The sequence below is a fragment of the Roseovarius azorensis genome (genome assembly GCF_900109455.1).
Lineage (GTDB): Bacteria > Pseudomonadota > Alphaproteobacteria > Rhodobacterales > Rhodobacteraceae > Roseovarius > Roseovarius azorensis.
Window position 1 is genome coordinate 113,485 of sequence record NZ_FOAG01000005.1, and the last position, 185,589, is coordinate 299,073.

The 185,589-nt window shown below is 62.1% G+C and carries 174 protein-coding genes, 1 tRNA gene and 2 pseudogenes (1 of these 177 only partly in view); 70 read left to right on the top strand and 107 right to left on the bottom strand.

The annotated features are described in order from the left end of the window. A protein-coding gene (locus BSG08_RS09190) for a UDP-glucose dehydrogenase family protein (protein WP_093035517.1) crosses the window boundary here: on the bottom strand, positions 1-529 show its beginning. It extends 809 nt beyond the left edge of the window; 529 of the gene's 1,338 nt are visible here — the first part of the coding sequence; the start codon lies at positions 527-529; its stop codon lies beyond the left edge, outside the window. A gap of 162 nt (positions 530-691) precedes the next feature. On the opposite strand from BSG08_RS09190, the gene glmM reads away from it, so the two are divergent. Further along, the gene (gene glmM, locus BSG08_RS09195) at positions 692-2,041 is read left to right on the top strand and encodes a phosphoglucosamine mutase (RefSeq protein ID WP_093035520.1); all 1,350 of its coding nucleotides are present in this window, start codon (positions 692-694) and stop codon (positions 2,039-2,041) included. On the opposite strand, the gene BSG08_RS09200 is transcribed toward glmM, so the two are convergent. From BSG08_RS09200 to BSG08_RS09220, 5 genes are all read right to left on the bottom strand, one after another. Beyond that, complete coding sequence (locus tag BSG08_RS09200; RefSeq protein ID WP_175544744.1) at positions 2,038-3,273, bottom strand: glycosyltransferase; 1,236 nt, start codon at positions 3,271-3,273, stop codon at positions 2,038-2,040. The genes glmM and BSG08_RS09200 overlap by 4 nt on opposite strands. Further along, on the bottom strand, positions 3,270-4,589 hold the full coding sequence (locus BSG08_RS09205; RefSeq protein ID WP_093035526.1) for a glycosyltransferase: 1,320 nt from the start codon (positions 4,587-4,589) through the stop codon (positions 3,270-3,272). Before BSG08_RS09205 ends, BSG08_RS09200 begins: the two co-directional genes overlap by 4 nt. 128 nt (positions 4,590-4,717) lie before the next feature. After that, the gene (locus BSG08_RS09210) at positions 4,718-5,692 is read right to left on the bottom strand and encodes a glycosyltransferase (RefSeq protein WP_093035529.1); all 975 of its coding nucleotides are present in this window, start codon (positions 5,690-5,692) and stop codon (positions 4,718-4,720) included. Continuing rightward, positions 5,682-6,368, bottom strand: coding sequence for an ABC transporter ATP-binding protein (locus BSG08_RS09215; protein ID WP_093035532.1), 687 nt, complete (start codon positions 6,366-6,368; stop codon positions 5,682-5,684). The genes BSG08_RS09210 and BSG08_RS09215 overlap by 11 nt, the downstream gene beginning before the upstream one ends. Positions 6,369-6,379: 11 nt before the next feature. Next, positions 6,380-7,609: a KpsE/RkpR family capsule polysaccharide export protein gene (locus BSG08_RS09220; RefSeq protein WP_245770644.1), complete on the bottom strand. Its 1,230-nt coding sequence runs from the start codon at positions 7,607-7,609 to the stop codon at positions 6,380-6,382. A 93-nt stretch (positions 7,610-7,702) separates the two neighbouring features. Between BSG08_RS09220 and BSG08_RS09225 the strand changes: the two genes are divergently transcribed. Then, a complete protein-coding gene (locus BSG08_RS09225; protein ID WP_245770645.1) occupies positions 7,703-8,506 on the top strand; it encodes an ABC transporter permease in 804 nt (267 codons plus the stop codon). 30 nt (positions 8,507-8,536) lie between these two features. On the opposite strand, the gene BSG08_RS09230 is transcribed toward BSG08_RS09225, so the two are convergent. Continuing rightward, positions 8,537-9,400: a sulfotransferase gene (locus BSG08_RS09230; protein ID WP_093035535.1), complete on the bottom strand. Its 864-nt coding sequence runs from the start codon at positions 9,398-9,400 to the stop codon at positions 8,537-8,539. A 216-nt stretch (positions 9,401-9,616) separates the two neighbouring features. Here BSG08_RS09230 and BSG08_RS09235 point away from each other — a divergent pair, with 216 nt between their 5' ends. After that, entirely contained in the window at positions 9,617-11,056 is a 1,440-nt protein-coding gene (locus BSG08_RS09235; protein ID WP_093035537.1) for a mannose-1-phosphate guanylyltransferase/mannose-6-phosphate isomerase, read from the top strand. Here BSG08_RS09235 and rfbA read toward each other — a convergent pair. Genes rfbA through rfbC form a run of 5 tightly spaced genes read right to left on the bottom strand, consistent with a single transcriptional unit; the run spans position 11,053 to position 15,068 of the window. After that, positions 11,053-11,925, bottom strand: coding sequence for a glucose-1-phosphate thymidylyltransferase RfbA (gene rfbA / locus BSG08_RS09240; protein WP_093035541.1), 873 nt, complete (start codon positions 11,923-11,925; stop codon positions 11,053-11,055). The genes BSG08_RS09235 and rfbA overlap by 4 nt on opposite strands. Positions 11,926-11,937: 12 nt before the next feature. Continuing rightward, entirely contained in the window at positions 11,938-12,789 is an 852-nt protein-coding gene (gene rfbD, locus BSG08_RS09245; RefSeq protein ID WP_093035544.1) for a dTDP-4-dehydrorhamnose reductase, read from the bottom strand. Then, entirely contained in the window at positions 12,786-13,463 is a 678-nt protein-coding gene (locus BSG08_RS09250; RefSeq protein ID WP_093035547.1) for a sulfotransferase family 2 domain-containing protein, read from the bottom strand. Before BSG08_RS09250 ends, rfbD begins: the two co-directional genes overlap by 4 nt. Position 13,464: 1 nt before the next feature. Next, positions 13,465-14,505 carry a dTDP-glucose 4,6-dehydratase gene (rfbB, locus tag BSG08_RS09255; protein WP_093035550.1) on the bottom strand — a complete coding sequence of 347 codons (1,041 nt, stop codon included), beginning with the start codon at positions 14,503-14,505 and terminating at the stop codon, positions 13,465-13,467. After that, positions 14,502-15,068, bottom strand: coding sequence for a dTDP-4-dehydrorhamnose 3,5-epimerase (gene rfbC / locus BSG08_RS09260; protein WP_093035553.1), 567 nt, complete (start codon positions 15,066-15,068; stop codon positions 14,502-14,504). The genes rfbB and rfbC overlap by 4 nt, the downstream gene beginning before the upstream one ends. A gap of 158 nt (positions 15,069-15,226) precedes the next feature. Between rfbC and BSG08_RS09265 the strand changes: the two genes are divergently transcribed. From BSG08_RS09265 to BSG08_RS09275, 3 genes are all read left to right on the top strand, one after another. Then, the gene (locus BSG08_RS09265) at positions 15,227-15,868 is read left to right on the top strand and encodes a hypothetical protein (protein WP_139274551.1); all 642 of its coding nucleotides are present in this window, start codon (positions 15,227-15,229) and stop codon (positions 15,866-15,868) included. A gap of 531 nt (positions 15,869-16,399) precedes the next feature. Further along, positions 16,400-20,353, top strand: a complete 3,954-nt coding sequence (locus BSG08_RS09270; protein WP_139274552.1) for a calcium-binding protein — start codon at positions 16,400-16,402, stop codon at positions 20,351-20,353. A 158-nt stretch (positions 20,354-20,511) separates the two neighbouring features. Then, positions 20,512-21,165, top strand: coding sequence for a hypothetical protein (locus BSG08_RS09275; protein WP_093035563.1), 654 nt, complete (start codon positions 20,512-20,514; stop codon positions 21,163-21,165). Between the two features lie 27 nt (positions 21,166-21,192). On the opposite strand, the gene BSG08_RS09280 is transcribed toward BSG08_RS09275, so the two are convergent. The 6 genes from BSG08_RS09280 to cmk form a co-directional block, all read right to left on the bottom strand. Beyond that, positions 21,193-22,890 carry a hydantoinase B/oxoprolinase family protein gene (locus BSG08_RS09280; protein ID WP_093035565.1) on the bottom strand — a complete coding sequence of 566 codons (1,698 nt, stop codon included), beginning with the start codon at positions 22,888-22,890 and terminating at the stop codon, positions 21,193-21,195. Beyond that, a complete protein-coding gene (locus BSG08_RS09285; protein WP_093035568.1) occupies positions 22,880-24,943 on the bottom strand; it encodes a hydantoinase/oxoprolinase family protein in 2,064 nt (687 codons plus the stop codon). Before BSG08_RS09285 ends, BSG08_RS09280 begins: the two co-directional genes overlap by 11 nt. 130 nt (positions 24,944-25,073) lie before the next feature. Continuing rightward, positions 25,074-26,942 carry a 30S ribosomal protein S1 gene (gene rpsA, locus BSG08_RS09290; RefSeq protein WP_281248269.1) on the bottom strand — a complete coding sequence of 623 codons (1,869 nt, stop codon included), beginning with the start codon at positions 26,940-26,942 and terminating at the stop codon, positions 25,074-25,076. 53 nt (positions 26,943-26,995) lie between these two features. After that, positions 26,996-27,418, bottom strand: a complete 423-nt coding sequence (locus BSG08_RS09295) for a pentapeptide repeat-containing protein (protein ID WP_093035574.1) — start codon at positions 27,416-27,418, stop codon at positions 26,996-26,998. Between the two features lie 68 nt (positions 27,419-27,486). Beyond that, positions 27,487-27,876, bottom strand: coding sequence for a DUF4168 domain-containing protein (locus BSG08_RS09300; RefSeq protein WP_093035577.1), 390 nt, complete (start codon positions 27,874-27,876; stop codon positions 27,487-27,489). A gap of 120 nt (positions 27,877-27,996) precedes the next feature. Next, positions 27,997-28,605, bottom strand: a complete 609-nt coding sequence (gene cmk / locus BSG08_RS09305; protein ID WP_093035580.1) for a (d)CMP kinase — start codon at positions 28,603-28,605, stop codon at positions 27,997-27,999. Between the two features lie 97 nt (positions 28,606-28,702). Between cmk and BSG08_RS09310 the strand changes: the two genes are divergently transcribed. Together BSG08_RS09310 and BSG08_RS09315 are read left to right on the top strand one after the other, a co-directional pair. Further along, positions 28,703-29,041: a DUF952 domain-containing protein gene (locus BSG08_RS09310; RefSeq protein ID WP_093035583.1), complete on the top strand. Its 339-nt coding sequence runs from the start codon at positions 28,703-28,705 to the stop codon at positions 29,039-29,041. Beyond that, the gene (locus BSG08_RS09315) at positions 29,038-30,096 is read left to right on the top strand and encodes a quinone-dependent dihydroorotate dehydrogenase (protein ID WP_093035586.1); all 1,059 of its coding nucleotides are present in this window, start codon (positions 29,038-29,040) and stop codon (positions 30,094-30,096) included. The genes BSG08_RS09310 and BSG08_RS09315 overlap by 4 nt, the downstream gene beginning before the upstream one ends. A 193-nt stretch (positions 30,097-30,289) precedes the next feature. On the opposite strand, the gene BSG08_RS09320 is transcribed toward BSG08_RS09315, so the two are convergent. The 4 genes from BSG08_RS09320 to BSG08_RS09335 all read right to left on the bottom strand — a co-directional run bounded on the left by BSG08_RS09320 (position 30,290) and on the right by BSG08_RS09335 (position 33,622). Beyond that, a complete protein-coding gene (locus BSG08_RS09320) occupies positions 30,290-31,663 on the bottom strand; it encodes an L-serine ammonia-lyase (protein ID WP_093035589.1) in 1,374 nt (457 codons plus the stop codon). Positions 31,664-31,761: 98 nt separating this feature from the next. Beyond that, positions 31,762-32,454, bottom strand: coding sequence for a glutathione S-transferase family protein (locus BSG08_RS09325; RefSeq protein ID WP_245770646.1), 693 nt, complete (start codon positions 32,452-32,454; stop codon positions 31,762-31,764). Between the two features lie 52 nt (positions 32,455-32,506). Beyond that, entirely contained in the window at positions 32,507-32,821 is a 315-nt protein-coding gene (locus BSG08_RS09330; protein ID WP_093035595.1) for a DUF1244 domain-containing protein, read from the bottom strand. Positions 32,822-32,881: 60 nt separating this feature from the next. Then, complete coding sequence (locus BSG08_RS09335) at positions 32,882-33,622, bottom strand: N-formylglutamate amidohydrolase (protein ID WP_093035598.1); 741 nt, start codon at positions 33,620-33,622, stop codon at positions 32,882-32,884. A 126-nt stretch (positions 33,623-33,748) separates the two neighbouring features. Here BSG08_RS09335 and pyk point away from each other — a divergent pair, with 126 nt between their 5' ends. The 3 genes from pyk to rplT all read left to right on the top strand — a co-directional run bounded on the left by pyk (position 33,749) and on the right by rplT (position 36,172). Beyond that, positions 33,749-35,194 carry a pyruvate kinase gene (gene pyk, locus BSG08_RS09340; protein WP_093035601.1) on the top strand — a complete coding sequence of 482 codons (1,446 nt, stop codon included), beginning with the start codon at positions 33,749-33,751 and terminating at the stop codon, positions 35,192-35,194. 397 nt (positions 35,195-35,591) lie between these two features. Beyond that, positions 35,592-35,792 carry a 50S ribosomal protein L35 gene (gene rpmI, locus BSG08_RS09345; RefSeq protein ID WP_093035604.1) on the top strand — a complete coding sequence of 67 codons (201 nt, stop codon included), beginning with the start codon at positions 35,592-35,594 and terminating at the stop codon, positions 35,790-35,792. 14 nt (positions 35,793-35,806) lie between these two features. Beyond that, entirely contained in the window at positions 35,807-36,172 is a 366-nt protein-coding gene (gene rplT, locus BSG08_RS09350; protein ID WP_093035607.1) for a 50S ribosomal protein L20, read from the top strand. 93 nt (positions 36,173-36,265) lie between these two features. Here the strand turns inward: rplT and BSG08_RS09355 are convergent, their stop codons facing one another. Next, complete coding sequence (locus BSG08_RS09355) at positions 36,266-36,940, bottom strand: hypothetical protein (protein WP_093035611.1); 675 nt, start codon at positions 36,938-36,940, stop codon at positions 36,266-36,268. Positions 36,941-37,099: 159 nt separating this feature from the next. Between BSG08_RS09355 and BSG08_RS09360 the strand changes: the two genes are divergently transcribed. Continuing rightward, positions 37,100-37,173, top strand: a tRNA-Gly gene (locus BSG08_RS09360). 15 nt (positions 37,174-37,188) lie between these two features. Here BSG08_RS09360 and pyrF read toward each other — a convergent pair. Next, complete coding sequence (gene pyrF / locus BSG08_RS09365) at positions 37,189-37,881, bottom strand: orotidine-5'-phosphate decarboxylase (protein WP_093035614.1); 693 nt, start codon at positions 37,879-37,881, stop codon at positions 37,189-37,191. Positions 37,882-38,158: 277 nt separating this feature from the next. On the opposite strand from pyrF, the gene clpB reads away from it, so the two are divergent. Next, positions 38,159-40,777, top strand: coding sequence for an ATP-dependent chaperone ClpB (clpB, locus tag BSG08_RS09370; protein ID WP_093035617.1), 2,619 nt, complete (start codon positions 38,159-38,161; stop codon positions 40,775-40,777). 204 nt (positions 40,778-40,981) lie between these two features. Here the strand turns inward: clpB and BSG08_RS09375 are convergent, their stop codons facing one another. Further along, positions 40,982-41,770 (bottom strand): alpha/beta hydrolase, encoded by a 789-nt coding sequence (locus BSG08_RS09375; RefSeq protein WP_093035620.1) that lies wholly within the window; start codon positions 41,768-41,770, stop codon positions 40,982-40,984. Positions 41,771-41,860: 90 nt separating this feature from the next. On the opposite strand from BSG08_RS09375, the gene BSG08_RS09380 reads away from it, so the two are divergent. Both BSG08_RS09380 and BSG08_RS09385 read left to right on the top strand, forming a co-directional pair. After that, positions 41,861-43,339, top strand: coding sequence for an NAD-dependent succinate-semialdehyde dehydrogenase (locus BSG08_RS09380; RefSeq protein WP_175544745.1), 1,479 nt, complete (start codon positions 41,861-41,863; stop codon positions 43,337-43,339). Positions 43,340-43,412: 73 nt separating this feature from the next. Then, positions 43,413-44,654, top strand: a complete 1,242-nt coding sequence (locus tag BSG08_RS09385) for an META domain-containing protein (protein WP_093035623.1) — start codon at positions 43,413-43,415, stop codon at positions 44,652-44,654. Positions 44,655-44,711: 57 nt separating this feature from the next. Here the strand turns inward: BSG08_RS09385 and BSG08_RS09390 are convergent, their stop codons facing one another. The 6 genes from BSG08_RS09390 to BSG08_RS09415 all read right to left on the bottom strand — a co-directional run bounded on the left by BSG08_RS09390 (position 44,712) and on the right by BSG08_RS09415 (position 50,973). Continuing rightward, on the bottom strand, positions 44,712-45,179 hold the full coding sequence (locus BSG08_RS09390) for an Hsp20 family protein (RefSeq protein ID WP_093035626.1): 468 nt from the start codon (positions 45,177-45,179) through the stop codon (positions 44,712-44,714). A gap of 138 nt (positions 45,180-45,317) precedes the next feature. Continuing rightward, complete coding sequence (locus BSG08_RS09395; protein ID WP_093035629.1) at positions 45,318-46,136, bottom strand: trypsin-like serine peptidase; 819 nt, start codon at positions 46,134-46,136, stop codon at positions 45,318-45,320. Next, positions 46,133-46,936, bottom strand: a complete 804-nt coding sequence (locus tag BSG08_RS09400; protein WP_093035632.1) for a trypsin-like serine peptidase — start codon at positions 46,934-46,936, stop codon at positions 46,133-46,135. The genes BSG08_RS09395 and BSG08_RS09400 overlap by 4 nt, the downstream gene beginning before the upstream one ends. An 84-nt stretch (positions 46,937-47,020) precedes the next feature. After that, positions 47,021-48,319, bottom strand: coding sequence for a glycolate oxidase subunit GlcF (gene glcF, locus BSG08_RS09405; RefSeq protein WP_093035635.1), 1,299 nt, complete (start codon positions 48,317-48,319; stop codon positions 47,021-47,023). A 19-nt stretch (positions 48,320-48,338) separates the two neighbouring features. Further along, the gene (gene glcE / locus BSG08_RS09410; RefSeq protein WP_093035638.1) at positions 48,339-49,484 is read right to left on the bottom strand and encodes a glycolate oxidase subunit GlcE; all 1,146 of its coding nucleotides are present in this window, start codon (positions 49,482-49,484) and stop codon (positions 48,339-48,341) included. Between the two features lie 55 nt (positions 49,485-49,539). Further along, a complete protein-coding gene (locus BSG08_RS09415) occupies positions 49,540-50,973 on the bottom strand; it encodes an FAD-linked oxidase C-terminal domain-containing protein (protein ID WP_093035640.1) in 1,434 nt (477 codons plus the stop codon). An 83-nt stretch (positions 50,974-51,056) separates the two neighbouring features. Here BSG08_RS09415 and BSG08_RS09420 point away from each other — a divergent pair, with 83 nt between their 5' ends. The 3 genes from BSG08_RS09420 to BSG08_RS09430 all read left to right on the top strand — a co-directional run bounded on the left by BSG08_RS09420 (position 51,057) and on the right by BSG08_RS09430 (position 53,543). After that, positions 51,057-51,776 (top strand): DUF599 domain-containing protein, encoded by a 720-nt coding sequence (locus BSG08_RS09420; protein ID WP_093035643.1) that lies wholly within the window; start codon positions 51,057-51,059, stop codon positions 51,774-51,776. Between the two features lie 36 nt (positions 51,777-51,812). Further along, a complete protein-coding gene (locus tag BSG08_RS09425) occupies positions 51,813-52,172 on the top strand; it encodes a hypothetical protein (RefSeq protein WP_093035990.1) in 360 nt (119 codons plus the stop codon). 138 nt (positions 52,173-52,310) lie between these two features. Next, positions 52,311-53,543, top strand: coding sequence for an MFS transporter (locus tag BSG08_RS09430; RefSeq protein WP_093035646.1), 1,233 nt, complete (start codon positions 52,311-52,313; stop codon positions 53,541-53,543). Here the strand turns inward: BSG08_RS09430 and BSG08_RS09435 are convergent. The 7 genes from BSG08_RS09435 to BSG08_RS09465 form a co-directional block, all read right to left on the bottom strand. After that, entirely contained in the window at positions 53,540-54,463 is a 924-nt protein-coding gene (locus BSG08_RS09435; RefSeq protein WP_093035649.1) for an alpha/beta fold hydrolase, read from the bottom strand. The genes BSG08_RS09430 and BSG08_RS09435 overlap by 4 nt on opposite strands. Beyond that, positions 54,460-55,377 carry an ornithine cyclodeaminase family protein gene (locus BSG08_RS09440; RefSeq protein WP_093035652.1) on the bottom strand — a complete coding sequence of 306 codons (918 nt, stop codon included), beginning with the start codon at positions 55,375-55,377 and terminating at the stop codon, positions 54,460-54,462. The genes BSG08_RS09435 and BSG08_RS09440 overlap by 4 nt, the downstream gene beginning before the upstream one ends. A 17-nt stretch (positions 55,378-55,394) precedes the next feature. Then, on the bottom strand, positions 55,395-56,363 hold the full coding sequence (locus tag BSG08_RS09445) for a DMT family transporter (RefSeq protein ID WP_093035993.1): 969 nt from the start codon (positions 56,361-56,363) through the stop codon (positions 55,395-55,397). 351 nt (positions 56,364-56,714) lie between these two features. Next, positions 56,715-57,170, bottom strand: coding sequence for a YaiI/YqxD family protein (locus BSG08_RS09450; protein WP_093035655.1), 456 nt, complete (start codon positions 57,168-57,170; stop codon positions 56,715-56,717). A gap of 9 nt (positions 57,171-57,179) precedes the next feature. Then, on the bottom strand, positions 57,180-58,013 hold the full coding sequence (gene fghA / locus BSG08_RS09455) for an S-formylglutathione hydrolase (protein WP_093035658.1): 834 nt from the start codon (positions 58,011-58,013) through the stop codon (positions 57,180-57,182). Between the two features lie 30 nt (positions 58,014-58,043). After that, complete coding sequence (locus BSG08_RS09460; RefSeq protein ID WP_093035661.1) at positions 58,044-58,976, bottom strand: AEC family transporter; 933 nt, start codon at positions 58,974-58,976, stop codon at positions 58,044-58,046. A 30-nt stretch (positions 58,977-59,006) separates the two neighbouring features. Continuing rightward, on the bottom strand, positions 59,007-59,669 hold the full coding sequence (locus BSG08_RS09465; protein ID WP_093035664.1) for a winged helix-turn-helix transcriptional regulator: 663 nt from the start codon (positions 59,667-59,669) through the stop codon (positions 59,007-59,009). Between the two features lie 97 nt (positions 59,670-59,766). Here BSG08_RS09465 and BSG08_RS09470 point away from each other — a divergent pair, with 97 nt between their 5' ends. Beyond that, complete coding sequence (locus tag BSG08_RS09470) at positions 59,767-60,492, top strand: DUF1428 domain-containing protein (RefSeq protein ID WP_093035667.1); 726 nt, start codon at positions 59,767-59,769, stop codon at positions 60,490-60,492. A 43-nt stretch (positions 60,493-60,535) separates the two neighbouring features. Here the strand turns inward: BSG08_RS09470 and BSG08_RS09475 are convergent, their stop codons facing one another. From BSG08_RS09475 to BSG08_RS09505, 7 genes are all read right to left on the bottom strand, one after another. Then, positions 60,536-61,276, bottom strand: a complete 741-nt coding sequence (locus BSG08_RS09475; protein ID WP_093035670.1) for a 2-keto-4-pentenoate hydratase — start codon at positions 61,274-61,276, stop codon at positions 60,536-60,538. Further along, positions 61,273-62,475 carry a CaiB/BaiF CoA transferase family protein gene (locus BSG08_RS09480; RefSeq protein WP_175544746.1) on the bottom strand — a complete coding sequence of 401 codons (1,203 nt, stop codon included), beginning with the start codon at positions 62,473-62,475 and terminating at the stop codon, positions 61,273-61,275. The genes BSG08_RS09475 and BSG08_RS09480 overlap by 4 nt, the downstream gene beginning before the upstream one ends. After that, the gene (locus BSG08_RS09485) at positions 62,472-63,245 is read right to left on the bottom strand and encodes an enoyl-CoA hydratase/isomerase family protein (protein WP_093035676.1); all 774 of its coding nucleotides are present in this window, start codon (positions 63,243-63,245) and stop codon (positions 62,472-62,474) included. Before BSG08_RS09485 ends, BSG08_RS09480 begins: the two co-directional genes overlap by 4 nt. Before the next feature lie 9 nt (positions 63,246-63,254). After that, positions 63,255-64,535, bottom strand: a complete 1,281-nt coding sequence (locus tag BSG08_RS09490; RefSeq protein WP_093035679.1) for a TRAP transporter large permease — start codon at positions 64,533-64,535, stop codon at positions 63,255-63,257. Continuing rightward, positions 64,535-65,089: a TRAP transporter small permease gene (locus BSG08_RS09495; RefSeq protein ID WP_093035682.1), complete on the bottom strand. Its 555-nt coding sequence runs from the start codon at positions 65,087-65,089 to the stop codon at positions 64,535-64,537. Before BSG08_RS09495 ends, BSG08_RS09490 begins: the two co-directional genes overlap by 1 nt. 115 nt (positions 65,090-65,204) lie before the next feature. Then, positions 65,205-66,179 (bottom strand): TRAP transporter substrate-binding protein, encoded by a 975-nt coding sequence (locus tag BSG08_RS09500; protein WP_093035685.1) that lies wholly within the window; start codon positions 66,177-66,179, stop codon positions 65,205-65,207. 164 nt (positions 66,180-66,343) lie between these two features. Further along, positions 66,344-67,528: a pyridoxal-phosphate-dependent aminotransferase family protein gene (locus tag BSG08_RS09505; protein ID WP_093035688.1), complete on the bottom strand. Its 1,185-nt coding sequence runs from the start codon at positions 67,526-67,528 to the stop codon at positions 66,344-66,346. 121 nt (positions 67,529-67,649) lie between these two features. Between BSG08_RS09505 and BSG08_RS09510 the strand changes: the two genes are divergently transcribed. Together BSG08_RS09510 and BSG08_RS09515 are read left to right on the top strand one after the other, a co-directional pair. Then, positions 67,650-70,580, top strand: a complete 2,931-nt coding sequence (locus BSG08_RS09510; protein WP_093035691.1) for an FAD-binding and (Fe-S)-binding domain-containing protein — start codon at positions 67,650-67,652, stop codon at positions 70,578-70,580. A 19-nt stretch (positions 70,581-70,599) separates the two neighbouring features. Further along, positions 70,600-71,265 carry a GntR family transcriptional regulator gene (locus tag BSG08_RS09515; RefSeq protein ID WP_245770647.1) on the top strand — a complete coding sequence of 222 codons (666 nt, stop codon included), beginning with the start codon at positions 70,600-70,602 and terminating at the stop codon, positions 71,263-71,265. A gap of 45 nt (positions 71,266-71,310) precedes the next feature. Here the strand turns inward: BSG08_RS09515 and BSG08_RS09520 are convergent, their stop codons facing one another. From BSG08_RS09520 to BSG08_RS09560, 9 genes are read right to left on the bottom strand one after another with little or no spacing between them, the layout of a single operon-like run. Beyond that, positions 71,311-72,417: an NAD(P)/FAD-dependent oxidoreductase gene (locus BSG08_RS09520; RefSeq protein ID WP_093035697.1), complete on the bottom strand. Its 1,107-nt coding sequence runs from the start codon at positions 72,415-72,417 to the stop codon at positions 71,311-71,313. 2 nt (positions 72,418-72,419) lie between these two features. Continuing rightward, on the bottom strand, positions 72,420-73,442 hold the full coding sequence (locus tag BSG08_RS09525; protein ID WP_093035700.1) for a histone deacetylase family protein: 1,023 nt from the start codon (positions 73,440-73,442) through the stop codon (positions 72,420-72,422). Then, positions 73,439-73,918, bottom strand: coding sequence for a GNAT family N-acetyltransferase (locus BSG08_RS09530; RefSeq protein ID WP_093035702.1), 480 nt, complete (start codon positions 73,916-73,918; stop codon positions 73,439-73,441). The genes BSG08_RS09525 and BSG08_RS09530 overlap by 4 nt, the downstream gene beginning before the upstream one ends. 3 nt (positions 73,919-73,921) lie before the next feature. Continuing rightward, a complete protein-coding gene (gene kce, locus BSG08_RS09535) occupies positions 73,922-74,848 on the bottom strand; it encodes a 3,5-dioxohexanoate:acetyl-CoA acetone transferase (RefSeq protein WP_093035705.1) in 927 nt (308 codons plus the stop codon). Between the two features lie 6 nt (positions 74,849-74,854). Beyond that, positions 74,855-76,207 carry an aminotransferase family protein gene (locus BSG08_RS09540; protein ID WP_093035708.1) on the bottom strand — a complete coding sequence of 451 codons (1,353 nt, stop codon included), beginning with the start codon at positions 76,205-76,207 and terminating at the stop codon, positions 74,855-74,857. 4 nt (positions 76,208-76,211) lie between these two features. Beyond that, positions 76,212-77,282: an ABC transporter ATP-binding protein gene (locus tag BSG08_RS09545; RefSeq protein ID WP_093035711.1), complete on the bottom strand. Its 1,071-nt coding sequence runs from the start codon at positions 77,280-77,282 to the stop codon at positions 76,212-76,214. A 55-nt stretch (positions 77,283-77,337) separates the two neighbouring features. After that, on the bottom strand, positions 77,338-78,480 hold the full coding sequence (locus BSG08_RS09550) for an ABC transporter substrate-binding protein (protein WP_093035714.1): 1,143 nt from the start codon (positions 78,478-78,480) through the stop codon (positions 77,338-77,340). Between the two features lie 36 nt (positions 78,481-78,516). Then, positions 78,517-79,302 carry an ABC transporter permease gene (locus BSG08_RS09555; RefSeq protein WP_093035717.1) on the bottom strand — a complete coding sequence of 262 codons (786 nt, stop codon included), beginning with the start codon at positions 79,300-79,302 and terminating at the stop codon, positions 78,517-78,519. Beyond that, positions 79,302-80,168 carry an ABC transporter permease gene (locus BSG08_RS09560; RefSeq protein WP_093035720.1) on the bottom strand — a complete coding sequence of 289 codons (867 nt, stop codon included), beginning with the start codon at positions 80,166-80,168 and terminating at the stop codon, positions 79,302-79,304. Before BSG08_RS09560 ends, BSG08_RS09555 begins: the two co-directional genes overlap by 1 nt. Before the next feature lie 100 nt (positions 80,169-80,268). On the opposite strand from BSG08_RS09560, the gene BSG08_RS09565 reads away from it, so the two are divergent. Further along, on the top strand, positions 80,269-81,237 hold the full coding sequence (locus BSG08_RS09565) for a LysR family transcriptional regulator (RefSeq protein ID WP_093035723.1): 969 nt from the start codon (positions 80,269-80,271) through the stop codon (positions 81,235-81,237). Between the two features lie 171 nt (positions 81,238-81,408). Next, on the top strand, positions 81,409-83,070 hold the full coding sequence (locus BSG08_RS09570; RefSeq protein ID WP_175544747.1) for a Na/Pi cotransporter family protein: 1,662 nt from the start codon (positions 81,409-81,411) through the stop codon (positions 83,068-83,070). A gap of 274 nt (positions 83,071-83,344) precedes the next feature. On the opposite strand, the gene BSG08_RS09575 is transcribed toward BSG08_RS09570, so the two are convergent. The 5 genes from BSG08_RS09575 to BSG08_RS09595 all read right to left on the bottom strand — a co-directional run bounded on the left by BSG08_RS09575 (position 83,345) and on the right by BSG08_RS09595 (position 87,662). Further along, a complete protein-coding gene (locus BSG08_RS09575) occupies positions 83,345-84,172 on the bottom strand; it encodes a hypothetical protein (protein WP_245770648.1) in 828 nt (275 codons plus the stop codon). Between the two features lie 92 nt (positions 84,173-84,264). Further along, positions 84,265-84,801 carry a winged helix DNA-binding protein gene (locus tag BSG08_RS09580; RefSeq protein WP_245770649.1) on the bottom strand — a complete coding sequence of 179 codons (537 nt, stop codon included), beginning with the start codon at positions 84,799-84,801 and terminating at the stop codon, positions 84,265-84,267. After that, positions 84,771-86,075, bottom strand: a complete 1,305-nt coding sequence (locus BSG08_RS09585) for a TRAP transporter large permease (protein ID WP_093035729.1) — start codon at positions 86,073-86,075, stop codon at positions 84,771-84,773. Before BSG08_RS09585 ends, BSG08_RS09580 begins: the two co-directional genes overlap by 31 nt. Beyond that, complete coding sequence (locus BSG08_RS09590) at positions 86,065-86,625, bottom strand: TRAP transporter small permease (RefSeq protein ID WP_093035732.1); 561 nt, start codon at positions 86,623-86,625, stop codon at positions 86,065-86,067. Before BSG08_RS09590 ends, BSG08_RS09585 begins: the two co-directional genes overlap by 11 nt. 62 nt (positions 86,626-86,687) lie before the next feature. Beyond that, positions 86,688-87,662, bottom strand: a complete 975-nt coding sequence (locus tag BSG08_RS09595) for a TRAP transporter substrate-binding protein (protein ID WP_175544748.1) — start codon at positions 87,660-87,662, stop codon at positions 86,688-86,690. 117 nt (positions 87,663-87,779) lie between these two features. Between BSG08_RS09595 and BSG08_RS09600 the strand changes: the two genes are divergently transcribed. Beyond that, entirely contained in the window at positions 87,780-91,385 is a 3,606-nt protein-coding gene (locus BSG08_RS09600) for a hydantoinase B/oxoprolinase family protein (protein WP_093036004.1), read from the top strand. On the opposite strand, the gene BSG08_RS09605 is transcribed toward BSG08_RS09600, so the two are convergent. From BSG08_RS09605 to BSG08_RS09645, 9 genes are all read right to left on the bottom strand, one after another. Then, complete coding sequence (locus BSG08_RS09605) at positions 91,382-92,659, bottom strand: amidohydrolase family protein (RefSeq protein WP_093035735.1); 1,278 nt, start codon at positions 92,657-92,659, stop codon at positions 91,382-91,384. The genes BSG08_RS09600 and BSG08_RS09605 overlap by 4 nt on opposite strands. Beyond that, a complete protein-coding gene (locus BSG08_RS09610; RefSeq protein WP_093035738.1) occupies positions 92,659-93,603 on the bottom strand; it encodes an ABC transporter permease in 945 nt (314 codons plus the stop codon). Before BSG08_RS09610 ends, BSG08_RS09605 begins: the two co-directional genes overlap by 1 nt. Positions 93,604-93,606: 3 nt before the next feature. Then, entirely contained in the window at positions 93,607-94,656 is a 1,050-nt protein-coding gene (locus BSG08_RS09615) for an ABC transporter permease (protein ID WP_093035741.1), read from the bottom strand. Continuing rightward, the gene (locus BSG08_RS09620) at positions 94,646-96,193 is read right to left on the bottom strand and encodes an ABC transporter ATP-binding protein (RefSeq protein ID WP_093035744.1); all 1,548 of its coding nucleotides are present in this window, start codon (positions 96,191-96,193) and stop codon (positions 94,646-94,648) included. Before BSG08_RS09620 ends, BSG08_RS09615 begins: the two co-directional genes overlap by 11 nt. A 1-nt stretch (position 96,194) precedes the next feature. Next, a complete protein-coding gene (locus BSG08_RS09625) occupies positions 96,195-97,229 on the bottom strand; it encodes a BMP family protein (RefSeq protein WP_093035747.1) in 1,035 nt (344 codons plus the stop codon). A gap of 162 nt (positions 97,230-97,391) precedes the next feature. Beyond that, entirely contained in the window at positions 97,392-98,225 is an 834-nt protein-coding gene (locus BSG08_RS09630; protein ID WP_093035750.1) for a transglutaminase domain-containing protein, read from the bottom strand. Continuing rightward, the gene (locus tag BSG08_RS09635; protein WP_093035753.1) at positions 98,222-99,277 is read right to left on the bottom strand and encodes a permease; all 1,056 of its coding nucleotides are present in this window, start codon (positions 99,275-99,277) and stop codon (positions 98,222-98,224) included. The genes BSG08_RS09630 and BSG08_RS09635 overlap by 4 nt, the downstream gene beginning before the upstream one ends. Positions 99,278-99,318: 41 nt before the next feature. Further along, positions 99,319-99,636, bottom strand: a complete 318-nt coding sequence (locus BSG08_RS09640; RefSeq protein WP_093035756.1) for an ArsR/SmtB family transcription factor — start codon at positions 99,634-99,636, stop codon at positions 99,319-99,321. Between the two features lie 25 nt (positions 99,637-99,661). Next, positions 99,662-100,495, bottom strand: a complete 834-nt coding sequence (locus tag BSG08_RS09645; RefSeq protein WP_093035759.1) for an HTD2 family dehydratase — start codon at positions 100,493-100,495, stop codon at positions 99,662-99,664. 349 nt (positions 100,496-100,844) lie between these two features. Between BSG08_RS09645 and BSG08_RS09650 the strand changes: the two genes are divergently transcribed. Genes BSG08_RS09650 through BSG08_RS09660 form a run of 3 tightly spaced genes read left to right on the top strand, consistent with a single transcriptional unit; the run spans position 100,845 to position 103,168 of the window. Further along, positions 100,845-101,552 (top strand): ABC transporter permease, encoded by a 708-nt coding sequence (locus BSG08_RS09650; RefSeq protein ID WP_093035762.1) that lies wholly within the window; start codon positions 100,845-100,847, stop codon positions 101,550-101,552. A 1-nt stretch (position 101,553) separates the two neighbouring features. After that, positions 101,554-102,315: an ATP-binding cassette domain-containing protein gene (locus tag BSG08_RS09655; protein ID WP_245770650.1), complete on the top strand. Its 762-nt coding sequence runs from the start codon at positions 101,554-101,556 to the stop codon at positions 102,313-102,315. 25 nt (positions 102,316-102,340) lie between these two features. Continuing rightward, positions 102,341-103,168, top strand: a complete 828-nt coding sequence (locus BSG08_RS09660) for an ABC transporter substrate-binding protein (RefSeq protein WP_093035768.1) — start codon at positions 102,341-102,343, stop codon at positions 103,166-103,168. A 29-nt stretch (positions 103,169-103,197) separates the two neighbouring features. Here the strand turns inward: BSG08_RS09660 and BSG08_RS09665 are convergent, their stop codons facing one another. From BSG08_RS09665 to BSG08_RS09700, 8 genes are all read right to left on the bottom strand, one after another. Next, positions 103,198-104,067 (bottom strand): helix-turn-helix transcriptional regulator, encoded by an 870-nt coding sequence (locus BSG08_RS09665; protein ID WP_093036007.1) that lies wholly within the window; start codon positions 104,065-104,067, stop codon positions 103,198-103,200. Positions 104,068-104,203: 136 nt separating this feature from the next. After that, positions 104,204-105,088, bottom strand: coding sequence for an MBL fold metallo-hydrolase (locus BSG08_RS09670; RefSeq protein WP_093035771.1), 885 nt, complete (start codon positions 105,086-105,088; stop codon positions 104,204-104,206). After that, a complete protein-coding gene (locus tag BSG08_RS09675; RefSeq protein WP_093035773.1) occupies positions 105,085-105,519 on the bottom strand; it encodes a DUF6691 family protein in 435 nt (144 codons plus the stop codon). Before BSG08_RS09675 ends, BSG08_RS09670 begins: the two co-directional genes overlap by 4 nt. A gap of 3 nt (positions 105,520-105,522) precedes the next feature. Continuing rightward, entirely contained in the window at positions 105,523-105,963 is a 441-nt protein-coding gene (locus tag BSG08_RS09680; protein ID WP_093035776.1) for a YeeE/YedE family protein, read from the bottom strand. Positions 105,964-106,154: 191 nt separating this feature from the next. Beyond that, a complete protein-coding gene (locus tag BSG08_RS09685; RefSeq protein ID WP_093035780.1) occupies positions 106,155-106,589 on the bottom strand; it encodes a universal stress protein in 435 nt (144 codons plus the stop codon). Further along, complete coding sequence (locus BSG08_RS09690; protein ID WP_093035783.1) at positions 106,586-109,195, bottom strand: TRAP transporter permease; 2,610 nt, start codon at positions 109,193-109,195, stop codon at positions 106,586-106,588. The genes BSG08_RS09685 and BSG08_RS09690 overlap by 4 nt, the downstream gene beginning before the upstream one ends. Before the next feature lie 114 nt (positions 109,196-109,309). Next, positions 109,310-110,278 (bottom strand): TAXI family TRAP transporter solute-binding subunit, encoded by a 969-nt coding sequence (locus BSG08_RS09695; RefSeq protein ID WP_093036009.1) that lies wholly within the window; start codon positions 110,276-110,278, stop codon positions 109,310-109,312. Between the two features lie 36 nt (positions 110,279-110,314). After that, positions 110,315-111,178, bottom strand: a complete 864-nt coding sequence (locus tag BSG08_RS09700; RefSeq protein ID WP_245770651.1) for a MurR/RpiR family transcriptional regulator — start codon at positions 111,176-111,178, stop codon at positions 110,315-110,317. A 106-nt stretch (positions 111,179-111,284) separates the two neighbouring features. On the opposite strand from BSG08_RS09700, the gene BSG08_RS09705 reads away from it, so the two are divergent. Then, complete coding sequence (locus BSG08_RS09705) at positions 111,285-112,607, top strand: aspartate aminotransferase family protein (protein WP_093036015.1); 1,323 nt, start codon at positions 111,285-111,287, stop codon at positions 112,605-112,607. Positions 112,608-112,646: 39 nt separating this feature from the next. Here the strand turns inward: BSG08_RS09705 and BSG08_RS09710 are convergent, their stop codons facing one another. The 3 genes from BSG08_RS09710 to BSG08_RS09720 all read right to left on the bottom strand — a co-directional run bounded on the left by BSG08_RS09710 (position 112,647) and on the right by BSG08_RS09720 (position 115,683). Beyond that, positions 112,647-114,137, bottom strand: coding sequence for a tripartite tricarboxylate transporter permease (locus tag BSG08_RS09710; protein ID WP_093035786.1), 1,491 nt, complete (start codon positions 114,135-114,137; stop codon positions 112,647-112,649). Continuing rightward, positions 114,134-114,625, bottom strand: a complete 492-nt coding sequence (locus BSG08_RS09715) for a tripartite tricarboxylate transporter TctB family protein (RefSeq protein ID WP_093035789.1) — start codon at positions 114,623-114,625, stop codon at positions 114,134-114,136. The genes BSG08_RS09710 and BSG08_RS09715 overlap by 4 nt, the downstream gene beginning before the upstream one ends. A gap of 80 nt (positions 114,626-114,705) precedes the next feature. After that, on the bottom strand, positions 114,706-115,683 hold the full coding sequence (locus BSG08_RS09720) for a Bug family tripartite tricarboxylate transporter substrate binding protein (RefSeq protein WP_093035792.1): 978 nt from the start codon (positions 115,681-115,683) through the stop codon (positions 114,706-114,708). 143 nt (positions 115,684-115,826) lie between these two features. On the opposite strand from BSG08_RS09720, the gene BSG08_RS09725 reads away from it, so the two are divergent. Both BSG08_RS09725 and BSG08_RS09730 read left to right on the top strand, forming a co-directional pair. Then, positions 115,827-116,735: a LysR substrate-binding domain-containing protein gene (locus BSG08_RS09725; RefSeq protein WP_093035796.1), complete on the top strand. Its 909-nt coding sequence runs from the start codon at positions 115,827-115,829 to the stop codon at positions 116,733-116,735. Beyond that, entirely contained in the window at positions 116,732-117,475 is a 744-nt protein-coding gene (locus BSG08_RS09730; RefSeq protein ID WP_093035798.1) for a sulfite exporter TauE/SafE family protein, read from the top strand. The genes BSG08_RS09725 and BSG08_RS09730 overlap by 4 nt, the downstream gene beginning before the upstream one ends. A gap of 30 nt (positions 117,476-117,505) precedes the next feature. On the opposite strand, the gene BSG08_RS09735 is transcribed toward BSG08_RS09730, so the two are convergent. From BSG08_RS09735 to BSG08_RS09760, 6 genes are read right to left on the bottom strand one after another with little or no spacing between them, the layout of a single operon-like run. Continuing rightward, entirely contained in the window at positions 117,506-118,177 is a 672-nt protein-coding gene (locus tag BSG08_RS09735; RefSeq protein WP_093035801.1) for a fumarate hydratase C-terminal domain-containing protein, read from the bottom strand. Then, positions 118,174-119,133 (bottom strand): fumarate hydratase, encoded by a 960-nt coding sequence (locus BSG08_RS09740; protein WP_093035804.1) that lies wholly within the window; start codon positions 119,131-119,133, stop codon positions 118,174-118,176. The genes BSG08_RS09735 and BSG08_RS09740 overlap by 4 nt, the downstream gene beginning before the upstream one ends. Beyond that, positions 119,130-120,884 (bottom strand): L-aspartate oxidase, encoded by a 1,755-nt coding sequence (locus BSG08_RS09745; protein WP_093035807.1) that lies wholly within the window; start codon positions 120,882-120,884, stop codon positions 119,130-119,132. Before BSG08_RS09745 ends, BSG08_RS09740 begins: the two co-directional genes overlap by 4 nt. After that, a complete protein-coding gene (gene sdhC, locus BSG08_RS09750) occupies positions 120,884-121,225 on the bottom strand; it encodes a succinate dehydrogenase, cytochrome b556 subunit (RefSeq protein ID WP_093035810.1) in 342 nt (113 codons plus the stop codon). The genes BSG08_RS09745 and sdhC overlap by 1 nt, the downstream gene beginning before the upstream one ends. Next, positions 121,222-121,554 carry a succinate dehydrogenase gene (locus BSG08_RS09755; protein WP_093035813.1) on the bottom strand — a complete coding sequence of 111 codons (333 nt, stop codon included), beginning with the start codon at positions 121,552-121,554 and terminating at the stop codon, positions 121,222-121,224. Before BSG08_RS09755 ends, sdhC begins: the two co-directional genes overlap by 4 nt. Next, positions 121,547-122,263, bottom strand: a complete 717-nt coding sequence (locus tag BSG08_RS09760; RefSeq protein ID WP_093036018.1) for a succinate dehydrogenase/fumarate reductase iron-sulfur subunit — start codon at positions 122,261-122,263, stop codon at positions 121,547-121,549. The genes BSG08_RS09755 and BSG08_RS09760 overlap by 8 nt, the downstream gene beginning before the upstream one ends. 323 nt (positions 122,264-122,586) lie before the next feature. On the opposite strand from BSG08_RS09760, the gene BSG08_RS09765 reads away from it, so the two are divergent. The 14 genes from BSG08_RS09765 to BSG08_RS09820 all read left to right on the top strand — a co-directional run bounded on the left by BSG08_RS09765 (position 122,587) and on the right by BSG08_RS09820 (position 134,530). Then, a complete protein-coding gene (locus BSG08_RS09765; RefSeq protein WP_093035816.1) occupies positions 122,587-124,002 on the top strand; it encodes a circularly permuted type 2 ATP-grasp protein in 1,416 nt (471 codons plus the stop codon). Positions 124,003-124,005: 3 nt separating this feature from the next. Then, positions 124,006-124,947 (top strand): alpha-E domain-containing protein, encoded by a 942-nt coding sequence (locus BSG08_RS09770; RefSeq protein ID WP_093035819.1) that lies wholly within the window; start codon positions 124,006-124,008, stop codon positions 124,945-124,947. Positions 124,948-124,950: 3 nt separating this feature from the next. Beyond that, positions 124,951-125,751 (top strand): transglutaminase family protein, encoded by an 801-nt coding sequence (locus BSG08_RS09775; RefSeq protein WP_093035822.1) that lies wholly within the window; start codon positions 124,951-124,953, stop codon positions 125,749-125,751. Positions 125,752-125,764: 13 nt separating this feature from the next. Further along, positions 125,765-126,496: a proteasome-type protease gene (locus BSG08_RS09780; RefSeq protein WP_093035825.1), complete on the top strand. Its 732-nt coding sequence runs from the start codon at positions 125,765-125,767 to the stop codon at positions 126,494-126,496. A 41-nt stretch (positions 126,497-126,537) separates the two neighbouring features. Then, complete coding sequence (locus BSG08_RS19460; RefSeq protein ID WP_175544750.1) at positions 126,538-126,696, top strand: hypothetical protein; 159 nt, start codon at positions 126,538-126,540, stop codon at positions 126,694-126,696. 164 nt (positions 126,697-126,860) lie between these two features. Then, positions 126,861-128,141, top strand: a complete 1,281-nt coding sequence (gene urtA / locus BSG08_RS09785; RefSeq protein WP_093035828.1) for an urea ABC transporter substrate-binding protein — start codon at positions 126,861-126,863, stop codon at positions 128,139-128,141. A gap of 59 nt (positions 128,142-128,200) precedes the next feature. Further along, positions 128,201-130,174, top strand: a complete 1,974-nt coding sequence (urtB, locus tag BSG08_RS09790; RefSeq protein WP_093035831.1) for an urea ABC transporter permease subunit UrtB — start codon at positions 128,201-128,203, stop codon at positions 130,172-130,174. A gap of 3 nt (positions 130,175-130,177) precedes the next feature. Beyond that, on the top strand, positions 130,178-131,362 hold the full coding sequence (urtC, locus tag BSG08_RS09795) for an urea ABC transporter permease subunit UrtC (protein WP_093035834.1): 1,185 nt from the start codon (positions 130,178-130,180) through the stop codon (positions 131,360-131,362). Next, positions 131,359-132,099 carry an urea ABC transporter ATP-binding protein UrtD gene (gene urtD, locus BSG08_RS09800; protein WP_093035837.1) on the top strand — a complete coding sequence of 247 codons (741 nt, stop codon included), beginning with the start codon at positions 131,359-131,361 and terminating at the stop codon, positions 132,097-132,099. Before urtC ends, urtD begins: the two co-directional genes overlap by 4 nt. Before the next feature lie 3 nt (positions 132,100-132,102). Next, positions 132,103-132,798 carry an urea ABC transporter ATP-binding subunit UrtE gene (gene urtE, locus BSG08_RS09805; protein WP_093035840.1) on the top strand — a complete coding sequence of 232 codons (696 nt, stop codon included), beginning with the start codon at positions 132,103-132,105 and terminating at the stop codon, positions 132,796-132,798. A 128-nt stretch (positions 132,799-132,926) separates the two neighbouring features. Beyond that, a complete protein-coding gene (locus BSG08_RS09810; protein ID WP_093035843.1) occupies positions 132,927-133,739 on the top strand; it encodes an urease accessory protein UreD in 813 nt (270 codons plus the stop codon). A gap of 12 nt (positions 133,740-133,751) precedes the next feature. Beyond that, complete coding sequence (locus tag BSG08_RS09815) at positions 133,752-134,054, top strand: urease subunit gamma (RefSeq protein ID WP_093035846.1); 303 nt, start codon at positions 133,752-133,754, stop codon at positions 134,052-134,054. 12 nt (positions 134,055-134,066) lie between these two features. Next, entirely contained in the window at positions 134,067-134,225 is a 159-nt protein-coding gene (locus BSG08_RS19240) for an LPXTG cell wall anchor domain-containing protein (RefSeq protein ID WP_139274553.1), read from the top strand. Beyond that, the gene (locus BSG08_RS09820; RefSeq protein ID WP_093035849.1) at positions 134,222-134,530 is read left to right on the top strand and encodes an urease subunit beta; all 309 of its coding nucleotides are present in this window, start codon (positions 134,222-134,224) and stop codon (positions 134,528-134,530) included. Before BSG08_RS19240 ends, BSG08_RS09820 begins: the two co-directional genes overlap by 4 nt. Positions 134,531-134,541: 11 nt before the next feature. Here BSG08_RS09820 and BSG08_RS09825 read toward each other — a convergent pair whose 3' ends face one another. Further along, the gene (locus BSG08_RS09825; RefSeq protein ID WP_139274554.1) at positions 134,542-135,381 is read right to left on the bottom strand and encodes a c-type cytochrome; all 840 of its coding nucleotides are present in this window, start codon (positions 135,379-135,381) and stop codon (positions 134,542-134,544) included. Positions 135,382-135,545: 164 nt separating this feature from the next. Here BSG08_RS09825 and ureC point away from each other — a divergent pair, with 164 nt between their 5' ends. Genes ureC through ureG form a run of 4 tightly spaced genes read left to right on the top strand, consistent with a single transcriptional unit; the run spans position 135,546 to position 138,987 of the window. Continuing rightward, complete coding sequence (gene ureC, locus BSG08_RS09830) at positions 135,546-137,255, top strand: urease subunit alpha (RefSeq protein WP_093035852.1); 1,710 nt, start codon at positions 135,546-135,548, stop codon at positions 137,253-137,255. 9 nt (positions 137,256-137,264) lie between these two features. Next, positions 137,265-137,726, top strand: coding sequence for an urease accessory protein UreE (locus BSG08_RS09835; protein WP_093035855.1), 462 nt, complete (start codon positions 137,265-137,267; stop codon positions 137,724-137,726). Continuing rightward, on the top strand, positions 137,726-138,364 hold the full coding sequence (locus BSG08_RS09840) for an urease accessory protein UreF (protein WP_093035858.1): 639 nt from the start codon (positions 137,726-137,728) through the stop codon (positions 138,362-138,364). The genes BSG08_RS09835 and BSG08_RS09840 overlap by 1 nt, the downstream gene beginning before the upstream one ends. Continuing rightward, positions 138,361-138,987, top strand: a complete 627-nt coding sequence (gene ureG / locus BSG08_RS09845; protein WP_175544751.1) for an urease accessory protein UreG — start codon at positions 138,361-138,363, stop codon at positions 138,985-138,987. The genes BSG08_RS09840 and ureG overlap by 4 nt, the downstream gene beginning before the upstream one ends. 3 nt (positions 138,988-138,990) lie before the next feature. On the opposite strand, the gene mbfA is transcribed toward ureG, so the two are convergent. Continuing rightward, positions 138,991-139,968 carry an iron exporter MbfA gene (gene mbfA, locus BSG08_RS09850; protein WP_093035861.1) on the bottom strand — a complete coding sequence of 326 codons (978 nt, stop codon included), beginning with the start codon at positions 139,966-139,968 and terminating at the stop codon, positions 138,991-138,993. 173 nt (positions 139,969-140,141) lie between these two features. Here mbfA and BSG08_RS19465 point away from each other — a divergent pair, with 173 nt between their 5' ends. Together BSG08_RS19465 and BSG08_RS09855 are read left to right on the top strand one after the other, a co-directional pair. Then, on the top strand, positions 140,142-140,300 hold the full coding sequence (locus BSG08_RS19465) for a hypothetical protein (protein WP_175544741.1): 159 nt from the start codon (positions 140,142-140,144) through the stop codon (positions 140,298-140,300). 112 nt (positions 140,301-140,412) lie between these two features. Next, complete coding sequence (locus BSG08_RS09855; protein ID WP_093035864.1) at positions 140,413-141,030, top strand: TetR/AcrR family transcriptional regulator; 618 nt, start codon at positions 140,413-140,415, stop codon at positions 141,028-141,030. A 595-nt stretch (positions 141,031-141,625) separates the two neighbouring features. On the opposite strand, the gene BSG08_RS09865 is transcribed toward BSG08_RS09855, so the two are convergent. Continuing rightward, positions 141,626-142,018: a hypothetical protein gene (locus tag BSG08_RS09865; RefSeq protein ID WP_093035870.1), complete on the bottom strand. Its 393-nt coding sequence runs from the start codon at positions 142,016-142,018 to the stop codon at positions 141,626-141,628. Between the two features lie 157 nt (positions 142,019-142,175). Between BSG08_RS09865 and BSG08_RS09870 the strand changes: the two genes are divergently transcribed. After that, positions 142,176-143,057 (top strand): beta-keto acid cleavage family enzyme, encoded by an 882-nt coding sequence (locus tag BSG08_RS09870; RefSeq protein ID WP_093035873.1) that lies wholly within the window; start codon positions 142,176-142,178, stop codon positions 143,055-143,057. Between the two features lie 64 nt (positions 143,058-143,121). Then, positions 143,122-143,916 (top strand): 3-methyl-2-oxobutanoate hydroxymethyltransferase, encoded by a 795-nt coding sequence (gene panB, locus BSG08_RS09875; RefSeq protein WP_093035876.1) that lies wholly within the window; start codon positions 143,122-143,124, stop codon positions 143,914-143,916. A 240-nt stretch (positions 143,917-144,156) separates the two neighbouring features. On the opposite strand, the gene BSG08_RS09880 is transcribed toward panB (BSG08_RS09875), so the two are convergent. The 4 genes from BSG08_RS09880 to nanR all read right to left on the bottom strand — a co-directional run bounded on the left by BSG08_RS09880 (position 144,157) and on the right by nanR (position 148,269). Continuing rightward, complete coding sequence (locus tag BSG08_RS09880; protein ID WP_093035879.1) at positions 144,157-145,452, bottom strand: TRAP transporter large permease; 1,296 nt, start codon at positions 145,450-145,452, stop codon at positions 144,157-144,159. Between the two features lie 2 nt (positions 145,453-145,454). Next, entirely contained in the window at positions 145,455-146,003 is a 549-nt protein-coding gene (locus tag BSG08_RS19655; protein WP_093035882.1) for a TRAP transporter small permease subunit, read from the bottom strand. Between the two features lie 137 nt (positions 146,004-146,140). Beyond that, entirely contained in the window at positions 146,141-147,223 is a 1,083-nt protein-coding gene (dctP, locus tag BSG08_RS09890; RefSeq protein WP_093035885.1) for a TRAP transporter substrate-binding protein DctP, read from the bottom strand. A 335-nt stretch (positions 147,224-147,558) separates the two neighbouring features. Further along, a complete protein-coding gene (gene nanR, locus BSG08_RS09895; RefSeq protein ID WP_093035888.1) occupies positions 147,559-148,269 on the bottom strand; it encodes a transcriptional regulator NanR in 711 nt (236 codons plus the stop codon). Between the two features lie 256 nt (positions 148,270-148,525). Between nanR and ilvD the strand changes: the two genes are divergently transcribed. The 5 genes from ilvD (at position 148,526) to BSG08_RS09920 (ending at position 154,669) form a co-directional block, all read left to right on the top strand. Beyond that, a complete protein-coding gene (gene ilvD, locus BSG08_RS09900) occupies positions 148,526-150,217 on the top strand; it encodes a dihydroxy-acid dehydratase (RefSeq protein WP_093035891.1) in 1,692 nt (563 codons plus the stop codon). A gap of 330 nt (positions 150,218-150,547) precedes the next feature. Beyond that, positions 150,548-151,846 carry a ribulose-bisphosphate carboxylase large subunit family protein gene (locus BSG08_RS09905; RefSeq protein WP_093035894.1) on the top strand — a complete coding sequence of 433 codons (1,299 nt, stop codon included), beginning with the start codon at positions 150,548-150,550 and terminating at the stop codon, positions 151,844-151,846. Beyond that, a complete protein-coding gene (locus BSG08_RS09910; protein WP_093035898.1) occupies positions 151,843-153,186 on the top strand; it encodes a four-carbon acid sugar kinase family protein in 1,344 nt (447 codons plus the stop codon). Before BSG08_RS09905 ends, BSG08_RS09910 begins: the two co-directional genes overlap by 4 nt. A gap of 41 nt (positions 153,187-153,227) precedes the next feature. Next, positions 153,228-154,055, top strand: coding sequence for a phosphogluconate dehydrogenase C-terminal domain-containing protein (locus BSG08_RS09915; protein ID WP_093035901.1), 828 nt, complete (start codon positions 153,228-153,230; stop codon positions 154,053-154,055). Between the two features lie 299 nt (positions 154,056-154,354). Then, complete coding sequence (locus tag BSG08_RS09920; protein WP_139274555.1) at positions 154,355-154,669, top strand: hypothetical protein; 315 nt, start codon at positions 154,355-154,357, stop codon at positions 154,667-154,669. A gap of 445 nt (positions 154,670-155,114) precedes the next feature. Here the strand turns inward: BSG08_RS09920 and BSG08_RS19815 are convergent, their stop codons facing one another. The 3 genes and pseudogenes from BSG08_RS19815 to BSG08_RS19670 form a co-directional block, all read right to left on the bottom strand. Next, positions 155,115-155,423 carry an aldehyde dehydrogenase family protein gene (locus BSG08_RS19815; protein ID WP_281248271.1) on the bottom strand — a complete coding sequence of 103 codons (309 nt, stop codon included), beginning with the start codon at positions 155,421-155,423 and terminating at the stop codon, positions 155,115-155,117. Further along, a pseudogene (locus tag BSG08_RS19905) lies at positions 155,423-156,024 on the bottom strand (aldehyde dehydrogenase family protein). The gene BSG08_RS19815 and the pseudogene BSG08_RS19905 overlap by 1 nt, the downstream one beginning before the upstream one ends. A 119-nt stretch (positions 156,025-156,143) precedes the next feature. After that, positions 156,144-156,479 carry a hypothetical protein gene (locus tag BSG08_RS19670; protein ID WP_245770654.1) on the bottom strand — a complete coding sequence of 112 codons (336 nt, stop codon included), beginning with the start codon at positions 156,477-156,479 and terminating at the stop codon, positions 156,144-156,146. 60 nt (positions 156,480-156,539) lie between these two features. Here BSG08_RS19670 and BSG08_RS09930 point away from each other — a divergent pair, with 60 nt between their 5' ends. Next, positions 156,540-157,553 carry a 2-hydroxyacid dehydrogenase gene (locus BSG08_RS09930; RefSeq protein ID WP_217649886.1) on the top strand — a complete coding sequence of 338 codons (1,014 nt, stop codon included), beginning with the start codon at positions 156,540-156,542 and terminating at the stop codon, positions 157,551-157,553. A 69-nt stretch (positions 157,554-157,622) separates the two neighbouring features. Here the strand turns inward: BSG08_RS09930 and BSG08_RS19825 are convergent. From BSG08_RS19825 to BSG08_RS09945, 3 genes and pseudogenes are all read right to left on the bottom strand, one after another. Continuing rightward, positions 157,623-158,069: pseudogene (locus BSG08_RS19825) on the bottom strand (FadR/GntR family transcriptional regulator); the annotation flags it as partial. 106 nt (positions 158,070-158,175) lie between these two features. Then, positions 158,176-158,433, bottom strand: coding sequence for a GntR family transcriptional regulator (locus tag BSG08_RS09940; RefSeq protein WP_093035910.1), 258 nt, complete (start codon positions 158,431-158,433; stop codon positions 158,176-158,178). A 182-nt stretch (positions 158,434-158,615) separates the two neighbouring features. Beyond that, positions 158,616-159,083 carry an Lrp/AsnC family transcriptional regulator gene (locus BSG08_RS09945; protein ID WP_093035913.1) on the bottom strand — a complete coding sequence of 156 codons (468 nt, stop codon included), beginning with the start codon at positions 159,081-159,083 and terminating at the stop codon, positions 158,616-158,618. A gap of 121 nt (positions 159,084-159,204) precedes the next feature. On the opposite strand from BSG08_RS09945, the gene BSG08_RS09950 reads away from it, so the two are divergent. The 9 genes from BSG08_RS09950 (at position 159,205) to BSG08_RS09995 (ending at position 170,936) form a co-directional block, all read left to right on the top strand. Beyond that, positions 159,205-161,601 (top strand): 1-deoxy-D-xylulose-5-phosphate synthase N-terminal domain-containing protein, encoded by a 2,397-nt coding sequence (locus tag BSG08_RS09950; RefSeq protein ID WP_093035916.1) that lies wholly within the window; start codon positions 159,205-159,207, stop codon positions 161,599-161,601. Between the two features lie 52 nt (positions 161,602-161,653). Further along, positions 161,654-162,448: a 3-methyl-2-oxobutanoate hydroxymethyltransferase gene (gene panB / locus BSG08_RS09955; RefSeq protein WP_093035876.1), complete on the top strand. Its 795-nt coding sequence runs from the start codon at positions 161,654-161,656 to the stop codon at positions 162,446-162,448. A gap of 376 nt (positions 162,449-162,824) precedes the next feature. Continuing rightward, entirely contained in the window at positions 162,825-163,739 is a 915-nt protein-coding gene (locus tag BSG08_RS09965; RefSeq protein ID WP_093036030.1) for an alpha/beta fold hydrolase, read from the top strand. Then, the gene (locus BSG08_RS09970; RefSeq protein ID WP_093035922.1) at positions 163,736-164,533 is read left to right on the top strand and encodes an SDR family NAD(P)-dependent oxidoreductase; all 798 of its coding nucleotides are present in this window, start codon (positions 163,736-163,738) and stop codon (positions 164,531-164,533) included. Before BSG08_RS09965 ends, BSG08_RS09970 begins: the two co-directional genes overlap by 4 nt. A 157-nt stretch (positions 164,534-164,690) precedes the next feature. Further along, on the top strand, positions 164,691-165,782 hold the full coding sequence (locus tag BSG08_RS09975; protein WP_093035925.1) for a TRAP transporter substrate-binding protein: 1,092 nt from the start codon (positions 164,691-164,693) through the stop codon (positions 165,780-165,782). An 80-nt stretch (positions 165,783-165,862) separates the two neighbouring features. After that, positions 165,863-166,870: a TRAP transporter small permease subunit gene (locus BSG08_RS09980; RefSeq protein WP_093035928.1), complete on the top strand. Its 1,008-nt coding sequence runs from the start codon at positions 165,863-165,865 to the stop codon at positions 166,868-166,870. Positions 166,871-166,883: 13 nt separating this feature from the next. Continuing rightward, on the top strand, positions 166,884-169,502 hold the full coding sequence (locus BSG08_RS09985) for a TRAP transporter large permease (protein WP_093036033.1): 2,619 nt from the start codon (positions 166,884-166,886) through the stop codon (positions 169,500-169,502). 47 nt (positions 169,503-169,549) lie between these two features. Further along, positions 169,550-170,407 carry an alpha/beta fold hydrolase gene (locus BSG08_RS09990; protein ID WP_093036036.1) on the top strand — a complete coding sequence of 286 codons (858 nt, stop codon included), beginning with the start codon at positions 169,550-169,552 and terminating at the stop codon, positions 170,405-170,407. A gap of 106 nt (positions 170,408-170,513) precedes the next feature. Next, entirely contained in the window at positions 170,514-170,936 is a 423-nt protein-coding gene (locus tag BSG08_RS09995) for a LysR substrate-binding domain-containing protein (protein WP_281248273.1), read from the top strand. Between the two features lie 54 nt (positions 170,937-170,990). On the opposite strand, the gene BSG08_RS10000 is transcribed toward BSG08_RS09995, so the two are convergent. From BSG08_RS10000 to BSG08_RS19470, 8 genes are all read right to left on the bottom strand, one after another. Beyond that, on the bottom strand, positions 170,991-171,812 hold the full coding sequence (locus BSG08_RS10000; protein WP_245770656.1) for a glycosyltransferase family 2 protein: 822 nt from the start codon (positions 171,810-171,812) through the stop codon (positions 170,991-170,993). A gap of 501 nt (positions 171,813-172,313) precedes the next feature. Beyond that, positions 172,314-174,086, bottom strand: a complete 1,773-nt coding sequence (locus tag BSG08_RS10005; protein WP_245770657.1) for an ABC transporter ATP-binding protein — start codon at positions 174,084-174,086, stop codon at positions 172,314-172,316. Between the two features lie 331 nt (positions 174,087-174,417). Further along, positions 174,418-175,203 carry a class I SAM-dependent methyltransferase gene (locus BSG08_RS10010; RefSeq protein WP_093035937.1) on the bottom strand — a complete coding sequence of 262 codons (786 nt, stop codon included), beginning with the start codon at positions 175,201-175,203 and terminating at the stop codon, positions 174,418-174,420. 45 nt (positions 175,204-175,248) lie between these two features. Further along, on the bottom strand, positions 175,249-176,364 hold the full coding sequence (locus BSG08_RS10015) for a DegT/DnrJ/EryC1/StrS family aminotransferase (RefSeq protein WP_217649889.1): 1,116 nt from the start codon (positions 176,362-176,364) through the stop codon (positions 175,249-175,251). Positions 176,365-176,510: 146 nt separating this feature from the next. Beyond that, on the bottom strand, positions 176,511-177,650 hold the full coding sequence (locus BSG08_RS10020) for an ATP-grasp domain-containing protein (RefSeq protein ID WP_093035942.1): 1,140 nt from the start codon (positions 177,648-177,650) through the stop codon (positions 176,511-176,513). Next, positions 177,647-178,738, bottom strand: coding sequence for a Gfo/Idh/MocA family protein (locus BSG08_RS10025; protein ID WP_093035945.1), 1,092 nt, complete (start codon positions 178,736-178,738; stop codon positions 177,647-177,649). The genes BSG08_RS10020 and BSG08_RS10025 overlap by 4 nt, the downstream gene beginning before the upstream one ends. Before the next feature lie 206 nt (positions 178,739-178,944). Beyond that, on the bottom strand, positions 178,945-179,625 hold the full coding sequence (locus BSG08_RS10030) for an FkbM family methyltransferase (RefSeq protein WP_175544752.1): 681 nt from the start codon (positions 179,623-179,625) through the stop codon (positions 178,945-178,947). Next, positions 179,567-180,049 carry a hypothetical protein gene (locus BSG08_RS19470; RefSeq protein ID WP_175544753.1) on the bottom strand — a complete coding sequence of 161 codons (483 nt, stop codon included), beginning with the start codon at positions 180,047-180,049 and terminating at the stop codon, positions 179,567-179,569. The genes BSG08_RS10030 and BSG08_RS19470 overlap by 59 nt, the downstream gene beginning before the upstream one ends. Positions 180,050-180,425: 376 nt before the next feature. Here BSG08_RS19470 and BSG08_RS10035 point away from each other — a divergent pair, with 376 nt between their 5' ends. Together BSG08_RS10035 and BSG08_RS10040 are read left to right on the top strand one after the other, a co-directional pair. Next, positions 180,426-181,721: a hypothetical protein gene (locus tag BSG08_RS10035; protein ID WP_093035951.1), complete on the top strand. Its 1,296-nt coding sequence runs from the start codon at positions 180,426-180,428 to the stop codon at positions 181,719-181,721. 198 nt (positions 181,722-181,919) lie between these two features. Beyond that, positions 181,920-183,080 carry a rhamnan synthesis F family protein gene (locus BSG08_RS10040; protein ID WP_175544754.1) on the top strand — a complete coding sequence of 387 codons (1,161 nt, stop codon included), beginning with the start codon at positions 181,920-181,922 and terminating at the stop codon, positions 183,078-183,080. A gap of 318 nt (positions 183,081-183,398) precedes the next feature. On the opposite strand, the gene BSG08_RS10045 is transcribed toward BSG08_RS10040, so the two are convergent. Beyond that, positions 183,399-184,156, bottom strand: a protein-coding gene (locus BSG08_RS10045) for an IS5 family transposase (RefSeq protein ID WP_093035957.1) whose coding sequence is annotated in 2 segments (ribosomal slippage) — positions 183,399-183,820 and positions 183,820-184,156 — 759 coding nt in all. Because the reading frame shifts where the segments join, the coding sequence is not laid out codon by codon here. Positions 184,157-184,566: 410 nt separating this feature from the next. On the opposite strand from BSG08_RS10045, the gene nadA reads away from it, so the two are divergent. After that, positions 184,567-185,589 (top strand): quinolinate synthase NadA (gene nadA, locus BSG08_RS10050; protein ID WP_093035960.1); only part of this gene is annotated, 1,023 nt, incomplete at its 3' end.

Here is a 185,589-nt window from a genome sequence, read left to right on the forward strand (position 1 = left end):
CGCGCGTGGACTGCACGCCGACAACCACGCGGTCGGGTTTCATGAAATCGTCGATGGCGGCCCCTTCGCGCAGGAATTCAGGGTTCGAGGCGACATCGAACTCCAGCTCCGGATTGGCCTTTTTCACCACTTGCCTGACGGCGCGGTTGGTTCCGACGGGCACAGTAGACTTGGTGACAATCACCACATAGTCGCGTGCCGCGCGGGCGACCTCCTCGGCGGCAGCCATGACATAGCTCAGATCGGCATGCCCGTCGCCGCGCCTTGTCGGCGTGCCCACGGCAATGAACACCGCCTCGGCCCCTTCGACGGCTTGCACCAGATCGGTGGTAAATTCGAGCCGCCCGGCTTCGACATTCCTGGCCATGAGCGCCTCCAGCCCCGGCTCGAAGATCGGCACCTCGCCCCGCGCCAGCATGGCGATCTTGTCGGGATTCTTGTCCACGCAGACCACCTCATGCCCAAAATCCGAAAAACATACCCCGGACACAAGCCCGACATAGCCGGTGCCGATCATTGCGATTTTCATCAGGTCCGCCTGTCAACTCCACACATCCGCCCGATCCGGTATGCGGTGCCCGAGGCGGATAGTCAACAAACCGCCCGAGAGATTGGACAGCGCCCACGCGGCGCGTTATGAGCCGGGGACAACGGTTGCCTGCCGGATCGGGTATCGGCTGAGGGAAATGACATGGGTGAGAAACTCTTTGGCACCGACGGGGTGCGCGGGCAGGCCAACAGCTGGCCGATGACCGCCGACATGGCGCTGCGTCTGGGCGCCGCCGCCGGGCGCTATTTCCGGCGCGACAAGCAGGACAAGCAGGAACATCGTGTCGTGATCGGCAAGGACACGCGGCTGTCGGGCTACATGATCGAATACGCGCTGACCGCCGGATTCGCCTCGACGGGGATGAACGTGTTTCTGCTCGGGCCGGTGCCGACGCCCGCGATCGGCTATCTCACGCACAGCCTGCGCGCCGATGTTGGCGTGATGATCTCGGCCAGCCACAACCCGGCGTCGGATAACGGGATCAAGCTGTTTGGCCCGGACGGCTACAAGCTGAGCGATGAGGCCGAGGCCGGGATCGAGGCGCTGCTGAATAACGGTGTCACCCCCGCCGCGCCCGAGAATATCGGCCGCGCCAAACGGATCGACGACGCGCGCGGGCGTTACGTGGAATATGCCAAGACCACCTTTCCCCACCGCCGTCGCCTGGAAGGTCTGCGCATCGTGCTGGATTGCGCCAATGGCGCCGCCTATCGCACCGCCCCCGAGGTGCTGTGGGAACTGGGCGCCGAGGTGATCACCCTGGGGGTGGAACCAGACGGGTTCAACATCAATCTCGACTGCGGCTCGACCAAGCCGCAGGCCGCCGCGCGCAGGGTGTTGGACACCCGCGCCGATCTGGGCATCTGTCTTGATGGCGACGCGGATCGCGTGGTGCTGATCGACGAGACAGGCCGGATCGCCGATGGCGATCAGCTGATGGCGCTGATTGCCACCCGCTGGGCGCAGGAGGGGCGGCTGGCGGGCAATACGCTGGTGGCGACGGTGATGTCGAATCTGGGGCTGGAGCGGCATCTGAACGCACAGGGAATCGCATTGAAACGCACCCCGGTCGGAGACCGCTACGTGGTCGAGGAAATGCGCGCGGGCGGGCATAATCTGGGTGGCGAGCAATCGGGCCATATCGTGATGACGGATTACGCCACCACCGGCGACGGTCTGATCGGAGCCTTGCAATTTCTCGCCGCCATGGTCGAAACCGGCCAACCGGCCAGCGAACTGATGCAGGTGTTTACGCCCGTGCCGCAGCAACTGGTCAATGTGCGATTTGCCAAGGGCAAGACGCCGCTCAAGAGCGATGCGGTGCAGAGCGCGATCCTTGAGGCAGAGCGCGCGCTTGGCGCTGACGGGCGGTTGCTGATCCGGCCCTCGGGCACCGAACCGCTGATCCGGGTCATGGCCGAGGCGCTGGATCCGGCCCAGCTGGAACGGGTGCTGAGCAGCGTCGTCGACGCCGTACGGCGTGAAAGCTAGGCGCGAGCTCGAGCGATGTCCTGCCCCAAGAGACCCCCGATCATCCGCGCCAGCTCCGCCGCCTGATCACCAAAGCCGCAAACGCGATGTGCAGGAAACTGCGCGGGATCGCACATGAGCGCCGCCACTATCTGCGGGCGCAGCGCCTCTGGCCCCGCGCCGATGGGGATCAGCGTCTCGGGCCGCACTGCCGTATGTTCGGTGGTGCCGCCGCTATCGGTCTGGATCACCTGAATACCGCGCGCCAGCGCCTCGCGAATCGCCAGCCCATAGGTTTCCTTCCACTGCGATGCGAACAAGAGCACATCAATCCTGGCATAGAACGCATCCATCCCGGCCTGATCGAACCGCGGATACACCTGCCAATCGCCATCCAGCCCCGTCAGGTCGTGCCCACGCCACCAGTTGCCATCGAGGCTGCCATCGACCAGATAGCCCCTGAAATCGCTGCGCCCCAGCCCGGTGAACGTGCGCCGTATGAGCGGCCAACCCTTGATCTGCGAGGGTCCGCCGAGAAAACCGAAGGCTATTCGCGGATCGCCCGCCCGCCGCGCCGCCTGCATCCTGAAAAATCCCTCGTCCGGCAGGGTGACACCATTGGGCCAGACCACGCCCTTGCCGGGCGCAAGACCGGATGCCTCGCTCAGATCGCGCGCAAATTGGCTGGGGTAGGTGACGATATCGGCCTGCGCGGCCTGCTGAAACAAGAAGTCCTGCCGCGTGCGCGCCGCACTCATCTCCTGCACGCAGCCCCGGCAGCGGGTGATATCCACCGGATTCTGCCCGCAATAACGCTGATCGGAACGGATCATGAATTGCCGCTCGCACAGCCACCAGAAATCATGCACGCTCAGGATCGTCGGCAGACCGCGCGCCCGCGCCGCCTGAAGAAAGCCCGCGCCCATGTCCTGAACGCAATGGGCATGCAACAGGTCAGGTGCCAGTTGATCCATCAGCCGCGCGACAATCTCGGTCACGCGCGAGTTGTTGTAGATCTCGGCATAGGACACCTGCGGCGGCAGGTTGATCAGGTAATTCGTGATCCCCGCCACCTCGGAACGGATCAACCCGTAAGGGACCAGATCCGCCCGACGGCACACCGACACCGCCGTGACGCGCATCCCGTGCCTGCGGATCAGCGCGCGCGCCACCTCTTCGGCCACGATCGTCGCACCGCCATAGGTGAAAGGCGCAAAGAACACGTTGGCCAGCAGGATATGCCGCCCGCTCATCCGCGCACCCATTCGAGCAACTCCGGCGCAATGATGTGGGCGGCCTCTTGCCCCGACCAGCGGGTTTCCAGATCGCGGCGCGCCGCCGCCCCCATGGCCCGCGTTCCCGCAGGATCGTCGGCAAGCGTCTCGAGCGCGCTCAGCCAGCCGCTGTCGTCCGGCACCACGATGCCGGTCCGCCCGCCGCGGACCACATGTGCCATGTCGCTCACCCGCCCGACGATGCTGGGCAGGCCGACGGCGGCGGCGTCGATCACGCGCACCGCGCTCTTGCAGCGGTTGAACAGATCGTCTGCCAGCGGCATGACCGCGCAATCGGCCCGAGCCAGGCTGTGCAGATAACTGTCATAGGTGCTAAATCCATGCACCTCGACACGATCCCGCAGGACCGTTGGCAACCGGCGTGTGTCGAAATGCCCCAGAATCACAAGACGGCGGTTGCCCGCCCCGTCGAGAAACGCCGCAATCTGATCCGCGATCACCGCGAAATCGGCCTCATGCCCCTGCGACCCGCTGGCGAACGCGACCCGAAACAGGCTGTCATCGCGCGCTGCCGCCTCTGCAAGCGCAAGGCGGCCCTGATCCAGCGTCTGCGCATCCGCGAAATTGCGCCGCACAAAGACCGGGCGCGGCGTGAAATCGCGGGTATGGGCGGCCATGCCCGGCGTCGAGACCGACAGGATATCGGCGCCGTTCATCGTCTCCAGATAGCTTGGCGCCTCGGTCAGAAAATGCTGCTTCAGACTCGGATCGAGGGCGGTCATGTTGTGATAGGTCTCATAGGCCGGAACCGAGAATAACGGATCGTCAAGATCGTAGAGAACCGGCAGCTTCAGCCGCCGCGCCTCGTAGCGATACATCGCGTTCACCGGCATCGCCCTTAGCCGGTATTCGATCAGATGCGTGGCCTCCTGCAGCGCATGCACCGAGCGCGGCACGTCCAGATAATGCGAATGGACTACCTCGACATCGCGCGCCAGCCAGAACGCGGCCAGTTGCTCGACCCGGTATTTGCGGCATTGCGGCAGGTTGAGATCGCCGATGAGCGCGATCCTGCGCCGTCGCGACAGCACGGCGGGCGGCTGGCTGACCGCGAATCCCCCGGCGCGCGCAAGGCTCTGCCATGTGCCGGACAGGTAAAAGGCCGCCACGCCGGACGGCACATCGGTCGCGGGCGCCACCGCACTGCGCCCGTCACCGCGCCACACCCTGCCGGCATGGATCCGCGCCTTGCGCAGGGCCTGCGTCAGCCCTTCCTCCCGAGCCGACGCACAAAAGCGCCAAATCAGCGCGGGACGAAGAAGCGTTCGGAGCATGCGTCACTCAACCTATGCACGACAGGAGATCGTCGCTCACGGTCAGTCTTGGGATCTTATGGTTGATAAAGGGTTAAGGTTTGCGGCCTGCCGACGGATGAGCGCAGATGAAACCCGTGCCCAACGGATCAGAGACGCCGCAGCAATGCCGATAGCCACAGCGCGCAACTGCCCGGCAGATGTTGCCGGTAGAGCCCCAGCCGCCAGAGCCGCCAGAGCCGGTGCAGGCAGAACCGGCTGTCGCGCATCCGGGCAAACCCCTCCAGCAGCGCCTGATTTTCTGGCGTGAAGCGATGCGCCGAGCCTTGCAGGGCGCGGATGTTGATGTCGTTCCAGAGGCGGAATTGCCCCCGCAGGACCATCATCATCCGTTTGCCGCGCGCGCGCAGCGTGTCATTGGCTCCGATCTGATTGCCGGAATGCTGGCGATAGAGCACCAGCGCCGCGTCATCATGGACAACAACGCCACCCACCCCCGAAACGATCTGGTAGATCCACCAGTCGTGAATCACCAGATCTTGCACTTCCACCGCCGCTGCAACGATCAGGCGCGTGGCCGCCAGGTTGAGCAGGATGGTGTTGCCCGCCGCGATATTCTGCACCAGAGCATTGCAAAATCCCGGCGGCCGGGGGCGCGACGGCGACCGCCGCAGCGGCCGCAACTGCGGGTCGGTGATGGTCAGACGGCTACAGAAAAGCGCAGGCGTCGTCTCAGGGACATGCGATAGCGCCGCCAACCCGCGTTCCAGCCGCGCGGGGTACCAAACATCGTCCTGATCGCTGAAGGCGGTCCAGCCCTCGTCATCCCCGTATTGCCCAAGCTGCCGGATCAGGAACAGAAAGTTCGCGGCCGCGCCGGCCTGAGGCCCCTCAAGCACGGTCAGACCACCGTCCCGCGCGGCAAACTCTGACAGGATGACCCTGCTGTGATCCTGCGAACCGTCATCGCTGGCCAGTATATGCCAGTTGGCATGGGTCTGGGCGGCGATACTGTCCAGTTGCTCGCGCAGATGCGCAGCCCCGTTTCGCACCGCCATGAGAATCGCGATGCGCGCCTGCGACGCGACGACGGGTGGGCGGGCCGTCACGGCCTCACCACCCATTCGCCCGGCCGCTCTGCACTGGCAGCGCCATCTCGTGCTCGTGATGCGCGATCGCCGCCTCAAGGTCATTGTAGAACACCAGCCGCCCCTCTTCGAGTACTGCCGCCATGTCGCACATCCGGCGCACCATCGGCATCGAATGGGTCACCACGATGGCGCCCGAGGTCTTGCGCCGTTCGTCAAAGACCCGGATGCTTTTCCGCCGGAATGCCCCGTCCCCGACCGAGGTCACCTCGTCCACCAGATAGGTGTCGAACGGAATACCCATCGAGACGCCGAACGACAGCCGCGACCGCATCCCCGAAGAATAGCTCCTGAGCGGCATCCGGAACTGTCTTCCCAGTTCTGCAAAGTCCTCGACGAAATCGACCAGTTCATCGGTATCGACACCGTAAAGCCGGGCGACAAAGCGGGTGTTCTGCAGCCCGGTGAGATCCGGGTGAAAGGAACCTGCAAAGCCCACCGGATAGGAAACCGATCCCTCCGATACAACGCAACCGGATGTCGGGCGGATCGTGCCGGCGATGATCTGGAGCAGAGTGCTCTTGCCCGCGCCGTTGCGCCCGAGCAGGGCCACGCTGCGCCCCTCGGGAAAGGTCGCGGTCACGTTGTCGATGACGGTCTTGCGCTCGCCCCTCATGGCGAAGGATTTGCTCAGGCGTTCCAGACGGATCATCCCGGCCCCGCTCAGGAACGGTCACGGACGCTGTAATAGACCAGCCCCGCAATTGCCCAGGAAAAGAGCAGAAACAACAGGATCAGCGACAGGATCTTGCCCCGCTCCGGGTAATCGGACCTCTCGGCCAGTGTCGGGCGCACATGGGCCGCCAGATACCGGCTCTGGCGGCGCGCGTCGGCCTGTGCCGCGTCAAATGTCGCCAGCGCCGCAGTATAGGCGCTCTCGGCGAATTCGCGGTCCACGATCAGGCCCTCGTATTCGCCGACGAGATTGGCAAAGACATCACTGCGCTCGCGCCCCCCCGCGCCAAGCCCCAGCTTGTGCCGTTCAGCGGCGATCCGCCCCTCGATCACCGCCACGCGCCGCCGGGCCTGAGCCACGCGCGGATCGCTCTCGCGGGTGGTCTCGGTAAGCAGATCGAGTTCGATCAGCGCACCCGCCAGCTGCTGCTGCAAGGTCACCAGAAGACCCATCTGGTTCTGCGTGTCGATGCCGGGATCGACGATCTGCGTGCGGTTGCGAAACGTGGTCAGCGCTTGCCGCGCCATGCGCAGGCGTTGCAGCGCCACATCAAGCTCGTCGCGCGCATAGCCGATGGCATCCTCGCGCGCGAGCGCCGAGATCCTGTTGATCATGCGCGAGCTTTCGTCGAGCAACGCCTCGGCGATTCTCTGGGCGTCGAGCGGATCAAAGGCCAGAATGCGCAGGTCGATCATGCCCGAACCGCTGTCATGGATGATCGTGATCATCTTTTCCCACTGGCCCATCAGATCCTCGATGGTTCCGGGTGTCCGGTAGGCATGGACCGGATCCTGCGAGGGGCTGACCCTTGACCAGATAGCCCGCAGGTCGACCCGTTCATCGACCTTGCGCACCAGTTCCTGGCTAGTCAGATAGGCAAACAGGATGTCCGTATCCGAAGAGCTGGAACCCGACAGTTCGGTGATGCCGCCCAGGATCTCGATCGCGGCGCTTTTCTCCTCGGTGCGCACCGAGAACCCGACATGCGAGGCGTATTGATCCGCAGCCCGCGCGTAGAGGTAATAACCTGCCCCGACAACCGGCAGTACGACTATAAGCACAAAGCTCAGGAACAGAAACCTATGGCGGGGCCTGACACGGCTGGCCGAGGCGGGCAGGGGAATGGCGGCAATCCGGGGCGGCGGCGCCGGGACGTGAACCGGCCTTGCAGGGGTATCTGCCCCATGATTTCGCCGTGCCGCTTCGTTGCCTGTCATGTCAGTGGCGCCTTGCTCTGCATCCATAAAGAAAATCTTAACTTCAAATTGGTTAAGATAGGGTTTCCGAAATCCCGGCGAAAAGGATGTGCCGTGATCACCCTGCCCCGGACCGCACCCTTGGCGCGGCGCGCCTCTCTGGCCTCTTCCAGAGCGGTGTTTGCGCTGGTCCTGCGAGAAATGTCGACAACCTACGGGCGTTCACCGGGCGGCTATCTGTGGGCCATCGCGGAACCGGCGGCGGGTATAGTGCTCTTGACCCTGATCTTTTCGATCGGCTTTCGCGCACCGGCTCTGGGCACCAGTTTTGCGTTGTTCTACGCTGGCGGCATCCTGCCGTTCCTGATGTTTCTGGATATCTCGAACAAGCTGGGCCAGACCATACTGTTTTCGAAAAATCTGCTATCCTATCCGCGTATCACCTTTGTCGATGCTCTGCTGGCACGGCTCATTCTGAACACGCTGACGCAGTTGATGGTGCATTTCATCATCCTGCTTTTCATCGTCCACGCTTTGGACACCCATACCGTGCCGGACATGGGCAAGATCGCGACGGCCTATGGCATGGTGATCGCTCTGGCAGCGGGCGTTGGCACGCTCAACAGTTTCCTCACCGCCGCCTATCCGCTGTGGCAGACGATATGGGCGATCACGACCCGGCCGCTCTTTATCGTCTCGTGCATCTTCTTCATCTTCGAGGCGGTTCCGCGGCCCTATGCGGATTATCTGTGGTTCAATCCTCTGGTGCATGTGGTTGGTCAGATGCGAGACGGGTATTTTCCGTTTTACCACCCCAGCCATGTCTCGGCGATCTATGTGCTGGGCCTGTCCGCGATCTGCCTGATTTCCGGCCTGTTGCTGCTGCGCCGCTTTCACCGCGACGCGCTGCTCAAATGAATGATGCCGCTGCGGCATCCCGCCGGCATCTCACAGCCATGACGCCGGCGGGTCGATCCCCAGTTCCGCGATCTCGGCCTTGATGCGCGCGACGTCGTCGGCGACCAATGCCGGGAAAAAATCAGGCATCCCGACCCTGGCGCTTTCGGTAAAGCGGCGCTCTAGCAGCCATCTCGGATAGTCGAACGGCTGCAATCCGAGAAACGATTCGACCGCGCGGATCGCACCAAGGTTGTCCGCCTCGATGTCGTCGTAGAACATGACCTTGCGAGAGCTTTCCGGCAACGCCGCGTAGAGGTTTCTGAGAACCCGACCATATTCCGCATTCACCCATATGTGGTCCTGCCTGAGATAGGCGTTATAGTCTTGCGCGCCCCAGCCCGCCAGAAGATCAAGTTTCCCGTTGAACTGAAGGTCGAACTTCATATGGCTCCAGAGCCGCTTGACCGGATCGCGCATGGTGTAGAGGACGCGCAGATCATCTGTCCTTGACGCGATCTGCTGCCAGGCCTCGGCTGGCAGAAGAGCGTTGAGGTTGGAAAAGTCGCAGGCGAACCTCTCGTGCGATCGCATGTCAAACAGGTTGCGATACCAGAAATCGTCCACCGGGCGATCCAGATAGGCGCAGACCCATTGCAGATTTCGCCTCACCATGTCCGGATTTGCGGTTTCCGGGTCAAACCGCAGGATATAGTCGTTGCGCGTATTCTGAAGCCGGCGCACATCGCTCAACGTCGAGCGGTCAACATAACGATGATAAAAATAATGGATTTCCTTTTCGATCGGGCAGTTCAGCTCCGGATGGCGCCTGAGTACGGCATTCAACCATGTCGTTCCGGCCTTCATCGCTCCTATGCTGAGAAACAGGTTCCCGAATACGCCACCTTCAACCATCGCCTTGCCGCCCTCCGATACGTGATTGTTGCCGGCCCACAGCTATACACGCCAAAGTTGAAACGCCTAGACGGCAGAGAACACAAATCCTTGTCATCGTGCATTTTCTGACGGGATTTCAGAGGTGACGCTTTTTTTCACGACCGCTTCGGGCTATCAGCGGAACAGCAGGCATTTTCTGCACCGATGCGACGGTCGAAGGTATCAGGAGACGGAATGACAGCCCCAATCACACCAGTCATCCTCTGTGGCGGGTCCGGCACCCGTCTGTGGCCGCTGTCGCGCAAGAGCTATCCCAAGCAGTTCGTGTCGATGATCGGCGAGGGCAGCCTCTTTCAGCAATCCGCCATCCGCTGTTCGGGGCAGATGTTTGCTGCCCCTGTTGTGGTCACCAATTCCGACTTCCGTTTTATCGTGACCCAACAGCTTGCCGATGTCGGTATCGACCCCGGCAAGGTGCTGATCGAACCAGAGGCGCGCAACACCGCGCCGGCACTTCTGGCCGCCGCTCTGGTCGTGGCGGGGGACGATCCCGATGCGCTGATCCTCGCCGCGCCATCGGATCACTATATCGAAGAGGTGGACACTTTTCGCGCCACGGTGACGCGCGGGATCGAAGCGGCGGAGGCAGGCCGGATCGTTACCTTCGGCATCAGGCCCGACCGGGCCGAAACCGGCTATGGGTATCTTGAACTTGACGCCGCTTCCGGCTCGGCTGAGACTATTCCGTTGCGGCGTTTTGTCGAGAAACCGGAGCTGAAGCACGCCCGGGAGATGCTGGCCACCGGCAGTTTCATGTGGAATTCCGGGATATTCCTCTATTCCGCCGCCGTGCTCATCGCCGCCTTCGAAACCCATGCACCGGAAATACTGGCGCAGGTGCGCACTGCCGTCAGCGGTGCAACCCCCGATCTGGGATTCCTTCGTCTCGCACCCGAGCCATGGTCGGGCTGCGCAGACATTTCGATTGACTATGCGATCATGGAGAAATCCGATCGCCTTTCGGTTGCCGTGCATGAGGGCGACTGGTCTGACCTTGGCGGCTGGGAATCGGTGCGTCAGCACAGCGACGCCGATTCGCAGGGACTGGTCATCACCGGCCCGGTCACGGCGGTGGATTGCGTCAACACGCTCTTGCGCGCCGAGGCGGGCGGGCAGCATCTGGTGGGGCTCGGCCTGCGCGACATCGTGGCCATCGCGATGCCAGACGCGGTACTGGTGGCCGACCGGAACCGGGTTCACGACGTCGGCACGCTGGTCAGGACACTGCGCAACGAGGGTGTGGCGCAGGCCGACACCTTTCCCAAGGACCACCGGCCCTGGGGCTTTTTCGAGACGCTCATTCTGGGCGAGCGGTTCCAGGTCAAACGCATCGTGGTCAACCCCGGCGCGGCGCTCAGCCTGCAAAGCCATGTCCACCGCGCCGAGCACTGGATCGTCGTGCAAGGCACCGCACGGGTGACCGTCGACAACGAAATCAGACTGGTTTCGGAAAACCAGTCGGTGTTCATCCCGCTGGGCGCGGTGCATCGGATGGAGAACCCCGGCAAGGTGCCGATGGAGTTGATCGAGGTGCAGACCGGCATCTACCTGGGCGAGGATGACATCATCCGTTACGAGGATGTCTATGCGCGCGGTCAGGGGGCGAGGGGTTAGCGCAGCAGCCCTTTCAGATAGCGCCCGTAATCGTTCTTCTGGAACTGCCCGGCGCGTTCCGTCAGATCATCGTCGCTGATCCAGCCCTGATTATGCGCGATCTCGTCAAGGCATCCGGTCTGCAATCCCTGCCGCTCCTGCAACGTGCGGACGAAATTGCCCGCGTCGAGCAGGCTGGCATGGGTGCCGGTATCGAGCCAGGCATAGCCGCGCCCCATGCGCTTGACCGTCAGCCTGCCCGCCTTGAGATACATTTCCAGAAGCGAGGTGATCTCAAGCTCGCCGCGCGCCGAGGGCTTCACCGCGCGCGCCAGCCGCGACGCCTCGCCATCGAGGAAGTAGAGCCCCGTCACCGCATAGTTCGACGGCGGCACCGCCGGTTTCTCGATGATCTCGCGGGCGCGTCCCTCGGAATCGAAATCCACGACACCATAGCGCTCGGGATCCGCCACGTGATAACCAAATACCGTCCCGCCCGTGTCCTGCGCATCCGCTTCGGCCAGCAGTTCGGGCAGACCGTGACCGAAAAAGATGTTGTCGCCAAGCACCATCGCCGAGGGCGCCCCGGCCAGAAACTCCTCGGCCAGCAGATAGGCCTGCGCCAGCCCGTCGGGCGAGGGCTGCGAGATATAGCTCAGCGACAGGCCCCATTGGCTGCCGTCTCCCAGCATGCGGCGGAACTGGTCCTGATCCTGCGGCGTGGTGATCATCGCGATCTCGCGGATGCCCGCCAGCATCAGCACCGAAATCGGATAGTAGATCATCGGCTTGTCATAGATCGGCAAGAGCTGTTTCGACAGCCCCATGGTGATCGGATAGAGCCGTGTGCCCGATCCGCCTGCCAGAATGATGCCCTTGCGCTTGCCCATCTCCGCCCCTTTTCAATGACTGTTCAATTGTCCCAGACAGGCGCGCAGACCCGCGCGCCAGTCCGGTCGCCCGATCCCGAACACGTCGCGCGTGCTCTGACAATCCAGCCGTGAATTGAGCGGACGCGCCGCAGGTGTCGGATAGTCCGCGGTCGCAATGCCGGCGATCGTCACGCGCCGGTCGGTCTCAGCGAAAATCGCCTCGGCAAAGCCCTTCCAGCTGATATCCGGCGCACCGGAAAAATGATAGGTGCCGGATTTGCCCGGATCGGACAAAAGCTGATCCGCGATGGCAAGGCAGGCTCCCGCAATATCCGCCGCGAGGGTGGGGCCACCGATCTGATCCTCGACGATACCGAGTGCATCGCGTGTTTCGCTTAGGCGCAGCATGGTTTTCACAAAGTTCGCGCCGTGCGTCGAAAACACCCATGAGGTGCGCAGGATCGCATGCGTCCCAGCCGCCGCGCGCACCGCCTCTTCGCCCGCGCATTTGCTGCGTCCATAGGCGTTCTGCGGCGCGGTCGGATCGCTTGGCCGCCACGGCGCGCTGCCGCTGCCGTCAAAAACGTAATCGGTCGAGATGTGGACGAACGGGATACCCAATCCGGCGCAGGTGCGTGCCATCGCGCCGGGCGCCGCGCCGTTGATGCGTGTGGCCAGCGGCTCTTCTTGCTCGGCGCGGTCCACGACGGTATAGGCGGCGGCATTGATCACGGCATGCGGACCATGCGCCCGGATCGCATCGGCGCAGGCGTCGGGATCGCCTAGGTCCGCCTGCTCGCGGCTCAGGAACACGGCGTCAGGGACCAACCGCGCCAGTTCCATGGCCACCTGGCCGGTTCTACCAAAAACCAACAGGGTCATGCCGCGCTCTCCCGGTTTTGCCCTGGCTCTGCCGGATCATATCCGAAGCGCTCGAAATCCCGCGCATGCAACCGTCCGATAAGATCCCGCGCCTTTGGCGTGATGCGCGGCGCACGCGGGGTCTGGCCCAGAATCTTCAACCGCCGCGCCAGCACGTTCCGCGCAGGAATGAGATCGGGCAGGTTCCGCCCCGGCAGCATCCCGCGCAGCCAAGCCACAAGCGGCTCCAGCCCATCCTCCAGCCGAAAGACTGTCGCCCCATCCGGCACGAACGCATCCATTGGCCGCGTATGTCCGTCATAGCGCCGATGCAGCGCCTCACCCGCCTCAGCCAGCCCTCTGAGCCAACGGGCAAAGCCGATGCTCTGCGGAATGCGCCGCTCGATATCGCGCTGGAACTGATAGACCGAGGCCAGCCGCCCCACCGGATGACGCACCACCGTGAATGCGGCATCAAAGAACCCCGCCGGAAAGAGCCGCGCAAGACTGGCCGCATCCACATGCTGCGGCGATGTCACGCTCCATCGCGCCTCGGCGGGCAGTTTGCCGAATGCCGGGTCGAGCAAGGCCAGCGGTCCGCAATGATCCGACAGATACTGCTCGATCGCGGTGCCCGCGCATTTGGGGACATGCGCGAAATAGATCAGGCGTCCGTCGCAGCGCAGGATCGGCATGTCAGACCACGCCCACGCGCGTGCCGACACCCTCGACCGCAAGCAGAGGTCGCCACCAGCCCTCGTTCGCCAGATACCAGTTCACGGTCTTCTCCAGCCCCTCCTCGACCGTGACCGAGGGTTTCCAGCCCAGTTCGCGGCTGATCCGCGCAGGATCGATCGCATAGCGCGCATCATGCCCGGGGCGATCCGGGACAAACGCGATGAAATCGCGATAGCGCCCCTGCGCACGCGGCCGCCTGACATCGAGAAGATCACAGATGGCATGCACCAGATCAATATTGCGCCGCTCGTTATAACCGCCCACGTTGTAGCTGCGCCCCGGCACGCCCTTTTCGACGGCCAGCAACAGGGCATCGGCATGGTCCTCGACATAGAGCCAGTCGCGCACGTTCTCGCCCTGTCCGTAGACCGGGATCGTCTTGCCCTGCAGGGCGTTGAGGATCGCCTTGGGGATCAGCTTTTCGGGGAAATGGAAGGGGCCGTAATTGTTCGAGCAATTGGTCAGCACCACCGGCAGGCCATAGGTGTGAAACCACGCCCGCGCCAGATGATCCGAAGCCGCCTTGGAGGCCGAATAGGGACTGCGCGGGTCATATGGCGTGTCCTCTGTGAATAGCCCCTCGCGGCCAAGCGATCCATAAACCTCATCGGTCGAGATATGGTGGAAACGAAACGCCTCCGCCCGCCCAGAGCGCAGCCAGTGAGCGCGCGCCGCCTCAAGCATGTTGTAGGTGCCGGTGATGTTGGTCCCGACAAACGCGCCGGGGCCATCGATCGAGCGGTCAACATGGCTCTCGGCGGCCAGATGCATCACGGCATCGGGCGCATGGGCGACAAACAGCCGTTCCATCGCCGCGCGATCGCGGATATCGGCCTGCTCGAAACGATAGAGCGGGTTGCCTGCTACCTCGGCCACATTTTCCAGCCGTCCAGCATAGGTGAGCGCGTCCACGTTCACCACCTGATGCCCGCGCGCCACCGCCAGCCGCACCACCGCGGAACCGATAAAGCCGCAGCCGCCTGTCACCAGAATCTTCATGTGCGCACCTCATGGATGAACGGGCTGTCGAAATCCCGGAACAGGGGGGCGGTGCGATCCTTGTCCGACAGGATCGCCTCGCCTTTCAGCCGCCAGTCGATCGCCAGATCAGGATCGTCGAACCGCACCGCCCCATCGCAATCGGGGGCATAGTAATCGCTGCATTTGTAACAGATTTCCGTATCGGGTTCGCGCGTGACGAATCCGTGCAGGAAACCCTCGGGGATCAGCAGTTGACGGCCATTCTCGAAGCTCAGCTCATACCCCACCCATTTGCCATAGGTCGGGCTGCCCCGCCGGATATCGACCGCCACATCGAACAGGCACCCGCGCCCGCAGCGCACCAGCTTGGCCTGCGCATGTGGCGGGGACTGGAAATGCAGCCCCCGCACCGTGCCCGCCTGCGCCGAGAGCGAGTGATTGTCCTGCACAAAGTCGATCCCGATTCCGTGCTGCGCCAGTGTCCTGCGATTCCAGCTTTCCGAGAAAAACCCGCGCGCATCGCCAAACCGCGCAGGTTCCAGCAAGAGAACGCCCGGCAGACCCGTTTCGGAAACCTTCATCGGCAATCTCCGTAAAATACGATGCTTCGGCTTTAGCAAGCACCCGCCGGTTTGTCACGGCTGCGTCGGCATTTCATCCGGGATAGCTGAAAATCCTATTAAAATCCGAGAGTCCTTTCAAAGGAATGCCACATTCCGATCACACCCGGAGGATCAGCATGAGGCACCCTGACAGACACGATGGGGATCGTCTGGTGTGTTGGGGGGGTATCGCAGTGGTTCGGGTCAATCTGACAAGTCCGGGGGCCGCGCATGCGGATCAGGAAGGGGCCTTTGTCGGCCTGACCGATATCATGGTCATAGAGGGGCCCGGCGGGCCGCTCATCGCCGCCGCGACCCGCGGCGCGGGCTGGCTGAGCCTGCTCACACCCGGCGCCATGCCCGGCGAGACCCGTGTCACCGGCAGTTGGGCGCTGGATGACCGGTTGCTGCAGCTGGAGACCACCAATCTGTTGGTACATCAGGACGGGGCCGGGACACATCTTTTTCTGGCCGGGCTGAACTCTGCGCCGTTGCTTGGCCTCAACCTGACCACCGGAGGCCCGTTGCAGAGCCTCAACCTCGGCAGCCTTGATGCGGCAAATCTGGCAGAGATGATCAAACTCGGCGGGCTCACCTCGGGGACCGCGCTGGCGGCGCTGCGCAGTGGCGGGCTGGCGTCCACAAAACCGGCAGCAGTTCAGTTGTTGATTTCGCCGATAATCTCGTTGCGGCACAACTGCTCAATTTCCAGCCTTACGATCTGTTGCGTGGAGGATAGAGCGTCATGCGAGCGCTTCAGCCCATTAAGGACAGAATAATCCGTCATATCCTTGAGGACTTCGGTCATCCATTGATGTGATTCCGGCTTTCTCAAGTTCGCCTCCCAAGTTATATGCTTACGCAATCATATTCTTTCGGTTGTAACGTTAAGACACTGCTTGCTAACAATTCGTTAAAAGCTTGTAACAATTCGTTGAAAGCTTGAACCGTGGAATGACCTCGTTAAAAATGGGGGATTACCCGCGACACTGAGCCAACCAAGAGCGCGATCTTTAGCGAGGATTGACTCGGCGTTTACCGGAAACCACGGCGGCTATTCCAAACTTTAACTTTTCAAATCCGAGGTATTAACGCGTGGTGAACTATTTGGCCGCAGATTAATGATCGGGTGAGTGAGTAAGTAAGTGTTTCCCTTTTTCTCTTCAGATAATGCAAAAGCTTCAAGTTTGAAGGTCGGGAAATTCATTAAGGCAGGAGAATCTGCCAGCACATAAGAACAGAATCCAAAGGCAATTAGCTCTCCACCTAAGTTTGCCCTTTAGGGCTTTGTTTAGTGTGGGAGCAGTGTCGTGAATAAAGACCTTTTCTTCGACCTTAGAACGGAAACCCTTTCCAAAACCGATGGACCCATCGCAAGCTCCGCATTGGGTGCCGAGTTTCTAGGGTGGGAATTTTTCTCCAATTTTGAGAGCCGCCACGAAGTCGTCGGATTTGACCACATAAGATGGCCGGGAGGCATTCCCGTTGAAGAAGGAATAAATATCGACAACAGCCCGGATGGCTCGCGCGAGATCGTCTTCGACCTGACATTTGAAAACCTTGTCAAATGGGACCGTGACATATCCGATGGCCTGACTGGTGCACCAGTGCCACGAGAGGGCCTCCGGGAAGTGATGAGCTTCGCCGTTGAAAACGATGCCAGTTTTGCCATGATTGCGCCGACCGTGCCATACATCGAAGCTGCTTTCGCAGATCACGATCAAGGGTTGGAATGGGCGAGGCAGGATATTCGACTCTTCGCAACAAGGTTGCTGAATGGTGATTTCGGCCCATTGCCCAAGGAGTTTGTCCTCGAAATAGGGTCTGAGTACTATGCCCTTCCAATCTGGCAGGACAACTTTCTGCAACCAGGCGTTGATGTAGCTAGAACAGTTGGCGATGTCTTCGCCGCAATGGTTGATGAACTTAATCAAGTCTTGCAAGACCCGATGTTGAATCCCACGGATTACGACGTCAATATTGCCGTCCAGATCGGAAGGTTTGCTTCCCGAGACGATGATCCGGCTAGGGGATTTGACGACAATGGCGTCATAAACGGAGGGTGGGGGGAATACGCCGACAATCTGGATTTCATTGCGGCCCTGCAGGACGTGGGAGCCCTTGATGCCATTGACTCATTAATTTGGCATCGTTACGTCCCGAATTTCTGGGGAATAGAGCGCGGCCTTTCGGATCCGGTGAATGGTAGAACGCTCTCAGATGTTACTGATCTTTGGGAAAGTGCCTCGGGACGGGAGCTCAGCCTGATTGTCGGACACCTTTCACCGGCGGCTCAAGGTGACCAGGATATAGAGTTTCATGCTCCGGGTTTGACAAATATCCTCCAACTCACAACAACGCTGTTATCCGAAGGAATGGATTATGGCACAATTTTCGGACTCGGATTTGGAACTGACGGATCATTGGGTTTTCAGAATGTGATCTTTCTGGGTGGACAGCTATACACATTGATGGCGGAAAGCCTGCCGGGCATGTATATCCATGATGGTTTTCAGAACAACACCTCGCCCGTTGAGACAATTTGGGAAGGAGGACAGGTTTCGAAGGAATTTCTTCGAGTGGACGATAGCGTAAATTCATACGTCTTCGAGAACGAAGATTTAGTAGTAATCTTTCTTGTTGCCAAGGATTTTGAGGCCGAAACGCTCGACTACACGCTCCATTTCAACGAGAGCTTTGATAACGTAAGCATAACCCGTCTTTTTGACACTGGTAATCAGTTCTTCAATCCAACCACAGGGCACTTAATTGGACATATTGGTGAGATAGTTCACGAAACCGATATTTCAATTAGGAAATCAGGCGCCGGTTCCGATCTGGATATCACATTCAACCATGACTACGAGATTATACGCATAACTTTAGATCGACGTGTTGTTGACATACATGAGGGCACATCCGGGAATGATTTGTTCAGGATCAACCATCAGGATGATCAAATCATCAACTCAGGTGAGGGCGAAGATACCGTTCAGAGTTCGGTGAGTTTTGACCTCCGTGAACACTCGAACGGAACGGACATAGAAACTCTCCACCTTCTCGGATCGAAAAACCTAGTCGGCATCGGAAATGCTTCTGATAACATTATAGTAGGGAATTCCGGGAACAACTTATTGAAAGGACTTGGGGGAGACGACATCATCAATGGCAAGGCCGGAGACGATACCCTCCTTGGAGGAGGGGGTAATGATCTTTTGTTTGGCGGGCATGGATCCGATGAACTCTTCGGCAGCGAAGGAAATGACACTCTTGAAGGGGGCGAAAACAATGACACGCTCTATGGTGGCGCGGGGGATGATGTTCTCAAGGGAGGTGCCGGTGTTGATTTTCTAAGCGGTGGCGCAGGCGCTGACAGATTTGTCATTAATGCCGGAAGTGCAGGCGGGGATATTATACTGGATTTTGTCTTCGGTGACGATGTTATTGATATTTCAGCTTGGCCAGCGCGGTCATTTGACGAACTTCTGATATTCTGGACTTCCGGTCGCCTATTCGTTCAGGACAACTACGGAAGTAACTTTTTCATAGAGGGTTTGCATGAGAGTGCCGTTGAACTGATCTCGCAAGACGATTTCGTATTCTCGGGTACTCCACCAAACAGCGATCACGTTAGCGACGGCGGCCCCGTTCAAACCGAACCCCCTTTCGCCGAACAAGATCATCTGGACTCAAAAATCCTCAAAGGCACGTCTGGAGATGATATTTTCTTCGTCGATGCAACAGATATTAAGATCATCGATGCAGGAGACGGCCAAGATACAGTGCGAAGTCTTGTAAATTTTACACTACGGAAACATTCGACAGGTGACGATATTGAGCACTTGGAACTCCTGGGTACCCATGACCTCATTGGTGTGGGCAACGCACTGGACAATCTCATCATCGGAAATTCCGGAAACAATCACTTAAGCGGCGTTTGGGGCAACGACACATTATTTGGTGGGGCTGGAAATGACACATTACTGGGTGTGAACGGCAATGACGTTCTTTCGGGCGGAGAAGGTCATGATCGACTTTATGGTGGAAGCGGAAACGACACTCTTTTCGGAGACACTGGAGATGATTTCCTCGAAGGAGGAACAGGCCTCGATATGCTCTTCGGCGGGGATGGCGATGACACGCTCGACGGCGGCGCGCAGGCCGATATTTTACAAGGCGACTTGGGCAATGACCTTCTTTTCGGTGGCGACGGCGATGACACGCTGTTTGGCGGGGATGGGTTTGACACGCTTCATGGCGGTGCGGGCAACGACCGCCTGGAAGGCGGAGAAGGCCCGGGCCTCCTGTTCGGCAGCGCGGGCAATGACACGCTGTCCGGCGGATCCGGGCCGGATGATCTGTATGGCGAGGATGGCAATGACATCCTGATGGGACGCGAGGGCAATGACCGACTGTTTGGCGGCGCGGGCGCGGATCGCCTGATCGGCGGGAACGGTCGCGACCGGCTGTTCGGCGGCGAGGGCAACGATACGCTCGAAGGCGGCGGCGGGTTCGATTTCCTCGACGGCGGCGAGGGTGACGACCTGATGTTCGGTGGCGATCAGGCCGACCGGATGCTGGGCGGGCCGGGCCAGGACACTATGTTTGGCGGAAACGGCGATGACCGGATGCTGGGCGGCGACGGAAATGACGTGATGCATGGCGATGACGGGCGCGACCGGATGCTGGGCGAGGCCGACAACGATCTGATGTTCGGCGGTCGGGGCGACGACACGCTGCGCGGCGGCGACGGGGACGACACGCTTTATGGCGATGCGGGAAATGATCTTCTGATCGGCGGCACCGGGCGCGACCTGATTCATGGCGGTGACGGCAACGATATCCTGCGCGGCAATGGCGGCTTTGACACCCTCTTTGGCGGCGAGGGCAATGATTTCATCGCCGGGGGCGCGCAGGCCGATCAGCTGTTTGGCGGCCCCGGCAATGACACGCTCGACGGCGGCAGCGGATTCGACACGCTTGATGGCGGCGAGGGGAATGACCTGCTGACCGGCGGGTTCAACGCCGATACATTCATCTTTGCCGACGGGCACGGGACCGACACGATCACCGATTTCGAGGCCGCCAACAACGCGGAAAAGATAGACTTCAGCGGGTTGTCGACGCTGGGCGACATCGCCTCGGTGCTTGCCGTCTCGTTCCAGATCGGGGCGGATGTGCTGATCGACACCGGCGGCGGCAACTCCATCCTGCTCCAGAATGTCCTGCTGAACGATCTCGACGCCAATGACTTCATCTTCTGATCGGGCAATCCGCCACCCTCGCGGAACAACTTTTGCATGTGCGTCACACGCCGCACTCTTTTCAGGCGGGCCGACAACATCTAGGAATATCTGGCCGGGCCGACCGACCGACTGCCTGCCACGGCCCGTTCGCTGCAACCGTTTCAGGAAATCCCATCATGGCCCCCTCTGCATCCAGGAAAAGAAGCTTCATCCTCAGCGAGGGGAAACGCCCCGGCACCGACGATCCGCAGCGAACCTATGTGATCTTCGGCATGCCGCGCGGCGGCACGACGATGGTGGCGGGTGTCGCTGCTCTGCTGGGTCTCGATATCGGACAGGATCTGCCCCGCAATCTAGAGGATCCCGCCTTCAATCTCGATGTGCAGCACGGAACCTACGAGACCAAACTTGCCAGCATCCGGCGGACCATCGCCTGGCGCAACACCGAACAGCTGGTCTGGGGTTGGAAATTCCCGAATGCCGCCCGCTATCTGCCAAAGCTTGCCGACGATATCGCAAACCCTCACCTGATCATCGTTTTCCGCGATTTCCCCGCTGAAAGCTATCGGATGCACGACCACAAGGGTGGCTCGATCGAGGATCTTCTGGGCACCTACATCCGGCGGCTGCGCCAGATCAAGGAGGTGATCGCGCTCTACAAATGCCCCAAGATGTTTCTCAGCTACGAGAAATGCATCGCGGAACCGGATCATTTCATCGACGAATTACGCGCCTTTCTTGGCACCACGCCGCCCGGTCCAGAGGCGCACGCGCAGATCAAGGCTTTCATGAATCCCGGAAGTTACAAGGATCTCGGCGCGTTCACCTGATCCGTGTCGGTCTTGATCGCGGTATCCCTACTGATCGTTGCCAACCGCCACACTGAACAGCGCCCGTGCCTCATCCGCCGTATATCGACCCAGCCGCACATCCTCGGCCACCGCTTGCGGATCGCGCGCGGCGGGATCGCCATAGCCGCCACCGCCGGGCGTGCGCACATGCACACGGTCGCCCGCCGAGAGAGGGATATCCTGCTCCTTGGACAGATGCACAGGCGTATAGGCCACCCCGCCACGCCACACCGTGACCTCGTTGACCGCGCCGTCAGACCCGCCCAGCACACCCTGCGGGCCAAAGCGGCCGTGATCCATCACGAAACTTGCCCGCGCGGTGCCGCGCCGCAGTTCGACCTCGTAATCCAGACCGAACCCGCCGCGATACCGACCCGCTCCACCCGATCCCTCGCGCAGCGCATAGCGGTGATAAAGCACCGGATAGGCCTGCTCCATGATCTCCACAGGCGGGGCCTTGGAAATACCGATGGTCGAGCAACCATTGCTCAACCCATCGCCAGAGGCAGACCCGCCATAGCCCCCGCCCGAGAGCTGATACATGACGAAATCGCGCCCCCGCTGCGGATCGTGCCCGCCCAGCGCAAAATTGCCCGAGGTGCCCGCCGGGGCCGCCGTCACCCGGTCGGGCAGCGCAGCAACGAGCGCGGCAAAAACCGCCTCGGCGATCCGCTGGCTGACCTCTGCCGCGCAACCCGAGACGGGGCGCGGATACTGCGCGTCCAGAAACGTGCCCTCGATGCCGGTGACACGCAGCGGCTCGAACGCGCCCGCGCTGATCGGCACCTCGGGAAAGATGTGGCGCATGGCCAGATAGACCGAAGAAAGCGTCGTGGCGCGCACCGAGTTCATCGGACCCATGCAGGGCGCGCTCGATCCGGTGAAATCGAATATCAGATCATCACCGCTGCGCGTCACGCTAAGGCGGATTTCGAGCGGTTCATTGACCACCCCATCGCTGTCTATCCAAGCCACACCCCGATGCGAACCCGCGCCCATATCCCTGATGAAACTGCGCATCTGCGCCGCCGCGCGGGCGCGCAATTCGGCAATCGCCTCCGCCACCACATCTTCGCCATAGCGATCCAGCAGCGCATCGAGCCGCGCCGCGCCTAGGTCGAGCGCCGCCGCCTGCGCCTTGACATCGCCGATGCGCTGATCGGCTACCCGGATATTGGAACAGATGATCGCGTAGATCTCTGCATCCATCTGCCCTTGTTTGAACAGCTTGACCGGCGGCAGACGCAGTCCCTCCTGTTCCACCGCAGTGGCCGAGGCCGAGAACCCGCCGGGCACAGCTCCCCCTGTATCGGGCCAGTGGCCGGTATTCGACAACCAGCACCACAGACGCCCCGCCCGGTAATAGGGCCGGGCAAAGCGCACATCCATCAGATGTGTGCCGCCCAGATAGGGATCGTTGACGATATAGATATCGCCCGGCTCCGGCGCGCCGACCTGTCCCGCGGCAATCATCCCGATCAGAGTCCGCGTCGAATACTGCATCGTCCCGACAAAGACCGGCAGTCCACCTGCGCCCTGTGCGATCAGTGACCCGTCATCGGCGGAATAGATGCCGTCCGAGCGGTCGTTCGCCTCGGCGATCACCGGCGAGAAAGCAGCGCGGGAAAACGCCAGGTCCATCTCGTCACAGACCTGTTGCAGGCCCGCCTGAATGACCGAGAGGGTAATGGGATCAAGCGGCATCCGGTCCTCCGATCCCGATCAGAATATTGCCATGCGCATCGCCGGTGGCCCGGTCCTGCGCGCCGATCAGCGTGGTGGTGTCCATCTGCTCGATCACCGCCGGGCCCCGCAGTTCGAACTCGCGCGGCAGGTGATCACGCCAATAGACCGATACCTCCCGCCAACCACCACCTATGTAAACCCGCCGCCGTGCGGTTTCGGCCTCCGCCAACGTCGCGCAACGGCCCGAAGGGTCGATTAGCGTTGACAGATCCAGCGGCGGGCGCATTCCGATAACCGAACAGTTGGCATTGACCAGATTTACGCGGATATCGTCCAGACGAACGCGAAAGCGCCTGAAATACACCTCTTCAAACAGCGCTTGCAAGGTTGCGCGGTCCACCTCCGATCCCGGCAGATCGACCCGTAACAGATGGGTCTGCCCGGCGAACTGCATATCCACCGAGTAGAGCAGACGCCGTCCGGCCAATGCCACGCGCTCGGCGTCGATCAGGCGCTCGCCCTCGACCCGTTGCACGTTGAACACGGCGGCCAGTTCCCCCTCGGCCAGACTGTCCAGCGGGCGGTTGAGCGTGCGCACGAAATCATGCCGCAGATCGGCCACGACACAGCCGATGGCGTTGGTCAGGCCGGGGCGTGCAGGCACCAGAACGCGCGGCACCCCCAGTTCGCGCGCCAGATCTGCGGCATGCAGCGGCCCCGCACCGCCGAATGCAAACAATGCGAAATCGCGAGGATCAGCCCCCAGCGACAACGAGACCATGCGAATGGCCCCGGCCATTCTGGTGTTGGCGAGGCGAATGACCGCCTCGGCCGCCTGCGTCACATCAAGACCCAGAGGCGACGCCAGCCTTTCGTCAAAGACCGCCGCCACGACATCGCGCGTGACGCTGCCCCGCGCGACCCATCGCGCCGGATCGAGTCGGCCAAGCAGCAGGTTGGCGTCCGATATCGTTGGCTCCGTCCCGCCGCGCCCATAGCAGACCGGGCCGGGATCGGCCCCCGCGCTTTCCGGGCCCACCTCAAGCAGACCGGCGGCATTGACCCGCGCGATGGATCCGCCACCTGCGCCGACCGTGCGCACATCGACCATCGGCACATGGATGGGCAGCGCATGGTCGATCTCGATCTCGTTCGACACTGCCGGCTCAGCGCCGCGAACCAGCGCCACATCGGTAGAGGTGCCGCCCATGTCATAGGTGATAAGGTTCTCCACCCCCGCCACGCGCCCGGTATAGGCCGCCGCCATGACCCCCGAGGCAGGTCCAGACATCACCGTCTTGGCCGCCTCCGTCGCCACGCTGCGGGCCGAGACCATGCCGCCATTGCTGGTCATCACCAGCACATCGCGCCCGTAGCCGCCTGCTGCCAGATCCTGCGTCAGCCGTTCCAGATACCGCGCCAGAATGGGTTGCACGCTCGCATTGACCGCCGCCGTCACACCGCGTTCGAATTCACGGCTTTCCGACAGGATCGCATGGCCCAGCGTGATATGCGCATTGGGCCAGATCGTCGCCAGCACCTCGCCCGCGCGCCGTTCATGCGCAGGATTGGCATAGGCGTGCAGGAAATGCACCACGACCGAGACGCAGCCCGCCGCCAGCAGGGTGCGCCCCGCCGCCAGCACCGCCGCCTCATCCAGCGGCGTGACCACCTGCCCTGCGGCATCCATGCGTTCGGGCACCTCAAGCCGCAGATCGCGCGGGATGACCGGCACGAACTGCCCGGTCATGCCATAGGGCTGCGGTCGGGTGCGACGGCCCAGCTCCAGCACGTCGCGAAACCCCATCGTGGTGATCAGCCCGGTGCGCGCCATCTTGCGCTCCAGCACCGCATTTGTGGTGGTCGTCGTGCCATGCACGATGAGATCCAGCGCCGCCGGATCCGCACCCGCCGCCCCCAGCGCCGCCATCACCCCACCGGCCTGATTGTCCGGCGTCGAGGGCACCTTGGCCAGCCGCACGGCACCCGTAGCGGGATCGAGTGCCAGCAGATCGGTGAACGTGCCGCCCACGTCGATCCCCGCCACCTGACCGCTCTGCCGCCGATCCATCCCGCCATCCCTGCGCCCTTTTTCCCCAGCTTGGCGAGACCCGCCCAAAAGTCAACGCAAGAGGGTGCGAAACGCAAAACGGCCCCGCGGAGAGCGGGGCCGTTTCGATTTCCGGCAGTCCCCCGGAGGGTTACTTGTCGCCCTTGAGGGCCGCGCCAAGGATATCGCCCAGCGAGGCGCCCGAGTCGGACGAACCATACTGTTCGACTGCCTCTTTTTCCTCGGCAATCTCGCGTGCCTTGATCGAAAGACCCAGTTTGCGGGTCTTGGCGTCGACATTGGTCACCCGCGCATCGACCTTGTCACCGACCGAGAACCGCTCGGGGCGCTGCTCGGAGCGGTCACGCGACAGATCCGACCGGCGGATAAAGGACTTCATGCCCTCGTATTCCACCTCGATCCCGCCATCCTCGATCGCCGTCACCGTCACGGTGATCACGGAGCCACGTTTAACGCCGCCCACGGCCTCGGAGAACTTGTCGCCGCCAAGTGCCTTGATCGAAAGCGAAATGCGCTCTTTCTCGACGTCGACCTCGGAGACGATGGCGCGAACCACATCGCCTTTCTTGTAGTTCTGGATTGCATCTTCGCCACGCTCGTCCCAGCTCAGATCGCTGAGATGGACCATACCGTCGATATCGCCTTCCATACCGATGAACAGGCCGAATTCGGTGATGTTCTTGACCTCGCCCTCGACCTCGGTGCCCTCGGGATGGGTCTCGGCAAAAACCTCCCACGGGTTGCGCATGGTCTGCTTGAGGCCCAGGCTGACGCGCCGCTTGGCACCGTCGATTTCCAGCACCATGACTTCAACCTCTTGCGAGGTCGAAACGATCTTGCCGGGATGCACGTTCTTCTTCGTCCAGGACATTTCCGAGACGTGAACCAGACCCTCGACACCCGGCTCCAGCTCGACAAAAGCACCGTAATCGGTGATGTTGGTGACCCGTCCGGTATGCACCGATTCGAGCGGATACTTGGCAGCGACCACATCCCACGGATCTTCCTGCAGCTGCTTCATGCCAAGGCTGATACGGTGGGTATCCTTGTTGATCTTGATGACCTGCACCTTGACGGTTTCGCCGATCGACAGGATCTCCGACGGGTGGTTGACCCGGCGCCATGCCATGTCGGTGACATGCAAGAGACCGTCCACACCACCCAGATCGACGAAGGCGCCGTATTCGGTGATGTTCTTGACCACACCATCAACGGTCTGGCCTTCGGTCAGGTTGCCGATCACCTCGGCGCGCTGTTCGGCGCGGCTTTCTTCGAGGATGGCGCGACGCGACACGACAATATTACCCCGACGACGATCCATCTTGAGGATCTGGAATGGCTGTTTCAAACCCATCAGCGGGCCAGCATCACGCACCGGGCGCACATCCACCTGTGAACCGGGCAGGAACGCCACGGCGCCGCCCAGATCGACGGTAAAACCACCCTTGACACGGCCAAAGATCGCGCCATCGACACGCTCTTCGTCGGCATAGGCTTTTTCGAGACGGTCCCACGCCTCTTCACGGCGGGCCATCTCGCGGCTGATCACGGCCTCGCCACGTGAATTCTCTGCGGAGCGCAGAAACACCTCGACTTCGTCACCGACAGAAATGTCGGGGGTCTCGCCGGGATTTGCAAATTCTTTCAGATCAACGCGGCCTTCCATCTTGTAGCCGACGTCGATGATGGCTTGGCCCGCTTCGATCGCGATGACCTTGCCCTTGACAACAGACCCTTCCTCAGGCGTGTCCATTTCGAAGCTTTCGTTCAGGAGGGCTTCGAATTCCTCCATGGATGTATGTTGAGCCATGTGGTCTCTGGTTTCCTTTTTAGCGGTTTTCTGGCCGTGCGGTTGTCTCCGCCGGTCTTGAGGGGTTTCGTTGGTCGGGCGGGTCACAAAACAAAGAGGGCCGGTGGTCCCGACCCTGCTCGATCTCTTTTGTTCTATGGCCTTGTTCGCCTTGTTGACAGAGGCGCGTATACAGGGCCGCCGCGGCATAATCAACCCTGTCTCGCGCAGGAACGTATCGTCTCAATTCACAGCCGGATTTGTCACTGGCATGTTTCGCGTGACAGTTCACCATCGGGCATGACGGTATTGCACAAAATCGCGCCCTCGAACCGCGCGCCGCTGGTATCGGCACCCTTGAGCCGCGCGCCCGAAAGATCCGCACCACGAAAATCGGCATCCTGCATCGAAGCGCCGACGAATGTCGCCGCCCTTAGTGTGGCATTGCGGAAATCGGCACGGTCAATCCGGGCCTCGTCAAGCTGCGCCAGAAAGAGATCGGCGGCGGAAAAGTCGCTATCCTCCATTCTTGCCCCGGTCAGATTTGCCCCAGCCAGTTTCGCCCCGGAATACGCGCCATTGCGCAGATCACAGCCGGGACAGGATCCGGTAGTGTTCAACTCATCGGCATCGGCCAATGCTGGCGCGGCCAGTGCCAGCACAACCGCCGCAAGAACGGTTTTCATCGTCGCCTCCTTTGCGTCAGGCGGTTCCTGACCGGGGGCCGATATGCCCCCGGCTGATCCATGTGGCACTATTGGGTGTCTGTCTCCATCGCCTGAACCCGTTTGGTAATCCTCTGGTTCAGGGCCTGATCTTCGCTCGCGGCCTGAGCGATCTCAAGATACCGATCCATGGTCATCCCCTCGGTCCGCTCGACCACATCGACAATCTCGGCATTCGCCTCCTCGACGACCGCGGCCTGTTGGTCCTCTGATTCCGCGCTCTGCAGGACGGGTGTGTATTTTTCCCGCACGCCTGCCACACCGATGAGCGCGGCGGTGAACGCATCCAGTTCCTCTGCCGAATAACTTTCGGCGGTCTGTGCGGCAACCGCCTGCGGGGTCAGCGCGGCCATGGGGGCCGCGACAAGGGCAAGCGTGACGGCGGTGGTGGTGGCTTTCAAGGTCGATCGGAAGGGCATGGCGCCTCCTTTTTTTGACTATCGGTTTGCAGCAACAGGCATGACCTGCTGCATAAAAACCTAAGGCCCATGCCGCAGCACGCAACCGGCTGCGCGGAATCCCGCCGGAAAGGCATCCCTCTAACGCTTTGCGGCAGCCACGATTGCGATGGCCTGCGCTACCGCCTCTTCGATCGACATCGTGGAGGTATCGAGCATCAGCGCATCCTTCGCCGGCTTGAGAGGCGCTGCGGCGCGGGCGCTGTCGCGGGCATCGCGCTGGCGCAGATCCTCGGCCACCTCGGCGAGGGTTACATCCTGACCCTTTCCGGTCAGTTCCCGGTGCCGCCGCCGCGCCCGCTCGGCATCGCTTGCCGTGACATAGATCTTGACCTCGGCCTCTGGGCAGATCACCGTCCCTATATCGCGGCCATCGAGCACCGCGCCGCCCACACGCCGGGCAAAGGCGCGCTGAAAATCCAGCAGCGCCTGCCGCACCTCCGGAATCGCGGCAACACGGCTCGCGGCCTGCCCCACCTCGGACGTGCGCAGATCATCCGCTTCCAGATCCTCGACACCCAGAGACAGCGCCGCCGCGACCGGATCGGCGCCGGCAAGCATCCGGCGCCCGGTCGCACGATAGAGCAACCCCGTATCGAGATGGGCAAATCCGAAATGCGCCGCGAGAGCCCGGCCGATCGTGCCCTTGCCCGCCGCCGCCGGCCCGTCGATCGCGATGGTAAATGCCATGACCGCCTCTCTTCTCTCCGGGCCACTTGCTAGCCCATCCCCGCCCCTGCCTCAAGCACCGCTTGACGGGAACGCGCGGCCAAGGCATCACAGCAGCATGGTGATTTACAAGATCCTACGCGCCGCTGAATGGGCCGACTTGCGCAACCATGGCGAGAACGCGGGCTCAGCCGTCGATCGCGCCGATGGCTTCGTGCATTTCTCGACCCTCGAACAGGCTCCCGAAACCGCCGCGCGGCATTTCGCGGGCGAGGACGGGCTGATGCTGGTGGCGGTAGAGACCGACCGCCTCGGAGAGGCCCTGAAATGGGAGCCGTCACGCGGCGGTGCGCTGTTTCCGCATCTCTATCGCGACCTGCTGCTGTCGGATGTGATCTGGGCCCAGCCGCTGCCGCTGGTCGCGGGGACGCACGCCTTCCCTGCGGGACTTGAATGACGTTGCTTGAGCGCGCGGGCCTCGCCGCGCTGCACCGGCTTGACCCGGAAACCGCGCATGGTCTGGCGCTGCGGGCCCTGCGCCTCGGGCTGACCCCCCGACCGGGGCCCTTTACGACAGCACGCCTCAAAACCGATCTGGCGGGGCTGCGTCTGCCCAACCCGGTAGGCCTCGCAGCAGGCTTTGACAAGAACGCCGAGGCGCTTGCGCCGCTCAGCCGCGCGGGTTTCGGATTCATCGAGGTGGGCGCCGTTACCCCCCGCGCACAGCCGGGCAATCCCCGCCCGCGTCTGTTTCGCCTGGGTGAGGATGCCGCAGTCATCAACCGCTTCGGCTTCAACAACGCGGGGATGGAGACCGCCGCCGCGCGTCTGGCCCGCCGCCCGCAGGATGCGGTGATCGGACTCAACCTGGGGGCCAACAAGGACAGCGTCGACCGCGCCGAGGATTTCGCCCGCGTCCTCGCGCATTGCGGCGCGCATCTCGATTTCGCCACGGTCAACGTCAGCAGCCCCAATACGGAGCGCCTGCGCGACCTGCAGGGAGCCGAGGCGCTCGGCGGCCTGCTCAGGGGCGTGATGGAGGCGCGCGACTGGCTGCCGCAACCGATTCCGGTATTTCTGAAGATCGCCCCCGACCTCAGCGATACCGAGCTTTCAGAGATCGCCGATGTCGCCCGCACCTCCGGCCTCAGCGGAATCATCGCCACCAATACCACACTCTCGCGCGAGGGGCTGACAAGCGCGATGCGGGATCAGGCGGGGGGATTGTCGGGCCAGCCGCTCTTTGAAAAGTCGACGCGCGTGCTGGCGCGGTTATCGCAACTGACGGGCGGGGATATCCCGCTGATCGGCGTCGGTGGCATTGCCAGCGCCGATCAGGCCTATGCCAAGATCCGCGCCGGAGCCTCTGCCGTGCAACTCTATTCGGCGCTGGTCTATCGGGGGCTGTCGTTAGTGGGCGAAATCGCACGCGGGCTTGATGCCCTGTTGGAGCGGGACGGGTTCGGGAATGTGGCCGAGGCGGTGGGCACGGGGCGCGAGGCTTGGCTGTGAGGGGCCGGCGGTCTCAGAGTGGTCATTGCCCACGTCTTAGAAGCCGTGCGGCCGCTGGATCGGGGACTGGCGAAGCGACGATTGTAGCTGTCATTTTATCCAGCAATATCCGTATGACTCCGTAGTGTTGCGCTACACCTCCAAATCGCCAGGCCGCGGAACGGCCCAGCGATCGCTCGGCTCTTATTCCCCCTCAACAGTTCGGCACATTCACCGCCAGACCGCCCAGTGAGGTTTCCTTGTATTTCTCGCTCATGTCCGCGCCGGTCTGACGCATGGTCTCTATGCAGGCGTCGAGCGGCACCAGATGTGTGCCGTCGCCGCGCAACGCCAATGAGGCCGCAGACACCGCCTTGATCGCGCCCAGGCCGTTGCGCTCGATACAGGGCACCTGCACAAGACCGCGAACCGGATCGCAGGTCATGCCAAGGTGATGCTCGAGCGCGATCTCGGCGGCATTCTCGATCTGTGCGGGCGTGCCGCCCAGCACGGCACATAGCCCCGCCGCGCCCATAGCGGCGGCAGAGCCGACCTCGGCCTGACATCCCGCCTCGGCACCGGAAATCGAGGCGTTGTATTTCACCAGCCCGCCAATCGCGGCGGCGGTGAGCAGGAATTCCTCGACCTGCCCCTCATGCGCGCCCGGCACATGCTCCAGCCAGTATTTGATCACCGCCGGCACCACCCCCGCCGCGCCGTTGGTCGGCGCGGTCACCACCTGCCCGCCGGCGGCGTTTTCCTCGTTGACCGCCATCGCATAGGCGCTCATCCAGTCGTTGATCTTGTGCGGAGCGTTCAGGTTGGTGCCGCGCTCGGCAATCAGCGCGTCGCGGATACCCTTGGCCCGACGTTTGACGTTCAGCCCGCCGGGCAGGGTTCCTTCCGCATTCAGCCCGCGCTCGATACAGTCGTTCATCACCTGCCAGATTCGCGCCACGCCGCTGCGCAGATTGTCATGCCCGCCGCGCGCGATCTCATTGGCGCGCTTCATTTCCGCGATGCTCTTGCCGGAATGTTCGGCCATTTCCAGCATCTCGGCGGCAGACTTGAACGGATAGGGCACGGGCGGGCCGTTGTCGGTGTTCTTGCCCGCAGCCAGTTCCGCCTCGGTCATCACGAAACCGCCACCAATGGAATAGTAGGTTTCCTGCAGGATGACATCGCCCTGCGCATCGGTGGCCATCAGGATCATGCCATTGGCATGGCCGGGCAGATTGGGGCCGAAATCAAAGATCAGATCTTCCTTTGGATGGAATTTCAGTTCTGACAGACCGGGCGGCGTGACCCGATGGGTTTCGCGAATCCGATCCAGCACCTCCTCGGCGCGCTCATGATCGTAGGTCTCCGGCAGGAACCCGGCGAGGCCCAGAACGGTGGCGCGGTCGCTGGCATGGCCGATGCCGGTAAATGCAAGGCTGCCATGCAGCGAGCCCTTTAGTCCCGCATATTGAAACGGGGCCGCACGCATCTTGTCGAGAAAGCGCGCGGCGGCAACCATCGGCCCCATCGTATGCGACGAGGACGGACCGATGCCCACCTTGAACATCTCGAAAACGGATAGAAACATCGTCGCGCTCCCTGTTTGCGGGTCTTATCGCCGCACCCCTTCAGACCTACTTGTCCGAAAGCGACGCTTCAAGGGCGCGTGCTTGCCATCTGCGCCGGTCAGATCGCGCTGCCCTCGGGCGGATCGGGCCACGATGGCGCGGTAAACGGTGTCTTTCCCAACCCCTCGGCCCGGATCGCCGCGCGCAGCGGCGCCCCCGCCTCCAGCCGTTCCAGCATGGCGTGCAGACGTGGCCAGCCGCGCGTCTCGTATCCGCCCCGCGCCCCCTCGGGATAGATCGCCCGCCAGCGCATCAGGCACGCAAGGTAATAGTCAAGCACCGAGGCGTGATCCGCCGCGAACCACGGTGCGGCGCGGGTCTCGATCATGTCCAGATACTCGGAGAACCGCGCCTGCATCTGCGCGCGCAGCATCGCCTGCGCCCCTGCATCGCCGCCGACATACTGACCCGGATAAAAGGTCATGCGCAGACAGGAATGCACCGTATTGGATAGGAAAAACAGCCATTTCAGGAAATCGCCGCGCGTCGGCGCGTCCGTGCCCGGTGCAAGCCTTCCGTGCCGGTCCACCAGCCAGAGCAGGATCGCGCCGGTTTCGAACATCACCCCGTCAGGCGTTTCCAGCACCGGGATCAGCCCGTTGGGATTGAGCGCCAGATAGCCGGGCGATCTCTGAGCGCGCGCGGCGCGATCGACCAGCACGGTCCCGTAGGGCACGCCCAGATCCTCCAGCACCAGCCGGATAATCAGCGAGGCATTGTCGGGCGCATAATGCAGACGGTAGTGGCTCACGCCGCACCCTTGGCCCGCCGCGCCCTGGGCTGTTGCCCGAAAGCCACCGCCGTCAGCCCTTTTCCCCCACATTCTCGGCAAAGGCGGTCCTGAAGGCCGCCTGCTGCTCTGCGCTCGCATCAGTCTGATTCTGTGCGCGCCAGTCATCATAGGGCATACCGTAGAATACCTCGCGCGCAGCGTCCTTGGACATCTCGATGCCGCGCTCGTCGGCCGCTTCCTGATACCAGCGGCTCAGACAGTTGCGGCAGAACCCGGCAAGGTTCATCATGTCGATATTCTGCACATCCGCGCGCTTTTCCATCAGATGATGGCGCAGGGCGCGAAAGGCCGCCGCTTCTAGTTCGATCCTCGTCTGATCGTCCATGCTCTCTCTCCTCTTTCAGCCCCAAGATGAGGTCAGCAGGCCTGCGGCGCAAGGCCCCTGTCAGACGCCCGCCTGCTCCGCCGCTTCAGTCAGCATCGGTGCGAGGCGCGCCGCCCAACCCTGTTGTTGTTCCGGCGTGGCAATCAGATCGTTGCGCAACTCGATCAGCACATTGGGCCGCTCATGAGCAATCGCATGGCGGGCGATGGCATCGCCGGGCAGATGTCCGCCATAGGGTTCGTTATCCCCGACGCAAAGGTCGCGCTCCCGCCGCAGCCGCGCCAGCAGCGGCCGTGCAAACCGTTGATCGGCGGCATAGAGCAACCCGATATGCCAGGGGCGCGGCGGACGGCCCCTGAACTGCGGGGTAAAACTGTGAACCGATACGATGACGGTATCGCGGCGGCGCGCCGCCAGATCCGCCAACGCGGTGTGATAGGGCCGGTAGCAGCGGTTCAGACGCCGCTCGATCTCTTCGGATCCGGCATGGCGATTGCCCGGAATGATGGTACCATCATAAAGCTTCATCACCAGCGTCGGATCATCCTCGCCCCGGTTAGGGTCAATCACCAGCCGCGAGAAATTCGACAGGATCGCGGGACCGCCCAGCACCTCCGCCAGAGCGCGGGTCACCCCCGCCGCACCCACGTCATAGGCGATGTGGCGCACCATGTCCTCGGGCGCCACGCCCAGACAACCACCGTTCACGAAGGGAGGCACGCAATTGGTGGCGTGATCGCAGGTCACAAGCCACCGCTCCGGGCGCGCAGCGCCCTCGATTTCATAAGGTTGATACGTCATCGGGTTGGTTTTTCCTGTCGTCTTCCTCTAGGACAGTTGCGAGGGATTGTGAATTGCGCAATAACGCAAACCAGCGTGATGTTAGCGATAACATGAACAGCCAATGCCAGAGACGAAGGAACACAGATGAGACGCCACCGCAATGTCAAGATCGTGGCCACCTTAGGCCCCGCCTCTTCGGATTACGCCACGATCCGCGCCCTGCACGAAGCGGGGGCGGATGTCTTTCGCCTCAACATGAGCCACGGGGCGCATTCCGAGATCGCCGAGCGTCATCGGATCATCCGTCAGATAGAGGACGAACTCGACAGCCCGATCGCCATCCTTGCCGATCTTCAGGGGCCAAAGCTGCGTGTCGGCACCTTTGCCAATGGCGAGGAGGAACTGACCGAAGGCGCGGCGTTCCGGCTGGATCTTGACGAGACAGAGGGCGACGCCACCCGCGTCTGCCTGCCTCACCCCGAGATTTTTGCCGCCTTGGAGCCGGGCGCGAACCTGCTGGTCAATGACGGCAAGATCCGCCTGCGGGTGACCGATTGCGGCAAGGATTTCGCCAGTTGCGAAGTGATCATCGGCGGCACGATCTCCAACCGCAAGGGCGTGAACGTGCCAGACGTGGTGCTGCCGCTTGCCGCATTGTCCGACAAGGACCGCGCCGATCTGGAATTTGTCTGCGAGTTGGGTGTCGACTGGCTCGCACTCAGTTTCGTGCAGCGGCCCGAGGATGTGAACGAGGCGCGCACCCTGGTCAATGGCCGCGCCGCGGTGCTTTCGAAGATCGAGAAACCGGCGGCGGTGAAATGCTTTGAGGATATTCTCGCGGTCAGTGACGGGATCATGGTGGCGCGCGGCGATCTGGGCGTGGAACTGCCGGTGCAGAACGTGCCGCCGATCCAGAAACGTCTGGTGCGGCGCTGCCGGGCCGTGGCCAAGCCGGTGATCGTCGCCACCCAGATGCTCGAATCGATGATCACATCCCCGATGCCCACACGCGCCGAGGTCTCGGACGTGGCCACCGCGATCTACGAGGGGGCGGATGCGATCATGCTCTCGGCGGAATCGGCTGCGGGGGATTATCCGGTCGAGGCGGTGACCACGATGAACAACGTCGCCATCGAGGTTGAAAGCGACCCGATCTACCGCGAGGTGATCGAGGCCAGCCGCCGCGCCAACCGCCAGACCGTCGCCGACGGCATCGTGGCGGCGGCGCGCGAGATTGCCGAGACCACCGATATCAAGGTGATCTGCTGTTATACCGAATCGGGCACGACGGCGCTGCTGACCGCGCGCGAACGTCCCCGCGTCCCGATCATCGGCATGACCAGCCTGCGCCGCACCGCGCGTCGTCTGGCCCTGACATGGGGCGTCAATTGCGTGATGACCCCGGAACTGACCCGGTTCAAGATGGCGGTGATCAACGCCGCCCGCGCTGCCCGCGCCCAGGGTTACGCGACCGAGGCCGACCAGATCGTCGTCACCGCCGGGGTGCCCTTCAACGTGCCGGGCACCACCAATATTCTCAGGGTCGCACCCTGCAAGGAAAGTTTGATCTACGCCACCGATCCGGGCTGATCTGCTGCAACTTGATGCAGATGCGCCGGAGATCGGTGATGGACCCGGAACTCGCGATATTCGTCGGCCTGGTGCCGGGCACGCTGTCCATCTCCCGTACTTTTCTCCGCCTTTGCCGGAGATCGCGCACCGCGCTTTGCCGCGCTTGCCATCGTCGACCCGGCGTGCCTCATCCTCTGGGCGCTGAGCGCCCGACCGGGCGGCTACAGCTTTGACGATCTGCCGCATGTTCTGGTCAGGGTTCTGGCCCGCTTTCTGACCTGAAAACCGCGCGTTCGCGCCCATTGCCCCTTGCACAGAGGGCCAAGCCCGCGTATACGGCGCGCTCTATCCGCAGGACCGGCCAGAGTGGCATGCCGAGTCCCTGTGACCATACCGACCTAAAGAGGAGCCGGAAATGCCCAAGATGAAGACCAAATCGAGCTGCAAAAAGCGGTTCAAGATGACGGCCTCTGGCCGCATCGTAGCTGCTCAGGCCGGCAAACGCCATGGCATGATCAAACGCACCAAGAAATTCATCCGTAACGCTCGCGGTACGACCACGCTCAGCAAGCCTGATGAAAGTATCATCAAGCCAATGATGCCCTACGCGCGCTAAGGAGGATTTGATCAATGTCACGCGTCAAAGGTGGGGTTGTCACCCACGCCCGTCACAAGAAAGTCATCAAGGCTGCCAAGGGGTACTATGGCCGCCGCAAAAACACCTTCAAGGTGGCCGCACAGGCCGTCGACAAGGCCAACCAATACGCCACGCGCGACCGCAAGAACCGCAAGCGCAATTTCCGCGCCCTGTGGATTCAGCGGATCAACGCCGCCGTGCGCAGCCATGACGAGGCGCTGACCTATTCGCGCTTCATCAACGGGCTGGCGCTCGCCGGGATCGAGGTGGATCGCAAGGTGCTCGCGGATCTCGCCGTGCACGAACCTGCCGCCTTCGGCGCCATCGTGGCCCAGGCCAAAAGCGCTCTGGCAGCATAAGCCGGTCGCATTCGAGGGACTGACAGATCGCCGCGCGGGGGCTGCCCCCGGGCGGCGATTTTCATTTTCCGATCGTGTTCAGCCCAGCCTCGCTCATCGCGATCGCGAAAATCTGTGCGCATTTCCCGGCGCCAGAAAGATCGACAAGGTCAGAAGGCTGAAGATCAATTCATAAACCTCCCATTTGCGCTGCAGATCAATCGCCATCATCATCAGGCTTGCCACCAGCGCAACCACCAGATGCCGCTTCCCGGGCAGCGGCACCATCAGGCGGTCAGCCAGTGACGCGATTGCGCGGACCCTCGGGTAAAGCAGCGGCAGCACCACCAGATAGAGCAGGATCGCCACCGTCAGAACACTTCCGAACAAGGTTTTGGTTAGCTGTTTGCCACCCACGACGAGGTTGTGAATGGTGATCTCCTGCTGGAGATTGCGCTCCACGAAATACTCGGGTGTTTTGATGTCCAAGATCCGCTGACCCCAGGAAATCTCCTCGCCTGCGCCGAACACGAACAGGAGCGCATAAAGACCCAGCAGGCAACCTGCCCCCAAACGCCCCGCCCGCACCATGACCAGCATGTGCCAGCCCAGAACCAGCGCGGATACGAAAAGCAGTATCGCGGTCCCATACTCGACGGGCCCGTCCTCGATAGCAAAGCCCGAGGCGAACTGCTGCTCGAACCCCAGAATCCAATAGGCCAGCATATAAAGCAGCGAGGCATTGATAACGCCAAAGATGACCTGATCGGCAGGGCTGAAAGCGCGCATTCCGTGACCTTTCCGGATTTTCTTCGGGTTGCCTGGGCAGTTAGAATCGCCCGCACCTGCAGTCAACCAGATATCGGCCACGCTGACACAAGGCCCGACCGGGTATCTTCGTTCCCCCTTGACCCCGCGCGCGCAACGCCATATCTCCCCGCCTCAGACGCGGGTATGGTGAAAAGGTATCACGAAAGCTTCCCAAGCTTCAGTTACGGGTTCGATTCCCGTTACCCGCTCCAGAGCCTTCCTGAAGATCACCCCCGCAATTCCGCGAGTATCGCCTGCGCCGCCGCGCGCGGGTCTGCCGCCGCCCAGATCGGCCGTCCGATCACGATGTGATCGGCCCCGCAGGCCACCGCCTCTGCCGGTGTCGCGATCCGCTTCTGATCGTCGCGCGCCGCGCCAGCGGGCCGCACGCCCGGCGTCACGATCAGCCGCCCTGCCGCCTCGGGCAGGGTCCGGATCATCGCCGCCTCTTGCGGGCTGGCGATAACCCCGTGCGCCCCGGCCTCGAACGCCCGCCCCGCACGTTCCGTCACCAGATCGGGCAGATCGCCCGGCTTGATCAACCCGGCATCCAGATCCGAGCGGTCCAGCGAGGTCAGGATCGTCACCGCGAGGATTTTCAGCGGCTTGCCCGCCGCACCCTCCCTCGCCGCCCGCACGACATGCGGATCCCCATGCACGGTCAGGAAATCGAGATCATATTGCGCCAGCCCGCGCACCGCGTTCTCGATCGTGGCGCCGATGTCAAACAGCTTCATATCAAGAAAGATACGCTTGCCATGCTCCTGCTTGAGCTCATTGGCGAGTGCCAGACCGCCGCCCGTCAGCATCCCCAGCCCGATCTTGTAAAACGATACGGCCTCGCCCAGACTCTCGGCCAGTCGCAAGCCTTCGAGCGCATTGGGCAAATCGAGGGCGACGATCAGGCGGTCATCGGGCATGGGGCGCATCTCTCATGGCATGTTCCGCGCCCTTGTCGCGGCGCGCGCGTGCCCCGTCAAGCCCCTCCGGCCATCACACGGCCAGACCCTTGCCGCCATACCTGTCAACGCCCGCGCCGGGCTGTTTCACGAAAACCCGCCTCTTTTGTGATAATCTTGGCCATCCGTCTTGAACCTCACAGGATCGTTGCCCATGTCTGCTCCAAGGGTCCCGACCGCCGCATGCCTAATGCTGGGTGCGCAACTGGGATGACGCTTGTAAAAAGGAGAAATACCCATGGACTTCAACAAGTTCACGGAGCGGTCGCGCGGATTCATCCAGGCGGCCCAGACCATCGCGATGCGCGAAAGCCATCAGAAACTCGCCCCCGAACATATCCTCAAGGCACTGCTCGACGACCCCGAGGGGCTGGCCAGCAACCTGATCAAACGCGCCGGCGGCGCGCCCGAACGGGTGATGCAGGCCAATGATCTCGCACTTGCCAGGATCCCGCAGGTCTCGGGCGATGCAGGACAGACCTACATGGATCAGCAGACCGGCAAGGTACTGGCCGAGGCCGAAAAGATTGCAACAAAAGCCGGGGACAGCTTTGTGCCCGTAGAGCGTATCCTGACCGCGCTGGCGCTGGTGAAATCCCCCGCCCGCGATGCGCTGGAAGCCGGCGCCGTTTCGGCCCAGAAACTCAACGAGGCGATCAACGATATCCGCAAGGGCCGCACCGCTGACAGCGCCTCGGCCGAGGATACCTATGAGGCGTTGGAAAAATATGCCCGCGATCTGACCAAGGCTGCGCGCGAGGGCAAGATCGATCCGATCATCGGGCGCGATGACGAAATCCGCCGCAGCATGCAGATCCTCAGCCGCCGGACCAAGAACAATCCGGTGCTGATCGGCGAGCCGGGCGTGGGCAAGACCGCCATCGCCGAAGGTCTCGCGCTACGCATCGTCAACGGCGACGTGCCCGAGAGCCTGCGTAACAAGCGCCTGTTGTCGCTCGATATGGGCGCGCTGATCGCCGGGGCCAAATATCGCGGCGAATTCGAGGAACGGCTCAAGGGTGTGCTGAACGAAGTGACGCAGGCCGCAGGCGAAATCATCCTGTTCATCGACGAGATGCACACGCTGGTGGGCGCGGGCAAGTCAGAGGGCGCGATGGACGCCGCCAACCTCATCAAACCGGCGCTTGCGCGCGGCGAACTGCACTGCATCGGGGCGACCACACTGGATGAGTACCGCAAGCATGTGGAAAAAGACGCCGCCCTTGCCCGCCGCTTTCAACCGCTCACCGTCGATGAGCCGACGGTCGAGGACACGATCTCGATCCTGCGCGGGATCAAGGAGAAATACGAACTGCACCACGGCGTGCGGATTTCTGACTCGGCGCTCGTCGCGGCGGCCACGCTGTCGCATCGCTACATCACCGACCGCTTTCTGCCTGACAAGGCAATCGACCTGATGGACGAGGCCGCAAGCCGCCTGCGCATGGAGGTGGACAGCAAGCCCGAGGAGCTTGACGCGCTCGACCGCGAAATCCTGCAAAAGCAGATCGAGGCCGAAGCCCTGAAGAAAGAGGATGACGCCGCCTCGCGCGACCGGCTTTCCCGGCTGGAAAAGGAACTCTCGGATCTGCAGGAGAAATCCAGCGAGATGACCGCCCAATGGCAGGCCGAGCGCGACAAGCTGGCCAGCGCGCGCGATCTCAAGGAACAGCTCGATCGCGCCCGCGCCGAACTGGATATCGCCAAACGCGAGGGCAATCTCGCCCGCGCGGGGGAACTGAGCTATGGCGTCATTCCGGGGCTGGAGAAGCAACTGGCCGAGGCCGAATCCCAAGGAGACGATGGCGTCATGGTCGAAGAGGCCGTGCGCCCCGAACAGATCGCACAGGTGGTGGAACGCTGGACCGGCATCCCCACCGCCAAGATGCTCGAAGGCGAGCGTGAGAAACTGCTGGGGATGGAGGATAACCTGCACCGCCGCGTGATCGGTCAGAATACCGCCGTCAAGGCCGTGGCCAACGCCGTGCGCCGCGCCCGCGCGGGCCTGAATGACGAGAACCGCCCGCTCGGGTCATTCCTCTTTCTCGGGCCGACCGGCGTGGGCAAGACCGAACTGACCAAGGCCGTGGCCGAGTTTCTGTTTGACGATGACAGCGCAATGGTGCGCATCGACATGTCGGAATTCATGGAGAAACATTCGGTCGCCCGCCTGATCGGCGCGCCTCCGGGCTATGTCGGTTATGACGAGGGAGGCGTTCTGACAGAGGCGGTGCGCCGCCGCCCCTACCAGGTGGTGCTGTTCGACGAGGTGGAAAAGGCGCATCCCGAGGTGTTCAACGTGCTTCTTCAGGTGCTCGATGACGGCGTGCTGACCGATGGCCAGGGTCACCGGGTCGATTTCAAGCAGACGCTGATCGTGCTGACCTCGAACCTCGGCTCGCAGGCGCTCAGCCAGTTGCCCGAGGGGGCCGATGCCGCCCGGGCCAAGCGCGACGTGATGGATGCGGTGCGCGCGCATTTCCGGCCTGAATTCCTCAACCGGCTGGACGAGATCGTGGTTTTTGACCGGCTCACGCGACCGCAGATGGACGGCATCGTCGATATTCAGATGGCGCGGCTGCTCAAACGGCTGGCGGGTCGCAAGATCCGGCTGGATCTTGACGACGGGGCGCGCAAATGGCTGGCGGACGAAGGCTATGATCCGGTCTATGGCGCTCGGCCCCTTAAGCGGGTGATCCAGAAAGCGCTTCAGGATCCTCTGGCCGAGGCGCTGCTGGCGGGGGATATTCTCGACGGGGCGACGGTGCCGGTGACCGCCGGACCGGAGGGGCTGATCATCGGCGAGCGCGTGGGCACGACCCGGCGCGAACCGCCCGCCGGCGCGGTGGTTCATTGATGCGGCAGGCGCCCCCCGATTGCCGGGGGGCGTTTTATCTCGGGCGGCGATTCTGGGGGACCGACCCAAAGGCTGGATGCCGTCCGGTTGCGAACGAAACATTCCGGAGAGCGGCCGCGCAGCACCTGTCCGCCGGGTGTACGCTGAAGCGCGCATCTGTGTACGGCCTCAACGTCCGCTCAAACCCCCGAACCAACACCTCCCCTACCCCAGCAACTGCGCCGTCATCCGGCTGTCGGGGTCGTCCAGCGCTTCGATAACGTCGAAATGATGCCGCCCCCCGGCCACCTCGTGACCCGCGCCCCACGCCTCGGCCAGCCACCGCGCCTGATCCAGGAAAGCCGGCCGCTCCCCACTGCCCACCCAGACCGTGACCGGCACCGGCAGGGGGCGCATCAGCACCGGGCTTTCGGCCTCGGCGGTGGCCAGGTCCAGCCTTAACTGTTCATTCATCGAGGTCTCCAGCAGCGGTCGCAGATCCGAGACCGGCGAGATCGGCATGACATGATGCAGCCGCGCCGCCACGTCGCTGGGCAGAACCCCCGCCACCGCCATGCGCGCCACCAGATGCCCGCCCGCCGAATGTCCGGCCAGCGCGACCGGCCCTTCGATCCGCTCTGCCGCTACGGTCACGGCGCGCGCAACCTGCCGGGTGATATCTGCGATCCGCACCTCCGGGCACAGATCATAGGACGGCATCGCCACCGCCCAGCCCCGCCCGAGCGGCCCCTCGGCCAGATGTGACCAGAACGACCGGTCGAACCGCAACCAGTAACCACCATGCACAAAGACGCAGAGTCCGCGCGCCGCGCCCTTCGGATGGAACAGATCCATCGCCTGCCGCGCGCTCTGCCCATAGGCGATCCCGATCTCTGCCCGGCGCTCGTCCAGCAACCGCGCGCGAAACGCCTCGGCCGCGACCGTCCAGCGTGCCGGATACTGCGCACCGCCCGGAATATAGGGGACATTGGCATAGGCATCGTCCAGTTCCACGGCGCATTCTCCCTTATCTGGCCCTAGACATTCCTAGCCCAAGCTGCTTTGCCTTTGCGAGACCAAAAGACATCGCGCAAGGGGAATACCATGACCATGACCAAGACCGATCTGAAATCCATGCTCAGGGATCCGAGCCTGCTGTGCGAACGGGCTTATGTCGGCGGCGAATGGGTGGATGGCGACAATGGCACGTTTGAGGTAACGAACCCCGCGCGCGGCGATGTGATCGCCCATGTCGCCGATCTGAGCCGCGCACAGGTCGCCCGTGCCATCGCCAGCGCCGAGGCGGCGCAAAAGGAGTGGGCGAAATGGACCGGCAAGGAACGCGCCGCCGTGCTGCGCCGGTTCTTTGACCTGATGATGGAAAACCAGCACGATCTGGGCGTGATCCTGACCGCCGAACAGGGCAAACCGCTGGCCGAGGCCAAGGGCGAGGTGGCCTATGGCGCGTCCTTCATCGAATTTTTCGGCGAAGAGGCCAAGCGCATTTATGGCGAGACGATCCCCGGCCATCAACGCGACAAGCGGATCACCGTGATCAAGCAGCCGATCGGCGTCGTGGCCTCAATCACGCCGTGGAATTTCCCCAACGCGATGATCACCCGCAAGGCCGCCCCGGCGCTGGCGGCGGGCTGTGCCTTTGTCGGGCGTCCGGCGACCGAAACACCACTCTCGGCCACGGTGATGGGGCTGCTGGCCGAACGTGCCGGGATTCCGGCGGGGGTGTTCAACATCGTCACCTCCTCGCGCGCCTCAGAGATCGGCAAGGAATTCTGCGAGAACCCGGCGGTGCGCAAGATCACCTTTACCGGCTCGACCGAGGTGGGCCGCATCCTGCTCCGGCAAGCTGCGGATCAGGTCATGAAATGCTCGATGGAACTGGGTGGCAACGCGCCCTTCATCGTGTTCGACGATGCCGATCTCGATGCCGCCGTCGAAGGCGCGATACTGTGCAAGTTCCGCAACAACGGCCAGACCTGTGTCTGCGCCAACCGCATCTATGTGCAATCGGGGGTCTATGACGCCTTTGCCGCCAAGCTCAAGGCGGCTGTGGAAAAACTCAGGATGGGCGACGGGATGGAGGAGGGCGTCGCGCTCGGCCCGCTGATCAACGCCGATGCCATCACCAAGGTGCAGGAACATGTGGCCGACGCCACGGCCAAGGGGGCCAAGGTCATCCTGGGCGGCGGAGAGCCCACGCAGGGCGCGGGCTATTTCCTGCCCCCCACCATCGTCACCGGCTGCACGCAGGACATGGCCTTTGCCACCGACGAGACATTCGGCCCGCTTGCCCCGCTCTTCAGGTTCGAGACCGAGGATGACGTGATCGTCATGGCCAATGACACGATCTTTGGCCTCGCCAGCTATTTCTACGCCAAGGATCTCAGCCGCGTCTACAAGGTGGCCGAGGCGCTGGAATACGGAATCGTCGGCATCAATACCGGCATCATCTCAACCGAGGTGGCGCCGTTCGGCGGAGTCAAGCAATCAGGGCTCGGCCGCGAGGGCAGCCATCACGGAATCGAAGAGTTCATGGAGATGAAATACATCTGCATGAGCGTCTGACATTGAAGGGTCGACCACGGGCGGGGTAGCGGCTAGGATGCCGCCAGACCCGACTTGACAAAGGAGGCAGCCGATGCCCCGCTCCGTCATTCTGGCTGGTGTTCTGGCCTTTGCATCTCCGCTACCAGCACCGGCGCAGGAGGACGGCACACGCAGCATTTCGGGTGGTGTCGGCTATATGCAGCGCATCGCCCTGCCACCCGAGGCCCGCGCCACCGTGATCGTCGAAGGACGCTTTGGCAGCCGCCTGGGACAGACCACGGTTGACGCCGACGGCCAGCAGGTGCCGCTGCCCTTTGAACTGCGGGTGCCAGAGGATCTCGCCGGACAGCTGAGCGCGGTGATCCGGGTACACGGACAGCCGCGCTGGATCCTGCAGAATGTGAGCATCGGCGCGGGGACCGGTCCGGTCGATCTGCACGAACTGATCCTCGAGCCGGTGACGCCCATGGCCTTTGCGACAGAGTTCGTCTGCGGCGATGTGACCGTCTCGGTCGGCGTTCTGGGCGCAGAGATGGTGCTGCGCGCCGAGGGACGGGATATCCCGCTGATGCAGGTCGAGGCGGCGTCGGGCGCGCGCTATCAAGGCGTCAGGGATCCCGAAACCGAAGTCTGGAACAAGGGCGACAACGCCACGATCCGTCTGGAGGGGCGCAATTTGCCGGACTGCCTCCGGGCGGTTCCGCCGGAAGAGGCCCCGTATCGCGCGCGCGGCAACGAACCGGGCTGGATGGTGGTTCTGGCGGAACAGGCCGCCGAGATCACGGCCGATTACGGTGAGATCACCCATAACGTGCCGCGCCCCGGCGTGCAGGCGATTCCCGGCGCCTATCTGTTTGACATGCCCGCAGTGCCTGCCCGCCTGACCATCCGCGAGACGCTCTGCCGGGATGACGCTACCGGCATGCCCTATCCCGACAGCGCCGAGCTTGCGCTCGACGACCGGGTGCTGCGCGGCTGCGGCGGTGATCCGGCGGATCTTCTGATCGGACCGGCATGGCAGGTCACAGCACTCGGGCAGGCCGAACTGGTCGAACCCGAACGGCTCTCGCTCAACTTCATCACCCCCGGTCGCGTCGCGGGCAGCAGCGGCTGCAACCGGCTGGTGGGCGGCTTCACCCTGACCGGCGAGGGGCTTCAGTTCGGCGCGATGGGCAGCACCCTGATGGCCTGCCCCGAACCACTGATGGAACAGGAACGCCGGATGCTCGACGCCCTCGAACAGATAACGCGGTTCGACATCTCAGAGGATGGCGCATTGCAACTGATCGGCGGCGATCACGACGCGGTGCTGATCGAAGCGCGCCGCCCCTGACATGCAAAAACCCGGCCAGAGGGGTCTGGCCGGGCCATCACGCCGCGTCGGGCAGGGTCAGTTGACCTTTTGGGCCTCGACCACGTCCTTGTTCACGGCCTCGCCGCTGGCAATCGCGATGCGGCGAGGTTTCAGTGCCTCAGGCACCTCGCGCATCAGGTCGATATGCAGCATGCCGTCCGCATGGCTGGCCCCGGTCACGCGCACATGATCGGCCAACTGAAAGCGGCGCTCGAACGCGCGGGTGGCGATGCCGCGATGCAGATAGGTGCGGTCGCCGTCTTCCTCGGCCTTGGTCGCCGAAACCACGACAGCGCCATCCTTCACCTCGACATTCAGATCGTCCGCGGCAAAGCCCGCGACGGCAATCGAGATCCGATAGGCGTCATCGGCGGTTTTCTCGATATTGTAGGGTGGATAGGTCGGGTGGGTCACATCGCTGGCCATCACCCGGTCCAGAAGGTCGGCGATCTGGTCAAAGCCGACGGTTGCACGGTAAAGCGGTGCAAGGTCAAAGTTACGCATGGGTCATCCTCCGTTGAGCGATACCTGATGTCATGCCTTCCCGTCCGGGACAGGCGTCGTCATGTCCGGCCCGATTTGCGGCGCCGGAACGATGCTGATGTGGGAAGCGTGCCGCGCGCTGTCAAGACCGGCGACGCCTCAGGGCCGGGCGAATTTCGCACCCGAGGCGCGCGCGCCGTCACCGGCCTGCGACCGGCGAAATCCGGTGCCGGCGGCGGGTGCTGTCTGCATGACGCGCAGATCACGCTTGAGGTCGTCGACCAGCGCGGGCAGGTCCATGCCGATCGCGATCTTGTCATCCGCCTGCCAGTTGCCACCGCTGACCAGCGACAGGATCCGCGCGCGTCCGCCCTCACGGACAAAGACCGGCGCGCCGGAGGATCCGAAGATCACGTTGCAATCGAACGCCATCAGGCCCTCGGCCCGCCACAGCAGGCCGCAATCGCGCTGCCACGAGGGGGCGCTGTCGCGGTTCTGGCCATAGGACACCACGCTGACACGCTGTCCGGCGCGCGGACTTTCGTGCAGGCGAAAGGGGGCCGCCAGCGCGCTCTGGATCGGCATGGCGAGTTCCAGCAGGGCGGCATCCTGCCGGACATTGTCGGCGCTCATCCCAGCGCCCGGATCATAGCCGCGCGCCGCGGCATAACGGATGACCTGCGACTCGGCGATCGCTACCCCGTCGCGCAGCCCGGACCTGAACCGGAGCATCTCGACGGGCAATGATTGTCCGGCAGGGTCATAGAGGCAGTGCGCGGCAGTCAGCACCTGATCGGGCGCGATGAGAACGCCGGTGCAGAAACCCGACGCGCCGATATCGACGCGGCCCACCGCCTCCCAGCCAAAAAGATCGTCGCGATCGGTCAGCCGGATCAGTCCGCTGGGTTCGGCCAGAGCCACCCCGCCGGTCGCCACGCAGAGGCCAAACGCAATCAGGATATGCCGCAGCCCGGTCATGGCCTGGCGAATTTTGCGCCGGTATCGCGGCGGGCCCCTGCGCTGAACATCGTTGGTGCCGCCTCCTGAAACACGCCCTCGCCCGCATCGAGCGCGGCGCGCAGCACCAGCAGCGGATCAGTCAGCCGCGTGCCGAGCGACACCTTGCGCCCCTCGACCTCGGCCATGGCCGACACCACCGAGACGATGCGCGGCACGCCCCCCTCAAAACTGAACACCGGGGCGCCACTCGACCCGAAATCCACGTCGCAGGACATCACCAGAACCTCCTCCTGCCGCGCCAGCACCTCGCAGATGTTCTGCAGCGATGGCGCCTCGGCGCGATCCTTGCCATAGCTCACGATACCGATCTTCTGACCCTTGCGGGGGCGTTCGTCGGTGTCGAAATACGTCACGCGGGTGTTGTTGATCGGATGGTGCAGTTCCAGCAGCGCCACATCGTTGCGCACCCGCTCGGCGGTGACGCGATTGTCATAGTCATACTCGGGATGGATCACCGCACGGCGGACCGAGCGCGTCGCCGCCGCGCGCCCGTTGCGCCAACCGGCAAGAAATTCGATCCGCGCGGGATCAATCCGCGCGCCGGTCGTCCGGTCATAGAGACAATGCGCCGCCGTCAGCACCAGATCGGGAGCCACAAGCGCCCCGGTGCAAAACCCGCGCCCGCCAAGATCAAGCCGCCCCACCGCCTCCCATTGGCGGGCCTCGTCGCCCATGTCGAGACGTTGCAAACGGCTGTCCTGCGCCAGGGCGGGACTTGCCAGAGCGATGGAGCAGACCAGAGAGATTGTGCGCAGCATGACGCCTCCGACAGAATAGAACGCCTGTCGTTAACAGGCGTTCTGGGCCAGATTATGGCCATCAGCGCAGGATAGGAACCCCGGTCATACCCTGTGCCCCCGCACCATCGCGGGCGGCTTCGGCCCGCCGGTGGCCCAGTCCAGCAATTCCACCGTATGCACCACCGGAATGCCGGTGCCCGATCCGATCTGCATCATGCAGCCGATATTTCCCGCCGCGATCACATCCGGGTTCTTCGCCTCCAGCGTGCGCACCTTGCGCGCCTTGAGTTGCCCCGAAATCTCCGGCTGCATCAGGTTATAGGTGCCCGCCGAACCACAGCACAGATGGCTGTCGGCGGGCTCTGCCACCGTGAACCCCGCGCGCTTCAGCAGATCCTTGGGATAGGTCTTTATCTTCTGCCCGTGCTGCAGCGAACATGCGGCGTGATAGGCCACCGTCATCGGCTGCGCGCCACCTTCAGGCAGGTCAAGCTGCATCAGCACCTCGCTCACATCCATCGCAATAGCGCTCACCCGCGCGGCATCCCCGGCCAATGCCTCATGCCGGAACATGTAACCGTAATCCTTGACGGTCGTGCCGCAGCCGCTGGTGTTGATGACGATGGCGTCAAGGCCTCCCTGATCCATCTCGCGTGTCCAGGCGCGGATGTTCCTTGCCGCCGTCACATGACTCTCTGCGGTCTTGCCCATGTGATGCGTAAGCGCGCCGCAACAGCCCGCACCCTCGGCTACCACCACCTCGCAACCCAGCCGCGTCAAAAGCCGGATCGTGGCATCGTTGATATCCGTGTTCAGCGCCCGCTGCGCGCAGCCGGTCATCAGCGCCACCCGCTTGCGACGCGGCCCCACCGGCGCAAAGCTCTGCGGGTCGTCATTACGGCTGACCGGCGGTATATACCTTGGTGCCATCTCCAGCATCGCGCGCAACCGCGCATCGGGCATCAGCCACGCGAACGGCCGCCCGATCCTGGCACCCAGCAATGCCACCCGGAACCGCATCGGATAGGGCAGGATGCGCGCCAGTATCCAGCGCAGTGCGCGGTCGCCAAATGGCCGCCTGTAGCGTTCCTCGATATATTCGCGCGCCTGATCGACCAGATGCATGTAATGCACCCCCGACGGACAGGTCGTCATGCAGGCCAGACAGCTCAGACAGCGGTCGATATGCTTGACCGTTTTCTCATCCGGCACGCGGTCATTCTCCAGCATGTCCTTGATCAGATAGATACGCCCCCGCGGGCTGTCCAGCTCATCGCCCAGAACCTGATAGGTCGGGCAGGTCGCGGTGCAGAATCCGCAATGCACACAGGATCGCAGGATCTCATTGGCGCGCGCGATCTTGGGATTTGCAAGCTGCTCGGCGGTGAACTCGGTTTTCATCTGTCTCTGCTCCCGCCGCTCACACAGGTTCGCCCCGAGCCATCAGTCCGGGATTGAGAATCTGCCTCGGATCAAACCTGCGCCGCAACCCGTCCTGCAGCGCGGCCACCGGCGCGGGCAGCGGCGGGAAAACGCCCTGCGTCCGGTCGCCCCGGATCAGCATGGCATGGCCCCCACGCCGCGCCACCGCCCCTCGGATTCTGCGCGCGGTCAGCCCTGTGCCCTCGGGGGCCAGCAACCAGATCAGACCGCCACCCCAGTCATAAAACGCCTCTGCGCCCGGCAGATCTGCGACGACCCCCGGCGCATCGGTCGGCTTGACCGACAGCCGCCAGACGTCGCCCTCACGGTCCTGAAACGGCCCCACGTCCCGCACATGGCGCCAGTCTGCGGCGGTCCTGTCCGGATCGGTCTCCAGCGTGAACGCGCCATAATCCGCCAGCAGCGAACCCAGTTCCCTGGCGCGATAGGCGACCGAGTTTTCGAACCCCTCCAGCCGGATCATCGTGACCGGCGCCCCGCCAGGCCCCCGTTGCAGATGCGCCGCCCCCGTCACCTCGAACGGCGAGCCAAGCGCGCGGGACAGCGCCGCAACCGCCTGCGCGTCGCTCAACCCCTCCAGCCGCAGCAGCCCTGTCGCGCGCGGCTTGGGCAGAACCTTCAGCGCCACCTCGGTCAGCACGCCAAGGGTGCCGTAACTGCCCGCCATCAGCTTGACCAGATCGTAGCCGGTGACGTTCTTCATCACCCGCCCGCCATTCTTGACGATCTCGCCCCGTCCGTCGACGAACCGCACTCCCAGCAGGAAATCGCGGCAGGCCCCGGTCTGAATTCGGCGCGGGCCGCTGACATTGGCGGCGACCACGCCGCCGATGGTCGGCGTGCCCTCGGTGCCCAGAAGGCCGCGATGATCCATCGGCTCGAAGGCCAGCCGCTGCCCCTCGGCCTCCAGCGCCGCCTCGACCTCGGCGACCGGCGTGCCCGCCTGCGCCACGATGGTCAGCGCGCCGGGCTCGTAAAGCGTGATCCCGCTCAGCGCCGCCGTACTCAGCTTCGCGCCGTTCGAGAGCGCGCCGATGGGCCGGGTGCCACCGCCTTCGATGCGCAGGGGGCCATCCGCCCCTTTTATGATCCCGGCTAGGTCGGCCTCTGTCTGGGGTGTCATTTCACTGTTCCTGAATACTCCGGGGGTCCGGGGGCGGCGCCCCCGGTTGACACGCTCACGCCGCGCGCCGCGCGTCAGAGGCAGCCAGCGGAAACACCTTGGCCGGGTTGAGCAGCCATTTGGGATCGAACACGTCCTTGACCGCCATCTGCGCCTCCAGATCGGCGGGCGCGTATTGATGCGCCATGAGATCGCGCTTTTCGATCCCCACACCATGCTCGCCGGTCAGACAGCCGCCCACCTCGACACACAGCTTGAGGATCTCCGCGCCAAACGCCTCGCACAGCTCCAGATCGCCCGGTTTGTTGGCGTCAAACAGGATCAGCGGGTGCATGTTTCCGTCCCCCGCATGAAACACATTGGCCACATCAAGGCCGAACTCTCGCGACATCTCGCCAATGCGCTTCAGGACATGCGGCAGTTGGCTGACCGGAATCGTACCGTCAAGACACATGTAATCGTTGATCTGTCCCATCGCGCCAAAGGCGGATTTGCGGCCCAGCCAGATCGCGGCGCTTTCCTCGGCGGACCGGCTCTGGCGCAGCTCAACCGGGTTGTGCCGCCGGGCGATCTCTTCGATCAGCGCCAACTGCTCGTCGATCTCGGCCTCCGAACCCTCGACCTCGATGATCAGCAGCGCCTCGCAATCGGGATAGCCTGCCTTGGCGAAATCCTCTGTCGCACGGATGCAGGGACGGTCCATGAACTCGATCGCCACCGGCAGCACGCCCGCCTTGATGATGTCGCTCACACAGGCACCCGCCACCTCGTTGTTGTCAAATCCCACCAGAACCGGGCGCGCGCCCTCGGGCTTGCGCAGGATTCGCAACGTCGCCTCTGTCACCACACCCAGTTGCCCCTCGGACCCGCAGACAAGGCCCAGCAGGTCGTATCCCTCGGCCTCCAGATGCGCGCCGCCCAGTTCGATCACGGTGCCATCCATCAGCACCATGGTCACACCCATCAGGTTGTTGGTGGTCACCCCGTATTTCAGGCAATGTGCGCCGCCGGAATTCATCGCGATATTGCCCGCGATGGCGCAGGCCAGTTGACTGGAGGGATCGGGCGCGTAAAAGAACCCCTGTTCCTCCACCGCTCCGGTGACGCTCAGATTGGTGCGCCCGGTCTGCACCCGGATAAAGCGGTTGTCGTAATCCGTCTCCAGCACCGCATTCAACCGCGCCACGCCGAGGATCACGCTGTCCGCCGTAGGCAGCGCCCCACCCGCAAGACTGGTCCCGGAACCGCGCGGCACCACCGGCACGCCCATCTCGTGACAGATTCGCAGCGCCTGCGAAACCTCTTGCGTGGTGGCGGGCAGGACCACCGCCAGAGGCGGGCATTTATAGGCGGTCAGTGCGTCACATTCATAGGCGCGCGTCTCCGAAGGGTCGGAAATCACCGCGTCGGCAGACAGAACCCGTTGCAATCTTTTGATCAATTCGGCTTTCTGCGCCATGATCTCGGGCCGGGGGGCGGGCATGTCCATGATGTCATCCTCTCTAATTGGTAATAAAATATAACCAATTTTAGCATATGGCAAGTCAAACCTCACGGATGTAGCGTGCCTGCATGACATGGGCAGATCAACTCACGCATTTCAATCCCCTCGACTTCATCGCGTTTGCCCTGCTGGTCGGCGCATGGCTTCTGGTCGGCTTCGGGATCGACAACGCGCCGCGGAACCGCCCGTCGGTCTCGGTGCTGATGGCGCAGTACCGGCGCGAATGGATGGTGCAGATGGTGGCCCGCGATCCGCGCATCTTCGACGCACAGATTCTGGCCACGCTGCGGCAGGGCACCTCGTTCTTTGCCTCGGCCACGCTAATCGCCATTGGCGGCACCCTGGCGCTGCTGGGCGATCTGGACCGGGTGATCGGCATTGCCGGGGATCTGACGCCCGGACAGGAACCGGCGATCGTCTGGGAATTCAAGATCCTGGTGATCCTCGCCTTTCTCGCCAATGCGTTCCTCAAGTTCGTCTGGGCGAACCGCCTGTTCGGCTATTGTGCCGTGGTCATGGCGGCGGTGCCCAATGCGGCAGATGATCCCTCGGCGCTCGGCCGCGCGCGCAAGGCCGGCGAGATCAACATCACCGCCGCGCGCGGTTTCAACCGGGGCCTGCGCGCGCTTTATTTCGCGCTGACGACGGTGGCGTGGCTGCTGGGGCCATGGGCGCTGATCGTGGCGACCGGAATGACGGTGCTGGTGCTGTTGCGGCGCGAATTCGCGTCGAAATCGCGCGCCGTTCTGCTGGAGCCGGACAGGACAACCGATCATGAACGGACATGAGTGGAATTCGCAGCACGATGCGCTATGATTTTTCGCATGAGACAGTTTTCTCTCATGCTCGCCGCCTGTCTTATCGCCTCGGTCAGCGCCGCGGATGAGCCGCAAATCCTAGATGTCGCGGTCGCGCAATCCGGTACGGGCTGGCGGGTGGGCGTGACGATCGCGCATCCCGATACCGGCTGGGATCACTATGCCGACGGCTGGGAAGTGCTGGACAGCGACGGCAATCGTCTTGGTTACCGCATCCTGCATCACCCGCATGTCAACAAACAGCCCTTCACCCGGTCCCTGAACAACCTCGTGCTATCCGACGGCGCGCGCGAGATTTTCGTCAGAGCGCATTGCTCTGTGGATGGCTGGTCGGACGAGACGGTGCGCGTGGAACTCCCGCGCTGAGCGGGCCGGGGATGAGCCGCGCGTGCGACGGCCTCAACGCCACACCACCTCCGCAAACCGTGATGCCCCCCATCACAAAGCCTGAATTGACGCCGCGTTCAATTCCCGTAATCTGCGATCTCCGAGCGCGAGGAATCCATGCACAAATCCGCCCCCCTCATCACGCCTGTGCTGATCGCAGGCTGCACGATCATCCTGATCTCTTTCGCGATCCGTGCGTCGTTCGGCGTGTTCCAGATCCCGATCGCGTCCGAATTCAACTGGCCGCGCGCCGAATTCTCGCTTGCCATCGCGATTCAGAACCTCGCCTGGGGGATCGGTCAGCCGCTCTTTGGCGCGATGGCCGAAAAGGTCGGTGACCGCAAGGCGATAATCCTTGGCGCGCTCGTCTATGCGGCGGGGCTGGTGCTGTCCTCCTTCGCGGTCACGCCCGAGGCGCATCAGATATATGAGATCCTCGTCGGATTCGGCATCGCGGGCACCGGCTTTGGCGTGATCCTCGCCGTGGTGGGACGGGCAAGCTCGGACGAGAACCGCTCGATGAGCCTTGCCATCGCCACCGCCGCCGGATCGGCGGGGCAGGTATTTGGCGCGCCTCTGGCCGAATTCCTGCTCGGTATCATGACCTGGCAGAGCGTGTTCTTGATCTTTGCCGCCGTCATCATCGCCGTGCTGGCCATGCTGCCGATGATGCGCGCACCGGATCCCGTGGACCGCAGCGTGATCGAGGACTCGATGGGAACGATCCTGCGCCGCGCCTTTCGCGACCCGTCCTATACGCTGATCTTTCTGGGTTTCTTCAGTTGCGGCTATCAGCTTGGCTTCGTCACCGCACATTTCCCGGCCTTCGTGACCGAGATGTGCGGCCCCATCCTGCCCGGCGGCGCGCTGCACAGTATCGGCATCACCACCACATCAGCGCTCGGCGCGGTGGCGATCTCGGTGATTGGCCTCGCCAATATCGCGGGCACGCTGACGGCGGGCTGGCTGGGCAAACGCTATTCCAAGAAGAACCTGCTGGCGGGCATCTATCTGGCGCGCACGCTGGTGGCGGCGGCCTTCATCATGACGCCGATCACACCTGCGACGGTGCTCTTGTTCTCGGTCTCGATGGGGGCGCTCTGGCTTGCCACCGTACCGCTCACCTCCGGCCTCATCGCGCATATCTACGGGCTGCGCTACATGGGCACGCTTTACGGGATCGTGTTCTTTTCCCACCAGCTTGGCAGCTTCATGGGGGTCTGGCTGGGCGGCAAGCTCTATGACCTACACGGCGACTACACCCTGGTCTGGTGGGTCGGCGTGGGGGTGGGCGCATTCTCCGCCATCGTGCACCTGCCGGTCAGGGAACGCCGGCTGCTGGCCGCCTAATCGCGCATCAGGTCGCGCATCGCGTGCAGCACCTGGTCAGTGTGGGTGTAGGTCAGGCCGTGGCCCGCGCCCTCGATCACCTCTTGGCGCGCATTGCGGTTGATCTCGGACAGCCGTGCCATGCTGCGGATCGGAATCACGCTGTCGTCCCGCCCCCAGATCGCTAACACCGGCAAACCCGCCTCGGCGATATCGGCATGCGCCCCGGTCATATCCTCGGACACCATGCCAAGTATCGAACGCCGCACAGCAGGAACATAACCGTGCCAGCGCAACTCTGCCTGTTGCAGATCGACGATCCCCTCGACCGAACCGGGCAGGTGCCGTTCGCCCTCGCATCCCCGGCGAAAGGAGCGGGGGAAGAGGGCAAGCATCAGCCAGTTGCCCAGCAGCCCGCCCCACACCACCAGCCGCGCCAGCGTCCCCAGATCATGCCCCAGCCCGGCAGGCGCGATCAGCACCAGCTGCCGCAGGCGTTCAGGATACAGCGCGCCAAAGGCGGTGGCGATCGCCCCGCCCATCGAATAGCCCATGAGGGTGATGTCGCCGTCGATCCCCTGATCCTCCAGCAATTCCTCCAGCTGGGTGACAAAGAACGCACTGTCCTGCGGACAATCCGGCCGGTCGCTGTAACCGCGTCCGTAGAGATCATAGATCAGCACGCGAAAGCCCATCGCCCCCAACCCCGCCGCGATCCCCAGCCAGACAAAGCACGGCGTGGTCAGCCCATGCACGCAGACCGCCACCGGCCCGCGTGCGGCCCCCAGCCAGCGGTAATGCGTCACCCCGCGCGACAGCGTGGCGAAGGTACCCGGTGCGTCCCGGCGCGCAGCCTCATCCATGACCGGCTTCATCGCCTCGCGCAGCCATGGCAGGGCGATCAGCACCCCGAGGCCAAACGCCAGCCCCGCCCAGATCACCCCGCCGTCCTCCAGGCATCGAGGATATAGCGGCTGGTCATCAGATCCAGATGCGCCCCACCACCATTCTTGAACAGCGTGATCTCATCGTCTGAGCGACGCCGGAACTTCTCCGGCTCGTAGTAATCGGCGATCAGATGATCGCGCGCGATCACCCCTGCCTCCAGTGGAATCTTTATCTCTCCGATATGGCCGACGGTGGTGTCGTAGCTGTCCACGAACACACGCGCGCGTCGCAGCGCCACATCATCCGCCTCGCGCATGTCGGGGCGGTAGGCCCCGATCAGGTCGATATGCTGACCAGGGCGGAACCACTCGCCCTTTATCAGCGGATCGGTGGACATGGTGGCAGAGGTCACGATATCGGCGGCGCGCACCGCCTGTTCCAGATCGTCCGCCACCTGCATGCCCTCACACTCCGCCGCCATCGCAACGGCATTGGCGCGGGTGCGGTTCCAGACGGCAAAGCGCGCCGACGGAAAGGCCGCGCGATAGGCCTGCCAGAGCGACCGACCCACCGTGCCCGCCCCCACGATCAGGATCGACTCGCTGTCCGATCGCGCCAGCCGCGTCGCGGCATAAAGACTGTCGCCTGCGGTCTTCCACTTGGTCACCAGGTGAAAATCGACCAGCGCCTCCAGCGTGCCACTGGCATCGTCATAGAGATTGACCGCCCCGTTGATCATCGGGTCGCCCTTCTCCGGGTTGCCCGGAAAGATCGTGGCGGATTTCACCGCGATCCCCATGCCGTCGATCCAGGCCGCGCGATTGAGCAGCGTATCCTTGCCGCGATAGAGAAAGATATCGCCGATCTCGGCTCGGGGCCGTTCATGGCCGACCTGAAACGCGGCGCACAGACTCAGCCAGTCCAGATGCGCCTCACCTTCGGCAAAGGGGATGATCGTCAGGGTCATTGGCGTCTCCTTCGTGTCTAGCGGCGGTATTTTGGGGCCTTGGTGACCAGCGTCGCATCCTTGACCGACTCGCGCCACAACAGATAGAGGCCCGATCCGACAATCAGCGCAATCCCGATCCATGCGGTGGCGTCGGGCCAGGTGCCGAACACCGTCACCCCCCACATGATCGCCATCGGCATGGCGACATATTCGAACGGTGCGGCAAAGGCAGCCTCGGACAGCCGATAGGCCTGTGAAATGAACAGCCCCCCCAGCATCCCCGACACGCCCAGCAGGACCAGGATCGGATAATCCCCCGTCTCGGGCCAGGCCCAGGCCCGGAACATGAACTCCAGCGAGGGGTGCCCCATCCCGGCAAACCGCCCGTCCCCCAACCCCAGCCCGATGAGTGCGCTCGCGATCACAAAGGTCAGCTGGATATAGAACGCCATCGTCGGCGCGCTCTCGGTGCCACCGATCTTGCGCGTCAGCATATGCAGCGTGGCATAGAGAAACGCCGCCGCAATCGGCAGCAACGAGGCAAGCTGAAACGCCGCCGTACCCGGCTTGACGATCACCAGCACGCCGATGAACCCGACGCCGATCGCCGCCCACCGGCGCGCGCCAACCGTCTCGTGCAGGAACACCACCGAAAACACCGTGATCACCAGCGGCGAGACAAAGAAGATCGCCGTCGCATCGGCAATTGGCAGGGCGGCCAACCCCAGAAACAGGCACATGTTGGCGCTGACCACGCAAAGCCCGCGAATGAGATGCACCAGCGGGCGACGGGTGCGCAACAGACTGAAACCCCCGGCAAAAGGCATGATGAAGGCCGCAAAGATCAGGGTTCCGATCACCGCCCGGATGAACACCACCTGATGCAGGGCATAACTGTCCGACAGAAACTTGATCCCCACATCATTGACCGAAAAGCACAACACCGCCGCCAAGGCATAGGCGGCGCCGATCAGGTTGGAACGCTGAACGGTTGCGGTGGTCATGCTGGTCCGTGATTGATCTTTGTCCCGATACATGAGGGAACCAACCCGGTATTGTAAACCCCCGGTGTCCTGTTCGCAATCGCGAGAACCATGAAGCGGACGTTGGTAGCGGCTGAGGAGCCGCGCGGTCGCAGGGCCAGGGACTGGCGAAGCAACGCTTGTAGCTGCCGCTTTGTGCCAGAAAAGTCATTATGATTTCAAAGTGTTGCACTTCACCTCAAAATCGCCAGGCCGTCAGACGGCCCGGCGATCGCGCGGCGGCGCTACGCGCCTTGTTTCGCGCGAGTGGCAACCTCAATGTCCCCTTAGGCCAAGCCCGACCGCTCGACCAACCGTCTGCAAGGCACACCTTCACGCACCGGAACCTTTGGCCTCCCGCACTGCCCGCTCCAATGCCTCCAGAAAACGCGAGCGGTCGGCCTTTGTGAACCCTCGTCCACCCCCCTGCCGGAACGGGTCGGCGGCGCGCAGGTCGGCCATGAGATCCCGCGTAGCCAGCACATTGCCGATATTGGCGCGCGTCAGCGCCTCGCCGTTATGCTTCACCACCAGCGCCCCCGCCTCGACGCATTTCGCGGCCAACGGAATATCCCCGGTGATCACCACATCTCCCGCCCCTGCGCGCTCGGCGATCCACATATCGGCCACGTCCGGGCCATCGGGCACGATCACGCTTTCCACCAGCGGATTGCGCGAGGGCCGCAGACCACCGTTGGAAACCACGAACATCCGCAGCCCGTGCCGTGTCCCCACCCGTTCGACCTCGTCCTTGACCGGGCAGGCATCGGCGTCAACGTAGATCGTCATCGCAACGCCTCACCCCGCATAGAGCGCCTCTGCATGAAACCCGACATGATCCTCCATGAAGGTCGAAATGAAGAAATAGCTGTGGTCATACCCCTTCTGCATCCGCAGCGTGCCCTCCTGCCGCCGCACGGCCATGGCCTGTGCCAGCGTCTCGGGGCGCAACAGGTCGAGGAACTGATCCTGCGTGCCCGTATCCACCAGAACCGGCCCGTCAAAGCCGCGTTCTGCCATCAAGAGGCTTGCGTCATGCGCCGCCCATGCGCGCTCGTCCGCGCCCAGATAGGCCGCAAACTGCTTGCGGCCCCAGTCGCCGCCCGTCGGGTTGCAGATCGGCGCGAAGGCCGAGACAGAGCGGAACCGCCCCGGTAGCGCCATCGCCAGCGTCAGTGCGCCATGCCCACCCATCGAATGACCGGTGATCGCCTGCCGCTCCAGATCAACGGCGAACTGCGCCCCGATGAGTCCCGGCAGTTCCTCGGCGATGTAATCCCACATGCGGAAATGCGGCGCCCAGGGCGCCTCTGTCGCATTCACGTAGAACCCGGCCCCCTGTCCCAGATCATAGGCCGCGTCATCGGCCACGTCCTCGCCGCGGGGCGAAGTGTCGGGAAACACCAGCGCGATGCCCTGTTCGGCGGCCCAGCCCTGCGCGCCCGCCTTGACCATCGCGTTCTCATGCGTGCAGGTCAGACCCGACAGGTACCACAGCACCGGCACCGGCCCGTCCTGCGCCTCGGCGGGCAGGAAAAGACCGAATGTCATGTCACAGCCACAGACCTCCGAGGCGTGGCTGTAAACCCCCTGCACGCCTCCGAAACAGGTGTTCTCCGAAACCGTCTTCATCTGCTTCTCCTCCGTTCTGCCGATCACGGCTCAATACAGCCCGCGCACCCAGCCGATCACCAGCGACACCGTGACGATGGCCGCGACGGTGGAAATCAGGATCGAGGACGATACCCGCTTGGGCGCGACACCGTAATGCTGCGCCAGAATGAACACATTGCCCGCTACCGGCAGGCTTGCCGCCGCGATCATCACCGCCCCCGCATAGGGATCGACCGGGAAAACCACCAGCACCGCAACAGCGACGCAGGCGGGATGCAGCACCAGCTTGCACAGCGACAGCCAGCCCGCCACATAGGGCCGCTCTGCCGATTTCGACGCCAGCGACGCGCCAATCGCAAACAGTGCGCCGGGGGTTGCCGCGCCTCCCAGGATACGCAGAAAATCGTTCATCGTTTCGGGGATGGGCCAACGCAGCCCGGCCCATGCCAGCCCCAGGACGATCGAGACGATCATCGGGTTCTTCAGCAGGCCGACCGTCACGCTGCGGAAAATGCCAAGGCTCATCCGCCCGTCGCGCGCGCCGGTGATCAGGATCACCACCAGCGAGCCGAACACGATCAGATCGACCGCCAGCACCAGCACCACCGGGCCGATCGCCGCCTCGCCCATCAGCATCGCCAGCATCGGCACACCCAGAAAACCGACATTGCCGATCACCGCGCATTGCGCCTCGATCGCCATTTCGGACAGGCTGACCCGGCGCATCAGCGCCACCAGCGTCGCAATCGCATAAACGAATGCCGTTGCCGAAAGATAGGCCAGCACAAAGGTCCGGTCGAACACCTCGGCGAGCGTCAGGTTGGCGGAGAACCGGAACAGCATCGCGGAGAGCGCAAAGTAAAAAACGAACTTCGTCAGCCACGCGGTCGCCTCTTCGGGGAAAAATCCCGATCGCCCCGCGCCGTAACCCAGCCCGATAATCAGAAAGAATGGCAGCGTCTGGAGAAAGATGCTCAACATTGACGCTTGGTAGCAGGTTGACCGCCAAGGTCAATCGGCCGTGCGCGCCGAGAGTTGAAAGAGATCGACAAACGCCTGTGCCGCATCCGCATCACCCCGCAGGGCGATGATATCTCCGGCCAGCATCTGATGCAGCGGCGTCTTGCCATAGACGGCGGCGGCCAGCGTATTACCGTTACCGCAAAGCACGAAGGGCGCGTCGATCTGGCTCACCAGACGGGTCTCCGGCACGCCAGCCGTAAGCCGCATTTCAAAAACCTCGCTGCCGAAATCGAACCCGGCGCAGGCGTCGCGATCCGCCGCCCGGTCGCGCCGCAGCATCACTCCCATTGAAATCATCAGCGCCGAAGGGCTGATAAAGCGTGAGGGGTCATGGCCCGGTATCCTCAGCGCCCACTGGCAGAGGGTTTCCAGAACCGGCAAGAGACCGCGGCCAGCGTCAGTCAGCGCATAGACACCCAGCCGCGTGTCATGGGCAAGCACCCCGGCCTGCCCGAGCTGCGCCAGCCGCCCGGCCAGCACGCTGGCGGTGACACCGGGCAGGCCCGCGCGGATCATCTGAAACCGCTTGGGCGCAAACATCAGCTCGCGCACCACCAGCAGCGCCCAACGATCGCCGATGATGTTCAGCGCATGCGCCGCAAGACAGCCTTCGTCATAGCGCAGCGGGGGGGATTTTGTCTGTTTAGTCATTTTTTAATACTTTTGATTGTTTTATAATACTATCCTTGCCAAAATGCCGATGCAAGAACGATTCTCTTGCGCGCCAGCCCCGGAAAAGGAGATTTCCATGACCTATTTCACCGGCGCGGTCGCCGCCGTTCCATCTGTTAACAAGAACGCCTATCGCGCCCATGTCGACGCGGCCTGGACATTGTTCAAATCCTACGGCGCCACCCGCATGACAGAGACCTGGGGCGTGGACGTACCGCACGGCAAAGTCACCGATTTCTACGGCTCGGTTGCCGCTGAACCCGATGAAACCATAGTGTTTTCCTGGATCGAGTGGCCTGACAAGGCGACCGCGGATGCCGCCTGGCAAACGATGCAGAACGATCCGGCGATGAAGGAAATGCCCGCGATGCCATTTGACGGCAGCCGGCTGATCTATGGTGGCTTCGACCCGGTGTTCGAACACGGGGCGCATAGCGGGGCGGGCTACTATCAGGGCTTCCTGCTGGCAGTACCCGAGGGCAACAAGGCAGCCTATGTCGACATGGCGAACCAGGCTTGGGAAATGTTTCGCAAGGGCGGGGCGCTCGGCACTGTCGAGGCCTGGGGGGTGGATGTGCCGCAAGGCAAGAAAACGGATTTCTACCGCGCCACCAAGGCAGAGGACGGCGAGGCGCCGGTATTCAGCTGGATCGCCTGGCCGGACCGCGCTACCTGCGATGCCGCCGCCAAGGCGATGGAGGCGGAAATGGCCGACATGGACATGCCCGCGATGCCCTTCGACGGAATGCGGATGATGTGGGCAGGATTCGAGCCGCTCTTTGATTCGGCAAAGGTGGCATGACACTCACCCAGATTACCCTCGACCGCGCGCACCCCACGCGCGGTCAGGCGACCGCCAGTGTCATTTCAACCGCGCCCAATCCGTCGATTCGACCCTTGGCCGTAACCGGCGGCCTGACCCACGGCAGCCCGTTGAGCGAGCCGGTGATCACCACATGGCCCGGCTGCAACCCGCCGCAGTGATCGCCCACCGCCCGTGCCAAAGCGCAGAGCGTGGCAAAGGCATCGCCGCCCGGCACCGGCGCCGCACCATCGAGCAGGGTATCACCGCCAAGGATCAGCCGCGCGTTGGCGCGGGTCACGTCGATCCCCTGCCAGTCGCGCCGGGCCGCGCCCAGAACCACCGCGCCGTTCAACTGATTGTCCAGCATCTTGAGCGCAGCGCCGGCCCCTTTGGGATCCGCCAGACGACTCCGCACAAGCTCAAGAGCGGGCAGCAGATCAATGGCAGCGCGCAACTGTGTCTCGAAATCAGGCGCGTTGGTGTCCGGCACCGGCGCGATCAGGCGAAAGGCGTATTCCAGTTCCACGCCCACCTCCTCGTCCGCCGGAATGTCGATGACGGCAGGGCCGGGGTGAATGTCGCGCGCCATGATCGGTGCGATCACGATCGGGGCATCCTTCGGGCAAGCGACCTTGAATCCACCCACCGGACCCAGTCGCGCAGCCACCGCCTCTTGCACCGCGAACACACGCGCCCGCGTCAGCCCCTGGCTCGCCGTATCGGGCAGTTTTCCGCCCCCCTCCCGCGCCGCCAGAAGCTGCGCCACCAGCGGATCGCTCATGCCGCGATCACCGCGCCAGAGGCGACCATCGCCTCGACCTGATCCGCGCCATAACCCGCCTCGCGCAGCACCTCTCGGCTGTGCTGACCCAGCAGCGGCGCGGCGCGGCGAATGCTGGCGGGGGTCTCGCTGAACCTGATCGGATGGCCCAGTGTCCTGACCCTGCCCGCCACCGGATGATCCACCTCGGCGATCATCCCGCGCGCCTGCGCCTGCGGGTCGGCCTGCATCTGCAGGATATCCAGCACCGGCCCGGCAGGCAGCCCCGCCGCCTCCATCCGGTCCAGCCAGACATGGCTTGTCTCGTGCCGCAGATAGCCGTTCAGGATCTCCTCCAGCTCCTTCAGATGCTGCATCCGGTCGTGATTGGAGCCAAAGCGCGGATCGTCGTTCAACTCCGGCGCGCCGATCACCTCAAGAAACCGCAGCCAGTTGCGCTGATTGGCTGCCCCCACGTTGATCCAGCCATCCGCCGTCTGAAACGCCTGATATGGGGCATTGATGGGATGCGCCGACCCCATCGGACCGGGCGCCACCCCGGTGGCAAAGGCAATCGCCGACTGCCAGTAGGTCTGCGTGATCGCCGCCTCGAACAGCGAGGTATCCACCTTTTGCCCCTGCCCCGTCTGCAACATCCGCGCATAGGCCGCCGCGACCCCCATCGCCGCCACGATCCCGGCGGTGATGTCCGACACCGGCGCGCCGGTCTTGACCGGCGGCCGCCCCGGCCCCTCGCCGGTGATCGACATGAGACCCGACATGCCCTGCGCGATCAGATCGAACCCGCCGCGCGACGCATACGGGCCGGTGCGCCCGAAACCCGAAATCTCGCAATAGATCAGACGCGGGTTGATTGCGCGCAATTCCTCATAGCCCAGCCCAAGCCGCTCCATCGTACCCATGCGGTAATTCTCGATCACCACATCGGCCTCTTCCAGCAGCCGATACAGCACCTTGACCGCCTGCGGTTCCTTGAGGTTCAGCGCCACGCCCCGCTTGTTGCGGTTCATCATCATGTAGGCCGCGGATTCGCCCTTGATCGCGGGCGGCACGAAACGGCGGCTGTCGTCGCCGTCGGGCTTTTCCACCTTGACCACATCCGCGCCCATGTCGGCCAGCATCAGGCCACAGACCGGTCCGGCCATGATATGCGCAAGCTCGATCACCTTCATCCCCGCAAGAGGGCCCTTGTCGCTCATGTCCCGCTCCATTCGGGTTTCTTCTTGGCCAGGAACGCCTCCATTCCGTGACGGAAATCGTGGCTCATGTAACACATCTCGATCAGGTCCGCGTCCTCGACGCGGGCAGCCACCGCCACCCGGCGCATCGCCTCCTTGGTGGCGCGCAGCGTCAGCGGCGCCATCTGCGCCAGCGTCCCGGCCAGTTCTCCGGCCCGCGCCATCAAAGCGGCCTCGTCCTCAAGAACCTCGGAAATCAGGCCACAGCCCAATGCCTCCTCCGCACCGATCAGGCGCGCGGTAAAGATCATCTCGCGGACCCGTCCGGCCCCCATCAGTGACGCCAGCCGCGCCAGATTGGCGGCCGCCAGGCAGTTGCCCAGCGTGCGCGCGATCGGAAATCCGAACCTCAGGTCCGCGGTGGCGATGCGGATATCGCAGACCCCGGCGATCGCCGCCCCGCCGCCCGTACAGGCCCCGTTGATCGCCGCGACCGTCGGCAGCGGGCAGCGTTCGACCGCTTCCAGCACCGCCTCGATCCGCGCCTCGTAATCCAGCGCATCCTGCGCACGCTCAAAGGCGCGGAACTGCGCCATGTCGGTGCCCGCCGCAAACGCCTTGCCGCCCGCACCGTGGATCACCACCGCGCGGATGCTGCCATCGGACGGCACCTCGCGGCAGAGCGTGGCCAGCCCGTCATACATCCCGAATGTCAACGCATTGCGCGCCTGCGGCCGGTTGAAGGTGATCCAGAGCGTGTGCTCCCGGGTCTCTGACAGGATCTCGGTCATACGCTCTCCTCAGCGGTAGAAATATTCGACAAGAAACAGCGGCACCGAAGGCACATAGGAGCAGAGCATCAGCACCGCCAGAAGCACCAGAATGAACCAGATGTTGACCTTGGACACCTCCCAGATATTCGCCCGCGCCACGGCACAGGCGGTGATCAGAACCGAGGCGACGGGTGGCGTCTGCTGACCGATCGCCAGATTCAGCGTCACAACCAGACCGAAATGCACCGGGTCGATGCCAGCGGCGGTGATCAGCGGGATCACGATGGGCACCACCAGGATGATCGCCGCCGCCGAATGCAGAAAGAAGCCGATGATCAGGAAGAAGAAGTTGAGGATAAGCAGGATCGCCCATTGCTGATCGGTGATGTTGAGAATGCCCTGCGCCAGTTGCTGCGGGATCTGCGCCCGCGTCAGGAACCCGCCCATCAGCACCGACGCCGCAACCAGCAGCATGACGACGGCGGTCTGCATCCCCCCGTCCAGCATGGCGCGGCGCAGATGCTTGAGGTCGATCTGCCGGTACCAGATCGACACGACGATGGCCGCGATCACCGCCAGCCCCGCCGCCTCGGTCGCAGTGACAAAACCGCCAAAGATACCGCCAAGGATGATCACCGGCAGCGTGAATGCGGGCAGCGCATCCTTGAAGGTCTCGCGCAGGCGTGGGATGTTGAACGCCTCTTCCGTTGGCAGGTTGTAGCGGCGGGCAAAGATATAGGCCACCACCATCAGCCCCGCCGCCCCCAGAAGACCGGGGACCACACCCGCCACGAACAACTGTTCGACGGATGTATTGGCCGAGGCGGCGTAAAGGATCATCGGAATCGACGGCGGAATGATGATCGCCAGCGATGCCGAAGACGAGGTGACGGCGGCCGAGAGTTCTTTGGAATAGCCGCGCTTTTTCATCTGCGGAATGAGGATCGAGCCCATGGCGGCCACATCCGCCACCGCCGAGCCCGAGATTTCGGCGAAAAACAGCGACACCCCGATATTCACCATGGCAAGGCCGCCCCGAATGAACCCGATCAACGCCGAGACGAAATTGATCAGCCGGTCGGTGATGCCGCCTGCATTCATGATCGCCCCCGCCAGCACGAACATCGGAATGGCGATCAGCGAAAACTTGGTCGAACCGCCATACATGTCGAGCGCGATGGTCACCAGGCTGCCCGCGCCTTCGGTCACCAACAGGCCCAGCACCCCGGCCAGCGCCAGCGCGATGGCGATCGGCACGTTGATACAGATCATCGCCACGAGGGCCGCGAAAATCCCCAGCATCAGCATCAGACGCGCTCCTTGTTCTTTTCCATCTCGGTTTCGACTTCTTCCTCGATCTCGGCATGTTCCAGGGAAATGCCGCGCGCGGTCTGCGCCCAGTAGTTCGGCAGGCTTAACAATTGACAGATGATGAACAGAATCGCCCCGATCGGTATCACCGATTGGGTCAGTTGAATGGGCACCCACGGTAGCGAAACAAGCCGGTCGCCGGCCAGAACCTCAAGCACCTGAAACCCGGCGCGCGCCATGAGCACGAAGAACACCAGGATCAGCGCCTCCCCGACCAGCACCGCCGCCATGCGGCTGCGCGGCGGAATGGCCAGCAGCAATGTGTCAAAACCGATATGCCGCCGGTGCAGTGCCGCGAGCGCGGAGCCATAATAGGTGATCCAGGCCAGCATGATCGCCGCCACCTCGTCATACCAGGAAAAGCTCTGGCCCATCAGCCGGGCGGAGACAGCGACGATCACGGTGACGGTAAGGATCACCATCAGAACGATGGTGATCCATTCCAGCAGCCAGCTTGCGAACCGCTGAGTGCGATTGAGAAGAGCGTTCATTTGGTCCTGCGTTCCCGTGCCTCGAACCCGCCCGGCGCGGTCGCGCCGGGGCTGATCCGCAATGTCATGTCAGGGATGATCCGGTGGCCCGCATCGGGGCCACCGGGCAATTGGATCAGCTTGAATTGCCGAGGGCTAGAACCGCGTCGATCAGTTCCTGCCCGCCTTCGACCTCTCCGGCAAAGGACTCGTAGATCGGCTTGGAGGCGGTGATGAACGCATCCTTGTCGGCCTCGTTCACCTCGACACCCGCTGTCTTGATCACGTCCAGCAGTTCGGTTTCCAGCTCTGCCGCCTTTTCATAGGTAAAGGTCTGCGTCTCGGCGGCACAATCGCTCAGCACTGCCCGCACATCGGCGGGTTGCGCCTCGATATGCTTTTTCGAGCCCAGGATATACGCAGGCGTATAGACATGCCCGGTGATCGACAGGTACTTCTGCACCTCCTGAAACTTGGCCGAAGCGATCTGCGCATAGGGGTTTTCCTGTCCGTCGATCACGCCGGTCTGCAGGGCGGTGAACACGTCCGAGAACGCCATCGGCGTCGGGTTGGCGCCGTATTGCTGGAACATCTTTACACGCCACTCGCCGTTCGGCGTGCGCAGCTTGATGCCTTTCAGATCCTCGGGCTGATTGATCGGGCGGGTGTTGTTGGTGATGTGGCGAAAACCGTTCTCCGCCAGGCCCAGGATGTGATAGCCATTGGCATTGGCCGCGCCCTGAAACTTGTCCATCATCGCGTCCTGCACGCGGCGCATATGGTCGCGGTCCTTGATGATATAGGGCATCTCGAACACACCGAATATCCCGTCCACCGAGGACATGACCGAAGAGGGCAGCGCGAAATCCACCTGCCCCAGTTTCAGCTTCTGCAACAACTCCTTGTCAGTACCCAGCTGTGACGAGCCAAAGGTCTGCACCTCGACCTTGCCGCCGGATTTCTCGCCGACGCAGGCGGCGTAGTGGTTCACCGTCGCCTCGAACAACGAGCCGGGCGCACCGACATGGCCGAATTTCATCGTGATGTCGGCCGCCGCCGCAGGCATGGCCCCGAACGAGGCAACAACGGTTGCAATCAGTGTCTTCTTCATGATCTTCCTCCCTTGGTTTCAGTTGTTCGCGCGGCGCGGTGGCGGGATTTTCCCCTTGTTCTGTGCCGCTCCACGCGATGGTCGTCGCTTCTTCCCGGTCATGCCCCTCTGAAATGATCCGGGCAGCGTCCTCCCTCGCCGCCCGGACCCACCACATCTGCCGATCAGGCGGCGGCGCGGGCGTTGTCGGACATCTGCCCCAAAACCTCCATCGCGGCCTGCACCCCGCCCGCGCGATAGGGAACGCCCGCATCGCGCAGGCCCATCTCGACCCCGGCCAGCGTGCCGATCAGCATGAGGTCGTTGAAATCGCCCAGATGACCGATGCGGAACACCCGGTCCGCCACCTTGGACAGGCCGTTACCCAGAGACATATCATAATTGCGCAGCGTCACGGCCCGGAAATTGTCTGCCGAATGTCCTTCCGGCATCATCACGGCGGTCAGCACCGGCGAGCGATCCTCAGCCTTCGCACACAACACCTCCAGCCCCCAGGCCCCGACTGCCGCGCGCGCCGCAGCGCCGTGGCGCCTGTGCCGGGCAAATACATTGTCCAGCCCCTCCTCATGCAGCATGTCGATCGCCTCATTGAGACCGTAAAGCAGATTAGTCGCGGGCGTATAAGGGAAATAGCCCTTGTCGTTCGGTCCAGCCATCTCGGCCCAACTCCAGTAGGATCGTTTCAGCCCGGCGCTTTCCGATAGCTTCATCGCCTTTTCGCTTACCGCGTTGAACGACAGGCCCGGTGGCAGCATCAGCCCCTTCTGCGAACCGGCCACCGTCACATCGACGCCCCATTCGTCATGCCGGTAATCGACCGAGGCAAGCGAGGAAATCGTGTCGACCATCAACAGCGCCGGATGCTTTGCCGCATCCATCGCGCGGCGGACGGCGACCACATCGGTGACCGCGCCGGTCGAAGTCTCGTTATGCACCACGCAGACCGCCCTGATCTCGCGGCCCTTGTCGGCGCGCAGGCGTTCCTCGATCTCGGCGGCATCGGCACCAGCCCGCCAGTTACCCTCGATGAATACCGGATTCAGCCCCAGTTTCTGCGCCAGCGCCTTCCACAGCGTCGCGAAATGCCCGGTCTCGTACATCAGAACCGTGTCGCCAGGCGAAAGCGTGTTGACCAGCGCCGCCTCCCAGGCACCGGTGCCTGACGACGGATAGATCACCACGCGGCTTTCTGTTCTGAAGATCGACTTCATCCCCTTGAGCGCCTTGCACCCTACTTCAGCAAAGGCCGGACCGCGATGATCCATCGTCGGATAGTCCATAGCCCTCAGGATACGGTCAGGGACATTCGACGGCCCCGGAATCTGCAGAAAATGGCGACCGGCGGTCATGGCGTTCCTCCCAAGTCTCTCAACTTGCCTCATCTGCGACGCAAGTGAATTTTGTTGAATTGAATTCTGAATTCAATATTCTGTCAAGACCTATCTCAACCCACCACAGGATCGGGGCCATATGCTGGACAGCGGAATTCAACAGCGCCTCGCGCGCGCCCTGCAAGGCGAGGCGCGCTTTGACCCCTTCTCGTGCGGGCGCTACGCCACCGATGCCTCGATCTATCAGATCATGCCGGCAGGGGTGGTCATCCCCCGGACACCGGACGATATTGCCGCCGCCATCGATGCCGCCCGCGACGCGCAGATCCCGCTCACCATGCGCGGCGGCGGCACCTCGCAATGCGGCCAGACCGTTAATTCCGGGCTGATCGTCGATTGCTCCAAACATCTCGACCGCATCCTCGAACTGGATGTCGAGGGGCGGCGCGCCGTGGTCGAGCCGGGCATCGTTCTGGATGACCTCAACCGGGCGCTCAAACCGCATGGCCTGTGGTTTCCCGTCGATGTATCCACCGCCTCGCGCGCCACCATCGGCGGCATGGTCGGCAACAATTCCTGCGGCTCGCGCTCGCTGCGCTATGGCACCACGCGCGACAACGTCACCCGGATCGAGGGCTTTCTGGCCGATGGCACACCGTTCGATTTCGGCCCCGGTTCAAGCAACCGCGTGCCCGAATCGCTCTTGCGGCAGATGCTCGACCTGGGCGCGCGCGAGGCGGCTGAGATCGCCGCCCGCTTTCCACAGGTGCAGCGCCGGGTGGGCGGCTACAACATCGACGCGCTGGTGCCGGGCGACCGGCCGATCAACCTCGCCCATCTGCTGATCGGGTCAGAGGGCACGCTGGCCACCTCGACGGCAATAGAGATCACTCTCTCGCCGCTGCCCCCGAAAACCCGCGTCCTGGGGGTCTGCCATTTCCCCACCTTCCGCGCCGCGATGGAGGCGGCGAAACCGCTGGTGGCACTTGGCCCCACCTCGGTCGAACTGGTGGATGCCACCATGATCGACCTCGCCCGCGCCATCCCGCTCTATGCGAAAACGCTGGAGCAATTCGTGCGCGGCACACCCGCCGCCCTGCTGCTCGTCGAATTCGCCGACACCCCACCCAAGAACGACGAGAACATGCACCGCCTTTCCGATACCATGTCGGACCTCGGCTATGGTTTTGGCAAGGGTGAGCCCCACGAGGGCGGCGTGGTCGAGGTGCGGGACATGGCCCTCGCCGCCGAGATCGGCGAGTTGCGCAAGGCCGGGCTGAACATCATGATGTCGATGAAGGACGAAGGCAAACCCGTCTCCTTCGTCGAGGACTGCGCCGTGCCACTCGATCATCTGGCGGATTACACCGACCGTCTGACCGAGGTATTCCGCCAGCACGGCACCACCGGCACATGGTATGCCCACGCCTCCGAGGGCTGCCTGCACGTCCGCCCCGTCCTCAATCTCAAGCTGGAGCGGGACGTGCGCGCCATGCGCGAGATCGCCGAGGCGGCATTCGAAATGGTGCGCGAGTATAAAGGCTCTCACTCCGGCGAACACGGCGACGGCATCGTGCGCTCGGAATTCCACGGCGCGATGTTCGGCCCACGCATCCTCAGCGCCTTCGAGGAGGTCAAGACCGCCTTCGATCCCGACGCCCGCCTCAACCCCGGCAAGATCGTGCATGCGCCGAAAATGGATGACCGCAGCCTGATGCGCTATCCGCCGGGTTATGATTTCGCCGACCTCAAGACCGGGCACGACTGGTCCGCCTGGCCCGGCAATGGCGGCGGCTTTCAGGGCGCGGTCGAGATGTGCAACAACAACGGCGCCTGCCGCAAACTGGCGGGCGGCGCCATGTGTCCCAGTTATCGCGTCACCCGCGACGAGCGCGACGTAACGCGCGGGCGCGCCAATACCCTGCGCCTCGCACTTTCGGGCCGACTGGGCAAAGAGGCGCTCTTTTCCGACGAAATGGACGATACGCTGAGGCTCTGCGTCGGCTGCAAGGCGTGCAAGCGCGAATGCCCCACCGGCGTCGACATGGCCCGGATGAAGACAGAGGTGCTCTGGCAACGTGGCCGGAAACTGGGCTTTGGCCTGCGCGAAAGGCTGATTGCGGAAATGCCCCGCTATGCCCGGATCGCCGTCGCTTTGCGGGGGCTGATCGCTCTGCGCAACCGCGTGCCGTTCCTCGCCGCATTGGGCGAGCGCCTGCTTGGCCTTGCCCGCGCCCGGTCCCTGCCGCTCTTTCGCGGCGATTTCTTCCGCGACGCCGAAATCAGGCGCACGCCATCCAACGGCAAGGCCGGCAAGGTCATACTCTTCACCGACACCTTCAATCGCTGGATGGAGCCGGACATCCCCCGCGCCGCCCTGCGCGTGCTGACCCGCGCGGGATACCAGGTGATCGCCGCTCATTTTCCCGGCCGCCCGCTCTGTTGCGGGCGCACCTATCTCGCGGCGGGCATGATCGACCGCGCGCGAGCAGAGGCGCGGCGCACGCTCGACGCGCTCATCCCGTATGTCCGCGCGGGCACGCCCATAGTGGGGCTGGAACCTTCCTGCCTGCTGACGCTGCGCGACGAATTCCTCACGCTGCTGCCGGGCGAGGATACGCGGCTGCTGTCCGAAAACACCTTTCTCTTCGAGGAATTCCTCACCCGCGAATCCCGCGCCGGGCGGCTCAACCTGCCCCTGAACAATCTTGACCAGACCGCCCATGTCCACGGCCATTGCCACCAGAAGGCAGCGGGTGTCATGACCGACATGGGCGCGGCCCTGTCTCTCATCCCCAGCCTTGACCCGCAGATGATCGAAAGCAGTTGCTGCGGCATGGCCGGGGCCTTCGGCTATCAGGCGGAAACCCACGAGATCTCGCTGAAAATGGGCGAACTGTCGCTCCTGCCCGCCGTCCGCGCCGCCGCCCCCGATGACCTGCTGATCGCCAACGGAACCTCCTGCCGTCACCAGATCGCCGATGGCACCGCCCGCCGCGCCCTGCATATCGCGGAAATTTTCGACAGGGCGTCGGAAAATGCTGTAAGGGAGGGCCGCAACGATGGATAATCCCAGCCAAGAGGCCGCCATGACCGAGCTCAGACCCGATCCCATCGGACGCACGGCACTTGCCGTCGAGATCACCAACCGCCTGCGGCAGATGATCCTTGAGGGCCAGTTGCAGCCCGGCGAAAAGATCAACGAAAAACGCCTGACCGAACAGTTCGGCGTCTCGCGCACGCCGCTGCGCGAGGCACTCAAGGTGCTGGCCAGCGAAGGGTTGCTGGATCTGATCCCGCATCGCGGCGCGGTCATCACCCGTCAGAGCGAGGCGGAAATGGCAGAGGTGTTTCACGTCCTCGCCGCGCTTGAGGGGTTGGCGGGAGAGCTTGCCGCGCAGAACGCCAGCGACGCAGCCCTGACCGAAATCGTGGACATGACCGAACACCTGCGCCGCTCCTTCGAGCAGGCCGACCGCCCCACCTATTTCCGCATCAATCAGGCGATCCACAAGGCGATCCTCGCGGCGGCAGGCAACGAAACGCTGGTCAAATCGCACGAAGTGCTGGCCTTTCGCGTCCAGCGCGCGCGCTATCAGGCCAACCTGACCGCCGCCCGCTGGCGCGCCGCGGTCGAGGAACACGAGGCCATCGCCGCGGCCCTCGCTGCCCGCAAACCCAACAGGACCGGCCGCCTGATGAAAGAGCACCTGCTCAGCAAATTCGCCTCGATCAGGGTCAAGACACAGGGGTAGGGCGCACGGTCGCCGCGCCGTTGAAATGCCGCGCAAGTGACGGCCTCACCCCGCCTCCACCCCAAACCGCCCCGGCGCCATCGCCGCCAGCACCGTCTCGGAAACATCCGGCACTTCCCCCAGGATCAGCGCCGCCGTCAGGCGCGACAGCGCCGGTGCGGTCTGTACGCCATAGCCGCCTTGTCCCGCCAGCCAAAAGAACCCGTCAGCCCCCGGATCGAACCCCGCCACCGGTGTCCGGTCGGGGGCAAAGGTGCGCAACCCCGCCCAACTGTGTTCCACCCGCGTCACCGGCACGCTGACCGCCTGCTCGAACCGGTACAATCCCTCGGCAAGCACCATGTCATCGGCCCAGGCGTCATGCGGCGCGACCGGGTCCTCGTCAGCGGGCGACACCATCAGCTTGCCCGCCTCGGGCTTGGCATACCACGTCTCGGCGATGCTGCCGAAAATCGGCCAGGCCTCGGTGTCAAACCCCTCGGGCGCTGGAAGGATCGCGGCGGACCGGCGACAGGGCTGCAACCCCATCCGCGCCACGCCCGCGCGCGCCGCCACCTCATCGGCCCAGGCCCCGGCGGCATTGACCACCACGGGCGCGGCAAAGGTGCCCTCCGCCGTCTCGACCCGCCATTGCCCCGCCTCGCGGCTCATGCCTGTCGCCGCGGCCCCGGTCACGATCCGCCCGCCCCGCGTCCGCAGCATCCGCGCATAGCCCTGCAACAGCAGATCCACATCAATTCCCCGCGCGCCGCGCTCGATCATCGCGCCCGCGATCCGGTCGGCGCGCAGGATCGGCACGATCTCCGCCGCCTCGGCGCCGGTCAGGCGCTCCACTCCGACGGCATCGTCAAGATAGGCGTCAAGCACCGGCAGTTCCTCTTCCGAGGCCACCATCAGCTCGCCCCTCGGGCTGAGGATCGGCGCATCGCTGATCTCGCCCGGCTCTTCGAATATAGGCTCTGCCACGGCATTCAGCGCACGCAGCGTGGCATTGCCGTAGTTGCGAATGAAGATGGCAGCGGATCGCCCGGTCGCGTGGTAGCCGATCCGCGGCTCTGCCTCCAGCACCACCACATCCGCACCGCCGCGCGCGCACTCCGCTGCCGCACTGATGCCCGCAATCCCGCCACCGATCAGAATCACATCGGCCATGTTCACGCCCCCTCGAATCCGCTCAGCACAGCGGTCAGGTTCTGCCCCAGTTCCGCGCACAGATACCCGCCCTCCTGCACGAAAAGCGTGGGCAGCCCCAGCCCGGCAATCGCCGCCCCGATCCGGGCGAAACCGGGCGTGGTGATCGCCAGCCCCTGAAACGGATCGCCCTGATAGGCGTCAAGCCCCAGCGCCACGACCACCACATCCGCCCCGAAATTCACCACCCGCTCCAGCGCCCGGTCGAGAACCTTCAGATAGGCGTCATCCTCCGTCCCCCGTGCCAACGGCAGGTTGAGGTTATACCCCAGTCCGCGCCCCGTCCCACGCTCATCGGCATGCCCCCAGAAAAACGGATAGAACCGCGCCGGATCAGCATGGATCGAAACGGTCAGCACGTCGTCGCGGTCATAGAAAATGCCCTGCGTGCCATTGCCGTGATGCACATCGACATCCAGAATCGCCGCGCGCAGGCCGCGCGCCTGCAACCGCTCCGCCGCGATCCCGGCGTTGTTGAGGAAACAAAACCCCCCCGCCAGATCGCCAAAGGCATGATGCCCCGGCGGACGACAGAGCGCATAGGCGGCCCGCGCGCCGCCCGCCAGCATATCCGCCCCCGTCACCGCCGTCTGCGCCGACCAATAGGCGGCCTCCCATGTGCCCTCGCCGATGGGGCAGGCGGTGTCGGCCTGATGATACCCCGCCTGCCCCACGGCGGATTTGGGATAACTGTCGCTGCGATTTGCAGGATGGACGTTCGGGATCACCTCTTGACCCGCCCCCTCGATCCGCTGCCAGCGGGTGTAGATATTGCGTAGGAATGTCACGTATTCCGGCGAATGGATCGCCGCAATCGGGCCCAGCCCCGCATCCTCCGGCGTCACAAACTCACAGCCCGCCGCGCGCGCGCCCTCGGTCAGCCGCGCAATCCGCTCGGGCTGTTCCGGGCTTGGCCTGATCACACCGTTCGCCATGAAATGTTTAGGGTCATGCCGCCATTGCCGCTCGTCGAAAATCGCCTTCATCCGTCCTCTCCCGTCAATCTGCGCATCGCCGCCTGCGGCATGCGCATCTGCGTCACCTGCGCCTGCGCCTCGAACCCCAGCCGCTCGTAGAACCGGCGCGAGTCGGGGCTATGCGCATAGACCGCCAGCGTCATCCATTCCGCCCGCCACAGCACACCCGCCCGCCGCGCCGCTTGAGCCAATAGCGCGCGGCCCAGTCCCCGCCCCCGCGCTGCCCGATCCACCCAGAGGTCGGAAACATAGACCCCCGCAGCACCCCGCACCGTGGAAAACAGCGGCCCGAACAGCGCCGCACCGATCAACCCCTCATCCAGCGCCAGAACTCCGTAGGCCGCCGGAATTTCTCCCGTCAGCGCGGCGCGCAGCGCGTCCAGCCCGGCACTGTGTGTATCGCCCAGATCGGCACTCAGCGCCCGCAACGCTCCGTCCAGCAGCGCCAGATCGTCCTCTGTCAGAACCGCCCGAAATTCCACCATTGCTCAAATCGCCACCCGGTCCGCACCCTTGAGACCCAGCAGGGCCCGCGCCTCATCCGCGCTCACCACAATCCGGCCCAACGCCTCGACAATGCCACGCACCTTCCCGACCTGCTCGGCGTTCGAGCGCGCAAGCCGGCCGCGCGCGATCGTCAGACTGTCCTCCAGCCCGACGCGCACATGTCCACCCATCGCCGCCGCCTGCGCCGCCATCGGCATCTGATGCCGCCCGGCGGCCAGAACCGAGAACATGTAGTCGCCGCCAAACATCTTGTCCGCGATCCGCACCATATGCGTCAGATTCTCGGGATCCGCGCCCATGCCGCCCAACACACCAAACACGAACTGAATGAAATAGGGCGGCTTGATCAATCCCCGATCCGCGAAATGGCGCAGCATGTAGAGATGGCTCAGATCATAGCATTCAAACTCGAACCGCGCGCCGCACTCCTGCCCCAGCTCGGTCAGGATGCGCGCAATGTCACGCGGCGTGTTCTTGAACACCAGATCGTCTGAGCCTTCCAGAAACGACCGCTCCCAGTCATGCCGCCAATCGGTGATCCGCTCCGCCATCGGGTAGAGCGCGAAGTTCATCGTGCCCATGTTGAGCGATGCCATTTCCGGCGCTGCCTCTTTCGGCGCGGCCAGCCGCTCGTCCAGCGTCATCACCGCGCTGCCCCCGGTCGAGAGGTTCAGCACCGCATCGCAGCCCTGCCTCAACCGGGGCAGAAAAGCACGGAAGTGCTCGGGATCGGCAGAGGGTCGCCCCGTCTGCGGATCACGCGCATGCAGATGCAGGATCGCCGCCCCCGCCTCTGCCGCCTCTATCCCGGCGCGGGCAATCTCGTCGCCGGTGACCGGCAGATGCGGCGACATGCTTGGCGTGTGAATCGATCCCGTCAGGGCGCAGGTGATGATGATCTCGCGCATCGGCCCTCACACCGCCCGGTCCAGCGCGGGGCGGATTTCCTCTGTAAACTCTGTCAGCGAGGCATCCAGCATTTCGGTGATCTCATCCAGATGCGTCTCGGTCACGATCATCGGCGGCGCGACGATGATGTGATCGCCCTCAACCCCATCCCGCGTGCGCCGCGCATAGACGATCAGTCCCTTGTCATAGGCAATCTGCACAAACCGGTCAAAGGCGCGCAGATGTTTGGGCAGCGGCGCATTGGTGCCGCGATCAGCCATGAACTCAAACGCCGTCAGCAATCCCTTGCCGCGCACATCGCCGATGATGGCATAGCGTTGCATCAACCCCTGCAACCGTTCCAGCAACCGCACACCCATCCGCGCCGCATTGCCCACCATGTCCTGCCGCTCGATCTCGTCGATCACCGCCAGACCGGCGGCGCAGGCCAGCGGATTGCCCGCATAGGTAAAACCATGCTGAAATCCGCCTGCGTCCAGAACCGGCTCGACCAGCCGTTCATGCGCCACCATCGCGCCCAACGGCACGTAACCGGCGGCAAATCCCTTGGACATGACGACAATATCAGGGGCCAGATCCCAATGCTCCGCCGCCAGAAACGCCCCCGTGCGCCCCGCCCCGGTCATCACCTCATCCAGAATGAACAGAACGCCATACTTGCGGCAAATCTCCTGCACCCGCTCCATGTAACCCTTTGGCGGCACCAGCGCGCCGGTCGAGGCCCCGCCGATGGGTTCGACGATAAAGGCCAGCACACTCTCTGGCCCCTCCTCCATGATCTTCGCCTCCAGCATATCGGCATAATGATGCCCCGTCGCCTCATCCTCGGGGTCCAACCCATCCAGATAGGCGCGCGGCGCGAGGATCTTCGGCATGGCCTGCATCATCGGCGCGAACGGATTGGTCAGCGGCGCATAAGAGGTGATCGCCAACGCCCCCAGCGTGCAACCGTGATAGGACGGCGCGCGGCTGATGATCTTCCACCGCGCCCCCTCGCCCACCGCCAGCGCATGTTGCCGCGCCAGCTTCATCGCGCTTTCCACCGCCTCGGACCCGCCCGAAACAAAGAACACCTTGTTCAGACCTTCAGGACACAATGCGGCGGTCTTCGCCGCCAGCTTCTCCGACGCCTCGGTCTCGAAATGCAACCGATAGCCGAATGTGGATTTCTCCATCTGCCGGCGCATCGCCTCCAGCACGTTCTCGTTCGAATGGCCGATGTTGCAGACCATCGCCCCACTTGACCCGTCCAGATAGCGCTTGCCGTCCACATCCCACATGTAGACGCCGCGCGCCTGATCGAGCACGGGTTTACGTTCACGGCCCTGATAGAAAAGATGAGAGGGTTTCACGTTCATTGTCTTATCCCGGCAGCGCCGCGCAATCCTGCGGGCGCAGATGCAGATGGACCGCCTCGCCCGCCGCAAACGGGCGTTCGTCGATCATGTTGATGGCTTGCAACTGCGCCTCACCCGCGCGCACGAAATACCGCACCGCCTGTCCCTGATAATCCACCGTTCCCACGATGGCGGGAACAGAAATCACACCCTCGGGCGCAGGATCACGCGCCAGCAACAGCTTTTCCGCCCGCACCACCAGCTTGGCCTTGCCGGTGCCGGTCAGATTGGGGGCCCTGGCAGCGGGCACCGCCACCCGGCCAAAGGTTGCCTCGTCCAGCACCACGGCCTTGCCGTGCTCAACGCACTCCGCCGCCAGAATGTTCGACGCGCCCAGAAAATTCGCCACGAACTCGCTCGCGGGCGTGTTGTACACCTCCTCCGGCCTGCCCACCTGTTCGACGCGGCCCTCGGACATCACGACGATCAGATCGGACATCGCCAGCGCCTCGGATTGGTCATGCGTGACAAACACGGTGGTCACGCCGATCCGCTCCTGAATGCGCTTCAACTCTACCCGCATATCCTCGCGCAGATTGGCATCCAGCGCCGACAGCGGCTCGTCCAGCAACAGGACATCCGGCTCGATCACGATCGCCCGCGCCAGCGCGATCCGCTGCTGCTGTCCGCCCGACAACTCCTTGGGATAGCGCTCGCCGACGTGCGGCAACTGCACCAGATCCAGCGCATCCCGCACCTTGCCCGCGATCTGCGCTTTCGACACATCGCGGTATTTCAACCCGAATGCCACGTTCTCCGCCACCGTCTTGTGCGGAAACAGGGCATAGTTCTGAAACACCAGCCCCAGGTTGCGCTTGTGGATCGGCACGTCGTTAACCCGCTTGCCGTTGATCAGGATCTCTCCCTCGGTCGGGTCCAGCAACCCCGCGATCATCCGCAGATTGGTGGTCTTGCCACAGCCCGACGGTCCCAGCAGCGTAACAAACGCCGCCTCGGGGATCTCCAGCGTCGTGCGATGCACGGCGGTAAAGGTGCCGAACCGCTTGACGATGTTCTTCAGGGTGACGGCGCTCATCGGCGGGTTCCTCTTGGTGGTGGGGCCGCGCCCTGGCATGGGGCGCGGCTGTGGCTCAGTATCCGCGCTGCACGCGGCTGAAGGTCTCGGACCATTCCGCCTCGTTGCCATTCCAGTAGGTTGGGTTGGCAAAGGTCAGCGAGGCCAGCGTGCCGGTCGGATCATAGGCCGGCAGAGTGGGGATCTTGTCGCCCAGATCGACCTTGGTGCCATCCAGCGCAGGCGGATAGTTCTGCCCCTCGGCCACCGCAATCGACGTCTCCGGCGCCAGCATGAAATTCAGCAGCTCTTCGCAGGCCTCGACCGGGCTGCCCTTGAGGACATGCAGACATTCCTGCCATGCAAAGCTGCCAGGCGCGTCATAATAGCCAATATCGTGGCCTTGCTGTTGCAGCGCGGCGATACGGCCCGACCAGCCTTCGGTCACATAGATCTCTTCCTCGGCCAGCAGACTCATCAGCTCCGCCCCCGACGACCAGTATTTCAGCGCCAGATCGCGGTGACTGCGGATCGCGTCCCAGACCGCCTCCATGTCCTGAATGTCGTTGGGGTCCTGACCCGTCTGCAACGCGCCATACCAGATCCGCGTGCGCCATTCGCCCCAGCCGCCGATCTTGCCCTTCAGCGCCTCGTCGATCAGGATGCTTGCCCCTTTCTCCTTCATCTGCTCGTCCGAGATATACTTGCGGTTATAGGCCAGCCCCGTCGTGCCATAATCATAGGGCACTGCCGACAGATAATCGGGCGTCACACCCCGGAACGCATTGGTCAGCGCATCCATCACCAGCGCCATGTTGGGGATATTGTCCAGGTTCAGCTCCACCGTCAGCCCGAAATTCACATAACGGGCATAATCGAACACGCCCGACAGATGCGCGATGTTGTATTCGCCCTCCTGACTCGACCGGACCTGCGCCAGATACTCGTCGCCGCCCGCGAATGTGCCATCGACCACGGTAATTCCCGTTTCGGCCGTATAGGGATCAAAGGCATACTTGCGGAACGCCTCGCTGACCACACCGCCCCAGCCATCAAACCGCACCTGCTTCACATCCTGCGCATGTGCAAACCCGGCAAACGGCGTCTGCACGCCATAGGCCAGCCCGGCCGCACCGATCAGGCCCAGAAAACTGCGCCGCTCCAGATCGCCATTGCGATAGCGCTCCAGCAGTCTTTCATATCTCTTGGTATTGTCCATTTCTCAGATCTCCTTGTTTTCGGGTTGTGACGGTTCTCAACTGCCGCCTTTCATGGCTAGTTTCCGGGCCACTGCCGCCCCCAGCAGCGGCAGGCCCACGGTCATCACGATCATCACCGTGCCCAGTGCGTTGATCTCGGGGCTGATCGAATTGCGCAGCATCGAGAATATCTGCGTCGGCACGGTCTCGACCCCGCCGGGTTTCCAGAACAACGTGCCGGTGATGTCGTCGAAACTGATGGTAAAGGCGAAAAGCGCGCCTGCCGCCACGGCGGGCAGCATCAGCGGCAGGGTGACGGCGAAAAACGTCTGCACCGGACTTGCCCCAAGGCTCAGCGCCGCCTCTTCCACGTCACGCTTGATACTGACCAGCCGCGCCTGCACCACAAGGATGACGAAGGGCAGGGTGAATATTACATGTCCCGCCAGCAGCAACGCAAAACTCTTGCCGATGCCCAGCCAGTTGAGAAACAGCAAGAGCGCCACCGCCAACACCACCTCGGGCACCAGAATGGGCGCGATCAGCAGCGTGGTTATCGCATTGCGGCCCGGAATGCTGTAACGCACCAGCGCGAGGCTCGCCAGAATCCCCAGCGTGGTGGAAATCGCCGCCGTCATCAGCCCCAGCACGACCGAGGTGCGAAAGGCGCGCATCACCGCGTCATTGTTCCACAATTCCTCGAACCAGCGCAGCGACACCCCCGTCATCGGGAAACTGCCGAACTGATTGGCGTTGAACGACAGCAGAACCACCACCGCCACCGGCAGGAACATGAAACCGTAAACCAGCACGGTCCAGATGCGGATCGCCTGCCAGCCCATCAGCCCAGCCCCTTCGCCAGCTGCGCCATACCCAGATAACGGTTATAGATCGCCACCAGCAGGCCCAGCACGATCAGCAAGAGCAGTGACAGCGCCGATCCCAGCGGCCAGTTAAGCTGTGTGATGATTGCCTCGAACACCAGATTGGCGAACATCGCATCGCGCGGTCCACCGAGGATCACCGGCGTGATATACGTCCCCGCGCCCAGCACGAAACACAGCAATCCGCCCGCCGCCAGACCCGGCAGCGACAGAGGCAACGTCACTTGGGTAAACGCCTCCCACCGCGTCGCACCTAGCGAATTCGCCGCATCCTCCAGATTGGTGTCAATCCCCTCCAGGCTGACATAGACATTCAGCACCATGAATGGCAGCAGGAAATGCACCAGCCCCAGAATGACCGTCGCCTCGTTATAGAGCATCTGGACAGGCGAAGAGATCACGCCGGCATACAGCAACAGCGTATTCAGCGCCCCGGATGTGCCCAGGATGTTGATCCAGCTCATCGTGCGGATGATGTAGCTGATCCAGAACGGTAGCATCAGCAGCAACAGCAGGATCATCTTGTTGCCCTTCGAGCGCGCGATGAAATAGGCCGCCGGATAGCCCATCAGCGCGCAGATCACCGTCGTGATCGCCGCGATTTTCAGCGTGTTCAGCAGGATGTCGCGGTAGAAACGGTCGCTCAGCGCCTTTTGCCAGTTGTCGAGGTAGAACCCGACCTGATCCGCCCCCATGGCAGAGCGCAGCCAGAAGGAATAGACCACGATGAACATCAGCGGAATGAGCAGGAGCAGCAGCACCGCCGCCAACGCGGGCGACAACAGAATCCACGGCTGCCTCGCTTCGCGGGCCTCGACCGACATGCACCTCCCCTTTGCGTAGTGCCCGTAATCTCCGGGCTTGCGACAAGCGTGCAAAGCGGGCAATCATTAATCAAATAGATAATAGGAATTGTGACAATAGATGTCCTCTATAGAAGATCGCAACACCCCCGAACGCATCATGCGCGAGATGGATTGGAACCTCCTGCGCACATTCGTGACTCTCGCCCAATCGCACTCTGTCACCGACGCCGCCCACCGCCTGCGCCTCACCCAACCCTCGGTCTCCACCGCGCTGAAAAGGCTGGAGGACCGCGTTGGCAAACGGCTTATCCATCGCTCTCCGGGTCACTTTGCCCTGACCGAGGCGGGCGAGGTGCTCTATCGCGAGGCACTCGACATCCAGGGTTCGATCCTGCGCCTCTCGACCCTCATGCGCGACATGACCGATGAGGTGACAGGCCATGTGCGCGTGTCGCTCGCCTCTCACGTCATCTGCCCGCTGTTCGATCAGGTGCTGGCCGAATTCCACACCGAGAACCCCCGCGCGACGCTCGCCATCGAAGTGCATTCCTCCGCGCTCGCAATAGAGACTGTTTCGGCCCGTTCCGCCTCTTTTGCCATCTGCCTCGTGCATCAGCGCAACCCGAAACTGGAATATCTCCGGCTCTATCGCGAATTCTTCGGCCTGTTCTGCGGCCCCCCGCATCCGCTGTTCGGCCGCCGGGATCTGACCCGCGCCGACCTTGCCGGTCACTCCGCCGTCAGCTTTGAAACCGACCGCCTGCAGGACGCGTTGAAACCCGTGACCCTGATGCGCGCGCAGGCCGAACTGGGCGACCAGATCATCGCCACCTCCAGCCACCTCGAAGAGGTCCGCCGCATGATCATCGCCGGTCTCGGCGTCGGCCCCCTGCCCCTGCATGTCGCGGCGCGCGACGTGCGCGACGGCGTCCTGTGGCAACTGCCGCCCTACGACCAGACCGCCCCCATCGACGTGCATGTGGTCTGGAACCCGCGCGCCGTGCTGAACCGCGCCGAGAAATGGCTGCTCGACCGCCTGCTCGCCCGGATCGAGGCCACGCCGATGGAAGAACGTACCTATCGCTGAGCCTCAGGGCGCATCAGCCCCCATCCCGCGATCCCGCCGCAAATCCTGTCATATTTTCTACACAAAACTGTTACAAAACGCCCGATCACCCCCGCATCCCCTTGCATCGCCCCCCGAGGCGCGGCAATCTGCGATGCTTCTTGCCCTGTCCCAAGCCATTGGATCGCCAAGTTGGACTCTCCGAACCTGACCGTGTTCTTCCTCCAGATCGCCGGCGCCGCCGCCCTGCTGATCTGGTCTGTCCGGCTGATGCGCACCGGGGTTGAACGCGCCTTTTCCGCGCAACTGCGCCTCTGGCTGCGCCGCTCCGGACAGAGCCGCCTGCTTGCCGCCATCACCGGCGCCGCCTCGGCCATGGCCCTGCAAAGCTCGACCGCCGTGGCGATCCTGACCGCCAATTTCGTGGCCTCCGGCGGCATCGCGGTGGCGGCGGGGCTGGCGATCCTGCTCGGCGCCGATCTTGGCTCGGCGCTGGTGGCCAAACTGCTTCTGGCGCGGCAGACATGGCTCATCCCGGTGCTGCTGCTGCTCGGCGTGGTGATGTTCCTGCGCGGCCACCAGAAACGCATCCGCCAGGGCGGGCGCATCCTGATCGGCCTCGCACTCATCTTCGTATCGCTCGACATGCTGCGCATGGCCACAGCCCCCCTGACCGACAGCACCGCCGCCGTCGTCGCCATGCAATACCTGGCCCGCGACACGCTCACCGCTTTCATCATCGGCGCGCTCTTTGCCTGGCTGGTGCACAGCTCCGTCGCCGCCGTGCTGCTCTTTGTCACCCTTGTCCTGCAGGGGCTGATGCCGCTGCCCGCCGCCACGGCGCTGATCCTCGGGGCCAATCTGGGCGGCGCTTTCATCGCCTTTGGCCTCACACTTGCCGCCGATATCGACGCGCGCCGCACGATCCTTGCCAATCTGGTGCTGCGGGGTGGCGGTGCGGCGCTGACGCTGGCGCTGCTCACCGCCTTTCAGCCGCCGCTGGGCTGGCTCGGGCCCACGCCCGCGCAACAGGCCATTCACCTGCACATCGCCTTCAACCTCGCCCTCGTCGTGCTGATCCTGCCGCTGAGCGGCCTCGCCGCCCGCGCCGCGCAGGCGCTCCTGCGCCCCCCAGCGCGCGCCGCCACGCTCGATCATCTTACCGCCCTCGATCCCGCAGCACTCGACAATCCCGACCGCGCGCTCTCCTGCGCGACCCGAGAGGTGATCCGCATTGGCGAAACCGTCGAGGCGATGCTGCGCCCCATGCCCACCCTCTACACCACATGGGACGAAACCACCGCCGAGGCCATCGCCAATAGCGACCGGACCCTGCGCAAGCGCCATTTCGACACCAAGCTCTACCTCGCCCAGCTCAACCGCGCCGGGCTGGACGAAGAGCGCAGCCAGCGCTCGATGGATCTCTCCACCATCGCCGCCAATCTCGAGGCCGCAAGCGACGCCATCGCCACCACCATGCTCGGCCTCGCCCGCCGCCTGAATACCGAAGGCGTGCATTTCTCCCGTCCGGGCTGGGAAGAGATCTGCGATTTCCACGACCGCGTGCTGGCCAACGCCCAGCTTGCCCTCAACGTGATGATGACCCAGCACCCCGACGACGCGCGCGACCTCGTGGCCGAAAAGGACAGCATCCGCACCCTCGAACAACAACTGCAACGCGCCCACCTGGGACGCCTCCGCGAGGGGCTGACCGAGAGCATCGAGACCAGCAACATCCACCAGGAAACCCTGCGCGCCCTCAAACAGGTCAACACCGCCTTCACCATGGTCGCCTATCCGATCCTCACCGAAACCGGAGACCTCTTGTCGAGCCGGATATCGGGGAGGGCGTGAGGGGGGGAGTGCCGGTGATGTGTCTTGGGGTGATTGACGGAACTCAACCCGGAGTGGACGGTCGGACCATTGGTATTCTCTGGCGCAACATCCGACACGAAGGGTGGGAAGCGGACGTCCGCTATGCACAAGCCGAAGCGAAGCTTGATGCTTCAACCGCTGTCGGCTGTTCGTAGCGTGGACCTCAGGAGGTAGGGGGCGTGAGTCCGAAGCATGCCACACCCCACCGCACTCCCGTAAGGTTTCGCCTCTGAACCGTACAGATTGCCTCGCGTCAGGCCCGTCGTATCAGCGGGCCCATGATCAGCGGGGTCAGGTACATCGGCACCTGGTAACAGCCGATGAACAACAGCAATGCGGCCCCGGTCTCGGGTGGTAAGGCCCCGAGAAACAAAACTAAATTCCGGTTCCCGGCGATGATGGCAAGGGCCGGGGCTGCCTGTCTCCTCGTTCCGCACCGCAGCGCCAGCAGCACCCCGATCTGCACCCCGAAATTCAGCGCGAACGCGACCGCAAGAGTTATCCAGAGATCTGATTTTGCTTGAAAAATTGCCGGTCCAACAGCGGACATGATGCCGACAACCACCACTGCCATCGTCAGCGTAATCACCCCCTCGATCGTTCTCTCGCCGTCGACGGTCTGGAAAAAACTCACTGTTTTCCGTAACTTGACCCCAACTCCCCCGGCAATCGTGATCACCAGTAACAACTGCCCCGCCGCCTCTGCCACCACCCCCGGCGCCCCGAACACCGGCATCAACCAGAACACCGGCAGCACCGTCAGCGGTAAAAATGCAGTCCCTACAATGAGTTGCCGCAAGGCAGGCGTCGGATCGCCGCCCGACATGATGGTCAGGCCCGGACTGCCCGTCAACGGCGCTGCCGCCAGAACCAGCACCACCCCGACCCCCAGAACAGACCCCATCCCCCCCACCATCCACAATCCCGCAACCGCCACCAAGGGCAACCCGACCTGCATCAGCAGCGTGATCCCCAGATAGCCCGGCAATGCCCTTCGGTCTGGAAATGCGCGCAACACGTCAACCCGCAAGGTACTAAGAAACAACAGGAAAACGACCAGCGGGAAGATCACGGTCGCCACTGCCCGCGCCAGTCCCGGAGCCAGGATACCAACCACAAGACCAAGGACAAGCACCAGCCGCCCATGCCGCGCCAGGGCACACAACACTGCCGTCACAGCGCCGCCGCCCCCCGCGCCGCCTGATCATAACTCCCAGACAAGGTTCGCAAAAGTGCAGCCAGCCTCGACAGCTCCGCCTTGTCCAGCCCCAGCTGCTCGACCGACCGGATCAACAGCGCATCGCGCACCTTGCCATATTGCGTGCAATAGCTCTGGCCATCCGCCGTAATCGCCACGGTTTTCTCCTTGCCATTTCGACCGGGCGTCACAAGTCCGTGTTTTTCCAGTTTTTTCACCGCGTAGTTCACCAGATGCGTATCCTCGATATTGAGCACCAGACAGATATCCGCCAGGCTCTTGGGCCGCGCCCGGTGATGCACCAGATGCACGATCAGCACCTCCAAAGGTGTCAGCCCCGGCATCCCCGCCGCCGTCATGCAACGTACCACCCAGCGCTGAAAGGCATTGTTGGCCATGGTCAGCGCGAATTCCATCTCCGACAGCGCCGGCAGCCCGGATTTGGCCAGATGCGCCGAGGACACGACCGGGCCAAACCCGCTCAGCGCGCCAGCATCGTCTGAGGGATCCATAGCGCAATCTCCGGAAACAGGGTCAGAATGGCGGTGGCCAGCACCAGCAGCAGAAAGAACGGAAAGGCATGGCGCGCGATCTCGAAAATGCTGCGCCCGGTTATGGATTGCAACACGAAGAGGTTGAATCCCACCGGCGGAGTGATTTGACTCATCTCCACCACCAGCACAAGAAAGATGCCGAACCAGATCGGGTCTATTCCGGCAGCCAGCACCATCGGCAGAATGACCGAAGTGGTCAGCACCACGATGGAAATTCCATCCAGAAACATCCCCAGCACGATAAAGAACACCACCAGCGCCGTCAGCAGCGCATGCGCCGAATAGCCCTGTTCCCCGATCCAAGAGGCCAGCGCGCGGGGAATGCCGGTATATCCCATAGCCACCGTGAGGAACGCCGCGCCCGCGAGAATAAAGGCGATCATGCAGGTGGTGATCGTGGCCCCCCTGAGCGCAGCCCATGTGCTCTGCCAATCGAGCGAGCGACCGAGCGCGGAGAGGATCAGCGCGCCCAGAACCCCGACAACAGCCGCCTCGGTCGGCGACGCCAGCCCGGCGTAGATAGAGCCGATGACCGCGACGATCAGCAGGATCGTCGGACCCAGCAGGACCACCGCCCGCAGCTTTTCCGCCCATGTGGTTGCGGGTTCTGTCGCCGGCATCCGGTCGCGATGCGTCACCGCCCAGAGCATCGTGTACCCCGAGAACAGCGCCGCCAGCAACAGCCCCGGCCCGACTCCCGCCAGGAACAGGCGCGCGATGCTCTGTTCGGTCGCCGCTCCATAGACGATCAGGATGATCGAAGGCGGGATGAGAAAGCCGAAAGTGCCCGAACCCGCCAGCGTACCGATGATCATCCGGTCGTCATAGCCGCGCCTGGTGAGTTCCGGCACCGACATGCGCCCCACCGTCGCGGTCGTGGCCGCGGACGATCCCGACACGGCGGCAAAGAGCGCACAACCGAAGATGTTGGCATGCAATAGCCGCCCCGGCAGCCGCCCGGTCAGCGGCGCGAGGCCAGAGAACATGTCCGATGACAGCCGCGAGCGGAACAGGATTTCGCCCATCCAGATGAACATCGGCAGCGCCGTCAGATCCCAGATATTGAGCGCCCCCCAGACCTTGGTACCGAATACCAGCTCGGCAGGCGCGTTGCTGGCCAGCATCATCGCCGCCAGCCCGACCGCGATCAGCGCGAAACCGACCCAGAGGCCGAGCGCCAGAACGCCAAACAGCACGACCACAAGGATCAGCGAGAGAAATTCAATGCCCATCCTGCGTCCCCTTCTCGGCCTCGGCGCGCAGGAACGCCGCATCCTGCCCGCGCAGGACAACGATCAGTTCGTCGCAGAGCGCCAGCCAGAACAGGCCCAGCCCCAGCACCATGACCCCCTGCGGCACCCAGAGCGGGAATTTCGCCATGCCGAATGAAACCGCGCTGAACGTCCAGGAGTCCCAAGCCTGTACCCAAGCGCTGTAGAGCGCAAAACCGCACAGCCCGAGCGCGAGCATCAGCACCAGAGTGGCCAGCATCCGCTGCGGCACAGGCCCCACGGACCGCGCCAGGATCGTCACCCGCACATGCCCGGCGGTGCGCAGTGTGCCCGCCAGCGCCAGAAACGCCGCGCCCACGAACAGAAACCCTCCCAGTTCTGACAGAGAGGTTATGGCGATGCCCACCGGTTCCTGTCCCATGGCCAGCATCGTCTTGTCGATCACCCGGCCCAGAACCTGCACCAGCACCAGCACCGCGATCGCCACCAGCGCAAGAGCGGCCAGCACGAAACCCGCGCCGTAAAGACGGTCAAGCAGCCTGCGTATCATGGCGCGGCCTCCTTTCGATGAAGCCGGACGCGAGGGGAAAAGGCCCCGCGCGCCCGATGCGCTCAGCGCGCCTGATAGGCCGACAGGATTGCAAGGCCCGCGTCACCCGCGCTGGCCTTCCATTCCTCGGTCATGGTCGCACCGATCTCGCGCAGTTCGGCGGCCAGCGTGTCGGAGGGGGCCGACACCTGCATGCCGTTTTCCTTGAGCGTGGCGATCTTGGCTGCGGTTTCCTCGCGCGACATCTGCCAGCCGCGCGCCTCGGCCGCAGCCGCGGCTTCGCGCAGCGCCTCCTGCTGATCCTCGGGCAATGCCTCGAAGGCACGGGTATTCACGAATACCATGTTCTTCGGCAACCAGGCTTGGGTATCAATGTAATGGCTCACGAAATCCCATGCCTGCGACGAAACACCCGTCGAGGGCGAGGTAATCATCGCCTTGACGCGCGAGGTCGAGAATGCCGTGGGAATATCGCCTGCCTCCACTGTCGTGGGCACCGCGCCCATCAGTTGTGCCAGCCGCTCGGTCGCGGTGTTGTAGGCGCGAAAGCTGACACCTTTCATCTGTTCGATCGAGGTTACTTCCTCGGTCAGATAGAGGCTCTGCCCCGGCCACGGCACGGCAAAGAGCAGCGTCAGCCCCTGTTCGGCCAGCCTGGCACTGATCTGGTCGCGCGAAGCCTCCCAGAGCTTTTGGGCATCGTCATAGCTGGCGGCCAGAAACGGCACCGAATCAACCCCGAACACCGCATCCTCGTTGGCAAGCTGCGACATCAGAATTTCCCCGATGGGCGCCAATCCGCGGCGCACGGAATCGCGGATCTCGGGATGGGCATAGAGCGAACCCGCCGAATGCACGGTAATGGTCAGCTCTCCCTCGGTGGCGTCGGCCACGTCATCGGCGAATTGCATGATGTTCTGGGTGTGAAAGACGGAATCGCCATAGGGCGTCGGCATATCCCATGCAGTCTGCGCCGCAACGGCGCTGATCCCGGCGGCAAAGGCACCGGACAAGGCAAGCGTAAAGAGGTGTTTCATTCTGTTCTCCCTGGTTTAGCAGTTCCGACCGGTTGTTGCCCCGGCTCAGCGAAAGCTTGACGGAGCACTTATAATTTGTCAACAAAATGTAAATGACACATGGCGGGGCATGGCAAGATGAGCAGAACCTGGGATTTCTGGATCGACCGGGGCGGCACGTTCACCGATGTGATAGGGCGTGACCCGGACGGGGAAATGCACCCGCTCAAGCTGTTGTCGGAAAATCCTGACGCCTATGACGATGCCGCCATCGAGGGTATCCGCCGCCTGCTTGGCAACACCATAGACGCTACACGCATTGGTACGGTGCGGATGGGCACGACCGTAGCCACCAACGCGCTGCTGGAACGCAAGGGCGATGCCACCGTCCTGCTGATCACCCGTGGTTTTCGCGACGCGCTGCGTATTGCCTATCAGGCTCGACCGGATATCTTTGCCAAGGAAATCCTGCTGCCCGAACAGCTCTATTCCCGCGTGATCGAGGTGCCCGAGCGGCTGCGCGCCGATGGCTCGGTCGAGACCGCGCTCGACATTGTGGGTATCGCCGACGATCTGGCCGAGGCCCGCGCCGCAGGCATCAATGCCGCCGCCATCGTGCTCATGCATTCCTGGAAAAATCCCGCGCATGAACTGGCCGTGGCGCAGGCGGTGCGCGATGCGGGTTTCTCTCAGGTTTCGGTCAGCTATGAGGTTTCGCCCCTGATCAAACTGGTGGGGCGTGGCGACACCACCGTTGTTGATGCCTATCTCTCGCCCATCCTGCGCCGCTATGTGGCGCGCGTGGCCGATGCGCTTGGCGCGACCCCACCCGGAGAACCTGGTCCGACACTGCAATTCATGATGTCCTCGGGGGGCCTTACCGCTGCGGAGCGGTTTCAGGGCAAGGATGCGATCCTGTCAGGGCCCGCAGGCGGTGTCGTGGGCATGGCACAGACCGCAGCGCTTGCGGGTTTCGACAAGGTCATCGGCTTTGACATGGGCGGCACCTCGACCGATGTGGCGCATTACGCCGACGGCTATGAGCGCGCCTTTGACACAGAGGTTGCGGGCGTGCGCATCCGCGCGCCGATGATGCGGGTGCATACTGTCGCCGCCGGGGGCGGTTCGGTCCTGCATGCCGAACCGGGGCGCTTTCGTGCCGGTCCCGACAGCGCGGGCGCACATCCCGGTCCGGCCTGCTATCGCAACGGCGGGCCACTCACCGTTACCGACGCCAACGTAATGCTAGGCAAGCTCAACCCCGATTTCTTCCCCGCCATCTTTGGCCCCGGTCAGGATCAGCCGTTGGATCGCGATGCCGTCGCCACCCGTTTCGCCGAAATCGCAGCAGAGGCGGGCGAGGGCAAATCACCCGAAGAGGTAGCCGAAGGCTTCATCCGCATCGCAGTCGAGAACATGGCGAATGCGGTCAAGAAGATATCTGTGCAGCGAGGCTATGACGTTACTCGCTACCTCTTGAATTCCTTTGGCGGCGCAGGCGGACAGCATGCCTGTCTCGTGGCCGACGCTCTTGGCATGGAGCGGGTTCTGATCCATCCGCTGTCGGGGCTGCTGTCGGCCTATGGCATCGGCCTCGCGCGGGTCAGCGCCTCGCGCCAGCAGATGGTGGTCGAGACGCTTGACGAGGATAGCAGCAAGATCATCGTCAGCGTGCTTGACGATCTCACCGATCAGGTGATGCAGGAAATGAAGGCGCAGGGCGTTGCAGAGGCAGAAACCCACCCGCGCCTCCATCTGCGCTATGACGGTACCGACACCGCCCTGCCCGTGGCCTATACGACCCCGGCACAGGCGCGCGCCGATTTCGAGACGGCGCATCTGGCGCAGTTCGGCTTTACCACGCCTGACAAGCGCGTGATCATCGACAGCGCCGAGGTCGAGGCGGTGGATGCCACGGCCCCCGCCGCACCGGAAGGCGAACGCGAATGCCACGCCACCGAGGCACGCACCGACATCCGCACCCGGCTTTTCAGCAATGGCGGCTGGACCGAGGCGGGCATTTTCCGCCGCGCCACCCTGACCCCCGGCAACACCGTCACCGGCCCGGCGCTGATCATCGAGGACAACCAGACCATCGTGGTCGAACCGGGCTGGCGCGCCGAAATCACCGCACGCGACCATGTGCTACTCACCCGCCACAAGAAGGCGGCGCGCGACATGGCCATCGGCACCACCGCGGCCGATCCGATCCTGCTGGAGGTCTTCAACAACCTCTTCATGTCGATTGCCGAACAGATGGGTGTGACGCTCCAGAACACCGCACAATCAGTGAACATCAAGGAACGGCTCGACTTCTCCTGTGCGGTCTTCGACGCCGACGGCGCTCTGGTCGCCAATGCCCCGCATATGCCGGTCCATCTGGGTTCCATGGATCGTAGCGTCGAAACGGTCATTCGCCTCAACGCGGGTGATATCCGCCCCGGCGATGTCTTTGCATTGAACGCCCCTTATAATGGCGGCACGCATCTGCCCGATATCACCGTGGTCACACCGGTCTTTGACGAGGGCGGGGAAGCCATCCTCTTCTGGGTCGCCTCGCGCGGTCATCATGCCGATGTAGGCGGAACCGCGCCCGGCTCGATGACGCCGCTTGCGACCACGGTGAACGAAGAGGGCGTGCTGATCGACAATTTCCGGCTGGTCGAACGCGGTCGATTCCGCGAGGCCGAACTGCGCCGGGTGCTCAGCGAACATCCCTATCCCTGCCGCAATGTGGATGTGAACGTGGCCGACCTCAAGGCGCAGATCGCCGCAAATGCACGCGGCATCAACGAGCTGCGCAAGATGGTCGCCAATTTCGGTCTCGACGTGGTGCAGGCCTATATGGGCCATGTGCAGGATAACGCCGCCGAGGCGGTGGCGCGGGTGCTGGAAAAGCTGTCGGACGGATCGTATGAATATGAAACCGATACTGGCCAGGTGATCCGGGTTAGCATCACCGTGGACCGCAAAGCACGGCGGGCGACGGTGGATTTCACGGGCACGTCAGAGACGCAAGCCAACAATTTCAACGCGCCAGAGCCGGTAACACGCGCCGCCGTGCTCTACGTGTTTCGCGTCATGGTCGAGGCTCCGATTCCGATGAACGCAGGCTGCCTGCGCCCGATCCGCATCATCGTGCCCGAAGGCTCGATGCTCTCACCTCGCTACCCGGCGGCGGTTGTCGCGGGCAATGTCGAGACATCTCAACACGTGACCAACGCACTCTTTGGCGCGATGGGGGCGATGGCGAACTCCCAGGGCACGATGAACAACCTCACCTTTGGTAATGACGAGTTCCAGTATTACGAGACGATTTGCTCCGGTTCGCCCGCCGGGCGGTTCAACGACGGGCGGCTGTTCGACGGCACCTCCGGCGTGCATGTCCACATGACCAATTCGCGGCTGACCGACCCGGAGATCCTGGAGCTGCGCTTTCCCGTGCTGCTGGAGGGTTTCAGCCTGCGCCCCGGATCTGGTGGCAAGGGCGCGCGCGCCGCCGGGGACGGCACCCGACGCACCATCCGCTTTCTCGAACGGATGGATTGCGCGATCCTCTCGTCGCATCGCACCCGCCCGCCGCAGGGCATGGCGGGCGGGTCGCAGGGTGAGGCGGGCCGCACCGAGATTCGCCGCCTGTCGGGCAGGGTAGAGGTGCTCAAGGCCTGCGATCAGACCGTGCTGGAACCGGGTGAGGCGGTGACGGTGATTACACCAACCGCCGGAGGCTTTGGCCCGGTTTAACCCGCCGGATGCCGCCGCCGCACCGATCCGGGCCGGCCCGGAATATCCAGCACCGCATCGCCTCGTGGCGTTCGGGCGATCACCCGTCCCCTGGACACCACCGCCAACCGCGCCGCACGCAGACGCAATGCCTCGACCGGATCGCCCGCATCGAGCACCACGAGCGAGGCGATTGCGCCAACATGCAGGCCATAATCCTCGAGTCCGAGGATGCGTGCATTCTGGTACGTCACCATATCGAAACAGCGCCGCATCTCATCTGGGCTACTCATCTGCGCCACATGCAGCCCCATGAAAGCCACATCGAGCATGTCCGCCGTGCCCAGAGAATACCAGGGGTCGCGCACGCAATCCTGCCCCCAGCCCACGGTGATGCCATGCGCCTGCATTTCCCTGACCCGCGTCAAGCCGCGCCGTTTCGGGAATGTGTCGTGCCGCCCCTGCAACATGATGTTGATCAGCGGATTGGGGATCGCGGCAACGCCTGCCTCTGCCATCAGCGGCAAGAGCTTGGACACATAGTAATTGTCCATCGAATGCATCGAGGTGAGATGGCTGCCCGCCACCCGGCCCTGTAGCCCCAGACGCTGCGTCTCATGGGCCAGCGTCTCGATATGGCGGCTATGCGGATCGTCGCTCTCGTCGCAATGCATGTCGACGCGAAGGCCCCGCGCCGCCGCAATCTCGCAGAGTTCGCGGACCGAGGCCGCGCCATCAGCCATGGTACGTTCGAAATGCGGGATGCCACCGACCACATCAACCCCCATATCAAGCGCGCGCAACGTATTGGCGCGCGCCGTCGGGTCGCGGTAGAACCCGTCCTGCGGAAAGGCCACGAGTTGCAGGTCGATATAGGGTTTGACCTTTTCGCGCACTTCCAGCATTGCCGCCACGCCCTTGAGGCTGTCGTCGCAGGTATCGACATGGCTGCGGATGGCGAGGAGGCCCATCGAGGCCGCCCAGTCGCAATAGGCGAGCGCCCGCGCGACCATTTCCTCCTGCGTCACAATCTGCTTCAGTTCGCCCCAGAGGCCGATCCCCTCCAAGAGCGTGCCGGAGGCGTTGATACGCGGCAGGCCGTAACTGAGCGTGGCGTCGAGGTGGAAATGCGGATCGACAAAGGGCGGGCTGATCATATCACCGGTGGCGTCGATCACCTCGCCTGCTTCGGCACCGTCCAGCCTGCCTATGGCGGTGATGCGGTCGCCGGTGATCCCGATATCGGCAACGGTTCCATCCGGCAGCGTGCCGCCCTTGACGATCAGATCGAACATCAGCGTTCTCCCTTGTTGAACGGCACCATGAGGGCGGCGGGCACCTCGGCACGGCGTGACATGGCGATGAGCGCCAGAATCGACAGCACATAGGGCGTCATCAGGAAGATCTGATAGGGTATGTCCGCGCCCAGTGATGTCTGCTGCACCCGAATTTGAGCCGCGTCAAAAGCGGCAAAGAGCACGGCCCCCAAGAGCGCCTTGCCCGGTTTCCACGCGCCGAACACCACCAGCGCGATGCAGATCCAGCCGCGCCCGTTGACCATCTCGAAGAAGAAGCTGTCAAACGCCGACATGGTCAGGAACGCGCCGCCCACCGCCATCAGCCCCGACCCCACGATCACCGCCCCCATGCGTAACCCCGTCACTGACAGCCCCTGCGCCGCCACCGCCGCCGGGTTCTCGCCCGCCGCGCGCAGCGCCAGGCCCAGAGGCGTGCGGTAAAGCACGACGCTGACAACACCCACCAGCACAAAGGCCAGATAGGTCAGCGGTGTTTGGGAGAATAGAGCGGGACCAATCAGCGGGATATCGGACAGCAGGGGGATTTCCCACGGTTTGAAGGCCGCGATCTTGGGCGGGCTGGTCACCTCTGGCAGGGCCAGGCGATAGGCGTAATAGGTGGAGGACGTGGCCAGCAGTGTCACCCCCAGCCCCACCACATGCTGCGAGAGGCCAAAGGGCACGGTGAGCAGGCTGTGGACGAGGCCGAAGAGCATCCCCACCGCCATTGCCACCGCCACCCCGGTCCACAGCCCCGCGCCGGAATAGACCGCCATCCACCCGGCAAAGGCGCCTGCCACCATGATCCCCTCGATCCCGAGGTTGAGCACGCCTGCACGCTCGCAGATCAGCTCTCCCAAAGTGGCAAAGATCAGCGGGCTGGCAATCCGGATCGCGGCGGCCCAAAAACTGGCCGAGAGCAGGATATCAAATAGATCCATCGCCTATTCCCTCACCACCCGGAACCGCGTCAGCAGGATCGCCAGCACCATCAACAGCAGCGCCGTGGCCAGCATGATATCCGCCAGATATGTGGGCACCCCCACCGCGCGGCTCATGCTGTCGGCACCGACAAAGATCCCAGCCACGAACAGCGCTGCCGCCACCACGGCAAGCGGATTGAGCAGCGCCAGCATCGCCACGATGATGCCGGTGTAGCCAAAGCCTGGGCTGAGATCGAGCGTGAGGCTGCCCTTGAGCCCCGCCACTTCTGAGAACCCGGCCAGTGCTGCAAGCCCCCCCGAAAGAAGCGCGGTCTTGATCAGCACTGCATTGACCGGAATCCCCGCGAACCGCGCCGCCTCGCGGTTCAGCCCCACAGCGCGCATCTCGTAGCCCAGCGTGCTGCGCCGCTCGATGACCCAGACCACGCCCGCCGCGATCAGCGCCAGCGCAAAGCCCCAATGCAGGCGCAGCCCCTCGACAATCCGCGGCAGCCGCGCCTCGGCCACGACCCGCTCGGATTTGGGCCAGCCCATGCCCATCGGATCCTTGAGTGGCCCTTCAAGAAGCAGGGAAATGAACAAGAGGAAAATGAAGTTGAAAAGCAGCGTCGTGACCACCTCATCAACACCAAACCGCACCTTGAGGATTGCGGGCACCAGCAGAACCAGTGCTCCCGCCAGCATCGCCGCCAGCGCCAGAACCGGCAAAAGCGCCCCCGCTTCCCAGGGCAGCGCACCGGTGCCCAGCACCACCGTCATCAGCGCCCCTGCATATAGCTGCGCCTCGGCTCCGATATTCCAGAACCGGGCGCGGAACGCCACCGCCACTGCAAGCCCGGTAAAGATCAGCGGTGTGGCGCGGTTGAGTGTCTCCAGCAGGGCGAATTTCGATCCCGCCGCGCCCTTCAATATCAACCCCAGCACGGCAAAAGGATTGGCCCCCGCCAGCATCGCAAGGGCCGAGGCCACCACCACCGTCGTGGCAATCGCCAGAACGGGCGGCAGCGTGCTACGCGCGAAACCGGGGTTGGCAATCGGTTCAAGACGCATGTGCCAGCCCCTCGTCAAACCCGTGCCCGGCCATCCATACGCCCAGATCGGTAGGCGTCATGCTGCCGCGTGCGAATTCGGGCGACAACCGCCCTTGGGACATTACATGGATCACGTCCGACAGCGCCATGATCTCGTCCAGATCCTCGGAAATGAGCAGCACCGCAGCACCCCGGTCGCGCGCCTTGAGCAATTGTTCATGCACATAGTTCACCGCCCCGATATCGAGGCCGCGAACGGGCTGATTGGCAAGGATGATGCGCGGCGCGGCTTCGAGCACGCGGCCAAGGATCAGCTTTTGCATATTGCCGCCAGACAAGAGCCTGATGCGCGTGTCCGGTCCCGGACACCGCACGTCATAGCCCCTTATGATGGCTTGCGTCTCAGCCTCTGCCTGCCCCCAGTTCATCCAGCCGTTCCGGCTCATCGGGGGTTTGTGATAGCTTTCGAGGACCGCATTCTCGGTCAGCGTGAAATCGGCGATGGTGCCGGTCTTGTGCCGATCTTCGGGAATGCGGGCAATGCCATGCTCAACTGCTACGCGCGGCGACCATCGGTCTCGGGTCTGCCCGTCCAGATCAAGCCGTCCGCTCTCGGGAACGCAGAGGCCGCCAATCAGATCGGCCAGCGCCGCCTGTCCGTTGCCCGACACGCCCGCCAGCCCGGTGATCTGCCCCGCGCGCAGGGCCAGCATCACGCGCTTGAGCCCGGGCGCATTACCCCGGTCGGGCGTGCTGACATCGCTCAGCCGCAGCAGCGCCGCGCCGGGGTTTCCGGGGGCCACTCTGGGCGCGCTGATCTCGCTGCCCACCATCGCGGCGGCCAACGCATGCCGGTCGGTGTCGGCTGTGGCCATTTCCGCCACCACACGGCCATGTCGCAGGACCACGATCCGATCCGAGATATCCATCACCTCGTGCAGCTTGTGGCTGATGAACATGATCGACAGCCCCATCGCCACCGCCTTGCGCAGCGTGGCAAAGAGATCGACGGTTTCCTGCGGGGTCAGCACGGCGGTGGGCTCGTCGAGGATCAGAATCCGTGCCTCACGGTAGAGCGCCTTGAGGATTTCCACCCGCTGCCGTTCACCCACGGTCAGACTGCCGACACGGGCGTCAGGATCGACCGTCAGTCGGAAATCCCGCACCAGATCGGCAAGCCGCGCCCGTGCCACGCTCTGATCGGATCGCCACCGCCAGAGCGGTTCGGTTCCCAGCGTCACATTTTCCAGCACGGTCATGTTATCGGCCAGCGTGAAATGCTGATGCACCATGCCGACACCCGCCTGAAGCGCGGCGCGCGAATTTCCGGGCGGCAGATCGCGGCCCATGACCTCAACCCGTCCCTCGTCGGCCGTATATTGACCAAAGAGGATATTCATCAGCGTGGTCTTGCCGGCGCCATTCTCGCCCAGAAGCGCCACAACCTCGCCACGTCGCAGATCAAGGCTCACCGCGTCATTTGCGGTGAGCGCGTCGAAACGCTTGGTGATCCGGTCGAGGCGCAGAACGACCTGCGCCGCCTCTGCGCCTGTCATATCAGGAGGATTTCGGCTCTTCGTCGTTGATCTCGACAGTAAAGGTGCCTGCCTTGATCTGCGCCTCACGTTCTGCCACCAGCGCCATGGCCGCCTCGGGCACCTTGCCCTCGAATGTACCAAGCGGCGCCAGGGAACAGCCCCCCTCCTTCATGAAGGAATAGACGCCGTAATCGGCGGCGGCGAAATTGCCCGCGTTAACGGCGGCAATCGCGGCATCCAGCGTCGGCTCGAAATGCCAGAGCGCGGAGGCCACCACCGTCTCGGGGTAATCCGCCTGGGTGTCGATCACGTTGCCGATGGCCAGCACACTTTTTTCCTGCGCCGCGTCGGATACGCCAAAACGCTCGGCATAGAGCATGTCTGCCCCGCCTTCGATCATCGCGAAGGCCGTTTCCTTGGCCTTGGGCGGATCGAACCACGAACCGATAAAGCTGACCTGAAAACGGATATCCGGGTTCATCTCGCGTGCGCCTGCCATGAAGGCGTGCATCAGGCGGTTCACCTCGGGAATCGGAAAGCCGCCGACCATGCCGACATTGGCGGTCTCGGTCATTGCGCCCGCAATGATCCCTGACAGGTAGGAGGCGTCCTGAATATAGTTGTCGAACACCGCGAAATTGGGCAGCGCCGGATCATGTTTGAAACTCGATCCCATCAGAAACGCGATGTCTGGGTAATCGGCGGCCACCTCGCGCGCCTCCTGCTCGACGGCAAAGACCTCGCCGATAATCAGCTTGTAGCCTTGTTCCGCATACTCACGCATGACGCGGGCGTAATCGGTGTTGCTGACATTTTCCGAGTAAACATAGTCCACATCGCCGCGATCCTGCGCGGTGGTGGCGGCCTTGTGGATGCGGCTCACCCACTGCTGTTCGACGGGCACGGTATAGATGCCTGCGGTTTTGATCGGCTCTGCGGCGCGTGAGGCCGTGGGCAGGCCGGATGTGCTGACCGCCAGCGCAGCCCCGGCAGAGGTGGCAAGAAACCGGCGGCGCGAGAACGGCGGAACATGAAGCGGTGTCGGGCGGGTCATGGCAGTCTCCTTGTTGGACAGGTTGGGCAATATTTTTGGTTTTACCAATTGGTAAAATTTATCCGGTCGATTTGCCAGAAAAATCACCTGCGCGCCAAACTAATCCGCTCTTCGCCCGAGGCCCAGAGATATTTGCTCAATATCCGTGCAATTACCCAACTCTCATGGCGCAGGCAGACGGGCGGTTATCGGAAGCTTTTGCCAGGTACCATCCGGTCGCTGTCGCATCGGTTCGGCCAGGAGCTTGAGCCGTGCCATCGTTTCGCTCAGCACATAGATGTGGCCCATGGAATGGCCAAGTGCCACGCGCCAGCCCGGACGCGGATTCAGTCCGGGTTGCGTCGGACCCAACCCTGCTTTCATATGATGCGCAATGTCCCAGTCCAGCACCTCACCCGCGTGGCGCGTGACTACCCAGCAATGCATGTCATGGGTTACGCCACCCTTTTCGGCAGGAAAGAAATAGCCATAGACATAACCGGCCTCATAGCCCGCCGCGCGCAGACTTGCGACCAGATAGGTATTGATATCCACGCAGGATCCGGGCGTCTTGCCGCAAGCAAGATAAGGCACAGCGTCGGTGCCATCGTTGAACCGCACCACGGGATGGTCATAGGTAAACCGAGCTTCGGCCTCGGCCACCAGCGCACGGATACCGGCCACCCCGCCACCCACCGCATCTGCAATCTCGTGACTCGCCTGCGCCAGATCATCAGCGGCGACGGTATGGGCGGTGATGCGCGGGGTATAGACAGCTTCGGGATAACCTTGGCCCTCGGACGCGGGGATGATCTCATACGTCAGGGTCAGCGTGCCGTCTGTTGCCTCGACCCAGAGCGCGGCCAGACCCAGACCCGCTTCCAGCGCCACCGCCTTGATCCGCCCGCCGACCACCTTGGTGTTGATCAAAGAATCCTGCGGGCCACTCATTCCCGCAGGGGCCAGAAACCAGGTTCCGGTCTCGAGCTCCGCGATCTCGATTTCCAACCGTCTCATGCGAACTTCCAGAGTTGAAACAGCAGACCAGCAACGAACGCCCCGGTTAGCGACATCGTGATATAAAGTATGAAGACACGCGGCCTCACCAATGCCCAGACGGCGATAGCAGCGGGCAACGACGTGACGCCACCCGCGACCAGGAACGCCAGACCCGCCCCCGGCGCCATGCCCTGTCCGATCAGACCACCCACCAGCGGTAACGCAGCATAGCCGTTGAGATAGGCAGGCACCCCGACCAATGTACCCAAGACGATGGGACCGATGCCGGTGCCGCCCAAGAGCGATGTGATATTCTCGGCCGGGATAAAGACCAACATCAAACTCTCGAGAATGAATGCCAGAGTAAGCCATTTCAGCAGGAACAGGGTCACATTTAGCGCCTCGCGGCCAAACTTTGCCCGGCGGTCAGGATCAAACCAGAAGCGCCAAACGATCGGCTTGGGCGCATGTACTTTGCTGCCACCACATCCACCGTTGCCGATTCCATCGCGCAGTGGGTCGCTCAGCCCCCCGGCACGGCCCATCAGATGCACGGCCCAGCCGCCTATCAAGCCCAGACCGACGGCTGCCAGCGTCTTGGCAATCGCGAACTCCAGCCCCAGAACCCCGGTGGTCAAGACGAACATCGACGGGTCCATCACCGGCGACGCCAGCCAGAACGCCATCACCGCCGAGAGCGGCACCCCCATCGCCAGCAAGGCAGCAATCAACGGAATCACCCCGCAGGAGCAGAAGGGCGACAAGCCGCCAGCCAATGCCGCCAGCAGGATCATCAGCGCCGGTGCTCCGGTAAACGCGCGCGCGATCAGGTTGTCCGCGCCTGTGGCCGTGGCCCATGCGGCGATGCCGATGGAGAGCACGAGGAACGGTGCGGTGGTGAGCAGGGCGTCGGTTGTAAATATGACCGTGGCGCGCGCCTGTGACCTGTCTGATATCGTCAGCACGATGAGGATCAGCGCCGATATCATCCAGATCCGGTGATCTTTCCACAGGCGGCGCAACATCAGGGTGGCGCGGGGTTGGGGGAGGCTTGTGTCAGTCATGTCCATATCCCTAGAAAAGTCGTTTATTTTGCCCAAAAAACGTGCCCTCAGGCTGCGTCATCTGCCTTGGCCAGCGTCACCCCGGTGCAGCATTCCGAAGTCAGGAAATCCAGTGTCCGGCGCATGGCGACGTAATTCACGCGGTTAACCACCGCGCGCCCCTGTCGTTCCTGAACCACCAGCCCCGCCTCAACCAGCGCAGAGAGATGATGCGCCAGCGTCGAGGGTGCCTGCTCCAGATGCTGCCCGATTTCGCCCACGTTAAGTCCCTCGTCACCCGCACGCACCAGCAGGCGAAAGATCGCGAGCCGGGTGTCATGGCCAAGAGAGGCGAGCGCGCGGGCAGTGGGGCTTGTGATGCTCATGGGATAAATATAACTATATTACTAGTTATGTCAATATATCTTGTTCCACCCGACCCACCATGGTCGCCACCCCATCGCCTTTGCGCCGCACCCGCAGGTCCAGACCGCCCCCGGTCTCTCGTGCCTCGACCAACACCGGCAGGTCGCATATCAGCGGCGTCAGGCCACGATAGGTGAACCGCGCAGGCAGGTGGCCTATGACATGCGCCGCCAGATTGATCATCCACACTGCCTGCATCGGCCCATGCACGACCAGCCCTTCGTAGCCTTCGACCCCGGTGGCATAGGGATAATCGTAATGGATGCGGTGACCATTGAAGGTGAGCGCCGAAAAGCGGAAGAGCAACGTCGAATCGGTCGTCAGGTGCCAGGCGATTGCATCCGGCCAATCCTCGGCCCGCTCCGGCATCCGCGCCTGTTCCGGCTTGGGATCTTCGCGATAGACGATATCCTGCCACTCGGTCAGGCGCTCCGCACCGTCCACGCGATAGACATGCCACTGCGTGACGAAACCCAGCTTGCCGCTGCGCCCCTGCTTGAAACTGACATCGGCAATCGTGGTCTCGCGCGTCACCATGTCACCGGGCGCGAAGGGCGCGTGAAACCACAATTCCCCTCCCGCCCACATGCGGCGCGGCAGCGGCAGGGCGGGCAGAAATATCCCCGTCCTCGGATGGCAGTCGCGACCCATCTGATCGGGCGTCACCACATCGGGCACCAGACACCAATGCAACCCCGGCGGCACATCGCCGGGGCCGAGCGTACCCGCCATCGTCGCGCGATACTGCGCGATCAGCCGCTCCGATATCGGCTCTGACCGGCTGTAGGTCCGGTCAATCCAGTCGGAATAGTCGTGCATGAACTTACCTTTGTCTCATGAATGCTCTTAGCCGCCCAGTATCGGCCAATGCCTAGATCGAGTCAGCCCCTTCAGGCGCCGCGTATATCGGTCCCGCCTGGCAACCCACGCACGACACAGCTTTTTCCATACCAACGGCATCCTTTGTGTAAAGAGACGACAACTGCATTTCATGACGCTCATGACGCACGCCGATGACAGCCGAACAATGTGCGATCCGAGACGGAGTTCGGACCGAAATCTTGCGGCTCAGTCGCGGTGATAAACCTATTTTCGCATATCACGCCGCTTTGGGATGGATTAATGTGTTTTTTCATGTATTTTTTCCGTAAATCAGGAAGGAAAACACGTGTTCAGCTTTTTCGACATCTTGACAGAGGCCCTGGGCCTGATCCTGTCCTGGGATCGTGCATTGAGCGAAATCGTGCTCCTGTCGCTGCGCGTTACTCTGACCGCTGTGGCGCTCGCCTGCCTCATCGGCCTGCCAGCGGGGGCGCTCATCGGCGCGTTCCGCTTTCCGGGGCGCACAATTGTCACGGTGATCCTGAATGCGCTGATGGGACTGCCGCCGGTCGTGGTGGGGCTGGTTGTCTACCTCATGCTCTCGGCCTCGGGTCCGCTTGGCGTGCTGGGGCTTCTCTATACACCCACGGCAATGATCATCGCGCAGACGATCCTTGTGACCCCTATCGTGGCGGCGCTCACCAAGCAGGTGGTTGAGGATCTGCATGGTGAATATGCCGAGCAATTCGCCTCTTTCGGCCTGCGCGCGCACGACCGCATCGCGGCGCTCCTGTGGGATGCACGCTACAGCCTTCTGACTGTAGCGCTCGCAGGTTTTGGTCGCGCGGTGGCCGAGGTGGGCGCGGTGCTGATCGTGGGGGGCAACATCAATCATGTGACCCGGGTAATGACCACGACGATTGCGCTCGAAACATCCAAGGGCAATCTGGAACTGGCGCTGGCGCTAGGTGTGCTACTGCTGACGATTGCGGTGATCGTCAACGCAGCGGTCATGGCGCTTCGGGCCTCTGCGGTACGGGCGGCTTATGCGTGACATGGCGATAGACCCTCTGACACTGGACCGCGGTGCCGCAACGCCGCTGCTTGCAACCTCCGCGCTCTGCTATGACGCGGGCGGCAAACGGCTGATCGACAATGTGACTCTTTCGATCCGCACGAACCGTCGCACCATGATCATGGGCGCGAATGGTGCTGGCAAAAGCCTGCTTTTGCGCCTGTTGCACGGGCTTCTGGAGCCTACTGAGGGCACGGTCCTTTGGCATGGACGCACGCCAGGCCGCGCGGCGCGACTCGCGCAGGCGATGGTGTTTCAGAACCCGGTGATGCTGCGCAGATCGGTGCAAGCCAATCTCAGATTCGCTCTTGCAGCGCATGGCGTCCGGGGCAAGGACCGCGCCGAGCAGACCGACCAGGCGCTCGTCATGGCGCGGCTGACCCACATGGCACGCAGCCCGGCACGGGTGCTTTCAGGCGGTGAGCAGCAGCGTCTTGCCGTCGCCCGCGCGTTGATCAGCAAGCCCGATCTGCTTTTTCTCGACGAACCGACCAGCAGCCTTGATCCCGCCTCGACACAGATGATCGAAGATCTCGTCAACGCCGCCCACGCGCAGGGCGTGACCATTGTCATGGTCACCCACGATCTGGGCCAGGCGCGGCGCATGGGCGATGACGTGATCTTTCTACACGCCGGTCAGGTGGCCGAGCGCGGCGCATTGGCGGATGTGCTAGCCCAACCAACAGCGAGTTCCACAAAAGCTTGGCTAGAAGGCCGACTCTACACAGCAAAAAACCCCTGAAATCCAAACCAATGAGGAAACCCAAATGCTCAGGCGCCATGTATTTTCCCTTGTCGCAGCCGCGCTTCTCGTTCTTGGCCTCGCCGATACAACCGATGCGCAGGACCAATTCATCGTGGTGCAATCCACTACTTCAACGCAAAATTCGGGGCTCTTCGATCACATCCTGCCGATCTTTCGGGACAAGACCGGCATAGAGGTGCGCGTGGTCGCCGTTGGCACCGGACAGGCGATCAAGAACGCCATGAACGGGGATGGCGATGTCCTGTTCGTTCATGCCAGGGCAGCTGAAGAGAAATTCGTGGCCGAGGGTTACGGCGTGATGCGCTCGGACGTGATGTATAATGATTTTGTTATCGTCGGCCCGTCCGCCGATCCAGCGGGTGTGGCGGGCATGACCGACGCGACGGCAGCGCTGGCACAGATTGCCGAGGCAGAGGCGCCATTTGCCTCGCGCGGGGATGACAGCGGCACCCACAAGGCAGAACTGACCCTCTGGGCAGAGGCCGGAATCGACGTGGTGGCTGTGTCAGGCGGCTGGTATCGCGAGACGGGTTCCGGCATGGGGGTCACCCTCAACACCGGCATCGGCATGGGGGCCTATGTTCTCACCGACCGCGCCACATGGATCGCCTATGGCAACAAGGGTGCGTATCAGATCGTAGTCGAGGGCGACCCGAAGATGTTCAACCAGTATGGCATCATTCTCGTCAACCCCGCGAAACACCCGAACATCAAGGCCGAGGCCGGGCAGGCATTCATCGACTGGGTTCTGTCGGATGCAGGGCAACAGGCCATCGCCGATTACAAGATAAACGGCCAGCAACTCTTCTTTCCCAACGCGGACGGCTGAGCTCCGTGCGCAGGCAGACGCGGCGCCAATCAGGACGACAGCCACCGCACCGCGCCCAGTCCGGCCAGATCATACCCCCCAAGCGCCGCCGCCTTGGCGATCATCGTCTCGGATCGGGCGAACCGCATCAGCCGTTGTACACCTTCGGTGAAATAGGCGCGCCGGTCGATCACCAGGTCGAACCGCTCGCGCACCAATGGACGGAACACCAGACGGAACTGTCGCGCCATAGCCTCGAGACCCAGTGTCGCCTCCGCCTCGCCCGCTGCCACCGCCGCTGCCGCGTCGCTCTCGGTATGCGCAGGGCTGGACCTTGTCAGGATATCGTCGGACGTCAGCCCCGCCTCGGCCATCATACGTCCGAAGAGCGCGGTCGTGCCCGCCCCCTCCTGCCGAAGGATAACCCGCCGTCCGCGCAGATCCCCGAAATCGTGAACCATATCCGCCACGCCAGGCGCCAGGATCAGTCCGCGTACGCGCTCGGCCCATCCGATCAGCACCGCGTCGCGCAGGTGGCGCGCCTCGAGTGTCTCGATATTCCATCCGCTCCTGTCAGGAATATGCAACCCCGCCAGCGCCGCACGCGCTCCGGCAAACACCTCCAGCCCATCGCAACTGCCGTTCCACAGCGTCGCCAGACCCGCACCGCTCTCGCGCAGCGCCCAATCCAGCAGAGGATCGTGCGAGCCGGTAACAAGCGCCGGTCTCTCGGCGCTCTGCGCCGCGCCCGATCCCTCGATCCAGCCCACCAGTTCGCCATGCGGGAACAACAGCTTGCCGGTGATCTTGCGGTGCGGGATCTCACCGGCAGCCACCATGTCATAGACCTTGCGCTCCTTGACGCGCAAAAGGTCGGCGACCTCCTTGGTCGTCAGATAGGCGGGGGTGTCGTTTTCCATCTGCTCCAACGGATTGCAGGTCTGTTATCAGTTGCCTGCTTTCCTACCCTATCCCAAGGGGGAAATCAGCAGGAAAGACATCCCGGTTCTGCCGCCGCCAAGGCCGTGTTTCCCCACACCGCCGGGGCGCGCCCTGTCACAACCTGTTCACCGGCACCTTCAGCACCGGGTTGCCATCCACGTCCCGCGGCACCTCGCCCGCCCGCATGTTCACCTGAAGCGAGGGCAGGATCAGCCTGGGCATGGCAAGTGTCGCATCGCGTTCGGTGCGGAATTTGACGAACTCCTCGCGCGTCCTGCCGCCGCCCACGTGGATGTTATGCGCCTTTTCCTCGGCCACCGTGGTCTGCCACTGGATGTCGCGGCCATTGGGGCCATAATCGTGGCACATGAAGAGGCGCATCGCGTCAGGCAGCGCCAGAACCTTCTGGATGCTGTCGTAAAGCTGCCCGGCGTCGCCGCCCGGAAAATCCGCCCGCGCTGAGCCGCCATCGGGCATGAAAAGGGTATCCCCGACAAAGGCCGCATCGCCCATCACATGCACCATGCAGGCGGGCGTGTGACCAGGCGTGTGGATCGCGAAGCAGGTCATGCCACCCACCTGATAGGTGTCGCCGTCCCTGAACAGCCGGTCGAACTGGCTGCCGTCGCGCTGAAATTCAGTGCCTTCGTTGAAGATCTTGCCAAAGGTATCCTGCACCACCAAGATCTTTTCGCCAATCCCGATCTCGCCGCCCAGTTTCTGCTGGATATAGGGGGCTGCCGACAGGTGATCGGCATGAACATGCGTTTCGATGATCCATTCGAGCCTCAGTCCCTCGGCCTCGATATGGGTGATCATCGCATCGGCATGGTCATAGGTGATGCGCCCTGCCGCCATGTCGATATCCATTACGCTGTCCACGACCGCGCAGACGTTGGAATCCGGATCCTTGACCACATAACTGAGCGTGTTTGTGGCCTCATCAAAGAACGCCTTGACCTGCGGTATGATCGCCATGTTTATCGGATAATCGCTCATGCTGCTGCACTCCTGTCTGTCTGTTTTGTCTGGATCAGCCGCGCAACCCAGATCCCCGCCAGCAGCGCACCGATAAAAGCGAAAACTTCTCCCTTTCCAGAACCGAGCGCCGGCAGCGCCGCCCCCGGACAGAACCCGGCGATCCCCCAGCCAAGGCCGAAAACCGCCGCGCCACCAATCAGACGCGCGTTAATCGCGGTGCTGGCAGGAAGTTGGAAACGCTCCTCGATCAGCGGTGCAGAGCGGCGCAGGACAAGCCTATAGCCAATGAAGGTCGTGATCAGTGCCCCGCCCATCACGAACATCAGGCTTGGATCCCAGGTTCCGGCAACGTCAAAGAAATTGAGCACCTTGGCCGGGTTGATCATGCCAGAGATAGCGATTCCGACACCAAAGATCAGGCCTACGATGAATGCAGAGATTAGACGCATCGCTCACACCCCCATGAGGTGACGAATAACATAGACCGTCGCAAAGCACACGCTCATGAAGATGGCCGTCGCTGCAATCGACCGCCTGGACAGCCGCGCCATTCCGCATACCCCATGCCCTGACGTGCAGCCAGAGCCAAAGGTCACACCAATCCCGACGACAAAACCCCCGATCAGCACCATCGGCAGGTTGACCGGCACATCGACCGCCGGCATCCGCCCGGTTGTGGCCAGCACCACCAGCGGTCCGGCTATCATGCCCGCAACCATAGCAACACGCCAGCCCTTGTCGCCCGGCACACCTGCCGTCATGAGACCGGACAGAATGCCCGTCGCACCCAGCACCCGGCCCTGAAACAGCATCAAGAGCACTGCCGATACCCCGATCAGAATGCCCCCCGCCAGTGACTGCAGTGGCGTAAAGGCTGTCTCAAATCCTGTCATGGCTTTCTCCTTGCTTGCACGTCTTCCAAAATCTCGCGGCCATTCGGTCAGAAATATGTTCACTTTCGAATATATGAAAGTGTTTTGCAAATTCCTACCCGAACGCAAGCGGATCTCGGAAATCTCGCCGCATCAGAACGCCTGCCTGATGCCGCGGTAGTGTCTGTATGCAGCGCGATGAAAAAACTGTTCTAGCGCACTACATAGACAGAGCAGTCTGCATGTCGCACCACCCGTGCGGCGTTGGGGCCCAGCAGGTAATCTTTGAAATCCGGCTTGTGCGCCCCGATCACGATAAGGGCGGCATCATCCGCCTTGGCCACGCGCAGAATCTCGTCATAGGCGGTACCGGTCAGCACCAGATGGCGGACCGTCTTGTTGACATCTTCGCCCAGCACCGCGATGACCAGATCATTCAGCCGCTTCTTGGCCTCGGCCACCGCCTTTTCATGATGGGTCTTGTCGAAATACCCGCCGACCACGCTCATCCCGTAATCCGGCAGGACGGTAACCACATCCAGCGGCATCCCCTCCATCCCGGCCAGTTTCGCGGCCCTATGCAGCACAGTGTCATCACGATGCGGGGTGCTGATATCCACAGCACACAGAACAGGGCGCGCGCTCATGCCGGGACTCCTTGGCGTGTCATACGGGCGCGCTGCAAAAAGGCCACCAGGCCCAGCAGCACCAGCGTGGGAATAAAGATCAGCTCCTGCGGCATCTGCGCCTGCGGAGCCTTTACGCTGACCAGCTTGACAGGCACGTCGCCGTAAAAGTCAAAGCTCTGCAACACCTCTGCATGAGGCGAGCCGAACATCGGTTCCTCCAGCACGACATCAGTGCCATCGTCGATCAGCGTAATCCCGGATTGCGCCATGCGTTCCACGGCGCCGGCAGCATCCGGCACGGTCAGAACCAGCACCGTCTCTTTCATGGCCCCCGTCATGAAATCAGGCCCTGCGACCAGCAGCCGGATGTCCTGCCCCGGTTCTGCCTCCGCGAGCGCGCTTTCGAACTGTGCCGGAGGCACTATTTCGAACGGCGGCTGCAGCCGGTTCATGAACCAGTCCGGGCGGAACAGCGCGAATGCAATCAGAACCAGCGCGGCGCTCTCGTAGATCCTGTTTCTGGTCAGAAACCAGCCCATCGTGCCTGCGGTAAAGACGAGAATCGCAATCGTCGCCACGACAAAGGTGATGATCCCCTGCACCCATGTCACATCAATGAGCAACATGTTGGTGTTGAAGATGAACACGAACGGCAGCGCCACGGTACGCAGCGAATAGAAGAACGCGGTAAAGCCTGTACGGATCGCATCGCCCCCGGACACGGCGGCGGCTGCAAAACTTGCCAACCCCACAGGTGGCGTCACATCCGCCATGATCCCGAAGTAGAACACGAAAAGATGCACTGCAATCAGCGGCACGATCAGACCGGATTGCGCGCCCAGTTGCACGACCACCCCCGCCATCAGTGAACTGACCACGATGTAATTGGCCGTCGTCGGCAGACCCATACCCAGAACAAGGCTCAGAAGCGCCACCATGACCAGCATAAGCACCAGATTGCCGCCCGAGAGGAATTCGACCAGATCGGCCATGACCTGCCCGACCCCGGTAAGCGTGACAGTGCCCACGATCACGCCCGCCGTGGCGGTCGCCAGCCCGATACCGATCATGTTGCGCGCACCGTCGATCAGCCCCTGCAACAGGTCCACCGCACCATCTCTGGCCCGGTTGGCATAACCGTTCTGTCCCCGTAAAAGTGCCTTGAGCGGGCGTTGCGTCAGCAAGATCACAAACAGCAGCATGGTCGCCCAGAATGCCGACAGGCCCGGCGATTTCTGCTCGATCATCAGGAAATAGACCAGCACAACAATGGGCAGCAGATAATACAGGCCTGACTTGTAGATCTCGCCGACATCCGGCAGCCGCAGATCCTCGGCATTCGGGTCATCTGGTTCCAGGTCCGGTCCCTGCGCCGCCAGCCACAACAGCGCAACATAGACCAGAATCAGCAAACCGGGCAGGATCACGCCCGCTCCGTCCGGCACCAGCGCCACAATCCACGCCACCGGAAACTGCACGCCATAGCACAGCCCTGCAAAGCCCGCGAAAAACAATGCCATACCGCCGATGGTTTGGCCCAGGCTGATCACCCGGTCGCCCAGCGTCGGCATGTTCAGCTTTACCGCCTCGAGATGGACGATATAGACCAGCGCGATATAGCTGATCGCCGCCGGCAGAAAGGCATGGGTGATCACCTCGACATAGGAAATCCCGACATACTCGACCATCAGAAACGCGGCGGCACCCATCACCGGCGGCATGATCTGCCCGTTGACGGAACTTGCCACCTCGACCGCACCCGCCTTTTCGCTGGTAAAGCCCACCCGCTTCATCAGCGGGATGGTGAAGGTTCCGGTGGTCACGACATTGGCGATGGATGAGCCGGAAATCAGCCCTGTCGCAGCAGAACCCACGACTGCCGCCTTGGCTGGGCCGCCGCGCAGATGCCCCAGTGCGCCAAACGCCATCTTGATGAAATAATTTCCCGCCCCGGCCTTGTCGAGCAACGCCCCAAAGAGCACGAACAGGAACACGAACTTGGTGGACACCCCCAGAGCGATGCCAAACACCCCCTCGGAGGTGATCCACATATGGCTCATCGCCTTTTTCAGGGTCGCCCCCTTCCAGCGAATGACCTCTGGCACCACTTCGCTGGCACCAAAAAACACGTAGAGCAAGAATACTGTGGCAATGATCGCCATCGCCGGGCCCAGCGCCCGCCGCGCCGCCTCAAACAGGATGATCAGCCCGACCAAAGCCACCCATTTGTCGGTGTCATCGGCCAGACCGCCCGCATTGACGATCTTCGTGTAAAAGAAGTACCCGTAGAGCGCGATAAAGGCGCCGACTGCGGCCAACACCCAGTCATGGACCGGTATGTAATGGCGCGGACTGCTACGCAGCATCGGATAGGCCAGAAAGGCCAGGAAAATCGCAAAGGCCAGATGGATCTGGCGGCTGTTGTTGATGATGGAACCCGGCAGGATGTAATTCACGATCGGCGAGGCGAGAACGACCTGAAACACCGACCACACCACCGCAACGGAAACGAGTAGCAACCCAACAGCCCCTGCAGGATTGCGCGCACCCGCATCACTCGACGCCACGAGTTCCTGCAATTCTTCTTCGCTGAGCGGGCCCTTACCCGTGGGGTTGTCCGCCATTACCATCACTCCCTGTACTGCCACCTTTCGCGGCTTGTTGTGCGGACCCGCCTGAATGGCGGCGGGTGATCGAGAGGGGCGGCGCACCGCCCCCTCGCATGTCCTGTCGCCGGATTAGTCGATCCAGCCCTTCTCCTTGTAATACTTCGCGGCACCGGGATGCAGTGGGGCTGACAGACCGGCAGTAATCATTTCCTCGGGCTCAAGATTGGCAAAGGCCGGGTGAAGGCCCTTGAACTCGTCAAAGTTCTCGAACACGCCCGCAACCACCGCATAGACCGCATCTTCCGATACATCCGTCGAGGACACGAAAGTTGCCCCGACGCCAAAGGTGGTCACATCCGCATCGCTCCCGCGATACATGCCGCCGGGCACCGTGGCCGAACGGTAATAGGCGTTCTCGGCAATCAGCTTGTCGATCGCCGGACCTGTCACATCGACCAGAACGCTGTCACAGGCGGTCGTAGCCTCCTGGATGGTGCCCGACGGGTGGCCCACGGTGAACACGATCGCATCCACCTGATTGTCACAGAGCGCCGCCGACTGCTCGGCCGGCTTCAACTCTGCCGCCAGCGCGAAATCGGACGTGCTCCAGCCAAGTTCGGCCATCACCACCTCAAACGTGCCACGCGCGCCCGAGCCGGGATTGCCCAAATTGACCCGCTTGCCCTTCAGATCGTCAAACGTCTTGATCCCCGAATCGGCGCGCGCCACTACGGTGAACGGTTCGGGGTGGATCGAAAACACCGCCCGCAGATCCTCGTAAGGGCCGTTCGCCTCGAACTGTGAGGTCCCATGATAGGCGTGATGCTGCCAGTCCGATTGCACCACCCCGAATTCAAGTTCACGCTCGCGGATCGTGTTGATGTTGTAGATCGACCCGCCGGTCGATTCCACCGAACAGCGAATACCATGCTCCTTGCGGTCCTTGTTGACCAGACGACAGATTGCTCCGCCCGTGGGATAATACACCCCCGTCACACCGCCAGTGCCAATGGTGATGAATTCCTCCGCCTGCGCCGCCGGGGCCGCAACCGCAGCAAAGGCCGCCGCGCAGACTATGAATTTGAAACGTGAAAACATCATTTTCTCCCTTTTTGTTGATGTTTATTTGATCGTTCAGCCGTCCCAGACCTCCTGCAGACGGCGGTTGCTCTCTTCGATCCGGCCAATCCGTGTGCGGGCTTCGGGCCCGGCGCGGCTGACCAGCATGCCGACCATGGTTTCAACCAGAACCATCGTCGCCACATAGCTTGAATAGAAATGCGGGCTGTCCGTGGGCACGACAAAACCTGCCCCGGCATGCCGCAGGGCCGGACAGGCGTGGGTATCGGTGATGACCACAACATAAGCCCCTTGTGCCTGCGCCGCCTCGGCGGCCCGGATCGCCCGCATGGAAAACGGCGGCTTGGTCACAACCACCACCACGTCACGCGCATCGAGATCGGTCAGCCCGGACCCGACAGAGGCCCCCATACGGCCCGCCATCGCCCAGTTGGCGGACACGAAGTTCGCCATATAGGCGAAATACTCGACAATCCCGGTCGAGCCTAATGCACCGACCAGAACGACATGGCGCGCCCGGTGCAGACGGTCCACCGCCTGTTCCAGAAGATCGCGGTCGATCTCTTGGGAAAGGGTCTGCAGATTACCCTGACAGGCCGCCAGGTGGGCGTCGAAAAATGCCATTTCACCAGTGGCATGCGCGGCCTGCAATCTCTCGGCGCGTTCCGCAAAGCTGTTGACACGGCGGCCAATCTTGGCGCGCATGACCTCGCGCAACTCTTCAAAGCTCGCGTAATCGAGTGCTCGCGCCATGCGCGAAAACGTGGCAGGAGCCAACCCGCTCTCCTGTGCAACAGCACGCAGCGACCGGGTCGCCGTGTCTACGGGGTGGGCCGCCACATATTCACCCGCACGCCGCAGTTTCTCACTCAGCGCCTCGTAGTTTTCAGCCAGCCTTTGTTCGAACGCGCCCGGCAAGGTCTACCCCCTGAGTCCAGCCCAATGAGAGCGTTTCATCTGTTTCATATCTTGTCAATATATGAATCATATGTTTCACTGCGGCGCAGCCAAACCGGAGCCGACGATGTCCCACGTCTTTCCCCGCCATACCCGGATTCGCCCACCAATCGCCGCGCGCGGCGAGGGGGCATATATATATGACAACACCGGCAAAGCCTATCTTGACGGCTCAGGTGGCGCGGCCGTGTCGTGTCTTGGCCATTCCGATCCGGATGTCACCGCCGCGATCAAGGCCCAGGCCGACCGACTCGCCTTTGCCCATACCGGATTTTTCACCTCGGAGCCTGCCGAAGCGCTCGCCAACCGATTGATTGCGCATGCGCCAGAGGGCATAGACAGGGTCTATTTCGTCTCTGGCGGGTCCGAGGCGGTGGAATCGGCACTCAAGCTCGCGCGCCAGTATTTTCTTGAGATCGGCCAGCCGACGCGCCACCGATTCATCGCGCGGCGGCAAAGTTATCATGGAAATACGCTGGGTGCGCTTGCCACAGGCGGAAATGCCTGGCGGCGCGAACCCTTTGCGCCGTTGATGGTCGAGACCTCGCATATCTCGCCCTGCTACGAATACCGCGACCGCCAGGATGGCGAATCGCCCGAGGATTACGGCCTGCGCGTCGCCGATGAGCTGGAAACGGAAATCCTGCGTCTCGGGCCGGAAAACGTGATCGGCTTCGTCGCTGAGCCAGTGGTTGGGGCCACTCTCGGCGCGGTCCCGCCGGTGCCGGGATATTTCACCCGAATCCGCCAGATTTGCGACACACATGGTCTACTCCTGATCCTTGATGAGGTGATGTGCGGCATGGGGCGCACCGGCACGCTCTTTGCCTGCGAGCAGGACGGCGTGCGCCCCGATATCGTGACCATCGCCAAGGGGCTGGGCGCGGGTTATCAGCCGATTGGCGCGATGCTCTGCTCTGACACGATCTATCAGGCGATCGAGGCGGGATCGGGCTTTTTCCAGCACGGCCACACCTATATCGGGCACCCGATGGCCTGCGCCGCCGCCGATGTTGTGGTGGAAAAGCTGACCACCGGCGGAATGACCGCGCGCGCCGCAGTCATGGGCGGGAAACTCGATACCGCCCTGCACACTACATTTGGCCAGCATCCGCATATCGGTGACATTCGCGGGCGTGGCATGTTTCGCGGACTGGAGATCGTCGAGGACCGCGCCACCAAAACCCCTTTCGCGCCTGAGCGCGGCATCAGCAAGGCGGTGAAAAAGGCGGCGTTCGAGGCGGGGTTGATCTGCTATCCGATGGGAGGCACGATTGACGGGCGACGCGGCGATCATGTGCTGATCGCGCCGCCCTTCATCCTGACCGAGGCGCAGATCGACGAGTTGACGGGCAAACTGTCGGCGGCCTTTGCACAAATCCTCGGATGACACCTCTGCCGCGCGCTACGACGTGACCCCTGCGGCGCCTCACCCCTTGTCGCGCGCCTTGTCCAGCGTGCCACGGGTAATGGCCACGACGGTCAACGCTGTCAGCCCCCAAAAGAACCAGGTGATCGGACCGCGCAGCAGGATCTCGGGGCTGCCGCCCGACATCAGCATCGCCTGACGGAAATTATCCTCAAGCAGAGGCCCGAGGATGAAGGCGATGAGGAACGGTGCTGCGGGAATGTGGTAGCGCCCCATGGCAAAGCCGACCCAGCCCATCACGAACATCACGCCCACGTCAAAAATGTTGTTGTTGACCGCAAAGACCCCGTAGGTGCACAGCACCAGCACCGTCGGCATCAGAATGCGCTTGGGAATATCCGCCGCCGGCTTGAAGCCCCGGATTGCAAGGCCGCCGATGACAAACAGCAGCGCCGAACTGAAGATCAGGCCGATGAAGAGACCATAGATGATATCCACATTCATCACAAACATCATTGGCCCCGGTTGCAACCCATGGACCATGAACGCCCCGATGATGATCGCGGTGATCACATCACCCGGCACGCCAAGCGCCAGCAGCGGAATGAGTGTGGCCCCGGCAACGCCATTGTTGCCCGCCTCTGAGGCGGCGACGCCTTCGATCTCGCCCTTGCCGAAATTGGCCTTGTTGGGCGATTTGCGCCGCGCCTCGGAATAGGACAGGAATGCCGCCGGGGCGGCCCCGATACCGGGAATCGAGCCAAGGAACACGCCGATGAAACTGCCCCGGACGATGGATTTGAAGCAGCGCCGGTATTCGGCGAAAGTAACCCATTTGCTGCCCAGTTTCTGCACCGTGCCGATATGTCCCGTCGGATGCCAGACGGTGTTGATGATCTCGGGAATGGCGAAGAGGCCGATCAGTACGGCGATAAAGTTAAGCCCCCCCATCAGGCTGGGATCGCCAAAGGTAAAGCGGTTGGTGCCATAGATCAGGTCAAGCCCGATGGTGGCCAGCAACAGCCCCAGCAGCGCCGAGAGCGCTCCACGCAGCAGGCTGTCACCCGACACACCGGCAATGATGGTGAGCGAAAACAGAATGAGCGCAAAGAACTCGGGCGGACCAAAGCTGAGCGCAAAGGAGGCGAGCCAGCCGGCAAAGAGGATGAGCGCCAGATTCGAAATGAGATCGGCAGTGCAGGATGCCCAGAGCGCCATGCCAAGCGCGCGCCCCGCCTCGCCACGCGCCGCCATCGGGTGCCCGTCCAGCACGGTTGCCGATGATGCGGGCGTGCCCGGTGTCTTGATCAGGATTGCCGGGATGGAGCCGCCAAAAATGCCGCCCTTGTAAACGCCCAGCAGCAGCAGGATACCGTTGATCGCCTCCATCGGAAAGGTAAATGGCAGCGCCAGCGCCACCGCCATTGTTGCCGAGACACCGGGAATCGCACCACCAATCACGCCAATCACCACCCCGATCGCGAGTGACAGAAACGCCTCGAAATTCCCCACCAGGGAGAAACCCGCCATGATGCTGTCAATGAGGCTCACGGCAGTCTCACAAACTCGCCCTGCGGGATCGCCACACCGGCGACATGCGCGAAAAAGGCATAGAGGAGGAGCGGCACCAGAACCGCGCAGACAAGAGCCGTCACCGGGTGGCGTGTCCGCACCAGAAAGGCGAGAGCGGCAAAGGACAGCATCGAGGTCCAGACCATGCCGATGCGAGACAAGGCCCAAAAGGTGACGGCCATCAGGACCGCCATCGCCATCAGCCGCAATGCACCAGCGCGCGGGTCATCTATCGCCTCGTTGAGCGGTGCCTCGGATGCGGACATGCGCCGCCCGAAAACCACCAGCCCCAGCCCCACCAGCCCGGTAAGTCCGCCCAACACATAGGGCCAGAAGCGTGGCGACAGTACGACATTTCGAATGTTGGTGGGTGAAGAGACCCAGTTCGGGATCGCATAGAACATCAAGAATGCCGCCACCAGCATCGCCCCTATGCCCAGTTGCATCTGTATTGCCCGTTGGTTCACTCCTGATCCTCCCCGATCAGTCTGCCTGCGGTTGTTGACCGGGCGCGGTTCACCGCGCCGACGGCCCGTGGGATCGGGCGTCAGCCTTCGACGCGCATGCCCAGTTTGTCCACCAGCGCACGGAAGGTCTCGTATTGCTGCTGGATAAAGCTGTTGGCCTCTTCCGGACTCATCACATTGATCACCGAGCCGAGCGCGTTCATCTGCGCAACAAACTCCGGATCGCCTGCGGCGTCGATCATCCAGGCCCCCCATTTCGCCGCAACATCGTCGGGCAGGTCATCGGGTCCGGCAATGCCGGTCCAGCCCACCAGTTGTGTCAGATCAGGCTTGCCCAGATCCACTGCGGTTGGCGCATCAAAGCCCGCCACCGGTTCTGCGGTGGTGACGAGGATCGGTTTCAGTTGGCCGTTGGCAACAAATCCGGCCAGCGCCGAGGTGTTGGTGCAGATGAACGTGACCGTACCGTTCAGCACCGCTGTCGCCGCCTCACCGCCGCCCTTCTGCGGGATATGGGTGGCTTTCTCAAGCGGGTTCTCGACGCCGAACTCATCCAGCACGAAGACCGCCGCCAGATGCAGCATCGAACCCACGCCGGACGAGCTGTAACTGGTGCCTTCGGATTCCGTCATGGCAACCAGATCCTCAATCGTCTCGATGCCCGAATCCGAACGCACGGCACAGGCGACCGGGTTGATTTCATAGACCGTGACAAAGCGAAAATCGTCGAGCGTATAGGGCAGCGTCGCCTTCATCGCCGGATTGACGGTATGCGAACCCACCCGCGCAAATAGCAGGGTATAGCCATCCGCCTTGGCATTCTGCACTGCCACCGACCCGGTGGCGCCGCCAGCGCCGGTGATGTTGGACATGACCAGCGGCTTGCCCACTGCGCGCCCCAGCGGCTCGGCAATGGCGCGTGCCGAAATATCGGTGGCCCCACCAGGACCATAGGGGATCACCATGTTGATCGGACGTTCGGGGTACTCTGCCAGCGCAGTCGTGGCGATCAGCCCCAGACCAAGGACACAGGTTGCACCAATCTTTCTCAATGTCATCTTTTTCTCCTCCTTGCCGGTCTCGCGACCTTGTCAATGCTCATTGCAACGCCGTCACGAACAGTAGTATCCTTAAGAGAACCTTAATATAAGCAATATTCTGTTACATCTTAGGTGATAAAAGATTACGAAAGAGGACCAGCATGTCAATTCGGCGCCTGCGGACCCTGATCGCGGTAGACGACCACAAGACCTTCAGCGCCGCGGCGGATGCGGTCTATATCACCCATGCCGCCGTCAGCCAGCAGATGCGCCTGCTGGAGGAGGAATGGCAGATCACCCTCTTCGACCGCAGCCGCCGCACCCCGCAGCTGACGCCTGCGGGCCGCGCCCTGGTGGCGCGCGCCAGAGAGATCGTGCGTGCCTATGACACGATCATCGCTTCGGTTCTCGGCGACGAGGGATTCAAGGGCGAGGTGTCGCTCGGCGCGGTGCCGATGACATTGACCGGGCTTACACCACTCTCGGTGCGGTTGCTGAAGGACAGCTATCCCGATCTGCATGTGCGGATCGTGCCCGGCATGACCACGCAGCTGATCGCAGAGGTAGAGCGCGGGGCGATTGATGCCGCGGTCCTGTCGCGGCAGGGTCCGCTGCCACCAGACATGAACCACGCCGATGTGGCACAGGAACCGATGCAGCTACTCGCCTCCGAGGATGCGGTGGGCGAGGATGTCATCGACCTGTTGACCCGCTATCCCTTCATCCGCTTCAGCCGCGATGCTGTGGTGGGTGGCCTGATCGACAACTGGCTGCGCGAGAACAACATCAGCGTGAAGGTCACAATGGAATTGCAGGGACTCGAGGCAATCTCCAGCATGGTTCTGGCGGGCCTTGGCGTTTCGATCGTTCCGGCGCGCTGCGTGCGCGGCTTCAACCCACTACCGCTCAGACGTCTGCCCTTGCCCGAGGGTGCGCCCGTGCGGCAACTGACACTTGCGTTTCGCCGCGACAACCCCCGCGTCCCGGTCATCCAAGAAATTCACAAGGCACTTCTGGGCGCGGTCAGGATCGGGGTATTCACCCCCGCCGAAAGAGGCAGCGCCGCGTGACTCCCGAGATTGCATTCTATGTGGTCGCCGGGGCGGCAGCGGGCGGGCTGATCAACGGGCTTGCCGGATTCGGCACGGCGCTCTTTGCGCTCGGGTTCTTTCTCAATGTCATGCCGCCGGTGCAGGCGGTGGCGGTGGTGGTGATCCTCTCGGCGCTCACCGGGCTACAGGGCGTCTGGATCGTGCGCCACGCCATCGGCGCGAACAAGCGGCGGCTGGCGCGGTTTCTGCTCCCCGCGCTGGTGGGGATCCCGCTAGGGGTGCTCGTGCTCAGCGTGATCGAGGCGCGCAGCCTCAAGCTGGTGATCGCCGCATTTCTGCTGCTCTATGGCGGCTATTTCAGCCTGCGCAGCCGGTTGCCGAGATTCGAGAAACCAACGCCGGTCTGGGACATGCTGGTGGGGTTTTTCGGCGGTGTGCTGGGCGGGGCCGCCTCGCTCTCGGGGGCCCTGCCAATGATGTGGTGCGCGCTGCGCCCTTGGCCCCGGCACGAGACCCGCGCCGTCCTGCAACCCTTTAACGTGGTGGTGTTGGCGCTGACGGCGCTGATGCTGGCGCTAAAGGGAGCCTACACCCGCGACACGCTGACCCATCTGGCGATGGCTGTACCGGTGGCAATTCTGTCGGCACAGGTTGGAATAGCGGTTTTCAAGCGTCTGCCCGATGCCGCATTTCGTCGGTTGCTGATTGCGATGACCTTTGTGTCGGGCGCGGTGCTGATGCTGCGCGAAGTCCTGTGACCGGAGCACGGTGCCGGGCCGAAGTCCGGTCTACCCTATCACCTCATCCGAACGGTCATCCGTCTCGCCATAACGCTTGAGAACCGCCGGGCGGGTACCCTCGTAGACACGTTCCAGATTGGCAGCAATCTTGGCGTTCTCGCGTTCAAAGAGGCAATTTCCCTCCAGATCAGATGCCACGATGAACGGCCCCATCCGTTTGCAGCGGATGACCCACATCGCCTGCGCCAGGCCCAGTTCATCCTGCCAATGCACCGCCTCGACCTTCTCGATCCCACGACCCAACAGCGCGCCGGTGCCGTAGCCCACGGTCGATAGGTAGATCGCGCCATTGGGGACAAAATAGGATTTGTAATCCTTCGACGACATGCCGCCCTTGCCGATGATCAGCTTGGCGCCGGTCTTGGCCATCCATTCGGGCAGCCATTTGGCAAAGCGGAAAGAGGCCGTGGCGGTCACCGCGCCCATGTCGAACGTGCCATCCTCGCGGATCGCGGCGGCAGGAGAGCAGTGGAAATTGGTGGCGCTCTGCCCCGGCAGTTCCATAGGGATATTCGCCTGCTCCTCCAGCGCGCGTTTATAGACTCCTTCGCGCGCGGTGTAGAGCAACCCGTCGAGATAGACGATATCGCCAAGGCGCAATCCGGCCAGCGCCTCGGGCGCGGGCGTGGTACTCAGACGGATTTCGCGTGGTTTGCTCATTTGGCAGCCTTCGTGGTGGCGGTGGGCCAATCAATGGTTTCGCGCCGCTGATAAGGAGTGAACCAGTCGGGATCGGTGCGGTATTCCACCCGCCCGCCGGGCCAGAGCCGCGCCACTGCCCGCCGCGACGACAGACAGAAGGCATGCACCGACATCTGCATGCCACCCGTGTGGCAATAGCCCACCTCGATATTGCAGTCGATCACCATGTTCTTGCCGACAAACCCCATCGCCCCCATGCCGATGGAATTGCCCAGTTCCTTGAACTCATCTTCCAGTGCCGCGATCTTCGGATCGGGGTTGCGATCCCCCACCACACGCAGACAGGCGGCGCGCTTGCCCAGCACCATGCAGGTATCCTTGGACCCCCCAAGGCCGATACCGATGATCGCCGGCTGACAGGCCAGCCCGCGCTTGCCGAATGCCAACAGGCTGTCGAGGTAGAAACGCTTGATCCCCTCGATCCCGTCAGAGGGAAAGAGCATGCGGTAATCCGTACCAAAGAGGCCCCCTTTATGTACGGTGATGAGGTCGATCCAGTCGCCCCCCGGCTCATAGCCATATTCGATTTCAGGTGCGCCTATGCCGACATTGTTGTTGTGATCGGTCCGCCAGAGCGGATGCACCCGGTTGGGGCGCAGTGGCACACCGTTTGTGGCGTTCGCCGTGGCCTGGCGCAGGGCCGTCTCCAGGGCAACCGGGCCGCCCTCGACCCGCGCCTCGTTGCCCATCTTCACATACCAGCGCGGACAGCCGGTATCGCCGCACATGGCACGACGGTCCTCCTTCGCGGCCTTATAATTTTCCAGCATGGCCTGCAGGACGAAGGACGACAGATCCCCGTCCTCACTCTCAGCCGCCGCCTGAAGCCCCGTCAGATAATCCTCGGGAATTTCAATCGCGGCCTTGTCCATGAGCGTCTCGGCAGTTTTCTGGATCAGGTCGATGGAAATCATTGTGCTGCCACCAGTGTTTCGGGTTCGCCCTCGGGCAGGATCGTCTCACCCGGGCGCACGATGGTGAATTGAACCGGCTCGCGGCGCACATTGAGACCGGCGCCCGTTTGCGTGATGACCGTAAAATAAGAAGCGTCCAGATCGCCCTCTTCGGGAAAATCTTCGCGGTAATGCGCCCCGCGCGAGTTTTCACGCGCGAGACCGGCAAGAATGATCGCTTGAGACACATCGCAGAGCGAGCGCAGATTGAGCCAGTCATGCCATGTGAGGTTAAAGGCAAGGTTGTCACCCGCAACACCCACTTCCATCAGTTCATCCGAGATCCCGGAGATCCGGATCAGCCCGCGCTCCATCCCCGTTGCCGTGCGCATCACGCCGACATCCTCCCACATCGCCTCTTGCAGGGTGTGGCGCAAGGTATGCACCGGCCCCGGTTTGGCGCGCAAAGGATGCAGCGCGCGGTCGATCTCGGCCTGCAACACCTCTGGACAGGGATCGCGCAATGCGCCCATGCTGCGGATATCCGCGCCCATCACGTCGCCCGCCACCCCGCCATAGACGGTGGAGTTGGCCACGCCATTGCCCCCCAGCCGGTTGGAGCCATGCGCGCCGCCTGCATCCTCTCCGGCCACGTAAAGCCCCTCCATCGCGGTGCGCGTGTCGGGGTCGACCACCACACCGCCCATGAAGTAATGAGCGGTCGGAACCACCTCGACCAGCCCGCCAGCGAGGTCAAAGCCGCTATCAGCGCAGCGTTTGACCATGCCGGGGAATTTCGCGCGCACATTCTCGGGGCCAAGGTGAGCCATCGAGATAAAGACGCCACCGTGCTCTGAAGTGTTGTTCTTGCGCATCTCCGCATAAATCGCACGGCTGACCACATCGCGCGTCGCGCGCTCGCCCTTGGCGTCATAGTCGAACATGAAGCGGTTTTGTGCGCCGTTGAGCAATTGACCGCCCGCGCCGCGCAACCCCTCTTCCAGAACCGTGCCGGTCATCCGCGTGTGATCGCCCGCCAGGAGGCCCGTTGGGTGAAACTGCACCATTTCCATATCGCGCAGCGGCAGACCGGCACGCAGCGCCATGGCGAGGCCATCCATCGTCTTGTCGCCCGAGGGGGTGTTGTATTTGTACATGGTGGGACCGCCGCCCGTGGCCATGAGCACCGTCTTGGCCCGGACCAGACGAAAGCCGCCGCTGCGCATGTCGATGAAGAGTACGCCGGCCAAAGCGCTACCGTCGCGCGTGGGGATGAGTCCGATTGCGCGATGCTCTTGCAGCTTTTCCATGGGCTGCGCCAGAACCTGCTCCATCAGGCGACTGATTATCTCGATGCCGGTCAGGTCGCCCTTGTGGACCGTGCGGTCGGCGGTTTGCCCGGCAAAGGCCTTCTGATGCAGACTGCCATCGGGGTTGCGGTCAAAGAAGCAGCCGATTTCATTTTCAAGCTCATGGATACGCACCACAGCCTGCTCGCAGAGTTTCCACGCCATATCCTGATTGGGCAGCCATTTGCCGCCGCGGATCGTGTCCATGAAATGCCGCTCGACGCTGTCGCCGCCGCCCAGCGCGACGTTATAGCCGCCCTGCACCATGCGGGTGCAGCCGCATTTGCCGATCAGCCCCTTGACGGCAATGGTAATCCGCGTGCCTTCGGGCGCCGATTGCTGTGCGTGAAGGGCGGCAAATAGGCCCGCGCCGCCGGTGCCGATAATCAGGATGTCGGTATCGTGCCGGTCGATATGGGTCATCAGATCGCCCTCAGGAAGAACGTGCCCGACAGGAAGAGTGCGACGCCAACCGCTCCTGCGGCCAGCGTCTTTTGTCGGTTCGACCAGGGCAGGAACTCCAGCGCCATCAGGCGCAGCCCTCCGAACATATGGACCGCGAGCAGAAACACGAGGCCGAATTCGGCGACCTTGACCAGAGGATGCTCGGCAAGGGTCAGAAATCCGTCAAGCCGCGCGGGCGCAGTGATTGCCTGCGACAGGAGCCAGAAATGCGCCGGCAGAAACAGCGCCAGCGTCAGCCCCGATAATCGGTGCAGCACAAAAGCGAGCCAGAGGGGGTGCGAGCGTGGCGGCTGCTTCATGGCAGCGTCACCGCGAACGCCGCGCTGAGCCCCAACACCAGCAGGGGCGCACAAATACCCCATGTCAGTGCCGCAAGGACCATACCGCCCAGGCCCAGCCATTCATGCACGATCACACGCAACCCGATGGCGGCATGCACGGACACCGCCACGACAAAAAGCCCGTAGAACAGGAACCACAACAGACTGCCCTGGGTCCGGCCAAGGATCTCCGCAGTGGTTAGCCCACCCTGAATGGCGTAAATCATCACCGCGATATGACCCAGAACCAGTGGTGCCATTACCAGCGCACTCAGCCGTTGGAGCATGTAAAGCCGCAGGTCAAGCATCGCGTTTCCTCCGCAGGGCCGCCTTGACCGTCTCGCGCTTCAGCCCGGCAATCGCGCGCATCGGGTTGAGCGCGTTAGGGCAATATTGCGCGCAACTGCCCATCGAGTGACAATTGTGACAGCCCCCCTTGCCAGAGACCGCTGCCAGAATGCCAGAACGATTCGCATCCCGGCTGTCATTGAGCAGGGTCCATGCGCGTTGCAGCGCTGCCGGCCCCAGATACTCAGGATTGCCCGCCACCGTATCGCAGGCCGCATAGCAGATGCCGCAGTTGATGCATTCGATCCCCAGATCAGCCTCTGCCCGGTCGGGGCTGTTGGCTGTGATCGGGTCGGAATCCTCGAGCCGTCCGCGCGTTGGGTGATGCCGCGCCTCAGCGGCAACCCATTTGTCAAAGAACGGATCCATATCCGTCACAAGATCCTTGATCACAGGCAGGTTGCGCAGCGGCGCGATCTCCAGCCGACCGTTCTGCACCACACGGCTCACATGCGTCCGGCAGGTCCATCGCGGCACGCCATTGATCATCATCGCGCAAGAGCCGCACATCCCCACCCGACAGGAGAAACGATAGCTGAGCGTCGGATCGACCGCCTGCTGAATCCATGTCACCACATCCAGAACGGTTTGGCTGTCACGGGCGGGAACGTCAAAGCGGTCCGTACGGGACGCCTCTGTCGTGCCGCGCTGCACGATCACTTCCAACATGTCAGGTTTTTTGGTCACAATGCCCCATGCCTGGCTGGATTGGCTGAGCTTTGCTTATAACTATCAGATCAGCTAACAAAAAGGAATAAATGCTAAAATTTTCCGTAAGTAAAAATATCAAAAATCCCTGCATGCCTGCGACAGACGCAGACATGCGGCAGCATCGGTGCGCTGCGTCCGCGACAGCCATCACATCAGAGAGATTTGCCAATGCCCGGATTTTGTGCATGGTTGAGGGTTAAGCGGGCAATAACCCGCAACAAACCCGCTATAGCACAAAGATTCTGATTGCGCAGGGTCATGGACAGGGAAACCATCATCCCATGGATATGTTCGATGAGATGCAGGGGCCGAGGGGGCAGGTACGCGAACCCTTTTCCACTTTCGACGCATGGCTCGGCAAAGAGGACCCCGCCCGCCTGCGCGCCAAACAGCGCGAGGCCGAGGATCTCTTTCGCCTCACCGGCATCACCTTCAACGTCTACGGCCGCTCCGAGGCCGAGGAGCGGTTGATCCCGTTCGATATCATCCCGCGGATTATCTCGGCGCGCGAATGGCAGCGGTTGGAGCGCGGTATCGAACAGCGGGTGCGCGCGATCAACGCCTTCTTGCATGACATCTATCACCGGCAGGAAGTCCTGCGCGCCGGTCGCGTACCGCAGGAAATGATCTCAGGCAATGAGGCGTTCCTGCCTCAGATGATCGGGGTCACGCCACCGGGCGGGGTCTATACGCATATCACCGGCATTGATCTGGTGCGCACCGGACCGGACGATTTTTTTGTGCTCGAGGATAACGCACGCACGCCGTCGGGTGTCAGCTACATGCTGGAAAACCGCGAGACCATGTTGCGGATGTTCCCCGAACTTTTCAGTCAGACCCGGGTGCGCCCGGTCTCGGACTACCCGCGCAACCTGCGCCGCTCGCTTGCCGCATCGGCGCCTCCGGCCTGCGAGGGCGTTCCGACGGTGGCGGTGCTGACCCCCGGCATCTACAATTCAGCCTATTACGAACACGCCTTTCTGGCCGACAAGATGGGCGTGGAACTGGTCGAGGGGCACGATCTGCGCGTCGTCGATGGCCGCGTCGCCATGCGCACCACCCGCGGCTATCAACCCATCGACGTGCTTTATCGCCGGGTTGATGACGATTTTCTCGATCCGCTCAACTTCAACCCCGATTCCGCGCTTGGCGTGCCGGGGATCATGGATGTCTACCGCGCAGGTGGCATCACCATCGCCAATGCACCGGGTACGGGTATTTCAGATGACAAGGCGATCTACAGCTACATGCCCGAGATCGTCGAATTCTACACCGGCGAGCGACCAATCCTGCAAAACGTACCTACCTGGCGCTGCAACGAGAAAGATAGCCTCGAACATGTGCTGGCCAACCTGTCCGAACTGGTCGTCAAGGAGGTGCATGGCTCGGGCGGTTATGGCATGCTGATCGGCCCCGCCGCGAGCAGAAAGGAACTCAGGGAGTTCGAACGAAAGCTGCGCGCCCGCCCCGGCAATTACATCGCGCAGCCCACGCTCAGCCTCTCGACCGTGCCGATCTTCACCAACAAGGGGCTGGCTCCGCGGCATGTCGATCTGCGCCCCTTTGTCCTGATGTCGCCCGAAGGGATCAATGTCACCCCCGGTGGCCTGACGCGGGTGGCGATGAAAAAGGGCTCGCTGGTGGTGAACTCGTCACAGGGCGGCGGCACCAAGGACACCTGGGTGCTGGAGGACTAGGCGATGCTGGGAAAAACCGCCGGAGGGCTTTTCTGGATGGCGCGCCTGCTGGAGCGGGCCGAGAATACCGCCCGGATGATTGAGACCGGGCAACGCATCGCACTGACGCGCGCGGGTAGCGGCGCGGATGACTGGCTGTCAGTGCTGCAGGCGGCGGCGATGTCACAGGGTTATCTGGACAAGCATGACGAAATGCTGCCGGAACAGGCGATCGACTGGATGCTGCGCGATCCGGACAATCCGACCTCTGTCATGGCCACCATCGCACTGGCGCGCAACAACGCGCGGCTGGTGCGCACGGCGCTGACGCACGAGGCATGGGAGGCGGTCAACTCCTTCTGGATGCTGCTCAAGGAGGCGCTTGCCCGCAAGGTGCCTACCCGCGACCTGCCCCGCATCCTGTCCCTGATCCGCGAACGCAATGCGCTGGTGCGTGGCTCTATCCTGGGCACCATGCTGCGCAACGAGATCTATGATTTCATCCGTATCGGCACCTTTATCGAGCGGGCAGACAATACCGCGCGGATTCTCGATGTGAAATATTACGTGCTCCTGCCCTCTGCGGCGGCGGTTGGCTCGCGGCTGGACAATGTGCAATGGGACACGATCCTGCGTTCGGTCAGCGGCGAGGGAGGCTATCGGCTGGCCATTGGCCCGGATGTCACGCCCATGGGCATCGCGCAATTCCTTATCCTCGACAAACGCATGCCGCGCAGCCTGAATTTCTGCTGCGCCAAGCTGCGGGACAATCTCAATTACCTGGCCACGGATTACGACATGCGCCTGCCCTGTCATCAACAGGCCGATACCCTCTGTCGCCGATTCATGAGCCACGACATCGACGCGATCTTCGATTATGGCCTGCATGAGTATGTGCAGGAGGTGCTGGGCCATCTGGCCAGTCTGAGCACCCAGATCGAGATTGACTACAGGTTTTACGGATAGCACATGCGCCTCGCGATCAACCACACCACCCGCTACACCTACTCTGCCCCTGTCCCGTATGGCGTGCAGCAGATCCGGCTCTATCCCAAGCCGACGCGCGGGCAGACCGTGGTTGACTGGGCTATCACGGTCGAGGGGGCGACCAAACAGGTTGAATTTGACGACCACCACCGCAACCATGTGATCCTGTTCGGCTTTGACGCCGGTGTGACCGAACTGGTGATCCGCTCACGGGGAGTCGTCGAGATGGCCGACACCGCCGGGATCGTCGGCCCGCATGAGGGGCTGACCCCGCTCTGGCTGTTTCAGCGCGCCACCGATCACACTCGCGCTGGCAAGGGTTGCCGCGAGATTGTCCGCGCGGTCGAGGGTGACAACGATCTGGCGCGGCTGCACGACCTGTCGGCGCGAGTACATGGCGCCATCACCTACGAAACAGGCAAGTCAGAGGTCGTCTGGACCGCCGAGGACGCGGTCGCGGCGGGGCATGGCGTCTGTCAGGATCACGCCCATGTGTTCATCGCCTGCGCGCGCACGATGGGTCTTCCGGCGCGCTATGTTTCGGGCTATCTGCGCATGGACGGACAGGACGAGCAGAGCGCCACTCATGCCTGGGCAGAGGCCCATGTCGAGGGACTGGGCTGGGTCGGATTCGATGTGTCGAACGCGATCTCGCCCGATACGCGCTATGTGCGGGTGGCCACCGGCCTCGATTACACAGAGGCCGCGCCGGTCATCGGCCATCGTTACGGTCCGGCAGAGGAAAACATGGCTGTCAGCCTGAGGGTGACGCAGCAACAGTGACAGAGGTTGGCCGGTGACCTATTGCGTGGGATTGTGCCTGGATCGTGGGATCGTATTCATGTCGGACACCCGCACCAATGCGGGGCTCGACAACATCTCGACCTTTCGCAAGCTGCACAGCTGGCAGATACCCGAAGAGCGAGCGCTGGTGTTGCTCACCGCCGGCAATCTGGCAACCACGCAGGCGGTGATCAGCCTGCTCGAGGAACGCACCAAGGCGCATGAGGAACGCGACCCGACAATCCTGTCCGTGCCCTCGATGTTTCAGGCCGCGCGACTGGTCGCGGGCACCCTGCGCAACGTGATCGACACCCACGCCACCACTGGACAACGCGCCGACAGCAGTTTCAACGCCACGATGATCCTGGGCGGTCAGATCAAGGGCGGGCCGCCGCGCCTGTTTCTGATCTACCCCGAGGGCAATTTTATCGAAGCCAGCGACGAGACGCCGTTCTTCCAGATTGGCGAGACCAAATATGGCCGCCCGATTCTAGTGCGGGCCTATGAACGCGGAATGAGCTTTGCCGATGCGATGAAACTGTTGCTGGTCAGCTTTGATTCGACAATCAAGGCCAATCTCTCGGTGGGCCTGCCGATTGATGTCTGCCTTTATGAAACTGACAGCCTGACCTTGCCCGGGATCCGGCGCATTGAGACCGACGATCCCTATTTTCGCAGAATATCGGACGGTTGGGGCGACGCCCTCAAGCAGGCATTCGAGAGCCTGCCAAATCCTGAGATCTGACCGGAGCCGGAGCGAGGCGTCAGCGCGTCCGGCACGGCCTGATGCTGCAACGCGGCATCGCGCCTCTCTGCAACCGCGAAAAAATCGGGCGCAGCCCCGGCCAACCGTCTAAAAAATCGGCATTCTCGTTGATGCGCCCCCTCGAAACGCATGGGCATGTGGTCGCGGCAGTCGGCGCGGTGTTGGATGGCGTTGCTTGATGAAAGCGCACATACCGTCCAGCGGCCCTGATCCTGGAAGACAGACACCGCTGGACGGCAACAACATCGTGATGCTGCGGCAAACAGCCTAGCAGCCGGATCAGGGCTTGAAAAGCCTCCGGCGGGCCCATGCACGCAGCCCGGACATGGGAGTCTTGTGGACAATGAATACCAGAATTCTGCTGGCCGTTGCGGCCACGACGACCGCGCTCAGCGCTGCCCCCGCGCTGGCGCAGGACTGCACCGTCAAGGTGGGCGTGCTGCATTCGTTATCGGGCACGATGGCGATCTCAGAGACCACGCTCAAGGATACCGTTCTGATGCTGGTCGAACAGCAGAACGCCAAGGGCGGGTTGCTGGGCTGCCCGATCGAGGCGGTCGTGGTCGATCCGGCCTCCGACTGGCCGCTCTTCGCCGAGAAGGCCCGCGAATTGCTGACGGTAAACGAGGTCGATGTGATCTTTGGCTCCTGGACAAGCGTCAGCCGCAAATCGGCCCTGCCGGTTCTGGAGGAACTCAACGGGCTGATGTTCTATCCTGTCCAGTATGAAGGCGAGGAATCGTCTAGAAACGTCTTTTACACCGGCGCCGCCCCCAACCAGCAGGCGATCCCGGCGGTGGATTATTTCCTCGAGGAACTGGGCGTCGAGAGCTTTGCCCTGCTGGGGACCGACTATGTCTATCCCCGCACCACCAACAACATCCTTGATGCCTACCTGAAATCCAAGGGCGTCGCGACAGAGGATATCTTTGTCAACTACACGCCATTCGGCCATTCCGACTGGGCCACCATCGTCGCTGATGTCGTGGCGCTTGGCGCAGGTGGCAAGAAGGTGGGCGTGATCTCGACCATCAACGGCGACGCCAATATCGGGTTCTACAAGGAACTGGCCGCTGCGGGCGTCAGCGCCGATGACATCCCTGTCGTCGCCTTTTCCGTGGGCGAAGAGGAGCTCTCGGGGCTGGATACCACCGAACTCGTCGGCCATCTCGCGGCGTGGAACTATTTTCAATCCGCTGATACCGAGATCAACGCCGAATTCGTCAAGGCGTGGAAGGCCCATGCGGGTGAGAACCGCGTGACCAACGACCCGATGGAAGCACATTACATCGGCTTCAACATGTGGGTGAACGCGGTCACTGAGGCGGGCACCACCGATGTGGACGCAGTGCGTCAGGCGATGTGGGGGCAGGAGTATCCCAACCTCACCGGCGGCACCGCTGTGATGCTGCCCAACCATCACCTGACCAAGCCGGTGCTGATCGGCGAGATCCGCGCCGACGGGCAATTCGACATTATCAGTCAGACCGAGGAAGTGGCTGGCGATGCCTGGACCGACTACCTGCCTGACAGCGCCGTCCTCAAGAGCGACTGGCAGGAACTGGGCTGCGGTATGTACAACACCGAAACCGGAACCTGCGTTCAGATGACCTCGAACTACTGAGCAGGCGCGCGGGGCAAAGGCCCCGCGCCGTTCCTCCCCTCATCAAGGCCTAGATACAGATGTGTTCTCCCGCCTCTCTCGCCCGTCTCGCGGTGATCGTGACCATCCTTGCCTGCACACCGGCGCTGCGCCCCGGTGTGGCGATTGCGCAAGAGGGTCTGCAACCGCTTTTGCAGAAGTATCAGGCCGAGATCGCCAAACCCTCGCGCACCACGGTGGACCGGGTTCTGGCGGCGCTGTTGAGGGAGAACCGTCCAGGCACCTCTGAATTCCTGCGCCGCTGGCAAGATCGCGGGGTCTACGAGCGGCCCGGGGATGGGTTCTTCTTTTACGCCCAAGAGGCGAGCGGCGCCCTGCACCTGATCGACATCGACAGCGGCGTCGCAGTTGCCGAAGTGACCCGCCGCGAGATCAACCAGATTCGCCCCAATTCCGGGGTGAGGGGGGTAATCGCCGCGGCTCTCGCGCCTTTTGAGTTGAACGCGCCGGAGCCCGCACGGCGGCAGGCGGCGCTTGATGCCATAGCGCGCAGCGGCGATGCCGACCAGATCGTTCCCCTCGCTGACTCGATTGATCACGAACCCGACGCAGTGCTGAAACGTCGCAAGGAGCGCCTTCTGGTGCTGCTCACCGCACAGTTCGGCACGCCTCAATCCGCACGGCTCACGGCAATCAGCGATCTTGCAGGCGATATTAGCATCGAAGCGCGCAGCGTCCTGAACCAACTGACCGCACGGCAGGCTGGCGTGGCCATCGCCCTGCCAGAGGGCGCCAATATCGCGCGCGTACTTGAGGTCGGAGAGGATATATCCGGGACCGAAGCCTATGACCGACTGGTGGGCGCAGGTCTCGCCCCGCCGCGGCAGAGCGCAACAGATCGACGCGAGGTGCTGGCGCAGCATATCGTTGATGGGGCGGTGGGTGGCGTGCCGCTGCATCAGCTTGATACAGACGCCGCCCGCACTCGCGCCTACGAGGCGCTGGAAGCGGCAGGTACCGTGCCCGCCCGCGCGGCCGAGAATGAGGTGGCACGCACAGTGGCCGCCCATGTGTTCTACGAAACCTATGTCCAGCCCGACCCAGAGGTGACCGCCGCCGCCGAGGATGCGCTCGCCACCACCACGCGCACACTCGGTCTCTACCAGACGCTCGATCTGGTGCTGGACGGGCTGTCGCTCGCCTCGATCTTCTTTCTCGCCGCCATCGGCCTTGCCATCACCTTTGGTGTGATGGGCGTGATCAACATGGCGCATGGCGAATTCATCATGATGGGGGCCTATACCGGCTATGTCGTGCAGATATTCATCCCCGACTATACATTCAGCCTGATCGTGGCGTTGCCGCTGGCCTTTGCCGTGACCTTCGGCGCGGGCGTGACGATGGAACGCCTGGTGATCCGTCATCTCTACACCCGCCCGCTGGAAACCCTGCTGGCCACCTTCGGCATCTCCATCGCACTACAACAACTGGCCAAAAACGTCTTTGGCACGCAAGCGCGACCGCTTACCGCCCCAGATTGGCTGAGCGGGGCGCTGACTCTGAATGACATCGTGAGCATCAGCAATATCCGCGTCGCGATCTTCGTGCTGTCGCTGATCTTCCTTGCGTTGCTGCTCTTCATCCTCAAACGCACCCGACTGGGCCTCGAGATGCGCGCTGTGACGCAAAACCCAGGCATGGCGGCCTCGATGGGCATCAACCCGAATCGCATAAACATGCTGACCTTCGGTCTGGGATCGGGCATAGCCGGGATCGCGGGCGTAGCCATCGGCCTTTACGCGCAAGTCACATCGGAGATGGGTGCCAATTACATCGTCCAGAGCTTCATGACCGTAGTCGTGGGCGGTGTCGGCAATGTCTGGGGCACGCTGGCGGGTGCCTCGCTCATCGGGTTCCTGCAAAAGGGAATCGAATGGTTCAACCCCTCCAACACGCTGGCGGCGCAAACCTACATGATCCTCTTCATTATCATGTTCATCCAGTTCCGGCCCAAGGGCATCGTCGCCCTCAAGGGTCGCGCGGCGGGGGACTGAGCCATGAGCGAACCCGAGATTGCTCCGCGCAAGCGGTTTCTGGCGGAAAACCCGTCGGCCCTGCGGTTCATTGGCTGTCTCGCGCTCTTTACCCTCGGCGTCACGGTTCTTTCCGAGGGGTTCGGACTTGCGTTCCTCTCGACCTCGATGGTCAAGATCCTGGGCATGACGCTCTGCCTCTGCCTCATCGCAGTGGCGATGGATGTGGTCTGGGGCTATTGCGGCATCCTAAGCCTCGGGCATTTCGCCTTTTTCGGCCTCGGCGGCTATGCCATCGGCATGTGGCTGATGTATGCCCGCACCGAGGGCATCGTGGTCCAGTCGCTCGCCGCCGCACCCATCCCGCCGACGCCGACCGAGATAGAGAACGCCATCGCCACGCAGATTTTCGGTGTGGTGGGCAGCAACGAGTTGCCATTTGTCTGGGGCTTTGCCCACAGCCTGCCCCTGCAACTCCTGCTCGTGTTGCTGGTGCCCGGTCTTCTGGCGCTCATCTTCGGCTGGCTGGCGTTTCGCAGCCGTGTGACCGGCGTCTATCTTTCGATCCTGACGCAGGCCATGACGCTGGCGTTGTCGCTCTATCTCTTTCAGAACGACACCGGGCTGCGCGGCAATAACGGCCTGTCGGGCCTGCAGAACATCCCCGGGTTGCTGCACCTGTCGCAATCCACTCTGGCGATATGGTTCTTCTGGGCCTCTGCTCTGGCGCTTGGCCTTGGCTACCTGCTCTTTGCCTGGCTGGTCTCGGGCAAGTTCGGATCGGTCATCCGCGCCATTCGCGACAACGAGGCGCGGGTGCGGTTTCTGGGCTATGATGTAGAGCGCTACAAACTGGTCATTTTTACCCTCACCGCCGTGGTCTCTGCCATCGCAGGCGCGCTTTATTACCCGCAGGCGGGTATCATCAACCCGGCTGAGATCGCGCCGATTGCGTCCATTTACCTTGCTGTATGGGTGGCCATTGGCGGGCGCGGGCGGCTTTATGGTGCGGTCATCGGCGCGGCTGCGGTCTCGCTCTCCTCCAGTTGGTTTACGGGTGGCGGCGCGCCCAGTATCAACCTCGGCTTCTACACGATCCTCTGGACCGACTGGTGGCTGGTGCTGCTGGGGTTGGGTTTTGTCGCGGTCACGCTCTTCTTTCCGCGCGGTATCGGCGGGCTCTTTGACTATCTGGTGAGAAAGCCATGACCACGCTTCTCGAAGTCTCCGGTATCTCCGTCACCTTCGACGGGTTCCGCGCGATCAACAACCTGTCGATCCAGATCGCGGAACCGGAACTGCGCGCCGTCATCGGCCCCAATGGCGCGGGCAAGACGACCTTCATGGACATCGTCACCGGCAAGACGCGGCCCGATGAGGGCCGTGTGATCTGGGGTGAGAAATCCGTATCGCTTCTCGGGATGAGCGAGAGCCAGATCGCGCGGGCGGGTATCGGGCGCAAGTTTCAGAAACCCACGGTGTTCGAGACGCAGACCGTGCGCGAGAACCTCGCCATGGCCCTCCACAACAAGCGGGGGCCGTTCGACGTACTCTTCTACAGGCGTTCCAAGGCGGCTGCTGCGCGCGTTGCCGAACTGGCTGAGGAAATCGGACTATTGGATGCCCTGTCCCGCCGCGCCGGAGAGTTGAGTCACGGACAGAAGCAATGGCTGGAGATCGGAATGCTTCTGGCTCAGGATCCACGTCTCTTGCTGGTCGACGAACCCGCCGCCGGAATGACCCCGGCAGAGCGCGAACACACCACCGACATTCTGAAACGCGCGGCGGAAACACGCGCCGTGGTGGTGATCGAGCATGATATGGAATTTGTCCGTCGCCTTGGCTGCAAGGTCACCGTGCTGCACGAAGGGTCTGTCCTGGCCGAGGGCAGTCTCGATCATGTCACCCGGAACCAGCAGGTGATTGATGTCTATCTGGGGAGATGAACCATGCTGAGCGTCGAGAACCTGACCCTGCATTACGGGGCCTCACAGATCCTGCATGGTATCAGCCTGACGGCGCGGCCAGGCGCGGTAACGGCGGTGATGGGCACCAATGGCGTGGGCAAGACCAGCCTCTTGAAGGCCATCGCCGGGCGGCATCCCTATACGGACGGGCGCATCACGCTGGACGGAGCCGAATTGAACCACCTCGGCGCGGCACAGGCGGCGCGGGCCGGCATCGGTTATGTCCCGCAGGGGCGCGAGGTGTTTTCGCTCCTCACGGTGGCCGAAAACCTTGAGACCGGCTTTGCGTGCCTGCCGAAATCCGAGCGCGCGATCCCGCCACGCATCTATGATCTGTTTCCGGTGCTGGCGCAGATGCGAAACCGGCGCGGCGGCGACCTGTCAGGCGGGCAGCAACAACAACTTGCCATCGCCCGTGCGCTGATCACAAGGCCCCGCGTGCTGCTGCTCGACGAGCCAACCGAGGGTATCCAACCCAATATCATCAAGCAGATCGGCGAGGTGATCGCCCTGTTGCGCGACGAGGGTGAGATCGCGATCGTCCTGGTCGAACAGTATTTCGATTTCGCCTATCAGCTGGCGGATCATCTGGTGGTGCTGAACCGGGGCGAGGTGCGCCTGTCGGAATCTGCCGCTGTGGTCGAGCGTGAGCGGCTCCTGCGCGAAGTGTCGATCTGATGGGCGGCGCGCCTAAAGTTTGGGCGGTTGAATCCCCCGCGGCGGCGGAAAAACCGCAACCGCCACGCCATGACTGGCAGAAGGACGCAGAGCCGATAGCTTCGGATCGACCAAAACCGGAATCGCCAATGACCGCCTGCCCCGCCATCCAGCATCAGCGCAGCACGGGTGCCGTGCATGTAAGCCTCCTGCCCGGCCCATCCGGCGCAGGGCTGAACCGGCTGCATCAGGCGGGCTCGGCCAGAGCCTTTGTTCATCCGGGTCGGTCGGGACCAGAGGTGGTCTTTCTCAACACCTCCGGCGGATTGGCCGAGGGCGACACGCTCGACTACCGCCTGGATCTGGGCACGGCCTGTCGGGCCACGGCCACCACGCAAACCGCCGAACGCGCCTATCGCAGCACCGGATCCCCGGCGCGCGTCACCGTGTTGCACAGGCTGGCCGAAGGCGCGCATCTCGACTGGCTACCACAGGAAACCATCCTTTTTGACCACAGCGCCCTGCACCGCGAGACAGAGATTGATCTGGGCAAGGACGCATCCTGCCTGCTGCTCGAAGCGGTGGTGCTGGGGCGCGCTGCGATGGGCGAGACGCTGAACAGGCTGGCGCTCGACGACCGCCGCATGGTCCGGCGCACCGGAACCCCCGTGCTGTTCGAGCCACTGCGTATCCACACCGAGGCGCTCGCCGCAGGCCCCGGCATCCTCGCCGGCGCACGCGCCTTTGCCACGCTGACGCTGGTGGCGCAGGGGGCCGAGGATGCGCTTGGCCCGGTGCGCGCAATGCTGAGCGAACCGGACACATCCGGCGGCGCGTCTGGCTTTGATGGTAAACTGATCATCCGGCTCATGGCGCGCGATGGGTGGCCGCTGCGACGCCAGATCCTGCGGCTTTTGTCGGTGCTGCGGCCCGGCCCCCCACCGCAGGTCTGGCAGATATAGGAGAGCGCGCTGATGAACCTAAGCCCACGAGAGAAGGACAAGTTGCTCGTCAGCCTCGCCGCCATGGTGGCGCGCCGGCGACTGGCGCGCGGTGTCCGGCTCAACCACCCAGAGGCGGTAGCGCTGATCACCGATTTCGTCGTCGAAGGCGCGCGCGACGGGCGCACTGTCGTCGATCTGATGGAGGCAGGGGCGCATGTCGTCACCGCCGATCAATGCATGGAGGGTATTGCCGGGATGATCCATTCCGTTCAGGTCGAGGCCACCTTTCCTGACGGCACGAAACTTGTCACCGTCCACAACCCCATCCGTTGAAAGGATCAGATCATGCGTTATCCCATTGCCTTCTTCCTGCTCACCCCGACACTGGCGCTGGCCGATCCCGGCACGCATCTGCATCCGCACGGGATTGACGCGATCTGGCTGTTCGTCGTGGGCCTGATCGCGCTGACGGGTGGCTATCTTGCCGGGCGGCGGCGCAGATGATCCCGGGAGAGCTGTTCACCGGACCAGGCGAGATCACGCTGAATGCTGGCGCGCCGGTGACGGTGCTGCTGGTCGCCAATACCGGCGACCGGCCGGTTCAGGTGGGCAGCCACTATCATTTCGCAGAGGCCAATACCGGGTTGTCGTTTGATCGGGACGCGGCGCGCGGTCAACGATTGGACATTCCCGCAGGCACCGCCGTGCGGTTCGAGCCGGGACAAACACGCGAGGTGCGGCTCATCCCCTATGGTGGCGCGCGGCGGGTGTTCGGGTTCAACCAACGGGTCATGGGACCGTTGGAATGACCCTGAGGTCACTAATCCACCGGCGGCAGGCTGCGAAGATAGGCCACAATGGCTCGCGCGTCGCGCTCCGACATCCCGGTATAGAACCCGTAGCCCATGGGCGGGGTCATCGCGCTGCCATCGGGGCGGCGGCCGGTGCGGATCATCGCGATGACCTCGTCATCGGTCCAGCGCGCAAGCGCGTGCGGAGCCGGTGTCAGGTTCGAGGAGATTGCAGGTCCCCAGGGTCCGCTCAGATCGCGCCCGCCTGCGCCAGTCCGGTTTTCATAATCGTGATGGAGGCCCTCCATCGGCGTGTGGCACTCGATGCAATGCGCGACCGGCCCGGCCAGATAGGCACCGTATTCAACCGTCACACCCGGTTCAGGGGCGTCAACCTTGTCCAGCGGCGGGCCATAGCTGTCGGGCAGAGGTATGCGATAGACCGACCGCTGCACCTCATTCTCAACAGGCGACACCGCGCGCAGATAGGCTATGATTGCGGTCAGATCCTCGTCCGAGATGCCGCGATAGAGATCGAAGGGCATGGGCGGACCCAGCACCGTACCGTCGGGGCGGATGCCCTCGCGGATCGCCCGGGCAAGTTCTGCGTCGGTCCACGCGCCGATCCCAGCAGGGGTGATGTTGGGCGCCCAGGCGTCAAAGGGCGGGATCGACAGGACATGTCGACCGGCCAGTTCCTGCCCCTCTATCGGTCCGTCGGGATCCATCGGCGTGTGACAGTTGCCGCAGGCCGCCACGTGGCGCACCAGATAGGCACCGCGCTCGAACAGGGTCTCGGCATCTGCCCGAACCGGCCCGACCATCGCGAGCAAAGCGACACATGTCGCCGCCAGGGCGTTCTCTTTCATAATGAATTGCCTCATCAGCCGGGCTTCGAAAGCCCGGTCACTCCCCAAAACGTTGAAAGCATAGCACGAAATGTTCACGAAAACGTGATGATTCTCTTGCCCGGCACGCCGCACGCGACCCGCCCCGAATGCCACCTCATGTCCGATCTGCCAGGATAGCTATCATGCCCATCTCGATCCCCCGCCCAGCCTATGCCGCAATGTATGGCCCGACCACGGGGGACCGGCTGCGCCTTGGCGATACCGATCTCGTCATCGAGGTGGAATGCGACCTCACAACTTATGGCGAGGAGGTGAAATTCGGCGGCGGCAAGGTGATCCGCGACGGTATGGGGCAAAGCCAGAGGTCCCGCGCGGGCGGCGCCATGGACACGGTCATCACCAACGCGCTGATCCTCGATCACACCGGAATCTACAAGGCCGATGTCGGCCTGCGCGACGGTCTCATCGCCATCATCGGCAAGGCGGGCAATCCCGACACGCAATCCGGCGTCGACATCATCATCGGCCCGGGCACCGAGATCATTGCGGGCGAGGGTCGTATCCTCACCCCCGGCGGGTTTGACGCGCATATCCATTTCATATGCCCGCAGCAGATCGACGACGCGCTGCATTCCGGCATAACTACCATGCTGGGGGGCGGCACCGGGCCTGCGCATGGCACGCTTGCCACCACCTGCACGCCGGGAGCCTGGCATATCGGACGGATGCTGCAATCGCTCGATGCACTCCCAATGAATTTCGGCCTTGCAGGCAAGGGCAACGCAAGCCTGCCCGAGGCGCTGGTCGAGCAGATCCGCGCCGGGGCCTGCGCAATGAAACTGCACGAGGATTGGGGCACCACGCCGGGCGCGATTGATTGCTGCCTGAGTGTCGCCGACGACATGGACGTGCAGGTGATGATCCACACCGACACGCTCAATGAATCCGGGTTCGTGGAAAACACGCTTGCCGCCATTAAAGGCCGCACCATCCACGCCTTTCACACCGAAGGCGCGGGTGGTGGCCATGCCCCCGATATAATGAAGGTGGTAGGCTATGAGAATATCCTGCCCTCTTCGACCAACCCGACGATGCCCTATACCGTCAACACGATCGAGGAACATCTCGACATGCTGATGGTCTGTCACCATCTCGACAAGGCGATCCCCGAAGATGTGGCATTTGCCGAGAGCCGCATCCGGCGCGAGACGATTGCCGCCGAGGATATCCTGCACGACATGGGCGCATTTTCGGTCATGGCGTCCGACAGTCAGGCGATGGGCCGCGTCGGCGAGGTGATCACCCGCACATGGCAGACCGCCGACAAGATGCGCAAGCAACGCGGACGGCTCAGCGAAGAGACGGGGGACAATGACAATATCCGCGCCAGACGCTACGTGGCGAAATACACGATCAACCCGGCCATCGTTCACGGGATAAGCGCGCATATCGGCAGCATAGAGCCGGGCAAGCGCGCCGATCTGGTGCTGTGGGATCCCGCGTTCTTTGGCGCAAAGCCGGAAATGGTGCTGATGGGCGGCACGATCGTGCTGGCGCAGATGGGCGATCCCAATGCCTCTATCCCGACACCACAGCCGGTCTGTTCCCGACCGATGTTCGGGGCCTATGGACGGTCATTGGAGCGCTCTTCGGTGATCTTTGTCTCTGCAGCCGCGCAGGCCGATGGGGTTGGCGCAGCACTGGGCCTTGCGAAATCGACAGTGGCCGTCTCGAACACCCGCACCATCGGCAAGCGCGACATGATCCACAACAACCTGACACCGGTGGTCGAGGTGCATCCCGAAACCTACGAGGTGCGCGCCAATGGCGAACTCCTGACCTGCGAACCCGCCCGCGAACTGCCGCTGGCGCAACGCTATTTCCTGTTTTGAGAGGGTGTCATGACCAACCTGCCTGTTTCCCGCCACCTGCTGCGCCACGCACCGCCCGAGGTGGCGGATCATGTGATGCTGGATTACGATCAGCGCCTGATGCGGCGCAAACGTCTGGTGACGGACAGCGGCCTGGCCTTTCTTGCCGATCTGGCGGAGGTGACCAACCTTGACGATCACTGGGGCTTTGTCCTCGATGACGGACGCGCCATCGGCGTCAGACCTGCGCCAGAGGATCTGATCGAGGTGCGCGGCGATCTGCCCCGTCTCGCGTGGCATATCGGCAACCGTCACACGCCCTGCCAGATCGGCGCGGATCACCTGCGCATTCGCCGCGACCATGTGATCGAGGCGATGCTGACACATCTCGGGGCGCATCTGGTTCCCGTGGCCGGCCCCTTCCGGCCTGAGGGCGGAGCCTATGGCAAGGGGCGCATCATGGGGCACGATCACGGGCATGTACATACCTGATGCTCAGCCCTGCGCACCTGAGACTTATCCAATGGCTCTCGCCCGCCTTTCCCACCGGGGCCTTTGCCTATTCTCACGGGCTCGAGCGCGAGATTGCGCTTGGCACGATCACGGATGCCGCAACTCTCGAGACGTGGCTGTCCAATATCCTGTGCTTTGGCGCGGGCTGGCAGGATGCGGTGCTGCTCTGTCACGCGCTCCATCCAGAGGCGGATGCAGACGCGCTCGACGTTCTGGGGCGTGCCCTGCAACCTTCTGCCGAGCGACTGCAAGAGAGTGCGGAACAGGGTGCGGCCCTGTCGCGCACCGTGGGCGCGCTCACCGAGCGCGATCTGGCATCGCGCCTCCTGCCCGTGGCGCTCGGCCACGCCGCCGTGCCGCTTGGCCTGCCAGCGGCGAGCGTGGCGGCGCTCTATCTGCAAGGCTTTGCCGCCAACCTCTGCACCATCGCGATCCGGCATGTGCCATTGGGCCAGACCGAGGGGCAAGGGGTGCTGGCCCGCCTTTTACCAACGATCCACACTCTGGCCACCCGCGCGGCGGCAGCCTCGCTCGACGATCTGGGCGGGTGCGCGCTGGCGAGCGATCTGGCGGCGCTGCAACACGAAACCATGGAGGTGAGGATATTTCGCACATGAACCAGCAACGCATGAACGGCCCGCTGCGTGTGGGTATCGGCGGCCCGGTTGGCGCGGGCAAGACCACGCTGACCGAGCATCTCGCGCGAGCGATGGCGTCCCGCTGCTCGATGGCGGTGATCACCAATGACATCTACACCCGCGAGGATGCCGAGACGCTGACACGCGCGCAGATCCTGCCCGCCGCGCGTATTCGGGGGGTCGAGACGGGGGGCTGTCCGCATACGGCAATCCGCGAGGATGCCTCGATCAACCTTGCTGCGGTGTCCGATCTCACCACAGCCTTTCCCGATCTCGATCTCATCCTCATTGAATCGGGTGGTGACAATCTGGCCGCCACCTTCAGCCCGGAACTGGCGGATCTCACGATCTATGTGATCGACACCGCCGCCGGTCAGGACATTCCGCGCAAACGCGGGCCGGGCGTCACGAAATCCGACCTTCTGGTGGTGAACAAGACCGACCTCGCGCCCTATGTGGGCGTTGATCTGGCACTGCTCGAGGCAGACACCTCGACCGCACGCGGGCCGCGCCCCTATGTTCTGGCACAATTGCGCAGTGGTCAGGGCGTCGGACAGATCATCCGGTTCATCGAGAAAATCGGCGGTTTGCACCTTGGCTGATGCCTAGCCGCTGCCGATCAGCACACCCGCCGCAAACACCAGCGCCCCGCCCAGAACCACCTGAAACGTCGCGCGGAAGAACGGCGTTTCCATATACCGGTTCTGAATCCAGACAATCGCCCACAACTCCACGAAAACCACCACAAAGGCGGTGATCGTGGCGGTCCAGAAGTCCGGGATAAGGTAAGGCAGCGCATGGCCCAGCCCGCCCACCGTGGTCATGACACCGGAGGCAAAGCCACGCTTGACCGGGCTGCCACGGCCTGACAGTTCCCCATCGTCGCTCGCAGCCTCGGTGAAACCCATCGAGATGCCCGCGCCGACACTCGCCGCCAAACCCACCAGAAACGTGGTCCATGTGTCCTGCGTCGCGAATGCAGTGGCAAAGATCGGTGCCAGCGTCGAGACCGATCCATCCATCAGCCCCGCCAGACCCGGCTGCACCCATGTGAGGACGAATCTGCGTTTCGCGGTGCGGTCCTCGGTGGCACGAGCGTCGTTCCCCAGATGCTCCGCTTCCAGATCTTCGGCGCGGCTCTGATGGCCTGCCTCCGCCGCCGCGAGATCCCCGAGCAGCTTGCGGGTGGCGGCATCGCTTATGCGCTGTGCCGCCTTGAGATAGAAGGCTTCCGCATCGCGCTCCATCGCTTCGGCTTCGTCGCGTATGCGCTCAAGCCCGAGATTCTCGATCAGCCAGACCGGACGGCGACTGTAGAATCCCGCCACATGTTCGCGCCGGATCAGCGGAATCACCTCGCCGAACCGCGCGCGATGCAGGTCTATCAGCCGCTGACGATGACCATCTTCCTCGATCGCCATGCCGTCAAATACTGCAGCCGTATCGGGATAGTCGGCTCTCAGCATTTCCGCATAAGAGCGATAGATCCGCCCGTCATCCTCTTCTGACGAGATCGCCAGAGCGAGGATCTCCTGCTCTGACAGATCCTTGAAACGGCGACGTGTTGACACTCCGGGAATCATGACAATCCTCTTTTTAGAATAGTTCTAACTTATTGCAGTCTGTTTGTCGTTCAAGCAAAAAGCTGCGGACTGTCACACAGAATCTAAACAGATCGGTTCAGTTTTCTCTTGCAATCTGAACCGATCTGTTTAGATATCCATTATGAACTGAGTAGTTCAATATGGAGCCTGACATGAAACACGTACTGTCTGCAATCGCCCTCTCCCTGTCTCTCGCGGCCTCGCCGGTTCTGGCCTTGAACGTCGACACGAACACGCTCACCCCGACGCTCACCTTTCCCGAGCCCGCCCCGGCCACGGTGACCAAGGACAAGAGCGGACTCAATGACTGAGCCTTGCAGGCTGCCCGCACGGCGGCCTGCCAAATCCCCACCCTCACGTAGATGTGCTTGCGGTTCCACCCACGGCGCGACTAGACTGACTCGACCTATGGGGAGGGTGCGGATGCCGCCACCGGCTGTTGCGATCAAGAAAGGCCGCAAGTTCGATCAGGTGCTCGAAGGGGCGCGGACGGTCTTCATGCGCGATGGCTTTGAAGGCGCCAGCGTCGATGACATCGCCCGCGAGGCGCAGGTTTCCAAGGCGACGCTCTACAGCTATTTCCCGGACAAGCGGCTTCTGTTTTCCGAAGTTGCGCGCATCGAATGCAACCGGCAGGCCGAAGAAGCAATCGAAGTGATCGGCAAGGGTGCTCCGATCGAGCAGGTCCTGCACGAGGCGGCCAGCCGGATCGTGCGGTTTTTCCTGTCGGATTTCGGGCAGCAGGTGTTTCGCATCTGCGTCGCAGAATCACATCGCTTTCCGGAACTTGGGCGGCGCTTCTATGCCTCGGGCCCGGCGCTCGTGCGCGAACGGCTGAGCAAGGTGCTCGCGCCCTATGTCGAGGCCGGGATCCTCGACATCGACGACATGGATCTTGCCGCCAACCAGTTCGGCGAGCTGTGCAAGGGAGATCTCTTTGTCCGCAGTCTCTGTGGCATGTGCAATGAGGTGACAGAAACGGACATCGCCCGCGTCGTCAACGGCGCAGTCGAGATGTTCCTCGCCCGCTACCGCGTCTGAACAACCCCGGATGACGACGTTCAGGCATTCAGCATAGAGTATTTTGGTTGCGGGAGCTCTCCATGAACTTTGTTTGCCGACGGCAGCCAAGGGCATTAGGGTTCTATCTCGTCGAAGCCGAGACGATCGAGGAGAAGGGTTCGTGGGCATCTTGATCACCGTTGCAGCGCTCCTCTGAACCTGTTCGGCCTGTGTCAAAACTCTTCACATTGCAAGCTGGAACATCGAACATCTCGTTGTAGAGACCGACCGAGGCTGTCGGCCTCGCAGTGAGGCGGATTTCCAGCGGGTGCGTGACGTCATCTCGAAAGTCGATGCCAATGCCTGGCTCATCCAGGAGGTCGAAGGGGCAGATGCGCTGGCCCGGACATTCGACCCGAACGAGTGGGTTTCCCATGTCGAGGACCGCTGGCCATCCTCAACACGCATCTTGGGTCCGACTAATTCAAAGGCATATGCGCCAATGTCGGGAAAACTGAACCGCCCCTTGCGCGCTGGGGTCACAAGGGGCATCAAGCAAGCATGGCGGCGACGCGGGCGCTGTCGAGCGCTCCTGACGCCGTGGCCTGCGGAAACGGGGAACGGACCCGGCGGTTTATTGGATCAATCTGGTCAACGCGTCGTGAACCGACTCGCCCGTTCGCAGCCCCAAATCGCCGGCGAGCCCATTCAGGTGCGATATTCTTCCGTGTTCCCACATGTCTTGGGAATCGCCGATCCGGCCGCTGTCGTGGGCGATGGTTCCGGCCGCCACACCGTGGTCCTGCAGCATTTTCAGCGCCGAGATCCCCGCATTGTCGCGACCGACCCCGGCATCGTTAAAGAATACAACGGAAACCGGCACCTCGAGAGCGAATTCTCCCGAACTGGAACCGCCATGAGACGCTGAAACGATCATCGCGCCCTCGTCCTCCGGTGTGAGCTTGGTAATCGAATCCATCAGGATGATCCGTCCACGTGAGGTCTTCAAAACTTCTGACTTGTGCATCTGTCTGCTTCTCCGTCAATTTGCATGGCGTGTCATGACCTCTTGCAGTTGCCTACAAAGTGGTATAATGACTATGTGTATGATCATTATGCGGATGCGTGTCAAGTGAGTCAATGACACCGAGGGCGCAGAACCGACACAAAACAAGGGAAACGAAATGAACCGACCAATTTGGCTTGAAGCGGCCATCAACGGGCCGTGGTCCCGCGACCTTCAGCCCGGCATCCCGGTAACTGCCGACGAGATCTATGAGGATGCCATCGCCTGCGCCGAGGCAGGCGCCGCGATCCTGCATTTTCATGCATATGACCACGAAACCAAGCGCCAGCGCGACGACTACGATATTTACGCTCCGATCATCGAACGCATACGTAACCGGGTCGATGTGATCTGCTACCCGACGATCCCTTTCGCGGGCAGCGTCGATGCCCCTGTGCCCCTGTCGCCGCAAGAACGCTTCGCGGCGGTCGAAAAGCTGCTGGAGAGGGGGTTGATCGAATGGGCGGTCGTCGATCCCGGATCGACCAACCTGACCCGCTATGATGGCATTCCCGACCGGCAGATCGGTTTCGTCTATGCCAACCCCGAACCCCATATACGCTATGGGCTGGACCTGGCGCAGCGCCACCAGATCACCCCGTCTTACGCAATCTATGAGCCTGGGTTCATGCGACTTGGCGCGGCGCTGCACGCCGCCTACCCAGGCACCCCAAACCCGATTTACCGGCTGATGTTCTCGAACGACATTGCGTTCGGATTTCCACCCAAGGACTGGGCGCTGGACGCCTATCAAGCGCTGATGTCGCAGGAAGCACCCGGCGCGCACTGGATGATCGCGGGCCTTGGGGTCGATGTCGAACCAATCATGGAAGCCACGGTGGCGCGCGGCGGGCATGTGCGTGTCGGGCTTGAAGATGCCAGATTTCACTGCCCGCATGATAACCGGGCGCTGGTAAAGCGTGCTCAAGCGCGGATCGAAGCCGCCGGTGGACACCTCGCGACCACGGCCGAAGTACGCGCAGCGCTCAAAGGTCGTTGATCAAATACCTGAGCCGCCGTCGCCCTCCCCTCTTGCCACCGTACAGACTGCAAAGGACCATTCCATGGCATTGACCGTTACCGATTTACACAAGATGTACCGCGCCGGCGAGAAGATCGCCATGACCTCGTGCTACGACGCCAGCTTCGGAACGCTGTGCGACGAAGCCGGGGTCGAGATCCTGCTGGTCGGCGACTCCGTCGGCATGGTTGTGCAGGGCCGCGATTCCACCCTGGCCGTATCGCTCGATGATATCATCTATCACACCGAATGCGTGGCCCGCGGATCGCGTAAGGCACTGATCGTCGGCGACCTGCCGTTCGGCGCCTACCAGGCCAGCCCGGTGCAAGCCTTCGACAGCGCCGCCCGGCTGATGGCTGCCGGCGCCCATATGGTCAAGGCCGAGGGCGGCGAGGCCATGGCCGAGACCGTGAAATTCCTCGTCGACCGCGGCATTCCGGTGATGGGGCACCTCGGGCTGACGCCGCAGGCGGTGCACCAGCTGGGCGGGTTCCGCGTCCAGGGCAAGACCGACGCCGCCGGCGAACGGATCATCCGCGAGGCGAAGCTGCTGGAACAGGCCGGCGCCGCGTCCATCGTGCTGGAATGCGTGCCGTCGCGGCTGGGCAAGGCGGTGACCGAAGCCATCGGCATCCCGACCATCGGCATCGGCGGCGGGCCGGACTGTTCCGGCCAGATCCTGATCCTGCACGACATGCTGGACATCTACCCGGGCAAGAAGGCCCGCTTCGTCAAGAACTACATGCAACAGGCCGGCTCGGTGCAAGCCGCGCTGGCCGCTTTCGTCAAAGACGTCAAGGACGGGACCTTCCCCGAACCCAAGCATTGTTTCAATTGAAACCGGACGAAACCATCGGGGATCCGCGCGCCCCGGAAATCATTGGCCCCGCAGGGGCCATTTTTTTGGTCATCATGGATGCCCGCGTCGACAGGCCGGGCCGCCAACACGCTCCTGTCCGGTGCGTCCCGGCCCCGGCAGCATTTGCTGGCTGGCCAGTCAGTTCAGTGGGAACAGGAACGCCCGGTCCCCGATCCCTGGCACCAAGCGTCTGAAGCCTGAAGGCAACCGGACTAAACCCTAAAGCAGGGCTAGCGACAATTGCGGAAACAGCAGGACCAGAGCAATCACGACAATCTGGATCACAATGAAGGGGATGAAACTGTGAAAGATTTCGACGATTGAAATATCCTCCGGCACGACGCTTTTCAGGTAGAAGGCGGCCGGGCCGAACGGCGGCGTGAGATAGGAAATCTGCATCGTCAGACAGAACAAGATGCCGAACCAGATCAGGTCGTACCCGAGACTGCTAACAACCGGTATCAGCACCGGCATTGTCAGCAGCAGGATGCCGATCCAGTCGATGAACATACCCAGAATAACGAACAGCAGCAGAATGACAAGAATCGTCGCAAAGGGCGACACACCCAGTTCCGTAATGCTGCGAGCGATATAGGACGGACCGCCGGCAAGGCTGAACGAGCCCGTCAGCATGGTTGCCCCGAAAGTCACCCACAGGATCACCCCGATCGAGACAAGTGTCTGCTTCAGCGCACCGCTGAACAGGACCCATGTCATCTCACCCCGCAGCGACACCACGACAAAGGTCAGCAGCGCGGCCATGGCGGCGGCCTCAGTGATCGAGGTCACACCCCCGTAGATGAAGCCAAAGATGACCCCGACCAGCAGCACTGGCGCGATCATGCCCTTGGACGCGCGCATCTTGTCGGCGAAGGGAACCGGTTGCCGGTCGACTTTGGGGGCCATTTCGGGTTGCAGGTGGCAACGTCCCAACGCATAGGCGATGTACCCGGTTGCCAGCAGCAATCCCGGTATGATACCGGCAAGAAACAGATCGCTGATGGAGGTCCCCGCCACCAGGCCATAGACGATCAGAACGACTGATGGCGGCAGCATCGTCCCCAGCGACCCCGCGGCACAGGTCATGCCGATGGACAGTTTTCGGTTATAACCAAGCCGTAGCATTTGCGGCAGGGCTACCAGGCCGAGGATGACGATCTCGCCGCCGATAATGCCGCTCATCGCGGCCATGATGGTGCCCATCAAGGCGGTCACGATCAGCACACCACCGCGGATCCGACCCGTCCAAGCATCGAGGGCGTTGAACATCTCTCGCGCAATGCCGCTGCGCTCCAGCAAGGCGGCCATCAGCAGGAATAGCGGCACTGACAAAAGGATGTATTCTGTGCTGATCGAATAGACGCGCTGCATCAAAAGGATTATGCCGGGGATGCCGAACAGCGAATATCCCAGAACCAGCCCGACCAGCGCCGCGGCGAAGGCCAGCGGAACACCGAGGCTCAGCAGTAAAAGGATGCTGCCGACCAGCAGCAGCGAAAGAGAGCCGATATCCATGATCAATCCACCTCGACGGTCGTTTCCCTCGGCGGGGCGTCCGCGCGAAGTTCGTGTATGAAATTTACGATCGCCTGCATGGCAATCAGAAAGACGACGAAGAGAATCAACGGTTTGATCGTGCCGGGGATCGGTGGGTTCCAACTGGTTCCGGCGCGTTCCAAGGAAAGGAGCGACCGCCATGCATCGGGACCCGCACCCCAGACCAGACCGGCCGCAAAGATCAGCACCGTCAGCAGGCCGACGGCGGAAAGCGCTAGCCGGACCCGCCGCATCCTGCTCGGCACTGCATCGTGGAGAAAGGTGATCGAGATATGAGCTCTCTGCTGCATCGCATAGATGCCCGAGGCAACATAGATCACTGCCCCCAGCCAGACGCTAAGGTCGTGCACCCAGCTGGTCGATTTTCCAAAGACATAGCGCATGACCACTTCGTAGCCGACGATCAAGACGATCACCGGTATCAGTGCCATGATCAGATAGGATATAAGCAAGGAAAATCTGCTGACCAAATCAAGCTTGCCTGATTGACCGGAGGTTGGGCTTGTCATGCTTTCAGATCCAGATTGTGTTTACAGGGTCCGGTTGGCCCCGAGTTCGAGTACAGCAATTGTATCTCCAACGGGGCGACCTGGCAAACTTCTGTGCCGCCTGTGGCGGCACAGAAGTTTTGTTCAACCGCACTAAGCTACGAGATAATACCGATTTTCTCCATGAAGGTGGCATGGCTAGCATAGGCGCGTTTCGACATATCGTTCGCCTCGGCATAGGCCTCCCAGACCGGACGCGCGATCTTGCGGAACTCGGACATTTCCTCTTCCGGCCATGTGTGTACAGAGACGCCCTTTTCTTTCAACTGCGTGGCAACCAAATCGTTGAGCACACGATCCTCGACCCCGCGTTCATGGGCGGCCTTCTTAAGCGCGATCTCGACGATCTTTTGAAGGTCCGGTCCGAGCGCATCCCACTTGTCCTTGTTGACGGCCAAATGCACCCAAGGCATCGCGTGGAAGCCCGGATATGTCACGTGTTTGGCAACCTCGTGCAGACCCAGACTGTCGTTCACGCGCAGTTCCGCTGCGTCGGCGCCGTCCACAATACCTGTGTCGAGCGCGGTGAATACCTCGCCAAAATCCATGACGATCGGCTCTGCCCCGAAGGCGCTCAGAACTTCGCCTTGGAGACCAAGCGGCGAGCGCAGGCGGAAGCCTTTCAATGCCTTCAAGTTTGGAAGCGGAACGGTCGACACTAGAGATTCCGGAATCGTGCCCCAGAAGCCGACCAGATGCAGGCCGTAGGAATGGAACAGTTCATCCGCCAGTTCGCGCCCACCCTCGTGGTCCAGCCAGTATTGCGGTTGTTCCGGAATTGTGTAGGCCCCGTTAATGTCGGCGAAGAACTGGAAAGCCGGGTCAAGCCCGATGCCGTAGCCAGCCCAAGACATGTCTGCATCCAGGATGCCGGAGCGGGTCGCGCTGGCGGCTTCGGTAATCTTCACCAGTGCCGAACTGGTGTAGGGCTCCATCGTCAGGCGACCACCAGACATCGTCGCGACATTGTCGATAAAACGCTGGAACGTGACGCCGGCTGGAGAACCGGAACTGTAATGCGTCTGAATGCGCCAGGTAATGTTTTCCTGCGCGCGGGCCACCGTCGGGGCACCGAACACCGCCGAGGCGGCACCGCCACTTGCCAATGCGGCGCCAGTCGTCAGAAAGCGGCGGCGACCCAGAGCGCCCTCTTTCGCTTTGCCTTTACCTTGGTTGGACATTTTCTCTCCTCCATCGATTTGCTCTGGTAGTCATTGCCTGATCTACTGGTATTATGATTACATGATAACTCATTATTCTGTCAAGCAACCTTTCGCCAGGAAGCAACGGATACACAGCGACAGCCACAGATCTGCGCCCTTCGCGTCACGACGCGATAATTGCCACTTATTAATCGTTTATCTATATCTGGCGCGGTATTTGCCGTTGTCCGGCAGTACGCTGCCGCCTGCAATGCCAAGTGGATCGACAGAGGACCACACACTCGAATCGACATTATTTCCAGAATTCAGAGGCCACCGCACCGCCGCTTCTTGGCCAGTCAACGCTGATCAAGTCAGTCGGTAGAGGCGATTTGATAGCGTTGATTCGCACGTGCAAGGTGATTTGCCATTGCTCTGGCGGCCCCGTCGGCGTCCCGCGCCGCGATCAGATTATATATCTCTTCGTGCTCGGCGATGATCATATCTTCTTGCCCAGGGTTCCAGACCAGATCGGAATGGAAGGTCCGAAGCCATTCGAGCATCGCCTGCGATACCGCAAAAAAGATCGGGTTCCCCGAGAGCTTGGCAATGGTGCGGTGGAACTCCATGTCAGCTTCATGAAAGCGCTGCTGGTCATCCATATCGGCGCGGTTTTCCTCCAGAGCCGCCTTGAGACGTTTCAGGCCTTCCTCATCAACCGTTTCGATGACGGTCCGGACCATGTTGACCTCAAAGAAAGCGCGTGCGTTCTTGAGGTGTTCCAGCAAATCCTCGTCACTATTCAGCAGATGCATTGCCGATTCAGATATCTGCGAAATGATGGTTGACGCGGTTACCGGCAACACTTTCGCGCCTTCGCCGTGAACAATTGCGATAAACCCCATGCGTTCCATCGCCTGCAAGGCTTCGCGCACAGCAGGGCGCCCCACCGAAAAGAATTCCATCAATTCACGCTCTGACGGCAAGGTGGACCCAACAGGAAACTCCCCTTCGCGCATCCGCTCAAGCATGCGATCCAGAACTTCATGCGCCAATTTTCTACGTCTGATGGGCTCTGCCTTCATTTAACCTGTGTCCTTGAATTCATATGTTACGCCCCCGCACCGTTCGATGGCTTCACACTGCGAAATTGCGTCTTGCCTCACAAGCGCGAAATCAGTGCTTCTTCGAATCAGTCTCGCCACCCTTAGCACAGCCATTTTCTAACCGGATTTAATGGCAGGCTGATTGCAAAGGCAAGTTGACAGGAGTCATCCGGTAATGTCATATCGAGATTATACCATCATATAAGGTAACGCAACGAAATTCGGAGATTTGGATATGCCCGACCCAAGACATAACAGCAGGCGGCTTCTGGACGGGCCCGACCGCGCCCCGGCGCGTGCGATGATGAAGGGGGCCGGGTTCACCGACGAGGATCTGCGGAAACCGCAGATCGGCGTGGCCCATTGTTGGATCGGCACAATGCCGTGCAATGCGAACCACCGGGACCTGGCACAGAAGGTAATGGCCGGCATCCGCGCCTCGGGGGGGACGCCTGTCGAGATCAACACGATCGCCATCAATGACGCCATCCCGACCGGGACAGAGGGCATGCGCGCCTCTCTGATAAGCCGCGAGGTCATCGCGGACTCCGTCGAGCTTGTCGCCCGCGGACATCTGCTGGACGGGCTGGTCACGATATCGGGGTGCGACAAGACAATCCCCGCAATGACCATGGTTCTGGGACGGCTGAACATCCCCGGCGTCATGCTCTATGGCGGATCCATCATGTTTGGACGCTGCAATCGTCGCACAGGCGAATTCGGCCGACGCAACCTGACCATTCAGGATGTGTTCGAGGCGGTTGGCGCCTATAACGCCGGCCATATCGATGCCGAAGAATTCAAGGATGTCGAGGATCACGCCTGCCCTGGCGCCGGGGCCTGCGGTGGCCAGTTCACGGCCAATACGATGGCAGGCGCCTACGAAATGTTGGGCATGTCCCCTCTGAACTGGAACGGCATTCCGGCGGTAGACACGCACAAGGCCGACGCGGCGGAGGCCTGCGGCGCGCTGGTCATGGACCTGCTGAACCGAGACGTCCGCCCGCGCGACATCGTGACTCGGCAAAGTTTTGAGAATGCCATCTGCGGCGTCATGGCTACCGGCGGCTCCACCAATGCCGTACTGCACTTGCTGGCGACCGCCAAGGAATACGACGTCCGGTTGACCATCGACGATTTCGACGCGATATCACGCAAGACCCCGGTGATCGCCGACCTGAAACCCTGGGGCACCTATACCGCCCCCGAGATGTTCGAAGCCGGCGGCATGGCGGTCGTTGGCAAGCGACTGAAACAAGCCGGGCTGCTGCACGGGGCTGCAATGACCGTCACTGGCAAAACCATCGGCGAAGCCATCGACGCCATAGCGGAGCCCGACGGTCAGCAGGTCATCAGATCGCTCGACCAAGCGATCAAGCCCGAAGGTGGCATCGCGATTCTGCGCGGCAACATTGCCCCCGGCGGATGCGTCATCAAGCTGTCCGGACAGAAACGGAACAACCATACAGGCCCTGCCCGCGTCTTCGAAAAGGGTGAGGATGCCTTCGATGCCGTCAAGGCGGGGGCTATCAAACCCGGTGACGTGGTAGTGATCCGCAATGCCGGCCCCAAGGGCGCACCGGGGATGCCCGAGATGCTGCATGTGACGGCGGCTCTGCAGGGGGCAGGACTCGGCGCGTCGGTTGTTCTGATCACCGACGGGCGGTTTTCCGGCGCGACACATGGCTTCATGATCGGCCATGTGGTGCCCGAAGCGGCAGAGGGCGGACCGATTGCGGCCCTGCACGACGGCGATATGATCTCGATAGACGTGGCGAAACGCCTGCTGGATGTGGACCTAAACGCGGACGAACTGCGGTCTCGGCTGGCGGGCTGGGTCTCGCCGACGACCGACGCGCGCCGGGGTGTCTTTGCAAAATATGCAAAAATGGTGTCCAGCGCCTCGGAGGGTGCTACGACCAGTTAACGCCGCGAACCGGGCACCGCCAGCGGGTTGCCGATGTTGCCGATGTTCGGCTACCCGCAAGCTCATGCGATGTGGCATCGGATCACGCCGGAACAGGACTTTACTGCGATCGCCGCCGGCCTGCGCGGCGATGGCGACAGCGCAGGCCTTGCCGGTCCAGGTCGTCGGGCATGATCACTGCAGGCGTTGCGCTTACCGGATGACACACGACCATCTGGATGAAGTGAGCGCACCCGCCCCACAAACCGGAAATTTTTGCGAAACGAGTTGTCCGGGATTGACTCTGCACATCAAGTGATGTAATCATTATATAAGCTATGACAATATATTATGGCTGACCGCGCCATCAAACCGCCCGGAGAGTCCTACGTGAGAGACAGTATTTATGCGACCTATTGGCTCGAGACAGCCTTTCCACTGGCCGACGCCGCTGCAGCGATGGCAGGCGAGCAGTCGTCAGGAACGTTCCTGCCAGTGCCCGGCGAAAGCGAAGCACTGAAGGCCCGCTCAGCCGCCGTGGTCGAACGTATCAACGAACTCAACACCGTTTCGCAGCCGTCCCTTCCCGGAGCGGCTGTGCCCAAAGGCGAGCCTCCGGTCTGGCGGCAGGCCGAAGTGGTTCTGTCTTGGCCGATTGCCAATATGGGCGCGTCGCTGCCCAATTTGCTGGCTACGATTGCCGGCAATCTGTTCGAACTGCGCCAGTTCTCGGGCTTGCGCCTGCTGGACATCACCCTGCCAGAACCTTTTACCCGCGTCTATCCTGGTCCGGCCTTTGGCATCGGCGGCACCAGAGTGCTGGCCGGCGTCAAGGACCGGCCACTGATCGGCACGATCATCAAGCCGTCCGTCGGGCTTGGCCCGGAAGAGACCGCCGCCACGGTCCGCCAGTTGATCGACGGCGGCATCGATTTCATCAAGGACGATGAATTGCAAGCAGACGGTCCGCATTGCCCGTTCGACGACCGGGTGCGCGCCGTCATGCGCGAAATCAACAACCATGCCGACCGCACCGGGCGCAAGGTGATGTATGCCTTCAACCTGACCGGCGAGGTCGACGAGATGTGGCGGCGCCACGACCTGTTGCTGGAAACCGGCGCCACCTGCGCTATGGTCAGCTTGCATAGCGTCGGCTTGTCCGGCTTTACCGCGCTGCGCCGCCATGCGCAGATGCCGATCCACGCCCACCGTAACGGCTGGGGCTTGTTTGCTCGATCGCCGCATTTCGGCATAAGCTATGTCGCTTGGCAAAAGCTCTGGCGGCTGGCGGGTGCCGACCACATGCATGTTAACGGACTGGGGAACAAGTTCTGCGAAACGGATGATAGTGTCATCACTTCGGCGAGGGCCTGCCTGATACCACTGGCAGAGGACAAACCCTGCCTTGTGATGCCGGTCTTTTCATCGGGCCAGACCGCGTGGCAGGCATCAGCGACTTATGAGGCGCTGGGCAGTACCGATCTGATATATTGCTGCGGCGGCGGCATTATCGGCCATCCCGACGGGATCGAAGCCGGCGTTCACAGCGTCCGCGATGCATGGGCAGCGGCTATTGCAGGTGCGCCGCTAGAAGACTACGCAAAGACCCGGCCGGAACTGGCTAGAGCTTTGGAAGCCTTCGGACAATGACAAACGACCTGCTTATAGCCTATTATGGCGACGACTTCACCGGCTCCACCGACGTCATGGAATCGCTGTCCATGAACGGGGTGCAAACCGTGCTATTCTTGGACCTGCCCACGGCCGAACAGCTGGCCCGGTTCCCCAGTGCCCGCGCTGTCGGCATCGCTGGAATGAGCCGCGCCATGTCGCCCGGTTGGATGTCCAAGAACCTGCCGCCAGTTTACGACGCGCTAAAGGCGCTGGGCGCACCTGTCTGCCATTACAAGGTCTGCTCGACCTTCGACAGTTCGCCCGAAACCGGAAGCATCGGCCGCGCCATCGAGATCGGCCGTGAGTGTTTCGGTACCCCTACCGTACCCGTTGTCGTAGGCGCACCCGCGCTGCGGCGGTATCAGGTTTTCGGCAACCTGTTTGCCAGCGTCAGTGACGCGACCTTTCGCATCGATCGGCACCCGACCATGAGCCGTCACCCTGTCACGCCGATGACCGAGGGCGACCTGCGCTGCCATCTGGCCGCCCAGACCGACCTTGATGTCGAGTTGATGGACATTCTTGCCTTGTGGGATGACAGCTATCGCGAACGCCACGCCGATGTGATGCGCCGCGACCCGGATATCCTGTTCTATGATGTCATGGATCAGCGCAGCCTGCGCCGCAGCGGAGAGCTGATCTGGAACGCAGCCGGGGGTCGCAGCCTTTTCTGCGCCGGATCGTCCGGGTTGGAATACGCGCTGGTCGCCCATTGGCGCGCGCAGGGCCTCGTGCCCGCGGCAGAGGATCTGCCCGCGCCCGGTTTCGACCCCGTGGAGCGGATGTTCGTTATTTCCGGCAGTTGTTCGCCGGTCACTGGCGGACAGATTGGCGCCGCGCTGAATGCAGGTTACCTCGGCTGTACAATCGACCCAGCGAACATACTGAACCCGGACACACGATCCGACGTCATTGAAACTGTCACTAACGCCTGTGTCGCCGGTCTGGCCGAGGGCAGGAATGTCGTCGCCTATTCCGCGATCGGTGCGCCGGACGCGAAGGCCCGCGCGCTGTATGAACGCAATCCCGAAGCTTTCACCCGCGAGCTCAGCCAGGCCCAAGGCACGATCTTTCGCGATACGTTGCACCGTTCGGGGCTGACGCGCGCGGTGGTGGCCGGCGGCGACACCTCTGGCGGAATTACCGGCGGGCTCGGTCTGTTCGCGCTGACCGCACTAGCCCCGATCACGCCGGGCGCGCCGCTGTGCCGGGCCCATGCTGAAAATCCGAAATTCGACGGACTCGAAATCGTGCTCAAGGGTGGACAGATGGGCGACAAGGACTTCTTCGAACACGTGCGAAAGGGGACGAAGTGACCCCCCGCAAGGCACTCAATCTTCAGTAAAGGACATCAACGATGACAAAAATTGCCCTTATCGGCGCCGGAGGCAAAATGGGATACCGGCTGACAAAAAATCTCAAGGACTCGGAATTCGAGGCGTCGCACGTCGAAGTCAACGAAGCCGCTGCAAAACGGATCGAGACCGATTTCGGCGTTCGTTGCGTAGATATAGATACCGCGCTCAGCACCGCCGAGGCCGTCATCCTCGCGGTTCCCGACGTGGCGATCGGCAAGGTTGCGGCCAGCATCAACGACAAGCTGCGCCCCGGAACGATGGTCATCGTTCTGGACGCGGCCGCCCCGTTTGCCGGACACCTGCCCGAACGCGACGACCTGACCTATTTCGTGACACACCCCTGTCACCCTTCGGTTTTCAACCACGAGGCCACTGCCGAGGCGCAAAGCGACTATTTCGGCGGTCTGTCCGCCAGGCAGGGTATTGTTTGCGCCCTGATGCAGGGCCCCGAAGATGCTTGGGAACTCGGCGAAAAGATCGCCCGGACGATCTATGCGCCGGTGCACAGTTCCTACCGCGTGACCGTCGAGCAGATGGCCATGCTGGAACCGGCGCTGTCGGAAACCGTGTGTGGCACCCTGCTGACAATCCTGCGCGAGGCGATGGATGAATGCGTGGCGCGCGGTGTGCCGAAAGAGGCGGCCCGGGAATTCGTGCTCGGCCACGCCAATATCATGCTGGCGGTCCTGTTCGAGGAGATCCCCGGCCAATTCTCGGACGCCTGCAATAAGGCCATCGAAAACGGCCGGCCGATCCTCATCAACTCAGACTGGAAATCGGTTTTCGAGCCCGCGGCCGTTCTTGAAAGCATCCGGCGCATCACCTGAACACGAGGGCTGCGGCTGCGGCGGTCGTCGCGGCCCCCCCCCGCCCCGCGCATACCGTCAGCCATCGCTGTTACCCGCCTCGAGCAGGATTTTCCCGCCCGATTTCCGGCCCAGTATCGTCCGGTGCGCATATAGGCGTCGAACGGATTGACGCCGGCGGCTGCAACGTCGATGAGAACCTGCCCGGGGCCAGACGCCGGATCAGTGATCGTTTCCGCGCAGAGCAACTCCGGCCAGCCGAACGACCGCGCCATTATGACCTGCACTTCGATTCTCCCATGCTGTCCGGCCCGTGCTTCATGCCGCCGCCAGAGCTGACGATCAGGTCTGGAATTCCACTGGCACCGAAAGGTTGGGGACCCCACGCCCAATCCGGCGGTCTGCGGCACCCTGCCGTCCGAAACCGGCAGCAGATCGCCGATGATCCGTTCGCGCCGGCGATCGGATTCCAGCGTGCCGTCGTCGTCGACCAAAGCCAGCAGGTGCAGCGAGGCCAGACCACCGTCGAACACATGCGAGCAATAGCGAAATCCGGTCGCCGCCGTGTGCCGGGCGACGCCGGAGAATCCGGTCACGCCGCCTCATTTCGTGATGTCGGGTTGGATGATCTGTAACAGGCCGTCATCGATCCAGCGTCTGAACTGTTCGGCGTGCGAGGTCTCGCCACCGACGAACCCAATCGACGAGACGTCGCGCAGCGCGCCAATCCTCCACCGGTCTATCCACTCAGATCGGCTCTTCGAGCTACCTGATGTTGTAGGCGCGGGTGCCCCTCGACGAAGGCGCGGGCGGCATCGGGGGTCAAGCGCGATGGCCGATGCACCGATTTTTCCGGCCACCGCGCGGGCGTTGGCCTCATTCAGGTCGAGGATAGTGATGCTGGCGCCCTCCTCGGCAAAGCGCTCGACGATATCGAAGCCGAAGCCCTACGCCCCGCCGATCACGATGGTTTTCGCGGTTGAGAACTCGTACTGCCCCTAAAATTCCTTTTCACGCCCGTGGCCGGATTTCTTCACGCCGCCGAAGGGTAGTTAGATGCCGCCAGCCGCGCCCTAGCCGTTAACGAACACCTGACCGCAACGCCTGGCGCGCGCCAGGCGCATGGAGCGCTCGGAATCCGCCGTCCAGATGCCTGCCCCAACTCGTAGTCAGTGCCGTTAACCAGGCTATGGCTTCGGTCTGGTCGTCGAAGGGCATCACAGTCAACACCGGGCCGAAAATCTCTTCGCGCCCGATCCGGCTGTCGCACGGTGCGGGACCGAAGGCCGCCGACTTGACATAGAAGCCGCCCGTGGGGGTATCCGTGGCTATTTTCCTTCCTGCGATCAGAGAAATGCCCGCGGCGCGGGCCTGCTGTTTCGTGGTCACTATCGGGCCGAGGTCGCGGTCTGTGAAAAACAGTCCTGTATCGCCTCGGCGACCGTATCGCAAATCGGCCGATGCACCAGCACCCGGCTGCTGGCGGAGCAGGTCTGGCCGCAGTTCTGGATGATCGCCTTGATCAGAACCGGCAGCGCCACGTCCAGGTCCGCGTCGGGAAACAGGATCTGGGCGATTTGCCGCCGAGTTCCAGCGCGCACCCGATATGGTTCTGCGCTGCAGCAGTCTGGATGATGGTGCCGACCTCGGGGCTGCCGGTGAAGGAGGAGAAGTCGATCCCCGGATGCTAGCCCAGCGCCACCCCGGCCTCGGCTCCCGTCCCGGCCACCACGCTGATGACGTCCGTGGGGGGCCAGCGCGGCGATCCGGTGCAGGGTCAGGTCGACGTCCTCGGAGGTCTGACCACGCAGGCGTTGCCGCAAGCCAGCGACGCCTCGACCGAGCGACTGAAAATCTGGCTGGGATAGCTCCATGGAATGATATGCCCGACAAGACCATGCCGTTCACGCACGATCGCCACCGTGTAGCGGTCGAGTAAAGGGATGATCTCGTCATGCAGCTCGTCCGCGGCTGAGCTGTAGAATTCCATATAGCGTGCCGTCGCAACGATATCGGCGCGGCCCTAACTGACCGGCTTGCCCGTGTCGCGTGATGCGAGCGCGCCCAGTTTGTCGGCCCGCGCAATGATGTCCTCTCCCAGCTTCATCATCAGCCGGCCGCGCTCGGAGGTGGTGAACCGACCCCAGACAGCGTCGAAGGTAGTACGTGTGCCTGCACGGCCATATCGACATCCGCCTGACCGGAACGCGGAGTTTTAGCGAATATCGACCCATCCGAGGGGCAGATGACGTCAATCGTCCGCCCGCCTTGGGCAGCCACTGATTTTCCGCCGATCAGGCTTTCATAACTTTGGCTCGCTGTTTGCAAAGGAACCAGTTTGGCTTCACCCATCCGTTGCTTCCGGTATCTGACAGATGCCTCCGTTGTGCCATGAATAACATGGTAGTAATGTTTGTTGATAAGTAAAAAGATGACTCTAGCCATCTTGGGCACGGATCCGGCACGTCTTGCGCCGGACCGCGGGTGGTCAGCAGGGACGCAACAATGATGCAACGGACAGACATAAAAGGGCCGGAGGAGCCTGCCGCAGGCACCGGCCGCCGCATTCTGCTGACCCGGCAGATGCCCGAACCGGTGATGCAGCGAATTCGTGACGAGATGCAGGCTTGGATCAATCCCGAAGACCGTCAGCTAAGCCCTGCGGAACTGCAGGTCGCCGTCGCCGAGCATCGGCCCAACGCGCTGATGGTGATGGCGACGGATCAGATCGACGCCGGCTTCATCGCCGCCATGCCCAGCTCGGTCCGCGCCATAGCCACTCTGTCGGTCGGTCATGAACATATCGACATTGAGGCCGTTCGGGCGCATGGCCTCGCCCTGCTGCACACGCCGGATATCCACAGTAACGCCGTGTCGGAAATGGCGATCCTGCTGATGCTCTGCGCCGCCCGCCGCGCGCAGGAGGGCGAACGGATGATCTACGAGGATCGCTGGCCGGGCTGGTCGCCTACGCAGCTGCTGGGCCGCGACCTGACCGGCGCTCGACTGGGCATAATCGGCATGGGGCGGATTGGCCGGATCATCGCTCATCGAGCCCGCGCGGGATTCGATATGCGGATTCATTATCACAACCGGTCGCGCTTGCCGCACGACCTCGAACAGGGTGCCACCTATCATGGAACTGCGGAGGACCTGCTGGCGGTGTCAGATTTCCTGATCCTGTCGGCGCCATCTTCGCCGCAAACCCGTGGATTCCTCAACGCCCGCACGATTGCGCACCTGCCCGAGGGCGCGGTGGTGGTGAATGTCGCCCGCGGCGACCTGATCGATGACGACGCCTTGATCGCGGCCCTGCGCAGCGGCCGGATCGCCGCCGCCGGGCTGGACGTGTTCAACGGCGAGCCGAACATCCATCCGGCGTACCGAACCCTGCCCAACGTCTTTCTGCAACCGCATCAGGGCAGCTCATCCATGGAAACCCGTGTGCGAATGGGCCATGTACTGCTCGATTCCGTAGAGGCTTTCTGGCGCGGAGAGCGCCTGAACCGCCTGATCTGACCAAAGCCCACTCTTAGCAAGCGGAACCGAGATGTACGATTATCTGGAGCCAAAGCGGCTTTTCTAACTTTAAGGCAAAGTGGCGTTAATCACCGGCGCGGCCGGGGGCATCGCATCTGACGTTACGGGCGCCTTTGCCGCCGCCGGCGCGAAACTGTTGCTGGTCGACCGGGACGAGAGCATCCGCGCACGCGCCTGGTACAGGTGATCAGCCATCAGCGCGCGCACCTTATCGGCATCCCGATCCGCGATTGCCTGATACATGTCCATGTGTTCCATCCGGACCTTCTGCGCCCTTTCGAGGTGGTCGTAGCGGACGAGGTAACGCGCCAAGTTGACCGCGTTGTCGATGTCATATTCGACGACCGAGATTGCCTCGGCGAACCGGTGGTTGCCCGAGGCCATAGCTACCGCGTGATGGAACTTGAAATCGAGGTGCCATCCGAACTTGCTTTTCTTCACGGCGTATTTCTCGAATTCGTCGACCGCGGATTTTATCTCCAGCAGATCGGCATCGCTGCGCCGCGAAACCGGCGCTTTCCGGCTCGATCATCTGGCGGAATTCCGGACTCATCAGGATCTCACGCATCCGATTGTCCGAAAAAGCCTCTCCCACCGCGACTTAGCACCGGCGCTTGACGGAGGATCCCGAACCGCGGCGCGACCCGATCAGATCGTCCTCGCGCAACCGCTCCAGCGCCTGGCACGCCACGGGCCGTGAAATGCCGGACAACGACGTCAACTCGTTTTCCGAGGACAACGGATTGCCCTCTGCAAAGGCGCCGGTGGTGATCTGGTGGAACAGAGAGGCATAGGTTCGATGGGCATAGCTGGTTCGGCTCACCGCCGCCGAGGCGCGCGTTCTTGCATAACCAGCCATGTCCTTGGGTGCGGCCCTTTGTATTGAGCATCGGCCATTCCTTTTATCAGGATAATTTGTAAAAATAATTTACACGAATCTACTTTCCCGACCCAAAATCAACTGTCGCCCGTCATTTTGCTCGCGGACCCGCCGTTGGTTACGCGAAGGTCGCGGTCCTGTATCGCAGGGTCCGGCAAGCGTCAGGGCGACCGGGACATGCCATACTTGACACGGCGCAGCGGGATCGAGCTTTCGATGGATGCCACGCCGGGGGTCTTGGTGAATTTTCCGACCAGGAAACGCTCGAATTCCGCCAGACCCTCGGTGGCGATGCGCAGCAGATAGTCCCGGTTCCCGGTCATCAGCCAACAATCCACCACCTCGGGATAGCCGGCGATGGCCGTCTCGAACGCCGCCAGCGCATCGTCCACCTGCTTGTCGAGCTTGACCGAGACGAAAACGGAAAAGCCGTAACCAAGAGTGGCCTCGTCGATCAGCGCGCTGTAACCGGTGATGACGCCGGTGTCTTCCAGCCGCCTCAGGCGGCGCGCTACCGGCGAAGCGCTCAGCCCGACTCTGTCCGCGATGTCGTTGATTGTTGCGCGCCCGTCCGCCTGAAGCGCGCGGAGGATTGCGGCGTCAATTCCGTCGATTGTGATATTTTTCACCTTATAATTCCGATATCATAATGTTTTAGGCTAATATTATTGGTTTATTGGGGAGAAATAAACGAAAAACGCGCCTCGACATGCCGTATGCTCTCAAAAAGCACAAACAGAGACTCAGGTCATGACCGGAAAAACTGAAAGCCAGCTCAAGATCATAGAACAGCGGCTGCTGTGGCTGTCGCATTGGATGGTTCACAATGCGAACCACATCCGACCCAAGGAGGAAGGCATCAAGATCGGCGGCCACCAAGCGTCTTCGGCCTCAATGGTGTCGATCATGACGGCGCTGTATTTCTCGGCCCTGCGGCCCGAGGACCGGGTCGCGGTCAAGCCGCATGCCGCGCCGGTGTTCCACGCGATGCAATACCTGATGGGTAACCAGACGCGCGAGAAGCTGGAGAAGTTCCGCAGCTATGGCGGCGCGCAGAGTTACCCGAGCCGCACTAAGGACTCTGACGACGTGGATTTTTCCACTGGGTCGGTCGGACTCGGGGTCGCGATCACATCTTTCGCCTCGCTGGTGCAGGATTACATCACCGCGAAACCTTGGGGCGCAGATGCACCGCAGGGCCGGATGGTCGCGCTGGTCGGTGATGCCGAGCTTGACGAGGGCAATATCTACGAGGCGCTGCAGGAGGGCTGGAAGAACGATCTGCGCAACTGCTGGTGGATCATCGACTATAACCGGCAGTCGCTGGACGGCATCGTGCGCGAGGGGCTGTTCGGGCGCATCGAAAAGATTTTCGAGGCATTCGGCTGGGACGTGGTGCGGGTGAAATACGGCGGCCTGCAGCGCGTCGCCTTCAAGGAACCGGGCGGAGACAAGCTTCGCGAATGGATCGACGCCTGTCCGAACCAGGAATATTCGGCGCTAACCTTCATGGGCGGCGCGGTATGGCGCAAACGGCTGATGGACGACCTTGGCGATCAGGGCGACGTCAGCGCGCTGATCGACCGGCGCAACGACGCCGAACTGGCGGAGCTGATGGAAAACCTCGGCGGCAACTGCGTCGAGACGATGGCGGATGTGTTCGCTTCGATCGATCACGACCGCCCGGTCTGTTTCCTGGCCTATACGATCAAGGGCTGGGGCACGCCAATCGCCGGACACAAGGACAACCACGGTGGGCTGATGACCAAGAAGCAAATGGCGGACTGGCAACAGCGGATGGGCATTCCCGAGGGCCAGGAGTGGGACCCGTTCGCCGCAGTCGAGGATCGCGCCTCGCTTCAGGGCTACCTCGACGCGGTGCCGTTTTTCGCCAAGGGGCGGCGGCGTTACAGCGACGCCACCCTGCCAGTTCCAGCGATCGATAGCGCCGGCGGCAAGCCGGACAAGGAAACCTCGACTCAGATGGCCTTCGGCAAGATCCTTGATCAACTGGCCAGGGGCGACAGCCCGCTGGCGGACCGCATCCTGACGACCTCGCCGGATGTGACTGGCACCACCAACTTGGGCCCCTGGGTCAACCGGCGCAAGCTGTTTGCCCGCGCCGAACAGGCCGACACCTTCATTGAGAACAAGATCCCCTCGACCGCGAAATGGGAATTCCGTCCCGAGGGTCAGCATCTGGAACTGGGCATCGCCGAGATGAACCTGTTTCTGCTTCTGGGCGCGGCCGGCCTGTCGCATTCGCTGTTCGGCAAGCGGATCATCCCGATCGGCACGGTCTACGACCCCTTCGTTGCGCGCGGGCTGGATGCCCTGAACTACGCCTGTTACCAGGACGCTCGATTCATGATAATCGGCACGCCTTCCGGCGTCACGCTCGCGCCCGAGGGTGGCGCGCACCAGTCCATCGGCTCGCCGCTGATTGGCATGAGTCAGGACGGCCTCGCGGCGTTCGAGCCGGCCTTCGCCGACGAACTGGCGGTGATCATGGAATGGGCCTTCGACTACTTGCAGCGCACCGGCGGCAGCGACCTCGACGAACGCACCTGGCTGCGGGACGAGACCGGCGGCTCGGTTTATCTGCGGCTCACGACCAATCCGATCGAACAGCCGGCGCGGCGGGCCGATGACGATTTCCGCCAGGGCACGATCGACGGCGCCTACTGGCTGCGTCCGCCCGGCCCGAATTGCGAGCTGGTCATCGCCTATCAGGGCGCGGTCGCGCCCGAGGCGATCATGGCCGCCGGCCTGATCGGCGAAGAGCGACGTGATGTAGGGGTTCTGGCGATCACCTCGGCCGATCGTCTGAACGCGGGCTGGACTGCGGCGCAGCGGGCGCGGGTGCGCGGCAGTCACGGCGCCCAGTCGCATGTCGAACGCCTGCTACAGGACCTGCCCGCGCATTGCCGCATCGTCACGGTGATCGACGGTCACCCGGCCACCCTGTCCTGGCTGGGCAGCGTGCGCGGCCACCAGACGATCCCGCTTGGGGTCGAGCATTTCGGCCAGACCGGTACCATCGGCGACCTATACCGCCACTTCGGGATAGATTGCGACAGCATCGTGTCGCGCATCAGGGCCTTGACCGGCGGACGGCAGGGCACCCTGCGCGTAGTCGGCGGCTGAGCCGCCGTCGCCCTCCCCTCTTGCCACCGTACAGACTGCAAAGGACCATTCCATGGCATTGACCGTTACCGATTTACACAAGATGTACCGCGCCGGCGAGAAGATCGCCATGACCTCGTGCTACGACGCCAGCTTCGGAACGCTGTGCGACGAAGCCGGGGTCGAGATCCTGCTGGTCGGCGACTCCGTCGGCATGGTTGTGCAGGGCCGCGATTCCACCCTGGCCGTATCGCTCGATGATATCATCTATCACACCGAATGCGTGGCCCGCGGATCGCGTAAGGCACTGATCGTCGGCGACCTGCCGTTCGGCGCCTACCAGGCCAGCCCGGTGCAAGCCTTCGACAGCGCCGCCCGGCTGATGGCTGCCGGCGCCCATATGGTCAAGGCCGAGGGCGGCGAGGCCATGGCCGAGACCGTGAAATTCCTCGTCGACCGCGGCATTCCGGTGATGGGGCACCTCGGGCTGACGCCGCAGGCGGTGCACCAGCTGGGCGGGTTCCGCGTCCAGGGCAAGACCGACGCCGCCGGCGAACGGATCATCCGCGAGGCGAAGCTGCTGGAACAGGCCGGCGCCGCGTCCATCGTGCTGGAATGCGTGCCGTCGCGGCTGGGCAAGGCGGTGACCGAAGCCATCGGCATCCCGACCATCGGCATCGGCGGCGGGCCGGACTGTTCCGGCCAGATCCTGATCCTGCACGACATGCTGGACATCTACCCGGGCAAGAAGGCCCGCTTCGTCAAGAACTACATGCAACAGGCCGGCTCGGTGCAAGCCGCGCTGGCCGCTTTCGTCAAAGACGTCAAGGACGGGACCTTCCCCGAACCCAAGCATTGTTTCAATTGAAACCGGACGAAACCATCGGGGCGCACCTGGGTGTAGGCGCATGCAAATCCCGTATGATCTCGACTTTCTTTTGTGTATCGACCGACGCTGCCAGCGCGAATTGGCGCGGACAACCGGCCTTGCCGAGCAGGCAGCGATTGCCTGGCCAGCTTCTGGCGCTGTGCATAACCAGTCGGCGGCAGACGAGATTGAGGTAGCGCTTGACCGGAGGTCACTCTTTGTGTAATGATCATTACTTATATTATTAGTATATCTTCTATGAGCAGTTGAATGGCTGGCCCTCGAATGGTGTTCGACGCGGGCGTCCGCTCCGGCCGGATACCCCCGCGGAAGCGTCCCGTGAATCAGACCGCCACAAGCACCGGAGGAGCACATGATGTTTGAAGGATTTGAGCAGCGCACCATCGACTGCGACGGCGTACTAATACATGCTCGCGTGGGTGGCAGTGGCCCGCCGCTGCTGCTGTTGCACGGTTATCCGCAGACCCATGTGATGTGGCACCTGATCGCGCCCCGGCTGGCAGAGGAGTTCACTGTCGTCGCCACCGATCTGCGCGGTTATGGCGAAAGCTCCAAGCCGGAAACCACACCCGATTACGTGACCTACTCCAAGCGCAGCATGGCGCGTGACCAGGTCGCGGTGATGCGCGCGCTGGGGCATGAGGAATTCTACGTTGCCGGACATGACCGCGGCGGGCGCTGCGCCTATCGCATGGCGCTGGATCATCCGGAGCGTGTGCGGAAACTGGCAATCCTCGACATCATCCCGACCGGAGAATGTTTCTGGCGAGCCGACAAGACCTTTGGCTTGGGCTACTGGCACTGGTTCTTCCTGGCCCAGACCGACGATCTGCCGGAACGCGTGATCGGCGCCGACCCTGACTATTTCTGGCACCGTCTGGCCAGCGGGCTTGCACCGAAAGATGCATTCACGCCCGAGGCGGTGGAAGCCTATCTGCATTATTACCGCCAGCCCGAAGTGATCCGAGCCACCTGCAACGATTACCGCGCCGGTGCCAGGATCGATGTCGAGTACGACGCGACCGACCGCGATCAGGGCCACAAGATCACCTGCCCCACGCTTGTGCTCTGGGGTGCCAAGGGATTGCTGGAACGCTGGTACGATGTGCCGGCGATCTGGCGCGACTGGGCCGATGATCTTAGGGGCAAGGCGCTCGACTGCGGTCATTTCGTGCCCGAAGAACGGCCGGAGGAAACGCTTGCCGAACTGCGTGCATTCTTCACCCCGAAACCAAGCGGAACAACTGAAACAAAGGGGGACGCCGCATGAACCTAGAAGGACGCGTTGCAACCGTGACCGGCGCAGGCCGAGGCATGGGCGAAGCCATCGCCCGGCGACTGGCGCAAGAAGGCGCTGCGGTCGTGGTGTCCGATATCGACGGCGAGAACGCCGAAAAGGCCGCCGCTCGGATCAGGCAATCCGGCGGCAGGGCGCTAGCGTTGAGAACGGATGTCGGCGAGGAAACCGACGCCACCGAACTGGCCGCCACCGCGGTCAGGGAGTTCGGCGGGCTCGACATCCACGTCAACAATGCCGGCATCAGCACCGCCAAACTGTTCCTGGAGACCGCTAGGGAAGACATGGAGCGGATCCTCCGCGTCAACCTGACCGGCGCGATGCTCTGCGCGCAGGCGGCCGTGCGCGTAATGTTGGAAAAACGCTATGGACGGATCATTAACATCGCCTCACTGTCGGGCCAGCGCGGCGGCATCGGACGGACGGCCTATGGGGCTTCCAAAGCCGGTCTGGAACTGATGACCAAGGTGATGTCAGTGGAGCTTGCCAGCCGCGGGATTACCATCAACAATGTCGCCCCCGGTGCGATTGCCACGGAAATGGCGGTGCAAATGCACGATCAAGCAACGCGCGACGCCTATCACTATCTGATTCCGCAGCGGCGCTATGGCACGCCCGAGGAAATTGCATCGGCTGTCGCCTACCTGGCCTCGGAAGAGGCAGCTCATATCTGCGGTGCGACGCTGAACGTAGACGGCGGCTATCTGACCGCCGGGCTGATGTACAAACATCCCGACATCGACGCTCCGTCGCCGCCAGAAGTATAACCCGCTACGGCGTGCCGGCGGCAACGCGGGTTGACACATATAGGTTTAGATGATCATAATACCATTATTCATACTAACTGTATGAACAGAACTGACAAGCTCCAGCCATCTGCGATGCGAATCCGGCTTTGGCGCCAACTCAAACAGGGAGGGATATATGGAACGCCGCTATTTTCTGAAGGGAGCCGCGCTCGGTACGGGGGCCACGGTTACAACAACGCTAGCCGCGCCAGCCATTGCGCAGGACTCGAGAGACATGATCATCGTGTCGACATGGCCCCGCGATTTTCCAGGGCTCGGAACCTCGGCGCAGCGCCTCGCAAAGCGCATTGAGGAGCTTAGCAACAGTGAGCTGCGGGTCGAATATTACGCCGCCGGCGAGCGTGTCGGCGCCTTCGATGCCTTCGACCATGTCGCCGCCGGCGAAGCGCAAGCCTATTCCGGCGTGGACAATTACTGGAAGGGCAAGCATCAGGCATTTGTACCCTTTGCGGCAGTGCCGTTCGGCCTGACCTATACCGAGATGGACGCTTGGATGAAATTCGGCGGCGGACAGGAGTTGCTGGACGAGGTGGCCGGCGAATTCGGCCTGAAGAACCTGCCCTACGGCAATACCGGCGTACAGATGGGCGGTTGGTTCAATAAGGAGATCGAGTCGGTCGATGACTTCAAAGGGTTGAAGATCCGCACGGTCGGCGACGGAGGCGATGTTTACGCCAAGATGGGCGCTTCCGTGGTGGCGCTGCCCGGCGGGCAGATCTACGAGAACCTGATCTCGGGCGCCGTTGACGCGGCCGAATTCGTAGGGCCGTACAACGACTTTTACATGAAGTTCTTCGAGGCCGCGAAATATTATTACTGGCCAAGCATGGTCGAACCTGGCGCACAGCTGAACCTGGGCATGAACCGGGCATGGTGGGACGGGCTGCCGACGCACTTGCAGAACATCATCCAGGCCGCCTGCAACGAGGAAAACTCGATCGCCATGGCCGAGACCAATGCCAACAACGGCCTGCACCTGCGCCGGATGATCGAAGAGCATGGCATAGAGTTGCGCGAATTCAACGACGACATCGTGCAGGCGATGTATGAGGCGACCCTGGAAATGACCGAAGCCTGGCGGGCGCACAGCCCGCTCGCCAAGCGTGTCTATGACAGCATGGAGACCGCGCGCGATGAGGTCGGGGGATGGATGAAGCTGGGCGACATCGGCTATTCGAACAAGCGCAACCGTGTAATCGGTCTCTGACCGGGACGCCACGGATCAGCGGGCCGGGCTGAAGTTTGGCGGGGCGCCGACCGATCCGGGACCGCGGCCGCGGAGGGGGCATGACACTACCGGATCATACATATTCAGGTCATCCGCCGACTGCCGCCGTGTTGACGAGGGTTTTCGGCTGGACCGTGCTTGCGGTTATGGCGGCCTTTATCCTCAATGTCGTGCTGACGTTCTTTGTGAAACTGCCGGGCGCCGCTCTGATCCTTCGGGGCGGCGCTGGCGATGTCTCCGCCTGGGGCTGGGCCCAGTTCATGCTCTATGGTCTGCTACCGGGGGCGGCGGCGGCGTATGTAGCGCGCACGCGCCGGCGGACACTGCGTGCCGATGCCTGCACCATCTCTGCGGCCAACGGCTACCTGCTGCGCGCGGCCTTCTGGGCGGTTGTCATTGTCGGACTGTCCGATGCGGTGATTTCCTTTCTGCGAGTCGAGGGTCTGTTGGTGGCGGTGGCAGGCTCTGATCTGGCCAGTGACTTGTCGCGGTCGGCCTATCGCGGGTTGCATGTTCACCTACCGGCAATTGCGGCAGGCGCGCTGATTGCCTGTTTCGGCCGCACGCCCGGCTTTCACTGGCTTGCGCTGCTGGTGGTGCTTGCCGAACTGCTGATCGTGTTTTCACGCTTCGTATTTTCCTACGAGCAGGCGTTCATGGCGGACTTGGTGCGGCTTTGGTACGCGGCGCTATTTCTGCTCGCCAGCGCCTATACCATGCGCGAGGACGGCCATGTGCGGGTCGATGTGCTCTATGCCGGGTTCAGCCGCCGGGGGCAGGGTAGGATCAATGCCTGGGGCGCGGTGGTGCTGGGAATGACGGTTGCTTGGACCGTCCTGCTGGTCGGCATGTGGAGCCCGACCGGCATCATCAATGCGCCGCTGTTGATCTTCGAAACCACGCTGACCGGGTTCGGCATGCAGACGAAATACCTGCTGGCCGGGCTGCTCGGCGTCTTTGCCGTCACCATGCTGATCGAATTCGTGGCCTCGCTGTTCGAGGCGGTGGCGGATATGCGCGGTGATCCAGGCGGGCGTGAGGATCACCACGTCGGCGCGGTCGCTTGAGGTCGGGTGCGCGATGGAACTCTATTTTCTATTTCTGCTGTTTGCGCTGGTCGCGTTGGCGCTGCTCTCGGGCTATCCGGTGGCATTTGCCTTGCCCGGATCGGCGATACTGACGATTGGTGTTGCAGCCTTGGCGGGCTGGTCGTTGGCCGGGGATGCGGCCACCTTTTTTGCCGAGGGCGAGCCTATGCAATGGCTCAGCGCCGGCATTACCAATTTCCGCGGCATCTACTGGGAGGCCGAGCGTGATACTCTGATCGCGATCCCACTGTTCATCTTCATGGGCGTCGTGCTGCAACGCTCCAAGATCGCCGAGGATTTGCTGATCCGGATGGCGCAACTCTTCGGGTCGGTGCCGGGGGGGTTGGGCATTTCGGTGGTGTTCGTGGGCGCCTTGCTGGCGGCGACTACCGGGATCGTGGGGGCCACCGTCGTGGCGATGGGGCTGATTTCCCTGCCCGCGATGCTAAAGCACGGCTATTCCAAGCCACTAGCGACCGGAACCATCGCGGCCTCTGGCACGCTTGGCCAGATCATTCCGCCGTCGATCGTGCTCATCATCCTGTCCGATCAATTGGCCAGCGCTGTAGATCAGGCCTCAACGGCGCGCAAGGCGCTCTACAAGGCAGCGACGGGCGAGTTGTCGATGCCGTCGGAATTCGATGTCACCTCGACCAGTGCGGGCGAGATTTTTCTCGGTGCACTGGTGCCGGGACTGGTGCTGGTCGCCATGTATATGGGCTTTATCTTGATCTATGCCCTGCTGCGCCCGGCCAAGGCGCCGCCGGTTCCCTTCGAGGGCAAGCGTGATCACCGGTTCGTTGGCGCTGTGCTGCTTGTGCTGGTGCCGCCGCTGGCGTTGGTGTTCATCGTGCTCGGTTCGATCATCGTCGGGGTGGCCACGGTCACCCAAGCCGGCGCGATCGGCGCCGCGGGTACATTGATCATGGCGGGATACCGGCTCCGGCCCGGGCGGCGGGATACCTTTTATCCGCTGTTTCTGGCGCTGGCTTCGCTCGCGGCAATCTTCATCGCCAAGGCGGTTTTCAGCACCAATATCCGCGAAATTTCGACGGCCGGCATGGCCGGGGTCGTCATCGCCGGGTTTGGCAGCGTCGGCTTTGCCGTAGCCCTGACATGGAGCACCTGGCGCGTCTATCGAACCGACGACACGCTGAAAGGTGCGATGATCGAGACCGCGAAGACCACCGCACTGGTTTTCGTCATTCTGATGGGAGCAGCGATGCTGACTGCGGCCTTCCGCGCTTTCGGTGGCGAGGGCTATGTGCGCGGGTTCCTCGAGTCGATGCCCGGCGGTTTCTGGTCGAAATTTGTGATCGTCATGGCCATTATCTTTCTGCTGGGTTTCTTCCTGGAATTCATCGAAATCGTCGTTGTGGTGGTACCGATCGTGGCGCCGATTCTGCTCGCCGACCCGTCCTCCAATATTACTGCGGTTTGGCTGGGCGTGATGATCGGGCTGAACATCCAGACCTCATTCCTGACGCCGCCCTTCGGCTTCGCCTTGTTCTACCTGCGCGGGGTGGCACCGCCCTCGGTCCGGACGCTGCAAATCTATGCCGGCGTCGTGCCCTTTATTGTCCTGCAGCTGGTGGCGCTGGCGATCATGGCCTGGAACCCGCCGCTGGTGAATCACCTACCGAACCGGATCGCCCTGAGCGGAACAACAGCGCCGCCGCCGATCAACCCGCGGCTGCAGCCCTGCCTGGAAGAGTATGTGCGCGACCGTTTCAACCGGCACGGCGCAGATATCATCGCCGCGATTACCGCGGCCCGCAACCTGGATCTGGCAGCCTTCCCGGATCCGCTGCGCCAGTCGCTGCAGGGCAGTTTTACCGAGGCAGAGCGGAGCCTCGGCCTGATAGCCGAGGTGGCGCGCGCCAACGCGCAGATCACGGACCAGGCGCCCGCCTATCGACCGTTGCACGACAGGGTGCGCCAGATCGAGAGCGACATCCGCCAACATGAAGCCGCGATAGACCAGCTCGAACTCCGAATCCGCCGCGCCCGCGGCAAGGAACACGACCTCGTGTCGGACTGGAAACAGGACATTGGCGTGCTGAAGGCAGAGGTCGCCGTGCTGCTGGCGCGTATACCCGATAGCTGGAAAGAAGTGGAAAGCACCTTTCAGAAACTGACGCAGGCCGCGCAAACGGCGCGACTGCAATACCGGCGGGCCGCGGATTCGGCCTATGCGCCGGCGGCCGAGGCGATTGCCATGCTGCACGCGATCGACGCGCTGCAGGCGCTGCGCGCCGATCTGCCAGCAACCGCCAGCGACCTGACCGCCGACCGACTCGCAGGACTGTCGGCGAGAGCCCGCGACATTCCGGGCGGGCGCGACATCGCCTCTGCCCTGCAGGATACTAGGCGCGCCCAGTCGGACGGCAAGGACATCAGTGGGCCGATGGCAGAAGCACGCGCGCTGATCGACGCGGAAATTACCTGGCGGACGCGCGCGGCAGAGACGGCGGGCCCTGGCCTGCGCGTATTCGAAGCCGCGATCCGCGACACGATCGGCGCCCGCAGCCAGCCGAAGCTGTCAGAAGACCAGGCGCGATTCATCGCGGGCTGCATGTCCAGTCATCGTGACCTGTCCCTGAACTTTTGACACCCGCGGCTTACCCCGATTTGCCGCCTACAATGGAGGATCCGACCATGGCATCTGAGGTGCTGAAGCACGGTTATGCTGAACTCGACGAGGTATTTATGCATTATGTGGAAGTCGGCAATGGTCCTCACCTGCTGCTGGTGCACGGCTGGCCACAGACATGGTACGAATGGCGCCACGTCATTCCGGCTCTGAGCCGGCATTACCATGTCATCGCCCCGGACCTGCGCGGCATGGGTGACAGCTCGCGACCGGTAACCGGCTATGACAAGCGCACCTTGGCCGGCGATTTGTGGCAGCTGATGCACGATCATTTCAAGGTGGAGGAATTCCATCTGGTCGGGCACGACTGGGGCGGGCCCACGGCCTTTGCACTGGCCGCCGCGCATCCCGGTGCGGTCCTGAGACTTGCCATTCTGGACGTAGTCATCCCCGGCGACGGTGCCGAGGGATTTTCCCAGGGCGGGCGGCGCTGGCATCATGCATTCCACATGACAGCCGATCTGCCCGAGGCGCTGATCCAGGGCCGCGAAAAGATTTACCTCAGCTGGTTTTACCGTAACTTCGCCCATCGCCCAGATGCCGTTGGCCCCGCAGATCTGGCGGAATATCTGCGCACCTACGAACAGCCCGGCGCGATGCGCGCCGGGCTTGAGCTCTACCGGACCCTGCCGCAGGATATCGCCGACAACCGCGACCGGATCGCGCAGGGCAAACTGCCGATGCCGGTGCTTGGCATCGGAGGAGCCAAAGCCTTCGGTCGTGGCGCCGAAGTGGGCGAATCGCTACGCCGGGTGGCCGACCAGGTCGAGGCGGAGATCGTGCCAGACTGCGGCCATTTCATCCCGGAGGAAGCGCCGGATTTCCTAGCCAAGCGGCTGTTGCGCTTCTTCGGCGGCGCATAGGCGGCGTCGGCGCGCGCGACGATGGCGCCGCTCGCCTGCCGCCCCTGAAACGTCTTCGCTTCCATCTCGGTGAGGTCGGCCCGCGTCCGGATGAAACGCGCTCGTTCTGCCAAGTGATGCCCATGGTCTGCGGATCATGCTGGAACGGAAAGTCGATCAACGCAACATCCACGTGGATCCCGCCATCGAGATCGACAGCTGTGCCAACATCAAGAGCTTGGTCAGCATCGACTGTGGCTATTCGATCCTGCCGTTTCACACCATCGCCAGGGACGTCGCACGCGGACGTCTGGCCTGCCTGGAATTCGAAACGCCCAACCTGTGGAGCAGCGCGCATCTGGTGCACCACTCCAGCCGCCCGCTGACCCGGGCCACCAAGGCCGTCCATGACGAAATTCCCTCGTCATCGACGCACTGCTCTCCGATAACTCGTGGGCAGGCGCAACACAGCTCTAGGGTCGGGCGGCGGGGACCCTGCCCGCCTGATCCCACCCGGAAAGGGAGTGGAAGAGTTCTGGGGATCTCCTAAACATTGTACCGTCCGACTTTCTGAGACCGCTTCATCTTCCAAACGGAATCTTGCTCATGGTCCCGCCTTGTTTTGCATAGCTCCCAATACGCCACGCAGAAAGGCTGTTTGTTTGGCGCGCTTGCGTGCGGAAATCAGGGCAACGGGCGAGACCCGTTGCCAGAACGCCGAGATCAGTGCTTTTCGCTCTGCGCCAGTTCGTTTGTGTTTGCGCAAGGCATAGATCCTTGACTGTCCCATGTGAAACGCCTTGAACGCCGCCAGTTGCGACGAGCGCGTGGTGGAATTGCCGGCGTCGTGCATGACCCTTGCCGCACGCACGAACATTAACGGGCCGCATTGCGTGCGCAGGCGTAGGGCCAGATCATCGTCCTCGTGATATAGGAAAATCGCCGGGTCAAAACCGCCGACCGCTTCGAATGCCGTTCGGCGCACGAACAAGGCTGCGCCACTCAGCACGGGCACTCTGCAGTCGGTTTCGGGCCAACCCGAGGGCAGCTTTTCGCGCTTCGGCAGCAAAACGCTACCGCGTTTGAAATAGGGCCGCCCGTTGGTGCCGCTGATTGCTGGATTGAAGGCTACGGCATCGCGATGCGTATCAGCAGCGATCACCAACGCCTCAAGCGCACCAGCCTCAAGTCTGGCATCGGGATTAAGGAACAAAAAGAATTCGGTTTCAGTATGGGCTGCACCGATATTGCAGGCGGTGCCAAAGCCCACATTCTTATTGTTCCGGATCAATCGTGCGTCGTACTGTCGGACCACGTTCAATAGCGCGGCGTGGTCGGTCGAGTTATTATCAATGACTGTGCAGTCTGCCCCATGCGGCAATGATGCTAGCATCCCGGGCAGAATATTGTGGCTGTTGTAGGTCACAGTCAGTACTGCGACACGCTGTAACGTGCGGGTCGAGTGCATCCGGTTTTGAGTTCCAAGCAACTTACCAAAGAATCACCAAAGGAACCTTTAACAAATTCTCGGTAAGGTTGTAATTGTTTATTGGCTCCGGATATGCATGCATGTTTGAGGTGGTTCCAGAGCATCTAACCGAACTTAGATTTGGAGCCTTGTAGATCCTGTCAGCCCCGCGCGCGCTTCAGCCATATATGCAGAAACGGACTCGCGGATCAGGTGGCAATCAGCAATATGGGGTAAGGGCACAACTCTGGCTTTTTGCCAAGGTTATGACCATAACTTTTGAATCGCCACGCGAACTGCATGATCTGAAAACAGGTCGCCTGTGCAGTTCTGTTTATGGCCAGCGACGATGGTGTTGAGTGGGTCCGTGAGATGGATGTTTTGATCAACGCCGTTATGTCTTTCCGGTCTCAATACGTGATGTGATGATACCCCAGTTTGCCGCGCCAGAACAGCGCGTCAGGTATAGTCCTGTTTCTGCGAGGCATACATTGTGGCATAAAGACCCTGCGTGGCCATCAGCTCCTCATGCGTGCCTTCCTCAACCACCTTGCCTCTGTCCAGCACGTAGATCTTATCGGCAGTCACCACGGAAGACAGTCGATGCGCCACGATGATCGTGGTCTTGTTCTCGGACAGCCGTAGCAGCGCGTTCTGGATTCGCTTTTCGGTCTTCTGATCCAGCGCCGATGTAGCCTCATCCAGCAAAAGGATCGGCGCCGAACGTAGGAAGGCTCTGGCAATCGCGATCCGTTGTTTCTGACCCCCGGAAAGCTGACTGCCCTTGGGTCCGAGCGGCGCATCACGACGTGCGCGGATCAGTTCGGCGATCTCAGCGGCTTCGGCCGCGGCCCAAATTTCCTCTTCTGTCGCATTTGGAGCGATGTAGCGGATGTTTTCCCAGATAGAAGCATTGAATATTACAATATCTTGCGCCACCACAGAAAAAGCGTCGCGCAGCGCTTGGACCTTAATGTTGCGGATATCACGGCTGCCAATGGTTATTTTGCCTTCGTTTACGTCGTAGAGACGTGTTATTAGACTTAGGATTGATGTTTTGCCGGAGCCGGTTGCCCCCACGATCGCAGTCTTTTTCCCTCCTTCTATGACGATATTCAAATCCGCGAATAGTGGGTGCTGTGGATCATAAGCAAACTTGACATTACTAAACGAGATGTCACCTTGTTTGTCGAATTCGCTCACCGAATTTTCGTGATCAGTGATTTTAATCGGCTCATTGTAGATGTTACGGACACTCGCAAGTAGAATCAGGCTCGCTTGTAGCTGGCTGAAAAAACCGGCCAGCAGACGCATGGGATCAAACAGGATCACAAGGCCCAAGAGGAAGGAGATGATGCTGGCAGCGTCCATGCCACTCCCTCCTTGAAGCACCATGTAGCCGCCGCCGCCTATCACCAAAACATATACGAAGGCCGACACCAGATCTATCGAGGGTGGAAAAAGCGCCTGGGCGCTGTTGAGGTTGATTGTCAGGTCCCTGATGCCGTCGGTCGCCTCAAACAAGCGTTCGCGTTCCCGGCTCTCTTGCCCCGATATTTTGACAGTACGCATGCCGTTGACCATTTCTTCAATGCCCGACATGTAGTTACCAAATGCGTTTTCCGCTTTCTGTTGAATCTCCTTTATCTTGGCCGAGACTGCAACCATTAGCAGTATAAGAACAGGAATCACGATGATAGCTGCCGCAAAGAGAAGCGGCGATTTATAGATCAGGTAGCCCGATACGACGACCACTGTCAGGAAATCTCGCACGGCCCCCACGGTTCCTTGTCCCACGAAACTGCTCAGGCCATCAACTTGATTGACCAGCTTCAGGATTATGTCACCGGATTTGGTTTTTTCGAAATAGGCCAGATCAAGCCGCAGGAGATGCCGGATCATGTCCTGGCGCATCTTGCGCACTGCATTGCTGGCTAGCCAAACCGACAGCCGCGGGACGGCATAGGACAAAAGCGCTCTAGTGGCAAACAGGAGGAAAACGACGAAACACACCATGACCAACTGACCGAGCGAACCTTCTTCGAAGATCACCCGCAACCCGTTCTCGGTCAATGCCAGGAACTGTTGATAAACAACCGCTTGAATACTTACCATACCAAGTACCAAGCCCAACCAAGGGGCCTTATCTTTCAGATAGAGGTTCCAGAACCACTTGATGTTGTCGATATCTTGCGACGTGAACATCTGCTTTTTGGTACTAAGTTCTGACATAAATCGTCTTCCAGCTTTTAGCGAAGATCCCAAGTTCTGTGAGGACCTCTCTCACCTCTGAACATGTGACGCAACTAGTTCACGGTTATTTGGCGGCCTGTCGTGTATAACCTCGTGGCCGCGGTCGTTAAGCCAATAGTCCCGATCCACGGTGCTGCGGCAAGGTTCCATGATAGGCTGACAGACCATGGCGATGTCTGCGACATCTTCACCGACGAGGAATGCCACAGCTTGTTCAAGGCTCCAGACTATTAAACCGATCAAGCGCAACATCTCGATCCAACGGATCAACCCTGAGGCTGAAAGATAAAATGACTTGTCGCCCGATCCGTCAGGCACAGCGGACGGCGAGGCCGATCCCAAGAGATCGCTCGGCACTATGCGCGAATTCGTAGATGGCATAGTTGCGGCGCAGCGTCGACTTGACCTCGTTCCATGCCCGGACCGTACCGCCGTTCAGCGTGTCGAATTCATGCGCGTGAATGTCGTGGAAGGCGACAGCCTTGCGCGCACGTTGCCCAACATTCTCGAAATCGGCCATGACGCCGTCGTAGCTGTGGTCGCCGTCGATGAATACGAAATCGTAGTCACGGTCGATCACGGCATCTGATCCGGTCGTGATGAGTTTTTCGACGTTGAGAAAGTCCGAGAAGATCTCGAAAGCGATCAGGTTGTCTTCGATATCCAGCACCTCCAGCCGGAATGCGGGGTTGGCGCGTTGCAGAACCGAACACATGAAATAGCCGCTGCCGCCGCGATAGGTGCCCACCTCGATCCCTGTCGCAATATCAAGCGGGATCAGCGTGCGGAGGAAATCCACGAATTCAGTCGGAAATTGCAGCGATCCAAAACCACTGCGGTTCATCCAGTCTTGCCATGGCGCGAAGATGGCCGCAGGATGAACCGGAATGCCGAACTGCAAAAACTTGTCCAGAATGAATCGCCGGCTGGTGAACTCATGATCTTCGGACAGGAGCAACGCCTGGGAAGCCGCCAGAGCCTTGGACACATCCGCCGCGAGCACCGCCGGGTCACCGACCGGCATGAAAGCCCCGAGGTTTTCGGAGCCGCGAATCAATCCGGTTTCGGAATGGAGACTCTCACCAGTTCTGGTCATTGCAGCACCGAATTTTTCCTTTGATCGTGACCGTTGGGAGTGATCTTAGCTTGCCGCTCGCACGCGCCTGACTGCACTCGGACGTCGGAACACCAATGATATTTCCTCGACATCTTTCTTGTCCACATCGCCGAAGAATGGAAGGCACAAGACTTGGGATTTCACCTTTTGGACATAGGGCTCGACCCTCGCAGAGAAGATCGGAAAGCCTCGATAGGGCTCGTAATCGGTGCAGATAGGGTGGAAATACTTGCGCGCGAAAATGTTGCGCGCCTTCAATTCTTCGTAGATGTCATCGCGTGAACGGCCAAATATGGTGGCGTCAATCACCACCGGGTAGTATTGTTCGGATTGCTTCACGCGTGATTGAGGAGCCTGAAACCGGATACCGGGCAGGCCGTCAAGCGCGTCGTTGTACATCTCCCGCAGCGCGCGGCGTCGGCATCGTTCTTGCTCGACCTGCGGCAGGTTGAGCAGACCGATGGCGGCCTGGATTTCATTCATCTTGCCGTTGATGCCGATCTCCACAACCTCATCCTCGTTACGGATACCGAAATTTCGCAGGTAGTAGAGCTTTTCGCGATCGTCAGGGTTGGGCGTGGCGACAAGCCCCCCTTCCAGCGTGTTGAAGAGCTTGGTGGCATGAAACGAGAACACCGAAGCGTTTCCGAACATCGCTACCGGGCAGTCGTCGATTTCAGCTCCAAAGGCGTGCGCCGCGTCGTAGATGAGCTTGAGTCCGTGTTCGTTGGCGATGGATTGCAACGCCTCCACATCGCAAACAGTGCCATAAACATGAACGCCAAGGATCGCGGAGGTTTTCGCCGTGATCGCCTTTTTGACCGATGCCGGGTCAATCGTTAGAGTTTCGGGGCAGACATCGGCAAAGACCGGTCGAAGGCCGTTCCAGTGGATCGCGTGTGCCGTCGCGGCGAAGGTGAGCGGCGTCGTGATAACCTCACTTCCCGGCGGTAGATCGAAGAGCTTGAGTACGGCAAGAAGACCGATTGTGCCATTGTTGAACAGCATCGCCGTTGGAACCCCGAGATAGGAGGTAAGCTCGCTCTCGAGCCGACCATGCAACGGACCTCCGTTGGTCACAATGCGCGATGCCCAGATTTCCTTGAGCAGACCATCGAGATGTCCGAGATCAGGCAGCATTGGGCGGGTTACGTAGAGCGGTGATCGCATGTCATACCTCGGCTGCAAACTCTGGTTTCTGTTCGATGAATGCTAAAGCGAACCAGCCACCTACACAGGACCACTCGATTATCCTGGGTGATCTGGGACGGTCGGATGAGCGGCGCCTAACCAACATCATAAGCCCTCCGATCCATGAATTTTCGATAAAGCCCGGCAAGCTGTTCACGCGAGTCTGTCTCGCAGAACAATATGCCGCAGCGGGTGGCCTGTTTCGGCAGCATGTTCTGGCCGATGGATTGAATCGGGAAGACGGACAGTATGGGAACCGATCGATCCATGGAAATGCCGCCATAGATTCCTGTGGCATCGCTGGTGACGGTATGGCGCAGGATATGCCGCGTGGTGTGTATCGCCTCGGGTCTTGGCGCGCCGATGAAATAGCTGGCATATCTGTCCGCATAGGGCATGCCCGTGCTATTCTCAATGAGCAACGGGTATAGATCGCCGGGACATCGCCTTGTACATTCGATGGCGTAAGCACGATCCTCGGTGAGGATGAACTGCGTGTGCAAAAGCCCGTCCACGAGGCCGAGTGCAATGCTCAGCCGGGTCAGGCCGTCCTCCAGTGAGATCCGGGCACGTTCGGGGATGTCGTGCCGGACATAGCTGGTATCGACGGCAAAGGGATTAGCAGAGGACCCCTCGATCACGTAGATGGTATCGGTGAGCCATCCATTCTCGATATAGCCTGTGCAGCTGTGGAGTTGGCCATCGACGAACTCTTCTATCAAATAACTTCCCGACGGGCTGGCATCTCGGGCAAGCACCATCGCATCCAGCAGGGCGTCTTCGTCACCCGCGTCAAAGATCGAGATGCCGCGTCCGCTGAACGCGTCGACGGGCTTGCAAATCAGCCTGCCCCGGTCGGGCAGGTCATTCGGCGGGACTGCGCGTGGTGCGGGCACGTCATGCTCGGCGCAAAGCTGGCGGAAGGAACGCTTATCGTTCAGCTTCCATACGGTTTCGGGTGGGTCGATTATTCCCCGGGAAATCGTCAGGGCCGCACAGGTCGCGATCGAGACGTCGGTGCATCCCGGCACCACCCGTTCAATGCCCAGCGCATAGACATGGCGTTCGACAGCTTCGATATCGCTGTAATCCTGCTTGATCCAGCGCCCTCCTGCACGACGCGCCAGCAGGTCAGAGTCGCGATTGCCTATGGTCCACACGTCATGGCCACAACCGACGAGGTAATCGTATATCGGACGGGCAGCGAAAGACGTGTCTACGAGAAGAATTTTCATCTGTAATCCGGGCCTCGCGTTAGTTCGGCGACGAGACTGTCGGGTCTCACGATCTGCCCGCTCTCCAGCGACCGATGAATTGCCTCGATCACCAGCATGTTTCGGAAGCTGTCCTGGGCCGAAACCAAGGGTGTCGCAGTGCCACGGATCACATCCACGAAATGTGCGAGTTGCCGTTCGAGCGGGTCGCTGCGCGTCGCGTCAAGGCGCGTGGTGTGGAACGGTTGCCACCAAGAAGCCTCCTCGGCACCTTTGTAAGTACGGATGCGCATGCTCGGGAAATCGATGGAGCCATTAGTGCCGGCGAAATGATAGCAATCCTCGTCCGGAAAATAGGGGTAGGCGGGGTTTTCGCCGCTGGTCATCTCCCAGCTTTTGGAACTTGCAGCAACATCGGACAGAATGAAGGTGCCGAGAGCGCCGCTTTCGAAGGTAAAGTTCAGTGCGACGGTGTCCTCCACCTCGAAGCTGCGAATCTCGTTGTTCGCAAAGGCGAAGACAGAGTTGATCTCGCCGCAGAAATGGCGCATCAGGCCGATTTCGTGAATGAGGTTGATCAGAATCGGGCCGCCGCCGGGCTTGGCGCGCCACTCGCCTTCTAGAAAATACCTTTCAGGCTTGTAGAACAGGGCCGAACCGCTGACTGTGACGAGGCGGCCGAAATCCGAGGAGCGCATGAAGTCCTCAGCGGTGGACAGCAGCGTGCTGTAGGTGCGGTGATGCCCCACGAGAACCGGAACGCCGCTGTCATCGACCGCCTTGGCGAGGCTGTACGCCGTCTCGAGCCTGTCGGTGACCGGCTTTTCTACCAGGACGGGTATGCGGCGCGCGATGCAAGCCATAGTCTGATCAAAGTGAAAATTGGTTGGGGAACTGATGATTGCCGCGTCGAACGGATCTTGGTCGAGAACTGTCTCCAGGTCGATACTGAGCGGCACACCGTGGAACTCGGCGAACGCCGTATTTTCCTCTCGGTCCGGCGCAATAATCGCCTGCAGTTCGGCGTCGGGTCTGCTCTGGATCAGAGCGGCGTGTTTCTTGCCGATGAGACCTGGACCAGCCAGGAGAAATCTAAGCGCTTGCGACATGGATCCTGCTCTGCTTTGCTCTGTTCTGCTGTGCGATCGCTATGCGCCGCGTCATAACAATGATGACCAGCTACCACTACGCCTAACTCGTGGTGAGCCTGACCACTGCCTGGGTGTCACTCCTGACACACTCGGGTTGCCGAAGACTTATCAGGATCACCGGTCTTGCGCATTCACCCTATGCGAGAAACCTCCTGATCGGCGATCTATTGCCGGGCGTGTGCGAAAAGGACAGTTTCGTCTCCATGAACAGTGCCGTGCTGCAAGTGAAACTTATAACTGAGATCGAGGTGATCGAGAAACTGGGGTATGTAGAAGTCGATGAGCTTGTGGTAGACGCAAATCGCCATTGACGGCCTGAAACGCTCGATCGTTTTCTGCGCACCCCGAAGGGCGGTCAGTTCGGCACCTTCGATGTCCATCTTGATGAAGTCAACACGCTCGACGCCCTGCTGCTCGACAAAACTATCTATGGAAACGGTACGGAACGAGAGTTCCGTTTCAGGTTTCGATCTGTCGCCGAACAGATTGCGGAAGACCCCTGACAGACCCGATCTGAATCCGGTCTTGGGAATGGAGGGCCGCGCGTGAACCTGCGTGGCAGGTCCGCTGCCTTCGATCACGACTTCTGTCGCGTCATCTGACCAGACGGGGTTTCCCACGAGTTCGATCCGCTCCGCCAGACGCGGATTGAGCGCGACATTTCGGTTGTAAACGGCCAGGTTGCCCGGGAAAAACTCGAAAGAGAAGACTTTGCCGTCTGCCCCGGCGCGATCAGCAAAGAATATCGAGGTGCCACCGAAACAGGCACCGCAATCGAGAGCAACGTCACCCGGCCTGCAACCGATGGTGACGTCCGCTCTGCGATAGACTGATTGGGAATTCATTGAAGATGCCGAACGCGTCGCTGAAGATCTCGATGTCGAACCCGTAGCGTTCGAGCTCAAACCGGGAGAGCACGATACCGTTAACGCCGGTCTCGAGCGAGTCGGTCGCAGTCCTCCCAATCTGAAGGTCGGACAACTCGTCCAGTTTCGCCCAGAAGGCCGGAGTGTCCAGCGGCATCTCGACATGCTTCCATCCGATTGTCCGGTAGGCGAGCACCGTAAGGAGCATGTTGCGCGAGTCGCCGGTCTCAAGCTTTTCGTAAAGCCACTGCCAGGACGGGTAAGCTCCGGCCACCACCTCTTCTGCGTGCCGGACGAGGGTGTCGGTCGAATTCTTCACCACAGACGATGGCTGGAACCGATACGGTTCGGGATCCATGCCCATTTCGATACGGCGGTCACGTTCGTTCGAAATGTTGGCCACGGACCAGCGTATGAGGTTCTCAAAATCGATCTGAAAATTACCCGACGGCTTAGTCAGACCTTTTCAGCGAGAGAAATGTTTTCATATTCGCGATACGGAAGAACGTTTGACATCAATTTTCTTCTATAGTTAATGGGCATGACTTTTACTCGCCTTCTGCGTGTCTCGTTTCTGTAGACATGCTTAGCCTGACGGTTTCAAGTCAAGGCCGCAAGGTCGGTGCCTGGTGTGAGTTTGTGTTAATGCGCCAGAGATCAGGCTGGCGAAAATTTGCCGGGTTTTTGCGCGAGATGCACGAAGAGCTTACTTTGGCGACTGCAGGCTTTTGCGGAAACGTTGGTCTGATGTTAGTGGAGTAGCTGATGGGAAAGCTTAGGTGGGCCACGTGATTAATTACCGTCTGATCAGACTTTATGCGAATGTCGTCGCGTTTCGTGGACGCACCAAGGGCGAAAGACGGAAGATCCGGGGTAAGATTCTACAAGCATATACCGACAAAGCCTACACCATTGCGCAATTCAAAGGCACAGAAAGCAGCCTGCCCGATAGGGCGCTGCCTGCTGCCGTGTTAGAATCACGGATATTCAGCCGTGCCCAGGATATTCTCTTTCCCAGAGAGGTCGAGACAGCCGAAAAGATCATGGTGTTCGTCGTACCCGAGCACAACGAGATGAGCGGCGGCATCTTTTCGATGTTCTCTATCGCTAACCAGATGCGCCTCTTCAAGAGCATTCACGGCTACGAAATCATCATGCTCACCCGGCCCAATCCCGAATGCCTGACCTTCCTGCGCCAGACCTGTTTCCGGAACGCCGAGACAGTATTTCGTTTCGAGCAGCTTTTGCGTTGCGCGAATGCACGCGACATCTACATGCACCTGCCGGAATATGCGTCAGAGTATCTGATGTGGGATCTCAGCGATGATGCGAAGAATTTTCTCCAGAATCTCGATACGCTTCATATCAATCTACTGAACCAGAACATCTGGCTGATGCCGGAGCGCGAGAAATTCGAGAGTCTTTTCGAGTTGACGGATAACGTCACGCAATCGGTGGCGCACCATGCCTATTTCTCACAGGAATATACTGACCGCTACAATATACCCTCACTACTCCTGCCGGCGTATACCGATCTTGGCGAGTACACGCCAACGGATTTCAAAGACAAGGAGAACCTGATCATCTACTCGCTCGACGACGCGCCGCACAAGGAGCAGGTTCTGGAACGAATTTCCAGGGAACTACCGCAATACCGGCTTCTGGAGATCCGAAACATTACCTTTGACAAGTACATGGAATATGCAACGCGCTGCCGTTTCTCGATTTCCTTTGGAGAAGGATTTGACGGCTACGTCGCGCAGCCCATCCACATGGGCGGGATTGGGTTGACCGTCTATAACGACGAGTTCTTTCCGTCGGATCATTTCCTCAACTATCGCAACATTTTCAAATCGGCTGACGATATGGTCGAGAATATCGTGGACACAATCCGCGATCTCGCTGCGGATGGAAGGGCCTACACGGAGCTTAACCGCGCATTTTGCGCGGAATACGACATGCTTTACAGCATCAAGGAGTATCGCGAGCAGGTGAAGAAACTGGCGCTCAAGCAGTTCGAGCTTTTACCCACGAAAGACCACGAGGTGAGACGCAACCATGTGCTCGCAAGCTGAGAGTGGGTTTGCACTTGAGAATGCGCTCGTGGGCCGGATTGGTTCGAATCTCTCCTGCGGCAGTGCGTGATTGCCGCTAACCCCATTATGGCCAGAGATGCGCGGCAGTCTGCGGTATCTGCGGGGTCATTGATTATCGGCCCAATCAAAGAAGCATGCTCCGCGTGATATAAGATGGCAATGTCAGGAAGTGGAGCGATGAAGAAAGTCCCGTATTGGAAGGTAAAGCGCGAACTCACGCGTCTTATCCGTAAGCTTGTAGAGATACCGGAACTGGCGGATGAGTACTTTCACCTCAGATCCGGCCATTACAAACGGACGAACGGGATGCTCAGGGTTCACAGCGGCAACCTGCCGCTTGGCGATGAAGCCGCGATATACCTGATCTTCCCGTCGGACGGGCTGTTGCCGTCGCATCTCAGCGTGCTGCGGCTCATCAATGCCGAGGGCATAAGCCCTGTCGTGGTTTCTAACCTACCCTTGACGGATGCAGACCTTTCCACCCTGTCTCCGCTCAGCACGAAGATCATCGAACGGCCCAATCTGGGTTATGATTTTGGCGGCTACCGGGACGGCGTTTTGGAACTGGCCAATGACCTGCCCGGCCTTCGCAGGCTTTATATCTTGAACGATTCCGTCTGGATGGTCGAAGCGCCAACCACGTGGTTCGCGGATGTGCGGTCCCGTGATGTGGATTTCTGCGGCGCCACGTCCAATTACGGGATCAAGCGATATGACGCCGACGACTTTCGCGAACTGCGCTGGCAGTATACGCAGAACCACAGAAATTTCCATTACGCCTCCTACGCGCTTGCAATGGGCAGCCGGATCCTCCGCGATCCCGCCTTTGTGGATTTTTGGCGCAGGTTTCGTATGTCGAATAACAAAAAGCGCACCGTGCGCAGGGGCGAGATAGGGTTGACCCAGTGGGCTATGCGGCACGGATACAGTCATGACGCAACCTGTCCCGTGACCAATCTCGATGCAGAGATTGCCGGTCTCGACGCGGCGGAACTGGACGAGTTGACCCGGCATCTGATAATTCCCGAACGCCCGCGTGTCCGCGCTGTCCGGGACGAAGTTCTGGCCAGTGATCCGCAGAGCGATCAGGGCCGTTCTGACCGCATCCAGATCATTCTCACGGCCGTGTCGGCCCAGGCAATGGGTTATGTGATGCCATATTACACCTTGCGCCATCGTGGCTTTCAGTTCGTCAAGAAGTCCCCACTCTGGATTTCGAGGAAGGGGTCTGAAACGACGCTGGATATACTGTCAGGTCTCCGTGGGGCGATGGGTCAAGAGGCCTGCGAGGAAGCGAAGGTTCTGGCGAGGCGTCTGAAGGAGGGTTTTGAGCTTTGAGAACACCCTCTCGATTGATGGTGTTGTCTATTTCCACGCTGAACTGTGCCGAGTCCGGCACAATCGCCGGAAACGCGGCAAGCCGCGCTGCAACCCGCGGCTTATCAAATACCTGCTGAACGCAATGCGGCATGCCCCTCCGGCATCGTTCCGCTGTGCCTGCTCACGGTCTTCACCCGAGACGTGATCGCCTGCATAAGAACTTGTCGCCCGCTTCGCCGGAGCCGTCCGTCACCCCTCACTTGTTGATGGGGGTGCGGCGGCGGAGACGATGCAGGGCACCCACGCATGCCCTGCTTTGCTAGGGCCTGTGGACAATCATCGTGAAGCGATAAGGGCTGCGACGAGGTTCCAATTGGCAGCGTAGCTGCAATCCGTTTTGTCGTAGCGTGTGGCTATTCCTCGGAATTCCTTTATTTTTGCGAAATAGTTCTCGACCAGATGCCGCCACTTGTAGGCGTCGGCGTCATAGTCACGCTGGTATTTTCGGTTCGTTTTTAGGGGGATCACGGCAATTGCCCCTCGCGCGCCGAGTTCTTCCAAGAGCCAATCGGCATCGAATGCCTTGTCCGCCAGAAGCGCTCCGAAGGAAACATTGCGGATCAATGGTGCAACGCCCTTCATGTCATGCGCTTGACCGGGCAGGAGCAGGAAGCGGATCAGGTTGCCAAGCGCATCCACCAGCGCAACGATCTTGGTCGTTAGGCCGCCGCGCGAGCGCCCGATGGCCTGAGCCTGAGTCCCCCTTTTGCGCCGGTTGCCTTTTGGTGAACCTGAACAATGGTGCCGTCGATCAGTGCGTATTCGAGGTCGGGGTCACCGCTCATTGCGTTGAAAAGACTCTCGAATATGCCCGCCTTGGCCCACCTGCGGAACCGCCGGAATTGACTGTTCCAGTTCCCGAAAACGGGTGGTAGATCGCGCCAGGGTGAGCCGGTACGAACCCGCCAGAAAACAGCTTCGAGAAAGAGACGGTTGTCCTTCGCTGTAACTCCTGCATCACTGGTCTTGCCCGGCAGATGCGGCTCAAGCCGTTGCCATACCTGATCCGTCACCACAAAGCGCTGCTCGTTCATTCAAACCTCCATTTGGGAAGCTTGAATCAGAAATCAAAGCTGATGGGAATCCTGATTGTCCACAGGCCCTAGATAAGGCGGTAAAAAAACGAAGTAAGGAATCCTGTGCGTGGGCTTCAAGCGGTATCTGAAAGGCGTTTGGTTAGCGACGACTCGCATAGCAGATGCAGGAAGAACTTTGAACTTTAGACCAGAGTTGAGCAAACACCTCACAAGGGCACGGGCTGGGTTGCCAATTGTGAAGCGGGCACGAAACCAGGCTTCGACTGTGAGCGGCGCAACCCGCCAACACGACTTCTTGCCCTTACGTCACCCATAGCCTAGACAACGCAACAGTCGGTCGCCGAAGGGCGTCCCGGCCCAACCGTTCTGCCTGAGACGTGACGCAACAACCTAAGGACCTTCCCCCCTTGCTCGACCAAATTGCGCTACGCACCGAACTCGCCGATCATTACGATCTGTCTCCGTCCCTCGCACTCGCGGAAGCTACCGCTGATATCTATGCCCGCATGGATCGCGTCGTTTCGCCGCCCGACTGGGCCGTTTTTGCGCCCTATGTTACCGCGATCAACCGGCTCAAGAAAGAACGCAACGCGGTGATCCTCGCCCACAATTACATGACACCCGAGATCTACCACGGCATCGCGGATGTGGTGGGTGACAGCCTGCAACTGGCGATCGAGGCGACGAAGGTCGAAACCGATGTGATCGTGCAATGCGGCGTGCATTTCATGACCGAGACATCAAAAATCCTGAACCCGGCTAAGACCGTCCTGATTCCGGACATGGAGGCCGGCTGTTCCCTGGCCGAAAGCATCACGACCGAAGGGATTGCCGAAATGCGGGCGAAACACCCCGGCACACCGGTGGTGACCTACGTGAATACGACGGCCGAGGTGAAAGCAGCCTCCGATATTTGCTGCACCTCGTCCAATGCTGCGCAGATCGTCGCGGCACAAGAAAGCGACACCGTGATCATGACCCCGGACAAATATCTCGCCCAGAACATCGCCCGGCAGGTGCCGGAGAAGCGGATTGTCTGGTGGGACGGCTCGTGCATCGTGCATGAACGGTTTACCGCTCGGGACCTACGTGATTTCCGCAGCCACAATCCGGATACCTGGATCATCGCCCATCCAGAATGCCCGCCCGACGTCGTGGCCGAGGCCGATTTCTCCGGCTCGACCAGCGGCATTATCGACTATATCAAGCGCGAAAAGCCCGGCAAGGCAATGCTGGTGACGGAATGCTCCATGGCCTCGAACATCTCGGACAATCTGCCGGATGTGGAATTCGTCGGGTCCTGCAACATGTGTCCCTACATGAAGATGATCACGCTGGAGATGGGGTGGATGCCGCTCTCCCCAGACGGCATCGCAATGTGCCAAGCTTGCGGTGTTGAATCACAAGCTGAAGGAGAGGGCATCCATGGG

What these genes read in the sequence shown, in the direction of transcription:
- glmM (WP_093035520.1), top strand. Translation starts at nt 692, where the DNA reads ATGGGTGAGAAACTCTTTGGCACCGACGGGGTGCGCGGGCAGGCCAAC.
- BSG08_RS09200 (WP_175544744.1), bottom strand. Translation starts at nt 3,273, where the DNA reads ATGAGCGGGCGGCATATCCTGCTGGCCAACGTGTTCTTTGCGCCTTTC.
- BSG08_RS09205 (WP_093035526.1), bottom strand. Translation starts at nt 4,589, where the DNA reads ATGCTCCGAACGCTTCTTCGTCCCGCGCTGATTTGGCGCTTTTGTGCG.
- BSG08_RS09210 (WP_093035529.1), bottom strand. Translation starts at nt 5,692, where the DNA reads ATGGGTGGTGAGGCCGTGACGGCCCGCCCACCCGTCGTCGCGTCGCAG.
- BSG08_RS09215 (WP_093035532.1), bottom strand. Translation starts at nt 6,368, where the DNA reads ATGATCCGTCTGGAACGCCTGAGCAAATCCTTCGCCATGAGGGGCGAG.
- BSG08_RS09220 (WP_245770644.1), bottom strand. Translation starts at nt 7,609, where the DNA reads ATGACAGGCAACGAAGCGGCACGGCGAAATCATGGGGCAGATACCCCT.
- BSG08_RS09230 (WP_093035535.1), bottom strand. Translation starts at nt 9,400, where the DNA reads ATGGTTGAAGGTGGCGTATTCGGGAACCTGTTTCTCAGCATAGGAGCG.
- BSG08_RS09235 (WP_093035537.1), top strand. Translation starts at nt 9,617, where the DNA reads ATGACAGCCCCAATCACACCAGTCATCCTCTGTGGCGGGTCCGGCACC.
- rfbA (WP_093035541.1), bottom strand. Translation starts at nt 11,925, where the DNA reads ATGGGCAAGCGCAAGGGCATCATTCTGGCAGGCGGATCGGGCACACGG.
- rfbD (WP_093035544.1), bottom strand. Translation starts at nt 12,789, where the DNA reads ATGACCCTGTTGGTTTTTGGTAGAACCGGCCAGGTGGCCATGGAACTG.
- BSG08_RS09250 (WP_093035547.1), bottom strand. Translation starts at nt 13,463, where the DNA reads ATGCCGATCCTGCGCTGCGACGGACGCCTGATCTATTTCGCGCATGTC.
- rfbB (WP_093035550.1), bottom strand. Translation starts at nt 14,505, where the DNA reads ATGAAGATTCTGGTGACAGGCGGCTGCGGCTTTATCGGTTCCGCGGTG.
- rfbC (WP_093035553.1), bottom strand. Translation starts at nt 15,068, where the DNA reads ATGAAGGTTTCCGAAACGGGTCTGCCGGGCGTTCTCTTGCTGGAACCT.
- BSG08_RS09265 (WP_139274551.1), top strand. Translation starts at nt 15,227, where the DNA reads ATGAGGCACCCTGACAGACACGATGGGGATCGTCTGGTGTGTTGGGGG.
- BSG08_RS09275 (WP_093035563.1), top strand. Translation starts at nt 20,512, where the DNA reads ATGGCCCCCTCTGCATCCAGGAAAAGAAGCTTCATCCTCAGCGAGGGG.
- BSG08_RS09280 (WP_093035565.1), bottom strand. Translation starts at nt 22,890, where the DNA reads ATGCCGCTTGATCCCATTACCCTCTCGGTCATTCAGGCGGGCCTGCAA.
- BSG08_RS09285 (WP_093035568.1), bottom strand. Translation starts at nt 24,943, where the DNA reads ATGGATCGGCGGCAGAGCGGTCAGGTGGCGGGGATCGACGTGGGCGGC.
- rpsA (WP_281248269.1), bottom strand. Translation starts at nt 26,942, where the DNA reads ATGCCGCGGCGGCCCTGTATACGCGCCTCTGTCAACAAGGCGAACAAG.
- BSG08_RS09295 (WP_093035574.1), bottom strand. Translation starts at nt 27,418, where the DNA reads ATGAAAACCGTTCTTGCGGCGGTTGTGCTGGCACTGGCCGCGCCAGCA.
- BSG08_RS09300 (WP_093035577.1), bottom strand. Translation starts at nt 27,876, where the DNA reads ATGCCCTTCCGATCGACCTTGAAAGCCACCACCACCGCCGTCACGCTT.
- cmk (WP_093035580.1), bottom strand. Translation starts at nt 28,605, where the DNA reads ATGGCATTTACCATCGCGATCGACGGGCCGGCGGCGGCGGGCAAGGGC.
- BSG08_RS09310 (WP_093035583.1), top strand. Translation starts at nt 28,703, where the DNA reads ATGGTGATTTACAAGATCCTACGCGCCGCTGAATGGGCCGACTTGCGC.
- BSG08_RS09315 (WP_093035586.1), top strand. Translation starts at nt 29,038, where the DNA reads ATGACGTTGCTTGAGCGCGCGGGCCTCGCCGCGCTGCACCGGCTTGAC.
- BSG08_RS09320 (WP_093035589.1), bottom strand. Translation starts at nt 31,663, where the DNA reads ATGTTTCTATCCGTTTTCGAGATGTTCAAGGTGGGCATCGGTCCGTCC.
- BSG08_RS09330 (WP_093035595.1), bottom strand. Translation starts at nt 32,821, where the DNA reads ATGGACGATCAGACGAGGATCGAACTAGAAGCGGCGGCCTTTCGCGCC.
- BSG08_RS09335 (WP_093035598.1), bottom strand. Translation starts at nt 33,622, where the DNA reads ATGACGTATCAACCTTATGAAATCGAGGGCGCTGCGCGCCCGGAGCGG.
- pyk (WP_093035601.1), top strand. Translation starts at nt 33,749, where the DNA reads ATGAGACGCCACCGCAATGTCAAGATCGTGGCCACCTTAGGCCCCGCC.
- rpmI (WP_093035604.1), top strand. Translation starts at nt 35,592, where the DNA reads ATGCCCAAGATGAAGACCAAATCGAGCTGCAAAAAGCGGTTCAAGATG.
- rplT (WP_093035607.1), top strand. Translation starts at nt 35,807, where the DNA reads ATGTCACGCGTCAAAGGTGGGGTTGTCACCCACGCCCGTCACAAGAAA.
- BSG08_RS09355 (WP_093035611.1), bottom strand. Translation starts at nt 36,940, where the DNA reads ATGCGCGCTTTCAGCCCTGCCGATCAGGTCATCTTTGGCGTTATCAAT.
- pyrF (WP_093035614.1), bottom strand. Translation starts at nt 37,881, where the DNA reads ATGCCCGATGACCGCCTGATCGTCGCCCTCGATTTGCCCAATGCGCTC.
- clpB (WP_093035617.1), top strand. Translation starts at nt 38,159, where the DNA reads ATGGACTTCAACAAGTTCACGGAGCGGTCGCGCGGATTCATCCAGGCG.
- BSG08_RS09380 (WP_175544745.1), top strand. Translation starts at nt 41,861, where the DNA reads ATGACCATGACCAAGACCGATCTGAAATCCATGCTCAGGGATCCGAGC.
- BSG08_RS09385 (WP_093035623.1), top strand. Translation starts at nt 43,413, where the DNA reads ATGCCCCGCTCCGTCATTCTGGCTGGTGTTCTGGCCTTTGCATCTCCG.
- BSG08_RS09390 (WP_093035626.1), bottom strand. Translation starts at nt 45,179, where the DNA reads ATGCGTAACTTTGACCTTGCACCGCTTTACCGTGCAACCGTCGGCTTT.
- BSG08_RS09395 (WP_093035629.1), bottom strand. Translation starts at nt 46,136, where the DNA reads ATGACCGGGCTGCGGCATATCCTGATTGCGTTTGGCCTCTGCGTGGCG.
- BSG08_RS09400 (WP_093035632.1), bottom strand. Translation starts at nt 46,936, where the DNA reads ATGCTGCGCACAATCTCTCTGGTCTGCTCCATCGCTCTGGCAAGTCCC.
- glcF (WP_093035635.1), bottom strand. Translation starts at nt 48,319, where the DNA reads ATGAAAACCGAGTTCACCGCCGAGCAGCTTGCAAATCCCAAGATCGCG.
- glcE (WP_093035638.1), bottom strand. Translation starts at nt 49,484, where the DNA reads ATGACACCCCAGACAGAGGCCGACCTAGCCGGGATCATAAAAGGGGCG.
- BSG08_RS09415 (WP_093035640.1), bottom strand. Translation starts at nt 50,973, where the DNA reads ATGGACATGCCCGCCCCCCGGCCCGAGATCATGGCGCAGAAAGCCGAA.
- BSG08_RS09420 (WP_093035643.1), top strand. Translation starts at nt 51,057, where the DNA reads ATGACATGGGCAGATCAACTCACGCATTTCAATCCCCTCGACTTCATC.
- BSG08_RS09425 (WP_093035990.1), top strand. Translation starts at nt 51,813, where the DNA reads ATGAGACAGTTTTCTCTCATGCTCGCCGCCTGTCTTATCGCCTCGGTC.
- BSG08_RS09430 (WP_093035646.1), top strand. Translation starts at nt 52,311, where the DNA reads ATGCACAAATCCGCCCCCCTCATCACGCCTGTGCTGATCGCAGGCTGC.
- BSG08_RS09440 (WP_093035652.1), bottom strand. Translation starts at nt 55,377, where the DNA reads ATGACCCTGACGATCATCCCCTTTGCCGAAGGTGAGGCGCATCTGGAC.
- BSG08_RS09445 (WP_093035993.1), bottom strand. Translation starts at nt 56,363, where the DNA reads ATGACCACCGCAACCGTTCAGCGTTCCAACCTGATCGGCGCCGCCTAT.
- BSG08_RS09450 (WP_093035655.1), bottom strand. Translation starts at nt 57,170, where the DNA reads ATGACGATCTACGTTGACGCCGATGCCTGCCCGGTCAAGGACGAGGTC.
- fghA (WP_093035658.1), bottom strand. Translation starts at nt 58,013, where the DNA reads ATGAAGACGGTTTCGGAGAACACCTGTTTCGGAGGCGTGCAGGGGGTT.
- BSG08_RS09460 (WP_093035661.1), bottom strand. Translation starts at nt 58,976, where the DNA reads ATGTTGAGCATCTTTCTCCAGACGCTGCCATTCTTTCTGATTATCGGG.
- BSG08_RS09465 (WP_093035664.1), bottom strand. Translation starts at nt 59,669, where the DNA reads ATGACTAAACAGACAAAATCCCCCCCGCTGCGCTATGACGAAGGCTGT.
- BSG08_RS09470 (WP_093035667.1), top strand. Translation starts at nt 59,767, where the DNA reads ATGACCTATTTCACCGGCGCGGTCGCCGCCGTTCCATCTGTTAACAAG.
- BSG08_RS09475 (WP_093035670.1), bottom strand. Translation starts at nt 61,276, where the DNA reads ATGAGCGATCCGCTGGTGGCGCAGCTTCTGGCGGCGCGGGAGGGGGGC.
- BSG08_RS09480 (WP_175544746.1), bottom strand. Translation starts at nt 62,475, where the DNA reads ATGAGCGACAAGGGCCCTCTTGCGGGGATGAAGGTGATCGAGCTTGCG.
- BSG08_RS09485 (WP_093035676.1), bottom strand. Translation starts at nt 63,245, where the DNA reads ATGACCGAGATCCTGTCAGAGACCCGGGAGCACACGCTCTGGATCACC.
- BSG08_RS09490 (WP_093035679.1), bottom strand. Translation starts at nt 64,535, where the DNA reads ATGCTGATGCTGGGGATTTTCGCGGCCCTCGTGGCGATGATCTGTATC.
- BSG08_RS09495 (WP_093035682.1), bottom strand. Translation starts at nt 65,089, where the DNA reads ATGAACGCTCTTCTCAATCGCACTCAGCGGTTCGCAAGCTGGCTGCTG.
- BSG08_RS09500 (WP_093035685.1), bottom strand. Translation starts at nt 66,179, where the DNA reads ATGAAGAAGACACTGATTGCAACCGTTGTTGCCTCGTTCGGGGCCATG.
- BSG08_RS09505 (WP_093035688.1), bottom strand. Translation starts at nt 67,528, where the DNA reads ATGACCGCCGGTCGCCATTTTCTGCAGATTCCGGGGCCGTCGAATGTC.
- BSG08_RS09510 (WP_093035691.1), top strand. Translation starts at nt 67,650, where the DNA reads ATGCTGGACAGCGGAATTCAACAGCGCCTCGCGCGCGCCCTGCAAGGC.
- BSG08_RS09515 (WP_245770647.1), top strand. Translation starts at nt 70,600, where the DNA reads ATGACCGAGCTCAGACCCGATCCCATCGGACGCACGGCACTTGCCGTC.
- BSG08_RS09520 (WP_093035697.1), bottom strand. Translation starts at nt 72,417, where the DNA reads ATGGCCGATGTGATTCTGATCGGTGGCGGGATTGCGGGCATCAGTGCG.
- BSG08_RS09525 (WP_093035700.1), bottom strand. Translation starts at nt 73,442, where the DNA reads ATGAAGGCGATTTTCGACGAGCGGCAATGGCGGCATGACCCTAAACAT.
- BSG08_RS09530 (WP_093035702.1), bottom strand. Translation starts at nt 73,918, where the DNA reads ATGGTGGAATTTCGGGCGGTTCTGACAGAGGACGATCTGGCGCTGCTG.
- kce (WP_093035705.1), bottom strand. Translation starts at nt 74,848, where the DNA reads ATGCGCGAGATCATCATCACCTGCGCCCTGACGGGATCGATTCACACG.
- BSG08_RS09540 (WP_093035708.1), bottom strand. Translation starts at nt 76,207, where the DNA reads ATGAACGTGAAACCCTCTCATCTTTTCTATCAGGGCCGTGAACGTAAA.
- BSG08_RS09545 (WP_093035711.1), bottom strand. Translation starts at nt 77,282, where the DNA reads ATGAGCGCCGTCACCCTGAAGAACATCGTCAAGCGGTTCGGCACCTTT.
- BSG08_RS09550 (WP_093035714.1), bottom strand. Translation starts at nt 78,480, where the DNA reads ATGGACAATACCAAGAGATATGAAAGACTGCTGGAGCGCTATCGCAAT.
- BSG08_RS09555 (WP_093035717.1), bottom strand. Translation starts at nt 79,302, where the DNA reads ATGGGCTGGCAGGCGATCCGCATCTGGACCGTGCTGGTTTACGGTTTC.
- BSG08_RS09560 (WP_093035720.1), bottom strand. Translation starts at nt 80,168, where the DNA reads ATGTCGGTCGAGGCCCGCGAAGCGAGGCAGCCGTGGATTCTGTTGTCG.
- BSG08_RS09565 (WP_093035723.1), top strand. Translation starts at nt 80,269, where the DNA reads ATGTCCTCTATAGAAGATCGCAACACCCCCGAACGCATCATGCGCGAG.
- BSG08_RS09580 (WP_245770649.1), bottom strand. Translation starts at nt 84,801, where the DNA reads ATGGATCCCTCAGACGATGCTGGCGCGCTGAGCGGGTTTGGCCCGGTC.
- BSG08_RS09585 (WP_093035729.1), bottom strand. Translation starts at nt 86,075, where the DNA reads ATGGGCATTGAATTTCTCTCGCTGATCCTTGTGGTCGTGCTGTTTGGC.
- BSG08_RS09590 (WP_093035732.1), bottom strand. Translation starts at nt 86,625, where the DNA reads ATGATACGCAGGCTGCTTGACCGTCTTTACGGCGCGGGTTTCGTGCTG.
- BSG08_RS09595 (WP_175544748.1), bottom strand. Translation starts at nt 87,662, where the DNA reads ATGAAACACCTCTTTACGCTTGCCTTGTCCGGTGCCTTTGCCGCCGGG.
- BSG08_RS09600 (WP_093036004.1), top strand. Translation starts at nt 87,780, where the DNA reads ATGAGCAGAACCTGGGATTTCTGGATCGACCGGGGCGGCACGTTCACC.
- BSG08_RS09605 (WP_093035735.1), bottom strand. Translation starts at nt 92,659, where the DNA reads ATGTTCGATCTGATCGTCAAGGGCGGCACGCTGCCGGATGGAACCGTT.
- BSG08_RS09610 (WP_093035738.1), bottom strand. Translation starts at nt 93,603, where the DNA reads ATGGATCTATTTGATATCCTGCTCTCGGCCAGTTTTTGGGCCGCCGCG.
- BSG08_RS09615 (WP_093035741.1), bottom strand. Translation starts at nt 94,656, where the DNA reads ATGCGTCTTGAACCGATTGCCAACCCCGGTTTCGCGCGTAGCACGCTG.
- BSG08_RS09620 (WP_093035744.1), bottom strand. Translation starts at nt 96,193, where the DNA reads ATGACAGGCGCAGAGGCGGCGCAGGTCGTTCTGCGCCTCGACCGGATC.
- BSG08_RS09625 (WP_093035747.1), bottom strand. Translation starts at nt 97,229, where the DNA reads ATGACCCGCCCGACACCGCTTCATGTTCCGCCGTTCTCGCGCCGCCGG.
- BSG08_RS09630 (WP_093035750.1), bottom strand. Translation starts at nt 98,225, where the DNA reads ATGAGACGGTTGGAAATCGAGATCGCGGAGCTCGAGACCGGAACCTGG.
- BSG08_RS09635 (WP_093035753.1), bottom strand. Translation starts at nt 99,277, where the DNA reads ATGGACATGACTGACACAAGCCTCCCCCAACCCCGCGCCACCCTGATG.
- BSG08_RS09640 (WP_093035756.1), bottom strand. Translation starts at nt 99,636, where the DNA reads ATGAGCATCACAAGCCCCACTGCCCGCGCGCTCGCCTCTCTTGGCCAT.
- BSG08_RS09645 (WP_093035759.1), bottom strand. Translation starts at nt 100,495, where the DNA reads ATGCACGACTATTCCGACTGGATTGACCGGACCTACAGCCGGTCAGAG.
- BSG08_RS09655 (WP_245770650.1), top strand. Translation starts at nt 101,554, where the DNA reads ATGGCGATAGACCCTCTGACACTGGACCGCGGTGCCGCAACGCCGCTG.
- BSG08_RS09660 (WP_093035768.1), top strand. Translation starts at nt 102,341, where the DNA reads ATGCTCAGGCGCCATGTATTTTCCCTTGTCGCAGCCGCGCTTCTCGTT.
- BSG08_RS09665 (WP_093036007.1), bottom strand. Translation starts at nt 104,067, where the DNA reads ATGGAAAACGACACCCCCGCCTATCTGACGACCAAGGAGGTCGCCGAC.
- BSG08_RS09670 (WP_093035771.1), bottom strand. Translation starts at nt 105,088, where the DNA reads ATGAGCGATTATCCGATAAACATGGCGATCATACCGCAGGTCAAGGCG.
- BSG08_RS09675 (WP_093035773.1), bottom strand. Translation starts at nt 105,519, where the DNA reads ATGCGTCTAATCTCTGCATTCATCGTAGGCCTGATCTTTGGTGTCGGA.
- BSG08_RS09680 (WP_093035776.1), bottom strand. Translation starts at nt 105,963, where the DNA reads ATGACAGGATTTGAGACAGCCTTTACGCCACTGCAGTCACTGGCGGGG.
- BSG08_RS09685 (WP_093035780.1), bottom strand. Translation starts at nt 106,589, where the DNA reads ATGAGCGCGCGCCCTGTTCTGTGTGCTGTGGATATCAGCACCCCGCAT.
- BSG08_RS09690 (WP_093035783.1), bottom strand. Translation starts at nt 109,195, where the DNA reads ATGGCGGACAACCCCACGGGTAAGGGCCCGCTCAGCGAAGAAGAATTG.
- BSG08_RS09695 (WP_093036009.1), bottom strand. Translation starts at nt 110,278, where the DNA reads ATGTTTTCACGTTTCAAATTCATAGTCTGCGCGGCGGCCTTTGCTGCG.
- BSG08_RS09705 (WP_093036015.1), top strand. Translation starts at nt 111,285, where the DNA reads ATGTCCCACGTCTTTCCCCGCCATACCCGGATTCGCCCACCAATCGCC.
- BSG08_RS09720 (WP_093035792.1), bottom strand. Translation starts at nt 115,683, where the DNA reads ATGACATTGAGAAAGATTGGTGCAACCTGTGTCCTTGGTCTGGGGCTG.
- BSG08_RS09725 (WP_093035796.1), top strand. Translation starts at nt 115,827, where the DNA reads ATGTCAATTCGGCGCCTGCGGACCCTGATCGCGGTAGACGACCACAAG.
- BSG08_RS09735 (WP_093035801.1), bottom strand. Translation starts at nt 118,177, where the DNA reads ATGAGCAAACCACGCGAAATCCGTCTGAGTACCACGCCCGCGCCCGAG.
- BSG08_RS09740 (WP_093035804.1), bottom strand. Translation starts at nt 119,133, where the DNA reads ATGATTTCCATCGACCTGATCCAGAAAACTGCCGAGACGCTCATGGAC.
- BSG08_RS09745 (WP_093035807.1), bottom strand. Translation starts at nt 120,884, where the DNA reads ATGACCCATATCGACCGGCACGATACCGACATCCTGATTATCGGCACC.
- sdhC (WP_093035810.1), bottom strand. Translation starts at nt 121,225, where the DNA reads ATGAAGCAGCCGCCACGCTCGCACCCCCTCTGGCTCGCTTTTGTGCTG.
- BSG08_RS09755 (WP_093035813.1), bottom strand. Translation starts at nt 121,554, where the DNA reads ATGCTTGACCTGCGGCTTTACATGCTCCAACGGCTGAGTGCGCTGGTA.
- BSG08_RS09760 (WP_093036018.1), bottom strand. Translation starts at nt 122,263, where the DNA reads ATGTTGGAAGTGATCGTGCAGCGCGGCACGACAGAGGCGTCCCGTACG.
- BSG08_RS09765 (WP_093035816.1), top strand. Translation starts at nt 122,587, where the DNA reads ATGGATATGTTCGATGAGATGCAGGGGCCGAGGGGGCAGGTACGCGAA.
- BSG08_RS09770 (WP_093035819.1), top strand. Translation starts at nt 124,006, where the DNA reads ATGCTGGGAAAAACCGCCGGAGGGCTTTTCTGGATGGCGCGCCTGCTG.
- BSG08_RS09775 (WP_093035822.1), top strand. Translation starts at nt 124,951, where the DNA reads ATGCGCCTCGCGATCAACCACACCACCCGCTACACCTACTCTGCCCCT.
- BSG08_RS19460 (WP_175544750.1), top strand. Translation starts at nt 126,538, where the DNA reads ATGCTGCAACGCGGCATCGCGCCTCTCTGCAACCGCGAAAAAATCGGG.
- urtA (WP_093035828.1), top strand. Translation starts at nt 126,861, where the DNA reads ATGAATACCAGAATTCTGCTGGCCGTTGCGGCCACGACGACCGCGCTC.
- urtB (WP_093035831.1), top strand. Translation starts at nt 128,201, where the DNA reads ATGTGTTCTCCCGCCTCTCTCGCCCGTCTCGCGGTGATCGTGACCATC.
- urtC (WP_093035834.1), top strand. Translation starts at nt 130,178, where the DNA reads ATGAGCGAACCCGAGATTGCTCCGCGCAAGCGGTTTCTGGCGGAAAAC.
- urtD (WP_093035837.1), top strand. Translation starts at nt 131,359, where the DNA reads ATGACCACGCTTCTCGAAGTCTCCGGTATCTCCGTCACCTTCGACGGG.
- urtE (WP_093035840.1), top strand. Translation starts at nt 132,103, where the DNA reads ATGCTGAGCGTCGAGAACCTGACCCTGCATTACGGGGCCTCACAGATC.
- BSG08_RS09810 (WP_093035843.1), top strand. Translation starts at nt 132,927, where the DNA reads ATGACCGCCTGCCCCGCCATCCAGCATCAGCGCAGCACGGGTGCCGTG.
- BSG08_RS09815 (WP_093035846.1), top strand. Translation starts at nt 133,752, where the DNA reads ATGAACCTAAGCCCACGAGAGAAGGACAAGTTGCTCGTCAGCCTCGCC.
- BSG08_RS19240 (WP_139274553.1), top strand. Translation starts at nt 134,067, where the DNA reads ATGCGTTATCCCATTGCCTTCTTCCTGCTCACCCCGACACTGGCGCTG.
- BSG08_RS09820 (WP_093035849.1), top strand. Translation starts at nt 134,222, where the DNA reads ATGATCCCGGGAGAGCTGTTCACCGGACCAGGCGAGATCACGCTGAAT.
- BSG08_RS09825 (WP_139274554.1), bottom strand. Translation starts at nt 135,381, where the DNA reads ATGAAAGAGAACGCCCTGGCGGCGACATGTGTCGCTTTGCTCGCGATG.
- ureC (WP_093035852.1), top strand. Translation starts at nt 135,546, where the DNA reads ATGCCCATCTCGATCCCCCGCCCAGCCTATGCCGCAATGTATGGCCCG.
- BSG08_RS09835 (WP_093035855.1), top strand. Translation starts at nt 137,265, where the DNA reads ATGACCAACCTGCCTGTTTCCCGCCACCTGCTGCGCCACGCACCGCCC.
- BSG08_RS09840 (WP_093035858.1), top strand. Translation starts at nt 137,726, where the DNA reads ATGCTCAGCCCTGCGCACCTGAGACTTATCCAATGGCTCTCGCCCGCC.
- ureG (WP_175544751.1), top strand. Translation starts at nt 138,361, where the DNA reads ATGAACCAGCAACGCATGAACGGCCCGCTGCGTGTGGGTATCGGCGGC.
- mbfA (WP_093035861.1), bottom strand. Translation starts at nt 139,968, where the DNA reads ATGATTCCCGGAGTGTCAACACGTCGCCGTTTCAAGGATCTGTCAGAG.
- BSG08_RS19465 (WP_175544741.1), top strand. Translation starts at nt 140,142, where the DNA reads ATGAAACACGTACTGTCTGCAATCGCCCTCTCCCTGTCTCTCGCGGCC.
- BSG08_RS09855 (WP_093035864.1), top strand. Translation starts at nt 140,413, where the DNA reads ATGCCGCCACCGGCTGTTGCGATCAAGAAAGGCCGCAAGTTCGATCAG.
- BSG08_RS09865 (WP_093035870.1), bottom strand. Translation starts at nt 142,018, where the DNA reads ATGCACAAGTCAGAAGTTTTGAAGACCTCACGTGGACGGATCATCCTG.
- BSG08_RS09870 (WP_093035873.1), top strand. Translation starts at nt 142,176, where the DNA reads ATGAACCGACCAATTTGGCTTGAAGCGGCCATCAACGGGCCGTGGTCC.
- panB (WP_093035876.1), top strand. Translation starts at nt 143,122, where the DNA reads ATGGCATTGACCGTTACCGATTTACACAAGATGTACCGCGCCGGCGAG.
- BSG08_RS09880 (WP_093035879.1), bottom strand. Translation starts at nt 145,452, where the DNA reads ATGGATATCGGCTCTCTTTCGCTGCTGCTGGTCGGCAGCATCCTTTTA.
- BSG08_RS19655 (WP_093035882.1), bottom strand. Translation starts at nt 146,003, where the DNA reads ATGACAAGCCCAACCTCCGGTCAATCAGGCAAGCTTGATTTGGTCAGC.
- dctP (WP_093035885.1), bottom strand. Translation starts at nt 147,223, where the DNA reads ATGTCCAACCAAGGTAAAGGCAAAGCGAAAGAGGGCGCTCTGGGTCGC.
- nanR (WP_093035888.1), bottom strand. Translation starts at nt 148,269, where the DNA reads ATGAAGGCAGAGCCCATCAGACGTAGAAAATTGGCGCATGAAGTTCTG.
- ilvD (WP_093035891.1), top strand. Translation starts at nt 148,526, where the DNA reads ATGCCCGACCCAAGACATAACAGCAGGCGGCTTCTGGACGGGCCCGAC.
- BSG08_RS09905 (WP_093035894.1), top strand. Translation starts at nt 150,548, where the DNA reads ATGGCTGACCGCGCCATCAAACCGCCCGGAGAGTCCTACGTGAGAGAC.
- BSG08_RS09910 (WP_093035898.1), top strand. Translation starts at nt 151,843, where the DNA reads ATGACAAACGACCTGCTTATAGCCTATTATGGCGACGACTTCACCGGC.
- BSG08_RS09915 (WP_093035901.1), top strand. Translation starts at nt 153,228, where the DNA reads ATGACAAAAATTGCCCTTATCGGCGCCGGAGGCAAAATGGGATACCGG.
- BSG08_RS09920 (WP_139274555.1), top strand. Translation starts at nt 154,355, where the DNA reads ATGCCGCCGCCAGAGCTGACGATCAGGTCTGGAATTCCACTGGCACCG.
- BSG08_RS19670 (WP_245770654.1), bottom strand. Translation starts at nt 156,479, where the DNA reads ATGGCTAGAGTCATCTTTTTACTTATCAACAAACATTACTACCATGTT.
- BSG08_RS09930 (WP_217649886.1), top strand. Translation starts at nt 156,540, where the DNA reads ATGATGCAACGGACAGACATAAAAGGGCCGGAGGAGCCTGCCGCAGGC.
- BSG08_RS09940 (WP_093035910.1), bottom strand. Translation starts at nt 158,433, where the DNA reads ATGGCTGGTTATGCAAGAACGCGCGCCTCGGCGGCGGTGAGCCGAACC.
- BSG08_RS09950 (WP_093035916.1), top strand. Translation starts at nt 159,205, where the DNA reads ATGACCGGAAAAACTGAAAGCCAGCTCAAGATCATAGAACAGCGGCTG.
- panB (WP_093035876.1), top strand. Translation starts at nt 161,654, where the DNA reads ATGGCATTGACCGTTACCGATTTACACAAGATGTACCGCGCCGGCGAG.
- BSG08_RS09965 (WP_093036030.1), top strand. Translation starts at nt 162,825, where the DNA reads ATGTTTGAAGGATTTGAGCAGCGCACCATCGACTGCGACGGCGTACTA.
- BSG08_RS09970 (WP_093035922.1), top strand. Translation starts at nt 163,736, where the DNA reads ATGAACCTAGAAGGACGCGTTGCAACCGTGACCGGCGCAGGCCGAGGC.
- BSG08_RS09975 (WP_093035925.1), top strand. Translation starts at nt 164,691, where the DNA reads ATGGAACGCCGCTATTTTCTGAAGGGAGCCGCGCTCGGTACGGGGGCC.
- BSG08_RS09980 (WP_093035928.1), top strand. Translation starts at nt 165,863, where the DNA reads ATGACACTACCGGATCATACATATTCAGGTCATCCGCCGACTGCCGCC.
- BSG08_RS09985 (WP_093036033.1), top strand. Translation starts at nt 166,884, where the DNA reads ATGGAACTCTATTTTCTATTTCTGCTGTTTGCGCTGGTCGCGTTGGCG.
- BSG08_RS09990 (WP_093036036.1), top strand. Translation starts at nt 169,550, where the DNA reads ATGGCATCTGAGGTGCTGAAGCACGGTTATGCTGAACTCGACGAGGTA.
- BSG08_RS10005 (WP_245770657.1), bottom strand. Translation starts at nt 174,086, where the DNA reads ATGTCAGAACTTAGTACCAAAAAGCAGATGTTCACGTCGCAAGATATC.
- BSG08_RS10010 (WP_093035937.1), bottom strand. Translation starts at nt 175,203, where the DNA reads ATGACCAGAACTGGTGAGAGTCTCCATTCCGAAACCGGATTGATTCGC.
- BSG08_RS10015 (WP_217649889.1), bottom strand. Translation starts at nt 176,364, where the DNA reads ATGCTGCCTGATCTCGGACATCTCGATGGTCTGCTCAAGGAAATCTGG.
- BSG08_RS10020 (WP_093035942.1), bottom strand. Translation starts at nt 177,650, where the DNA reads ATGAAAATTCTTCTCGTAGACACGTCTTTCGCTGCCCGTCCGATATAC.
- BSG08_RS10025 (WP_093035945.1), bottom strand. Translation starts at nt 178,738, where the DNA reads ATGTCGCAAGCGCTTAGATTTCTCCTGGCTGGTCCAGGTCTCATCGGC.
- BSG08_RS10030 (WP_175544752.1), bottom strand. Translation starts at nt 179,625, where the DNA reads ATGAATTCCCAATCAGTCTATCGCAGAGCGGACGTCACCATCGGTTGC.
- BSG08_RS10040 (WP_175544754.1), top strand. Translation starts at nt 181,920, where the DNA reads ATGAAGAAAGTCCCGTATTGGAAGGTAAAGCGCGAACTCACGCGTCTT.